The sequence below is a fragment of the Caballeronia sp. Sq4a genome (assembly GCF_023170545.1).
In the GTDB taxonomy this organism is placed as follows: domain Bacteria; phylum Pseudomonadota; class Gammaproteobacteria; order Burkholderiales; family Burkholderiaceae; genus Caballeronia.
Genome location: NZ_CP084250.1, coordinates 1,691,819 through 1,920,132, shown reverse-complemented (window position 1 = coordinate 1,920,132; position 228,314 = coordinate 1,691,819). Strand labels below are relative to the sequence as shown.

General features: G+C 64.1%; 209 protein-coding genes, 10 tRNA genes, 3 rRNA genes and 3 pseudogenes (2 of these 225 running past the window's edge). 144 read left to right on the top strand and 81 right to left on the bottom strand.

What is annotated here, in order from left to right; genetic code table 11:
- On the bottom strand, positions 1-135 hold the start of the coding sequence (locus LDZ24_RS09115) for a peptidoglycan DD-metalloendopeptidase family protein (protein WP_371747416.1). The gene continues 552 nt to the left of window position 1, outside the view; only the first 135 of its 687 coding nucleotides appear in the window; its start codon is at positions 133-135; the stop codon falls past the left edge of the window.
- A gap of 131 nt (positions 136-266) precedes the next feature.
- Positions 267-1,172 carry an aldose epimerase gene (locus tag LDZ24_RS09110; protein WP_248320197.1) on the bottom strand — a complete coding sequence of 302 codons (906 nt, stop codon included), beginning with the start codon at positions 1,170-1,172 and terminating at the stop codon, positions 267-269.
- Between the two features lie 510 nt (positions 1,173-1,682).
- On the opposite strand from LDZ24_RS09110, the gene LDZ24_RS09105 reads away from it, so the two are divergent.
- The 6 genes from LDZ24_RS09105 (at position 1,683) to LDZ24_RS09080 (ending at position 5,219) form a co-directional block, all read left to right on the top strand.
- Entirely contained in the window at positions 1,683-2,513 is an 831-nt protein-coding gene (locus LDZ24_RS09105) for an undecaprenyl-diphosphate phosphatase (RefSeq protein ID WP_248320195.1), read from the top strand.
- 79 nt (positions 2,514-2,592) lie between these two features.
- Positions 2,593-2,669 (top strand) — tRNA-Arg (locus tag LDZ24_RS09100).
- 381 nt (positions 2,670-3,050) lie between these two features.
- Positions 3,051-3,416: a DUF805 domain-containing protein gene (locus LDZ24_RS09095; RefSeq protein WP_248320194.1), complete on the top strand. Its 366-nt coding sequence runs from the start codon at positions 3,051-3,053 to the stop codon at positions 3,414-3,416.
- A gap of 309 nt (positions 3,417-3,725) precedes the next feature.
- The gene (locus LDZ24_RS09090; RefSeq protein WP_248320192.1) at positions 3,726-4,181 is read left to right on the top strand and encodes a hypothetical protein; all 456 of its coding nucleotides are present in this window, start codon (positions 3,726-3,728) and stop codon (positions 4,179-4,181) included.
- A 155-nt stretch (positions 4,182-4,336) separates the two neighbouring features.
- Positions 4,337-4,735 carry an RT0821/Lpp0805 family surface protein gene (locus LDZ24_RS09085; protein WP_248320190.1) on the top strand — a complete coding sequence of 133 codons (399 nt, stop codon included), beginning with the start codon at positions 4,337-4,339 and terminating at the stop codon, positions 4,733-4,735.
- A 22-nt stretch (positions 4,736-4,757) separates the two neighbouring features.
- Positions 4,758-5,219 (top strand): NUDIX hydrolase, encoded by a 462-nt coding sequence (locus LDZ24_RS09080; RefSeq protein ID WP_248320188.1) that lies wholly within the window; start codon positions 4,758-4,760, stop codon positions 5,217-5,219.
- A 14-nt stretch (positions 5,220-5,233) separates the two neighbouring features.
- Here LDZ24_RS09080 and LDZ24_RS09075 read toward each other — a convergent pair whose 3' ends face one another.
- Together LDZ24_RS09075 and LDZ24_RS09070 are read right to left on the bottom strand one after the other, a co-directional pair.
- Positions 5,234-6,151, bottom strand: a complete 918-nt coding sequence (locus tag LDZ24_RS09075; RefSeq protein WP_248322319.1) for a transporter substrate-binding domain-containing protein — start codon at positions 6,149-6,151, stop codon at positions 5,234-5,236.
- A gap of 76 nt (positions 6,152-6,227) precedes the next feature.
- Positions 6,228-7,937 carry a glutamine--tRNA ligase/YqeY domain fusion protein gene (locus LDZ24_RS09070; RefSeq protein ID WP_248320186.1) on the bottom strand — a complete coding sequence of 570 codons (1,710 nt, stop codon included), beginning with the start codon at positions 7,935-7,937 and terminating at the stop codon, positions 6,228-6,230.
- A 314-nt stretch (positions 7,938-8,251) separates the two neighbouring features.
- On the opposite strand from LDZ24_RS09070, the gene LDZ24_RS09065 reads away from it, so the two are divergent.
- Positions 8,252-8,464, top strand: a complete 213-nt coding sequence (locus tag LDZ24_RS09065) for an ornithine carbamoyltransferase (protein ID WP_248320184.1) — start codon at positions 8,252-8,254, stop codon at positions 8,462-8,464.
- A 7-nt stretch (positions 8,465-8,471) separates the two neighbouring features.
- On the opposite strand, the gene LDZ24_RS09060 is transcribed toward LDZ24_RS09065, so the two are convergent.
- Positions 8,472-9,692: a CaiB/BaiF CoA-transferase family protein gene (locus LDZ24_RS09060; protein WP_248320182.1), complete on the bottom strand. Its 1,221-nt coding sequence runs from the start codon at positions 9,690-9,692 to the stop codon at positions 8,472-8,474.
- Positions 9,693-9,960: 268 nt separating this feature from the next.
- On the opposite strand from LDZ24_RS09060, the gene alaS reads away from it, so the two are divergent.
- The 9 genes from alaS to LDZ24_RS09015 all read left to right on the top strand — a co-directional run bounded on the left by alaS (position 9,961) and on the right by LDZ24_RS09015 (position 19,360).
- A complete protein-coding gene (gene alaS / locus LDZ24_RS09055) occupies positions 9,961-12,585 on the top strand; it encodes an alanine--tRNA ligase (RefSeq protein ID WP_248320180.1) in 2,625 nt (874 codons plus the stop codon).
- Positions 12,586-12,723: 138 nt separating this feature from the next.
- Complete coding sequence (locus LDZ24_RS09050; RefSeq protein WP_206466657.1) at positions 12,724-12,960, top strand: hypothetical protein; 237 nt, start codon at positions 12,724-12,726, stop codon at positions 12,958-12,960.
- Between the two features lie 172 nt (positions 12,961-13,132).
- Positions 13,133-14,188: a low specificity L-threonine aldolase gene (locus LDZ24_RS09045; protein ID WP_248322318.1), complete on the top strand. Its 1,056-nt coding sequence runs from the start codon at positions 13,133-13,135 to the stop codon at positions 14,186-14,188.
- 96 nt (positions 14,189-14,284) lie between these two features.
- Positions 14,285-15,433, top strand: a complete 1,149-nt coding sequence (locus LDZ24_RS09040) for an iron-containing alcohol dehydrogenase (RefSeq protein ID WP_248320178.1) — start codon at positions 14,285-14,287, stop codon at positions 15,431-15,433.
- Between the two features lie 3 nt (positions 15,434-15,436).
- The gene (locus tag LDZ24_RS09035) at positions 15,437-15,874 is read left to right on the top strand and encodes a thioesterase family protein (RefSeq protein WP_248320176.1); all 438 of its coding nucleotides are present in this window, start codon (positions 15,437-15,439) and stop codon (positions 15,872-15,874) included.
- A gap of 70 nt (positions 15,875-15,944) precedes the next feature.
- Positions 15,945-16,826: a branched-chain amino acid ABC transporter permease gene (locus tag LDZ24_RS09030; RefSeq protein WP_248322317.1), complete on the top strand. Its 882-nt coding sequence runs from the start codon at positions 15,945-15,947 to the stop codon at positions 16,824-16,826.
- Positions 16,819-17,931, top strand: coding sequence for a branched-chain amino acid ABC transporter permease (locus tag LDZ24_RS09025; protein WP_248320175.1), 1,113 nt, complete (start codon positions 16,819-16,821; stop codon positions 17,929-17,931). The genes LDZ24_RS09030 and LDZ24_RS09025 overlap by 8 nt, the downstream gene beginning before the upstream one ends.
- Positions 17,928-18,665 carry an ABC transporter ATP-binding protein gene (locus tag LDZ24_RS09020; RefSeq protein WP_248320173.1) on the top strand — a complete coding sequence of 246 codons (738 nt, stop codon included), beginning with the start codon at positions 17,928-17,930 and terminating at the stop codon, positions 18,663-18,665. Before LDZ24_RS09025 ends, LDZ24_RS09020 begins: the two co-directional genes overlap by 4 nt.
- The gene (locus tag LDZ24_RS09015) at positions 18,662-19,360 is read left to right on the top strand and encodes an ABC transporter ATP-binding protein (protein WP_248320171.1); all 699 of its coding nucleotides are present in this window, start codon (positions 18,662-18,664) and stop codon (positions 19,358-19,360) included. The genes LDZ24_RS09020 and LDZ24_RS09015 overlap by 4 nt, the downstream gene beginning before the upstream one ends.
- Position 19,361: 1 nt before the next feature.
- On the opposite strand, the gene iolB is transcribed toward LDZ24_RS09015, so the two are convergent.
- From iolB to LDZ24_RS08980, 7 genes are all read right to left on the bottom strand, one after another.
- Positions 19,362-20,168 carry a 5-deoxy-glucuronate isomerase gene (gene iolB / locus LDZ24_RS09010; protein ID WP_248320169.1) on the bottom strand — a complete coding sequence of 269 codons (807 nt, stop codon included), beginning with the start codon at positions 20,166-20,168 and terminating at the stop codon, positions 19,362-19,364.
- Complete coding sequence (gene iolE, locus LDZ24_RS09005; RefSeq protein WP_248320168.1) at positions 20,165-21,067, bottom strand: myo-inosose-2 dehydratase; 903 nt, start codon at positions 21,065-21,067, stop codon at positions 20,165-20,167. Before iolE ends, iolB begins: the two co-directional genes overlap by 4 nt.
- A gap of 23 nt (positions 21,068-21,090) precedes the next feature.
- Complete coding sequence (gene iolD / locus LDZ24_RS09000) at positions 21,091-22,959, bottom strand: 3D-(3,5/4)-trihydroxycyclohexane-1,2-dione acylhydrolase (decyclizing) (RefSeq protein WP_248320166.1); 1,869 nt, start codon at positions 22,957-22,959, stop codon at positions 21,091-21,093.
- Positions 22,956-24,962, bottom strand: a complete 2,007-nt coding sequence (iolC, locus tag LDZ24_RS08995) for a 5-dehydro-2-deoxygluconokinase (RefSeq protein WP_248320164.1) — start codon at positions 24,960-24,962, stop codon at positions 22,956-22,958. Before iolC ends, iolD begins: the two co-directional genes overlap by 4 nt.
- 17 nt (positions 24,963-24,979) lie before the next feature.
- On the bottom strand, positions 24,980-25,768 hold the full coding sequence (locus tag LDZ24_RS08990; RefSeq protein WP_371747337.1) for an ATP-binding cassette domain-containing protein: 789 nt from the start codon (positions 25,766-25,768) through the stop codon (positions 24,980-24,982).
- Positions 25,769-25,779: 11 nt separating this feature from the next.
- Positions 25,780-26,949, bottom strand: coding sequence for an ABC transporter permease (locus LDZ24_RS08985; protein ID WP_248320162.1), 1,170 nt, complete (start codon positions 26,947-26,949; stop codon positions 25,780-25,782).
- Positions 26,950-27,089: 140 nt separating this feature from the next.
- Positions 27,090-28,142: a sugar ABC transporter substrate-binding protein gene (locus LDZ24_RS08980; RefSeq protein WP_175944318.1), complete on the bottom strand. Its 1,053-nt coding sequence runs from the start codon at positions 28,140-28,142 to the stop codon at positions 27,090-27,092.
- A 228-nt stretch (positions 28,143-28,370) separates the two neighbouring features.
- Between LDZ24_RS08980 and LDZ24_RS08975 the strand changes: the two genes are divergently transcribed.
- The 4 genes from LDZ24_RS08975 to LDZ24_RS08960 are packed head-to-tail and all read left to right on the top strand — an operon-like array spanning position 28,371 to position 31,541.
- Positions 28,371-29,249 carry a MurR/RpiR family transcriptional regulator gene (locus tag LDZ24_RS08975; RefSeq protein WP_248320160.1) on the top strand — a complete coding sequence of 293 codons (879 nt, stop codon included), beginning with the start codon at positions 28,371-28,373 and terminating at the stop codon, positions 29,247-29,249.
- Positions 29,239-30,243 (top strand): inositol 2-dehydrogenase, encoded by a 1,005-nt coding sequence (gene iolG, locus LDZ24_RS08970; RefSeq protein ID WP_248320159.1) that lies wholly within the window; start codon positions 29,239-29,241, stop codon positions 30,241-30,243. The genes LDZ24_RS08975 and iolG overlap by 11 nt, the downstream gene beginning before the upstream one ends.
- Before the next feature lie 5 nt (positions 30,244-30,248).
- The gene (locus LDZ24_RS08965; protein ID WP_248322316.1) at positions 30,249-31,277 is read left to right on the top strand and encodes a Gfo/Idh/MocA family oxidoreductase; all 1,029 of its coding nucleotides are present in this window, start codon (positions 30,249-30,251) and stop codon (positions 31,275-31,277) included.
- 36 nt (positions 31,278-31,313) lie between these two features.
- Positions 31,314-31,541 (top strand): sulfurtransferase TusA family protein, encoded by a 228-nt coding sequence (locus tag LDZ24_RS08960; RefSeq protein ID WP_206466644.1) that lies wholly within the window; start codon positions 31,314-31,316, stop codon positions 31,539-31,541.
- Positions 31,542-31,614: 73 nt separating this feature from the next.
- On the opposite strand, the gene galU is transcribed toward LDZ24_RS08960, so the two are convergent.
- Together galU and LDZ24_RS08950 are read right to left on the bottom strand one after the other, a co-directional pair.
- Positions 31,615-32,496, bottom strand: coding sequence for a UTP--glucose-1-phosphate uridylyltransferase GalU (gene galU / locus LDZ24_RS08955; protein WP_248320158.1), 882 nt, complete (start codon positions 32,494-32,496; stop codon positions 31,615-31,617).
- 74 nt (positions 32,497-32,570) lie between these two features.
- Positions 32,571-35,438 (bottom strand): valine--tRNA ligase, encoded by a 2,868-nt coding sequence (locus LDZ24_RS08950; RefSeq protein ID WP_248320153.1) that lies wholly within the window; start codon positions 35,436-35,438, stop codon positions 32,571-32,573.
- Between the two features lie 221 nt (positions 35,439-35,659).
- Between LDZ24_RS08950 and LDZ24_RS08945 the strand changes: the two genes are divergently transcribed.
- The 7 genes from LDZ24_RS08945 (at position 35,660) to LDZ24_RS08915 (ending at position 43,004) form a co-directional block, all read left to right on the top strand.
- Positions 35,660-38,014, top strand: coding sequence for a UvrD-helicase domain-containing protein (locus LDZ24_RS08945; protein WP_248320151.1), 2,355 nt, complete (start codon positions 35,660-35,662; stop codon positions 38,012-38,014).
- Positions 38,011-38,763, top strand: coding sequence for a 5'-methylthioadenosine/adenosylhomocysteine nucleosidase (locus LDZ24_RS08940; RefSeq protein ID WP_248320150.1), 753 nt, complete (start codon positions 38,011-38,013; stop codon positions 38,761-38,763). The genes LDZ24_RS08945 and LDZ24_RS08940 overlap by 4 nt, the downstream gene beginning before the upstream one ends.
- 473 nt (positions 38,764-39,236) lie before the next feature.
- Positions 39,237-39,497 (top strand): hypothetical protein, encoded by a 261-nt coding sequence (locus LDZ24_RS08935; protein WP_248320148.1) that lies wholly within the window; start codon positions 39,237-39,239, stop codon positions 39,495-39,497.
- A gap of 38 nt (positions 39,498-39,535) precedes the next feature.
- Positions 39,536-39,985 carry a hypothetical protein gene (locus LDZ24_RS08930; RefSeq protein ID WP_248320147.1) on the top strand — a complete coding sequence of 150 codons (450 nt, stop codon included), beginning with the start codon at positions 39,536-39,538 and terminating at the stop codon, positions 39,983-39,985.
- Positions 39,986-40,148: 163 nt separating this feature from the next.
- The gene (locus tag LDZ24_RS08925) at positions 40,149-42,053 is read left to right on the top strand and encodes a propionate--CoA ligase (RefSeq protein WP_248320145.1); all 1,905 of its coding nucleotides are present in this window, start codon (positions 40,149-40,151) and stop codon (positions 42,051-42,053) included.
- Between the two features lie 115 nt (positions 42,054-42,168).
- A complete protein-coding gene (locus LDZ24_RS08920; protein ID WP_248320143.1) occupies positions 42,169-42,561 on the top strand; it encodes a BPSL0067 family protein in 393 nt (130 codons plus the stop codon).
- Between the two features lie 8 nt (positions 42,562-42,569).
- A complete protein-coding gene (locus LDZ24_RS08915; RefSeq protein WP_248320142.1) occupies positions 42,570-43,004 on the top strand; it encodes an STY0301 family protein in 435 nt (144 codons plus the stop codon).
- A 66-nt stretch (positions 43,005-43,070) separates the two neighbouring features.
- Here LDZ24_RS08915 and LDZ24_RS08910 read toward each other — a convergent pair whose 3' ends face one another.
- Positions 43,071-44,330, bottom strand: a complete 1,260-nt coding sequence (locus LDZ24_RS08910) for an MFS transporter (RefSeq protein WP_248320140.1) — start codon at positions 44,328-44,330, stop codon at positions 43,071-43,073.
- Between the two features lie 314 nt (positions 44,331-44,644).
- Between LDZ24_RS08910 and LDZ24_RS08905 the strand changes: the two genes are divergently transcribed.
- Positions 44,645-46,309 carry a methyl-accepting chemotaxis protein gene (locus LDZ24_RS08905; protein WP_248322315.1) on the top strand — a complete coding sequence of 555 codons (1,665 nt, stop codon included), beginning with the start codon at positions 44,645-44,647 and terminating at the stop codon, positions 46,307-46,309.
- Between the two features lie 916 nt (positions 46,310-47,225).
- On the opposite strand, the gene LDZ24_RS08900 is transcribed toward LDZ24_RS08905, so the two are convergent.
- Positions 47,226-48,698, bottom strand: coding sequence for an HDOD domain-containing protein (locus tag LDZ24_RS08900; RefSeq protein WP_248320139.1), 1,473 nt, complete (start codon positions 48,696-48,698; stop codon positions 47,226-47,228).
- A 141-nt stretch (positions 48,699-48,839) separates the two neighbouring features.
- Complete coding sequence (locus LDZ24_RS08895; RefSeq protein ID WP_248322314.1) at positions 48,840-50,729, bottom strand: bifunctional diguanylate cyclase/phosphodiesterase; 1,890 nt, start codon at positions 50,727-50,729, stop codon at positions 48,840-48,842.
- A gap of 533 nt (positions 50,730-51,262) precedes the next feature.
- Here LDZ24_RS08895 and LDZ24_RS08890 point away from each other — a divergent pair.
- The 3 genes from LDZ24_RS08890 to LDZ24_RS08880 are packed head-to-tail and all read left to right on the top strand — an operon-like array spanning position 51,263 to position 53,665.
- A complete protein-coding gene (locus tag LDZ24_RS08890; protein WP_248320138.1) occupies positions 51,263-52,537 on the top strand; it encodes an EAL and HDOD domain-containing protein in 1,275 nt (424 codons plus the stop codon).
- 35 nt (positions 52,538-52,572) lie between these two features.
- Positions 52,573-53,142, top strand: a complete 570-nt coding sequence (locus LDZ24_RS08885) for a peroxiredoxin (protein WP_248320137.1) — start codon at positions 52,573-52,575, stop codon at positions 53,140-53,142.
- Between the two features lie 37 nt (positions 53,143-53,179).
- Positions 53,180-53,665: a hypothetical protein gene (locus tag LDZ24_RS08880; RefSeq protein WP_248320135.1), complete on the top strand. Its 486-nt coding sequence runs from the start codon at positions 53,180-53,182 to the stop codon at positions 53,663-53,665.
- Between the two features lie 15 nt (positions 53,666-53,680).
- Here the strand turns inward: LDZ24_RS08880 and cydB are convergent, their stop codons facing one another.
- Both cydB and LDZ24_RS08870 read right to left on the bottom strand, forming a co-directional pair.
- Positions 53,681-54,688, bottom strand: a complete 1,008-nt coding sequence (gene cydB, locus LDZ24_RS08875; RefSeq protein ID WP_175944278.1) for a cytochrome d ubiquinol oxidase subunit II — start codon at positions 54,686-54,688, stop codon at positions 53,681-53,683.
- A 27-nt stretch (positions 54,689-54,715) separates the two neighbouring features.
- Positions 54,716-56,179, bottom strand: coding sequence for a cytochrome ubiquinol oxidase subunit I (locus LDZ24_RS08870; protein ID WP_248320133.1), 1,464 nt, complete (start codon positions 56,177-56,179; stop codon positions 54,716-54,718).
- A gap of 224 nt (positions 56,180-56,403) precedes the next feature.
- Between LDZ24_RS08870 and sugE the strand changes: the two genes are divergently transcribed.
- The 7 genes from sugE to LDZ24_RS08835 all read left to right on the top strand — a co-directional run bounded on the left by sugE (position 56,404) and on the right by LDZ24_RS08835 (position 63,037).
- A complete protein-coding gene (sugE, locus tag LDZ24_RS08865) occupies positions 56,404-56,724 on the top strand; it encodes a quaternary ammonium compound efflux SMR transporter SugE (protein WP_206466633.1) in 321 nt (106 codons plus the stop codon).
- A 274-nt stretch (positions 56,725-56,998) separates the two neighbouring features.
- Entirely contained in the window at positions 56,999-57,628 is a 630-nt protein-coding gene (locus LDZ24_RS08860; RefSeq protein ID WP_206466632.1) for a DUF4126 domain-containing protein, read from the top strand.
- On the top strand, positions 57,625-60,234 hold the full coding sequence (locus LDZ24_RS08855) for an ABC transporter permease (protein ID WP_371747336.1): 2,610 nt from the start codon (positions 57,625-57,627) through the stop codon (positions 60,232-60,234). Before LDZ24_RS08860 ends, LDZ24_RS08855 begins: the two co-directional genes overlap by 4 nt.
- Before the next feature lie 21 nt (positions 60,235-60,255).
- Complete coding sequence (locus LDZ24_RS08850; protein ID WP_248320132.1) at positions 60,256-60,690, top strand: group II truncated hemoglobin; 435 nt, start codon at positions 60,256-60,258, stop codon at positions 60,688-60,690.
- An 83-nt stretch (positions 60,691-60,773) separates the two neighbouring features.
- A complete protein-coding gene (locus tag LDZ24_RS08845; RefSeq protein ID WP_248320131.1) occupies positions 60,774-61,505 on the top strand; it encodes an alanyl-tRNA editing protein in 732 nt (243 codons plus the stop codon).
- Entirely contained in the window at positions 61,502-62,095 is a 594-nt protein-coding gene (locus tag LDZ24_RS08840; protein ID WP_248320129.1) for a DUF924 family protein, read from the top strand. The genes LDZ24_RS08845 and LDZ24_RS08840 overlap by 4 nt, the downstream gene beginning before the upstream one ends.
- Before the next feature lie 66 nt (positions 62,096-62,161).
- On the top strand, positions 62,162-63,037 hold the full coding sequence (locus tag LDZ24_RS08835; protein ID WP_248320128.1) for a DUF5672 family protein: 876 nt from the start codon (positions 62,162-62,164) through the stop codon (positions 63,035-63,037).
- 16 nt (positions 63,038-63,053) lie between these two features.
- Here LDZ24_RS08835 and LDZ24_RS08830 read toward each other — a convergent pair whose 3' ends face one another.
- The 10 genes from LDZ24_RS08830 to LDZ24_RS08785 form a co-directional block, all read right to left on the bottom strand.
- Positions 63,054-63,800: an SDR family oxidoreductase gene (locus tag LDZ24_RS08830; protein WP_248320126.1), complete on the bottom strand. Its 747-nt coding sequence runs from the start codon at positions 63,798-63,800 to the stop codon at positions 63,054-63,056.
- Between the two features lie 13 nt (positions 63,801-63,813).
- On the bottom strand, positions 63,814-64,398 hold the full coding sequence (locus LDZ24_RS08825; RefSeq protein WP_248320125.1) for a TIGR00730 family Rossman fold protein: 585 nt from the start codon (positions 64,396-64,398) through the stop codon (positions 63,814-63,816).
- Positions 64,398-65,135: a TetR/AcrR family transcriptional regulator gene (locus LDZ24_RS08820; protein WP_244846821.1), complete on the bottom strand. Its 738-nt coding sequence runs from the start codon at positions 65,133-65,135 to the stop codon at positions 64,398-64,400. Before LDZ24_RS08820 ends, LDZ24_RS08825 begins: the two co-directional genes overlap by 1 nt.
- Before the next feature lie 161 nt (positions 65,136-65,296).
- The gene (locus LDZ24_RS08815) at positions 65,297-65,872 is read right to left on the bottom strand and encodes a diacylglycerol kinase (protein WP_248320123.1); all 576 of its coding nucleotides are present in this window, start codon (positions 65,870-65,872) and stop codon (positions 65,297-65,299) included.
- The gene (locus LDZ24_RS08810; protein WP_248320122.1) at positions 65,869-66,900 is read right to left on the bottom strand and encodes a glycosyltransferase family 1 protein; all 1,032 of its coding nucleotides are present in this window, start codon (positions 66,898-66,900) and stop codon (positions 65,869-65,871) included. The genes LDZ24_RS08815 and LDZ24_RS08810 overlap by 4 nt, the downstream gene beginning before the upstream one ends.
- Positions 66,901-66,931: 31 nt before the next feature.
- Positions 66,932-67,867, bottom strand: a complete 936-nt coding sequence (locus LDZ24_RS08805; protein ID WP_248320121.1) for a UDP-2,3-diacylglucosamine diphosphatase — start codon at positions 67,865-67,867, stop codon at positions 66,932-66,934.
- A gap of 107 nt (positions 67,868-67,974) precedes the next feature.
- The gene (locus LDZ24_RS08800) at positions 67,975-68,478 is read right to left on the bottom strand and encodes an RDD family protein (protein ID WP_248320119.1); all 504 of its coding nucleotides are present in this window, start codon (positions 68,476-68,478) and stop codon (positions 67,975-67,977) included.
- Between the two features lie 7 nt (positions 68,479-68,485).
- Complete coding sequence (locus tag LDZ24_RS08795; RefSeq protein WP_248320117.1) at positions 68,486-69,241, bottom strand: DUF3106 domain-containing protein; 756 nt, start codon at positions 69,239-69,241, stop codon at positions 68,486-68,488.
- A gap of 27 nt (positions 69,242-69,268) precedes the next feature.
- Positions 69,269-69,721: a DUF3619 family protein gene (locus tag LDZ24_RS08790; RefSeq protein ID WP_248320116.1), complete on the bottom strand. Its 453-nt coding sequence runs from the start codon at positions 69,719-69,721 to the stop codon at positions 69,269-69,271.
- Positions 69,718-70,281, bottom strand: coding sequence for an RNA polymerase sigma factor (locus LDZ24_RS08785; RefSeq protein ID WP_248320114.1), 564 nt, complete (start codon positions 70,279-70,281; stop codon positions 69,718-69,720). Before LDZ24_RS08785 ends, LDZ24_RS08790 begins: the two co-directional genes overlap by 4 nt.
- Before the next feature lie 368 nt (positions 70,282-70,649).
- Between LDZ24_RS08785 and LDZ24_RS08780 the strand changes: the two genes are divergently transcribed.
- The 5 genes from LDZ24_RS08780 (at position 70,650) to pssA (ending at position 75,728) form a co-directional block, all read left to right on the top strand.
- Entirely contained in the window at positions 70,650-72,413 is a 1,764-nt protein-coding gene (locus tag LDZ24_RS08780) for an acetolactate synthase 3 catalytic subunit (RefSeq protein ID WP_175944241.1), read from the top strand.
- Positions 72,414-72,522: 109 nt separating this feature from the next.
- A complete protein-coding gene (gene ilvN, locus LDZ24_RS08775) occupies positions 72,523-73,014 on the top strand; it encodes an acetolactate synthase small subunit (RefSeq protein ID WP_008341906.1) in 492 nt (163 codons plus the stop codon).
- A 68-nt stretch (positions 73,015-73,082) separates the two neighbouring features.
- The gene (gene ilvC, locus LDZ24_RS08770) at positions 73,083-74,099 is read left to right on the top strand and encodes a ketol-acid reductoisomerase (protein ID WP_175944239.1); all 1,017 of its coding nucleotides are present in this window, start codon (positions 73,083-73,085) and stop codon (positions 74,097-74,099) included.
- Between the two features lie 104 nt (positions 74,100-74,203).
- Positions 74,204-74,848 carry a phosphatidylserine decarboxylase gene (locus LDZ24_RS08765; RefSeq protein WP_206466618.1) on the top strand — a complete coding sequence of 215 codons (645 nt, stop codon included), beginning with the start codon at positions 74,204-74,206 and terminating at the stop codon, positions 74,846-74,848.
- Between the two features lie 13 nt (positions 74,849-74,861).
- Positions 74,862-75,728 carry a CDP-diacylglycerol--serine O-phosphatidyltransferase gene (gene pssA / locus LDZ24_RS08760; protein WP_248320112.1) on the top strand — a complete coding sequence of 289 codons (867 nt, stop codon included), beginning with the start codon at positions 74,862-74,864 and terminating at the stop codon, positions 75,726-75,728.
- Positions 75,729-75,804: 76 nt separating this feature from the next.
- On the opposite strand, the gene LDZ24_RS08755 is transcribed toward pssA, so the two are convergent.
- A complete protein-coding gene (locus LDZ24_RS08755) occupies positions 75,805-76,500 on the bottom strand; it encodes a glycine zipper 2TM domain-containing protein (RefSeq protein WP_248320111.1) in 696 nt (231 codons plus the stop codon).
- A 435-nt stretch (positions 76,501-76,935) separates the two neighbouring features.
- Between LDZ24_RS08755 and LDZ24_RS08750 the strand changes: the two genes are divergently transcribed.
- Positions 76,936-78,624, top strand: coding sequence for a serine/threonine-protein kinase (locus LDZ24_RS08750; RefSeq protein WP_248320110.1), 1,689 nt, complete (start codon positions 76,936-76,938; stop codon positions 78,622-78,624).
- Between the two features lie 277 nt (positions 78,625-78,901).
- On the opposite strand, the gene lysS is transcribed toward LDZ24_RS08750, so the two are convergent.
- The 4 genes from lysS to LDZ24_RS08730 form a co-directional block, all read right to left on the bottom strand.
- Positions 78,902-80,428, bottom strand: coding sequence for a lysine--tRNA ligase (gene lysS / locus LDZ24_RS08745; RefSeq protein ID WP_248320108.1), 1,527 nt, complete (start codon positions 80,426-80,428; stop codon positions 78,902-78,904).
- A 93-nt stretch (positions 80,429-80,521) separates the two neighbouring features.
- Positions 80,522-81,626 (bottom strand): peptide chain release factor 2 gene (gene prfB / locus LDZ24_RS08740; protein ID WP_248320107.1). Its coding sequence is split into 2 segments (ribosomal slippage): positions 80,522-81,544 and positions 81,546-81,626, totalling 1,104 coding nucleotides; the frame shifts between segments, so codons are not numbered across the junction.
- 239 nt (positions 81,627-81,865) lie between these two features.
- Positions 81,866-83,566 (bottom strand): single-stranded-DNA-specific exonuclease RecJ, encoded by a 1,701-nt coding sequence (recJ, locus tag LDZ24_RS08735; protein WP_248320105.1) that lies wholly within the window; start codon positions 83,564-83,566, stop codon positions 81,866-81,868.
- A gap of 13 nt (positions 83,567-83,579) precedes the next feature.
- Positions 83,580-84,692, bottom strand: a complete 1,113-nt coding sequence (locus tag LDZ24_RS08730; protein ID WP_248320104.1) for a regulator — start codon at positions 84,690-84,692, stop codon at positions 83,580-83,582.
- 222 nt (positions 84,693-84,914) lie between these two features.
- Between LDZ24_RS08730 and LDZ24_RS08725 the strand changes: the two genes are divergently transcribed.
- The 9 genes from LDZ24_RS08725 to ftsB all read left to right on the top strand — a co-directional run bounded on the left by LDZ24_RS08725 (position 84,915) and on the right by ftsB (position 96,206).
- The gene (locus LDZ24_RS08725; RefSeq protein WP_248320102.1) at positions 84,915-86,168 is read left to right on the top strand and encodes a lipoprotein-releasing ABC transporter permease subunit; all 1,254 of its coding nucleotides are present in this window, start codon (positions 84,915-84,917) and stop codon (positions 86,166-86,168) included.
- Positions 86,161-86,874: a lipoprotein-releasing ABC transporter ATP-binding protein LolD gene (gene lolD / locus LDZ24_RS08720; protein ID WP_175944221.1), complete on the top strand. Its 714-nt coding sequence runs from the start codon at positions 86,161-86,163 to the stop codon at positions 86,872-86,874. The genes LDZ24_RS08725 and lolD overlap by 8 nt, the downstream gene beginning before the upstream one ends.
- Before the next feature lie 22 nt (positions 86,875-86,896).
- Complete coding sequence (locus LDZ24_RS08715; RefSeq protein WP_248320101.1) at positions 86,897-87,685, top strand: TatD family hydrolase; 789 nt, start codon at positions 86,897-86,899, stop codon at positions 87,683-87,685.
- Positions 87,686-87,744: 59 nt separating this feature from the next.
- Positions 87,745-90,624: a ComEC/Rec2 family competence protein gene (locus LDZ24_RS08710; protein WP_248320100.1), complete on the top strand. Its 2,880-nt coding sequence runs from the start codon at positions 87,745-87,747 to the stop codon at positions 90,622-90,624.
- 27 nt (positions 90,625-90,651) lie between these two features.
- Positions 90,652-91,455 (top strand): alpha/beta fold hydrolase, encoded by an 804-nt coding sequence (locus LDZ24_RS08705; protein WP_248320099.1) that lies wholly within the window; start codon positions 90,652-90,654, stop codon positions 91,453-91,455.
- A gap of 160 nt (positions 91,456-91,615) precedes the next feature.
- Entirely contained in the window at positions 91,616-93,310 is a 1,695-nt protein-coding gene (locus LDZ24_RS08700; protein ID WP_206466610.1) for a CTP synthase, read from the top strand.
- Positions 93,307-94,161 carry a 3-deoxy-8-phosphooctulonate synthase gene (gene kdsA, locus LDZ24_RS08695; RefSeq protein ID WP_175944213.1) on the top strand — a complete coding sequence of 285 codons (855 nt, stop codon included), beginning with the start codon at positions 93,307-93,309 and terminating at the stop codon, positions 94,159-94,161. The genes LDZ24_RS08700 and kdsA overlap by 4 nt, the downstream gene beginning before the upstream one ends.
- A 176-nt stretch (positions 94,162-94,337) precedes the next feature.
- Positions 94,338-95,621: a phosphopyruvate hydratase gene (gene eno, locus LDZ24_RS08690; protein WP_206466608.1), complete on the top strand. Its 1,284-nt coding sequence runs from the start codon at positions 94,338-94,340 to the stop codon at positions 95,619-95,621.
- A gap of 120 nt (positions 95,622-95,741) precedes the next feature.
- Entirely contained in the window at positions 95,742-96,206 is a 465-nt protein-coding gene (ftsB, locus tag LDZ24_RS08685) for a cell division protein FtsB (protein WP_175944209.1), read from the top strand.
- 89 nt (positions 96,207-96,295) lie between these two features.
- Here ftsB and LDZ24_RS08680 read toward each other — a convergent pair whose 3' ends face one another.
- The 3 genes from LDZ24_RS08680 to LDZ24_RS08670 form a co-directional block, all read right to left on the bottom strand.
- Complete coding sequence (locus LDZ24_RS08680) at positions 96,296-96,643, bottom strand: hypothetical protein (RefSeq protein WP_248320098.1); 348 nt, start codon at positions 96,641-96,643, stop codon at positions 96,296-96,298.
- A 149-nt stretch (positions 96,644-96,792) separates the two neighbouring features.
- Complete coding sequence (gene hslO, locus LDZ24_RS08675; protein WP_175944205.1) at positions 96,793-97,743, bottom strand: Hsp33 family molecular chaperone HslO; 951 nt, start codon at positions 97,741-97,743, stop codon at positions 96,793-96,795.
- Between the two features lie 60 nt (positions 97,744-97,803).
- The gene (locus tag LDZ24_RS08670) at positions 97,804-98,328 is read right to left on the bottom strand and encodes a gamma carbonic anhydrase family protein (protein WP_248320096.1); all 525 of its coding nucleotides are present in this window, start codon (positions 98,326-98,328) and stop codon (positions 97,804-97,806) included.
- A 184-nt stretch (positions 98,329-98,512) separates the two neighbouring features.
- Here LDZ24_RS08670 and LDZ24_RS08665 point away from each other — a divergent pair, with 184 nt between their 5' ends.
- From LDZ24_RS08665 to LDZ24_RS08620, 10 genes are all read left to right on the top strand, one after another.
- Entirely contained in the window at positions 98,513-99,361 is an 849-nt protein-coding gene (locus LDZ24_RS08665) for a ferritin-like domain-containing protein (protein WP_248320095.1), read from the top strand.
- 49 nt (positions 99,362-99,410) lie between these two features.
- Entirely contained in the window at positions 99,411-100,295 is an 885-nt protein-coding gene (locus LDZ24_RS08660) for an alpha/beta fold hydrolase (protein ID WP_248320094.1), read from the top strand.
- Between the two features lie 89 nt (positions 100,296-100,384).
- Entirely contained in the window at positions 100,385-101,215 is an 831-nt protein-coding gene (locus LDZ24_RS08655) for a 3',5'-nucleoside bisphosphate phosphatase (RefSeq protein WP_206468250.1), read from the top strand.
- Between the two features lie 147 nt (positions 101,216-101,362).
- Positions 101,363-101,992, top strand: coding sequence for an L-threonylcarbamoyladenylate synthase (locus LDZ24_RS08650; RefSeq protein WP_248320092.1), 630 nt, complete (start codon positions 101,363-101,365; stop codon positions 101,990-101,992).
- 97 nt (positions 101,993-102,089) lie between these two features.
- Complete coding sequence (locus tag LDZ24_RS08645; RefSeq protein WP_159836517.1) at positions 102,090-102,755, top strand: site-2 protease family protein; 666 nt, start codon at positions 102,090-102,092, stop codon at positions 102,753-102,755.
- A gap of 4 nt (positions 102,756-102,759) precedes the next feature.
- On the top strand, positions 102,760-103,962 hold the full coding sequence (locus tag LDZ24_RS08640) for a tryptophan--tRNA ligase (protein WP_175944195.1): 1,203 nt from the start codon (positions 102,760-102,762) through the stop codon (positions 103,960-103,962).
- Positions 103,962-104,576, top strand: coding sequence for a bifunctional 2-polyprenyl-6-hydroxyphenol methylase/3-demethylubiquinol 3-O-methyltransferase UbiG (locus LDZ24_RS08635; protein ID WP_248320091.1), 615 nt, complete (start codon positions 103,962-103,964; stop codon positions 104,574-104,576). Before LDZ24_RS08640 ends, LDZ24_RS08635 begins: the two co-directional genes overlap by 1 nt.
- Before the next feature lie 99 nt (positions 104,577-104,675).
- Positions 104,676-105,581 (top strand): 4-hydroxy-tetrahydrodipicolinate synthase, encoded by a 906-nt coding sequence (dapA, locus tag LDZ24_RS08630; RefSeq protein ID WP_248322312.1) that lies wholly within the window; start codon positions 104,676-104,678, stop codon positions 105,579-105,581.
- A 186-nt stretch (positions 105,582-105,767) separates the two neighbouring features.
- The gene (gene bamC, locus LDZ24_RS08625) at positions 105,768-106,910 is read left to right on the top strand and encodes an outer membrane protein assembly factor BamC (protein WP_248320090.1); all 1,143 of its coding nucleotides are present in this window, start codon (positions 105,768-105,770) and stop codon (positions 106,908-106,910) included.
- 19 nt (positions 106,911-106,929) lie between these two features.
- Positions 106,930-107,703: an MBL fold metallo-hydrolase gene (locus LDZ24_RS08620; protein ID WP_248320088.1), complete on the top strand. Its 774-nt coding sequence runs from the start codon at positions 106,930-106,932 to the stop codon at positions 107,701-107,703.
- A gap of 111 nt (positions 107,704-107,814) precedes the next feature.
- Here LDZ24_RS08620 and LDZ24_RS08615 read toward each other — a convergent pair whose 3' ends face one another.
- Both LDZ24_RS08615 and LDZ24_RS08610 read right to left on the bottom strand, forming a co-directional pair.
- Positions 107,815-108,069, bottom strand: coding sequence for a hypothetical protein (locus tag LDZ24_RS08615; protein ID WP_236572749.1), 255 nt, complete (start codon positions 108,067-108,069; stop codon positions 107,815-107,817).
- A gap of 264 nt (positions 108,070-108,333) precedes the next feature.
- The gene (locus LDZ24_RS08610; protein WP_248320086.1) at positions 108,334-109,572 is read right to left on the bottom strand and encodes a cupin domain-containing protein; all 1,239 of its coding nucleotides are present in this window, start codon (positions 109,570-109,572) and stop codon (positions 108,334-108,336) included.
- 33 nt (positions 109,573-109,605) lie between these two features.
- On the opposite strand from LDZ24_RS08610, the gene LDZ24_RS08605 reads away from it, so the two are divergent.
- Complete coding sequence (locus LDZ24_RS08605; RefSeq protein ID WP_175944186.1) at positions 109,606-110,151, top strand: peptidylprolyl isomerase; 546 nt, start codon at positions 109,606-109,608, stop codon at positions 110,149-110,151.
- A 53-nt stretch (positions 110,152-110,204) separates the two neighbouring features.
- Here the strand turns inward: LDZ24_RS08605 and LDZ24_RS08600 are convergent, their stop codons facing one another.
- The 5 genes from LDZ24_RS08600 to LDZ24_RS08580 all read right to left on the bottom strand — a co-directional run bounded on the left by LDZ24_RS08600 (position 110,205) and on the right by LDZ24_RS08580 (position 117,331).
- Positions 110,205-111,581: a hypothetical protein gene (locus LDZ24_RS08600; protein ID WP_248320085.1), complete on the bottom strand. Its 1,377-nt coding sequence runs from the start codon at positions 111,579-111,581 to the stop codon at positions 110,205-110,207.
- On the bottom strand, positions 111,544-114,168 hold the full coding sequence (gene mutS / locus LDZ24_RS08595; protein WP_248322311.1) for a DNA mismatch repair protein MutS: 2,625 nt from the start codon (positions 114,166-114,168) through the stop codon (positions 111,544-111,546). The genes LDZ24_RS08600 and mutS overlap by 38 nt, the downstream gene beginning before the upstream one ends.
- Before the next feature lie 293 nt (positions 114,169-114,461).
- On the bottom strand, positions 114,462-114,830 hold the full coding sequence (locus LDZ24_RS08590) for a YqjD family protein (protein ID WP_175944184.1): 369 nt from the start codon (positions 114,828-114,830) through the stop codon (positions 114,462-114,464).
- Positions 114,831-115,011: 181 nt separating this feature from the next.
- Positions 115,012-116,310: a lysophospholipid transporter LplT gene (gene lplT / locus LDZ24_RS08585; RefSeq protein WP_248320084.1), complete on the bottom strand. Its 1,299-nt coding sequence runs from the start codon at positions 116,308-116,310 to the stop codon at positions 115,012-115,014.
- A gap of 217 nt (positions 116,311-116,527) precedes the next feature.
- Positions 116,528-117,331 carry an inositol monophosphatase family protein gene (locus LDZ24_RS08580; protein WP_248320082.1) on the bottom strand — a complete coding sequence of 268 codons (804 nt, stop codon included), beginning with the start codon at positions 117,329-117,331 and terminating at the stop codon, positions 116,528-116,530.
- Between the two features lie 269 nt (positions 117,332-117,600).
- On the opposite strand from LDZ24_RS08580, the gene LDZ24_RS08575 reads away from it, so the two are divergent.
- Together LDZ24_RS08575 and cysE are read left to right on the top strand one after the other, a co-directional pair.
- Positions 117,601-118,368, top strand: coding sequence for an RNA methyltransferase (locus tag LDZ24_RS08575; protein WP_248320081.1), 768 nt, complete (start codon positions 117,601-117,603; stop codon positions 118,366-118,368).
- Between the two features lie 185 nt (positions 118,369-118,553).
- The gene (gene cysE / locus LDZ24_RS08570; protein WP_248320079.1) at positions 118,554-119,348 is read left to right on the top strand and encodes a serine O-acetyltransferase; all 795 of its coding nucleotides are present in this window, start codon (positions 118,554-118,556) and stop codon (positions 119,346-119,348) included.
- Here the strand turns inward: cysE and LDZ24_RS08565 are convergent.
- The 4 genes from LDZ24_RS08565 to LDZ24_RS08550 form a co-directional block, all read right to left on the bottom strand.
- Complete coding sequence (locus tag LDZ24_RS08565) at positions 119,343-120,152, bottom strand: UDP-2,3-diacylglucosamine diphosphatase (protein WP_248320078.1); 810 nt, start codon at positions 120,150-120,152, stop codon at positions 119,343-119,345. The two genes, cysE and LDZ24_RS08565, sit on opposite strands and share 6 nt — an antisense overlap.
- 11 nt (positions 120,153-120,163) lie before the next feature.
- Entirely contained in the window at positions 120,164-120,655 is a 492-nt protein-coding gene (locus tag LDZ24_RS08560; protein WP_244846768.1) for a peptidylprolyl isomerase, read from the bottom strand.
- Between the two features lie 73 nt (positions 120,656-120,728).
- Positions 120,729-121,307: a peptidylprolyl isomerase gene (locus LDZ24_RS08555; protein ID WP_206466594.1), complete on the bottom strand. Its 579-nt coding sequence runs from the start codon at positions 121,305-121,307 to the stop codon at positions 120,729-120,731.
- Between the two features lie 93 nt (positions 121,308-121,400).
- Complete coding sequence (locus LDZ24_RS08550; RefSeq protein ID WP_248320077.1) at positions 121,401-122,201, bottom strand: M48 family metallopeptidase; 801 nt, start codon at positions 122,199-122,201, stop codon at positions 121,401-121,403.
- 463 nt (positions 122,202-122,664) lie between these two features.
- Between LDZ24_RS08550 and cysS the strand changes: the two genes are divergently transcribed.
- The 7 genes and pseudogenes from cysS to LDZ24_RS08515 all read left to right on the top strand — a co-directional run.
- Positions 122,665-124,062 (top strand): cysteine--tRNA ligase, encoded by a 1,398-nt coding sequence (cysS, locus tag LDZ24_RS08545; protein WP_248320075.1) that lies wholly within the window; start codon positions 122,665-122,667, stop codon positions 124,060-124,062.
- Between the two features lie 47 nt (positions 124,063-124,109).
- Positions 124,110-125,144 (top strand): DNA-3-methyladenine glycosylase, encoded by a 1,035-nt coding sequence (locus LDZ24_RS08540; protein WP_248320074.1) that lies wholly within the window; start codon positions 124,110-124,112, stop codon positions 125,142-125,144.
- 127 nt (positions 125,145-125,271) lie between these two features.
- Positions 125,272-126,243, top strand: a complete 972-nt coding sequence (locus tag LDZ24_RS08535; protein ID WP_248320072.1) for an acetyl-CoA carboxylase carboxyltransferase subunit alpha — start codon at positions 125,272-125,274, stop codon at positions 126,241-126,243.
- 52 nt (positions 126,244-126,295) lie between these two features.
- Positions 126,296-127,723 carry a tRNA lysidine(34) synthetase TilS gene (gene tilS, locus LDZ24_RS08530; protein WP_248320071.1) on the top strand — a complete coding sequence of 476 codons (1,428 nt, stop codon included), beginning with the start codon at positions 126,296-126,298 and terminating at the stop codon, positions 127,721-127,723.
- Positions 127,724-128,068: 345 nt separating this feature from the next.
- On the top strand, positions 128,069-129,319 hold the full coding sequence (locus LDZ24_RS08525; protein ID WP_175944160.1) for an aspartate kinase: 1,251 nt from the start codon (positions 128,069-128,071) through the stop codon (positions 129,317-129,319).
- A gap of 167 nt (positions 129,320-129,486) precedes the next feature.
- Positions 129,487-129,579: transfer RNA gene (locus LDZ24_RS08520), tRNA-Ser, on the top strand.
- Positions 129,580-130,039: 460 nt separating this feature from the next.
- Positions 130,040-130,189 (top strand): annotated as a pseudogene (locus LDZ24_RS08515) (T6SS effector amidase Tae4 family protein); the annotation flags it as partial.
- Positions 130,190-130,467: 278 nt separating this feature from the next.
- On the opposite strand, the pseudogene LDZ24_RS08510 reads toward LDZ24_RS08515, so the two are convergent.
- The 9 genes and pseudogenes from LDZ24_RS08510 to LDZ24_RS08470 all read right to left on the bottom strand — a co-directional run bounded on the left by LDZ24_RS08510 (position 130,468) and on the right by LDZ24_RS08470 (position 138,463).
- Positions 130,468-131,235: pseudogene (locus tag LDZ24_RS08510) on the bottom strand (M48 family metalloprotease).
- A gap of 143 nt (positions 131,236-131,378) precedes the next feature.
- Entirely contained in the window at positions 131,379-132,338 is a 960-nt protein-coding gene (mdcH, locus tag LDZ24_RS08505; RefSeq protein ID WP_248320070.1) for a malonate decarboxylase subunit epsilon, read from the bottom strand.
- Positions 132,323-132,961, bottom strand: coding sequence for a malonate decarboxylase holo-ACP synthase (locus LDZ24_RS08500; protein WP_248320068.1), 639 nt, complete (start codon positions 132,959-132,961; stop codon positions 132,323-132,325). The genes mdcH and LDZ24_RS08500 overlap by 16 nt, the downstream gene beginning before the upstream one ends.
- A 154-nt stretch (positions 132,962-133,115) precedes the next feature.
- Positions 133,116-133,940: a biotin-independent malonate decarboxylase subunit gamma gene (mdcE, locus tag LDZ24_RS08495; RefSeq protein WP_248320066.1), complete on the bottom strand. Its 825-nt coding sequence runs from the start codon at positions 133,938-133,940 to the stop codon at positions 133,116-133,118.
- Complete coding sequence (locus tag LDZ24_RS08490) at positions 133,937-134,794, bottom strand: biotin-independent malonate decarboxylase subunit beta (protein ID WP_248320065.1); 858 nt, start codon at positions 134,792-134,794, stop codon at positions 133,937-133,939. The genes mdcE and LDZ24_RS08490 overlap by 4 nt, the downstream gene beginning before the upstream one ends.
- Positions 134,791-135,105, bottom strand: a complete 315-nt coding sequence (locus LDZ24_RS08485; protein WP_248320064.1) for a malonate decarboxylase subunit delta — start codon at positions 135,103-135,105, stop codon at positions 134,791-134,793. Before LDZ24_RS08485 ends, LDZ24_RS08490 begins: the two co-directional genes overlap by 4 nt.
- Positions 135,106-135,126: 21 nt before the next feature.
- Positions 135,127-136,002 carry a triphosphoribosyl-dephospho-CoA synthase gene (locus LDZ24_RS08480; protein WP_248322310.1) on the bottom strand — a complete coding sequence of 292 codons (876 nt, stop codon included), beginning with the start codon at positions 136,000-136,002 and terminating at the stop codon, positions 135,127-135,129.
- Between the two features lie 5 nt (positions 136,003-136,007).
- Positions 136,008-137,684, bottom strand: a complete 1,677-nt coding sequence (mdcA, locus tag LDZ24_RS08475) for a malonate decarboxylase subunit alpha (protein ID WP_248320063.1) — start codon at positions 137,682-137,684, stop codon at positions 136,008-136,010.
- Positions 137,681-138,463: a GntR family transcriptional regulator gene (locus tag LDZ24_RS08470; RefSeq protein ID WP_248322309.1), complete on the bottom strand. Its 783-nt coding sequence runs from the start codon at positions 138,461-138,463 to the stop codon at positions 137,681-137,683. The genes mdcA and LDZ24_RS08470 overlap by 4 nt, the downstream gene beginning before the upstream one ends.
- 167 nt (positions 138,464-138,630) lie before the next feature.
- Between LDZ24_RS08470 and LDZ24_RS08465 the strand changes: the two genes are divergently transcribed.
- The 3 genes from LDZ24_RS08465 (at position 138,631) to LDZ24_RS08455 (ending at position 141,099) form a co-directional block, all read left to right on the top strand.
- Complete coding sequence (locus LDZ24_RS08465) at positions 138,631-139,947, top strand: MFS transporter (RefSeq protein WP_248320062.1); 1,317 nt, start codon at positions 138,631-138,633, stop codon at positions 139,945-139,947.
- 223 nt (positions 139,948-140,170) lie between these two features.
- The gene (locus tag LDZ24_RS08460) at positions 140,171-140,521 is read left to right on the top strand and encodes a hypothetical protein (protein WP_175944137.1); all 351 of its coding nucleotides are present in this window, start codon (positions 140,171-140,173) and stop codon (positions 140,519-140,521) included.
- Between the two features lie 212 nt (positions 140,522-140,733).
- Positions 140,734-141,099 carry a hypothetical protein gene (locus LDZ24_RS08455; protein WP_248320061.1) on the top strand — a complete coding sequence of 122 codons (366 nt, stop codon included), beginning with the start codon at positions 140,734-140,736 and terminating at the stop codon, positions 141,097-141,099.
- An 82-nt stretch (positions 141,100-141,181) separates the two neighbouring features.
- On the opposite strand, the gene fabI is transcribed toward LDZ24_RS08455, so the two are convergent.
- Positions 141,182-141,973, bottom strand: a complete 792-nt coding sequence (gene fabI, locus LDZ24_RS08450; RefSeq protein ID WP_248320059.1) for an enoyl-ACP reductase FabI — start codon at positions 141,971-141,973, stop codon at positions 141,182-141,184.
- 322 nt (positions 141,974-142,295) lie between these two features.
- Between fabI and LDZ24_RS08445 the strand changes: the two genes are divergently transcribed.
- The 6 genes from LDZ24_RS08445 (at position 142,296) to LDZ24_RS08420 (ending at position 150,605) form a co-directional block, all read left to right on the top strand.
- On the top strand, positions 142,296-144,119 hold the full coding sequence (locus LDZ24_RS08445) for an extracellular solute-binding protein (RefSeq protein WP_248322308.1): 1,824 nt from the start codon (positions 142,296-142,298) through the stop codon (positions 144,117-144,119).
- A gap of 10 nt (positions 144,120-144,129) precedes the next feature.
- Complete coding sequence (locus LDZ24_RS08440; RefSeq protein WP_206466579.1) at positions 144,130-145,170, top strand: microcin C ABC transporter permease YejB; 1,041 nt, start codon at positions 144,130-144,132, stop codon at positions 145,168-145,170.
- A gap of 1 nt (position 145,171) precedes the next feature.
- Entirely contained in the window at positions 145,172-146,284 is a 1,113-nt protein-coding gene (locus tag LDZ24_RS08435; RefSeq protein ID WP_371747335.1) for an ABC transporter permease, read from the top strand.
- Positions 146,281-147,879: an ABC transporter ATP-binding protein gene (locus LDZ24_RS08430; RefSeq protein ID WP_248320058.1), complete on the top strand. Its 1,599-nt coding sequence runs from the start codon at positions 146,281-146,283 to the stop codon at positions 147,877-147,879. Before LDZ24_RS08435 ends, LDZ24_RS08430 begins: the two co-directional genes overlap by 4 nt.
- Positions 147,880-148,026: 147 nt before the next feature.
- Positions 148,027-148,698, top strand: coding sequence for a C40 family peptidase (locus tag LDZ24_RS08425; protein WP_248320057.1), 672 nt, complete (start codon positions 148,027-148,029; stop codon positions 148,696-148,698).
- Between the two features lie 362 nt (positions 148,699-149,060).
- The gene (locus LDZ24_RS08420; RefSeq protein WP_248320056.1) at positions 149,061-150,605 is read left to right on the top strand and encodes a 2-isopropylmalate synthase; all 1,545 of its coding nucleotides are present in this window, start codon (positions 149,061-149,063) and stop codon (positions 150,603-150,605) included.
- Positions 150,606-150,668: 63 nt separating this feature from the next.
- Here LDZ24_RS08420 and LDZ24_RS08415 read toward each other — a convergent pair whose 3' ends face one another.
- Entirely contained in the window at positions 150,669-151,184 is a 516-nt protein-coding gene (locus tag LDZ24_RS08415) for a hypothetical protein (RefSeq protein WP_248320055.1), read from the bottom strand.
- 152 nt (positions 151,185-151,336) lie between these two features.
- On the opposite strand from LDZ24_RS08415, the gene LDZ24_RS08410 reads away from it, so the two are divergent.
- The 25 genes from LDZ24_RS08410 to LDZ24_RS08290 all read left to right on the top strand — a co-directional run bounded on the left by LDZ24_RS08410 (position 151,337) and on the right by LDZ24_RS08290 (position 175,895).
- Positions 151,337-152,632 (top strand): branched-chain amino acid ABC transporter substrate-binding protein, encoded by a 1,296-nt coding sequence (locus LDZ24_RS08410; RefSeq protein ID WP_248320053.1) that lies wholly within the window; start codon positions 151,337-151,339, stop codon positions 152,630-152,632.
- A gap of 206 nt (positions 152,633-152,838) precedes the next feature.
- Positions 152,839-153,108, top strand: coding sequence for a 30S ribosomal protein S15 (gene rpsO, locus LDZ24_RS08405; RefSeq protein WP_175944121.1), 270 nt, complete (start codon positions 152,839-152,841; stop codon positions 153,106-153,108).
- 350 nt (positions 153,109-153,458) lie between these two features.
- Complete coding sequence (pnp, locus tag LDZ24_RS08400; RefSeq protein WP_175944119.1) at positions 153,459-155,597, top strand: polyribonucleotide nucleotidyltransferase; 2,139 nt, start codon at positions 153,459-153,461, stop codon at positions 155,595-155,597.
- 207 nt (positions 155,598-155,804) lie between these two features.
- Positions 155,805-156,836, top strand: a complete 1,032-nt coding sequence (locus LDZ24_RS08395; protein ID WP_248320051.1) for an NAD(P)H-quinone oxidoreductase — start codon at positions 155,805-155,807, stop codon at positions 156,834-156,836.
- Positions 156,837-157,007: 171 nt separating this feature from the next.
- Positions 157,008-157,781 carry a triose-phosphate isomerase gene (gene tpiA, locus LDZ24_RS08390; protein WP_248320050.1) on the top strand — a complete coding sequence of 258 codons (774 nt, stop codon included), beginning with the start codon at positions 157,008-157,010 and terminating at the stop codon, positions 157,779-157,781.
- Between the two features lie 81 nt (positions 157,782-157,862).
- Positions 157,863-158,249 (top strand): preprotein translocase subunit SecG, encoded by a 387-nt coding sequence (gene secG, locus LDZ24_RS08385; RefSeq protein ID WP_248320049.1) that lies wholly within the window; start codon positions 157,863-157,865, stop codon positions 158,247-158,249.
- Positions 158,250-158,378: 129 nt separating this feature from the next.
- Positions 158,379-158,463: transfer RNA gene (locus LDZ24_RS08380), tRNA-Leu, on the top strand.
- A gap of 174 nt (positions 158,464-158,637) precedes the next feature.
- On the top strand, positions 158,638-158,997 hold the full coding sequence (locus LDZ24_RS08375) for an NADH-quinone oxidoreductase subunit A (RefSeq protein ID WP_040051564.1): 360 nt from the start codon (positions 158,638-158,640) through the stop codon (positions 158,995-158,997).
- A 61-nt stretch (positions 158,998-159,058) separates the two neighbouring features.
- Positions 159,059-159,538, top strand: a complete 480-nt coding sequence (locus LDZ24_RS08370; RefSeq protein WP_006052903.1) for an NADH-quinone oxidoreductase subunit B family protein — start codon at positions 159,059-159,061, stop codon at positions 159,536-159,538.
- Between the two features lie 20 nt (positions 159,539-159,558).
- Positions 159,559-160,161 carry an NADH-quinone oxidoreductase subunit C gene (locus LDZ24_RS08365; RefSeq protein WP_248320048.1) on the top strand — a complete coding sequence of 201 codons (603 nt, stop codon included), beginning with the start codon at positions 159,559-159,561 and terminating at the stop codon, positions 160,159-160,161.
- A 9-nt stretch (positions 160,162-160,170) separates the two neighbouring features.
- Positions 160,171-161,424: an NADH-quinone oxidoreductase subunit D gene (locus tag LDZ24_RS08360; protein ID WP_175944108.1), complete on the top strand. Its 1,254-nt coding sequence runs from the start codon at positions 160,171-160,173 to the stop codon at positions 161,422-161,424.
- 168 nt (positions 161,425-161,592) lie between these two features.
- A complete protein-coding gene (nuoE, locus tag LDZ24_RS08355) occupies positions 161,593-162,078 on the top strand; it encodes an NADH-quinone oxidoreductase subunit NuoE (protein ID WP_206466578.1) in 486 nt (161 codons plus the stop codon).
- A complete protein-coding gene (nuoF, locus tag LDZ24_RS08350) occupies positions 162,075-163,397 on the top strand; it encodes an NADH-quinone oxidoreductase subunit NuoF (RefSeq protein ID WP_175944104.1) in 1,323 nt (440 codons plus the stop codon). Before nuoE ends, nuoF begins: the two co-directional genes overlap by 4 nt.
- A 49-nt stretch (positions 163,398-163,446) precedes the next feature.
- Entirely contained in the window at positions 163,447-165,783 is a 2,337-nt protein-coding gene (nuoG, locus tag LDZ24_RS08345; protein WP_248320046.1) for an NADH-quinone oxidoreductase subunit NuoG, read from the top strand.
- The gene (gene nuoH / locus LDZ24_RS08340) at positions 165,784-166,848 is read left to right on the top strand and encodes an NADH-quinone oxidoreductase subunit NuoH (RefSeq protein WP_175944100.1); all 1,065 of its coding nucleotides are present in this window, start codon (positions 165,784-165,786) and stop codon (positions 166,846-166,848) included.
- A gap of 35 nt (positions 166,849-166,883) precedes the next feature.
- Positions 166,884-167,372: an NADH-quinone oxidoreductase subunit NuoI gene (gene nuoI / locus LDZ24_RS08335; RefSeq protein ID WP_159836462.1), complete on the top strand. Its 489-nt coding sequence runs from the start codon at positions 166,884-166,886 to the stop codon at positions 167,370-167,372.
- Positions 167,373-167,497: 125 nt separating this feature from the next.
- Complete coding sequence (locus tag LDZ24_RS08330) at positions 167,498-168,196, top strand: NADH-quinone oxidoreductase subunit J (protein ID WP_175944098.1); 699 nt, start codon at positions 167,498-167,500, stop codon at positions 168,194-168,196.
- Between the two features lie 20 nt (positions 168,197-168,216).
- A complete protein-coding gene (gene nuoK, locus LDZ24_RS08325) occupies positions 168,217-168,522 on the top strand; it encodes an NADH-quinone oxidoreductase subunit NuoK (protein WP_007588140.1) in 306 nt (101 codons plus the stop codon).
- A gap of 17 nt (positions 168,523-168,539) precedes the next feature.
- Positions 168,540-170,606 carry an NADH-quinone oxidoreductase subunit L gene (gene nuoL / locus LDZ24_RS08320; protein ID WP_248320045.1) on the top strand — a complete coding sequence of 689 codons (2,067 nt, stop codon included), beginning with the start codon at positions 168,540-168,542 and terminating at the stop codon, positions 170,604-170,606.
- 13 nt (positions 170,607-170,619) lie between these two features.
- Entirely contained in the window at positions 170,620-172,110 is a 1,491-nt protein-coding gene (locus LDZ24_RS08315) for an NADH-quinone oxidoreductase subunit M (protein WP_175944094.1), read from the top strand.
- A 25-nt stretch (positions 172,111-172,135) separates the two neighbouring features.
- Positions 172,136-173,608: an NADH-quinone oxidoreductase subunit NuoN gene (gene nuoN, locus LDZ24_RS08310; RefSeq protein WP_248320043.1), complete on the top strand. Its 1,473-nt coding sequence runs from the start codon at positions 172,136-172,138 to the stop codon at positions 173,606-173,608.
- A complete protein-coding gene (locus tag LDZ24_RS08305; RefSeq protein WP_175944090.1) occupies positions 173,608-173,928 on the top strand; it encodes a DUF2818 family protein in 321 nt (106 codons plus the stop codon). Before nuoN ends, LDZ24_RS08305 begins: the two co-directional genes overlap by 1 nt.
- A 49-nt stretch (positions 173,929-173,977) precedes the next feature.
- A complete protein-coding gene (locus LDZ24_RS08300) occupies positions 173,978-174,574 on the top strand; it encodes an NUDIX domain-containing protein (protein WP_248320042.1) in 597 nt (198 codons plus the stop codon).
- Between the two features lie 197 nt (positions 174,575-174,771).
- Positions 174,772-175,221: a DUF1178 family protein gene (locus LDZ24_RS08295; protein ID WP_248320041.1), complete on the top strand. Its 450-nt coding sequence runs from the start codon at positions 174,772-174,774 to the stop codon at positions 175,219-175,221.
- A gap of 218 nt (positions 175,222-175,439) precedes the next feature.
- Positions 175,440-175,895, top strand: a complete 456-nt coding sequence (locus tag LDZ24_RS08290) for a MaoC family dehydratase (protein ID WP_248320040.1) — start codon at positions 175,440-175,442, stop codon at positions 175,893-175,895.
- Here the strand turns inward: LDZ24_RS08290 and LDZ24_RS08285 are convergent.
- The 8 genes from LDZ24_RS08285 to LDZ24_RS08250 all read right to left on the bottom strand — a co-directional run bounded on the left by LDZ24_RS08285 (position 175,892) and on the right by LDZ24_RS08250 (position 183,916).
- Positions 175,892-176,581, bottom strand: coding sequence for a glutathione binding-like protein (locus LDZ24_RS08285; protein WP_248320039.1), 690 nt, complete (start codon positions 176,579-176,581; stop codon positions 175,892-175,894). The genes LDZ24_RS08290 and LDZ24_RS08285 overlap by 4 nt on opposite strands.
- Positions 176,582-176,697: 116 nt before the next feature.
- A complete protein-coding gene (locus LDZ24_RS08280) occupies positions 176,698-177,924 on the bottom strand; it encodes an acyl-CoA dehydrogenase family protein (RefSeq protein ID WP_248320037.1) in 1,227 nt (408 codons plus the stop codon).
- Positions 177,925-177,946: 22 nt separating this feature from the next.
- Positions 177,947-179,050 carry a phosphotransferase gene (locus LDZ24_RS08275; RefSeq protein WP_248320036.1) on the bottom strand — a complete coding sequence of 368 codons (1,104 nt, stop codon included), beginning with the start codon at positions 179,048-179,050 and terminating at the stop codon, positions 177,947-177,949.
- Between the two features lie 34 nt (positions 179,051-179,084).
- Positions 179,085-179,804, bottom strand: coding sequence for a histidine phosphatase family protein (locus LDZ24_RS08270; protein WP_248320034.1), 720 nt, complete (start codon positions 179,802-179,804; stop codon positions 179,085-179,087).
- A 4-nt stretch (positions 179,805-179,808) separates the two neighbouring features.
- Complete coding sequence (locus LDZ24_RS08265) at positions 179,809-180,597, bottom strand: oxepin-CoA hydrolase, alternative type (RefSeq protein WP_248320032.1); 789 nt, start codon at positions 180,595-180,597, stop codon at positions 179,809-179,811.
- Complete coding sequence (locus tag LDZ24_RS08260) at positions 180,594-182,135, bottom strand: 3-hydroxyacyl-CoA dehydrogenase (protein ID WP_248320030.1); 1,542 nt, start codon at positions 182,133-182,135, stop codon at positions 180,594-180,596. Before LDZ24_RS08260 ends, LDZ24_RS08265 begins: the two co-directional genes overlap by 4 nt.
- Positions 182,136-182,197: 62 nt before the next feature.
- Entirely contained in the window at positions 182,198-183,379 is a 1,182-nt protein-coding gene (locus LDZ24_RS08255) for a pyridoxal phosphate-dependent aminotransferase (RefSeq protein WP_206466565.1), read from the bottom strand.
- A gap of 42 nt (positions 183,380-183,421) precedes the next feature.
- Entirely contained in the window at positions 183,422-183,916 is a 495-nt protein-coding gene (locus tag LDZ24_RS08250; RefSeq protein WP_248320028.1) for a putative toxin-antitoxin system toxin component, PIN family, read from the bottom strand.
- 55 nt (positions 183,917-183,971) lie between these two features.
- Here LDZ24_RS08250 and yaaA point away from each other — a divergent pair, with 55 nt between their 5' ends.
- Together yaaA and LDZ24_RS08240 are read left to right on the top strand one after the other, a co-directional pair.
- Positions 183,972-184,751: a peroxide stress protein YaaA gene (gene yaaA / locus LDZ24_RS08245; RefSeq protein WP_248320027.1), complete on the top strand. Its 780-nt coding sequence runs from the start codon at positions 183,972-183,974 to the stop codon at positions 184,749-184,751.
- A 24-nt stretch (positions 184,752-184,775) separates the two neighbouring features.
- Entirely contained in the window at positions 184,776-185,936 is a 1,161-nt protein-coding gene (locus tag LDZ24_RS08240) for a M14-type cytosolic carboxypeptidase (protein ID WP_248320026.1), read from the top strand.
- 87 nt (positions 185,937-186,023) lie between these two features.
- On the opposite strand, the gene LDZ24_RS08235 is transcribed toward LDZ24_RS08240, so the two are convergent.
- The 4 genes from LDZ24_RS08235 to LDZ24_RS08220 all read right to left on the bottom strand — a co-directional run bounded on the left by LDZ24_RS08235 (position 186,024) and on the right by LDZ24_RS08220 (position 189,707).
- Positions 186,024-186,611, bottom strand: coding sequence for a BspC domain-containing protein (locus LDZ24_RS08235; RefSeq protein WP_248320025.1), 588 nt, complete (start codon positions 186,609-186,611; stop codon positions 186,024-186,026).
- 147 nt (positions 186,612-186,758) lie between these two features.
- A complete protein-coding gene (locus tag LDZ24_RS08230) occupies positions 186,759-187,433 on the bottom strand; it encodes a hypothetical protein (RefSeq protein WP_248320024.1) in 675 nt (224 codons plus the stop codon).
- A 67-nt stretch (positions 187,434-187,500) separates the two neighbouring features.
- Positions 187,501-188,310: a response regulator transcription factor gene (locus tag LDZ24_RS08225; RefSeq protein WP_248320022.1), complete on the bottom strand. Its 810-nt coding sequence runs from the start codon at positions 188,308-188,310 to the stop codon at positions 187,501-187,503.
- Between the two features lie 185 nt (positions 188,311-188,495).
- A complete protein-coding gene (locus LDZ24_RS08220) occupies positions 188,496-189,707 on the bottom strand; it encodes a DUF2863 family protein (protein ID WP_248320021.1) in 1,212 nt (403 codons plus the stop codon).
- 613 nt (positions 189,708-190,320) lie between these two features.
- On the opposite strand from LDZ24_RS08220, the gene LDZ24_RS08215 reads away from it, so the two are divergent.
- The 8 genes from LDZ24_RS08215 (at position 190,321) to LDZ24_RS08180 (ending at position 201,659) form a co-directional block, all read left to right on the top strand.
- A 16S ribosomal RNA gene (locus tag LDZ24_RS08215) occupies positions 190,321-191,852 on the top strand.
- 65 nt (positions 191,853-191,917) lie between these two features.
- Positions 191,918-191,994: transfer RNA gene (locus LDZ24_RS08210), tRNA-Ile, on the top strand.
- Between the two features lie 28 nt (positions 191,995-192,022).
- Positions 192,023-192,098, top strand: a tRNA-Ala gene (locus LDZ24_RS08205).
- 295 nt (positions 192,099-192,393) lie between these two features.
- Positions 192,394-195,275, top strand: a 23S ribosomal RNA gene (locus tag LDZ24_RS08200).
- Between the two features lie 175 nt (positions 195,276-195,450).
- A 5S ribosomal RNA gene (gene rrf, locus LDZ24_RS08195) occupies positions 195,451-195,564 on the top strand.
- Together the 16S, 23S and 5S rRNA genes with 2 tRNA genes alongside form the textbook arrangement of a ribosomal RNA operon.
- 212 nt (positions 195,565-195,776) lie before the next feature.
- Positions 195,777-196,640 carry a translesion DNA synthesis-associated protein ImuA gene (gene imuA, locus LDZ24_RS08190; protein ID WP_248320020.1) on the top strand — a complete coding sequence of 288 codons (864 nt, stop codon included), beginning with the start codon at positions 195,777-195,779 and terminating at the stop codon, positions 196,638-196,640.
- Positions 196,585-198,189, top strand: coding sequence for a DNA polymerase Y family protein (locus tag LDZ24_RS08185; RefSeq protein ID WP_248320018.1), 1,605 nt, complete (start codon positions 196,585-196,587; stop codon positions 198,187-198,189). Before imuA ends, LDZ24_RS08185 begins: the two co-directional genes overlap by 56 nt.
- A gap of 5 nt (positions 198,190-198,194) precedes the next feature.
- Positions 198,195-201,659 carry an error-prone DNA polymerase gene (locus LDZ24_RS08180; protein WP_248320016.1) on the top strand — a complete coding sequence of 1,155 codons (3,465 nt, stop codon included), beginning with the start codon at positions 198,195-198,197 and terminating at the stop codon, positions 201,657-201,659.
- A gap of 1 nt (position 201,660) precedes the next feature.
- Here LDZ24_RS08180 and LDZ24_RS08175 read toward each other — a convergent pair whose 3' ends face one another.
- Positions 201,661-202,590 carry an SDR family oxidoreductase gene (locus LDZ24_RS08175; protein ID WP_248320015.1) on the bottom strand — a complete coding sequence of 310 codons (930 nt, stop codon included), beginning with the start codon at positions 202,588-202,590 and terminating at the stop codon, positions 201,661-201,663.
- The gene (locus LDZ24_RS08170; RefSeq protein ID WP_175940532.1) at positions 202,587-202,793 is read right to left on the bottom strand and encodes a heavy-metal-associated domain-containing protein; all 207 of its coding nucleotides are present in this window, start codon (positions 202,791-202,793) and stop codon (positions 202,587-202,589) included. The genes LDZ24_RS08175 and LDZ24_RS08170 overlap by 4 nt, the downstream gene beginning before the upstream one ends.
- A gap of 94 nt (positions 202,794-202,887) precedes the next feature.
- On the opposite strand from LDZ24_RS08170, the gene cueR reads away from it, so the two are divergent.
- Both cueR and LDZ24_RS08160 read left to right on the top strand, forming a co-directional pair.
- Entirely contained in the window at positions 202,888-203,274 is a 387-nt protein-coding gene (gene cueR, locus LDZ24_RS08165; RefSeq protein ID WP_248322307.1) for a Cu(I)-responsive transcriptional regulator, read from the top strand.
- Positions 203,275-203,496: 222 nt separating this feature from the next.
- Positions 203,497-203,643 (top strand): DUF3563 family protein, encoded by a 147-nt coding sequence (locus LDZ24_RS08160; protein WP_175940530.1) that lies wholly within the window; start codon positions 203,497-203,499, stop codon positions 203,641-203,643.
- 97 nt (positions 203,644-203,740) lie between these two features.
- Here the strand turns inward: LDZ24_RS08160 and LDZ24_RS08155 are convergent, their stop codons facing one another.
- Positions 203,741-204,145 (bottom strand): DUF305 domain-containing protein, encoded by a 405-nt coding sequence (locus LDZ24_RS08155; protein ID WP_248320014.1) that lies wholly within the window; start codon positions 204,143-204,145, stop codon positions 203,741-203,743.
- Between the two features lie 99 nt (positions 204,146-204,244).
- Here LDZ24_RS08155 and LDZ24_RS08150 point away from each other — a divergent pair, with 99 nt between their 5' ends.
- Entirely contained in the window at positions 204,245-204,589 is a 345-nt protein-coding gene (locus LDZ24_RS08150; protein WP_248320013.1) for a hypothetical protein, read from the top strand.
- Positions 204,590-204,599: 10 nt separating this feature from the next.
- Here LDZ24_RS08150 and LDZ24_RS08145 read toward each other — a convergent pair whose 3' ends face one another.
- The gene (locus LDZ24_RS08145) at positions 204,600-205,445 is read right to left on the bottom strand and encodes a 23S rRNA (adenine(2030)-N(6))-methyltransferase RlmJ (RefSeq protein ID WP_248320012.1); all 846 of its coding nucleotides are present in this window, start codon (positions 205,443-205,445) and stop codon (positions 204,600-204,602) included.
- Between the two features lie 260 nt (positions 205,446-205,705).
- Here LDZ24_RS08145 and LDZ24_RS08140 point away from each other — a divergent pair, with 260 nt between their 5' ends.
- The 14 genes and pseudogenes from LDZ24_RS08140 to LDZ24_RS08075 all read left to right on the top strand — a co-directional run bounded on the left by LDZ24_RS08140 (position 205,706) and on the right by LDZ24_RS08075 (position 218,653).
- On the top strand, positions 205,706-205,864 hold the full coding sequence (locus tag LDZ24_RS08140; RefSeq protein WP_248320011.1) for a hypothetical protein: 159 nt from the start codon (positions 205,706-205,708) through the stop codon (positions 205,862-205,864).
- A gap of 13 nt (positions 205,865-205,877) precedes the next feature.
- Positions 205,878-207,083, top strand: coding sequence for a patatin-like phospholipase family protein (locus tag LDZ24_RS08135; protein WP_248320010.1), 1,206 nt, complete (start codon positions 205,878-205,880; stop codon positions 207,081-207,083).
- A 130-nt stretch (positions 207,084-207,213) separates the two neighbouring features.
- A complete protein-coding gene (locus LDZ24_RS08130; RefSeq protein WP_248320009.1) occupies positions 207,214-207,696 on the top strand; it encodes a low molecular weight protein-tyrosine-phosphatase in 483 nt (160 codons plus the stop codon).
- Positions 207,697-207,824: 128 nt separating this feature from the next.
- Positions 207,825-208,352, top strand: a complete 528-nt coding sequence (iscR, locus tag LDZ24_RS08125) for a Fe-S cluster assembly transcriptional regulator IscR (protein WP_040050918.1) — start codon at positions 207,825-207,827, stop codon at positions 208,350-208,352.
- Positions 208,353-208,441: 89 nt separating this feature from the next.
- Positions 208,442-209,665, top strand: a complete 1,224-nt coding sequence (locus LDZ24_RS08120; protein ID WP_248320008.1) for an IscS subfamily cysteine desulfurase — start codon at positions 208,442-208,444, stop codon at positions 209,663-209,665.
- Positions 209,666-209,713: 48 nt separating this feature from the next.
- Positions 209,714-210,142, top strand: coding sequence for a Fe-S cluster assembly scaffold IscU (gene iscU / locus LDZ24_RS08115; protein ID WP_248320007.1), 429 nt, complete (start codon positions 209,714-209,716; stop codon positions 210,140-210,142).
- A gap of 99 nt (positions 210,143-210,241) precedes the next feature.
- Positions 210,242-210,565, top strand: coding sequence for an iron-sulfur cluster assembly protein IscA (gene iscA / locus LDZ24_RS08110; RefSeq protein WP_175940523.1), 324 nt, complete (start codon positions 210,242-210,244; stop codon positions 210,563-210,565).
- Between the two features lie 84 nt (positions 210,566-210,649).
- A complete protein-coding gene (hscB, locus tag LDZ24_RS08105; RefSeq protein ID WP_248320006.1) occupies positions 210,650-211,180 on the top strand; it encodes a Fe-S protein assembly co-chaperone HscB in 531 nt (176 codons plus the stop codon).
- A gap of 75 nt (positions 211,181-211,255) precedes the next feature.
- Positions 211,256-213,121, top strand: coding sequence for a Fe-S protein assembly chaperone HscA (gene hscA, locus LDZ24_RS08100; RefSeq protein ID WP_248320005.1), 1,866 nt, complete (start codon positions 211,256-211,258; stop codon positions 213,119-213,121).
- A 25-nt stretch (positions 213,122-213,146) separates the two neighbouring features.
- Positions 213,147-213,488 carry an ISC system 2Fe-2S type ferredoxin gene (fdx, locus tag LDZ24_RS08095; RefSeq protein WP_206466551.1) on the top strand — a complete coding sequence of 114 codons (342 nt, stop codon included), beginning with the start codon at positions 213,147-213,149 and terminating at the stop codon, positions 213,486-213,488.
- 14 nt (positions 213,489-213,502) lie between these two features.
- Positions 213,503-213,700 (top strand): Fe-S cluster assembly protein IscX, encoded by a 198-nt coding sequence (gene iscX, locus LDZ24_RS08090; protein WP_175940519.1) that lies wholly within the window; start codon positions 213,503-213,505, stop codon positions 213,698-213,700.
- Between the two features lie 315 nt (positions 213,701-214,015).
- A pseudogene (locus LDZ24_RS08085) lies at positions 214,016-216,834 on the top strand (xanthine dehydrogenase family protein molybdopterin-binding subunit).
- Positions 216,831-217,403, top strand: a complete 573-nt coding sequence (locus LDZ24_RS08080; RefSeq protein ID WP_248320004.1) for a (2Fe-2S)-binding protein — start codon at positions 216,831-216,833, stop codon at positions 217,401-217,403. The pseudogene LDZ24_RS08085 and the gene LDZ24_RS08080 overlap by 4 nt, the downstream one beginning before the upstream one ends.
- 11 nt (positions 217,404-217,414) lie before the next feature.
- Positions 217,415-218,653 (top strand): c-type cytochrome, encoded by a 1,239-nt coding sequence (locus LDZ24_RS08075; RefSeq protein WP_371747415.1) that lies wholly within the window; start codon positions 217,415-217,417, stop codon positions 218,651-218,653.
- Positions 218,654-218,698: 45 nt separating this feature from the next.
- On the opposite strand, the gene LDZ24_RS08070 is transcribed toward LDZ24_RS08075, so the two are convergent.
- Complete coding sequence (locus LDZ24_RS08070) at positions 218,699-219,649, bottom strand: patatin-like phospholipase family protein (protein ID WP_248320003.1); 951 nt, start codon at positions 219,647-219,649, stop codon at positions 218,699-218,701.
- Between the two features lie 319 nt (positions 219,650-219,968).
- Here LDZ24_RS08070 and gltX point away from each other — a divergent pair, with 319 nt between their 5' ends.
- From gltX to LDZ24_RS08035, 7 genes are all read left to right on the top strand, one after another.
- Entirely contained in the window at positions 219,969-221,375 is a 1,407-nt protein-coding gene (gene gltX / locus LDZ24_RS08065; RefSeq protein WP_248320002.1) for a glutamate--tRNA ligase, read from the top strand.
- Between the two features lie 138 nt (positions 221,376-221,513).
- Positions 221,514-221,589 (top strand) — tRNA-Ala (locus LDZ24_RS08060).
- A 155-nt stretch (positions 221,590-221,744) separates the two neighbouring features.
- Positions 221,745-221,820 (top strand) — tRNA-Glu (locus LDZ24_RS08055).
- A gap of 76 nt (positions 221,821-221,896) precedes the next feature.
- Positions 221,897-221,973 (top strand) — tRNA-Asp (locus LDZ24_RS08050).
- A 72-nt stretch (positions 221,974-222,045) separates the two neighbouring features.
- Positions 222,046-222,121 (top strand) — tRNA-Glu (locus LDZ24_RS08045).
- A 74-nt stretch (positions 222,122-222,195) separates the two neighbouring features.
- A tRNA-Asp gene (locus LDZ24_RS08040) sits at positions 222,196-222,272 on the top strand.
- 154 nt (positions 222,273-222,426) lie between these two features.
- On the top strand, positions 222,427-222,891 hold the full coding sequence (locus tag LDZ24_RS08035; RefSeq protein WP_248320001.1) for a GNAT family N-acetyltransferase: 465 nt from the start codon (positions 222,427-222,429) through the stop codon (positions 222,889-222,891).
- Between the two features lie 19 nt (positions 222,892-222,910).
- Here LDZ24_RS08035 and LDZ24_RS08030 read toward each other — a convergent pair whose 3' ends face one another.
- Positions 222,911-223,753 carry a helix-turn-helix domain-containing protein gene (locus LDZ24_RS08030; protein WP_248320000.1) on the bottom strand — a complete coding sequence of 281 codons (843 nt, stop codon included), beginning with the start codon at positions 223,751-223,753 and terminating at the stop codon, positions 222,911-222,913.
- Between the two features lie 129 nt (positions 223,754-223,882).
- On the opposite strand from LDZ24_RS08030, the gene LDZ24_RS08025 reads away from it, so the two are divergent.
- Positions 223,883-224,302, top strand: coding sequence for a gamma-glutamylcyclotransferase (locus LDZ24_RS08025; protein WP_248319999.1), 420 nt, complete (start codon positions 223,883-223,885; stop codon positions 224,300-224,302).
- 92 nt (positions 224,303-224,394) lie between these two features.
- On the opposite strand, the gene LDZ24_RS08020 is transcribed toward LDZ24_RS08025, so the two are convergent.
- The gene (locus tag LDZ24_RS08020; RefSeq protein ID WP_175940510.1) at positions 224,395-224,643 is read right to left on the bottom strand and encodes a hypothetical protein; all 249 of its coding nucleotides are present in this window, start codon (positions 224,641-224,643) and stop codon (positions 224,395-224,397) included.
- 287 nt (positions 224,644-224,930) lie between these two features.
- Positions 224,931-225,611, bottom strand: coding sequence for a YdcF family protein (locus LDZ24_RS08015; protein ID WP_248319998.1), 681 nt, complete (start codon positions 225,609-225,611; stop codon positions 224,931-224,933).
- 316 nt (positions 225,612-225,927) lie between these two features.
- On the opposite strand from LDZ24_RS08015, the gene LDZ24_RS08010 reads away from it, so the two are divergent.
- Complete coding sequence (locus LDZ24_RS08010) at positions 225,928-226,239, top strand: hypothetical protein (RefSeq protein ID WP_248319997.1); 312 nt, start codon at positions 225,928-225,930, stop codon at positions 226,237-226,239.
- A 167-nt stretch (positions 226,240-226,406) separates the two neighbouring features.
- Here the strand turns inward: LDZ24_RS08010 and LDZ24_RS08005 are convergent, their stop codons facing one another.
- Positions 226,407-226,658, bottom strand: coding sequence for a hypothetical protein (locus LDZ24_RS08005; RefSeq protein WP_248319996.1), 252 nt, complete (start codon positions 226,656-226,658; stop codon positions 226,407-226,409).
- 184 nt (positions 226,659-226,842) lie between these two features.
- On the bottom strand, positions 226,843-227,244 hold the full coding sequence (locus tag LDZ24_RS08000; protein WP_035969202.1) for a transposase: 402 nt from the start codon (positions 227,242-227,244) through the stop codon (positions 226,843-226,845).
- A 401-nt stretch (positions 227,245-227,645) separates the two neighbouring features.
- Here LDZ24_RS08000 and LDZ24_RS07995 point away from each other — a divergent pair, with 401 nt between their 5' ends.
- A protein-coding gene (locus tag LDZ24_RS07995) for a LysR family transcriptional regulator (RefSeq protein WP_248322305.1) crosses the window boundary here: on the top strand, positions 227,646-228,314 show its 5' portion. Its footprint extends 231 nt past the window's final position; the window shows 669 of its 900 coding nt (coding positions 1-669); it begins with the start codon at positions 227,646-227,648; the stop codon falls past the right edge of the window.

Here is a 228,314-nt window from a genome sequence, read left to right as displayed (position 1 = left end):
GTTTTCCCGCGCGATCTTCGAGAGCGTGTCGCCGCGCTGCACGCGATAGTATCCCGGCGCGACCGGGGCTGATCCGCACGCGGCGAGCACCGCGACCAAGGATGCGACGACCGATGCGCGGACGACCTGTCCAATTCTTTTCTGCAAAACCTGACCTCGTAGAGCGCCGCCGCGCGTCGGGCGGCGGCGGATAGGAAGGCAGGATTTTACCGTCCCGCATTTCTGCGTACAGAAAGGCGCCCGCTATGGCGAGCGCGCGCTGCCGCTTAGGCCGCTGACGTGACCACGAGCCGAAGCGACGCCGCCTCGGTCTTGCCCGGCGCGAGCCAGCGCAGGCCGCGGCCGTTGTGGATGGCGTCGGGCAGGCCGATCCACGGCTCGACGCAATAGAAGTCCGACGTATCCGACTCGGTCCACGTCGTGACGGCGTACCACGGCACCGAATCCGGCTGTTGCAGCTCGAAGCTCACGGTGCGGTTCGGCAAGACGAGCCGCACGGGTTCGTCGGAAGGCCCGGTCAGGCAGTGAAAGCAATCGACGATACTCGCGTCCGCCAGCGAATAGCGCGGCGCGCCGGTTTCGGCATCGGTGATGGAGCCGTCCGGCAACTGACGCCGCCGCTCCGTGCGCGGCAGCTCGACGCTGCTTTGGGCGCGCTGATCGTGCGGCAGATGAAAGTAGAAGTGATGCCCCGCGTAGTAAGGCAGCGCGACTTCGCCCGGATTCGATGTCGTGAGTTCGACCTCCAGCGTCACGCCATCAATGAGACGGTAGGCCGCCTCGAAGCGGAATGCGAACGGGTAGCCCTCGCGCGTCGCGTCGCTGTCCACGAGCGTCATGCGCACGCCGTGGCCGTCGGCATCGCGCGTGGAAGAGAAGGGCAGATTGCGCGCGAATCCGTGCGTCGGCAGCGCATGCACGGCGCCGTCCGGATCGCGCCATTTGCCGATTTCGCCATCGACGAAATGCCGCCCAAGAAACGGGAACAGCAACGGATTGCCGCCGCGAATCTTCGCGGCATTCGACCAGGCGGTTTCATCGAACGGATCCGGCCAGTGAATGACCGGCTCGCCGCCGACGCGCCAGGTCATGAGCCGGCCGCCCGCTTGCGGCGCGAGCTGGATGACCGCGCCGTCGCGCTCGATTTCGATGACGTCTTTCTCGGATGACATGGTGGCAACGCACTCCGTTCGATGGCCGACTGGTTCAAGGATTCGTCGATTCTGCCTTGGATTGTTCTACGCATAAACCCTTTGCGGGAAACTGCGACTGCCCGGCGTCATCGCGATGTGTTGTTATATGTACCTAATGTGAGGAACCAGACGGACAGGAGTCGACATGGATCTGGCGATGGCAATGGGCGTCGCGATGTTTAGCCTCTTCGGCGCGAGCACAGCGGTCTTTCTCTATAAACTCAAAGGATGAAACGCTAATAAGCGGTCACGCGTTTCTTTCGGTTTTATTGGACTCTGCTTTCCGTTATATTCTGATTCGCCGACGTTCTCCTGTCGGTGTCCATTTGTGTGCGCAAGCCGCTTGGCGCTGGGTTTTCCCCTAGGCATAATCGGTCCCGGCTTGCGCGCCGCACCCATTTTCTTCCCTCTTGTCCTTGCCTCGCGTCATACGGCGCGGCGAGCGATTTCGCGGCGCGTCCTTCATTTCTCCACGACAAGGACCGACGCGTGACTCTCTGGTTTCTCGTATTTCTCAGCGTGCTTCAGGGCGTAACCGAACTCTTTCCGGTGAGCAGCCTCGGCCATACATTGCTGGTTCCCGGTTTGATCGGCATGCATATCGACAAGCACGCGCCGCAGTTGCTGCCGTTTCTCGTCGCGCTGCATCTCGGCACGGCGCTCGCGTTGCTCTGGTATTTCCGCAAGCGCTGGATTGCGCTGATCGGCGGCTGGTTCGCCTCCTTCGGCGGACGCCGCAACGATGACGCGCACATGATGTGGGCGCTCATCATCGGCACGATTCCGACGGGCATCGTCGGTCTGTTGCTCGAGAAGCGGCTGGAGGCGATTTTTCATGATCTGCGGATCGTCGCCGCGGCGCTGATCGTGAACGGCGTGTTGCTGTGGCTCGGCGATCGCCTGCAGAAGAGCCGCGCCGCGCGCGCGCCGGAAAAGCTCACGTTCAGACAGGCGTTTCTCGTCGGCCTGGCGCAGATCGGCGCGCTGATTCCCGGCTTCTCGCGTAGCGGCCTGACGATGATCGCGGGCGTCGGTGCCGGTCTGACGGCCGAGGCGGCGGCCGAATTCTCGTTCCTGCTCGGCACGCCGATCATCTTCGCGGCGGGCGTGCTCGAGGTGCCGAAGCTGTTTCACGCGCCGGGCCAACTGTTCGACGCCGTGCTCGGCGGCGTGCTGACGGGCATCGCCGCTTACCTGAGCGTTCGCTTCCTGATGCGCTATTTCGAAGGCCACGGCAAGCTAGCGTCGTTCGGCGTGTATTGCGTGATCGCCGGCATCTTCTTCCTCGGCTGGTTCATGATGCACGCGCAGCCGGTTTGATGCCCGCGACCGCGCGGCATGGCGGATGAGGTAAAATCCCGGCTCTCCCGGCTGCGCGACTTGCGCGCGTAGCCGTCACCCGCCCTTAGCTCAGTTGGATAGAGCAACGGCCTTCTAAGCCGTAGGTCACACGTTCGAATCGTGTAGGGCGGGCCAATTCCTACCGTTCCGCTGGACGTCTTAAACGCCGCTTTTGCGGCGTTTATGCTTTGTGCACATGCGACTGTGCCGAACGGCAAGCGCGTGTCGCTTCTCGCGCTTCCACGCTCCTGCCTGCGCCATGCAATCTATCGGCGTCGCGGTCGTTCCTTCCGCTCAGTTCGACCATCATCGAAGAATGTAACGTTTTGGACAGCTTATTGACCCGAGCGCGTCCAGATTCCACAATGCGCGCCCGCGGCCATCGTTGCGTGAGTGCCGCGCATCAATCCCCGCCCACTGCTGGACGTAACGCTTCATACGGCGGCCCCGCGTGTGGACGCCGCGCGAAGCAAAGCTTGCGGTAGTTCTCCAACAGCAATATTCGATACAAACAAAATGACGTCCTGGTTGAAGAGGCGGCTCACGCCTGACGGTCGCGCAACCCGCAAGGAATACGCGATCACAACATGCATCTTCGCGTTCATCGCCGTTGCGATAAAGGTTACCCATATAGGCGAACTGATCGGCGATGACCTCGTGCCGACTCTTCTCCTCATCGCCTTCATAGTGCTTCTATTCTGGACAGAAAGCGCAGTGCTGGTGCGCCGCTTACACGATGTCGGCTTGAGCGGATGGTGGTGGTTCCTGCTGACCGTTCCCTTCGTCGGAAATGCGGGGGTTGTACTCCTGTTCTTTGTCGGGCCGGGCAAGTTCAGCGGGAGCGCCCGATACCCCGATCCCAGAAAACCCGAGTCGTTCTAGATTTACGGCCTCGGCGATGCATACATCGCAACCCTTAGCGACTACGCCTTGAACGAAGGATTGGGCAGTGCGGCGGCGCGATCGCTATGGGTCGCGCTCCTTTAGTCATATGCATCGAGCGGATCGCCGAGCGGCTCGCCAAGCTCAGATCATTCGCGCATCGAACTGGCCCGCTTCCTGCCCGTAGTCCGCACGCGCGCGGCGCCTCGCGACCAACGCCTTCGAACGTCCAAAACGCCGCTCGCTTGCGGTGCGCGCCTGCATCATCGCGGCGCGCGATGCACCGATTGAATCCGCGAAAGAGGGCGCATGAACAAACGAGCCTACGAATCGAGTACGGCGCAATGCGCGCTATGGAACCGCAGGCAACTGCGCGTCGACCGCGATGCGCGGCGCGTGCTCGTCGCGTCGACGGAGCGCGCGCTCGGCGAGTCGCTCGTCAAGCTGTTCGATCTCAAAGGCTTTCCCGCGCGATTCGTCGCCGACGTGTCGTCACTCAGACACGGCGTCAGCGAATGGCATCCGCACGTGCTGTTCATCGACACGCGCATCGGCGGATGCGCTCACTACGCGCTCGTCCGCGAGCTCCGGGCGCATCCGGACGACTCGACGCGTCTCGTCGTCGCGATGAGCGGCTTTCTGCCGGAAGAGCCGCTCGCCGTGCTGAAAGAAGCGGGCTACGACGGTCATTGTCGCCGTCCTTGTCCGGTATGGCAGATGACCGATATCCTCGACGAGTACTTCGCCTGCCACCTCGTGCGCTAGCGGTCATCTCGTGTCACGAAGCGCGAGCTCGAAAGCGAGCCGAGATCGGTCAGAAAACCGACCGCCGCCTCATGCTATTCTCGCTGCACGCCGGCTGGCGAGCGGGAAGGTCGACGCCCCCGGCGCCGCACGACTTCGCAACGAGGAGAATCTTCATGCCGATCCATCATCGAGCGCCCGCTCGCGCCTGCATCCGCACGACCGTGGCCGTCGCGTTCGCCGTCGCCAGCGCGGGTGCTTTCGCGGCCAACCTGGGCTTTCTGAACAACACGCCGATCACGTACATGAAGCAGCGCGATCTTCAGGCGCTCAACAAGGCCGCGCAAACCGCGCTCGATACCAAGAAGGACGGCGAATCGCTCGACTGGAACAACGAAGGCACCGGCAACACCGTGCCGATCAACGGCACCGTGACGCCGCAGAACACGTTCGATTCGGACGGGCTCAAGTGCCGCAAGATCACGCTGGTCGCCAACGCGAAAGGACAGACGCAGACGTGGGCCCCGACCGCCTGCAAGCAAGCCGACGGCAAATGGAAGCTGAAAAAACAATGAGCATGAGCGGAGCGAACGCGCGATGACCGGCCGCACCGTATCGTGCGGGGTCGTCATTCTGAACGCACAGGGCGACGTCCTGCTGTGCCATGCGACCGAAACCGCGCATTGGGACGTGCCCAAGGGCCAGGCCGATCCGGACGAGAGCCCGCGCGACGCGGCGTTGCGCGAGCTCGTCGAAGAGACGGGCATCGTGCTATCGGCGGAGCGCCTCTCGCATCTTAAGGATCTCGGCCGCTTCGTCTATCGGCGCGACAAGGACCTGCACCTCTTCGCGGTGCGCGTCGCGGACGATGAAGTGGACCTGGCCAAGTGTGTGTGCGAGTCGTACTTCCCGCGCTATAGCGACGGCACCATGATTCCGGAGATGGATGCGTACCGCTGGGTGAGTCCCACGGAAGTCGACCGCTTCGCGAGCCGCAGTCTCGCGCGGCTCTTTCAAACGACGCTTTCGCTCGTGGAACTGCACGAAACGCTCGACTGAACCCTAATCGCGCCTTAGTCGACCCGGTGGTCGTTCGGGTGCGCGAAGAGCGCCTTCATCTCCGGCGACATCGGGAATCGCAGATTGATGCCGTCGGGCGGAATCGGCTGCATGAACCACGCTTCGTAGAGCTTCGCGGCCTCGCCGCTGCGCTGCATGTTCGCGATCACGTCGTCGACCATGCGCTTGAACACCGGATCGCCTCTGCGCATCATGCAGCCGTAGGTCTCGGTCGCGAGCGATTCGCCCGTCACCATATAGTCGCTGCGCGCCGCGCCTTGCTCGGCGATCTGTCCGTAGAGCAACGGATCATCCATCACGAACGCGACCGCGCGATCGTTCTTCAGTGCTCCGAACGCTTCCGCGTGATCGCGCGCGCTGATGATGCGCATGTTCAGCTTGCGCTCCATCGTCATCTGTCGAAGGATGCGCTCATCCGACGTGCCCGCCGTCGTCGCGACGGTCTTGCCGGCGAGATCCGCGTAGTCGCGAATGCCCGACTTGCGCTTCACCGCCATGTGGATGCCGTACTGGAAGATGCTATTGGAAAACGCGACGAGCGGATCGCGCTCCGCGATATGCGCCGTCGAGCCGCATTCCAGATCGATCTGGTTGTTGACCACGTAGGAAATGCGGTTCGCGGACGTGACGACCACGTTCTTGATCGCGAGATTCGGCATGTTGAGCCGCCGCTTGACTTCGTCGACCACCTTCAGCGCGATGGCATACGAATAGCCCGTCGGCTGCTGCCGCACCATGTACGAAAACGGCACCGACGACTCGCGCGCGCCCAGCACGATGGCGCCGTTCTCGGCGATCTTGCGCAGCGTCGCCGAGGGCGGCAACTGGTCGACGGCCGCCTGCGCGGAAGCGATCTCCGACGCCGCGGCCGCGCGGGCGACCGGGCACGCGAGCGCAAGCGCCGCCGACATCGCGCAGACGATGCGAACTGCGGGCGATTGCGGCGCTTTCATGGCGTCCTCGTTCGGCGCGTGAGCCTTCGCGCGATCACGCCGGCTTGCCCCAGCTGTCGCGCAAGCTGACGATCCGGTTGAACACCGGCTTGCCCGGCTGCGAATCCACGCGGTCCGCGACGAAGTAGCCGTGCCGCTCGAACTGGAAGCGGTCTTCCGGCATGGCTTCGCGCGCGCTCGGCTCCAGATACGCATTCACGACGCGCTTCGAGTCCGGGTTCAGCGCGTCCAGAAACTCCGCGCCGCCCGCGCCCGGCTGCGGCTCCTTGAACAGACGGTCGTAGATGCGCACTTCGGCGGGGTAGGCCGTCGCCGCGCTGACCCAATGGATCGTGCCCTTGACCTTGTACGCGTTCGCGCCTTCCGTGCCGGACTTGCTGTCGGGGAAGTAGTTGCAATGCACGGCGGTCACGTTGCCATGCTCGTCCTTGTCCGCGCCCGTGCATTCCACGACGAAGCCGTATTTGAGCCGCACCTTGTTGCCCGGGAACAGCCGGAAGTAGCCCTTCGGCGGCGTTTCCTGAAAGTCCTCGCGCTCGATCCACAGTTCGCGCGAAAACGGAAACGTGCGCGTGCCACGGTCCGGATGATGCGGATGCACCGGCGCGCTGCACTCGTCGGTCTGGCCTTCCGGATAGTTGTCGATAATGAGCTTCAGCGGATCCAGCACGGCGATGGCGCGCGGCGCTTTCTCGTCGAGATCGTCACGCAGCGCGCCTTCGAGCACGCTCATGTCGATCCACGAATCGACCTTCGTCACGCCGACGCGCTCCACCATCAGGCGGATGCTTTCCGGCGTGAAGCCGCGACGCCGCACGCCGACGATGGTCGGCATGCGCGGATCGTCCCAGCCATCGACGTGATTCTCCTGCACGAGTTGCAAGAGCTTGCGCTTGCTCGTGATCGCGTACGTGAGGTTCAGGCGCGAAAACTCGATTTGCTGCGGCAGCGGACGCTTGAAGACGCCGTCGTTCGCAAGCTGCGCGAGAAACCAGTCGTACAACGGACGATGATCTTCGAATTCCAGCGTGCACAGCGAATGCGTGATGTTTTCGAGCGCATCCGACACGCAATGCGCATAGTCGTACATCGGGTAGATGCACCACGTGTCGCCGGTACGGTAGTGATGCGCGAAGCGGATGCGATAGATGACCGGATCGCGCATGTTGAAGTTCGGCGAGGCCATGTCGATCTTCGCGCGCAGGACGTGCTCGCCTTCCTTGAACTCGCCCGCCTTCATGCGGCGGAAGAGGTCGAGGTTTTCTTCGGGCGTGCGGTCGCGATACGGCGAGTTGATGCCCGCTTCCGTGGCCGAGCCGCGCGTCGCGCGCATTTCCTCGGCGCTCTGGCTGTCGACGTACGCCTGACCCTTCGCGATCAGCATTTCGGCGAACTCGTACAGCTTGTCGTAGTAGTCGCTCGCGAAGTATTTATGCTCGCGGCCGTCCTTGTTCCAGTCGTAGCCGAGCCACTTCACGGCGTCGATGATGGACTCCACGTACTCGACGCTTTCCTTCTCGGGATTGGTGTCGTCGAAACGCAGATGGCACACGCCGCCGTAGTCCGCGGCCAGCCCGAAGTTCACGCAGATGCTCTTCGCATGGCCGATGTGCAGGTAGCCGTTCGGCTCGGGCGGAAAACGCGTCTCGACCCGCTGCGCCCATTTGCCGGAGCGGTTGTCGTCTTCGATGATATTGCGGATGAAATTGGATGGCGCCGGGGCGTCGTTGCGATCGGTGTTCATGCGAAAAAGAGTGCCAACGGATGCGCTCGCGTGTGATCGGTTCGGCAGCCGTTCCGCGCGGCTCGGAACGGGTTCGAATCATGACTGAATATTGGGTCGATTCTACCTTACGCAACCGGCGCGGGCAGGCGGGTTGCGCCTCGCTGCCGGCGGGTGGCGCGCGAGCCGTTTCGTAACGACCGTAACGGGACGTAAATCGCCTTGTGAGCCGCATCGGGCGGATTTTATGATCGGCTCGCCACGTCGGGCTACGGCCCGGCGAAGGATACAAAAGACATCACAACGACAACACAAGCAGAAGAAGGAACCCAGCCATGAAGAAGATCGCTACCACGACCATCAAGCTCGCCGCGGCCGCCGCGCTCGTTTCGAGCCTCGCCGCGTGCTCGGGAATGTCGCGCCAGCAGGCGCACGCTGGCGTCGGCGCCGCTGCCGGCGGCGCGCTCGGCTATCTCGTGACGGGCGGGCCGCTCGGCACCGTCGCGGGCGCCGCGGCAGGCGGGCTGATCGGCGCGGGCGTGCGCTGATCGCTGCTCAGATCGCCTTCGACGCCCGTAGTCCCGCAATTTTCCCGTCGTCGTAACCGAGCACGTCGGCGAGCACGCTCGCCGTGTGTTCACCGAGCATCGGCGGATGCGCGCGCGCTTCGGGCGGCGTCGCGCTCATCTTGATCGGAGTCGCGACGAGCTTCACCGCGCCGCCTTCCGGATGCGGCAAGTCGATCTGCATCCGGCGCGCGATCACTTGCGGGTCGTCGAACACTTCCGCGAGATCGTTGATCGGCCCGCACGGCACGCCCGCCGCTTCGAGCGCCGCGAGCCATGCGTGCTTGCCGCGCTCGCGCACCATGTCGGCGAGAATCGGCACGAGCAGATCACGATTGCGCACGCGCGACGGGTTCGTCGCGAAGCGTGGATCGTCCGCAAGTTCCGCGCGTCCGCCCGCTTCGACGAACTTGCGGAACTGCCCGTCGTTGCCGACCGCGACGATGATCCAGCCATCGCTCGTCTGGAAGGTCTGATACGGCACGATGTTCGGGTGCGCGTTGCCCCAGCGCACCGGAGGCTTGCCGCTCGCGAGGAAGTTCGTGTTCATGTTGGCGAGCATCGCCACCTGCACGTCGAGCAGCGCCATGTCGATGTACTGGCCTTCGCCCGTTCTGTCGCGATGGCTGAGCGCGGCCAGCACGCCGACCGTCGCATACATGCCGGTCATCAGGTCCGCGATGGCGACGCCGGCCTTCTGCGGGCCGCCGCCCGGCTGGCCGTCGCGCTCGCCGGTGATGCTCATGAACCCGCCGATGCCCTGAATGATGAAGTCGTAGCCCGCGCGCTGCGCATACGGACCCGTCTGCCCGAAGCCCGTCACCGAGCAATAGACGATGTCCGGCTTCACCTGCTTCAGCGATTCATAGTCGAGCCCGTACTTCTTCAACTGGCCGACCTTGTAGTTCTCCAGCACCACATCGCTTTGCGCGGCGAGTTCGCGCACGATGCGCTGGCCGTCTTCGGTCGCGATATCCACCGTCACCGAGCGCTTGTTGCGGTTCGCCGCCAGATAATAGGCGGCTTCGCGCGTGTCCTCGCCGTCCGGCGTCTTCAGATACGGCGGGCCCCAGTGGCGCGTGTCGTCGCCGGTTCCGGGCCGCTCGATCTTGATGACGTCCGCGCCGAGATCGGCCAGGGTCTGCGCGCACCACGGTCCCGCCAGCACGCGGGTGAGATCCAGTACGCGGATATGGCTCAGTGCTCCCATTCGATATATCGCTCGCTTGATGTGGTTCGGTGGATCGGCTGCCTTTCACGCGACTGTCGCACGAAACCGCGCAGACGCGAAAGCAGGGCGGACGCGAACTGCGCGTAACGACTTTCGAAGACTCGCTCCAAGCCGTTATCGGGCGGGGCCGCGCGGCGAATCCCGTATAATCAAAGATTACCTCTGCCTGGCCGAAAGTCCTTGTCGCAAGGCCGTGCCGGGCAATACCAAAAACCGCATCAGAGAACGCAGACGCGCCCCGTACGCCATGAAAGCCGCCGAAATACGCGAGAAATTCCTGAAGTTCTTCGAATCGAAGGGCCACACGATCGTCCGCTCGTCGAGCCTCGTGCCCGGCAACGACCCGACGCTGCTTTTCACGAACTCGGGCATGGTCCAGTTCAAGGACGTGTTCCTCGGCGCCGAATCGCGGCCGTACACGCGCGCGACCACCGCGCAGCGCAGCGTGCGCGCGGGCGGCAAGCATAACGATCTGGAGAACGTCGGCTATACGGCGCGGCATCACACGTTCTTCGAGATGCTCGGCAACTTCTCGTTCGGCGACTACTTCAAGCGCGACGCCATCCACTATTGCTGGGAGCTGTTGACGAAGGTCTACATGCTGCCGCCGGAGAAGCTCACCGTCACCGTCTATCAGGAAGACGACGAAGCATACGACATCTGGGCGAAGGAAATCGGCGTGCCGACGGAGCGCATCATCCGCATCGGCGACAACAAGGGCGCGCGCTACGCATCGGACAACTTCTGGCAGATGGCCGATACCGGCCCGTGCGGTCCGTGCTCCGAAGTGTTCTACGACCACGGCCCGGAAATCTGGGGCGGCCCGCCGGGATCGCCTGAGGAAGACGGCGATCGCTTCATCGAGATCTGGAATCTCGTGTTCATGCAGTTCAACCGCGACGCGCAGGGCAACATGACGCCGCTGCCGAAGCAGTGCGTGGACACGGGCATGGGCCTGGAACGCCTTGCCGCCGTGCTTCAGCACGTGCATAGCAACTACGAAATCGACCTGTTTCAGACGCTCATCAAGGCCGCCGGCCGCGAAACGAACACGGCCGATCTCGAGAACAACTCGCTGAAGGTCATCGCGGACCACATCCGCGCGTGCTCGTTCCTGATCGTCGACGGCGTGATTCCCGGCAACGAAGGCCGCGGCTACGTGCTGCGCCGTATCGTGCGGCGCGCGATCCGTCATGGCTACAAGCTCGGCAAGAAGAGCGCGTTCTTCCACAAACTCGTGGCCGATCTCGTCGCGGAAATGGGCGCGGCGTACCCGGAACTGAAAGACGCGCAGCAGCGCGTGACCGACGTGCTGCGTCAGGAAGAAGAGCGCTTCTTCGAAACGATCGAGCACGGCATGTCGATTCTCGAAGGCGAACTCGCCGAGCTGGAAAAGAAGGGCGTCAAGCAACTGGACGGCGAACTGGCGTTCAAGCTGCACGACACCTACGGTTTCCCGCTGGATCTGACGGCTGACGTGTGCCGCGAGCGCGGCGTGACGGTCGACGAACCCGCGTTCGACGACGCGATGGCCCGCCAGCGCGATCAGGCGCGCGCGGCCGGCAAGTTCAAGCTCGCGCAGGGCCTCGAATATTCGGGCGCGAAGACCACGTTCCACGGCTACGAGAAAGAGATTTTCGACGACGCGAAGATCGTCGCGCTGTATGTCGAAGGCGCGTCGGTTCAGCAGGCCGAAGCGGGACAACAAGCGGTCGTCGTGCTCGACCACACGCCGTTCTACGCCGAATCGGGCGGTCAGGTCGGCGATCAGGGCGTGCTCGTCAACGCGTCGACGCGCTTCGAAGTGGCCGACACGCTTAAGGTGCAGGCCGATGTCGTCGGTCATCACGGCACGGTCGCGCAGGGCACGCTCAAGGTCGGCGACGTGGTGAAGGCGCAGATCGACGCCGTGCGCCGCGCCCGCACCGCGCGCAATCACTCGGCCACGCACCTGATGCACAAGGCGCTGCGCGAAGTGCTCGGCGGCCACGTGCAGCAGAAAGGCTCGCTCGTCGATGCCGACAAGACGCGCTTCGACTTCGCGCATAACGCGCCGATGACGGACGAGCAGATCCGCCGCGTCGAAGAAATCGTGAACGCCGAGATTCTGGCGAACGCGCCGGGCGTCGTGCGCGTCATGCCGTACGACGAAGCGGTGAAGGGCGGCGCAATGGCGCTCTTCGGCGAGAAATACGGCGACACGGTGCGCGTGCTCGATCTCGGCTTCTCGCGCGAACTTTGCGGCGGCACGCACGTGCAGCGCACGGGCGATATCGGCTTCTTCAAGATCGTGATGGAAGGCGGCGTGGCGGCGGGCATTCGCCGCGTCGAGGCCATTACCGGCGACAACGCGGTGCGCTACGTGCAGGAACTGGAGGCGCGCATCAACGCGGCGGCGAGCGTGCTGAAAGCGCAGCCCTCGGAACTGACGCAGCGCATCGGGCAGGTTCAGGAGCACGTGAAGTCGCTCGAAAAGGAACTGGCCGCGCTCAAGTCGAAGCTCGCATCGAGCCAGGGCGATGAACTCGTCTCGCAAGCGGTGGACGTCTCCGGCGTTCATGTGCTCGCCGCCGAACTCGAAGGCGCGGACGTGAAGACGCTGCGCGAAACCGTCGACAAGCTGAAGGACAAGCTGAAGAGCGCGGCGATCGTGCTCGCATCGGTCGATGGCGGCAAGGTGAGCCTGATCGCGGGCGTGACGCCGGATGCATCGAAGAAGGTGAAGGCGGGCGAACTCGTCAACTTCGTCGCGCAGCAAGTGGGCGGCAAGGGCGGCGGGCGTCCCGACATGGCGCAGGCGGGCGGCACCGAGCCGGCCAAGCTGCCGGCCGCGCTCGCGGGCGTGACGGGCTGGGTGCAGCAACAGCTCTAAACGCAGCGCATTCGCGCGAAGCAGTCTGAAGCGGCCCGATTCGGCGAAAGTCGATCGGGCCGTTCTCATTGTTGATTACAAGCTGTCAGGCATACGGCGTGCAACTCCGGTTCATCCAACCACAAAGGGAGATGAACCATGAATCGCACATTCGCATCCGTTTTGCTCGCCACCGCGATGATCGCTTCGACGGGAGCGGCACAGGCGAAGGGCTGCATGGAAGGCGCGGCCGTCGGCGGCGTCGCGGGGCACGTGGCGGGCAAGCATGGCACGGCGGGCGCGGTCGGCGGCTGCGCGATCGGCCATCACGAAGCCAACAAGAAGGACAAGAAGGCTCAACAGGCAGCGGCAGCCAGCGCGCCGAGCGGCAAGTAAGCCGTAGCACGCGGGCGGCTGGCGGCCTGCTTGCCGCTCGCGTTCGCCGGGCGCGCACAGAGCGGTATCGCGTGACCGCGCCCGCGCGACCGAACCGCTAAAATGGCCGGCATTGCGCGGACGCGTCACGCATATCGTCCGCGCGTTGCCACGAGCCATGACAGCGATTCCCATGACAGCGCCCACGCCACTCACCCAGCATTTCGCCTCCGACAACTACGCCGGCATCTGCCCCGAGGCGCTCGCCGCGCTCGTCGAGGCCAACACGAGCGGCCACGAGCCCGCGTATGGCGACGATTCGTGGACCGCGCGCGTCTGCGACCGCATCCGCGAACTCTTCCAGACCGATTGCGAAGTCTTCTTCGTTTTCAACGGCACGGCGGCCAATTCGCTCGCATTGGCTTCGCTATGCCAGTCGTATCACTCGGTCATTTGCCACGAACTCGCGCATATCGAAACCGACGAATGCGGCGGCCCCGAGTTCTTCTCCGGCGGCTCGAAGCTGCTCACGGCGAAGGGCGAGAACGGCAAGCTCACGCCCGATGCCATCGAGGAACTCGTCACGAAACGCGCCGACATCCACTATCCGAAGCCGAAGGTGGTCGCGCTCACGCAGGCGACGGAAGTGGGCACCGTCTATACCGTCGAGGAAGTGCGCGCGATCGCCGCTATCGCGAAGCGCCGGCATCTGAAGGTGCATATGGACGGCGCGCGTTTCGCGAATGCCGTGGCGACGCTGAACGTGCATCCGTCCGAGATCACGTGGCGCGCGGGCGTCGACGTGCTGTGCTTCGGCGGCACGAAAAACGGTCTGCCGGTGGGCGAGGCGGTCGTATTCTTCGATAAAGCGCTCGCCACGGATTTCGCGTATCGGCTGAAGCAGGCGGGGCAGCTTGCATCGAAGATGCGCTTTATCTCCGCGCCGTGGCTCGGCCTGCTCGATGACGACGTGTGGCTGCGCAACGCCCGCCATTCGAACGCCATGGCGCAACTGATGGCCGAACGCCTCGCGGACATTCCCGGCGTGAACGTGCTGTTCAAGCCCGAGGCCAACGCGGTGTTCGCGGAACTGCCCGCGCATGTTTCCGCGGCGCTGCGGGCGAAGGGCTGGCGGTTCTATCAGTTCATCGGCTCGGGCGGCTGCCGGCTGATGTGCGCATGGGACACGCAGCAGGAAACCGTCGAGCGTTTCACCGACGAAGTGCGCGCGCTTAGCGCGGCCCGCTGATTTCCGGCATGCGTGCGCGCGCGGCGGACCCCGATTGACACGTTCGCCGCGCGGCTCCAACATGGCCGCACCCTTAATCGCCTGCCACCGCCCGCCATGGCCTTCATCTTCTATCTGACGCATATCCATCTCGGCTACGACTCGCTCGACATGCTGCAAAGCGAATGCGCGCGCATCGGCATGAAAAGGCCGCTCGTCATCACCGACAAAGGCGTCGCGGCGGCGGGGCTGTCCGCGCGCGTGATCGAGAGCGCGAAGCTCGGTGCGCTGCCCGTATTCGACGACACGCCATCCAACCCGACCGAAGCGATGGTCATGCAAGCCGCCGCGCAGTACAAGCGCGAAGGCTGCGACGGGTTGATCGCGGTCGGCGGCGGATCGTCGATCGACCTCGCGAAGGGCGTCGCGATTGCCGCCACGCACGACGAACCGCTCACGCACTACGCGACCATCGAAGGCGGCAGCGGCAAAATCACCGAGCGCGCCGCGCCGCTCATCGCGGTGCCGACCACATCGGGCACCGGCAGCGAAGTCGCGCGCGGCGCGATCATCATCCTGAACGACGGGCGCAAGCTCGGCTTTCATTCGTGGCACCTGCTGCCGAAATCCGCTATCTGCGATCCTTCGCTCACGCTCGGCCTGCCGCCCGGCCTCACCGCCGCGACCGGCTTGGACGCGATCGCGCATTGCATCGAGACGTTCCTCGCGCCGGCGTTCAATCCGCCCGCGGACGGCATCGCGCTGGACGGGCTCGAACGCGCGTGGGCGAACATCGAGCGGGCCACGCGCGACGGTCAGGACCGCGACGCGCGCCTCAACATGATGTCGGCGTCCATGCAGGGCGCGATGGCGTTTCAGAAGGGCCTCGGCTGCGTGCATTCGCTGTCGCATCCGCTGGGCGGCCTCGCGGTGAACGGGCGCACGTCGCTGCATCACGGCACGCTCAACGCGGTCGTTCTGCCCGCCGTGCTGCGCTTCAACGAGAGCGCGCCGACCGTCGTCGCCGAGCGCCGTTTCGAGCGCATGCGCCGCGTGATGAACCTCGCGGATAACGCGGATGTCGCGCAGGCGCTTCACGACATGACCGAGCGCCTCGGCCTGCCGACGCGTCTCTCGCAGATGGGCGTGGATGAAAGCATGTTCGACAAAGTGGTGAAGGGCGCGCTCGCGGACCATTGCCACAAGACCAACCCGCGCGAGGCGAGCGCCGACGACTATCGCCGCATGCTGATGGAATCGCTCTGAACCATGACCAAGCCGGTTCGAACCACGCGAGCGGATTACCCGCACTTTCTCGCGATCAGCACGCGCTGGTCGGACAACGACGTGTATGGACACGTCAATAACGTGGTCTATTACAGCTACTTCGATACGGTGGTGAACGAGTATCTGTTGCGCAACCGCGTGCTCGATTTCACCGCAGGGGAGACCATCGGGCTCGTCGTCGAGACGCGCTGCAGTTACTTCGCGCCGCTGATGTTTCCGCAACGCATCGACGCGGGCTTGCGCGTGGAGCGGCTCGGCACGTCGAGCGTGCGCTATGAAGTCGGCATCTTCGCGGAGGGCTCCGACGAGGCGGCCGCGCAAGGGCATTTCGTGCATGTGTACGTGGATCGCGTGACGCGCAAGCCGGTGCCGTTGCCCGCGCCTCTCGTCGATGCGTTGAAGCCGCTCGTCAACGCCTGAGGTTCTCGTGTCGCTTCAGTGGTTTACTGTCAGCCTGCTGAACGGCGTGAGTGTCGGGCTGCTGCTTTTTATGCTGTCGGCCGGTCTCACGCTGATCTTTTCGATGCTCGGCGTCCTCAACTTCGCGCACGCGAGCTTTTACATGCTGGGCGCGTATGTCGGTCAAGCGCTTGCCGTTCACAGCGGATTCTGGGTCGCGCTGGTTGTGGCGCCGCTCGTGGTCGGCGCGCTCGGCGCGCTGTTCGAGCGATATCTTCTGCGACGCGTGCATTCGCGCGGCGCGCTCGCGGAACTGCTGCTGACATTCGGCGCGGCCATGGTGATCGGCGAGGGCGTCAAGCTCGTCTGGGGCCTCGGTCCCTTGCCCGCGACGATCCCTCACGCGCTCGACGGCCCGCTCTTCACGCTGTACGGCGCGGCCTTCCCGCGCTATCGCGTTTTCATGATGACGCTTTCCATCGCGATGCTCGGCGCGCTCGCCATCGTGCTTCGCACATCCCGCACCGGCCTCGTCGTGCGCGCAGCGCTGACGCATCCGGCAACCGTCGAGACGCTCGGACACGACGTGCCGCGCGTCTTCACGACGGTCTTCGCGGTCGGCACCGCGCTCGCCGCGCTCGCCGGCGTGATCGGCGCGCCGCATGCCGTGATCGAACCCGCGATGGCCGATGCGGTCGGGCCTATCGTGTTCGTCGTCGTGGTGATCGGCGGCATCGGCTCGCTGTCTGGCGCGCTCGTCGCCTCGCTCGTGATCGGCTGCGCGCAGACCTTCGCGGTCGGCTCGACGGCATCGGCCGGCAGCATCGCGGCATCGTTCGGCATCGCATTGCCCGATGCGTGGCGCGCGCTGACTCTCGCGCAGCTTGCGCCGGTGCTGCCGTATCTGCTGCTCGTGGCGATGCTCGCCGCGCGCCCACACGGATTCATGGGCGAGCGCACGCGCGATGCATAGGTCCGTCGCGTTCGTCCTGCTGATGGCCGCGCTCGCGCTGCCGCCGGTTTTCTTCCATCAATCGTGGCTGCTCGCGTATCTCGCGCAGACGGCGACGTTGATCGTCTTCGCGCTCTCGTACAACGTGCTGCTCGGCGAAACCGGCTTGCTGTCGTTCGGGCATGCGGTGTATGCGGGCCTCGGCGCGTTCGCCGCCGCGCATGTGTTCAACGGCTTGCGCGTGCCTTTGCCGCTGTTGCCGCTCATCGGTGGATGCACCGCCGCGCTGGCCGCCGTGCCCATCGGCGCAATTTCGACGCAGCGCGCGGGCACCGCGTTCGCGATGATCACGCTCGGCATCGGCGAACTCGTCGCGGCGAGCGTGTGGCTCGTTCCCGGCTGGTTCGGCGGCGAGGGCGGCGTGAGCATCGACCGCGCGAGCGGACCGCCGTTCTTCGCGTGGACCTTCGGCCCGCTGTGGCAGGCGTATGCGCTGATCGCGTGCTGGTGCATCGTCTCGACACTCGCGATGTTCGCGTTCACGCGCACGCCGATGTGCCGGCTCGCCAACGCCGTGCGCGACAACCCGGCGCGCGCCGCGGCCATCGGCTTCGCGCCGCGCCGCGTGCGCTTCACGATGCTCGTCGTCTCGGCGTTCTTCGCCGGCGTCGCGGGCGTGCTGTCGCTCGTCAGTGTCGAACTCGTGTCGGCTGAAAGCGTCGGGCTCGCGCGCTCGACGGGCGTGCTCGTGGCCACGGTGATCGGCGGCACGGCGTCGTTCTTCGGGCCGGTGATCGGCGCGGTGCTGCTGACGTTCTTCAGCGTAGGCGTCGCGAGCGTGTCCGCCGCCTGGCCGATGTACCTCGGGCTTTTCTTCATGTGGGCGGTCGTCGCGCTGCCGGATGGCGTCGCGGGCCTTGTGACGCGTGATTGGCGCGCGCTCGCCCTGCGCGTGCTGAGCGCGATTGCGTGGGGCGTTGCAGTCGTGGTCGCGGTCGAGACGCTCTATGCCCGGCACGCCGATGCCGTCACGCTGCCGCGCGGCGCGTGGTGGATCGCGGTGCCGTGCGCGTTGCTCGGGCTTTGGCTCGCTCGCTTGGGCGCGAGCAAGGAGCGCGCGCGATGACGTCGGCACTGCACGTCGAAGGCATCGTCAAGCGATTCGGCGCGACGGAAGTACTGCGCGGCGTCGATCTGCGCATCGAGAAGGGCGAGCGCCACGCGATCATCGGACCGAACGGCGCGGGCAAGTCGACGCTCTTCGACCTGATCTCGGGGCGCGCGCAGCCGGACGCGGGCCGCATCGTCGCGCAGGGCGTCGATATCACCGGCAAGCGGCCGCAGCGCGTGAGCCGCGTGCTCGCGCGCAGCTTCCAGACGACGAGCGTGTTCGCGCGTCTGTCCGTGTTCGACAACCTTCGGTGCGCGGTGCTGGGCGCGGCGTCGTCGCGATGGGTGGATCGCTGGTTCCGCTGCCACGCGATCGACGAACGTGCCCGCGCGATGCTCGATGCCATCGGTCTTTCTTCACGCGCCGACGAGCCCGCCGCGCGCCTCACGTATGCCGAACAGCGCGCGCTGGATCTGGGCATCGCGCTCGCAACCGATGCGCCGCTCATTCTGCTCGACGAACCCACTGCGGGCATGAATCGCGCGGAAGCGGCGCGCGCGCTCGCGTTGATTCGGGCGACGACGGAAGGCCGCACGCTGCTCGTCATCGAGCACGACATGGATGCGGTGTTCTCGCTTGCGGATCGCGTATCGGTGCTGGTTCGAGGGCGCGTGATCGCATCCGATACGCCCGATGCGATCCGCCGCAATCGCGATGTGCAGGAGGCTTATCTGGGAGCCGCGCCATGAGCGTGCTTTTGCGCATCGAGGACTTGCGCGCATGGTACGGCGCAGCGCAAGTGCTGCATGGCGTGAACTTGTCGGTCGGGAAAGGCGAGGCGGTCGCGCTTGTCGGGCGCAATGGTTCGGGCCGTTCGACGCTCGCGAAAGCGATCATGGGCCTCGTGCGATGCGCGGGCGATATGCGTTATCGCGACATACAACTCGTCGGACAGCGTGCGTTTCGCATCGCGCGGCTGGGCATCGGCTATGTGCCGGAGACGCGCGATGTATTCCCCGCCTTGAGCGTGCGCGAGAACCTCGCGCTCGGCGAACGTAAAGGCACGCGCTTCGCCTTCGACAATGCGTACGCGCTCTTTCCCGCGTTGCGTGAACGTGCGTCGGTGAAGGCCGGCGCGCTATCCGGCGGCGAGCAGCAAATGCTGTCGCTCGCGCGCACGCTGATGGGCGATCCATCGCTCATCGTCATCGACGAGCCCGGCGAAGGGCTCGCGCCGCAAGTGATCGCGCAAGTGGCCGCGTGCCTCTCGACGCTGCGCGAACGCGGCGTGGCGATACTGCTGATCGAAGAGCGGCTCGCGATCGCGCGCATGCTCGATGCGCGCGTCGCAGTGATGGGACACGGCGCGGTGCGCTTCGACGGTTCGCTCGCGCAACTGGAGCAGCGTGACGACGTAATGCACGAGTGGTTGTCGGTAGGGTGAATCAGCCTTTGCTGTCGCGCTCCACGATCCACTCGTGTTTCGGATCGTTTTTGAAGTGCCACGTCCGCTTGTCGCCCGCCATCACGTTCAGATAGTAGTTGTCGTAGCCATACGGCACGACGACCGGGTGATAGCCGCGCGGCACCATCACGACATCGCGATCTTCCACTGCCATGGTTTCGTCGAGATCGCGCTCGTCGGTATAGACGCGCTGGAACGCAAAGCCTTGCGGCGGGTTCAAGCGATGATAGTAAGTCTCTTCGAGCGCGCTTTCAGTTGGTACGTTGTCCTGATCATGCTTATGCGGAGGATAACTCGATGCATGTCCGCCGGGCGTTCTCACTTCCACCACGAGCAGCGACTCGGCCGCTTCGGTTTGCGGAAGAATATCGCAGACGTAGCGCGTATTCGCGTGTCTGCCGCGCGTCGAGCGTTTCATCTGCGATGGCTCGATGAGGCGCGGCGGATAGCGTCCCGTTGCAGGCGCGCTCGCCACCGCAAGCTCCGTTTCGCGCTCGGCGCGCACGATGGCGGCGAGCTTCGGCGGCACATAGACCGCATACGGCGCGGCGTCTTCGAACACGCTGTCGCGCGATCCGATCGACTGCCAATGCTCGTCGCCCGCTTCGATGCTCACCGTCCCGGTCAGAACGACGATGCAGCTTTCGCGATCCGCGTCGTACACGTGCACGACATCGTCCGAATCCATGCGATACGCGGCGAAGCCCACATGCTTCCAGCCCGCGGAATCCGGTGTAACGCGCGCGATGGTCTGGCCTTCGCGCGATGCTTTCACTAGCAGGCTCATGCCGCCTCCTTGTACGTTGCATCGACGAGCGCGCGCAGCGTGCGATAGCCCAAATCGGCATACGCATAGCTCGGCGCAATCACAGGGTCTTGTTCTGCTTCGACCACAAGCCAGCCGCGATAGTCATGCTCAGCAAGACACGCGACGATGCCGGGATAATCCACCGCGCCGTCGCCCGGCACCGTGAACGCGCCGTTGATGACCGCATCGAGAAAGCTCCAGTTGCGGTTACGCGCGAGCTTCACGATATCGGTGCGCACATCCTTGCAATGCACATGGCACACGCGCGCAATGTGCTTTTGCAGCACGCTCAACGCATCGCCGCCAGCGAACGTGATATGCCCCGCATCGAAGAGCAGGCCGACGTCATCGCTCGTCAGCGCCATCAAACGGTCCACGTCCGCCGGGGTTTCGACATACGCGCCCATGTGATGATGATAGGCGACGCGCACGCCCTTAGAAAGCGTGTACTCGGCGAAGCGGTTCAGCCGCTCGGCGTATTGCGACCATTGCGCATCCGAGAAGAAGCGCGGACGCTGATACAACGGACGCGGCGCGCCTTGAATCGAATCGGCGACTTCGCCATAGACCATGACGGTCGCGCCGTTTTGCGCAAGCAGGTCGAGGTGCGGGCCTACCGCTTCGATCTCTTCTTCCGCGCTGCGTCGCGCGAGCTGGCCGGAATACCAGCCGGAGACGAGCGCGAGGTCGTATTGCGCGAGCAGCGCCTTCAACGCTTGCGGTTCGCGCGGAAACTTGTTGCCGAGCTCGAAGCCTTCATAGCCGATGCGCTTGCCTTCGGTCAGCGCCACGGAAAGCGGCGTCTCGCCGCCGAGCGACGGCAAGTCGTCGTTCATCCATGACAAGGGATTGATGCCGATGCGGACATTCAGGGGCATGGTGTCGTGTCCTTTTTCTCGATTCAGTCGATGTTGCCCGCGCGAGCCTTCAGCGCGCGTTCATACTTTGCACGCGCGGACATGATCGCATCGCGATCCGAGACTTCGGGCACCGCCACTTCCCACCACCATCCGCCTTCTTCGGTAGTGCGGGCGGGATCGGTGTCGATGGAGATCAGATAGCTGCGGTCCGCAGCCCGCGCGCGCTTCATCGCGTCCTGCAATTCATTGACGTTGGCTACGTGTTCGGCGAGCGCGCCCATCGAACGCGCGTGCATGGCGAAGTCGATATGCGGCGCGCCCGCTTCGCCTTGCTTGCAATCGTCGAGCAGATTGTTGAACGGCGCGCCGCCGCACGCCTGCTGCAAGCGGTTGATGCAGCCATAGCCGCGATTGTCGAGCAGCACCACGATCAGCTTCGCGCCGAGCATCACCGATGTAGCCAGCTCGCTATTCATCATCAGATAGCTGCCGTCGCCGACGATCACAATCACTTCGCGTTCGGGCCGCGCGAGCTTCACGCCGAGGCCGCCCGCGATTTCATAGCCCATGCACGAATAGCCGTATTCGACGTGATAGCCGCCCGGCGCGCCCGTGCGCCACAGCTTCTGCAAGTCGGCGGGCAGCGTGCCCGCGGCGCAGACGACGATATCGTCGGCCGGCGACGCATCGTGCGAACGTTGCACCGCGCCGATCACCTCCGCTTCTCGCGGCAGGCGGCCGTCCGGCGGCGGCGTGTTCGTTACATGCGCGACGGTCTCGCGCCAGTCGTTCGCAAGACGTTGCGCGCGCGTGGTCCATTCGGGCGCCGCGCGCCAGTCGCCGAGCGCTTGCGATAGCGCATCGAGCGCGAGACGCGCGTCCGCTTCGACGGCCACGGCGTTTTGCTTCAGGGCATCGAACGGATTCGCGTTGATGGCGAGAAGCTTGGCCGCTGTGAAGAGCGTGTTCGATCCCGTCGTGAAGTCCTGCAAGCGCGTGCCGACGGCAATCACGCAATCGCTCGCACGCGCCAGTTCGTTCGCGGACGATGATCCCGTCACGCCGATGCCGCCCACGTTCAACGCGTCGTCCCATGCGAGCGCGCCCTTGCCCGCCTGCGTTTCCGCGACCGGAATGCCGTGCTTGTGCGCGAAGTCGCGCAGTTCCTCGGTGGCGAGACCATACAGCACGCCGCCGCCCGACACGATCATCGGTTCGCGTGAATCACGCAGCAACGCGGCAGCACGCTCGATCTCGCGCGACGATGCAGCCGGCGCATGAAACTCGACTGCACGCGGCTCGAAGAACGAAGCAGGGTAGTCATACGCCATCGCCTGCACGTCTTGCGGCAGCGCGAGCGTCACGGGTCCGCATTGCGCGGCGTCGGTCAACACGCGAATGGCGCGCGGCAACGCGCTCAACAACTGCGCGGGATGCACGATGCGATCGAAGTAACGCGACACGGCCTTGAGCGCATCGTTCGCCGATGCGCCGCCATCATGCGCATCTTCGACTTGCTGCAACACCGGATCGGGCGCGCGCGAGACGAAGATATCGCCGGGCAACAGCAGCACCGGCAAGCGGTTGACATGCGCGAGCGCGGCCGCTGTGACGAGATTCGTCGCGCCCGGCCCGATTGAAGTCGTCACCGCCATCATGCGGCGTCGCATGTGCGCCTTGGCGAAGGCGATCGCGCTATGCGCCATCGCTTGTTCGTTATGCGCGCGATACGTCGGCAATTCCTCGCGATGTCGATAGAGCGCTTCGCCCATGCCCGCGACATTGCCATGCCCGAAGATCGCGAACACGCCGCCGAACAGCGGCTCGCCGTGTTCCGTGGAGAGTGCCGCGAGATAGCGCACGAGCGCCTGCGCGGCGGTCAGTCTGATGGTGGAAGCCACTGCGTTCATGCGGCTTGCTCCTGAGTTGCGTGAAGGGTCTTGATATCGGCTGTCGTGTCCTGCGACGCGCGCGCGTCGCGCCATGCCGCGATCAAGGTCTCGAACGTGCGGCGCACGCGGGCGATGAGCTCGTCGTCGCTTATTTCGCCCGCAAGCCAGGCGTGGCTCGGCTCATGAAAGATGGTTCGGCCTACCGTGAAGCCTTTGCATGTCTTCGACGATGCCGCTTGATTGAAGCCATCGCGCAACTGATCGACGCCCGCGGACAATCCCAGCAGCACGACGCCACGGCAATACGGATCGCGCTCGGCAATCAAGCCATCGACGGCTTGCCATTGCGCCGCGCTCATCGGTTCGAGCTTCCACCACTCGGGATATAACTGGAGGTTATAGAGGCGCTTCAGCGCGCGATACACGGTGTCGTCCGCAACGGGCGGTCCGTTCTTCGGCACGATCACTTCGAGCAGCAGTTCGTGGCCGCTTGCCTGCACTGCATCGTAAAGCGCGCGCAACTGCGCTTCCTGTTCGAGCCGCACGTCATGCGGATGATCCGGGTGATAGTGAACGAGGCACTTCACCACATGCTCGCGCGGCCATTCGACGAGCGTCGTGCCGACCGATCGGCCATGATCGAAGACGAGCGGCATGGAGCCGGGCAACTCCACCGGCCGGCCGATCCACCAGCCGCGCCCCGTTGCCGCGTTCAGCGCATCCTGTCCGTAGCGGTCGTCGATCAACACACCGATACGTCCTTCGAGTTGCAAGTCCTTTTCTGTCTGCGCGACCGCTTCGACGAACAAGCCCTTGAGCGTTGAGATGCGTGCTTCGCTTGCGCCCGTTTGCTGCGCGAGTTCGAAGAACTGGTTGCGATGATCGAACGCGAAGCCGAGCACTTCGTCCCATGCCTTGCGCGCAGGGCTCACGCGATGCAGCCGCGCGAGCGTCGCATCGCGGTCGGGGCGGCGCATGCGTGCCGGGTCTTGCTTCGCGGCGGCGAGGAAATAGTCGAGTTCGGCGGGCGTCGGCATGGCGGGCGCGCAACCGTGTCGCGAAACGACGAGCGCGCCGCAGGCATTCGCCGCGCTCGCGCAGGCTTCGAGCGGCGCATCGCGCAGCCATCCGGAGAGGAAGCCGGAGGCAAATGCATCGCCTGCGCCGAGCACGTTCAGCACTTCCACTTCGACGCCGCCGTGTATCGGCGCGTCGTCGATGGAAGCGGGCACCGCGCCTTCGATGATCGAGCATCCGAGCGGCCCGCGCTTCACCACGAGCGTCGCGCTCGTGACGGTGCGCACCATCGTAAGCGCATCGATGAGACGGTCCTTGCCGCCCGCGATGCGGAACTCTTCTTCGGTGCCGATCACGAGATCCATCAGCGGCAAAATACGCTGCAAATGCGCGGTCACGCCTTCGTTCGCGACAAAGCGCGTCTCGCCGTCGGCCTTGCCCGTGAGACCCCACAACACCGGCCGATAGTCGATGTCGAGTATCGTGCGGACCTGGTTGCGTCGCGCATATTCGAGCGCGCGGCGGCTCGTGCGGTTCACGTGCTCCGTCGAGAAGTGCGTGCCCGTGATGAGCAGCGCCTTCGATGACGCGATATACGCTTCGTCGAAATCGCTTTCGTCGACGGCCATGTCCGCGCAGTTCTCGCGATAAAAGACGAGCGGGAACGTATCGCGATCTTCTATGCCGAGCAGCACGAGCGCGGTCAGCCGCTCCGGATCGGTTCGAACGTGGCTGATATCGCAGCCTTCGCGCGCGAGCGTTTCGGTGAGAAAGCGCCCCATGTGGTCATTGCCGACGCGTGCGAGCATCGACGACTTGAGCCCGAGCCGCGCGCACCCGAACGCAATATTCGCCGATGATCCGCCGAGATACTTTGCAAACGTCGACACGTCTTCGAGCCGCGCGCCGACTTGCTGCGCATACAGATCGACGGCGAGACGCCCGAGGCACACGATATCGCGCGTGCGATCCGGCGCGAAACGGGAAGTGTTTTGTGCAGGCATGAATGATGTCCCTGGTATCAGATGGTCGCGCCTTCAAGTTCGCCGATCATCTTCTGCATTTCCGCGCCGCCCGCCATCATGTCGAGCACTTCGTTCTTCGTGATGGTGTCCTTCGTGAAGGTGCCCATCGAACGGCCGCGGTTGAGCAGCGTGAAGGAATCGCCGATCGGATACGCGTGGTGCACGTTATGCGTGATGAAGATCACGGAGATGCCTTTCGCGCGCGCCTTGTGAATGAGCTTGAGCACATTGAAGCTCTGCTTCACGCCGAGCGCGGCGGTCGGCTCGTCCAGAATCAGCACGCGCGCGCCGAAGTGAATGGCGCGCGCAATCGCGAGACATTGCTTCTCGCCCCCGGACATGGTGCCGATGGGCTGATGCGCATCGCGCACGTTGATGCCCATTTCCGCGAGCTTGGCACGCGACGTTTCGGCGGCGAGATCGAGGTCCATCACGCTGAAAAGACCGAAGCGCTTCTTCTGCGGCTCGCGGCCCATGAAGAAGTTGCGCGCGACCGACAGCAGCGGCACGAGCGCGAGGTCCTGATACACCGTCGCGATGCCGAGGTCGAGCGCCTCTTTCGGCGATTGAAAATGCACGGGCTTGCCATCGACAAGATACTGCCCGGCAGAAGGCGCGTGCACGCCTGCCAGCGTCTTGATGAGCGTGGACTTGCCCGCGCCGTTATCGCCGAGCAGACAGTGCACTTCGCCGCGTTTGAGCCGCAACGTGACGCCGTTGAGCGCGATCACCTTGCCGAAGAACTTGCTGACGTTTTCGAGCGCGAGAATGTTGTCGTCGTTCATGGCGGTCGTCCTCATTGCGCCTGCGACACGCGGCGGCGCACGTAGTGATTGAAGAGCACGGCGATCAGCAGCATCACGCCGAGAAACACGCGGAACCAGTCCGAGCTCACGTTCGTGTAGGTGATGCCGATCTGCACGACGCCGAAGATCAGTGCTCCGAAACATGCGCCGACGACCGAGCCGTAACCGCCCGTCAGCAACGTGCCTCCGATGACCGCCGCGATGATCGCTTCGAATTCCTTCTGCAAGCCGCGATCCGCCGCCGCCGAGCCGATATCGCACACTTGCAGCACGGCGAAGAGGCACGAGCAGAACGCGGTCAGCACGAAGAGCGAGATCTTCACGCGCTTGACCGGCACGCCGACGTTCTTCGCGGCGTTCGCATCGCCGCCGACCGCGAGAATCCAGTTGCCGTAGCGCGTTTTCGCGAGCACGAACGCTCCGATCGCCGCGAGCACGAGCCACCAGATGATGACCTTCGGGATGCCGGGCACGAGCGGCTCGCCGCTATCGAGCAGCTTGCCGATGCCCAGGTGCGCGAGCCACGTGAAGAAGCCGTGCAGCGCGACGCCGTGAAAGAGCGTATCGGCGACCCAATCCTTCTGCGCGAGATCGCCGACGCCGGAGATGATCGTGCGGTCCGCGAACATGATCGAGAGCGCGAGCGTCAGGCCGCGCAGAATGAACAAAAACGCGAGCGTGACGATGAACGACGGCAGGCGCGTGCGCATCACGAGATAGCCGTTGAGCGCGCCGAGCAGCATCGACGCGACGAACGCGAAAAGAATGGCGAGCGAAATCGGCCAGTGGAAATAGACCGAGGGCAGGGCGACCATCATGCCGGCGAAGCCGATCATCGAGCCGATGGACAGGTCGAACTCGCCCGCGATCATCAAAAGGCACGCGCCGACCGCGAGCAGGCCGAGATAGGCGGCCACTTGCGACCAGTTCATCACGCCGTCGAGGTTGAACATGCCCGACGAACCCGCGCCCAAACCGAACACGATGAATACGAGCACTGTGCCCGATATCGCGGCGAATTCCGGGCGGTTGAGCAGATGCCCGAACCAAGACTGCCGGCGCACCCGCTCGTCCGATGGCCTGTCCTTGTCGATCGCAGCGTCGGCGCTGTCGTGCTGAGGATTCGCGTGTGGAGGATAGTGCTTGCCGGCTACGCCCATGATGGCTCCTTGAAACGATCACTAATGCGGTACGGATGCGTGCGGTCCTGCCGCGTCCGGGAATGGACGCAGCAGCATTTCGTGTCGGAGAAAAGCGGGCGGCTCGCGTGACGCGCCGCCCGAAGAAGGTCAGCCGTGCATCAGCGGTACTGCCCGGCGTACTTCACGACCTTGTCGAGATTGTCTTTAGTGATGAAGCCCGGGCCCGAGCGAATGTTCTTCGGCCCGTACGACGGCTGCAAGCCGTACGTTTCGAGGCGCGCCTTGAACTTCGGGTTCGCTTCGAGAAGCTGACGGATCTTCGCCGGATCGGTGGTGTGTTCCTTCTTCACGATGGCGAGCACCGCGACCGGAATATAGCCCTGCAAATACGGTTGCTGGTCGATGGCGAACTTGATCGTGCCGTCCTTGATCGCCTTCGCGATGTCGTCGGAGAAGTCGAAGGTCACGAAATAGACCTTGTTTTGCAGGCCCATTTGCGTAACCGCCTTGAGCGTCGCGGAAGCGGGCGTCGGTCCGAGCGTGAGAATCGCCTGCGTGTCGGGATGGTTGCGCAGGAACGCGGAGACCTTCGACTGGATCTCCGTCGGGTCCTGTCCCGAGTCGACCGTGGACGCCTTATAGTCCACACCGATGGCATCGGCGAAACCGCGGCAACGGTCGAACGACACCGTGTTCGTCGCGATATGGTTCACGCACAGAAACGACTTCACGCCGGCCGCTTTCGCCTTCTCGCCCGCCGCTTTGCCCGCCACGTATTCCGGCTGACCGATGTGCATGATCGCGCCGAGTTGCGCGCTTTGTTCCTCGGTGCCCGAGTTGATCGTGACGAGCGGGATCTTCTTCGCCGTCACCTTGTTGAGCGCGCTCTTCAGCACGTCGAAGTCCGCGATCGTCGTGATGACGCCGTCGTAATTGCGCGCGGCGGCCTGTTCGATGAGACGCGCCATGTCGGCGATGTCCCCGTTGGGCGGATTGCGATAGTCGGTCTGGACGTTGAAGTCCTCGTCCGCCTGTTTGATCGCGTTCTTGATGGTGTTCCACCACGAGTCCGAGTCCGGCGCGTGGCTGATGAGCACGAATCTGGCGTCCGGCGCCGCGTGAGCGGGGGACGTCGTGAACAACGCGGCGCTGCACAGCGCAGCAGCAGCCGCCAGCGCGCGCAGCGCGGCCCGACCGTTGCAAAGGGTCATTGTCTCCACCTATCTCGGTTGTTGTCTGGTGTGATCTTTTGGCGAGCCGTTCGAGGGCGACGAGCCGCTCTCACCATGCTCACGAGCAAGAGTAGGTCAGTTTTCGGCGGTCTGCAATAGATATTTCAACGGTGCGACAAATGGAAAATGCTTTCCAAATTGCGGGCGGGCTTTCTATAATCGGCTGCACCGGCGCTCGCTTTCGGGCGCCGACGAACCGGGCTTTCCATGCAGGATGAAACCAGTACCGACGTGCTCTCCGTCGACGACCTGATGCAGCGGATCACCGATGCGTACGACTCGCTGCCGCGCCAGCTGAAGAGCGTGGCGTCGTATATCGAGCAGCATCGGCAGAGCGTGATGATGGACCGCACGAGCGATATCGCCGCGTCGTGCGGCGTGCATCCGTCCGCGGTCGTGCGGTTTGCGCAGCGTTTCGGCTTCTCCGGCTTCTCGGACTTTCAGGCGGTGTTCCGGCAGGCGTACGCGGGCGGCAGCACGGCGCAGAGCTATCAGCAGCGCATTCGCAAGCTGATCGACGAGAAGGCCGGCGTCGCTTCGGGCGTTTCCGTGGCGCGCGAATTCATCGCGGCGAGCCGCGCGGGTCTCGACGAACTCGAAGCCGGCCTCGACAACGCGCAGTTCGAAGCCGCCGTCGAGATGCTCGAGAAGGCGGAGAACATCTATGTGATCGGCGTGCGCCGCTCCTTCGCGGTGGCGAGCTACATCGTTTATGCGCTCGGCCATACGAAAAAGCGCGTGCATCTGATCTCGGGTGTCGGCGGCATGTTCCGCGAACAGATTCGCAGCGTGAAGAAGGGCGACGTGCTCATCGCGATCAGCTTCGCGCCGTACGGCAAGGAGACGCAATACTGCGTGCGCGCGGCGCAGCATCACGGCGCGGCAACGCTCGTCATCACCGATAGCCAGCTTTCGCCGCTCGCGCGTCATGCGAGCGCGAGTCTGCTCGTGAAGGAGGGCAGCGCGTTCGCGTTTCGCTCGCTCACGAGCACCATCTGCCTGTGCCAGGCGCTTTTCATCGCGCTCGCGTACCGGCTCGAATTGAACGTCGAAGAATCCAGGGAGACAGGCGGTTATGACGATTGACGTGGCGGTGTTTGGAGCAGGGCGCATCGGCAAGATTCACGCGGCGAATCTGGCGCGGCAGCCGGGCGTGCGGCTGAAGTATGTCGTCGATGTGAACCGTGACGCGGCGGCCGCGCTTGCGGAACAGCACGGCGCGCAAGTAGCCGATATCGACGGCGCAATGGGCGATGCGACGATCGGCGCGACCGTCGTGTGTTCCAGCACGGACACGCACGCGGACCTCATCATGCAGTCGGCCGCACAAGGCAAGCACGTGTTCTGCGAGAAGCCGGTGGACCTGACGCTCGAACGCGCGCGCGCCTGCGCCGATGCCGTTCAACAAGCGGGCGTCGTGTGCATGATCGGTTTTCAGCGACGCTTCGATCCGACGTTCTCGGCGCTGAAGGCGCGCGTCGATGCCGGCGAAATCGGCGATCCGGAAATGCTGATCGTCACGAGCCGCGATCCGGGCGCGCCGCCGGTCGAATACATCAAGCATTCGGGCGGCATCTTCAAGGACATGCTGATCCACGACTTCGACATCTTCCGCTGGATGCTCGATGACGAGGCCGAGACGCTGCACGCGACCGGCAGTTGCCTCTCCGATCCGGCTATCGCGGATGCCGGCGATATCGACTCGACCGCGGTCACGATCCGCACGAAGCGCGGCCGGCTGTGCCAGATCAACACGGCGCGGCGCGCGGCGTATGGCTACGACCAGCGGTTCGAGTTGCTCGGCAGCGCCGGCATGCTTCAGGCGGGCAATGTGCGGCCGACCGAAGTGACCGCGTATTCGAAGACGTCCGTCTCGTCGGACGTGCCCGAGGCGTTCTTTCTCGAACGCTATCGCGCGGCGTATGCGCTGGAAATCGCGCATTTCTTCGATGCCGTCAATCATGGCAAGCCGGTCCGCACGACGGTCGCCGATGGCCTGAAGGCGCTGGAACTGGCCGAAGCTGCGACGCTTTCGTGGCGCGAGAAGCGCATCGTGCGGCTCGCGGAGCAACAAGCGTGAGCGCGGTGCGCGTGGTGCGCGTAGGAATTGTCGGGCTCGGCCGGCTCGGCCGGCGCCACGCGGAGAACCTCGCGTGGCATGTGCCGGGCGCGCGGCTCGTTGCCGCGTGCAGTCCCGTCGACGAGGAACGCGCGTGGGCGCGCGAACGCTTGCCGGAGCTTGCGCTCTACGCGGACTACGACGCGCTGCTCGCCGACGCATCGGTCGATGCGGTGTGGCTCGTCACGCCGACCTCGCTGCACGCGCGGCAGATCATCGCCGCGCTGGAGGCGGGCAAGCACGTCTTCTGCGAAAAGCCGCTCTCGCTCGATCTCGCCGAATGCGACCGCGTGATCGAAGCCCACGCACGGCATCCGCAATTGCACGTGATGATCGGCTTCGTGCGCCGCTTCGACGCGAGTTATCGCGATGCGTTCGAGCAGGTCGGGAAGGGCGCGATCGGCCGGCCGTTCATGGTGCGCTCGCAGACCTGCGACAAGAACGACCCCGACGGTTTCTTCGTGCGCTTCGCGCCGACTTCGGGCGGACTCTTTCTCGATTGCAGCGTGCACGACATCGACCTCGCGCGCTGGATGCTCGGCAACCCGCGCGCGAAGCGCGTGTTCGCGAGTGGCACGATCGCGATTCACGAGGGCTTGCGCGAATGCGGCGATATCGACAACGGCGTGGGCGTCGTGGAATTCGACGATGGCCGGCTCGCCGTGTGCTACGCCTCGCGCACGATGGCGCACGGACATGATACGCAGACCGAAGTAATCGGTACGGCGGGGGCGCTGTCGGTCGGGCGCAATCCGCGGCTGAACCGCGTCGAAATCGCGGATGAGCACGGCATGCGCAACGCGTGCACGCCGACGTTCTTCGAGCGTTTCGAGGATGCGTTCTTGCGCGAGGCGCAGGCGTTCGTCGCGCTGCTGAAGGACGGCACGCCGACCGGTCTCACGCTGAACGATGCGCGAGAGGCGACGCGCATAGGCATCGCGTTGCGGGAAGCGTATGCGAGTGGGCGGCCGGTAGATCTCCAACCGCTGCGTTAAAATCGAACCATCAGGCACACGGAAGGTTCAATCGCGATGGAAGTTCACAAGGAAGTCGACGCACGCGGGCTCAACTGCCCGTTGCCGATTCTGCGGGCGAAGAAGGCGCTGGCCGACATGACGAGCGGCCAGATTCTAAAAGTGCTCGCGACCGATCCCGGTTCGCAACGCGATTTCGCCGCGTTTGCCAAGCAGACCGGCAACGAAATCGTCGAGTCGAGTTCGCAGGACAAGACGTTTATCTTCTTGATGCGGCGCCGCTGAAAATCTGAGGCGCAAAAGCAAAATGCCCGTCACGCAAGTGACGGGCATTTTTTTCGTACAGGGCCGTTGACGCTTAGCCTTCGAGAACCGGCGAACGCGTGCGCAGATATTCTTCGAAGTCCTTCGCCACTTCCGGATGGCGCAGCGCGAATTCCACCGTCGCCTTCAGATAGCCGAGCTTGCTGCCGCAATCGAAACGCGTGCCGTGATACTTGTACGCGAGCACTTGCTCATCCGACAGCAGCGACTGAATCGCGTCCGTCAGTTGCAGCTCGCCGCCCGCGCCGGGCTTGAGCGCGCGGATGTGATCGAAAATGCGCGGCTTCAGCACATAGCGGCCGACCACGCCCAGGTTCGACGGCGCCACCGCCGGCTCCGGCTTCTCGACGATGCCCGACAACTTGACGATGTTGTCTTCCCACTCCTTGCCGTCGATGATGCCGTACGACTTCGTGTCTTGCGGCGGAATCTCTTCGACGCCGATCACCGAGCTGTGATAGTGGTCGAAAACTTCGATCATCTGCGACATGACGGGCGGCTTGCCGTACAGCAAGTCGTCCGCGAGGATCACGGCAAACGGGTTGTCGCCGACGAGCTTTTCGGCGCACAACACCGCATGGCCGAGACCGAGCGCCTCGGCCTGACGCACGTAGAAGCAGTCCACGTGGCTCGGCTTGATGCTGCGCACGAGCTCCAGAAGCTTCTCTTTGCCGCGCGCCTCCAGCTCGGCTTCGATCTCGTAGGACTTGTCGAAATGATCCTCGATGGCACGCTTGCTGCGGCCGGTGACGAAGATCATTTCGGTGATGCCGGCGGCCATCGCTTCTTCGACCGCGTACTGAATCAGCGGCTTGTCGACGACCGGCAGCATTTCCTTCGGGCTAGCCTTGGTCGCGGGGAGGAACCGCGTGCCGAGACCCGCAACGGGAAAAACCGCTTTGGTAACTTTTAGCATGTGATGACCCTGATCCTCTTAATCATTTAGAACATCGAGTGAAGCGACTGAACAGGGCGTAAGAACGACTCCCATCACACGGGCAGTCGCAATAATTGCGCCTGAAGCTTCTCGATAGTGGTCTTGTATTCTGCCAGCCTTTTGCGCTCCTGTTCAACGACAGCGGCCGGCGCTTTTGCAACAAAGCTTTCATTGCCCAGCTTCGCGTTACATTTGACGATCTCGCCGCCAAGACGTTCGACTTCCTTCGTCAAACGCTCGCGCTCCGCCGCGACGTCGATCTCGACTTTCAGCACCAGCTTGTGCTGGCCGACGATCGCCACCGGCGCGCCGTGCGCTTCTTTATCGAGCGCCGCTTCGTCGTCGATGATCTTCACTTCCGCGAGCCGCGCGAGCGCCGCGACGTAGGGCGCGAACGACGAAAGACGCGCGGCGTCGCCGTGCGCGAGCAAGGGCACCTTCAACGCGGGCGACAGGTTCATTTCGCCACGCAGATTACGACATGCGTCGATCACTGCTTTCAGTTCGGCGGCCCACTGTTCAGCAGATTCATCCAGCTTTTTCGTCTCGGCGCGCGGATACGGCTGCGTCATGATCGACGCTTCGCCTTCCTGCGCGCCCGCCGGGTACGCGTCCGTCAACGGGGCGACCTTCTGCCACAACGCTTCGGTGATGAACGGAATGACCGGGTGCGCCAAACGCAGCACGGTTTCCAGCACGCGCAGGAGCGTGCGGCGCGTGGCGCGCTGCTGCTCGGGCGTGCCGTTCTGAATCTGCACCTTCGCGAGTTCGAGGTACCAGTCGCAGTACTCGTCCCACACGAACTTGTAAATTGCGCTTGCGACATTGTCGAAGCGATAGTCCGCGAAGCCCTTCTCGACTTCCGCTTCCACGCGCTGAAGCAGCGACACGATCCAGCGGTCCGCCTGCGAGAAGTCGGTGTAGCCGCCGGGTCCGCAGTCGCCCGGCTTGCAGCCGGCCACGTTCGCAAAGCCGCAATCGTGGCCTTCGCAATTCATCAAGACGAAACGCGTGGCGTTCCAGAGCTTGTTGCAGAAGTTGCGATACCCCTCGCAGCGTGCCAGATCAAAATTCACATTGCGACCGAGCGTGGCCATCGACGCCATCGTGAAGCGCAGCGCATCCGTGCCGAACGCCGGAATGCCGTCGGGAAATTCCTTGCGCGTCTTCTTCTCGATCTGCGCGGCCTGCTTCGGATTCATGAGGCCGCTCGTGCGCTTGGCGACGAGCGTTTCGAGGTCGATGCCGTCCACGATGTCGATCGGGTCGAGCGTATTGCCCTTGCTCTTCGACATCTTCTGGCCTTCCGCGTCGCGCACGAGGCCGTGCACATAGACGGTTTCGAAGGGCACCTTGCCGGTGAAATGCGTGGTCATCATCACCATCCGGGCGACCCAGAAGAAGATGATGTCGAAGCCCGTCACGAGCACCGACGAAGGCAGGAACGCCTTCAGTTCCTTCGTCTCGTTCGGCCAGCCGAGCGACGAGAAGGGCACGAGCGCGGAGGAGAACCACGTGTCGAGCACGTCGTCGTCGCGCTTGAGCGAGCCGGTGTAACCCTGGCGCTCGGCGTCCGCGCGGGCTTCGTCTTCGGTCTTCGCGACGAAGATTTCGCCGTTCTCGCCGTACCACGCGGGAATCTGATGCCCCCACCACAACTGACGCGAGATGCACCAGTCCTGAATATTTTCGAGCCACTGATAATAGGTCGTGGTCCAGTTCTCCGGCACGAACTTGATCTCGCCGTTGCGCACCACGTCGAGCGCGGTTTCGGCGATCGACTTGCCCGGATTGAACGTGCCTTCGGGCGCGGCCTTGCTCATCGCGACGAACCATTGGTCGGTGAGCATCGGCTCGATGACGACGCCCGTGCGGTCGCCGCGCGGCACCATCAGCTTGTGCGGCTTGACGGAATCGAGCAGACTCAGCGCTTCGAGATCGGCGACCACCTGCTTGCGCGCGTCGAACCGGTCCATGCCGCGATATTTCTCGGGCGCGTTGTCGTTGATCTTCGCGTCGAGCGTGAGAATTTCGATTTGCGGCAGCTTGTGGCGCTGGCCGACCGCGTAGTCGTTGAAGTCGTGCGCGGGCGTGACCTTCACGACGCCGGTGCCGAACTCGCGGTCCACGTAGTCGTCTGCAATCACGGGAATCTCGCGGTCACACAGCGGCAACACGACCGTCTTGCCGATGAGATGCGCATAACGCTCGTCTTCCGGATGCACCATCACGGCGACGTCGCCGAGCATGGTTTCAGGGCGCGTCGTCGCGACCGTCAGATGACCCGAGCCGTCCGGCAGCGGATACTTGATGTGCCAGAGGCTGCCGTTCTCTTCCTCGCTCACCACTTCGAGATCGGACACGGCCGTGCCGAGCACCGGGTCCCAGTTCACGAGCCGCTTGCCGCGATAGATGAGCCCTTGCTTGTAGAGCGTGACGAACACGTCGCGCACGGCGGCGGACATCTTGTCGTCCATCGTGAAGTATTCGCGCGACCAGTCGATCGACGCGCCGAGCCTGCGCACCTGCCGCGTGATGGTCGAGCCGGATTCCTGCTTCCACGCCCACACGCGCTTCAGAAACTCTTCGCGGCCGAGGTCGTGGCGCGAGATGCCTTGCGCATCGAGCTGTCGTTCCACGACGATCTGCGTCGCGATGCCCGCGTGGTCCGTGCCCGGCACCCACAGCGTGTTCTCGCCGAGCATGCGGTGATAGCGCGTGAGGCCATCCATGATGGTCTGGTTGAACGCGTGCCCCATGTGCAGCGTGCCGGTGACGTTCGGCGGCGGCAGTTGAATGGAGAAGTTCTTGGCACCTTCCTTGAAGGTCGGCGCGGAATAGCCGCGTTTTTCCCATTCCGGGCCCCACTGGGACTCGATGTTCTGGGGCTCGAAACTCTTCGCAAGCGTGCTGTCGCTCATCGTGAAATCTGCCGAAAAATGCGTGAAAAGATGCGGGGTAATCACCGATTATAAGGTTTGGACCGCGCAATCGGACGAATCCGGGCGCGGCCCGTCTGCGGCCGCGAATGGCTCGCCGGGCGACGCCATCGGCGCGGTCTTATAATGATCGACTACCCGGCGACTCCTCGCCCGCTCATTTGGCACGCTCACTGGCGCGCTTTGCGCCGCTCCACTTTCCCATGCCCGATTTACTCGCCAATCTCAATCCCGAACAGCTCGCCGCCGTGACGCTGCCGAACGAGCCCGCGCTGATCCTCGCGGGCGCGGGCAGCGGCAAGACGCGCGTGCTCATCACCCGCATTGCGTGGCTCATTCAGCAGGGTTACGCGTCGCCGCAGACCATTCTCGCCGTCACGTTCACGAACAAGGCGGCCCGCGAGATGATGTCGCGTCTGTCGGCGCTTTTGCCCATCGACACGCGCGGCATGTGGATCGGCACGTTCCACGGCCTGTGCAACCGCATGTTGCGCGCGCATTACCGCGACGCGGGCCTGCCGCAGACGTTCCAGATTCTCGACACTGCCGACCAGCTTTCCGCGATCAAGCGGCTCATGAAGGGCCTGAACGTCGACGACGAGAAGTATCCGGCGAAGAACCTCCAGTACTTCATCAACAACGCGAAGGAACAAGGGCTGCGTCCGAAAGACGTTGATGCGACCGACAACTTCAACCGCAAGTTCGTCGAGCTGTACGAGGCTTACGACCAGCAATGCCAGCGCGAAGGCGTCGTCGATTTTCCGGAGCTGCTGCTGCGCTGCTATGAACTGCTCGCGCACAATCCGCCGCTGCGTGCGCATTATCAGGCGCGCTTTCGCAACATCCTCGTCGACGAGTTTCAGGACACGAACAAGCTGCAATACGCGTGGCTGAAGCAACTCGCGGGCGAGCACAACGCGATCTTCGCCGTGGGCGACGACGATCAGTCCATCTACGCGTTTCGCGGCGCGAACGTCGGCAACATGCACGATTTCGAGCGCGAATTCCGCGTGCGCAATCTCATCAAGCTGGAGCAAAACTACCGCTCGCACGGTCACATTCTGGATGCCGCGAACTATCTGATCGCGAACAACGCGCGGCGGCTCGGCAAGAACCTGCGCACGGACGCGGGACACGGCGAGCCGGTGCGCGTTTACGAAGCCGCGACCGATTCACAGGAAGCGGGCTGGATCGTCGAGGAAATCAAGGCGCTCATCAACACCGGTCTCGCGCGCGGCGAGATCGCGGTGCTGTATCGAAGCAACGCGCAGTCGCGCACCATCGAACATACGCTCGTGAACGCGGGCATTGCGTATCGCGTGTATGGCGGCTTGCGGTTCTTCGAGCGTCAGGAAATCAAGCACGCGCTCGCGTATCTGCGGCTGATCGACAACCCGAACGACGACACCGCGTTCGCGCGCGTCGTCAACTTTCCGACGCGCGGAATCGGTGCGCGTTCCATCGAGCAACTGGCCGACGCCGCGCGTCTCTACAACTGTTCGATGGCCGCCGCCGTGCCTTACGTGACCGGCAAGGCGGGATCGAGCCTCGGCGCGTTCGCGACGCTCATCGCGAAGATGCGCGCCGAAACGCAGCAGATGAGCCTGCCGGAAACGGTCGAATACGTCGTGCGCGCAAGCGGACTGGCCGCCTTCTACGAGACCGAGCGGGAAGGGCAGGACCGGCTCGAAAACTTGCAGGAACTGGTGAACGCGGCGGCGGCGTTCGTGAGCGAAGAAGGCTACGGGCTGGATACGCCCGCGCGCTCGATCCCGTTGCGCCCCGGCGCGACCGCCGCGCAGGAGATCACGGCGGTGAGCGAGGACGGCGAGATCGAAGTGCTGGATGCGCCCGGCATCGCCGATCCGGCGCAGAATCCGGACACCATGACGCCGCTCGCGGGCTTCCTGTCGCATGCATCGCTCGAAGCCGGCGACAACCAGGCGCAAGCCGGACAGGACGCCGTGCAGTTGATGACCGTGCACGCGGCGAAGGGCCTGGAGTTCACGGCGGTGTTCATCACCGGGCTCGAAGAAGGGCTCTTTCCGCACGAAAACAGCGCGCAGGAATCCGACGGGCTCGAAGAAGAGCGGCGGCTCGCGTATGTCGCGATCACGCGGGCGAAGGAGCGGCTGTATCTGTCGTTCGCGCAGAGCCGCATGCTGCACGGCCAGACGCGCTACAACATCCGCTCGCGCTTCTTTGACGAACTGCCGGAGGGCTCGCTCAAATGGCTCACGCCGAAAGTCGAGCCGGGCGCGCGCTGGGGCGGACGCGCCGACAACGCCGGCTGGGGCCGCGACTGGTTCGCGCGGCCGGGACAGGAGCGCGGCGGTCCGTCGACGGCGAGTCCGGCGCTGCCGTCGTTCGCGAACGAGCAGCGCGCGGCCGATACCGGCTTCAAGGTCGGGCAAGCTGTGTTTCACACGAAGTTCGGCGAGGGCACCGTGACGGCGCTCGAAGGCTCTGGCGGCGATGCCCGCGCGCAGGTGCGCTTCAAGCGGCACGGCGAGAAGTGGCTGGCGCTGGCGGTGGCCAAGCTGCAGGCCGTCGAATGAAGCGGCTCGCGATCATGGCGGCGCTGCCGCAGGAATTGGGCGACCTGATCGCGCACATGCGGGGCGCGGGCGACGTGCGCACGGTGACGCTCGGCAAGCGTGAATATCACGTCGGCGAGGCGCACGGCGTGCCTGTAGTCGTGACGCTCGCGCGCATCGGCAAGGTCGCGGCGGCCGCGACGGCGAGCGCGCTCATCCACGTCTTCGGCGTCGATGCGATCCTTTTCACCGGCGTGGCGGGCGGCGTGCGGGCGGACGTGCGCGTGGGCGATATCGTCGTCGCGAACGCGCTGCTTCAGCACGATCTCGACGCATCGCCGTTTTTCCCGCGCTACGAAGTGCCGCTACTCGAGCGCACGCATTTCGACGCCGACAGCGCGTTGTCGGACGCGCTCGCTGCTGCGGCGCTCGCGTTCATCGAAACCGAAGGCGACGCGCTCGCCGAACGCTTCGCCGTCATGCGGCCGCGCGTGCATCGCGGGCTGGTGGTGAGCGGCGACAAGTTCATCGCGAGCCACGAGGCGGTGAGCGCGTTGCGCGCTGCGTTGCCGGATGCGCTCGCGGTCGAGATGGAAGGCGCGGCGCTCGCCCAGGTCTGCTACGAGCACGGCGTGCCGTGCGCCGTTGTCCGCACCATTTCCGATACGGCCGATGCCGCCGCGCCCGCGTCCTTCGCAGAGTTCTTGACGGCGATTGCGGGGATGTACTCGTCGGGGGTGTTGTCGCGGTTTTTGATGCGGGCGGGGTGAGGCGGTTGGCCGGGGTTGAACTGGTTGAAGGTTAGCGACCGCTTAGGCCGGTCCGAACGCTTGGGGCGGTTGAGTTGCTTGAGCCGCATTTACTGCTCGAACCGCGGCAACGCTGCAACTGCTACTGCGGCTGTGTCCGGCCCAACGGCTGCAATGGGTGCAATTGCTGTAATGGGTCCAACGGCTCAACGGCTCAATGGCCCCGACGGCCTAACGGCTCAGCGGCTCCGACGGCAAAAAAGCACAAGCGGCACCAACGGCACCAACGGCACCAGCAGCCTGTACTGCCTGTGCCGCGCAACCGCGCGCGTTGGAGCCGTCCGACCGCTCGCACCGCTCGAACCATCGCAAGCAGCAGCATGCGACTAGTCGGCTGTCACATCTTGCCGCATCCGTCCAATTACGCTTGTTATTGAGAATGATTCTCAATACAATGGGGTCGTACATCGTGGATACACGACTGGAGGCCCGACGTGACCAACGATCCGAAGCCCGACGGCGTAACGCACGCCGAGGCGCGCGATGCACTAGCAGCCCGCGCCATCGCAGCGAACGCCGCCAAAGTCCTCGAAACAACCCGCCGCGCCTGGGCCGAAGCGCCCGCCGCGCTGTCGGCCGCGCGCGTCGAATGCCCGCCGCCACGCGTCGCGCGCAAAAAGCGCGTCGTGCCGCGCCGTTCCCGCTGGGTGAGCCTCGTCGCCGCCCTGAACGAATGGAGCCCGAAGCCGCTGTGATCGCCGACGACCTTACTTACAACGCCTTGGACAACCGGATGTTCGACGCAAGCCGCTTCCCGCTCGTGCGCGTGCGTCGCCGGGCGATGAAGCCCGGCTATGCGTTCGCGTGGTCCGCGCAGATGCGCCGGCTGCTCGCGCTCGCGACGCCGTTCGTCATCGTCGCGGAACACAGCGACGGTGAAACTCCCGACGACTTCGCTCTGCGCGCCGCGTGGCTGCGCACGCATCGCGCGGCGCTGGCGGCGCACTGCCGCGGATTCATCGTGATCGCACCGCGGATCGAGGCGCGGGCGACCACGCGCGAAACGCTGCGCGCGCTCACGCAAGACAGCGGCGTGCGAACGGTCGTTGTATCGAGCATGCGCGTGGCGGGCGAACTCGCGCCGGTGCTGCTCAGGCACGGCGCGGCACCGGCGAGCGCGCCGCCATCGCGCAGATCGGGCAGATCGCGCAGATCGCGCAGATCGAGTAGCCGCGCCGTCTGAACGCGCGCACCGCTGACACGCGCTCACACGCGCTCACACGCGCTCACGCGCTCACACGATCAGGGCGCGCCCTCTCTAGGCAGCCATTCGCCCGCTGCTCTATGCTGTGGAGCGAGTCGCCGAGCAGCGACTCGCCACCGCTTGCATCTTGCAGAGGACGCGCATGCCGACTTACCGAGAAGCGTATCGCCAGTCGATCGAAGAGCCCGAAACATTCTGGGCCGAACAGGCCCGTCGCATCCATTGGCAGACGCCGTTCGAACAGGTGCTCGATGCGAGCAACCCGCCATTCGCGCGATGGTTCGTCGGCGGGCGCACGAACCTGTGCCATAACGCGGTCGATCGCCATCTCGCCTCGCGCGCGCAGCAAGACGCGCTCGTGTATGTTTCGACGGAAACGGGCATCGAGCGCCGCTACACCTACGCCGAGCTGCACGCGGAAGTGAACCGCATGGCCGCCGTCATGCGCTCGCTCTCGGTCAAGAAGGGCGACCGCGTGCTCATCTATCTGCCGATGATCCCCGAGGCGCTGTTCGCGATGCTCGCGTGCGCGCGCATCGGCGCGATCCATTCGGTCGTGTTCGGCGGCTTCGCGGCGCCGAATCTCGCGGCGCGCATCGACGATGCCGAGCCCACGCTCATCGTCACCGCCGATGCGGGCGCGCGCGCGGGCAAGGTGATCGACTACACGCCGCTCGTTGATGAAGCCTTGTCGCGCGCCGAATTCAAGGTGCCGCAAGTGCTTTTGATCGACCGGCAGCTTGCGCCCGAGCGCCTTCAGGCGAGCTATCTGTTCGCGTACGAGCCGCTGCGCGAGCAATTCTTCGATGCGCACGTTCCCTGCGAATGGCTCGAATCGAACGAGCCGTCGTATGTGCTCTACACGTCCGGCACCACGGGCAAGCCGAAGGGCGTGCAGCGCGATGTCGGCGGCTATGCGGTCGCGCTCGCGGCGTCGATGGAGCATATCTTTCAGGGCGCGGCCGGCGACACCATGTTCACGGCATCGGACATCGGCTGGGTCGTGGGGCATAGCTACATCATTTACGCGCCGCTGATCGCCGGACTCACGACCGTCATGTACGAAGGCACACCCGTTCGTCCGGATGGCGGCATCTGGTGGCGGCTCGTCGAGCAGCACAAGATCAACCTGATGTTCACCGCGCCCACCGCGATCCGCGTCCTGAAGAAGCAGGATCCGGCGCTGATGGAGAAATACGATCTGTCGAGCCTGCGCACGCTCTTTCTGGCGGGCGAGCCGCTCGACGAGCCCACCGCGCAGTGGATCCAGAGCGCGCTGCAGAAGCCCGTGATCGACAACTACTGGCAGACGGAGACCGGCTGGCCGATGCTGGCCATACCGCGCGGCATCGAGGCATTGCCGTCGAAGCTCGGCTCGCCGGGCGTGCCGTCGATGGGTTTCAACCTGACCTTGCGCAACGAGATGACTGGCGAGCCGTGCGCGCCGGGCGAGAAGGGCGTCGTGACGCTCGGCTATCCGCTGCCGCCGGGCTGCATGCAGACCGTCTGGGGCGACGACCGGCGCTTTGTCGAGACGTACTGGCGCAGCGTGCCGAATCAGATGGTCTATTCGACGTTCGACTGGGGCGTGCAGGACGAGGACGGCTACGTGTCGATACTCGGGCGCACCGACGACGTGATCAACGTGGCGGGACATCGGCTGGGCACGCGCGAGATCGAGGAGGCGCTGTCGGCGCACGCGGCGGTCGCGGAAGTGGCGGTCGTCGGCGTGACGGATGCGCTCAAGGGGCAGACGGCGACGGCGTTCGTCGTGCTGCGCGACGCCGATCGCATCAATGCGCCGGGCGCGCGCGAAGGCATGGAAGCGGAGCTGTGCCACGCGGTCGATACGCAACTCGGCGCGATTGCGCGTCCGGCGCGCGTGCATTTCGTTTCGATGCTGCCGAAGACGCGATCGGGCAAGCTGCTGCGCCGCGCGATTGCCGCGCTGGCCGAAGGCCGCGATCCCGGCGATCTGCCGACGATCGAGGACGCGAGCGCGCTCGTGCAGATCAGGGCGGCGCTGGAAGCATCCGGCAAGCGATAAGGCAGACACGCGGCATTGATCTTCCGCAAACGATGCCGCAATTTAACGCTCGCGCGCGATATTGCCTGATGCGGTGGCGCATACGATCAGGAGACCTTGTCAAAGGAGGGTCTCCATGTCATACCGATATTCCGACGCAGCCAACCTGGAAGGCACCGACATGGTCGGATCTCACCAGTGCGTCGATCTGGTCAAGCACTATGCGCACGCGCCCGCCACCGCGCTCTGGCGGGAAGGGGCACGGGTGATGGATACCCCGTTGATCCCGGTCGGCACGGCCATCGCAACCTTCGTCAAGGGCGAATACCGGAGCCACGCGCACGGCAATCACGCCGCGTTCTTCCTGCGCAGCGACGGACATTGCATCTGGGTGATGGATCAATGGGCGAACGACGAGGACAACAAGCCGGTGGTCTCGTCGCGCGCCATCTGTCGGAAAGGCCGGCTGAAAAACGGCAGATACGTGGACCCGAGCAATAACGCCGACGCGTTCTCCATCATCGAATGAGGGCGAGCGTGAAATCGTGCAGCAGGCATTGGCTGCGTGCAGTGATCGCCGCTGCGTCTTTGGCGGCGTCGGCCGCCGCCGGCGCCATTGAAATCGCGTGCCCCGCGCGCGTGACGATGCAGCCCGCCGTCGTCACCGATGCGCCGGACGGATGGCAGCCGCAGCAACGGCGCACGACGCTATCGGTTCAGGACGTCGTCGTGACGATCGGGCCGCCTGAGCAACGGCATGACCTGAAGCCGGAGATCACGACGGTCAACGGCCGAAGGTCTTACAACTGGCGATTCGTCGCCGCCGAGAACGAGCACGGCGTCTGGCTGTCGTGCGGATATGGCAACACGATACTGCTCTCGCAAAAGCTCTCGACGCCCGTATCCCGATGTCAGGCGCAGGAGCCCGTCGTCGAGAATGGCTACAGGAAGCTCGTCATCACCTGTCGTTGAGCCTGCCCGCAAACACAAACGCCCGATCACGTTTCCATGACCGGGCGTTCTACCGAAGCACAAGGCTCAAGCCTTCGCGTCGTCAGTCTTAGGCAGCAACACCGTCAGCACGCCGATCAACGGCAAGAACGCGCACAGCTTGTACACGTAATCGATGCTCGTCACATCCGCGAGATGCCCGAGCACCGCCGCGCCGACGCCGCCCATGCCGAACGCGAAGCCGAAGAACAGGCCCGCGACCATGCCGACCTTGCCGGGAATCAGTTCCTGCGCGTAGACCAGAATCGCCGAGAACGCCGAGGCCAGCACGAGCCCGATCACCACCGACAGCACGCCGGTCCAGAACAGGTTCACATACGGCATCAGCAAGGTGAACGGCGCGACGCCGAGAATCGATACCCAGATCACCGCCTTGCGTCCGACCTTGTCGCCCACCGGCCCGCCGATGATTGTGCCCGCCGCGACCGCCGCGAGGAACACGAACAGGTGAATCTGCGCGGCCTGCACCGATACGCCGAACTTGCTGATCAGATAAAACGTGAAATAGCTCGTGATGCTCGCAAGGTAGAAGTACTTCGAGAAGACGAGCAGGACGAGCACGCTCATCGCCAGCATCACCTTCTCGCGCGGCAGCGCCGCGTGCGCCGCCTTCGCGCGGCCTTTCTTGACCGCCGGATGACGCTTGTACCAGCGGCCGATGTTCGCGAGCACGACCATCGCGAGCAGCGCGGCCGCCGAGAACCACGCGATCGAGCGCTGACCGTGCGGAATGACGACGAGCGCGGCAAGCAGCGGCCCGAGCGACGAGCCCGCGTTGCCGCCCACCTGAAACAGCGACTGCGCGAGGCCGTGCTTGCCGCCCGACGCCATGCGCGCCACCCGCGACGATTCCGGATGGAACACCGACGATCCGCAGCCCACCAGCGCCGCCGCGATGAGCAACGTGCCGAAGTTGCCCGCAATCGACATCAGCAGGAGACCGGACAGCGTGAAGCCCATCCCGACGGGCAGCGAATACGGCTTCGGGTGCTTGTCCGTGTACAGCCCGACGATCGGTTGCAGCAGCGACGCGGTGATCTGATATGTCAGCGTGATCAGGCCGATCTGCCCGAACGTGAGCGAGAACTCGCTCTTGAACATGGGATAGATCGCCAGAATCAGCGACTGAATCATGTCGTTGAGCAGATGCGAGAAGCTGATGGCGCCCAGCACGGAATACACGGTGCGCGGCGCTGGCACGGGTGCCGCGTTCGACGCGCTGGCCGCATTCACTGCCGACGCGCCGCCCGAGCTCGGAAAGGCGCCTTTGTCGATACTCGTTTGCATGGTGACGGAGAAGAGATAGCGGTGGTTTCGGATTCGTTGTTCTGCGCGCGATTCATGCGCGAACCGAATGTGTGTCAAGTGTAGGGTGGCTCGCTCGCGTTGTCATGCCAAGGTTTGTCGAGAATCGGACACGTCACGGGCGATGCGACGCGAATCGTCGGAACAAACGAATTTTGGCCGGTTATAAGAATCGCCGGGCACCGAACGGCCGTACGCACTGCGCTAAAGAAAACGAGGCTTATGCCGTAGACCAGCGATGTGGGCGTCCCGTAGAGCGGGCGTACCGTTCGAAGAAAATCACACGGGGATACATGATGAGACTCTTTCCGCTACGCGCCGCGCGAGGCGCCGGCCTGATGCCGAACGCCGCTTCGGGACAGGCGGCACGCGCAGGAAACAAGACGGCTTCGAAGCGCGCGCTGTCCGTGAAGGCGACCTTGCGCCTCGCGTTCGGCCTCGTTCTGGCGGGCACGCTCGGCATCGGCGCGATTGCGCTCACGCAGATCAGCCGGCTCAACGGCGCGACCGAGTCCATCTACACGCAAGGCTATGTCGCGAGCCGCGCGGCCGAAGAAACGCGCGGCTACCTGCTGCGCGCGAGCCGTTCGCAGAAGATGCTGCTTACCGCATCGACGGCGAAGGAACGCGACGACCTCGGCAACGAGATCGAACGCGCGTTGACCGAGATCGGCAAGGAGCAGGCGCAACTGGCGCAGTACATCGACCATGCGGATACCGACGCGCTCGGGCAACAGAAGCGCTTCTCCGCCGCGCTCGCGACGTGGAGCGGCAACCTGCGCGGCTTCGTCAAGCTCGTGAAGGAGCAGCCGCTCGATCTCTCGCAGATGAACTGGCAAGTCGGCATGCAGGACGTCTCGCTGCTCGTCGAGACCAGCAAGCTGGAGAAAATGGTCGATGAGCTCGTCGCGCGCCGGGGCGCCGCCGCAAAAGCGACCATCGACGCCGCCGCGTTCATCTTCCATTCGTCCTTCGTGATGGTGTCGGTGCTGACGATTGCGCTCTTCGTGCTCGCGATCATCGTCAGCGAATGGGTCGTGCGGCGTCTGTCGGGGCAACTCGGCGGCGAGCCGGGCTATGCGAAAGAGATCGCGAGCCGCATCGCGTCGGGCGATCTCGCGTATCCGATCCGCCTCAAGCGCCGCGATGACGCCAGCATGCTCTACGCGTTGTCAGAGATGCAGTCGGGCTTGTCGGCGACGGTGGGCGACATTGCGGCGAGCGCGGAGGCGATCGCGTCGGCGTCGAGCGAAATCTCGACGGGCAACGTGGATCTGTCGCGTCGCACGGAAGAGCAGGCGGTCGCGCTGGAGAAGACGGCGGCCAGCATGGAGCAACTGACGTCGACGGTGCGCCAGAACGCCGATAACGCGATGCAGGCGACGACGCTCGCGCACAATGCGTCGGAGATCGCGGAGAAGGGCGGCAAGGTGGTGGGCCGCGTGGTCGAGACGATGGAGCGCATCGACGCGAGCGCGAAGAGCATCGGCGACATCATCGGCGTGATCGAGGGCATCGCGTTTCAGACGAACATTCTCGCGCTGAACGCGGCCGTGGAAGCGGCGCGCGCCGGCGAGCAGGGACGCGGCTTCGCGGTCGTGGCGGGCGAAGTGCGCGCTTTGGCGCAGCGATCGTCGGCGGCGGCGAAGGAGATCAAGACGTTGATCGACACGTCGGTTTCGCGCGTGTCGGATGGCTCGACCTATGCGCAGGAGGCGGGCGCGACGATGGAGGAAGTGGTGCGCGCCGTGCGACGCGTGACGGACATCATGGGCGAGATTTCGGCGGCTTCGGCCGAACAGAAGTCGGGCATCGAGGCGATTGGACACGCCGTTTCGCAGATGGACGCCGGGACGCAGCAAAACGCGGCGCTCGTCGAGCAGGCGGCGGCTGCGGCGCAATCGCTCGATGATCAAGCGCGTGCGCTTAAGGGGCTTGTTGGGAAGTTTCAGTTGGTCTGAGGGTTGTTTTTTGTTGTGGGCTGTTGCTCTTGCTCTTGCCCCTTGCCCTTGCCCAGGGCGAGGGCGAGGGCGCTTCATGCTTTGCTTACATGAACTGCTCTTTCGTCGGGGAACTTGTTTTCTCGTCGGTCTATTGGGGTTGCCCCTCCCCGGGGCGGGGGTCACTTTCTTGGCTGTCGACCAGAGTAGGCGCTTTAGCGCCGTACTCTGGTCCCATGCAAAGAAAGTAACCAAAGAAAGCAGCTTTTTCTTGGCCCGCAGCAGCAAGAGCGTGGTCACTCCGCAGAAAAGCATTGGCACTCAGCTTGAATCAACCTTGAATCACCCTCCACGCCCGCTGAGTGCCACGTCCGCCGAGCCCCTTGGCTCGTCAAAACCATCTCGAAACGACGCCTCCGCCGCGTATTCGAACCTCGACAAGCCGCGCAAGCCCAACGACCACAAAAGGTTGAGACTGCGCTACGACTGCGACACGATACGGCAACGGCAACGGCAACGGCAACGGCAACGGCAACGGCAACGGCAACGGCTACGGCTACGGCTACGGCTACGGCAACGGCTACGGCTACGGCTACGGCTGCGGCTGCGGCCATCCGTTGAAGTTATTATCAGTTGCGCGAAGCATGCAGATGGTTTTGACGAGCCAAGGGGCTCGGAGGACGTGGGTGTTCAGTGGGCGTGGAGGGTGATTCAGGGCTGTTTCAAGCTGAGTACCAATGTCTATCTGCGGAGTTACCACGCTGTTGCTGCTGCGGGCCAAGAAAAAGCTGCTTTCTTTGGTTACTTTCTTTGCAGCAGCAAAGAAAGTGACCCCCGCCCCGGGGAGGGGCAACGCTAATAGACCGACACGAATACAAGTTCCCCGACGAAGGAGAGCGGCGAGAGCAAAGAGCAAAGAACAAAAAGCTCAAAACCCTCAAATCAACTCAACTTCCTTCCAATCAGCATTGGAAAAGAAACGGCTAAGCTCCCGAGTGAGCTCATTGAGCGCCCCCATCTCCTGGGGAGAAATCTTGTGCACATGCTGCCCCACCGTCCAGTCGCCATAAACGAGCGCGACAGTCGAATCGTTCGACTTCACGGGCAGCAGCACGAAAGCTTGCGCCTCGCCGAGCGTCTCCTTGTACCAGCGCGGCAAACGCGCGTCGATCCGCGGATCGTGGGCATTCTCGATGAAGATGCCGACGGGATTCGTTATCGCGAGATGGAACACATCGGGCCGGAATTCGGCGCTGAAGCAAAGCGAGGAAAGCATCGGCTCGATGCCCGTGCCCATGCCGAGACGCGCCTGGAATTCGTTGTTGGCCTGACGCACGAAGACGACCGTGCGCGAAAGACCGAGCCCCGCGAGCACCGCCTCCGACGCCAGCGCGAGCACCGGCGAAAGCGCGTTCTTCGACGGCAGCGAGCGCAAGTCGGCGAGACTCGCGCCGATGCGCGCCTCCGCCGATACGCTCGCCCGCGCCATGGCGTCCGCGTTCGCCTGCAATTCGACGATCTCGCGCATCACGCCGTCGCCGCTATCCTCGCTCGCGAGCGCAAGGCTCATCGACGCGAGCGTTTCCGCATCCGCATTGAGCGCGCCGCTGTAGCGCTCGGCGATATCGACGAGCATCGATTCGCGTCCGCCCGCCGCGACGTTCTGCGCGGTGAGCGCATCGGCGACTTCCGTCGAATAGTTGGTGACGGCTTGCAGCCAGCGTACGTGCTTCGGCACGGTTTCATCCGGCGGCGCGGTCGGGTCGCTCGCGCGCATGCCCGCGCGAATCGTTTCCGGCAGACGCCAGCGGTCCGCCGCCTCGATGCCGATCTCTTCGAACGTCACGCCGAGCAGCGCGGCGCACGCGCTACTGTCGCTGATGTTCTCGGTGGCCGCCTTGCGGCGCAACTGGTCCCACTCGTGTTCGAGATAGAACGCGACGAGCAGCTTGCCGATCTGCCGCATCAGCGTGCAGACCACCGCTTCTTCCGCTGAACGGAGGTCGATGCGCTCGGTTACTTGCCGGGCGACGGTGCCCGAAAGCAGCGTGCGGTTGAGTTCAAGCTTGGCGTCGATGCGGCGCGGCGCGCTTTGATGAAAGTGGTCGACGAGCTTGAGTCCGACGACGAGATGGCCGACCGCGTCCATGCCGAGCACCATCAGCGCCCGCGTGACGGTCGTGATGTTGCCGCCGAAAGCCATGTACATCGCGGAATTGGCGAGCCGCAGCACCTTCTGCGTGAGCCCGAAGTCCGACAGCACGACTTGCACGAGCGCAGTGAAGTCGAGGTCGTCGTCGCTCATCGCGGACACGGTCGTGCGCAGCGCCTGCGAAAGCATCGGGAAGTCCCCGCGCTCGCTCATGCGCCCCCACAACTTGTCCAGTAGTTCGGCCTTGGTGCGTGCCATGCGTAAAAAAACCTGTTGTAGCGCAACGGCTAACCCGAAGCGGCTCTGCCCGATCCATTCATTTAGCGGCCAGCCCCGGAAGATACACGGATTCAGGGCGTTAAGGCGCGCTCTTCGATTAGAACACGAACATTCGTACGCTCATATTGTCTCGTGCAGCACGAGCGAACTCGATTGGAACGAACGCGCGAGTTCGTCCGACGGCATGGCTTGACTGATCAGCCAGCCCTGGATGTGGTCGCAGCCCATTTCGGCGAGCAAGTCCCGCTGCGCCTCGGTCTCGACGCCTTCCGCGACGAGTTCCAGTCCGAGCGACTGCGCGAGCCCGACCACCGCGCTCACGATCGCGCGGTTGTTGCGCGACGTAATCAGGTTGTCGACAAAGCTGCGGTCGATCTTGAGCTTCGCGAGGGGAAACCGTTGCAAATAGGCGAGGCTCGAATAGCCGGTGCCGAAGTCGTCCACGGCGAAGCGGATGCCGAGCGCGCGCAGCGCTTCGAGCAGGCGCGTCGCTTCTTCCGGGTCCTGCATCAGCAGGCTTTCGGTGATCTCGAACACGAGCCGCTTGGCGTCGATGCCCGTGAGCGCGATGGCTTCCTTCACCGCGGCGAGGAAGCGCTTGTCGCGGAACTGCCGCGGCGACACGTTCACCGACACGTAATCGAGCCGGATGCCGATGGCGTCCCACTGCACGAGCTGCATGCACGCCGCCTTCAGCACCCAGTTGCCGAGATAGTTGATGAGGCCGATGGACTCCGCGAGCGGAATGAAGGTCGACGGCGGCACGAGCCCATGCACCGGATGATGCCAGCGCATCAGCGCTTCCACGCCGACGACCGCGCCCGTGCGGATCTTCGTGATCGGCTGGAAGAAGAGCGAGAACTCGCCGTTGCGCACGGCCTCGTAGAGGTCCGCTTCGAGCTTCAGGCGTTCCGCGTCGGCGGGATCGTCGTCGAGCGTATGGACGACGAGCGTGTTGCCGCCCGCGGCCTTCGCCTGCGCGAGCGCGAGATCGGCCATGCGCAGCAGGCTCGCCTGCACGCCGGATTTCGCCGTCGCGCCGTCTTTCACGGCGTGGTCCGGATACAACGCCACGCCGATGCTCGCCGACAAATGCGTGTGCTGCCCGCGATACCGGTACGGCTGCGCGATGGCGGTCAAGAGCCGCCGCGCGAGATTCTCGGCGGCTTCGGCGGTCGCGCCCGCGGGCAGCAGCAGGGCGAACTCGTCGCCGGCCACGCGCGCCACGCGCTCGCCGTGCGTAGCCGTGTGCTGAATGCGGCGCGCGGTTTCGCGCAGCATGTCGTCGCCGGCCTCGGAGCCGAGCGCGCGGTTGATGCGCTGATAGTCGTCGATATCCAGCAGGACGAGCGCCGTATGCGTGCGCGTACGTTCCGCTTCCGCCTGCATCGCGACGACCGCCGCCTGAAGCGCGGTCGCGTTCTCGAGGCCGGTGAGCGGATCGTGATGCAGCGCGTGCGTGAGCGACGCTTCGCGTTCACGCCAGCGCGACACGTCGAACGCGGCGAGCGCGAAGCCGGGCGTGCCTTGTGACGCGGTCGCCAGAAGCCGCAGCTCGACGCAGATCGGGTAAGTGAGCGACTTCACGAGATTGAGCGTCGCGCATTCGAGCTGGCCGCTTGCGCGCGCGCGGGCGACGAGCGCGTCCAGTTCGCCCGCTTCCTCGGACGGCACGAGATCGTGCAGCGTCAGCATGCTCAGGTAGTCGTGGTGATAGCCGATGAAGTCGATGCTCGCGTGCGACACGTACTGAAAGCGCAGCGCGTCGTCCACCTGCGCGAGGAAGTCGACCGCGCCGAGCGTGGCTTCGAGCGCGGCGGCCGGCTTGCCCGCGATGCCCGCGCTTTGAGCCGGGGACAAGGCGGAGGCAGAGGCGGACGCGGGCGACCCAGCGTCGTGCGCGTGCGGATCGCGGTCGTCTCGCGCGGCGGGTCTCCATGCGCGGCACAGCACATCGAGCGCGATGCGCCAGGGTGCGCGGCGGGAGACGGAAGTCCGGTTCGCTTGCATGGTCATTAAGGTTCTCGCGGCGGCGCGCAGCCGATGGTCGACGCACAGGCTGATCGTCGGATGCTTCGGCGGCGCGCGAATACCGCTTCGAGCGGCTCGGCGTACGGCGCGCCGGCACGACGCGCGGCACGCTCTATCACGCGAGTTATCGGCGGTTCAGCGAAATTCTTTAACCGCATGCCGGCTGCATGCCGCTCTCGCACGGGACGCCGGCCGCAATCAGGGAAAACGCCCGGCGCGGCCGTCGCGCGCTTGGCGTAAACATGGACGCAAGGCGATTTTCGGTTACAGTGCGCGTTTTCCGGCGGAAACGCCCCGGCCCCGGTCGCCATGCGGCGGGCGTTCCGCGTTACGGTCGCCCGATTCGGGAATTTGTCGCACACGTTACGCTTCATGATCGATTGTCTTTTATCGCCGGCCCGAGCAGGTCGTTGCGGCTTCGAGACCGCTCACGTGCCGGCGTCGGCGCAAACCTTTGCGTCCGCACTCGTCGTCCTGCCTGACGGATTCGTCGCTCTCATTCGGTTCCCGTCATGCCGGATTCTTCGCTGAAACTGCGCGCCCGACGCGAGCCGAGCGTCTATGTCGGCCGCCAGCCGATTCTCGACGGCGCAGGCGCGCTCGCCGCCTACGAGCTCCTCTTTCGCGACGGACCCGAGAACCGCGCCCGCGTCGATGACGACGTGCAGGCGACCGCGCATGTCGTCGCGCGCACGGTCGGCGAGATCGGCGTGCCGGCCGTGCTCGGCCTGCATCCCGGTTACGTGAACATGAGCCGCGAGCTGATCTTCGACGACATCGTGCATCTCATGCAGCCCGAGCGATTCGTGCTCGAGTTGCTGGAGAACATCGAGTTCGACGACGCGCTCTTCAAGCGATGCGCGCAGTTGCGCCGCGACGGCTTTCGCTTCGCGCTCGACGACGTGACGCGCCTCGACGATGCATTGCTCGCCGCGCTGCCATCGGTCGATATCGTCAAGGTGGACCTGCTCGCGGCCGAGCGCTCGCAGTTGCGCGAACTGACGGCGCTCGTGAAGAAGCACGGCAAGCTGCTCGTCGCGGAAAAGGTCGAGACGCACGAGGATTTCGCAGAGGCGCGCGAACTCGGCTTCGATCTCTTTCAGGGCTACTTCTTCGCGCGGCCGCAAGTGCTGTCGGCGCGGCGCGCGAGCCCGGCGCGCGGCACGCTCCTGCGGCTCTTGTCCGTGCTCGGCAGCGATCCCGGCCTGCGCGAGCTCGAAGTGGAACTGAAGCGCAATCCGGATATCGTGCTGCAACTCATGCGCCTCGCCAATTCGAGCGCGCATGCGCGCGGACGCAACGTGTCGTCGCTGAAGGAAGCGATGGCCGCCGCCGGCACGCGCCAGTTGATGCGCTGGACGCAACTGCTGCTGTACGCGGACGGCAGCGGCCTGCCGTGGCGCTCGGATCCGCTCCTGCAACTCGTCGGCACGCGGGCGCGCTTCATGGAACTGGCGGCGAATGCGCTGCGTCCATCGGATGAAGCGTTCTCGGATGCGGCGTTCATGACCGGCATCTTTTCGCTCGTGCATGTGGTGGTGGATCTGCAGCCGGCCGAAATTGTCGATAAGCTGCATCTGGCCGCCGATATCCGCTCGGCCATTCTGGCGGGCAAGGGCGAACTGGGCGCGCTGCTCGGCATCGCGCGGGCGACCGAGCGCGGCGATATCGGAGCCATCGACGAACGCCGGGCCGCCGATCCGGCGCTCGACGCGCTGACGCCCGAGCTTCTGGCCTCGCTTCAGGTCGAAGCGGCCGCATGGTTCGGCGAGCAGCGGCTCGACTGAACGCGGCACCAACCCGATCACGGAGAGACATCCGCATGAAAAGAAGAACGAAGATGGCAGGCGTGGCGGTTTCGAGCTTGATTGCATGCGTGGTTGCCGCGTATCCGTTGATGGCGCGCGCCACGCTCAAGCCGGGCGATGCCGCGCCGCCGTTCGTCACGCAGGCGTCGCTCGGCGGCAACGTCTTCGACTACTCGCTCGCCGACGCGCTAAAGAAAGGCCCCGTCGTGCTGTACTTCTATCCGGCCGCGTTCACGAAGGGCTGCACGATCGAGGCGCACGAGTTCGCCGAAGCGGTCGATCAATACAAGGCGCAGGGCGCGACGGTGATCGGCGTGTCGCACGACGATATCGGCACGTTGCAGCGTTTTTCAGTGAGCGAATGCCGCAGCAAGTTCCCGGTCGCGGCCGATACCGACGCGAAGATCATCGGCGCATACGACGCCGCATTGCCGTTCAAGAGCTCGATGGCCAACCGCGTGTCGTACGTGATCGCGCCGGACGGCAAGGTCATCTACGAGTACACGAGCCTGTCGCCGGATCAGCATGTCGCGAACACGCTGCAGGCGCTGCGCGAGTGGAACGCCAAGCACAAGGCACAGTGATGGCGGCCGCTTCGTTCGCTCGCAAAGGGTAGCCGTCATGCCGATCGTTCTCGCGCTCATCGCGCTCGCTGCGCTGATCTACGGCGCGGTGTGGTCCTTCGACGCGCTCGATGCGCGCTTCGGGCTGGGCGTCGCTGTCGGCGTCGCGGTGGTCGTGGCGGCGGCGGTCGCGGCGGGCGTCATGTACTGGCTCGCGCGGCGTCGCGAGATCGCGCCGAATCTGCCGCGCGTCAAGGGCGACGCCACCAACTGGACGCACGAACTGAAGCGCGACTGGGGCGGCGTGCGGCTCGCCGCGGGCAAGCGCCTGCTGGACGTGCGCGTAGGCGAGGCGACCGGCCACTACATCTTCGCCGACCTGCGCGACGCGCAGCTCGCTCACGACGACGCGCGCGGCGAGTGGCACGTCATTCTCGACGTCGCCGACAAGGCTCACGGCCAATGGCGTCTGCCGATGACCGACCGCGCAGAAGCCCGCAAGTGGACGCGCATTCTCTCACTCGCGGTTGCGCAAAAGCTCTGACGCGCGATGCGGCTGTCATTCGACGTGATAGCCGATGTCGCTGCGCACCTTGCCGCGAAACACCCAGTACGACCAGGTCACGTAGATCATCAGCACCGGCAGCAGGAACAGCGTTCCGATCAGGAAGAACTGATGCGTGATCGGCGCGGCCGACGCGTCCCATAGCGTCACCGAAGGCGGCGCGATGAACGGCCACAGGCTGATGACGAGCCCCGTGAACGCGAGGAAGAAAAGGCCCATCGAGCAGACGAAGGGCAGCACTTCGCGGCCTTTCGAGAGACTCGACCAGAGCTTCCACGCGAGAAAGGCCGTGAGCAACGGCACCGGCGCGAACGCGAAGGCCATCGGAAAGCCGAACCAGCGCGCCGCGATGCGCGCGTCTTTGAGCGGCGTCCACAAGCTGATGAGCAGAATGAACGCGAGCACGCCGATGAGCGCGAAGCGCGCCATTTTGCGGCCCCACGCCTGCAAGTCGCCTTCGGTCTTGAGCACGAGCCACGTCGAGCCTTGCAGCGCATAGCCGAATATCAGGCCGACGCCGACCAGGAGCGGAAACGGCGCGAGCCAGTCCCAGCTCGTTCCCGAATACTGGCGGCCGACAATCGGAAAGCCCTGAATGAACATGCCGAGCACGATGCCTTGCGAGAACGTGGCGAGCAGCGACCCGTACGCGAACGCGCGATCCCACAGCCACTTGCGCGCGCCGACGACTTCGCGGAATTCGAACGCCACGCCGCGAAAGATCAGCCCGAGCAGCATGAAGAGAATCGGGAAATAGACGGCCGGCACGATGATCGCGTAGGCGAGCGGAAACACCGCGAACAGTCCGCCGCCGCCGAGCACGAGCCACGTTTCGTTGAAGTCCCAGACGGGCGCGACGGAGTTGATCATCAGATTGCGCTCGTCGTGGTCGCGGCGCAGCAGAAAGAGCATGCCGACGCCGAGATCGAAGCCGTCGAGCAGCACGTACATGAACACGGCCAGCGCGAGAATGGCGGCCCACAGCGGCACGAGATCGAGCATCGCGTTCTCCGGTTGTCAGACGATGAGCTAGTTGGGCCGGCGCGGCGGCACGATGTCGTCGCTCGGCGCGACGTCCGCCGTCTGACGCGAAGTCTCGCCGCCCGACGACACCGCCGAAAGCGGCCGCGCCGCGCGCGTCTTCGGCTGAAGCAGTTCGTTCTCGTGGCCCTGCGTGGCTTCGGACGGACCGATGCGCACCAGACGCCGCAAGAGGATGTATCCCGAGCCGAAGATCACGGCGTACGCGAGCACGTAGAGCAGCCACGAGAGCCCGACATCGCCGGTGGTGAGCGAGGGCGTCACCGAATCGCGGGTGCGCAGGACGCCATACACCGTCCACGGCTGCCGGCCCGCTTCGGTCGTCGTCCACCCGGCGAGCACGGCGATGAAACCGAGCGGCATCGCGAACGTCGCCGCGCGCAGCCATCGCCTGCTGCGTTCGAGCTTGCCGCGCGCGAAGAGCACGATGCCCGACAGTACGATCGCGAGCATCAGCATCGCGATGCCGACCATGATGTGAAACGCGAAGAACACGACCGCGACAGGCGGGCGGTCCTCGCGCGGAAAGTCCTTGAGGCCGCGCACGTAGCCGTTTGGATCGTGCGTCAGATAGATGCTGCCGAGCACCGGCACCGAGATTTCGAAGTGATTGCGCTCTTCGTCCTGATCGGGAATGGAGAAAAGATTGGCGGGCACGCGCGAGCCGGAATCCCACAGCGCTTCCATTGCGGCGAGCTTGGCCGGCTGATGCTTGAGCGTGTTGAGGCCGTGAGCGTCGCCAAGCACCATCTGCACGGGCACCATGATGATCAGGAAGATCAGCGACATCTTGAGCATCACGCGGCTTTCCTCGATCGCGCGGCCCTGGCGCATGTACATTGCGCCGACGCCGAGAATGACGAAGGCGGTGGTCACGAGAAACGCGCTCACCGTGTGGCTCAGCCGGAACGGAAACGACGGCGAGAAGATCACGTCGAAGAAGCTGACCACTTCGAAGCGGCCGTCGGGCATGAGGCGGTAGCCTTGCGGCGTCTGCATCCAGCTATTGACGGCGAGAATCCAGAACGACGAGATGAGCGTGCCGAGCGCGACGAACAGCGCGGACATGACGTGCGCCCACTGCGGCACGAGCTTGCGGCCGAACAGCAGCACGCCGAGAAACGCCGATTCCAGAAAGAACGCGGTCAGCACTTCGTAGCCCATCAGCGGGCCGACGACGTTCGCGGTGCGGTCGGCGTAGCGGCTCCAGTTGGTGCCGAACTGAAACGGCATCACGATGCCCGACACCACGCCCATGCCGAACGACACCGCGAAGATCTTGAGCCAGAACGCCGACAGCCGCCGGTAGACATCGCGCTTGGTGATCCACCAGTTGACTTCCAGTGTGGCGATGAAACAGGCGAGCCCGACGGTGAAAGCCGGCAGCAAGATATGAAACGCGATGACCCACGCGAACTGAAAGCGCGAGAGCAGAACCGGGTCGATATGCATGAACGCTCCTTAGCGATTCTTGCAACGTTTGCGTCGAAGGATGCGAAAGTGCGCGCGTCGTCCTTGGTCGTCCTTTAATACACCGTTTGCCGGGGCGGGACACGCGGCGCGCATGACCCCTTTGCTACAATTTCGACCTCGCGCTCATCAGCTAACCGCGTGCCGGACGACCGGGACGCGCATCGACTCATTGGGGACGGCCCCATTTTTATGGGAGTGACCCGATGTCCTGGATTCTTCTCTTCATTGCCGGTCTGCTGGAAGTCGCGTGGGCGGCGGGGCTCAAGTCGTCCGACGGCTTCACGAAGCTCGGGCCGTCCGTGTTCACGCTCGTGACGGCCATCGGCAGTTTCGTGCTGCTCGCGCTCGCCATGCGCCAGTTGCCGCTCGGCACCGCATATGCGGTGTGGACCGGCATCGGCGCGGTCGGCGCGTTCGTGTTCGGCATCGTCTTCATGGGCGAGGCGGTGTCGGCGGCGCGCATCGTGAGCGCGGTGCTCATCATCGCGGGCTTGATCGGACTCAAGCTCACGTCGGGGCACTGAAAGGCGCGGGAACGGCAATCGCTTGACCGGTCCCGCACCACGCGCTCACCGCAGGCTTTTTGCGTGGATATAATGATCTGAAGTCAGTCTGACGGGCGCCTCGCGTGCGGTTGCGGTTTTCGCGGCGGGAGGCTGGCGGTTCCATCTTACGCGCGCCCGCGTAGCGGCATCTGTCGGTCACGCTCCGAACCAGCGGAAGCGGGCCGATTGTTTCAGCCGGTACAGCATCGAGCCGTGGCCTTAAGCGCGCGGCTGGCGCAACAAGGAGGCGGCAATGCTGGAATCACTTTCGCTCGCTGCGGGCCTTTCATGGGCGAGCGGGCTGCGCCTGTACCTCACGGTCTTCGTCGCCGGCCTGTTCGCCCGCATGGGCGTCATTCATCTGCCCGACACGCTCGCCGTGCTCGCTTCGCCGTGGGTGATCGGCGCGGCGGCGTTCCTCGCGTTCGTCGAATTTCTCGCCGACAAGATCCCCGCGCTCGATTCCCTGTGGGACGCCATTCATACGTTCATTCGCATTCCGGCGGGCGCCGTGCTCGCGGCGGGCTCGCTCGGCCACGCCGATCCGACCTTGCTCACCATCGCCGCGCTTGCGGGCGGCACGCTCGCCGGGGCGTCGCATTTCGCGAAGGCGGGCACGCGCGCGCTCATCAACCTTTCGCCGGAGCCGGTGTCGAACTGGGCGGCATCCGCCACCGAAGATGTCGGCGCGACGCTCGGCCTCGTGCTTGCGTTCTTCGTGCCGCTCCTGTTCCTCGTCATGCTGATCGCGTTTCTGGTGGTGGCGGGTTGGGCGCTGCCGCGTCTCGTGCGCGGCGTGCACGGCGGCGTGTCGCGCATGGCCAAGCATATGCTGCCGGGCACGCATAACCCGATCAGCCGACTGCGGAGCAAGCACGATTGAGCACCGCGGCCAACGACAAACCGGCGGCCAAGGCGTCGCAAGGACCGCACGCAGCGCACCACACGCACCCGGGCGCCCGACTCGACTTCCTCCAGACCGTGCGCCAGTCGTGGCGCATGACCGCGCGCGACTGGCGCGCGGGCGAACTCACGATGCTCCTGCTCGCGCTCGTGCTGGCCGTCGCCGCGTTGTCGAGCGTCGGTTTTCTCGCGGATCGCATGCGGCAGGGACTTGCGCGCGACGCCCGCCAGATGATCGCCGCCGATTTCGTCGTGCGCGCCGATCACCCCGTCGATTCGATGTTCGCTCAAGAAGCGCGCGCGCTCGGGCTGGAAACCGCAGGCACGACCATTTTCCCGAGCATGGTCAGTTCGGCCGGGCAGACGCCGCTTTCGCGGCTCGCGGCGATCAAGGGCGTGACGCCGGGCTATCCGTTGCGCGGCGCGCTGCGCATCGCGTCGGGCCCCGACGCGCCCGATGCGCCCGCGCAAGGCATTCCCGCGCCCGGCACCGTCTGGGTCGATCCCGCGCTGCTCGACGCGCTCAAGACGAAAGTCGGCGGCGCGGTGAAGGTCGGCACGCGCACCTTCACGGTCGCGGCGGTCATCACGCGGGAAATGGACCGCGGCTTCTCGTTCGTGAACTTTTCGCCGCGTCTCATGATGCGCGCCGATGAAATCGCGGCAACCGGGCTGGTCGGCTACGGCAGCCGCGTGACGTACCGGCTGCTCGTCGCGGGACCGGACGCGCAGGTCGAGCGGTTCGCGCAGTTCGCGCGCGGCAAGACCGACGGCGGCAAGCTGCGCGGCGTCGCGCTCGAATCGCTGTCGGACGGCCAGCCGCAAGTGCGGCAGACGATCGACCGCGCGAGCCACTTTCTCACGCTCGTTTCGCTCCTGACGGCATTGCTCGCGGCGGTCGCCATCGCGATGGCCGCGCACCGCTTCGCGCGACGCCATCTCGACGGCTGTGCCGCGATGCGCTGCCTCGGCGTCAGCCAGCGGACGCTGCGCGCGCTCTTCGTCAACGAATTCCTGGCGATCGGCGTGATCGGCAGCGTGGCGGGCATCGTGCTCGGCTTCATCGGGCATCTGGTGTTGCTACACGCGCTGGGTTCGCTCGTCGATGTCGAGTTGCCGCAGGCGAGCGTCTGGCCCGCGTTGCAAGGCATCGCGATGGGCCTCGTGCTGCTGCTCGGTTTCGCGCTGCCGCCGCTTTTGCCGCTCACGCGCGTGCCGCCGGTCCACGTGATCCGCCGCGAACTGGGCGATGCGAGCCGTATCGCGTATGCGGCGTATGGCGTCGGCGTGCTGCTGTTCGCGGCGCTGCTCGTGATCGCGGCGGGCGAGCTGAAGCTCGGCGTGATCGTCGCGGGCGGGTTCGCGGCGGGGCTGCTGCTTTTCGGCGTCATCGCGCGCGCGGCGCTGTGGGCGGCGGCGCGCTTCGTGCGGCGCGAAAGGAGCCGCGCGGGCGTCGGCTGGCGCTATGCGCTCGCGTCGCTGGAGCGGCGCAGCGGCGCGAGCGCGCTGCAGATCACGGCGCTCGGCATCGGGCTGATGTGCCTCTTGCTGATCGGCATGACGCGCAACGATCTCATCAAGGGATGGCGCGACGCCACGCCGCCGGATGCGCCCAACGAGTTCCTGATCGACATTCAGCCGGACCAGCGCGACGGCGTGCTCGCCTATCTCCACGGCCACGGCCAGCCCGACGCCGTGCTCTCGCCGATGGTGCGCGCGCGCCTTGTCGCGATCAACGGCAAAGCGGTGAATCCGGACAGCTACGACAAGCCGGACGCGAAGCGGCTGGTGGACCGCGAGTTCAACCTCTCCTACACGACCGCGCTGCCCGACGACAACCGCGTGACGCAGGGCGCGTGGTACGGCACGAGTGCGAAGCCGCAGGTGTCGATGGAAGAGGGCATCGCGAAGACGATCCGCGTGAAAATGGGCGACATGCTGCGTTTCGACGTGGCGGGCCTGCCGGTGGAAGCGCCCGTCACGAGCCTGCGCAAGGTGGACTGGAATTCGTTCAAGGTGAACTTCTTCGTGCTGATGCCGCCCGAGGCGCTCGCGGACTTGCCCGCGACGTTCATCACGAGCTTCCATCTGCCCGCGAACGATCAGCGCATGATCGACGGCCTGATCGCCGCGTACCCGAACGTGACGGCCATCGACACCGCGCCGATTCTCGCGCAGATTCAGCGCACGCTCGCGCAGGTGATCGGCGCGGTGCAGTTCCTCTTTATCTTCACGCTCGCGGCGGGCGTGCTCGTGCTGTACGCGGCGCTTGCCGGCACGCGCGACGAGCGCATGCGCGAGTCGGCGTTGTTGCGCGCGCTCGGCGCGTCACACCGGCAAGTGCGCTCGGTGCAGGTCGCGGAGTTCGTCGCGGTCGGCGCGCTGTCGGGCCTCATGGCCGCGCTCGGCGCGCAGGGCATCGGCTACGTGCTCGCGTCGCGCGTGTTCGAATTCCATATCGATTTCAATCCGTGGCTCGTGCCGGCGGGCGTCGTCGCGGGCATCGCGTGCGCGGGGCTCGGCGGCTGGCTCAGCCTGCGGCGCGTGCTGGCGCGCCCGGCGCTGCAGTCACTGCGGGACGCGTAGGTTTTCAGTCAAAGCAAAGCAATGAGCGAAGTGAATCAACCGGCTTCCGAAGACGAAGCGACCAATCAACAAGCAGCGCCGACCGCGTTCGAACTGATCGGCGGCGAGGAGCGCGTGCGCGCGCTCGTCGACCGTTTCTACGATTTGATGGACCTGGAGCCCGAGTTCGCCGGCATTCGCGCGCTGCATCCGCCGACGCTCGACAATTCGCGCGACAAGACCTTCTGGTTCCTGTGCGGCTGGATGGGCGGGCCGGACCACTACATCAGCCGCTTCGGGCATCCGCGGCTGCGGGCGCGGCATCTGCCGTTCGCCATCGCGTCGAGCGAGCGCGATCAATGGCTGCGCTGCATGGCCTGGGCGATGGAGGACATCGGCCTTCCCGAGCCGCTGCGCGAGCGCCTGCTCACCTCGTTCTTCGATACCGCCGACTGGATGCGCAACCGTCCCGGCTGATTCGCCCCGTTGTGTACCGGGCGAGGCCGCGCCGGTTTGCGGCATCATCTGCGATCACCCAAGGCATTCGAGGACACGAAGTCATGACTACACGCGCGCTCTTTCGCGAGGACGCTTATCAAAGACGCTGCGATGCGACCGTCACCGCCATCGACGAGGCGGGCATCCATCTGGACCAGACCGTGTTTTATCCGCTCGGCGGCGGGCAGGCGGGCGATGCAGGAACGCTGACGCTCGCCGACGGCACGGTCATCGCCATCGCGGATACGCGCAAGGCCAAGTTCGAAGGCGCGACGCCCGACGATGCCGTGCATGTGCCCGCGCCCGGTCAGGAAGACGCGCTCGCGAAACTCAAGGTGGGCGACACGGTGAGCGCGGAAATCGACTGGGAGCGGCGGTATCGGCATATGCGGCTGCACACGGCGAGCCACCTGATCTGCGCGGTGCTGCCGTATCCGGTCGATGGTTGCAGCATCACGACCGACTACGCGCGGCTCGATCTCGCGACGGTCGAGCCGATCGAGCGCGAAGCGGTGGAAGCGAAGCTGCGCGAACTCGTCGGCGGTTCGCACGACGTGCGCACCGAATGGATCACCGACGACGAAATGTCCGCGCGCCCCGAACTCGTCCGCACGATGAGCGTCAAGCCGCCGATGGGCCTCGGCCGCGTGCGGCTGCTGCGCATCGAGAACGTGGACTTGCAGCCGTGCGGCGGCACGCATGTGCGCAATACCGGCGAAATCGGCACGCTGCGCATCGCCAAGCTGGAAAAGAAGAGCGCGCGCACGCGGCGGCTCGTGCTGGAACTGGCTTGACGGTCGTGACTGTCGATCCGCGCGCGCACGACGTGCTGGACTTCTGGTTCGGCGCGAACGGTTCGCCCGAGTTCGGCACCGAGCGCAAGCAGTGGTGGAGAAAGAAGCGCGCATTCGACGCGATGATCGCGGAACGCTTCGGCGCTCTGCTAGACGAAGCGCAGGCGGGCGGCCTGGAAGCGTGGGAACGCGAGCCGCTTTGCGCGCTCGCGCTGATCGTGGTCCTGGATCAGTTCTCGCGCAACTGTTATCGCAACACGCCGCGCGCCTTCGCCGGCGACGCGCGGGCGCTTGCGGTCGCGAAGAAGCTGGTCGGGCAGGGCGACGACTTGCGGATGCCGAGCGCCTGTCATCGCGCGTTCGTGTACACGCCGTTCGAGCACGACGAAACGCTCGCCAGCCAGCGCGAATCGGTGCGCCTTTTCGCGAAACTGCGCGACGACACGGGCGTCGCGAGCTTCTACGACTCCGCGCTGAGACACGCGGAAGTCATCGAACGATTCGGGCGCTTTCCGCATCGGAACAGGATACTCGGACGCGAGACGCTGCCCGCCGAAGAAGCGTGGCTCGCCGAGCACGGCGGTTTCTAGAACTCCGTCGATAGTCACGCGCCGCGCGCCGACTTATTTTCATCGCTTTGCTTTTGCGGGAACGCGATGAAAGACTTCAGCAAGATCACACTGGTTTCCGTGACGGGGCTGCCCGATGCGACGCGCGCCGTGTATGCGCTCACGCTGAGCCTGCGCCAGATGCCCGGCGCGCGTGCCGTGCTGTGCAGCCCGCGGACGCCCGCGAGTCTGCCGCCCGGCATCGAGCATCGCAAGATCGCGCCGCTCGATTATCAGGAATACTCATGGTTCATGATGTACGCGCTCTGGCGCGTCGTGGAGACGGAGTTCGCGCTGATCGTCCAGGATGACGGCTGGGTGCTCGACACCGCGAACTGGACCGACGCTTTCCTCGACTACGATTACGTCGGCCCGATGGCGCACGTCGGACGTATCGACACCGGCGAAGGCACGCGCTGGGTCACGCACTACGCGTGGAGCGCCGAACTCGGCAAGCCCGGGCAGACCGTGATGCCGGTCATCAACGGCGGCTTTTGCTTGCGCAGCCGGCGCATGATGCGCGCGCTCATCGACCATCCCGAGATCCGGATGACGATTCCCGCGCCCGACAAGATCGGCGGCGATCCGCTCAAGGTGGAATGGACGAACTGCGCGCTCAACGAAGACGTGCAACTCACGTGCGTGCTGCGGCCCGAACTGGAAGCCGTCGGGCTGCGGTTCGCGCCGGTCGAGATGTGTCTACGCTTCGGGATCGAACACGCCGGGGCGGCGCATCGCGACGTCGACATGATGTCGCTCTTCGGGCAGCACTGCAAATGGCGGCGCCTCATCGGCATCGATCCGCCGGTCATTCAGTATCGGACCAAGCGCAGCATCGCCGAGCGCGCGTTTCGGGAAATGGATATCGCGCGCATGCTCGAAGCGCGCGGCTATGAACTGCGCTTCGCGCCCGAAGACCTGTGATGCGCGGGGCGCGAGCTTAACGTCCGCCCGTCACGTCCAGAATCGCGCCGGTCACATACGACGACGCATCCGAGAGCAGCCAGACGATCGATTCCCCGACTTCGTCCGCCGTGCCGGGGCGTCCGAGCGGCGTGTGCACGCCGAGCACGTGCGCCCGGTCCGGCTTGCCGCCGCTCGCGTGGATTTCGGTTTCGATGAGGCCGGGGCGGATGGCGTTGACGCGCACGCCTTCCGGGCCGAGTTCCTTGGAAAGCCCGATGGTCATCGCGTCGATCGCGCCTTTGGAGCCCGCATAGTCCACGTATTCGTTCGGCGACCCGAGCCGCGCCGCCGCCGACGACACGTTCACGAGCGAGCCGCCGTGGCCGCCGCGCGAGCGCGACAGACGCCGCGCCGCCTCGCGCGCGCACAGATACGCGCCGAGCACGTTGGTGTCGAAAATGCGCTTGAGCCGCTCGATGTCCATGTCGGCCAGAGGCGCCCCCGGCGCGACGATGCCCGCGTTGTTCACCACGCCGTCGAGCTTGCCGAAGGCTTGCTCGGTGGCGTCGAACATGGCGATGATCGCCGCTTCGTCGCGCACGTCGCCGGCTATCGCGATGGCCTTGCCGCCCGCCGCGCGGACCGCCGCGACGGTTTCTTCGGCGGCCTGCGCGTTCGACGCGTAGTTCACGCCGACCGACCAGCCGCGCGCGCCCGCGAGAATGGCAGCCGACCGGCCGATGCCGCGGCTCGCGCCGGTGATCAGGATGACTTTAGACATCGCTCGATTCTCCTTAGACTGCGTTGCGTTTCTCGGACCACTTGTCGTTCGCGGGCGGCGTGTAGGCCGCGAGCTTCGCGATCATCTCGTTCGGCTCGGCGGCCACCTGGATCATGTCCAGAAACGGCTTGCGCATGAAGCCTTCGTCGATGGTATGACGCAGCATCGACAGAAGCGGATCGAAATAGCCGTTCACGTCCAAAAGGCCGACGGGCTTCTGGTGATAGCCGAGTTGCGCCCACGTGTAGACCTCGAAGAACTCTTCGTACGTGCCGACGCCGCCGGGCATCGCGACGAAGGCATCGGCGAGATCGGCCATCTTCTTCTTGCGCTCGTGCATGTCGGGCACGACGTGCAGTTCCGTGAGATCCGTATGGCCGACTTCCTTCGCGAGCAGCAGTTCGGGAATTACGCCTACCGCGCGTCCGCCGGCGGCGAGCACTTCATCGGCGATCAGGCCCATCAGCCCGACGCGGCCGCCGCCATACACGAGCGACAAGTTCGCCTCGACGAGCGCGCGGCCGAACGCGCGCGCGGCTTCCGCATAGACGGGGCGGGCTCCGGGGGCGGAGCCGCAATACACACACACTGCCTTCATTATCGGGAATCCTTCGGTGTTTCGTTCTTCGATGCGCTGGCGGCATCGTCGCGCGGCGGCAGGAAGTCCGCGAATCCGCGCTTGGGCATCTTACCGGACACCAGATCGTCGAAAAGCTGGCGCGAGCGGCCGCGCAGATACGGCGCCATGATCGAGATGATGTGCACGCTCACCTGATGAAGCTCCGCGCGAATCGCTTCCTGATCGTTGTACTTGCGCGGGTTCATCACGTACTGATACGACAGCCAGTACGTGGCGATCACGCCGATGTTCGTTGCGATGACCTCGATCTCGGCGGGCGTCGCGACCATCTCCTGATCGGCGACGAGCGCCTCGCACAGCTGCTGCGCAAAGCGCACCTTGTGCGTGATGATCTGCTTGAAGTGCGTTTCCAGCGTGCGGTTGCGCGCGAGAAGGTCGTTCAGGTCGCGGTACAGAAAGCGATACGTCCAGAGAAAATCGGCCATGTACTGCAGATAGGACCACATCTCGTCGATGGTCGGCCGGTGATCGTCCGGAAAGCGCAGGCGCTTTTGAATCTGCTGCTCGAACTGCGCGAAGATGCTGTTGATGATGTCGTCTTTGTTGCGGAAATGGTAGTACAGATTGCCTGGACTGATTTCCATCTCCTCGGCGATCGTCGTCGTGGTGACGTTGGGTTCGCCGATATCATTGAACAACTTCAGCGACAGCTCGAGAATCCGTTCGCGGGTACGGCGGGGAGGTTTCGCTTCCATGTCGTCCGACCTTGGCATCCGGTTGCGGCGGCCTCGTGCAAGCATGCCCGCGTCCGGTTCCGTTGCTATTTTTGAGAATATCGGACGATTATAAACCGCTCGTTCTCCGTTCCGGACGCGGCCTCGCTGACCCGGCGACGACTTTATGAGATACCGCCTGCTCAAGCCAAAAGACGCCCGAGCCACGCAGCCGCGGCGGGCGCATGCGGCCACAGAATCATGGCCCACGTGAGCACGCATACCCCGAGCGCGACCATCACGGCGGCGCTGCCGAAGTCCTTGGCGCGCTTGGAGAGTTCATGGCGTTCGAGCGAGATGCGGTCGATCGCCGCCTCGACGCTCGAATTCAACAGCTCGACGATCAGCACCAGCAGCACGGAGCCGATCAGCGCGGCTCGCTCGACCGGCGCCACCGGCACGAGAAGGCTGCACGGCAACAGGATGGCGGCGAGCGTCAGTTCCTGCCGGAAGGCGCTTTCCTCGCGGATCGCGATGCGAAAACCTGCGATCGAGTTCTTCATCGCGTGCCAGGCGCGCGTGAAGCCGCGATTGCCCTTGTACGGATTGAAGGGCAGGTCGTCGGTGCCGAGCGGTTCGGTCGCCTGAGCGTGCGAATCGAGCGAATCGAGCGAATCGACGCCGGCGTCGGTTTCGTCGTCGAACGGGTCCATGATGCGGCCCGCCGCCGCGCGGGCGTTCGCTTCGGCGCGTTCCTCCGCCAGCGGGCGACGCGTCATGCGGGCGCCCGGTCGGCGCGCGGCGCGCGCGGCTCGAACTGCCGCAAGTGCGACGCGAACTGCTCGGACGCCGCGCGCCACGAGAAGCGTTCGGCCCAGGCGCGCGCGTCGGCCCGGTCGATCTTCAGCGCCTGAAGGCACGCCTCGCGAAGGTCGTCGTTGAGCGCGCCGGGTCCGTGTTCGCCGAGCACGTCGATCGGACCCGTGACCGGATACGCCGCGATGGGCGTGCCGCAAGCCATCGCTTCGAGCAGCACGAGGCCGAACGTATCGGTGCGGCTCGGAAACACGAAGACATCGGCGGCGGCGTATACCTTCGCGAGTTCCGGCTGCGACAGCACGCCGAGATAGTTGACGTTCGTGTAGCGAGATTTCAGCTCGGCGAGCGCCGGGCCTTCGCCCGCGACCCACTTCGAGCCGGGCAGGTCGAGCTTCAGGAACGCTTCGACGTTCTTCTCGATCGCCACGCGCCCGACGTACAGAAAGATCGGCCGCGCGGTGTTGAGCACCTTCGAGTCCATCGGATGGAAGATGTCGAGATCGACGCCGCGTGTCCACAGCACGACGTTCGTGAATCCATAGGCCTCCAGATCTTTCTTGACCACGGGCGTCGGCGCCATCACCGCCTGCGACGGTCCGTGGAACCAGCGCAGAAAGCGATACGTCATCGCGAGCGGAATGCCGAAGCGCGCTTTCACGTATTCGGGAAAGCGCGTGTGATAGGCGGTCGTGTACGGCAGCTTGTGACGCAGCGCGTACGCGCGGGCGGCGAGGCCGAGCGGGCCTTCCGTCGCGATGTGCAGCGCATCCGGATCGAACGCGTCGATGCGCTCGGCAACATGACGGCCCGGCATCAGCGACAGGCGAATCTCGGGATAGGTCGGGCAGGGAATCGTCTTGAATTCGAGCGGCGTGAGCATGTCCACGCGATGCCCGAGCGCCGTCAGCTCCTTGCTCGTATTCTTGAGTGTGCGCACGACGCCGTTGACTTGCGGCTCCCATGCATCGGTCACGATCATGATCTTCATTGCGGTTCCTCGTGTGGCCTGATGGCTGCGTTCACACCGTCGCGCGGGCTTTCGCGGCCGGCTGTCCGGGCGCGCGCATGACAGTCCAGTAGACGACCTTCAGTTCGCCGTCGTAGGTCTCGACGAGCGCGGAGAGACTCTCGACCCAGTCGCCGTCGTTGCAATACAGGATGCCGTCGATATCGCGAATCTCGGCCTTGTGGATGTGCCCGCACACGACGCCGTCGCAGCCGCGGCGGCGCGCTTCGTCGGTCATCACGCGCTCGAACTGCGAGATGAAATTGACCGCGTTCTTGACCTGATGCTTCAGGTACTGCGAGAGCGACCAGTAATTGAAGCCGAGCTTCGTGCGCACGCGGTTGAACCAGCGGTTGAGCAGCAAGATCGCGGTGTACGCGGTGTCGCCGAGATAAGCGAGCCATTTGGCGTGCTGAATGACGCCGTCGAAGAGATCGCCGTGGACGATCCACAGGCGCTTGCCCGCGAGCGTCGTGTGAAACGCCTCGCCGCGCACGTGAATGTCGCCGAACGCGAGATCGCAGAACTGGCGCGCGGCTTCGTCGTGATTGCCGGGGATATAGACGACCTGCGTGCCCTTGCGCGCCTTGCGCAGGATTTTCTGCACGACGTCGTTGTGCGCCTGCGGCCAGAACCAGCCTTTGCGAAGCTGCCATCCGTCGATGATGTCGCCGACGAGATACAGGTAGTCCGATTCGTGATGCCGCAGGAAGTCGAGCAGATAGGCGGCCTGACAGCCGCCGGAGCCTAAGTGGATATCCGAGAGCCAGATCGTGCGATAACGATGCGTTCCGTCCGCCGATTCGCCATCGACGACGGGCGACGCGGCTTCAGGCGAATCGGACGAATCGGGCACGAGCGCCGACGGATCGACGCGCAAGCCGGAACTGCGAAAACGGTAAGCGGTGGAGGGATCGAATGCCGGCGTGACTGTCGGGTGGAGGGCCATTGGCTCGCGCATCGAGTTTTGGTATGCGCATTACGCCGTGCGGCCGTGACCGAGCCGTGACAGTCACGAGAAGTTCGTATTACACGGGGAGTCGGGCAGGGGATGACTTACGCGGCGACGATGCGCGTGCCGGCGAGGCGGTCGTGCAGGAACTGGCGGCCCGGATCGAGCCAGACGGCTGCCGCCCATAGCGCGATCCAGACGGCGAGCACGATCAGCGTCTGCGGCACCGCCAGCGAAAGGAGCGGGTGCAGCGCGAGCGGCGGCAGGAACCATAGCCACGCGAGCACATAGCGCGCTAGCGCCCGGCCGACGGTGAGCGGCTCGCCGCGCGCATCGACGACTTTCAGGCGCCAGGTTTTCATCGGCAGCGTCTGGCCGCCGTGCGTCCAGAACCACACGAAATACGCCGCCAGCACGAGGCCGATCCACGACATCAGCCAGTCGTGATGCGTGAGGCCGTTGCGCTGCTGCGTGAGCGTGCTGAAGAGATATCCGGCGATGAACACGACGCCGAACAGGATGACGCCTTCGTAGACCATCGTGGAGAGCCGCCGGCGCAGGCTGGGCGCGCGAAGCGGCGGGATGGTCGCGGTGGCGGAGACGCTCATCGCGCGATCACGAACCGTTGTACATCGAAGGCGCCTGCTGCGGCGAAACGGGAATCGGCGTGGCCGGGACGATGCTCGCGGCGTTCGGCACGGCGGGCTGCAACGGCGTGCCCGATGCCGGCGCGCCCGCGCCCGGCCCGGCTTCCGCATGCGAAGCCGCGTGGCCCTGCTCGCGCGCCGCGACGAGACGGTTGATGTCCTTCACTTCGGCTTTGCCGGTCGGCGGCGCGCTGACCACGGTCGGGCGGCGGCCGCGCTCGCTTGCGGCGAGCTTTTTCTTTTGTTCTTCCGAGAGCTTCTGATACGCGTCCCAAGCCTTCTCGCGCTTGTCGGGCGGCACGAGCTTCGACACCTGGTAGTTTTCCCGCGCGACCTTGCGCTGGTCGGGCGTCATGCGCACCCATTCCTCCATGCGCTGCTGCAGTCGCTTCTGCGCGTCCGGCGACATGCGGTGATAGCGCGATGCGATCTTGAGCCACTTCTGCTTGCGCTCGTCGCTGAAGGAATCCCACTGCGTGGCGAAAGGCGCGAGCGCTACGCGCTGTGCCTCCGTCAAACGGCTCCACGAAAGCGGATTGTCCGATGAAAGCGCGGCAAGCGGCGAGAGCGACCCGTCCGCGCCCGCGCTTGCGCCGCTGGGCGCGGCGGCGGACACGGACGCCGTGGCGGAGGACGAATAGAAACGCGGGTAAGTAGCGGCGAACGCGACCAGACCCGCAATCGCGCAGCCGAAGACAATCGCGAGACCGCGCTTGTAACTCACCCGAATTTCCCCCGCTCGGTTTGATGCTTAGTGATTGCGCGTCAGATACGCGTTGAAGCCGTGATCGAGATAAGCGTCGAGCGGCAGGCTGTCGCTCATCATGGCCGCGTCGATGTCGGCGAGTTCGGCCTTGCGCTGCTGGTCTTCCCAGTAAGCGATGCCCGCGAGCGCCACGGCGAGCGCGAACACCGGCCCGGCCAGCCCGAAGCCGCCCAAGCGCGCGAACAGGCTCTTGCGACCGCTTGCGTCGCCGGAATCGCCGGCCGAGAGCGTGGCGCCCGCGCCGGCCAGAACCGGCGTGAACACAGGCGCGGCGGCGGTGACGGCCACTTTCTCGGGCTTCTTGCGCGCGATCGCGGCGCGGCGCGCCTCAGCGAGCCGATCCATTGCGGCGGCCGGAATGGCCGACGTGCTTTCGTCGAGCGCGCGCACGACCTTCAGCGCGAACTCGATTTCCTTCGTTTCAAGAGCGGAACTCATAGCGTGATCCCTTTGGCTTTCAGGGCTTGCGCGAGAGCGTGCGTGGCGCGTGAACAGTGCGTCTTCACGCTGCCCTCGGAGCAGCCCATCGCGGCGGCCGTCTCTGCGACATCCATATCTTCCCAGTAACGCATGAGAAAAGCTTCTCGTTGACGCGCCGGCAATTTCTGGATTTCCGCGTCGATCAGGTTGAGCACCTGCTCGCGTTCCAGCCGGCTCTCGCTGCTTTCGCTGCCGGTCGCGCCGTCCTCGGATTCGAAGGTTTCGAGCGGGTCGAACTCGTCGTCGTCCGCGCTGCCGAACGAGGAGAACAGGCTGATCCAGGTATTGCGAACCTTCTGGCGGCGAAAGTAGTCGTGCGTCGCATTCTGGAGGATACGCTGGAACAAAAGAGGAAGCTCGGGCGACGGCTTGTCGCCGTATTTTTCCGCGAGCTTGATCATGGCGTCCTGGACGATGTCGAGCGCCGCGTCGTCGTCGCGGACGGTGTACACGGTCTGCTTGAACGCGCGTCTTTCGACGCCCGCCAGAAAATCGGCGAGTTCCTTGTCTGATGCCATCCGTTGGGGACCCGGCGCAACGAATTTGCGTCGAAAGAGATTGTGGAGTTCCAGGAAAACCTGCGGATGCTAGCAAATTTTCGCTGTCGCGGGAGGATCGGGAAACGATTTGTTGCGCCGTATTGCGTGCTCAGGGCGTGCGAGAAACGCCCGGACGAAGCATTCCAAGCGTGGCGGGGAAATTTTTGCTTGACCGTGCGCGCAAAAACGGGCTATCGTTCCCGACTCGCATCATAAAGTGAATTGTCTGCTTTGAGGCGAGCCCAAGAAGTTCGCCTGTCAAACCAAGACGCGCCGCTTGAACCCGAGCCACAAGCCCGGCAGAGAGCACCCGATCAATTTTTTGCCGAAAATTCGAAAGGTGATGAATGAACATGCCTAGCGCGGAATTCTCCACGTCGGATACCACTCCCTCTCACGAAGCCGATTCCATCGGCGCGACCGTGCTCATGCGCGCGCTCGCCGACGAAAACGTCGAGTTCGTGTGGGGCTATCCCGGCGGCTCGGTACTCTACATCTACGACGAGCTGTACAAGCAGGACCAGATTCAGCACATTCTCGTGCGCCACGAGCAGGCCGCCGTGCACGCCGCCGACGCGTATTCGCGCTCGACCGGCAAAGTGGGCGTGTGTCTCGTGACTTCCGGCCCGGGCGTCACCAATGCCGTCACCGGCATCGCCACGGCCTACATGGATTCCATTCCGCTCGTCGTCATCAGCGGGCAGGTGCCCACCGCGGCCATCGGCCTCGACGCGTTCCAGGAATGCGACACCGTCGGCATCACGCGGCCCTGCGTCAAGCACAACTTCCTCGTGAAGGACGTGCGCGATCTCGCCGCCACCGTCAAGAAAGCCTTCTACATCGCGCGCACGGGGCGTCCCGGCCCGGTGCTGATCGACATTCCGAAAGACGTGTCGAAAGCGCCGTGCCGCTACGAGCCGGTCAAGAGCGTGTCCCTGCGCTCGTACAATCCGGTCACGAAGGGCCACTCCGGCCAGATCCGCAAGGCGGTGCAACTGCTGTTGTCGGCCAAGCGCCCGTACATCTACACCGGCGGCGGCATCATTCTCGCCGACGCATCGCGCGAACTGAACCAGTTCGCCGATCTGCTCGGCTATCCCGTCACCAATACGCTGATGGGTCTGGGCGGCTATCGCGCGAGCGACAAGAAGTTCCTCGGCATGCTCGGCATGCACGGCACGTACGAAGCCAACATGGCCATGCAGCATTGCGACGTGCTGATCGCCATCGGCGCGCGCTTCGACGACCGGGTGATCGGCGACCCGAAGCACTTCGCTTCGTCGCCGCGCAAGATCATTCATATCGACGTCGATCCGTCGTCCATCTCGAAGCGCGTGAAGGTCGATATCCCGATCGTCGGCGACGTGAAGGAAGTCCTGAAGGAGCTGATCGAGCAGCTTCAGCACGCGGAGCACGGGCCGGACACGGCCGCGCTGAAGTCGTGGTGGGACGAGATCGAAGGCTGGCGCGCGAAAGACTGCCTCGCCTACGACCGCAAGAGCGAGATCATCAAGCCGCAGTACGTCGTCGAAAAGCTCGCGGAGCTGACGGACGGCAACGCCTTCGTGTGTTCGGATGTCGGCCAGCATCAGATGTGGGCGGCGCAGTTCTATCCGTTCAACAAGCCGCGCCGCTGGATCAACTCGGGCGGCCTCGGCACGATGGGCTTCGGCCTGCCCGCCGCGATGGGCGTGAAGATGGCCTATCCCGACGAGGACGTGGTCTGCATCACGGGCGAAGGCTCCATCCAGATGTGCATTCAGGAGCTCTCGACCTGCAAGCAGTACAACACGCCGGTCAAGATCATCTCGCTCAACAACCGCTATCTCGGCATGGTTCGCCAGTGGCAGCAGATCGAATACAAGAAGCGCTATTCCAGTTCGTACATGGACGCGCTGCCCGACTTCGTGAAGCTCGCCGAAGCGTACGGCCACGTCGGCATTCGCGTCGAAAAGACCGCGGACGTCGAACCGGCGCTCAAGGAAGCGCTGCGTCTGAAAGATCGCACCGTGTTCCTCGACTTCCAGACCGATCCGACCGAAAACGTATTCCCGATGGTGCAGGCAGGCAAGGGCATCACGGAAATGCTGCTCGGCTCTGAGGATCTATAACGCGGCTTTGTCACGCGAGGCTCGCGCGCGCCTGTCTTCACAAAGGACGAGCGCCGCGCGCGGGTTTTTCGGACGAACGCTTCTTCTGGACATATCGGGAAACACGCACATGAAACACATCATCTCCGTACTGCTGGAAAACGAGCCGGGCGCGTTATCGCGTGTCGTCGGGCTCTTTTCCGCGCGCGGCTACAACATCGAAACGCTGACGGTGGCGCCGACCGAAGACAGTTCGCTGTCGCGGCTCACCATCGTCTCCATCGGCTCGGACGACGTGATCGAACAGATCACGAAGCACCTGAACCGCCTGATCGAGGTGGTGAAAGTGGTCGACCTGACAGAGGGCGCCCACATCGAGCGCGAGCTGATGCTCATCAAGGTAAGGGCAGTCGGCAAGGAACGCGAAGAGATGAAGCGGATGGCGGATATCTTCCGCGGCCGCATCATCGACGTGACCGAAAAGACCTACACCATGGAACTGACGGGCGCCTCCGACAAGCTCGACGCGTTCATTCAGGCGCTCGACGCCACGGCGATTCTGGAGACGGTTCGCACGGGCAGTTCCGGCATCGGCCGGGGCGAGCGCATCCTGAAGGTGTAGCACCACACGCAACTCGACTCATTTCCTCTGCTTCTCGCGGAGACAGACCCAGGACTCAAGGAACCACCATGAAAGTTTTCTACGACAAAGACGCCGACCTCTCCCTCATCAAGGGCAAGCAAGTCACCATCATCGGTTATGGCTCGCAAGGCCATGCGCACGCGCTGAACCTGAAGGAAAGCGGCGTGAACGTGACGGTCGGCCTGCGTAAGGGCGGCGCTTCGTGGAGCAAGGCCGAGAATGCCGGTCTGCCGGTCAAGGAAGTGGCCGAAGCGGTGAAGGGCGCCGACGTCGTAATGATGCTGCTGCCCGACGAGCAGATCGCCGAGGTGTACGCGAAGGAAGTCCACGCGAACATCAAGAACGGCGCGGCGCTCGCGTTCGCGCACGGCTTCAACGTGCACTACGGCCAGGTGATTCCGCGCGCCGACCTCGACGTCATCATGATCGCGCCGAAGGCGCCGGGTCACACGGTGCGCAACACGTACACGCAAGGCGGCGGCGTGCCGCACCTGATCGCGGTCGCGCAGGACAAGACCGGCTCCGCGCGCGACGTGGCGCTCTCGTACGCGGTGGCCAACGGCGGCGGCCGCGCGGGCATCATCGAGACGAACTTCCGTGAAGAAACCGAAACCGACCTGTTCGGCGAACAGGCAGTGCTGTGCGGCGGCACGGTCGACCTGATCAAGGCCGGCTTCGAAACGCTGGTGGAAGCGGGCTACGCGCCGGAAATGGCGTACTTCGAGTGCCTGCACGAACTGAAGCTGATCGTCGACCTGATCTACGAAGGCGGCATCGCCAACATGAACTACTCGATCTCGAACAACGCCGAGTACGGCGAGTACGTGACGGGTCCGCGCATCGTCACGGAAGAGACGAAGAAGGCGATGAAGGCCGTGCTGAAGGACATCCAGACCGGTGAATACGCGAAGAGCTTCATCATCGAGAACCGCGCCGGCGCGCCGACGCTGCAATCGCGCCGCCGCCTGACGGCCGAGCATCAGATCGAGCAAGTCGGCGAGAAGCTGCGCGCGATGATGCCGTGGATCGCCAAGAACAAGCTCGTCGACCAGTCGAAGAACTAAGTTTTCGCGCGTCACGGTTCTTGCTGTCATGAAAGCCGCCCGAAGCCGCTGTGCCGAGGGCGGCTTTTGCTATCCTACGGGTTTTAAAAACACAGACCTCGTTCATGAACTATCCCCATCCGATCATTGCCCGCGAAGGCTGGCCGTTCATCGCCATCGCGGCCGTCGTTGCCATTCTCGTGCAGGCGATCGGCGGCTTCGGCTTCGCCTGGATCTTCTGGCTGATCGTGATTTTCGTCGTCCAGTTCTTCCGCGATCCGCCGCGCCCCATTCCCACGCAGGCCAATGCCGTGCTGTGTCCGGCGGACGGGCGCATCGTCGCGGTGGAAACCGCGCATGATCCGTACGCCGGCCGCGAGGCGCTGAAGATCAGCGTGTTCATGAACGTGTTCAATGTGCACTCGCAGCGTTCGCCGGTCGACGGCGCAATCACCAAAGTGCAGTATTTCCCGGGCGCGTATCTGAACGCGGCTGTCGACAAGGCATCGACGGAGAACGAGCGCAACGCCATCGTGCTGCAGACTGCGACCGGGCATACGGTGACGTCGGTGCAGATTGCCGGGCTGATCGCGCGGCGCATTCTCTGCTACGTCCACGCGGGCGAGCCGCTCACGCGCGGCCAACGCTACGGCTTTATCCGCTTCGGTTCGCGCGTCGACGTGTATCTGCCGGTGGGCAGCCGGCCGCGCGTGGCGATCGGCGAGAAGGTGTCCGCCTCGTCGACGATTCTCGCCGAGTTCGCGGAATAACGCGGAGGCGTCGATGGCGGCATTCAAACCGCGCCGGAACCGCATGAACGGGGCGCCGCCGCGCGCGTTCCGTCGCAACAAGGCGGTGCAAGACGTCGGCGCCGTGGAAACGCGGCGCGCGAAGCGGCAGCAATTCCTGAGAAAGCGCGGCATTTATCTGCTGCCGAATGCGTTCACCACGGCCGCGCTCTTCTGCGGCTTCTTCGCCGTGGTGCAGGCGATGAACGTGCGCTTCGAGATCGCGGCCATCGCCATTTTCGTCGCGATGGTGCTCGACGGCATGGACGGCCGCGTCGCGCGCATGACGCATACGCAGAGCGCGTTCGGCGAGCAGTTCGACAGCCTGTCGGACATGGTGTCGTTCGGCGTCGCCCCGGCGCTCGTCATGTACGAATGGGTGCTGAAGGACCTCGGGCGCTGGGGTTGGCTCGCGGCGTTCGTGTACTGCTCGGGCGCGGCGCTGCGGCTCGCGCGCTTCAATACGAACGTCGGCGTGGTCGACAAGCGCTATTTCCAGGGCTTGCCGAGTCCGGCTGCGGCGGCGCTAATCGCCGGCTTCGTCTGGCTTGCCACCGACAATCGCGTGCCGCTCAAGCTCGTGTGGCTGCCGTGGGTCGCGTTCGTCCTGACCATTTACGCGGGCGTCACGATGGTGTCGAACGCGCCGTTCTACAGCGGCAAGGCGCTCGATGTGCGTTATCGCGTGCCGTTCGCGGGCGTGCTGCTGGTCGTGGTGGCGTTCGTGCTCGTCTCGTCCGATCCGCCCGTCATGCTGTTCTGCCTGTTCGTGCTGTACGGGTTCTCGGGCTATGTCTGGTGGGCGTACATGGCGATGCGCGGCCGACCGAATCCCGCGCGCAGTTCACAGCGGGATCACTAGTACATTTCTTTGCGATGCAAAAAGGGCGACGGGTCGCGAAACCCGTCGCCCTTTTTTGCGTGTGGCGGTCGGCGTGTTATCCCGCGTCGACCAGTGTGCCGTTATGCACGCGCACATGCTGGCCCTGCGCGAACGGCGGCTGCTGATGGTAGGTGAAATAACGCGTCTTGCCGTTTTCCATCCGCACGCGTACGGAATAATCCGTTTCGCTACGCAGGTGCTTTTCGACCGAATTGCCCGCGAGCCCGCCGCCGAGCGCGCCGAGCAGGGTCATCGCGGTGCGGCCGCCGCCGCGTCCGAACTGATTACCGACGACGCCGCCCGCCACCGCGCCACCGACCGCACCGATGCCTGTTCCGTGCCCCTCACGACGCACGGCTGAGATGGCTTCGACGGTGCCGCACGTCGAGCAATAGGCGGGGTGTTGCGGCGGCTGCTGTGCGTATGATGGTTGCACAGGCGCTTGCTGCACCGGCTGAGTCGCGGTTTGCGGCGCCGGGGCGGGCGCGGGCGCGGTTTGCGCGACTACCGGCTGGGCGGCCGACGGCGCGGCGGGCGCGACCACCGGTTGTTGCTGCGCGACCGCGGCGGTCTGCGTCTGCGCGTTCTGCGCGGAATTGCTGTGCGCGCCCGGGAAAATTCCTGTCACGGCGGCCGTCGCCGCGAGGCTCGCGACGATGACTGCGCCCGCAGCCGTCGCAACCAGCGGATGCAGGCGGCGCGGCTCGCCGGTGCCGGGCGTGGGCGTGATGTTGTTGGTCCCGTTGTCCATTTCTAACCTCCGTTAGAGGCGAAGTGCCGATACCTTTAATTCTGGCGCAGATGCGTCGTCGGCACTTTTTCAGGTTGTAACCGCATTTTTCTTCGTGGAAGCACGTTGGATGCCAGGCGTGAGGGGCGAAAAAAGGTTCTTCGTGTTGCGGGGGAGAGACCGTATGCGACCCTCAACGGCCCTTCGGGTTGTGGCAGCAACAATGGCTGGCCCCGCAGTGCTCCGGACGTTCATATAATCACGGTCTACGATTAAATTCCCCGTCTGGTGGTCCTCCGTGCTCGGTGGCGTAGTGCACAAACTCTGTCTCCGAGGCGGGAGACGACTTACCAACTCGAATGAGGCCGATGATCGGATCGATCGGCCCAGCCCCGTCCGTTATGCACGGCCTCCGCCACATTCCGCCTACCTACTCTAGTGGAAGTCCATATGGTTATGAATCACTGGGTCGACGTAAAAAAATGGTCAGAAAGATGGGAGCGGATTGAGGCACTCGGCTCAGGCGGCCAAGGCGACGTATTCAAGGCGAAACGTCTTACCGACGGCCACATTGCATGTTTGAAAGTCTTGAGTAAGCAAAGCGACGTCGAGAGGCGTGCACGTTTCTTAAGGGAGGCCGCCGCGTATCAGACGTGTCATCACGAACTCGTTCCTCACCTTGTTGAGTCAAACGCAATCCACGAAGACAAATATGATTACAAGCTGTTCATTGTCACAGAGCTGATTGTTGGACCCACGTTGACGAAGCCAGTAGCCGAGCAAGGAGCGCTACGCCTGGCGGATGCCATCAAACTGACGATACGGCTGCTGAGCGTCTTGCAGTACCTTCACAAAGAAGGATGGGTTCATCGGGATATCAAGCCAGACAACATCGTTGTGCGGGATCGAGATATTCATTTTCCAGTCCTTCTTGATTTTGGCTTGTGTTATCGAGATGGTGCGCACCCATTGTTCGAAACCGAATCTGGTCAGGAGGTCGGGAATCGGTTCCTACGATTGCCGGAACTTGGCATCGGTAGCGAGAACAAGCACGACGTTCGGTCAGATATAGCATTTGCGGCGGGCGTTCTTTTCTACGCCTTGACGACCGAGCTACCGGCGATGCCATTCGACAGCAGTGGCCTAATGCCCCATCAGCGCCCCGAGCACATGCATGCTCTCAAGAATGCTGCAGGCGAGGGCAGCGTTATGGCGCTGTTCCATGTGTTTGATCGCGCGTTGCATCTAAACCCTGGTAGAAGGTTTAATGACGCACTTGAAATGATTGAGGCGCTGAAACGGCTTGCTGCCATAAACGCAGAATCTCCTCTACCAGAGCAGGCGGATCTGGACTTTGTGCTCGCTCACATCCGACGCCAAGCAACGAGAGAGCAAGTGCAATTGACAGATCTCTGCGAGGCCGGAATGGAGGTAATTGGGAACGTACACTCCCGAGTAGCAGCGCAGGTTCGGCCGAGTTTCGTGACTGTGCAAACGAACTACAAGACGACTCCGTTCTCCATAGAAAACACGCTTGGCTTCGCGAATGCGACTGACACTACACAACAGACTTCAACAAGTTTCGCCGTTGAAATCGTTGGCGGGGAGGTTGTGATCTTAGCCGATCGCGTTCCGCTGTATCGGACGGAAGTTGCATCGCCGGATTATGGAGCGAAGCTGGAGGAGGACGTTGAGCGAGTGTTCTGGCGAGTGTTACGCGACCTAGTAGAAGCTCCTTGGGGGGAGACCGTAGGTCGTAGGTACTTCAAATCACCTCCCTTCTCTAACCTGTCCGATGCAAAGGAAAGCAGTTCGCGGTCCGGAAAGCCAACGTTCATCGTCGTTTTCAACGACCATCATCCAACCAAGAGTAAGCTGGATCACACGCTCGGCTACTTTATGGAGTATCAGACCACCAAAGATCTAGTAGAACACAACTTCGAAGTTGCACTTATTGCTGCTGAGCCCAGTCATTACCCTGACCTTGTTCATTTTGATGACCCGCTCGAAAAGCCAAGATGGGTTGTACTTGCCCCCGATGGCACCAAACTGATTAGCGAAACTCTATACGGCAATCCGGATGAGGGTTTAAAGCGGATTCGGGCCGTTCTTGAACGGTGGCGCACCTTAAGGCAAGCATCGTAGACAAGGAATAGCAGACCTTTGGCGCACCGCAAGATAGATCGATGTAGCAACGCCTTTATTGTGTAGCCGCGTCAGAGTCACCGGCAGATCTGCCGATCAACGGCAGCTACTGAACCGGCATTGGTCACGTGAGGGCCCCGTTCGCCTGTGCTGCCGGACGTCTGGAACTGGCCGAACAAAGCCTATCGCGAACGGATCCCCGGACATCCGCGAACAACCAAATAAAAACGCGCCCCGAAGGACGCGCTTCTCACCGAGAATGAACCGCTTCGCCCGCTCAGTCTTCGCGACGCAGATGCGGGAACAGAATCACATCGCGGATGCTCGGGCTGTCGGTCAGCAGCATCACCAGACGGTCGATGCCGATGCCGCAGCCGCCCGTCGGCGGCATGCCGTACTCGAGCGCGCGAATATAGTCCGCGTCGAAGTACATGGCTTCCTCGTCGCCCGCGTCTTTCTGGTCGACTTGCTTCTGGAAGCGCGCGGCCTGATCTTCCGGATCGTTCAGTTCCGAGAACCCGTTCGCAATCTCGCGCCCCGTGATAAACAACTCGAAGCGCTCCGTGATGCCCGGCACCGAATCCGACGCGCGCGCGAGCGGCGAGACCTCGATCGGATAATCGACGATATACGTCGGCTCCCACAACTGCGATTCCGCGGTCTCCTCGAATAGCGCGAGTTGCAACGCGCCGATGCCTGCGTTCAGAAAAGCGGGCTGCGTCGTATCGACACCGAACTTCTTCAGTTCCGCGCGCAGGAACACGGCGTCGGCAAGCTGCGCGTCGGTGTACTGCGGCGCGTACTTCTGAATGGCCTGATTGATCGTCAGGCGATGAAACGGCTTCGAAAGATCCAACTCGCGCCCCTGATACGTGATGGTCGCGGTGCCGAGCGCATCGACGGCGGCCTGACGAATCAGTTGTTCGGTGAAGTCCATCAGCCAGCGGTAATCCGTGTAGGCCGCGTAGAACTCCATCATCGTGAATTCCGGGTTGTGGCGCGGCGAAACGCCTTCGTTCCGGAAATTACGATTGATCTCGAACACGCGCTCGAAGCCACCGACGACCAACCGCTTCAGATAAAGCTCCGGCGCGATGCGCAGGAACATCTGCATGTCGAGCGCGTTGTGATGCGTGACGAAGGGCTTCGCCGCCGCGCCGCCCGGAATGGGATGCAGCATCGGCGTTTCGACTTCCATGAAGTTCGCCTGCGCCATGAAGTTGCGAATCGACGTGACCGCCTTCGTGCGCGCCATGAACGTCTTGCGCGACTCCGGCGTGACGATCAGATCGACGTAACGCTGGCGATAGCGCATTTCCTGATCGGCGAGGCCGTGGAACTTGTCCGGCAGCGGACGCAGCGCCTTCGACAAGAGCCGCAGTTCCGTGCAGCGCACCGACAGTTCGCCCTTGTTCGTGCGAAACAGCACGCCCTTGGCTGCGATGATGTCGCCCAGGTCCCACTTCTTGAATGCCTCGTAGACGTCCGCGCCGACATCGGCGGGCGTCACGAAAAACTGAATCTGACCGCTGCCGTCCTGAACCGTCGCGAAGCTCGCCTTGCCCATCACGCGCTTGAGCATCATGCGGCCCGCGAGCGCGACGGGCAGGGGATTCGCTTCCAGCGTCTCCTTGTCGGTCTCGGCGTAGTCGCTTTGCAGCGCGGCCGCCTGGTGCGTCGGGCGGAAATCGTTCGGATAGGCGACGCCTTGCTCACGCAGCGAGCGCAGCTTGTCGCGACGCTCGGCGATGATCTGGTTGTCTTCCAGTTCGGGAGCGGCGCTCGTCTGAGTCGGTTCGGTCATGATGATTCTTGGCTTGTGATGCTGCGGATGTGCGGCAAATGCGCGGCGGATGAAACGAAGGCGGCGCGACCGGAAGCCGCGCCGCTCGAAGACTTAAACGCCCTGTTTCAGGCTCGCGCTGATGAAGTCGTCGAGGTCGCCGTCGAGCACGGCGCGCGTGTTGCTCATTTCGACGTTGGTGCGCAGGTCCTTCACGCGGCTCTGGTCGAGCACGTAGGAGCGGATTTGATGGCCCCAGCCCACGTCCGTCTTGCTGGATTCGAGCTTGTCCTGCTCCGCCTGACGCTTGCGCATTTCGAATTCGTACAGACGCGCCTTCAGCATCTGCATGGCTTCGGCGCGGTTGCGGTGCTGCGAGCGGTCGTTCTGGCACTGCACGACGATGCCGGTCGGCGCGTGCGTGAGACGCACGGCGGAGTCCGTCTTGTTGATGTGCTGGCCGCCCGCGCCCGATGCACGATAGGTGTCCGTGCGGATATCCGCCGGATTGATCTCGATCTCGATGGAATCGTCGATTTCCGGATACACGAACACCGACGAGAACGACGTGTGCCGCCCGCCCGACGAATCGAACGGCGACTTGCGCACGAGCCGGTGAATGCCCGTTTCGGTGCGCAGATAGCCGTACGCGTACTCGCCTTCGACCTTGATCGTCGCGCTCTTGATGCCGGCGACGTCGCCTTCGGATTCTTCGAGCACTTCGGTCTTGAAGCCCTTGCGCTCGCAGTAGCGCAGATACTGGCGCAGCAGCATGGACGCCCAGTCGCACGCCTCGGTGCCGCCCGCGCCCGCCTGAATGTCGATGAAGCAGTTGTTCGGATCGGCCGGATTCGAGAACATCCGGCGGAATTCCATGTCTTCGACGCGGCTCTTCAGTGCCTGGGCGTCGGATTCGCAGGCGACGAGCGTGTCTTCGTCGCTTTCCTCGCGCGCCATCTCGAAGAGATCTTCGGCGTCGCGCAAATCGTTGTCGAGGGCGGAGAGCGTCGACACCACGCCGTCGAGCAGCTTCTTTTCACGACCGAGCGCCTGCGCGTTCTTCGAGTCGTTCCAGACGTTCGGGTCTTCGAGTTCCTTGTTGACTTCGGCTAGACGCGCGGACTTGGCGTCGTAGTCAAAGATACCCCCGTAGCTCGCCCGCGCGGCGGCGCAGGTCGGCCAGAAGGCTTTCGATCGCGTTGAGACGTTCTGCTTCCATTGTCGATCTTCGGCTTCGTAAAAAGGTCAAATTATAGCCGATCGACACGCTTTTCCCGCGCGGGCGGCGCACGCGGACGCACGCCGCTACACGCGAAGCGCGGCGCTTTGTCGTCCGCGTGCAGGCGCTTCGCGCAGGGCTTCGGTGTTCACTCGCAGCGGGAATGCCGGCCGTGGTCGCGCGCCGTATTGGCGCAGCCGGCGATCAGCGGATGTTGCGCGGGCGGATGCTGACCCCGCTTAAGCCGCGTGCTCGACGATCAGCTGCACGCGCGCCACGCCGTTCCACGAATCGCTGACGAGCCGGTACGCGACGGTCGCGCGCGGCGGCAGCGGATCGACATGGTTGAACCAGATCGCGTTAAAGCGCTGACGGCCGCGCATCAGTTGCAGCTTCAGGTGCTTGTCTTTCACGAGCGATTGCGACGCGACATCGAACTCGCCCGAAAAAGTCGGCGCCGGAAAGCCCTGTCCCCAGACCGCCGCGTCCAGCAGTTCGATGAATTGCGGCGTGAAGTACGCATCCTCCAGTTCACCGTCCGTTTCGATGGTCCGCGAGAGCGCGTCGGCCGTCAGCCATTCGCGGCCGACCGCTTCGAACGCGTCTGTGAAGCGCGGGATATCGGCGGTGGCGAGGGTGAGGCCCGCCGCCATCGCGTGCCCGCCGAACTTGTGGATGAGACCGGGCTCGCGCTTGCTGATGAGATCGACCGCATCGCGCAGATGGAAGCCGGGAATCGAGCGGCCGGAGCCTTTCGAGAGCGTGCCGGCGTCATCGGCGTGCGCGAACGTGAACGACGGCCGGTGGAAGCGCTCCTTCAGCCGTCCCGCGACGATGCCGATCACGCCCTGATGCCAGCTCGCGTCGTAGAGCGTGAGCGTCGCGCGCTCGCCGGCATCGAACGATTGCAGTTCGGCGAGCGCCTGCTGCTGCATGCCGGCTTCGATCTCGCGCCGCTCGCGGTTCATCGCGTCGAGTTGCTGCGCGAGTTCCCATGCGCGGCCGATGTCGTCGGTCGTCAAGCATTCGATGCCGAGCGACATGTCCGACAGCCGTCCCGCCGCGTTCAGGCGCGGCCCGAGCGCGAAGCCGAGATCGAAACCCGACGCGGCGCGCGCGTCGCGGCCCGCCGCGCGGAACAACGCGGCGATGCCTGGCTGCATGCGGCCCGCGCGAATGCGCTTCAAACCCTGCGCGACGAGAATCCGGTTGTTGCAGTCGAGCTTCACGACGTCGGCCACCGTGCCGAGCGCGACGAGATCGAGCAAGCCGTCCAGACGCGGCTCCGGCGTGCTTTCGTACGCGCCGCGCCGGCGCAGCTCGGCACGCAGCGCGAGCAGCACGTAGAACATCACGCCGACGCCCGCGATGCATTTGCTCGGAAAGCCGCAGCCCGGCTGATTCGGATTGACGATCGCGCGGGCGGCGGGCAGTTCGTCGCCGGGAAGGTGATGGTCGGTCACGACGACGTCGATGCCGAGCGCGTTGGCCGCCGCGACGCCTTCGACGCTCGCGATGCCGTTATCGACCGTGATCAGCAAGTCGGGCGCGCCGAGCGGCGAGCGCGCGGCCAGTTCGACGATCTCGGGCGTCAGTCCGTAGCCGTATTCGAAGCGGTTCGGCACGAGATAGTCGATGGTCGCGCCGAACATGCGCAGGCCGCGCACGGCCACCGCGCAGGCGGTCGCGCCGTCGCAGTCGTAGTCCGCGACGACGAGCATGCGCTTGCCCGCCGCGAGCGCATCGGCGAGCACGGCGGCGGCGGCGTCGCACCCCTTCAGGCCGACGGGCGCGTGCAGGCGCTTCAACTCGGTTTCGACTTCGTCCGGCGACGTGACGCCGCGCGCCGCGTAGAGCCGCGCGATCACGGGGTGCAGGCCGTGGCGCATCAGGGCTTCGGCATCGGCGGGGGACGAGGCGCGGGTAACGATTCGCGTCATGCGGGAAGAGCCTTTATTCGATGAGAAGCGCCGCGATCGGCCGGCGGCGCCAGAACTTGCGCAAGTCGCCTCGCGTGACCGATAGCGTGACCGAGCCGGTATCGCCGCATAGCGTGAGACGCAGGCGCTTGAGCGAACCGCTCGATAGCGCGTCGAGCGCCGGCGCGAACCACGCGTCTTCGAGCGTCTTGAGCGCGGCGTTCCAGCGCGCCCAGTCCTGCTCGATGAACGGCGCCGAGAACGGGTCGAGTTCGACGAGCGTCGCGCCTTCGCCGTCTTTCGGAAACGCTGCAAACGACACCGGCGGCGTCGACGGCTTCACGCCCGAAGCGAGCGCGAGGCCGCGCGTGGCGGCGGCATCGGACATCACGGCGGCGAAAGGGCGCGTGACCGGGCGCATCGCGCCTTGTCCGTGCAGCCAGATCGAATTGATCGGCGGCAGTCCGCGCGATTCGCGCTCGACGTTCAGCGGATGTTCGAACCATGCCATCTGCACTTCGTTTTGCAGCTTCATCCACGGGCGCGAGCGTTCGCCGGTGCGGGCTTCGTGCGGCAGCCAGATTTCGATGTTGCGTCCCGCCGCGCGCAACGGCGACGCGCCCGCGAGCGCGCCGAGCGCATCGCCCGATACGTACCAGCGCAGCGGCGTGGGCGCCTGCACCGCGATGCCGAGGTCTTCGATGACCGGCCGCGCGGTGTCCAGCAGCGCGCGCGCTTCCTCGGTGCGCACGCCGAGCGTGGCAGGATCGATCAACACGAGATGATCGTGCGCGATGCGCACATGTACCGGCTCGATGCAGGCCCAAAGGGCGGCGTTGCCAGCATCGGGCGCGCCGGGATCACCGCCATCGGCGAGCAGCATGAAGGGCGCGAGCGGGGCGTCGTCGGCATAACGTTGGCCAGCGTTCGGCGCAACGATGCCGAAGCGTTGCGCGATCCAGCGCTCGTGCGGCAGCGAGCGCTGAAAGTCTTCGCCGATTACGCGTTCTTCGAGCGTGGCGCGGGCGAGCAGCGTGTCGAGCGCCGCGCTTTCCAGTCCGTGCAGCGCGGTTGCGGCGTCCGCCGCCGAGGGCAGGGCGAACGGCAGCAGAAGGTGAAGGTCGGGAACGGGCATGATGGTCGGCATTGTAGGCGAAAGCGGCAGGCGTCATCGGCGCAGGCGCGATGCGCAGGGCGCTGCGAGACCCGCGCTTGTTACGGCGCCGACCTGAGGTGTGGCAAACTTTCGCAAATTTCGCGGCGCGCGGCGAATGGACCGGCCATGCGCCGCCATTTCGGGGCGATTTAACGCGGCATTCGTCACGCGCCGTCGCGCAGTAACGCAGCAACACCAGACACAAGGATTCGCTTGAAACTTCCGTACGAATGGCAGATCGGCTGGCGCTACACGCGCGCCAGCAAACGCACTACAGGCAACGGCTTCATCTCATTCATCGCGCTCATGTCGATGGCGGGCATCGCGCTCGGCGTCGCCGCGCTGATCGTCGTGCTCTCGGTCATGAACGGCTTTCAGAAGGAAGTGCGCGACCGCATGCTCTCGGTGCTCGCGCACGTCGAAATCTTCTCGCCGACGGGGTCGATGCCCAATTGGCAACTGACCGCGCAGGAAGCCAAGCGCAATCCTGAAGTGATCGGCGCGGCGCCCTATGTCGAAGCGCAGGCGCTGCTCACGCGGCAAGGCGCGGTGAGCGGCGTCGCGCTGCGCGGCGTCGAGCCCACGCTGGAGCCGGAAGTGTCCGATATCGGCAAGGAAATGCGCGCGGGCAAGCTCGCGGACCTGGTTCCCGGCGAATTCGGCATCGTGCTCGGCGCCGATCTTGCGACCAACCTCGGGGTCATGACCGGCGACAAGATCACGCTCGTCGCGCCCGAAGGCACCATCACGCCCGCGGGCATGATGCCGCGCCTGAAGCAGTTCACGGTGGTCGGCATCTTCGAATCCGGTCACTACGAATACGATTCGACGCTTGCGCTCATTTCGATCCGCGACGCGCAGGCGCTCTTTCGCCTGCCCGCGCCGACCGGCGTGCGTCTGCGCCTGAAAGACATGCAGCGCGCGCCCGAAGTCGCGCGGCAACTGTCGCACACGCTTTCCGGCGAACTCTATATCCGCGACTGGACGCAGCAGAACAAGACGTGGTTCTCCGCCGTGCAGATCGAAAAGCGCATGATGTTCATCATCCTCACGCTGATCATCGCGGTGGCGGCGTTCAATCTCGTGTCGTCGCTCGTCATGACCGTCACCGACAAGCAGGCCGACATCGCCATCCTGCGCACGCTCGGCGCGCAGCCCGGCTCGATCATGAAGATATTCGTGGTGCAGGGCGTGACCATTGGCTTCATCGGCACGGCGCTGGGCGTGTCGCTCGGCTGCCTGATCGCGTGGAGTATTCCGTGGCTCGTGCCGATGATCGAGCACGTGCTCGGGGTGCAGTTCCTGCCGCCTTCGGTGTACTTCATCAGCGAGCTGCCGTCCGAGCTCGTGCCGGGCGATGTCATGAAGATCGGCGTCATCGCGTTTTTGTTGTCGTCGCTCGCGACGCTCTATCCGAGCTGGCGCGGCGCGAAGGTTCGTCCGGCGGAGGCGCTGCGCTATGAGTGACCTGATTCCGGCAAACAACCTCGTGCTGCAGGCGTCGGCGATTTCGAAGACCTTCGTGCAGGGCGGCTCGAACGTGCAGGTGCTCGACAACGCGCAACTCGATGTCTATCGCGGCGAGAAGCTCGCGATCGTCGGCGCGTCGGGTTCCGGCAAGAGCACGCTTCTGCATGTGCTCGGCGGCCTCGACGAGCCGAGCGCGGGCAAGGTGTCGCTGCTCGGCAAGCCGTTCACCGAGCTGAAAGAAAAGGAGCGCAACGAACTGCGCAACCGCGCGCTCGGTTTCGTGTATCAGTTTCATCATCTGCTGCCCGAATTCACCGCGCTCGATAACGTCGCGATGCCGCTGCGCATTCGCCGCATGAGCGAGGACGCCGCGCGCAAGGAAGCGATGGGCATGCTGGAGCGCGTCGGCATCGGGCATCGCGCGAAGCATCGGCCGGGCGCATTGTCGGGCGGCGAGCGGCAACGCGTGGCGATTGCGCGCGCGCTCGTCACGCGTCCGGCGTGCGTGCTCGCCGACGAGCCCACCGGCAACCTCGACGGCGGCACCGCCGACACCGTTTTCAATCTGATGCTGGAGCTTTCGCAGACGCTGGAGACGAGCTTCGTGATCGTCACGCACGATCCCGATCTCGCCGCGCGCTGCGACCGCATCATGCGTCTGCGCGACGGCGTGCTGCACGAAGAGCCGCCGGTCCCGGTCTAAGCGCCGCGCCTCGGAGGACGCCATGTGGATCGACACGCACTGTCACCTCGATGCCTCCGAGTTCGACGCGGACCGTGACGCCGTGGCCCGCGCGGCCCTTGATGCGGCGGTGACGCGCATCGTGATTCCGGGCGTCGAGCGGTCGAACTTCGATACGGTGCGCGCGTTGGCGCATCGCATCGAAGGCGGCGCGTATGCGCTCGGCATCCATCCGCTTTTCACGCCGCGCGCCACCGACGATGATCTGCGCGTGCTGCGCGAGGAGATCGCGGCGAGCATGGATGATCCGCGCTTCGTCGGTATCGGGGAGATCGGGCTCGATTACTTCGTGCCGACGCTCGACGACGCGCGCCAGCAGTTCTTCTACTACGAGCAACTGAAGCTCGCCCGCGAGTTCCAACTGCCGGTGATTTGTCACGTGCGCAAGTCGCAGGACAAGGTGCTGAAGGGCCTGCGCGTGCACGACATTCATTGCGGCATCGCGCATGCGTTCAACGGCAGCTTCCAGCAGGCCGAGGCGTTCATCGCGCAGGGCATGCGGCTCGGCTTCGGCGGCAATCTGACGTTCGAGCGGGCGCGGCAGATCAGACGGCTCGCCGCCGATCTTCCGCTCGATGCCATCGTGCTCGAAACCGATGCGCCCGACATTGCGCCTGCCTGGCGCTACAAGGGCCGCAATACGCCGGATCAGGTCGCGGGCATCGCGAAGGTGCTCGCGCAACTGCGCGGCATCGGCGAAGACGCGCTTTCACTAGGCACAACGGCTAACGCGCACGCCGCGCTGCCCCGGCTCGCACTCGCGGCTTCATAATTGTTCACGGTTGCATTTGCTTCGGATCACTGATTTGTGTTTCGGGCGGATGCGTTTGCGTGACGATAGAAGAGAGCGTAGGCGTGCGGGCGGTGTTGCTGTGTTTTGCATTGGGCGTCGCGTGGTTGCAGCAACAGGCCGTGTTGCCGGGTGTCGGCGGCTGGGCGGCGTGTATCGCGATTCTTGGCGTCGCGGCGGGCGTCGGCTTGATGCGGCGCGGGCAAGGGCGCATCGTGGCCTTTTCGATTGCAGCCGCTGCAATCGGCTTCGCCTATGCCGCCGTGCGCGCCGAATTGCGCTTGCAGCAGCACTTGCCGGTCGAGTTCGAGCAGCGCGATATCGAACTGACCGGCTTCGTGCGCGGTCTGCCGGAGCCGCAAGCGGAAGGCACGCGCTTTCTCTTCGAAGTCGAGTCAAACGGCGCGGGCTTGCGCGATTTTCCGCACATCGTGAGGCTGCTTTGGGCGCCTGCTGTGCCGCCCGGGCTCGTCGCGGGTCAACGCTGGACGCTGACCGCGCGGCTCAAGCGCGCGCATGCCAACGCGAACTTCTCGTTGCGCGATGGAGAAGTGACTTTGCTCGAACGCGGCATTCGCGCGACCGGCGCGGTGTCCGCCAGCCGGCCCGCGCGACGCCTTCGCGGCGATGCGATCGGACCGTGGCTCGCTATCGATCGTTGGCGCGCGCGCATCCGGCAGCGCATCGAAACGGTGCTCGCGGATGCGCCGCATCGCGGGATCGTCGTCGCGCTGGCGGTGGGCGCGCAGGATTCCGTGAGCGATGCCGACTGGGCCGTTTTGCGCGCGACCGGCACGAGCCATCTCGTCGCGATCTCCGGTTTGCATATCGGCTTCGTCGCGGGGCTTGCGGCGTTCATCTGCGGCTTTGTATGGAAGCGCATCCGCTTGCGTGGCGTGCCGGCGCCGCTCGTCGTGGCGGCGCCGAAAGTGGCGGCGCTCGGCGCAGCGTTGTTCGCGGCGTTGTATGCCGCGCTCGCGGGCTTCAACGTGCCCGCGCAGCGCACCTTGTGGACGCTCGCCGTGTTCGCCGTCGCGTTCGTCGGCGGGCGGCGGCCGGCGGCGTCGGTCGTGCTCGCGTGGGCGCTCGCGTTGGTGCTCATCGTCGACCCGTGGGCGGTGACATCGCCGGGGTTCTGGCTCTCGTTCGTGGCGGTGGCGGCAATTCTCCATGCGATGGCGGCGTACGGCAGGCGCGCCAAGAAACCGCCGCCCGATGACACCGACGACTGGCTCGCGGGCATGGAGGCGCGTGATCCGCTGCTGCCGGATGAAGTCGCGTCGGGCCATGCCGTCGCTGATGCTCGGCCGCGCAACCGCTCGTGGTCGCTGGCGGTCGCGTACTGCCGCGCCTCTGAGAAGGTGCGTGATCCGGTGACTCCCGACAAAGGCGCATCGAGCCAAGCCGTCGCCGATGCGCTGCTGCGCAACCGCCCGTGGTCGCTGGCGGTCGCGTACTGCCGCGCCTTTGTGAAGGTGCGTGATCCGGTGACTTCCGACAAAGACGCATCGAGCCATGCCGTCGCCGAGCCGCCGTCGCCCAGCCGAATGTGTTCGCTCACGAGCGTATTCGGCAGCGCCGCTGCGAGAACGCCTGATCCGCAGCTTCGCAACGAAACCGCATCGACCAAAGGCGTTGCCGATGCGCGGTCGCGTAAGCGCTCGCTGAGAAGCGCATGCCGCCGCGCCGCCATGAAGCTGCGGCAGCACATGGCATCGAGCGCACGCGTCCAATACGCCGTCACGCTGTCACTCGCGCCGTTGACCGCTTACTGGTTCTCGCAGATCCCGCTCGTCGGCCCGCTCGCCAATGCGTTCGCGATTCCATGGATCAGCTTCATTGTGACGCCCGCAACACTGGTCGCGCTGATCCTTCCGGCTCCGCTCGATGTACCGATGCTTCATCTGGCGCACGCTGCACTGTGCGTTCTCTTCGACGCGCTCGAACGGTTAGCCGACGCAGGCCCCGCATGGTCGCTCTGGCGCTTGCCGCAGCCCGGCATGTTTGCGCTCGCCGCGTCGCTCGCGGGCGCGGCGTGGGCGCTCGCGCCGCGCGGCTGGCCGCTGCGCTTCGCCGTACCGCTCACGTGGCTGCCGCTTCTCGTACCCGCGTCGAGCGGCGTAGCAGACGGCGCATTTCGCGTGACCGCGCTGGATATCGGACAAGGCTCGGCGCTCGTCGTCGAGACAGCGCGACACACGCTGCTCTTCGACGCCGGCCCCGGCCCCGAGTCGACGCACGCGGGCGAGCGCATCGTCGCGCCGTATCTCATCGCGACGGGCGTGCGTTCGCTGGATGCGCTCGTCATCAGCCATTCCGATTCGGATCACGCGGGCGGCGCGCCCGCGGTGCTGCAAACGGTCGCGGTGCGGCAACTGCTGGCGTCGCTGCCCGCGAGCCATCCGCTCTGGTCCGATGCCGGAAAGCGCGGCGGCGACAGGCTGCGTTGCGTCGCCGGTCAGCACTGGATCTGGGACCGCGTGGACTTCCGCGTGCTGTGGCCCGACCCCGGGCCGCTCACCGGCACGCCGAATCATCAGGCTTGCGTGCTGAAGGTGACGAACGCGGCAGGGCGGGCCGCGCTATTCACCGCCGATATCGAAGCGGACGTCGAACGCACGCTGCTCGCGCGCGATGCCGCCGCGCTGCGCGCCGACGTCCTGATCGTGCCGCATCACGGCAGCCGCACGTCGTCGACCGAGCCTTTCCTCGATTTGGTCGGGCCGCTCGCCGCAGTATTTCAGGTAGGCTATCGCAACCGCTTTCACCATCCGAATCCCACGGTGTACGCGCGCTACCGGTTGCGCGACATCGCGCTCACGCGCAGCGACGAGGACGGCGCGGCGCGCATCGACATGGGTGAGGAGATCGTGCTCGATCGCTACCGGCAAACGCACGCGCGTTACTGGATGGGGCGCTGAAAACAAATGACAAGAATGAGGAGCCGCTTGAAGGACATCATCCATTTCTCGCATGCGAACGGCTTTCCGGCACCCACTTACCGCACCATGTTCGCCGAACTCGCGGACGACTACGAGATCCGCAGCATCGAACGATACGGCCACGATCCGCGCTTTCCGGTCACGCAGGGCTGGCCGCGTCTCGCGGATCAACTGATCGAGGACATGAGCCGCTACCGGCAAGACAAGCATCCGAAGGTGTGGCTCGTCGGGCATTCGCTCGGCGGCTATCTTTCGCTGATGGCAGCGCAGAAGCGCCCGCAGTGGGTGAAGGGCGTGGTGATGCTGGATTCGCCGATCATCGCTGGATGGCGCAGCGGCCTGCTGCGCGCGACGCAATGGACCGGACTCGATGAACGCCTTTCACCCGCGGCCGCGACGAAAAAACGCCGCACGCACTGGGCGAGCCGCGACGAAGCGTGGCGGCATTTCCGCGCGAAGCCCGCGTTCGCGCGCTGGGACGAGCGCATGCTGGCCGATTACATCGACTTCGGCATTCCGCAGACGCAGGCCGACGGCACGCGCACGCTCGCGTTCGACCGGCACGTCGAATACCTGATCTATCGCACGCTGCCGCACACGCTCGGCGCGCGCTTCGCGCACGGGGCGCCGGTGCCGGTCGGCTTCGTCGCGGGCACGCATTCCACCGAAGTGCGGCATGTCGGCCTGCGCATGACGCGGCGCATCGCGGGCGAGCACTTCGAATGGATCGAAGGCAGCCATCTCTTTCCGATGGAGCGGCCCATCGAGACGGCGCGCGCCATTCGGCGGCTGCTTCACGCCATGAGTTGATCGCGTTAAAAAAAGCGCGAGCCTAGAGCGAAATGGTGCGCTTGAATCGCACGGAAAAAAGCACCGAAAAGCGGATCGGCAAGCGTGATTCGGGCGCGTGGGCCGCTGGGTCGCGGACTGCCTTTACGGTATAATCCGTTTTTCCCGCGAGCATCTAGCGATGACCAAATATGTATTCGTCACCGGCGGCGTAGTTTCTTCCCTCGGCAAGGGTATTGCCGCCGCCTCCCTCGCCGCGATCCTCGAATCGCGCGGTCTGAAAGTCACCCTCCTCAAGCTCGATCCCTACATCAACGTCGACCCCGGCACGATGTCCCCGTTTCAGCACGGCGAAGTGTTCGTGACGGAAGACGGCGCGGAGACGGACCTCGACCTCGGCCACTACGAGCGCTTCATCAGCACGAAGATGCGCAAGGCCAACAACTTCACCACGGGCCAGATTTACGAGTCGGTGATCCGCAAGGAACGCCGCGGCGAGTATCTCGGCAAGACGGTGCAGGTCATTCCGCACATCACCAACGAAATCCAGGCGTTCGTCGAGCGCGGCGCGGCCGCGGCCACGTGCGGCCAACCGGATGTCGCGATCGTCGAGATCGGCGGCACGGTGGGTGACATCGAATCGCTGCCGTTCCTCGAAGCCGCGCGTCAGATGAGCCTGCGCATGGGCCGCCACAGCGCCTGCTTCGTGCACCTGACGCTCGTGCCGTTCATCGCCACCGCGGGCGAACTCAAGACGAAGCCCACGCAGCACAGCGTGCAGAAACTGCGCGAGATCGGTATCTATCCGAACGTGCTCTTGTGTCGCGCGGATCGCCCGATTCCGGACGACGAGCGCCAGAAGATTTCGCTCTTCTCGAACGTGCATGAGGAAGCGGTCATTTCGGTGTGGGACGTGGACAGCATCTACAAGATTCCGCAGATGCTCAACGACCAGGGCCTCGACGAAATCGTCTGCAACGAACTGAAGCTCTCGCCGAAGCCCGCCGACCTGAAGATGTGGTCGGACCTCGTCGAGAAGCTCGAAAATCCGAAGCACGAAGTGACCATCGGCATGGTCGGCAAGTACGTCGAACTCACCGAGTCGTACAAGTCGCTGATCGAGGCGCTGCGTCACGCAGCCATTCATACGTCGACCAAGGTCAACATCGAATATATCGATTCCGAGCAGATCGAAGCCGAAGGCGCCGATGGCCTGAAACACCTCGACGCCGTGCTCGTGCCGGGCGGTTTCGGCCGTCGCGGCACCGAAGGCAAGATCAAGGCGATCCGCTATGCGCGCGAATCGAAGACGCCGTATCTCGGCATCTGCCTCGGCATGCAGCTCGCGGTCATCGAGTTCGCGCGCGACGTCGCCGGCCTCGCGGACGCGAACAGCACCGAGTTCGATTCCAGCACCACGAACCCGGTCGTCGCGCTCATCACCGAGTGGTACGACCGCGCGGGACGCATCGAAAAGCGCAGCGAAGAGTCGGATCTCGGCGGCACCATGCGCCTCGGCTCGCAGAAGTGCCCGATCAAGCCCGGCACGATGGCCGAGCGCATCTACGGCACGGATGTGAACGAGCGTCATCGTCACCGTTATGAAGTCAATAACCGTTTCGTGCCCCAGCTCGAAGCGGGCGGCCTTATCATCAGCGCCCGTACGCCGAGCGAGGACCTGCCCGAGATGATGGAGTTGCCGCAGTCGATGCATCCGTGGTTCGTCGGCGTGCAGTTCCACCCCGAGTTCACCTCGACGCCGCGCGACGGGCATCCGCTCTTCAAGGCGTTCGTCGAAGCGGCGCGCGCGCACAGCATCGCGGCGGGCGGCGAGAAGGCTGCGCCGGTCGCGGCAACGGCGGGAGCACAGGCATGAAGCTCTGTCACTTCGAAGCGGGACTCGACCAGCCGTTCTTTCTGATCGCGGGCACGTGCGTCGTCGAATCGGAGCAAATGACGATCGACGTCGCGGGCCAGCTCAAAGAAATCACGCAGAAGCTCGGCATCCCGTTCATCTACAAGTCCTCGTACGACAAGGCGAACCGCAGCTCGGGCAAGTCGTTTCGCGGCCTCGGCATGGACGAAGGCTTGCGCATTCTCGGCGAAGTGAAGAAGCAACTCGGCGTGCCCGTTCTCACGGACGTTCACGCCGAGCATGAGATCGAAGCGGTCGCATCGGTCGTGGACGTGTTGCAGACGCCCGCGTTCCTGTGCCGTCAAACCGACTTCATCCACGCGTGCGCCCGCTCCGGCAAGCCTGTGAATATCAAGAAGGGCCAGTTCCTCGCGCCGCACGACATGAAGAACGTGATCGACAAGGCGCGCGACGCCGCGCGCGAGGCGGGGCTGTCCGAAGACCGCTTCATGGCGTGCGAGCGCGGCGTGTCGTTCGGCTATAACAATCTGGTGTCGGACATGCGCTCGCTCGCGATCATGCGCGAAACCAACGCGCCGGTCGTGTTCGACGCCACGCACTCGGTGCAGTTGCCGGGCGGGCAGGGCACGAGTTCGGGCGGCCAGCGCGAGTTCGTGCCGGTGCTGGCGCGCGCGGCGGTCGCCACGGGCGTCGCCGGGCTGTTCATGGAGACGCATCCTGATCCGGCCTGCGCGAAGTCGGACGGTCCGAACGCGGTGCCGCTCGCGCGCATGGAATCGCTGCTGACGACGCTCATCGCGCTCGATCGTGCGGTGAAGAGCGGACCGTTTCTCGAAAACGACTTCAACTAGAGCCCGCGCAGGCTGTTCGGGCTGCGTCACAGGGCGAACGAGCGCCGCAGTGAACCGGCCGCGCGCCGGAAGGTCTGAGCCAGGCCAGCGAAGCGAGGCCAGCGCAGCAGAGCAGTAAAGCCAGCGCTGGCCGCTTCGATCTGACTGACAGAATTCATCGTCAATTTGAGGAAACCATGAGTGCTATCGTAGATATCATCGGCCGCGAGATTCTCGATTCGCGAGGCAATCCGACCGTCGAATGCGACGTGTTGCTCGAATCGGGCACGATGGGCCGGGCCGCAGTGCCGTCGGGCGCATCCACGGGTTCGCGCGAGGCCATCGAACTTCGCGACGGCGAAGCCGGCCGCTACGGCGGCAAGGGCGTGCTGAAGGCAGTCGAACACATCAACACCGAGATCTCCGAAGCCATCATGGGCCTCGACGCCTCGGAACAGGCTTTCCTCGACAAGACGCTGCTGGAGCTCGACGGCACCGAGAACAAGTCGCGCCTCGGCGCGAACGCGCTGCTCGCCGTGTCGATGGCCGTCGCCAAGGCCGCCGCCGAGGAAGCCGGCTTGCCGCTGTATCGCTATTTCGGCGGCTCCGGCGCCATGCAACTGCCCGTGCCGATGATGAACATCGTCAACGGCGGCGCGCACGCGAACAACAGCCTGGACATTCAGGAATTCATGATCGTCCCGGTGAGCCAGCCGACGTTCCGCGAAGCGCTGCGTTGCGGCGCGGAAGTGTTCCATGCGCTGAAGAAAATCCTGTCGGATCGCGGCATGAGCACGGCAGTGGGCGACGAAGGCGGCTTCGCGCCGAACTTCGGCAGCAACGACGAGTGCCTGTCGACCATTCTGCAAGCCATCGAGAAAGCCGGCTATCGCGCGGGCGAAGACGTGCTGCTCGCGCTCGACTGCGCGGCGAGCGAGTTCTACCACGACGGCAAGTACCAGCTTGCCGGCGAGGGCTTGCAACTGTCGTCGGGCGAATTCACCGACTATCTCGCGACGCTCGCCGACAAGTTCCCGATCGTCTCCATCGAAGACGGCATGCACGAAAGCGACTGGGACGGCTGGAAGACGCTGACCGAGCGCCTCGGCAAGAAAGTGCAGCTCGTCGGCGACGATCTCTTCGTCACCAACACGCGCATCCTCAAGGATGGCATCGAGCGGGGCATCGCGAACTCGATCCTCATCAAGATCAACCAGATCGGCACGCTGACGGAGACCTTCGCGGCGATCGAAATGGCCAAGCGCGCGGGTTACACGGCGGTCATCTCGCACCGCTCGGGCGAGACGGAAGATTCGACCATCGCGGATATCGCGGTCGGTCTGAACGCCGGCCAGATCAAGACCGGTTCGCTGTCGCGCAGCGACCGCATCTCGAAGTACAACCAGTTGCTGCGTATCGAAGAAGACCTCGGCGATATCGCAAGCTATCCCGGCAAGTCGGCGTTTTATAACTTGCGTTAAAAGTCCTCGCTAAAGCTTTTGCCGCTTTAGTCGATAAGGACGTTGATCTTATCTTCTGCCCGCCGCCCCGGCCCTCGTGTCGAACGAGACCGAAGGGCGGCGCTTATTTCGGCTACTTGAATGCGGCTCGTAACTGTCGTTCTGGTCTTGTTGCTGGCGCTGATCCAGTACCCGCTCTGGTGGGGGCACGGCGGCTGGCTGCGCGTGCATGAATTGCAGCAGCAACTCGCGCAGCAGACGGACAAGAACACGAACCTGAAGCTGCGCAACGAACGCGTGCAAGGCGAAGTGCAGGACCTGCAAAGCGGCACCGCCGCCGTGGAAGAGCGGGCGCGCTATGAAATGGGCATGGTGAAGGACAGCGAGGTGTTCGTGCAGTTCGTCGCGCCCAATTCGACTGCGCCTGTGAATTCGGCGAACGTGCCGGGCATGAACGGCTCGACGCGCGGACAGGTATCCGCCGCGCCATTGCGCGTGGTGCCGAATCCGGTGTCGCGTTCGAAGCAGGAGTTGCGCGATCTGGATCGCAAGGCGCGCAAGGACAAGGCCGCCGAAGCGAAGAAAAAGCAGGGCGCGGGCGGGTGATCTAAAGCACTCAGCGGGCACCCAGCGGGCAAATAAAAATGGCGCAGTCGTGATCGACTGCGCCATTTTTTTCGGTTCGCGCGAGCGGCCTACCACCACGTCCCGATGCCGACGCCCGTGCCCCAGTAAGGACCGCCCCAGCCGCCGCTCGAATACCCGCCGTACACGCTGATGGGCGGCGTGTAGTAGCCGGACATCATCTTCGCGTTGTTGCCGGCAGTCGCGGCTTGCTGCGATTCGCTCAGCGCCTGCCTGTCGATCTCGTTGTAGCGCTGCATATGGTCTTCGGGCGTGAGCGTCTGCTGCGCCGTCGTCGGCGTACTAGGCAGACGGCTGTAGATCGGCGACGGGCCCGGTGGATCCATCATGCAGCCGCTAACGAGCAGCGCGGCTGCCGCACACGACGAAAGTTTCAGCAATAGCGATGCGGTTTTCATTTGCGACCTCCAGCCGGTCGGACAACTCATCAAGCGTCAATCATAGCGCGCGGTGCGTGCTCCGAAACCCGCTCGCCGCGCGGTCGCTCCGGCCGGCCGGCGCGTGTCCGGCGCGCGCAGAGGCCCGCCGGACAAGGCATCGTAGACGATCAGTGCCGCTGATCCGATGCCGGACTCACGCCCTGCGACAGCTCTTTTGCGACAAAAAGTTGCGCAACGTCGACCGGGTCGAACTCGTAGCGTTGATTGCAGAACTCGCAGTGCACTTCCACGCTGCCGCGTTCTTCGATCACGCTGTCCACCTCTTCGCGCCCGAGCATCTTCAGCATGCCGCCCACTTTCTCGCGCGAGCAGGTGCACTGGAAGCGCGCCGGCGCGGGTTCGAAGTGCTGCACGTTTTCCTGCCAGAAGAGCCGCCGGAACACGGTTTCGGGATCTTCCTTCAGCAGTTCCTCGTTCGACAGCGTGCTGCCGAGATGACACACGCGCTGCCACGTATCGGCGTCGTGCTCGCCCGGATGCGGGACGATGCCGCCATCGCCCGGCAGCTTCTGCAACAGCATGCCGACGGCGCGGTCCGTGTTCGCGGCGAGCCACAGGCGCGTGTCGAGCTGCTCGGAATGATGCATGTACTGTTCCAGCACCTCGGCCATCGACGCGAGCGGTCCGTGCTCGCCGGACAGCGGCACGATGCCCTGATACGGCTGCTGGCCGGGCTTCTTGTCGGACGGATCGAGCGTGATGACACAGCGGCCGTGACCGTTGCGGTTGAGCAGTTCCGCGAGCGGCATGTCGTCGCGAAGCGTGCTTTCCGCGCCTTCTGCTAGCTTGGCCGTCGCGCGCAGCGTCAGCGCCGAGCTGCATTGCACGACCAGCATCTTCACCGGACCGTCGCCGTAAATTTGCATGATGAGCGTGCCGTCGAACTTGAGGTTCGCGGAGAGCAGGGCGCACGCGGCCATCATCTCGCCGAGCACGTTGCGCACGGCCGTCGGGTACGCGCGGCGCGCGAGCACTTCCTGCCACGTATTGCGCAGCGAAACGATCTCGCCGCGCACCGGCGCCGCGTTGAACATGAATTTCTGCAACTGGTCGTTCACAACTCTTCCTTGGGTGTTGAGGCGGAACCTGCCGCTCTGCGTCTCGCGCAGCGCCGCCGTTCAGCCGATGCGCACGAGCTGCGCCTTATAGTATTCGCGCCGGTCGGCGTAACTCGCCGTGGCCGCGCGCATGCGGGCGATGTCCGCCTCGCCGATTTCGCGCACCGCCTTCGCGGGCGCGCCGAGAATCAGCGTGTTGTCGGGGAAAACCTTGCCTTCGGTGACGATCGCGCCCGCGCCAACCAGACAATTGCGGCCGATTACCGCGCCATTCAAGACCACCGCCTGAATCCCGATCAGCGAGCCTTCGCCGATGGTGCAGCCGTGCAGCATCGCCTGATGGCCGACGGTGACGTTCGCCGCAATCGTCAGCGGAAAGCCGGGGTCGGCGTGCAGCACCGCGCCTTCCTGCACATTGCTGCCGCGGCCGACGACGATCGGCTCGTTGTCGCCGCGCAGCGCCGCGCCGAACCACACGCTCGCGTTTTCTTCGAGCGTGACGCGGCCGATGATGGTCGCGGTATCCGCGAGAAACACGCTTTCGTGAATGGTGGGGGCGTCGTCGCCGAGTTTGTAGATCGCCACGGTGTCTCCTCTGGCTTGCGTCTTCGATGATTGGATGCAGGCCGCGCGGCGCTAGAATGCGCGTCTTTGCTCGACGCTGCGCCTGCCGGCGCTATAGTTGCGCGGTGTTTTGCCCTGCCGGATCATCATTTTAGCCGGTTGCGGCATTTCGCCTCCGCGCCTTCCTTTTCCGATAGCCGCTGTCATGCCGAATCTTCCCCCGCCCGCCGATTTTCCGTGCGACGCCTTCTGCGCCCGTCGCGCGGCGCTCGCGATTCTGCGCGAGCGCGAGCCGGTCGCGAAGGCGGAACGCGCTCGTTCTCTTTACGAGAGCGTGCGATCCGGCGCGTTGCCGGTCGATCCGGCGCTCGCGCTCGTCGATCCCGGCGATCTGCCGGGACGCCCGGCGCGGCCGGAACTCGTCGAGCCGTCGTCGCTGAAGCGCCGCGGCATGCAGTCGGAAGCCGGGCGCGCGGTGCTGCTGCATGCGCTCGCGCATATCGAATTCAACGCGATCAACCTCGCACTCGACGCCGTGTGGCGCTTCTCCTCGATGCCCGCCGAGTTCTACGTCGACTGGCTCAAGGTCGCGGCCGAAGAAGCGCATCACTTCTCGCTGCTGCGCGCGCGTCTCGCCGAATTCGGGCACGCTTATGGCGACTTCCCCGCGCACGACGGACTCTGGGAAATGGCCGAGCGCACGCGCGGCGACGTGCTCGCGCGCATGGCGCTCGTGCCGCGCACGCTGGAGGCGCGCGGGCTCGACGCGTCGCCGCCCATCCGCAAGCGGCTCGCGCAGGCGGGCGATCACGCGTCGGCAGCCATTCTGGACGTGATCCTGCGCGACGAGATCGGGCATGTGCTGATCGGCAACCGCTGGTTCCGCTTTCTCTGCGATCAGGCGGCGCTCGATCCGCACGTCACCTACGAACGCCTCGCCGAGCAGTATCACGCGCCGAAGCTGCGCGGCCCGTTCAATTTCAAAGCGCGCCGCGACGCCGGTTTCGATGAAGCCGAACTCCACGCGTTGGCCGGACTCGACGCATCGGCGTAGCCGCTATACTGAACGGTCATCCTTTTTCACGAATTTCCCGAGGCGGACCATGAAAGAATCGCGCTCCGAGTTCGTCGATGCGCGCGGCGTGCGCCTGCACGTGCGCCGCTGGGGCTCGCCCGACGCGCCCATGCTCATCATGCTGCACGGCTGGATGGACGTCGCGGCGTCGTTCCAGTTCGTGGTCGACGCGCTCGCGGGCGACTGGCAAGTGCTCGCGCCCGATGCGCGCGGCTTCGGCCTGTCGGACTGGCCGGTCGCGCAAAAGGGCGGCGGGCACTACTATTTTCCCGACTATCTCGCTGACCTCGACGCGCTTCTCGACCATTACGCGCCCACGGACCAAGTCGATCTGGTCGGCCACAGCATGGGCGCGAACGTCGCGCTGCTTTACGCGGGCGCGCGGCCGGCGCGCGTGCGGCGCGTGGTCGACCTCGAAGGCTTCGGACTGCCCGCGACGCGTCCCTCGCAGGCGCCGGGCGCGCTTACGCGATGGCTCGACGATCTGCGCGCGCCGCCGCCGCTGCGCCCCTATGCGAGCCTCGACGAAGTCGCCGACCGGCTGATTCGCACGAATCCGCGTCTCGCCCGGTCGCGGGCGCGTTTTCTCGCGCAGCACTGGTCGCGGCAGGGGGCAGACGGCGCGTTTCATCTGCTCGCGGACCCGGCACACAAGCTGCGTAGCCCTGTGTTGTATCGCCTCGACGAGGTGATGGCCGTCTGGTCGCGCGTGCAGGCGAAAGTGCTGCACGTGGAGGCGGAAGGGTCGCCGACGCTCGCGAGCTTCGCGGGCCCGATGCCCATCGCCGAATTCAAGACGCGCTTTGCCGCATTCCCCGACTGGCGCGAGGAGATCGTCGGCGATGCGGGACACATGATCCATCACGACCAGCCCGAGCGCATCGCCGCGCTGATCGAGTCGTTCTGCGCGTGACGGCGGGGCCTTGGCTGGCCGCGGCGCGGTCATCGGGGTAAGCGTTGTTCCATGCCGTTCAAGTAAAATGACATTCCATGAAGCCGACCATTAACGCCGATCTGCATTGCCACTCCACCGTCTCGGACGGCCAGCTTTCGCCCGCCGAAGTGGCGGCGCGCGCGCATGCGGGCGGCGTTCAGGTGTGGTCGCTGACCGACCACGATCAGCTGGGCGGACAGCGCGAGGCGCGCGCGGCGGCCGAGGCGCTCGGCATGCGCTATCTGCCGGGCGTCGAGATTTCGGTGACGTGGGCGTCGCGCACGGTGCATGTGGTCGGCATGAACGTCGATCCGGAGAATCAGGCGCTCGTCAACGGCCTCGCTTCGACGCGCAACGGACGCGCGGCGCGCGGCGTGGCCATCGGCGAGGCGCTCGCGGCGGTGGGCATTCCGAACGCGTACGAAGGCGCGCTGCGCTATACCGACGACCCCGACATGATCTCGCGCACGCATTTCGCGCGCTTTCTCGTCGACGAAGGCTACGCCGAGACGACCTCCGACGTGTTCGCGCGCTATCTCGGCGACGGCAAGCCGGGCTTCGTCGGCCATCGCTGGGCGAAGCTCGCGGATGCGATGCAGTGGATTCGCGACGCGGGCGGCGAGCCGATCATCGCGCATCCGGGCCGCTACGACTACACGCCGGTCCAGTTCGCCGCGCTGTTCGACGAGTTCATCGAGTTGGGCGGCAAGGCCATCGAGGTCGTGACCGGCAGTCATACGCCCGACCAGTACCGCGAGTACGCTGATGTCGCGCGCCGTTACGGCTTCGAGGCGTCGCGCGGTTCGGACTTTCACGGGCCGGGGGAAGGGCGCGTCGATCTGGGCCGGCTTCCGCCGCTGCCCGAGGACCTCACGCCCGTCTGGGCGCGCTGGCTGTAACGCCTCGGCGCGTGCCTTGCGCGCACGCGCACGGTCCTTGCCTCACGGCATCTATCGCACGCACGGTTTGGCCGAAGCGTCGCGCTCGCGCAATCACGCGCGAGGCCGACGCCTCCACGGGCAAGAACGACACAACAAGGCGTCCCCATGTCCCAATTCTTTCGCATTCATCCGGATAATCCGCAGCCACGTCTCATCAATCAGGCGGTGCAGATCATCAAGGACGGCGGCATCGTCGCGCTGCCGACCGATTCGAGTTACGCGCTCGCCTGCCATCTGGACGACAAGACTGCGGTGGAGCGGCTGCGGCGCATTCGCGGCATCGACGACAAGCAACTGTTGTCGCTGCTCGTGCGCGATCTGTCCGAGCTCGCCAACTTCGCGATGGTCGACAACCGGCAATATCGGCTGATCAAATCGGTCACGCCGGGGCCGTACGTGTTCGTGCTGCAGGCGACGAAGGAAGTGCCGCGCAGGCTGTCGCATCCGTCGCGCAAGACCATCGGGCTGCGCGTGCCGGATCACGAGATCACGCTCGCGCTGCTCGGCGCGCTCGGCGAGCCGCTGCTCGCCTCCACCCTGATCCTGCCGGGCGAGACCGAGCCGCTCAACGACGCCGAGGAAATTCGCGAGCGGCTGGAAAAGCAGATCGAACTCGTGATCGATGCGGGCGCGTGCCCGGCCGAGCCGTCCACGGTGATCGACCTGACGGGCGGCGAGCCGGCGCTGGTCCGCGCGGGCCGGGGCAGTCTGGAGCCATTCGGCCTGACCGCGTGAGCGCGGCTTCCCGCCGGCGCCTTCACCACGCAGGAACCGCCGCGCGCAAGCCGCGCCGCGCCTGCCGACGCCTGCCCGCTTGATACAATAGCGCCCTATGGATCCTTCCCTGATACAAACCATCGCGGTCTACGCGCTCCCGGTGATCTTCGCGATCACGCTGCACGAGGCCGCGCATGGCTACGCCGCGCGCCTGCTCGGCGACAACACGGCTTACGTGCTCGGCCGCGTTTCCATGAATCCGATGCGCCACATCGACCCGATCGGCACCATCGTCATTCCCATCGTGCTGTACTTCGTGACGAGCGGCGCGTTCATGTTCGGCTACGCGAAGCCGGTGCCCGTCGCGTTCGGCAATCTGCGCAATCCCCGCTGGGGCGGCCTTTGGGTCGCGGCGGCGGGTCCGGGCAGCAACTTCGTGCAGGCGCTCCTGTGGGGCGTGCTCGCGGTGCTGCTCGCCGCCTTTCATGTCGATGAACCGTTCTTCACGCGCATGGCGGCAGCCGGCGTCGGCGTGAATCTGGTGTTCGGCGTGCTCAATCTCTTTCCGCTGCTGCCGCTCGACGGCGGGCGCATTCTGTCGGCGCTCTTGCCGGTGCGCGCGTCGCTTGCATTTCAGAAGATCGAGCCGTACGGTTTCTGGATCGTGATGGCGCTCATCATGACCAACGCGCTGACGCGCTTCTGGCTCGGCCCGCTGGTGAACGTGGGCTACGCGGCGGTGTCGGCCATTCTGAATCCCTTCGCTTCACTCTTTCCCTAAGATCATGTTCCCTGACCGTATCTTCTCCGGCATGCGGCCCACCGGGTCGCTGCACCTCGGCCACTATCACGGCGTGCTGAAAAACTGGGTGCGGCTGCAGTCCGAATACCCGTGCTTCTTCGCGGTCGTGGACTGGCACGCGCTCACCACGCACTACGAGACGCCCGAGGTCATCGAGAAAAACGTCTGGGAAGTGCTGATCGACTGGCTCGCATCCGGCATCGATCCGGCGCAGGCCACGCTCTTCATCCAGAGCCGCGTGCCTGAACACGCGGAATTGTCGCTGCTGCTCGGCATGGGCACGCCGCTCGGCTGGCTCGAACGCGTGCCGACCTACAAGGAGCAGATCGAGAAGCTGAAGGAGAAGGACCTGTCCACGTACGGCTTCCTCGGCTATCCCGTGCTGATGGCGGCGGACATTCTGCTGTATCGCGCGTCGCTGGTGCCGGTCGGCGAAGATCAGGTGCCGCACGTCGAAATGACGCGCGAGATTGCGCGCCGCTTCAACTATCTCTACGGCAAGGAGCCGGACTTCGAAGAGAAGGCGCTCGAAGCCGCGAAGAAGCTCGGCGGCAAGCGCGCGAAGCTGTATCACGAACTGCGCGTCGCGTATCAGCAGGAAGGCGACGACGAGGCGCTCGAACAAGCCCGCGCGATGCTGCAGGAATCGCAAAGCCTGTCGATGAGCGACCGCGAACGCCTGTTCGGCTATCTCGAAGGCGCGCGCAAGCTGATTCTCGTCGAGCCGCAAGTGCTCTTGACGGAAGCGTCGCGCATGCCGGGTCTCGACGGGCAGAAGATGTCGAAGTCCTATGGCAACACCATTGGCTTGCGTGAAGACGCGGAAACCATCACGAAGAAAGTCCGCACCATGCCGACCGATCCGGCGCGCGTGCGCCGCACCGATCCGGGCGATCCGGACAAGTGCCCGGTGTGGCAACTGCATCAGGTCTACACCGACGAAGAGACGCACAAGTGGGTGCAGCAGGGCTGCCGGAGCGCGGGCATTGGTTGTCTGGACTGCAAGCAGCCGGTGATCGAAGGCATTCTGCGCGAGCAGCAGCCGATGCTCGAACGCGCGCAGAAGTACATGGACGATCCGTCGCTTCTGCGCGCGATCGTCGCCGATGGCTGCGACAAGGCGCGCAAGTTCGCGACGGAGACCATGCGCGACGTGCGCGAAGCCATGGGCCTGTCGTACAACTGATGGAGATGGATGCCGGCACGCCGAGCGGCTGGGTCACGCGCTGGGCGCATCTCGTTGCGCCCGGCGCCGACGTGCTCGATGTCGCGTCGGGCAGCGGACGCCACGCGCGCTGGTTCGCGGAACGCGGCCACGCGGTGCTCGCGGTCGATCGTGACGTCGAGGCGCTTGCGTCCCTCTCCGCTTGCGAAGGCGTCACGACGCTCGACGCCGATCTCGAAGGCGCGCCGTGGCCGCTTTCGGCCGATCGCCGGTTCGGCGCGGTCGTCGTCACGAACTATCTGCATCGGCCGCTGTTCGGTCACCTGATCGACTCGCTCGCGCCCGGCGGCGTGCTCATCTACGAGACGTTCGCGGCGGGCAACGAGCGCATCGGCAAGCCATCGAATCCCGCGTTTCTCCTCGCGCCCGGCGAATTGCTCGACGCGGTGCGCGGCCGGCTTCGCGTGATCGCGTACGAAGATGGTTATGTCGAACGTCCGCGTGCTGCCTACGTGCAGCGAATCTGCGCGGTCCGCGAGTTACAGGCAACCGATAGCGCGCCGTCCGGTGCAGAAAAACCGCTCACGGTTGGTAACACGTCTTCGGGTTCGCCTCGTTACGATTTGGCGGGCTAATCCGCTACAATCGCGTAATATCGCTTTTTGCGATTAAATTCACGATTAAATTCATAGAGTTTCATGACTAACGGAATGAACGGCGGAACTAACGGCGGAATGAACGGCGGAACCGGCGGCGGCCTCCGGATTCGCGGCAGCATCCCTGCCATCGTCACACCGATGCACGAGGACGGTAGTCTCGATCTGCCGGCGTTTCGTAAGCTGATCGACTGGCATGTCGAGCAGGGCTCGAACGGGCTCGTCGTCGTGGGCACGAGCGGCGAGTCGGCCACGTTGTCGGTGGAAGAGCACGTGTTGATGGTGCAGACGGCAGTCGAGCACGCGGCCAGGCGGTTCCCGATCATCGCGGGCGCGGGCGGCAATTCGACGGCGGAAGCCATCGAGCTCTCGAAGCAGGCCAAGAAAGTCGGCGCGGATGCCACGCTGCAAGTCGTGCCGTACTACAACAAGCCGACGCAAGAGGGCATGTACCGGCACTTTCGCGCGATCGCGGAAGCCGTCGATCTCCCCGTGATTCTCTATAACGTGCCGGGCCGCACCGTTGCCGACATGAGCAACGAGACGATCCTGCGCCTGGCCGACGTGCCGGGCATCATCGGCGTGAAGGAAGCGACCGGCAACATCGATCGCGCCGCGCATCTCATCAAGCACGCGCCGGCTGATTTCGCCATTTTCAGCGGCGACGATCCCACGGCCATCGCGCTGATGCTGCTCGGCGGCCACGGCAACATCTCGGTGACGGCCAACGTCGCGCCGAAGCAGATGAGCGAACTGTGCCGCGCCGCGCTCGCAGGCGACGCAATCACCGCGCGCCGCATCCATCTGAGCCTTTTGGAACTGCACAAGCAACTGTTCTGCGAATCCAACCCGATTCCGGCCAAATGGGCGCTGCAAGCGCTCGGCCGCATGGAAGGCGGCATCCGCCTGCCGCTCACGCCGCTCGACGCGCGCTTTCACGACATCGTGCGTGGCGCGCTGCAAAGCGCCGGGCTTCTTTCTTGACCGAAGCGCGGCGGCGCCCTCGCGATATCGACGACACATCGAAATCGACGGCGCCGCTCAATGTGATCGAAGCGATCGCGACCCGTCATCAACCGCCGCTCATCGGCCTCGCTTGCCCGCGTTCGCACGCGCGACCGACGTGAGGCCATGCGTAACAGCACGTCATCTGCAGCAAAGAAGGACCTCATGAAACATTCCACTCTTCTTACCCAAGCCAAACGCCTGAGCGTGCTGTCGCTTGGCGCCGGCGTCATCTTCGCGCTGGCGGGTTGCGACACGCTGAACGACTGGCTCGCGCCCGATCGCGTGAATTACAAGGCCGCTGAAACCGCGCCGTCGCTGAACGTGCCGTCCGATCTCAGCACGGCCGACATCAGCCAGCGTTACGCCGCGCCGCCGCCGATCAACACGCTCGGCGGCACGGCGCAGCGCAACGCGACGCCCGCAGGCAACCTGACGCTCGGCGTGCCGAATGCGCAGGATCCCTACGGCATGCATGTCGAGAGCGACGGCGACCGCCGCTGGCTCGTCGTGGATGGCCGTTCGCCGGATCAGGTCTGGCCGCAGTTGCAGGAGTTCTGGACCGAGAACGGCTTCACGCTGAAGACCGATTCACCGCAGACCGGCATCATGGCAACCGACTGGGCCGAGAATCGCGCGAACATTCCGAACGACTGGTTCCGCAACAGTGTCGGCAAGCTGCTCGACTTCGCGTATTCGTCCGGTACGCGCGACATGTTCCGCACGCAAGTGGATCGCGCGTCGGACGGCTCGACCGATATCTCCGTCACGCATAGCGCGATGGAAGAAGTGCTGACGGGTCAGGATAAGACGTCGTCGCGCTGGGAAACGCGTCCGCGCAACCCGGCGCTCGAAGCCGCGTTCCTCGCGAAGATGATGCAGAAGTTCGGCCTGACCGAAGATCAATCGAAGCAGTTGATCGCGCAGGCGCGTCCCGCCGGCGCGAAGGTGGCCGTCGAGCAGACGGCGGGCACCTCGACGCTCGATCTCGCCGAGCCGTTCGACCGCGCGTGGCTGCGCGTCGGCCTCGCGCTGGATCGCACGAACTTCACGGTCGACAATCGCGATCGCGAGAAGGGCATCTACTACGTGCACTATTCGGATTCGATGGCGGAACTGAAGAAGGAAGGTCTCCTCGGCAAGCTGTTCTCCAGCAATTCGCCGAAGCCCACGCGCCAGTTCCTCGTGAACGTTCGTCCGAAGGCGGACGCGCTCACGCAGGTCGCCGTCGTCGATGCGAACGGGCAGCCGGACAACTCGTCCGATGCGCAGCGCATCGTGTCGCTTCTTCACGCGCAACTCAACTAAGCCCGGGCGCGAAGCGATTGTGAGATTCGCCAGTCTGGGTAGCGGCAGTGAAGGCAACGCGTTGCTCGTCGAGTCGACGAGCGGCACGACCACCACGCGCGTGCTGCTCGATTGCGGTTTTTCCGCGAAGGAAGTGGAGCGCCGGCTCGCGCGGCTCGGGTGCGCTGCGGCGCAACTCGATGCCATCGTCATCACGCACGAGCACACGGACCATATCGGCAGCGCACTGACCCTGGCGCGCAAGTGGTCCATTCCGCTGTATATGAGTTGGGGCACCGCACGGGCGGTCGGCGCGGATGAAGCGAAGGTCGATCTGCGCGTGCTGTGGGGCGACGAGAGCGTTGCCATCGGCGATGTCAGCCTGCTGCCGTACACCGTGCCGCACGACGCGCGCGAGCCGCTGCAATATGTCTTCTCTGATGGCGCGAGCCGTCTCGGTGTCCTGACTGATGTGGGCGTGGCGACGCCGCATATCACGAGCGTTCTGAGCGGTTGCGACGCGCTCGTGCTCGAATCCAACCATGATCTCGCGATGCTTGCCGCAAGCCGCTATCCGGCGTCGCTGAAGGCGCGCATCGGCGGGACGCATGGACACCTGAATAACGATGCCGCCGCCGCGATTCTCGCATCGCTCGATCGTTCCAAAATGCGGCATCTGGTGGCCGCGCATCTGAGTCAGCAAAACAATCTGCCGCATCTCGCGCAGGCCGCGCTCGCGGCGGTGCTCGGCGCGTCGGGAGAGGATGTCGTGGTGGCATCGCAAGCGGATGGCTTCGACTGGTTGACGCTATAGACCGCGAACCCGCGAGCACCAACAAAAAAACCGGCGTAAGCCGGTTTTTTTGTATGGGCCGCTTCAAGCGGCCCTGCCAGGCGTCATGCGCTGGCGTAAAGCCTGATGGCCTTACTGGCTTGCGCCCGAAGCCGGAGCAGCCGACGAAGCAGCAGCGTCCGAAGCAGCGCCAGCTGCCGAAGCTGCGTCGCTTGCAGCGGCCGATGCGCTCGATGCAGCAGCGTTTGCGTCCGAAGCGGCAGCAGCCGGAGCCGAAGCAGCCGACGAATCGCTTGCAGCGCTCGGAGCAGCCGTATCGCTAGACTTGTTGCATGCAGCCAGGGCAACAGCAGCCAACAGGGATGCTACGAGGAGGGATTTCTTCATGATCACGTCCTTTTATGGTTAAAGGTAAGCAACAGCGCAAAGTACCGGTAATGTGTGCTCCAACACCGACCTGGGCCGCTGTGGAGCCTCACAATTCTTTTTGTGTGAGACCTACACGGCTTGGCCGGAAATTATAGGCACTTTCGTAACGACCGTCGATAAATGCGGGGACGGTACGTTGTCTTTCTCATACAAACTTTCGTATTGCGGAACAGCAAAACCAGGGCCTTCGGTGAATCGCGCGACGCTTTCGCGCCAAGCGTTTCAGGCCGGCGGGTCCGTCTGAAGCCAGCCCGCACGATACCACTCGTGCAGCAGGGATGTCATTGCCGAATCGTCTGTAAGTGTTACAAAGCGTTTCGCTTCCAGACGCCGTTTGTCAGCCAACTCCGGCAGCCACTTTTTAGCCTTTGCGGATAACGCGGCCGCTTCGCCATTAACGAAATACGATTGGGTGTTGTAGAGCAAATTCGTCTTTCTATCTAGTCTGATCCCTGTCTTTTTCGCTCGCTCAACAAATTTTTGCTCATTAAGCGCGCGGGACGGCGGATCAAATACGACATTGGCTTTCGGTTCGCTCAGATAACTGCCGAGAAACTCGGCAACGTCCTTTTCATTCCAGGTGAGGTTCGCAAGGATCGCGCCAACGCGCTCGACGAGAAGCGCGGGCAACTCGCCCGGCTTCTCGACCGGCGGCTGCGCAGGATCGCGATAGCGCACATCCGCTTTGCCCGCGTTCGATTCGTCTCCCGCGCGCTCCGCAAGGTGATAGAGAAACTGCGCGGTGAGCTCACGAGCCGATGGCGCGCGGAAGCCGATGGAGCAGGTCATGCATTCGCCTTCCGCGATACCGTCGTGCGCGATATGCGGCGGCAGATACAGCATGTCGCCAGGCTCCAGCACCCATTCTTCTTCGGGCTCGAAGTGCTGTAAAACTTTCAACGGTAAGCCGGGTTTTAGCGAGAGATCCCGCTGCGCGCCAATGCGCCAGCGCCGCTTGCCGTGCACTTGCAGCAGAAACACATCGTAAGAGTCGAAGTGCGGCCCGACACCGCCGCCGTCGGTGGCATAAGAGATCATGAGATCGTCGAGACGCGCGTCAGGAATAAAGCGGAAACGGTTCATCAGCGCATGCGCGCGCTCGTCGTGCAGGTTCACGCCTTGCACGAGCAATGTCCATTCGCGTTTCCGGACGGAAGGCAGTTCGTCCGGCGCGAACGGGCCGTGCTCGAGATTCCACGTATTGCGAAAATGCGTGATGAGGCGCGATTCCACATCGTCGAGATCGGCGAGTTCGAACAGGTCGTCGCGCGGAACGGGCGCGGACATGCCGGGGATCGCCTGACGGATCAGCAGCGGCTTTTTCTGCCAGTAACGCCGCATGAACTGTCGCGGCGTGCGGTTGCCCAACAACGGTGTGATCTCGTCGGGAAGCGGCGCGCCGGAGGGCTCGGAAAGGCTGGGAAGGGCTAAGGTGGGAACGTCTGAGGGCCGCTGGCGCATCGTATAATCGAGGCTTGTATCTTGGAGGATTCAATGAAAATTGCGAAAGACACTGTCGTTTCGGTCGCCTACAAGCTATCGGATGCGCAAGGCAATCTGATCGAGGAGAGCGACGAGCCGATGGTCTATCTGCACGGCGGCTATGATGGCACGTTCCCCAAGATCGAGGAAGCGCTGGACGGTCGCGAGCCCGGTTATGAAACGCTCATCCAGCTCGAGCCGCAAGATGCGTTCGGCGAATACGATCCCGAGCTCGTCAAGATCGAAGAGCGCAGCCGTTTTCCGGAGCCGCTGGAAGTGGGCATGCAGTTCGAAGGCACGCCCGAAGACAGCGACGACGATCTCGACTCGCTCATCTATACGGTGACGGATGTCGCGGAAGACAAAGTGGTGCTCGACGGCAATCATCCGCTTGCCGGCATGGCGCTGCGCTTTGCGTTGTCGGTGCAGGAAGTGCGCACCGCGACGGAAGACGAGGTGAAACATCAGCACGCGCATGGCGTAGACGGCCTCGAAGTGCTGGATGAAGACGAAGACGACGACGAGCCGCGCACGGACTCCGGCCCGACGCTGCACTAAGCGCATCCGGGTTTCCGGGCGTCGTCGCTAAGCGCAGCTTCGGCTGCGCTTTTTTATTGCGCGGTGCCGTTGCCGGACACGCCCGACGCGGGCACCGGGAGAATAGGCGGCAACGCTTGCGGCGGCGTGAGAATGGGCGGCAAGCCCGACGCCGGCTGCATGAGCGAAGGCGGCGCGGGCAACTGCGCAGGCAGATCGTTGCGCGGCAGCGCGGGCGGCGTCGAAGCGGGCGCAGCGGGCATGTAATCGGAATATGAGCCGTAAGGCGCGCTCGACGGCGCGGACTGCGCGGGCGTCTCTGCTCTCGGCTCTGTCGCATCGTGCTTGCGGGAGTCCTGCACGTTACGCACGTCGCGTATATCGCGCACGCGCAGCCGAAACGGCGGATGCCATCGCGCGTCGCTGACCACTTCCAGCCATTGCGACTGCGGTCGCTTCAGCGAAAGCGCGACGCGCGTCAAATTCGTCACGGTCAGCCCCTTGTCGTTACGCAGCGGCTGGTCGATATGAAAGCCGTTCGGCTCGGACGCTTCCGTTCGATGAATGACGATCACCGGCCCGCGAAACGTCTCCGCCGCTTTCACGAGCGAGCGTTTGAGTTCGAGAAAGCCATCGCGCGGCTCGTTGGCGCGCGAAAAGCGCAACCACGCGAAACGGTCCCGCCGTTCGTAACGCGCGAAGTCGGGATCGCCCTGCAACACGATGACGAGCGCCCGCATGCCCGCGCGCCGCGCCGATTCGGCAGCGTGATCGAGCCAGAACGTCGTCGCGACCGTGCGATCCTCGAACTCGCCGTTGCGCCCGCCTGCCGTCAGATAATGGTTGTTCGGACTCGGCGCATTCAGGCCGATGAACGCAATGCCTTCGGCCTGCCAGCGCACGTTTTCACGAAACGGCCGAAAGCGCGCAACCTCGCTTTCGCGTGTGAGCGTGAGCGGATTCTGTCCCAGCGAACTGGCATCCGCGAAGAACAGCTGCCGAACGAAGTCGAGCCGCTCGACGGGATCGTACGCGCCGCCATGCGTCAGGCCGCAATCGGCCCAGTCGTGCTGGCCGAGCAGGAGCACCACCGGCGTTCGCGATGCATCCAGCAGATCGCGCCGCGACTGATAGATGCTGTCGCGGCACGGCTCGGTCGCGCCTTTCACGTTGCCGTCGTAGACGATGAAACCGACGTTGCGATCCCGCGCAATGGCATCGAGCATTTGACGCACGGGCGCTTCGTCGGCAGGGCGGGTGAGCGCGTCCGAGATGACGGCGAAGGTCAGCGGATCGCCATTTTGCGCGTGTGCCTGCGCGAACGCGCCCGCCAAGAGCGCCGTTATGAATGCGCCGTTGCAAAGCCGAGCGGCCGCGCGCAAAACACGCGACGCGCCCGTGCCGGCGATGCGCTCAATGCGACGCATCCGGCGCTTGATTCGCCAGTTCATGCAGTTCGTACAGCAAATCAAGCGCATCGCGCGGACGCAGGTCGTTCGGATCGAGCGCGCGCAGTTTGTCGAGCACCGGATGATCCGACGCGGGTTGCGCGGCGGGTTCGCTATCCGCTTGGTCGTCGAACGCGTACGGCGGGCTCGCGAAGAGATCGAACTGCGCGGTCGGCTGCCCGATGGACTGCTGCTCTAGATGCACGAGATGCTTGCGCGCGGCGCGGATCACCGCCGACGGAACGCCTGCGAGTTGCGCGACCTGCAAGCCGTAGCTCTGGTTCGCCGGGCCTTCGTTGACCGCATGCAGGAACACGATGCCGTGATCGTGCTCGACCGCCGACAAATGCACGTTCGCCGCCTGCGCGAACTCGGTGGGCAGCTGCGTCAATTCGAAATAATGCGTCGCGAAGAGCGTATAGCAGTGGTTGTGCGACAGCAGATGCCGCGCGATGGCCCACGCGAGCGCGAGGCCGTCGAACGTCGAGGTGCCGCGGCCAATCTCGTCCATGAGGACGAGGCTGGACGCGCTGGCGTCGTTGAGAATGGCGGCGGCTTCGGTCATCTCGACCATGAACGTGGACCGGCCGCCCGCGAGATCGTCGGCCGCGCCGATGCGCGTGAAGATGCGGTCGAGCGCGCCGAAACGCGCGCGCCTGGCCGGCACGTAGCTGCCGACATACGCCATCAGCGCAATCAGCGCCGTCTGCCGCATGAACGTCGATTTACCGCCCATATTCGGGCCGGTGATCAGCAACAGCTTGCGGTCGTCGTTCAGGCAGCAATCGTTCGCGATGAACTGCTCGACCTGCGCCTCGACGACCGGGTGCCGTCCCTGTTCGATATCGATGCCGGCGTCCGCCGCGAACTCCGGCGCGACCCAGTCGAGCGCGCGCGCCCGCTCGGCGAACGCGCCGAGCAAGTCCAGTTCGGCGAGCGCGCTCGCGACGCGCTGACAATCTTCGAGAAACGGCAACAGGTTTTGCAGCAGCGCTTCGTAGAGCGCGCGTTCGCGGGCCAGCGCGCGTTCCTGCGCCGACAGCGCCTTGTCCTCGAATGCCTTGAGCTCGGGCGTGATATACCGCTCCGCGTTCTTGAGCGTCTGACGGCGGCGGTAATCGTCAGGCACCTTGTCGGTCTGGCCGCGCGTCACTTCGATATAGAAGCCATGCACGCGGTTGTATTCGACGCGCAGATTGCCGATTCCAGTACGCGCGCGCTCGCGCGCTTCGAGGTCGATCAGGAATTGATCGCAGTTCTCCGAAATATCGCGCAGTTCGTCGAGATCGGCGTCGTAGCCGCGCGCGATCACGCCGCCGTCGCGAATCAGCGCGGCTGGCTCGGGCGCGATGGCGCTCGAGAGCAGGTCGAGGCATTCGTGCGGCGGTTCGAGCGCCGCGCCGATGCGCGCGAGCGCCGCCGTCTGCGCGGGCAACGCGGCGACGAGCGTCTGAAGCTCGGGCAGCGCGGCGAACGTGTCGCGCAGGCTCGACAAGTCGCGCGGGCGCGCCGAGAGCAGCGCGAGCCGCCCCGTGATGCGCTCGATGTCCGAGATCTTGCGAAGCGCGGTTCGCAGCGCGTCGAGACCGCTCGCAGCCGGCGCGTCGAGCAGCGCGCCGATCGCATGCTGGCGAGCCTGCGCGACCGACGCATCGCGCGGCGGATGATGCAGCCAGTGACGCAACAGGCGGCTGCCCATGCTCGTGCAGCAGGTATCGAGCAGCGAACAAAGCGTCGGCGATTCGGTGCCGCGCAGCGTTTCGGTCAGTTCGAGATTGCGGCGCGTCGCCGGGTCGAGCCCGATGTACTCCGACTCGTGCTCGACCTTCAGGCTGCGCACGTGGCGCAACTGCTGCCCTTGCGTTGCGGCGGCGTAAAGCAAGAGCGCGCCCGCCGCGCCGCACGCGCAGGTGAGCGTTTCGCCGCCGAAGCCGTCGAGGCTCGCGACGTTGAGTTGCTCGCGAAGGCGCTGCGTGCCGGAGCCGACATCGAAGTGCCAGGCGGGCACGCGCGTCGGCGCGGCGAGATTCGCGACGCCGAAAGTCGCCTGCATGTCGGTGACGGTATCGGCGATAAGCGTCTCCGACGGACGGATGCGTTCCAGCGCCGCTGCCACTTGCTCGGGCGCGACTTCGGCGAGCCGCAGCGCGCCGCTCGCCAGATTGAGCCACGCGAGGCCGACGCTCGTCACCACGCCGCGCCGGTTGTGCGCGGGGCAGAGCGCGAGCAGATAGACATCGCTCTTATCGGACAGCAGCGCCGCGTCGGTGAGCGTGCCGGGAGTGACCACGCGCACGACCTTGCGCTCGACCGGCCCTTTCGACGTGGCCGGATCGCCGATCTGTTCGCAAATCGCAACCGACTCGCCGAGCTTCACGAGCTTGGCGAGATATTGCTCGCACGCGTGATGCGGCACGCCCGCCATGCGGATCGGATTGCCACCGGACGCGCCGCGTTGCGTGAGCGTGAGGTCGAGCAGACGCGCAGCTTTCTCGGCGTCGTCGAAGAAGAGCTCGTAGAAATCGCCCATGCGATAGAAGACGAGCGTGCCGGGATGCTCCGCCTTGATGCGAAGGTACTGCTGCATCATCGGCGTATGCTGCGCGAAGTCCGCGGGAAGCGCCGCCGGAAGCGCGGCGGCGGCCGGTGCGGAAGGAGAGTCGGGAGTTGCCGTGTGATTGCCCATCTTGCGTGCGGTAAGAGCCAACGGGCGGAACGCAACGCGCGCTCAGCCGCGATTCAGCCGATAGTGCAAGAGTTTAACCCGTCGTGATCAGACGACGGAGGCGGCCGAAAGGCATAGGCCGCGCGACGGGAGACGCAAAAGCAAGCGGGGCCACCCTGCGGCAGCCCCGGTGTCACAGGCAAAGCAGGCGCGATGTTCTAGGAGCGTCCTGCCAGAAAGCCGACGAGCAGCGCGAGACCCGCGACCGCGCCGAGCGTGTGCCACGGCTTGTCATGGACGAAGTCGTCCGCGTAGCCCGCTGCATCGCCGAGCCTGTCGGTGATGGCCGAGCTCGCGCCGTCCATCTGCGAGCGCGCGAACTTCAGCTTAGATTGCAGTTGCTTGCGCAGGCGGTCGGCGTCGATATCCTTCGCGCCCTGAAGCGAGCTTTCCAGATCGTCGAGCAGGCTGCGCAGCTGGTCGGTCGCCGAATCGACGACATCGCCCGCACCGCGCACGGCGCGCTGGCCGACATCGGCTGCGCCATTGATCTTGCTGTCGAGCGTCGAACGTGAAAACAGTCCCATTTCATTGCTCCTTTATTTGACGTGCCGGAGAATGGCTGCGCGCGAGCTATGACATGATCCGGCCCGCGCGGCCTCTTGCGCTGATGCGCGTTCCTGCTGTTACGACTCAAACCGTGCGCCGTCGTTTCCTCCCTTGGTCAGACGGCGACGCATGCAGCCGGATTCAACGGACAAGCAAGGTTCATTCCTCGACGAGCGCGCCGAGATCCACTTCCCGTTCGTTGCGCGTATGGCGGCGCATCGCAAGCGCCATCATCCCGCAGACGAAGACGCCGAATACGACGATGATCCATTGCACCGGCACCTTCTCGGTCAGGAGCAGCGCATACGCGCCGAGCATCGCTAGCACGGCGAGATTCTGGTTGAAATTCTGCACGGCGATCGAATGCCCCGCCGAAAGCAGCGTCGCGCCGCGATGTTGCAGTATCGCGTTCATCGGCACGATGAAAAAGCCCGACAAGCCGCCGAGCGCGATCATCAGCGGATACGCCATCAGTATGTAGGCCGGCGCGAAGAACGGACCGACGTGCACGCCCGCGCCCGCCGGAAAGAGGTCCTTGTTATAGAACGCCATCGCGATCGCCACCGCGCCGATCAGCACGCCGACCGGCAGCACCTTCAGCGACTGCCGCAGCGCGATCCACGCGGACGCCGCCGCCGCGCCGAGCGCAATGCCGACACCCGTGATGCCTTGCAGAACCGCCGCCTTCGAGAGCGACAAGCCGAGGTTCGCATCGGCCCACTTCAGCACGAGCAGTTGCAGCGTGACGGCCGCGCCCCACAGGAGCGTCGTGACCCAGAGCGCGATCTGCGCGAGCTTGTCGCTCCACAAGACCTTGAAGCAGCGCGAAAAGTCGTGCACGAGGCGCGTCGGCTGCGTCAGCAGATTCGGATAACGCGCGCCGGTATCGGGGATAAACGCGTTGATGACGGCCGCCGATGCGTAGATCAGCATCACGGCGAACATCGCGGCGTGCGCGGCGCTGGTGACGAGCGGCACATGCGCCTGCGACACCCAGCGTTCGACGACCTGACTCACGAGCGCGCCGCCTATCACGGTGCCGATGATGGTAGAGCCGACCGTCGCCGATTCGAGCCACGCGTTGGCCGCGATCAGCTTTTGCGGCGGCAGCAGTTCGGTGAGGATGCCGTACTTGGCCGGCGAGTACGCGGCCGCGCCGAGGCCGACGACGCCGTACGCGATCATCGGATGCACGTCCGCGATCATCAGCGCGCAGCCGCCTGCCTTGAGCGCGTTCGAGATGAACATGACGTGACGCTTTTGCAGCGCATCGGCGAATGCCCCGACGAAAGGCGCGAGCACCACGTACGAAACGGTGAAGAAGATCTGCAAGAGCGGCGTGACCCACGGCGCGGAGCGCACGACGGCGAGCATCGCGATGGCGGCGATCAGAAGCGCGTTGTCCGCCAGCGACGAGACGAACTGCGCGGCGATGATCGTATAGAAGCCTTTTTTCATGGGTGCGGGCGACCGGGGCGCGTGGCGCCGTAAACGGAAACTGAAACGGAAATGAAAATGAAGGGGAGAAAGCGCGCCCCGCGGAACGCGAAGCAAAAGATTGCACTCTAGCCGAGCGCGACCTTCATTGCAGAGCACGCGGCGCGCCCGTCAGGCTAATGGAAACGGAGCGCGGCGGCGCGCGCTCCGGCAAAGCGATTGCTTCGCGTGCGCCGGCTTATTCGCCGGTCAGACGCGTGCGCGAGTACATGTCGAGAATCTTGACCATCTGCGCGTACACCTTCGGGTTCGCGGCGACGATCTCGTTCTGAAACAGGAAGTCGGATTCGCCCGTGTAGTTGCCGACGAGCCCGCCCGCTTCGGTCACGATCAGGCTGCCAGCGGCGACGTCCCACGGATGAATGCCCTGCTCGAAGAAGCCATCGAGGCGTCCGGCCGCGACGTTCGCGAGATCGAGTGCCGCCGCGCCCGGACGACGCAGACCGGCGCACGACATCGTCATTTCGCTGAACAGGCGCGTGTAGGCGTTCAGGCCCTGGCCGTCGCGAAACGGAAAGCCCGTGCCGATGAGCGCATCGGAGAGGCGGTCCAGCTTGCCGACGCGAATGCGCCGCTCGTTCAGATACGCGCCGCCGCCGCGCGAGGCGGTGAAGAGATCGTTGCGCGTCGGATCGTAGACGACGGCTTGCGTGACCGTGCCCTTGTGCGCGAGCGCGATCGACACGCAGTAGTACTGGAAGCCGTGGATGAAGTTGGTCGTGCCGTCGAGCGGATCGATGATCCACTGATAGTCGGACTCGCGATCGTCCTGCCCGGACTCTTCCGCGAGAATCGAATGATCGGGATAGGCGGTGTGCAGCGTCTCGATGATGGCCGCTTCCGACGCCTTGTCGACTTCCGTCACGAAGTCGTTATGCTGCTTCTTGCTGACGAGGAGGCGGTCCAGGTCCAGCGACGCGCGGTTGATGATCTGTCCGGCGCGGCGCGCGGCCTTGACAGCGATGTTGAGCATCGGATGCATGAGCGAAATCCTTTGACCGCCGCGCGTTGCACTCACGTGCGCGGGCGATGGGTTGCAAGATGGGTTGGCGACAACGACTAAGGTCGACGAAAGACGAATTGAATAAGAGCGGGGCGCTCGCAGACGTTCACGAAGCGCGAAGGGGCCATTTTACCCGAATGCGGCCGCGCGCAGCGAGGGCGGCCGAGCGGGTCAATCGGCGATAACATAGCGGGTTACTCCCGCACTTATTCTTCAACTCATCCGCAACTCACAGCACGAACCGCGCCTTGGAATCCAACGATCTTTCTCTCCCCGCCGGTGGCTTCACGTCCACGCGATTCATCCTCGTCGAGCCGAGTCATCCGGGCAATGTGGGCGCCGCGGCCCGCGCGCTCAAGACGATGGGCTTCGCACGCCTAGTGCTGGTCGCGCCGCGGGTGGCCGACGTGAAGAACGACCCCGAAGCCATCGCCATGGCGAGCGGCGCGGACGACGTGCTCGCGTGTGCACATGTCGTCGATTCGCTCGCGGATGCGCTCGTCGGCGTGCACTGGTCCGTCGCGCTCACCGCCCGCACGCGCGAGTACGGTCCGCCCCACATGCCGCCGCGCGTCGTGGGCGAACGCGCGCGCGAGCTCACCCATCACGGCGACATTGCGCTGGTCTTCGGCAACGAGCGAACCGGGCTTTCCAACGCAGATGTCGAACGATGCAGCGCGCTCGCGCATATCCCGGCGAACCCCGCGTACAGCTCGCTCAATCTCGCGCAGGCGGTTCAGGTGCTGGCTTACGAACTGCGGCTCGCGTTCCATCAGGCCGCGCCCGTCGCGACGCCCGGCGAAACCGTGGTGCAGCTCGCACCGAGCGATGAAATTGAAGGCATGTACGCGCACCTCGAAGAGGCATTGATCGCGCTATCGTTCCTCGATCCGGCCAATCCGAAGAAGCTGATGTCACGCGTGCGGCGTCTTTTTGCGCGAGCCGGTCTCGAACGTGAGGAAGTGAACATTCTTCGAGGCATTGCAAAGCATATTCTTCTGCGTGGTAAGCCGTGAGCGCGACCGCGTTGTCATCGGGGGCATCGGGCGCGTCCTGCAACGGCGGCGCGCTCGTCCTACAATCGGCACAAAACGGCTCGCCGTCATAAGCTTTGCGCGTTTTCAGCAGAGCAGAGCAAAGCCCGGCACAGTGCGACCCGGCGCGATCCAGCGCCATCCTTCCCCCGACCGAGACCACCGCCATGTTCGACCGATTTCGCGAAGACATCGCCGCCATTCGTGAGCGCGATCCCGCCGCTCGCAGCGTCTTTGAAGTCGTCACGTGTTATCCGGGCCTGCATGCCATCGTCCTGCATCGTTTCGCGCACGGCTGCTGGAACCGCGGCTGGCGCTGGCTCGGGCGCTTCGTCTCGCAGATCGCGCGTTTTCTGACCGGCATCGAGATTCATCCGGGCGCGACGCTCGGGCGGCGCGTGTTCATCGACCACGGCATGGGCGTGGTGATCGGCGAGACGGCTATCGTCGGCGACGACTGCACGATCTATCAGGGCGTGACGCTCGGCGGCACGTCGCTCTCGCGCGGCGCGAAGCGGCACCCGACGCTCGAGCGAGGCGTGATCGTCGGCGCGGGCGCGAAGGTGCTCGGCAGCTTCACGGTCGGCGCGCAGGCGAAGATCGGTTCGAACGCGGTCGTCGTGAAGCCGGTGCCGGCGGGCGGCACGGCGGTCGGCAATCCGGCGCGCGTGGTGATGCCGGCGGTCGCGAAGAAGCCCGATGCCCGCGAGAACGCGAGCGCCGCATTCTGCGCGTACGGCATCACGCCTAACGCGGACGATCCCGTGTCGCTCGCCATTCACGGCCTGATCGATCACGCGTCGACGCAGGCGCAGCGCACCGACGAAATCGTCGCGGCGCTGGAGCGGCTCGGCGCGCGCGTCGAGGCGCTGCACGGCGTGGACGGCGCGGCGCTGCTCGACCTGAAGCGCCTCTCAAAAGTGATCGAAGGCGAAGCGCGCAGCGCCGAACGTCACTTATAGCGGCAACGCGCGCACGCCGCCGGCATCGAGACGTAAATAGCCGCCGCGCGGCGCGTCGATATCCAGTTCCCAATCGGGCAGCACCCAGCGCACGCCTTCCACTTCGCGATGCATCGCGGGACGGTGCGTATGGCCGTGAATCAGCGTATGCGTGCGGCTGCGGATAAAGAGCTCCGACACGGCCTTGCGCGTCACGTCGTATTTCGCCGATACGCCGTTCATGCGCGCGCCTTCGCTCTTGCTTCGCATGCGTTCGCCGATGGCGAGCCGCGCGCCGAGCGGCAGCGCAAGAAAAGCGCGTTGCGCGTAGCGGTTGCGCGCGAAGCGGCGAAAGTACTGATACGCGCGATCCGCGGTGCACAGCGCGTCGCCGTGCGCGAGCACGATGCGCGTGCCGAACGCGGTCATCGCGTACGGATCGGGCAGCAGCATGGCGCCGGCTTCGCGCATGAAGCGCTTGCCGAGCAGAAAGTCGCGATTGCCGTGCATCACAAAGAGCCCGATGCCGCGCTCCGAGAGCGTGTGCATGAGCGTCGTCATGCGCCGCGCGAAGCGTGCGCGCTGGTGGTCCACGGCGGGATCGAGCACGTCGTCGCCGACCCAGAACTCGAACAGGTCGCCGAGAATGAAAACGGAGTCCGCCTCGCTGGCCGTGACTTCGATGAAGTGCTCGAACGCGGCGACCGTCTTCGGTATCGCCTCGCTCAAGTGCAGGTCCGAAATGAAAAACAGCGGACGCGCGACGTGCGCGCTGCCCGCTGCTTCGTGTTTCGATTCGCGACCGAAAGACTTCGTATCGATCATGCGATGAACGATCAGACCACCACGGCCTTCTCGATGATCACGTCATCGACCGGCACGTCCTGGTGAAAGCCCTTCGAGCCCGTCTTGACCTTCTTGATCTTCTCGACCACATCCAGACCTTCGACGACGCGGCCGAACACGGTGTAGCCCCAGCCTTGCGGCGTCGGCGACGAGTGGTTCAGGAAGTCGTTGTCCTTCACGTTGATGAAGAACTGCGCCGTGGCCGAATGCGGGTCGTTGGTGCGCGCCATCGCGACCGTGCCGGTGTCGTTCGTGAGGCCGTTGTTGGCTTCGTTCTGGATCGGCGCGTCTGTCGGCTTCTGCTTCATGCCCGGCTCGAAGCCGCCGCCCTGAATCATGAAGCCGTCGATCACGCGATGGAACACCGTGTTGTCGTAGTGGCCCTTCTTCACGTAGTTGAGGAAGTTCTCGACCGTCTTCGGCGCTTTTTCCGCGTCGAGTTCGAGCTTGATGACGCCGTGGTTCGTATGCAGTTCGACCATGTTCTTTCTCCGGTGTGTTGAATGAGCGCAATGCGCGGCGCGCGACCATCGCGCGCCGCCGCGAGTGTTCGTGTTACTGGGACACCACGGTGGCCGACTCGATGACGGTCGGCTTCTGCGGCACGTCGGCCATCGGCCCGCGCGTGGTGGTCGGGCTGCCTTCGATCTTCTTCACGACATCCATGCCCGAGACCACCTTGCCGAACACGGCATAGCCGTTGCCGTCCGGGTTCGGATAGTCGAGGCCGGCATTATCGACCGTATTGATGAAGAACTGCGCCGTTGCCGAGTTCGGGTCGCTCGTGCGCGCCATCGCGATGGTGCCGGTCGCGTTCTTCAGCCCGTTGCGGCTTTCGAGCGGAATCGGCGCGCGCGTGGGCTTCTCAGCAAAGCTCGTGCTATAGCCGCCGCCCTGAATCATGAAGCCGGGAATCACGCGATGAAAGATCGTGCCGCTGTATTGACCGGACTTCACGTAGGCAAGAAAGTTCTCGACCGTCTTGGGCGCCTTCTCGGGATACAGCTCGACGCGGATGTCGCCTTGCGACGTCTTGAAGAGCACGTTCGGATGCGCGGCCTGCGCGCTCTGAGCAAAGGCGGGGGCTGTCGCGATCAGGGCGGCGCCGGACAGCGCCAACATCAGCAATTTCATGAAGGTCCAATCCTCGATTGATGGATGCAAAGCGTCGTGCAATCGCGCGGCGCAGGACGACAGCTTACCGCCTGCGCGCGCGGGTTCCTCTCGTTACGGCTGCCCGTCGGGCGCGACATAAGGCGACGTGGGCAGCGGGCCGCTCGGTCCGCCGAACGGCGAGTAGCTGTCGGGCGAGGGCATCGTCGTGAAGTCGGAGCCCGGCGCGGGCGTCCACAAATCCGATGCCGCGCGCGGCGCCGACGCCGCCTGCGCGCCCGAAGCCGCAACCGCTCCACGCTTTCTCGGCGGCGGCGTGATGATGTTTTGAATGGCGGTCACGCGCTGGCGCGTGACCGGGCTCGTCGAGCCGAGCGACTGCGCGCGTTTGTACGATTCGCTCGCGAGCCGCAGATACAGATCGCCGAGATTGTCGTAGGCGAGCGCATAGCCGGGATTCGCTTTCACGGCCGTTTCGAGCGCGACGCGCGCATCTTCGTAGCGGCCTTTCTTCGCGTACAGCGCGGCGAGATTGTTATACGGCTCGGGCAACTCGGGATAGGCCTGCGTCAGCTCGGTGAACGCGGTGATGGCTTCGTCGTCGCGATTCAGACGGGCGAGCACGGTCGCGCGCTTGAACTTGGCCTGCACGTCGCGCGGATGCGTGGCCAGGCGTGCGTCCAGTTGTGTGAGCGCGGCGTTCCAGTCCTTGCCGGCGATGGCCGCGTCGATCTGCGGCGTATCGTCCGCCGTGGCCGTCGATACCTGCGCGAGCGCCGCGTTCGACCCGCCGAAGCACGCGGCGACGCCGAAGACGGCGACGGCGGCGGTGCGCGCGAGCGTCGCGGCGAAGCGTGAGCGGAAACGGAAAACGAAGCGATGGGCTGCGGGCCGGCGAGAGAATTGCAGAGGCATGCGCGCGTGGGCGTGAGTCACTTGAATATGGGTCAAGGAAGGAGGCGGGAAGAAAGCGAAGATAGCCAAGATTGCGGAGCGCGGGCTGCGAACGACCCGTGAAGCGACTGCCGGGCGACGCGCGAAACACCATGAACGGCGGGGCCGAAAGCGAAGCACGAAGCACGCGTTACATTGCCCGCCGCGCGGCCGCCTGGAGGTTTCATGGGCTCAAATCCGGGTGTTATACTCCGACCCATTCTAACAAAAGGTCCGGACGTTCCGCGCACGCGTCTTGCACACGACATACGCTCGTGCTCACGCGCTGCCGACATCGGACTGTCTTCGCCACTCGTGGCCGTCTCCGTCCTGGTCGCCTGACCGTCGTGTTCGCGCTCGCGTGTGCGTCTTCTTCGCCCCGCAAGATCGAGCACGCCGTTTGCGACTCCACGCACGGTTGGTTCCGGCTCACGCACTGTCCTCTATGAATTCGCTGCGCATCTACAACACGCTCGCGCGTGACAAGCAACCCTTCACGCCGCTTCGCCCCGGCGAGGTACGCATGTACGTCTGCGGAATGACGGTCTATGACTATTGTCATATCGGTCATGCGCGCGTGATGGTGGTGTTCGATGTCGTGCAACGGTGGCTGCGCACGCTCGGCTACAAGGTCACGCACGTTCAGAACATCACGGACATCGACGACAAGATCATCCGTCGCGCGGTCGAGAACAACGAGCCGATCAAGTCGCTCACGCAGCGCTTCATCACGGCGATGCACGAAGACGCCGCTGCGCTCGGCGTCGCGCGCCCGGACATCGAGCCGCGCGCCACCGACTTCATCCCGCAGATGCTCGGCATGATCGATGCGTTGGAGGCCAACGGCTACGCGTATCACGCGAAGGACGGCGACGTGAACTACGCGGTGCGCAAGTTCGCGGGCTACGGCAAGCTCTCGGGCAAGTCGCTCGAAGACTTGCGCGCGGGCGAGCGCGTCGCGGCCAACGATGCCAAGGAAGATCCGCTCGACTTCGTGTTGTGGAAGCGCGCGAAGGAAGGCGAGCCCGCGGACTCGGGCTGGGACTCGAAGTGGGGACGCGGCCGTCCGGGCTGGCATATCGAATGTTCGGCCATGGCGTGCAAACTGCTCGGCGAACATTTTGACATTCACGGCGGCGGTCAGGACTTGCAGTTCCCGCATCACGAGAACGAGATCGCGCAAAGTGAAGGCGCGACCGGCCAGACCTTCGTGAACTACTGGATGCATAACGGCTTCGTGCAGATCGACAGCGAGAAGATGTCGAAGTCGCTCGGCAACTTCTTCACGATTCGCGAAGTGCTCGAAAAATTCGATGCCGAAGTGGTGCGCTTCTTTATTGCGCGGGCACACTATCGGTCGCCGCTGAACTACAGCGACGTGCATCTCGACGATGCAAGGAACGCACTGACGCGTCTATATACGGCGTTGAAGGATGTCGAGCCGGACAATCAGCAACTTGACTGGGACGAGGCGAACGCGCAGCGTTTCCAGTCTGCGATGAACGACGACTTCAACACGCCGGTGGCCGTGTCCGTGCTGTTCGATCTCGCAAGCGAAGTCAACCGCACGCGCGATGCCGCGCTCGCGCGCCAGTTGAAGGGCTTGGGCCAGGTGCTCGGTTTCTTCGGCCGCGAGCCGCGCGCCTTCCTGCAGCAAGCAGGCGGCACCGCTGCGGCAGAGGGCCTGTCGCCGCAAGAGATCGAAGCGAAGATCGCCGAGCGCATCGCCGCGAAGCAGGCGAAGAACTATGCCGATGCAGACCGGATTCGCGCCCAGTTGCTCGAAGCCGGGATTGCGCTTGAAGACAAACCGGGTGGGTCGACCGAATGGCGTCGCGTTTGAGCGCGAACCTTCGAACCCTCTGATCGACTCGCCAGGCAGGAGGCAAGATGGCAACGGCCAGGAAGACGCCGGTCAAGCGACCCGCGTCAGGAAGTGCTGCGTCGCCCGCAACGAAGCGGACGCGTGGTGCGCAATTGAACGCAAGCACGCAGACAGAGAGTGCCTCTACCGCAGCGCCGCGCAAGACCGCGCTCAAGCGGGCATCGAAGGACACGGCAGGCGCGCATGTGAACGGCGCGCGCCGCGTCAACGGCGACGATGTCTCCGCGCGCACGTCGAAGACCGACATCGTGCCCGCGCCTGCGCCGCGCGCGAAGGGCAACGGCCGCGCATCCGCGAGCGATGCGGCGAACGCGCAGTCGCTCGTCGCGGACAAGGAGCCGGGCGAAGTCGTGCGCAAGTCGCGCGTGGTCACGGCCGATGCCGCCGTGCCCGCGCAAGTGGGCGGCCTCACGCGCGAGATCGAGCGTCCCGATTACTGGGACAAGGCCTGCGCCGATCTCATGAAGCGCGACCGCATTCTCAAGAAGCTGATCCCGAAGTTCGGGCAGATGCATCTCGTCAATCTCGGCGATCCGTTCTCGACGCTCGCGCGTTCGGTTGCCGGACAGCAGATTTCGGTGAAGGCCGCGCAAGCCATCTGGGAGCGCGTGAAGACCGCGTGTCCGACCATCTTGCCGGCGGATTTCATCGCGCTCGGCGCGGAGAAGCTGCAAGCGTGCGGCCTCTCGAAGCGCAAGACCGAGTACATCCTGGATCTCGCGCAGCACTTCGTCTCGGGCGCGCTGCACGTCGATACGTGGGCGTCGATGGACGACGAAGCCGTGATCGCCGAGCTCACGCAGATTCGCGGCATCGGCCGATGGACGGCGGAGATGTTTCTCATCTTCAACCTGTCGCGCCCGAACGTGCTGCCGCTCGACGACCTCGGCCTCATTCAGGCGATCAGCGTGAATTACTTCAGCGGCGAGCCGGTCACGCGCAGCGAAGCACGCGAGGTCGCGGCGAACTGGGAGCCGTGGCGAACGGTCGCGACGTGGTACATGTGGCGCAGCCTGAACCCGGTTCCCGCAGACCACTGATTCGCAAGCGCATTTGCCGGGCTATCGTTGATTTATAATTGATAGTTCCCGCGCGTTTTTAACAGGGACGGAGGCGGTTAGAATAGACGCCCTTGCGCCCCTGCCCGTTGTTCAAGGACTCGAACACATGAAGACCACGTTTCTGGATTTCGAGCAGCCGATCGCTGAACTCGAAGCGAAGATCGAAGAACTCCGCTTCGTTCAGGACGATTCCGCTGTCGACATCTCGGAAGAAATCGAGCGGCTGTCGAAGAAGAGCCAGCAGCTCACCAAAGATTTGTACGCCAACCTGTCGCCGTGGCAGGTGTCGCAAATCGCGCGTCATCCGCAGCGTCCGTACACGCTCGACTATGTGAGCGAACTGTTCACCGACTTTCACGAACTGCATGGCGACCGCTCTTTCGCGGACGACCTCGCTATCGTCGGCGGCTTCGCGCGTTTCAACGGGCAGGCGTGCATGGTGATCGGCCATCAGAAGGGCCGCGACACGAAGGAGCGCGCATTGCGCAACTTCGGCATGCCGCGTCCGGAAGGCTATCGCAAGGCCGAGCGGCTCATGCGCCTGGCCGAAAAGTTCAGCATGCCCATTTTCACGTTCGTCGATACGCCGGGCGCGTATCCGGGCATCGGCGCGGAGGAGCGCGGGCAGTCCGAAGCCATCGGCCGCAATCTGTTCGTCATGGCCGAGCTCAAGACGCCGATCATCACGACGATCATCGGCGAAGGGGGCTCGGGCGGCGCGCTGGCCATTGCCGTCGCGGACACGGTGATGATGCTGCAATTCTCCACATACTCGGTCATCTCGCCGGAAGGCTGCGCGTCCATTCTGTGGAAGAGCGCGGCGAAGGCGCCTGAAGCGGCCGAGGCGCTTGGTTTGACCGCGCATCGGCTGAAGGCGCTCGGACTCATCGACAAGATCGTGAACGAGCCGCTCGGCGGCGCGCATCGCGATCCGAAGGGCATGGCCGCGCTGCTGCGCCGCGCGCTCGCGGATTCGCTGCGTCAGTTCCAGGGCATGAGCATGCAAGACTTGCGCGACCGCCGCTTCGACAAGATCATGGCCTACGGCAAGTTCAAGGAATCGATGCCCGGCGCATGATCGCGCCGTCCTGACGCTTCGTCCTTCCTTCTTCCTTCTCCTCACGATTCTCGTGACATCCGACAGCGAAACCACGGCCGGCCGCCTCGTGCTCGAGGCGGTCCGCGCGGCAGTGGCCGATGCCGGACTCGCCGCTGATTCGCTGCTCGCCGTCGCATTGAGCGGCGGTCTCGATTCCACCGTTTTGCTCGATGCCGCCGTGCGTGTGTTCGGCGCGGCGCGCGTCGTCGCGTTGCATGTGCATCACGGGTTGAGTCCGAACGCCGATGCGTGGGCCGCGCACTGCCAGTCGTTCGCCGCTTCGCTCAGCGTGCGTTACGCGTCGCGCCACGTCGACGTCATGCGCGCGGGCGGCGAGAGCCTCGAAGCCGCCGCGCGCGATGCGCGTTATCGCGCGCTCGACGAACTCTGCGACGGGCACGGCGCGGCGGCGCTCTTGATCGCGCATCACGCCGACGATCAGGCGGAGACTGTGCTCCTGCAATTGTTGCGCGGCGCGGGCGTCGCGGGTCTCGCCGCGATGGCGCCGCAGCGGCTCGACGGCGCAAACGTGCCGCGCCTGCGGCCGCTGTTGCGGCTCTTGCGGGCGCAATTGGAGCAGTACGCGCACGAGCGCGACTTGAGCTGGATCGACGACGAATCGAACGCCAATACCCGCTACGCGCGCAACGCGCTGCGCCACGACGTGCTGCCGGTGCTCGCCGTGCATTTTCCCGGCTTTCGCGATGCGCTCGCGCGCACGGCGTCGCATGCGGCATCGGCGCAGCGGCTGCTCGACGATCTGGCGCGTCTCGACATGGACACCGCGCAGAGCGACGAGGAGGGCGCGCTGGCGCTCGACGCGCTGCTCGCGCTCGACGACGAACGCGCCGTCAACGTGCTGCGCTACTGGATGCGCGCGCGCGACTTGCCGGCTGCATCGAAGGCGCGCGTCGCGGATATGCTGCGCCAGCTCCGGCATGCGGCGAACGCGCGCGACGGTCATGCGCTGCGCGTCGACCATGCGGGACGGTGTCTGCGCGTGTATCGCAATGCGCTCTTCTGGGAGACCGGCGACAGCGCCGATGCGCCCGACCTCGATCAGGGCGCGGCGGTGCCGAAGGCGCCGAGCGAATTGCACTGGCAGGGCGATGAAGTCTGGCGGCTGCCGCAGTGGCGCGGCTCGTTCGTGTTCGAGCCGGCCGCGTTGCCCGGTGTCGATGTCGTCGCGGAGGGCTTGTTGCGCGCGGCGCCCATCGTCGCGCGCTCGCGTGCCGGCGGCGAGCGCATGCGCCTTTTCGTCGATGCGCCGAGCCGCACGCTCAAGAACCTGTTTCAGGAGCGCGGCGTGCCGGCGTGGAAGCGCGACGTGCCGCTGCTTTTCATTCGCGATGCGCTTCTCTTCGTGCCGCTCGTCGGCGTGAATCGCGAAGTGGCGCCGGAGACGGCGAATGCGCCGTTGCGCCGCATCGTCTGGCGGCCGGATTTGCTGCTGGCCTGAGGCGCGCTATCAAGGCGTGCTGCAGGAAGCCGGTAAAATAGGGCGCGCTGCCGTCCAATCTTGAAATTTCGGCCTCGATCGGGTACCGTAACTCGTTTGCCCGCCACGCGCTTTGCGCGGCATCTCCGTTCAAAAGACGCGAATTTCGCCCGTGATGCGCCGCTTGCGCCCCCTTGCGCGCATTAGTCACTCTACGAGTGCGACTCCCCAGGCGGGCATGCGGCGGCACCCGCGTATCGTTGCTGGCTTTCCTTATCCCCGAAGCCGTCGAGCGCAACGCCATAGCAACACGAGCAGCACGCATCGAGCGCGTCAGCGCGGTTTTCCCTTCAGTTCAAAACGACAATGGCACTCATCGTACACAAATACGGCGGCACTTCGATGGGCTCGGTCGAGCGCATCAAGAACGTCGCCAAGCGCGTCGCCAAATGGCACAAGGCCGGCCACCGAATGGTCGTCGTGCCCTCGGCGATGTCCGGCGAAACCAACCGCCTGCTCGGTCTTGCGAAAGACATCACGGCGAATCCGGATCCGCGCGAACTCGACATGATTGCCTCCACGGGCGAGCAGGTGAGCGTCGGACTCCTCGCCATCGCGCTGCACGCCGAAGGCCTCGACGCCGTGAGCTATGCCGGCTGGCAGGTGCCCATCAAGACGGACAGCGCGTTCACGAAGGCGCGCATCAGCGAAATCGACGGCGAACGCGTGCTGAAAGACCTCGACGCGGGCAAGGTCGTGGTCATCACGGGCTTTCAGGGCGTGGATCCGGAAGGCCATATCGCCACGCTCGGGCGCGGCGGCTCCGACACGTCGGCGGTCGCGATCGCGGCGGCGCTGAAGGCCGACGAGTGCCTGATCTATACCGACGTCGACGGCGTCTACACGACCGACCCGCGCGTCGTCGAAGAGGCGCGCCGGCTGGATCGCGTGACCTTCGAGGAGATGCTGGAAATGGCGAGCCTGGGCTCGAAGGTCCTGCAGATCCGCTCGGTGGAATTCGCCGGCAAGTACCAGGTGAAGACGCGGGTGCTGTCCAGCCTGACCGATCCGCTCATGCCGCTCGAGGCCGAGATGCACTCGGGCACCCTGATTACTTTTGAAGAAGACGAGAACATGGAAAAGGCAGTTATCTCCGGCATCGCGTTCCAGCGCGACGAAGCGCGCATCGCGGTCATGGGCGTGCCCGACAAGCCGGGCGTCGCGTATCAGATTCTCGGTCCGGTGGCCGATGCGAACATCGACATCGACATGATCATTCAGAACCAGAGCGTAAACGGCAAGACCGACTTCACGTTCACGGTGGGCCGCGGCGACTATCAGCGCGCGCTGGAGATCCTGAACGGCCAGGTGAAGGGCCATGTGAACGCGGAAACCGTGCTGGGCGATCCGAAGGTGTCGAAGGTGTCGGTCGTGGGCGTGGGCATGCGTTCGCACGTGGGTATTGCGAGCACGATGTTCCGCACGTTGTCGGAAGAGGGCATCAACATCCAGATGATCTCGACGTCCGAAATCAAGATTTCCGTGCTGATCGACGAGAAGTACACCGAGCTCGCGGTTCGCGCGCTGCACAAGGCGTTCGAGCTGGATCGCGGCTGAGCGGCTGGCCGGGCGGCTTCGTACCTTGGCACTGTTGCGGTTCGGCTGTCGGCGAGATTCGAATTTGATCGATTGGAAAAAATCGTCATGCGAATTTGACCGCTGCGGCTGAACAGGCTATTATCTCGATCTCGTTGCACTGTACTCCCGGTGCAACGAAAAGTTTGGGAGACGTGGCCGAGAGGTCGAAGGCACTCCCCTGCTAAGGGAGCATCTGGCTAAAAACTGGATCGAGGGTTCGAATCCCTCCGTCTCCGCCAGTGGTAGGAGAAAAGCCCCGCAAGTCGGAAGACTTGTGGGGCTTTTTGTTTTGTGCGTCCTGCAGCGCGGCCGGTTCGAATTGTTTCGTGTCAGTCGTCTAGTGCCGCATGCCGTAGTTAACCGAGTGCTCAAAGTCCCGAGAGCGCTACGGGCTGCCGGTTGGTCTGCCGCGAGCATGCGCCAATTTCCCAGAGCACGACAGCGTCCCGCCCACGCGATTTTCCGTGGCCGTCAAAGTTTGTCGATTAGCGGCTTCGTTGCTGGCGATTCATTGCGTTTCTCGGATGGACTCGTATGCTAACGACGCCACGCATTCCAGATGGCGGCCTTCGGCGCTTGAATATAGGCCAAACATCAAGCATAACGAATTTTAGGCGCGCGTCGAGCGAACGGCCTCGGGGACAACATGACTGACCGACTCGTAGCAAAGGGTGACCGGACAACCACGAAAGGGAGCGTGCTAGGCGGCTAGTCGCAGGCCGCACAGGCATCGTTGAATTCTCACGCTACTGGACGCGCGACGGAGAGCGCGCGGATAACGCAAGTGGCGGGCATATTGATATTTGGAACGGCAACAAGCTAACGTCACCTAGTGTCCAAGGGGCAATCAATGGTTTCAAACAAGCTGAAAACCCTTCGTCGCGGGCGTTCGCGGTGTTGCGACTGACTTCAGGTACAGTTTGCTTTCATCTGTTCTACTACGCTGCTGTGTGGCATTGACCGATTCGTTCCGAATGCGCCGCACACGCGCACGTCGGCGATCGCAGCAACGAAAAAAAGCCCGCGGTGCAATGCATCAGCACCCCACACCTGACACACGCACCGCGGACTCATCACTCGATGGCTCGCGCGATCCTGCTCCCGCTCAAACCGCGCCAGCCCCAACGTCACTTCGCCGAAGCAAGCCTCTCCTCGATATGCTTCGCGCGCGACGGCGACGACGGGTGCGAACTCAGCATGCTCGACTTCCCGCCATCCAGCGCCGCGAGCTTCTAGAACGCGGTGACGAGCCCCGCCGGGCTGTAGCCCTTCTTCTTCTGCATATCGAACGAATAATCGTCGGCGGCGCTTTCCTGCGACTGCGAGAACTGCGCGTTGACGAACTTCTCCGAAAGATCGCCGAGCTGCGATGCCGACAGGCTGCCGACCACGCCGCCCGCCGACGACGCCACCGAGCGCGCCGCCGACGTCGCGTACGCCACCTGCATCGCTTTCTTCGTGTGGCCGAGCGCTACGTGGCCCATCTCATGGCCGACCACGCCGCGCACTTCGTCGTCGTTCATCATGTCCATCAGGCCGCTATAGACGCGCACGCAGCCGTTGGCCATCGCCCATGCATTGACATCTTTCGTGATGTACACCTTGTAGTTCACCGGCACGCCGTTGATGTTGTCGCCGAGCTGCTTCGCGATGCGGTTCAGGCGCTGCGTGTACGCGCTGGACGCCGGCGCGATCTTGCTTTGGGCATCCATCTCCGCGCAGGACTTGTCGGAGAGCTGGCGCACGTCGGCGTCGCTGAGCGTGAAGGCTTGCGTGGCCATCTGGCCGGATTGCAGCAGCGTGTCCGGGCTCAGGTTGGCGACGTTGCCACAGGAAGCGAGCGCGATGGCTGCGGATGCCGCGGAGGCTGCGATTGCAATGCGAACGTGTTTCATGGTCTGCCTTATGAGTTGTTGTGGTCGATCCGCGATGATTCACGGATGGAGCGCAATGCTCACGGGCGAGCGCGTCGTAAGCTATCCGAAAATTCCTATTTTGCTGACGGCTCGATGACAAAACGCCGACGAACCCCGCAGCTTCATTCATCCGCGCGGCGGCATGCCGCGCGCACGCGCGCCGCAGTCGATGCCACCGGCGACGCGTCCATCGCGATCCCCGGCGCATCGGGCAGGGCTTCGGCGAGAAGCTGCGTGAGCGTGCGGCCGGGCGGCATTTCGACGAACACGTTCACGCCGCGCTCGGCGAGTGCGATCGTCGAATCGTGCCAGCGCACCGGATAACGCAGGTTGGTCGCGAGGTCTTCGCGGATGGCATCGGCGCGTACGAGGGCGCGCGCCCCGCGATTGCCGACATACGCGATCCGTGGCGCGACGAAGCGCACCTTGTCGGCTGCTTCGGCGAGGCGCACGGCCGCGTCGTCGAGCAGCACGCAATGAGACGGCACGCTCACCGCCAAACGCTCCGCCTTGCGCGCGCCGCGTGCGAGGGCGGCTTCGCGCACCGCGGCGAGCGCTTGATCGCTGCCCGATACGACGATTTGCCGCGGCGCATTCAGATTGCCGATGTAGGCATCGGCGCGTGCCTCCTCGCGAACCTTCTCGATGACGCTCGCGACCTCGCGCTCGTTCAGGCCGAGTACCGCGAGCATGCCGTAGCGGCGCGGATACGCGTCCTGCATGAGCGTGGCGCGCAGGCGCACGAGCCGCAATGCATCGTCGAAAGCAATCGCGCCGCAGGCGACGGCCGCGCCATAAGCGCCCACGGACAAGCCCGCGACGGCGTGCGGTTCGATGCCTTCTTCAGCGAGCGCCCGCGTGGCGGCGACGCCCGCCACAGTCAGCGCGATCTGCACCGCGACGGTGGATGCGAGCGCGTTTGTGTCATCGAGCGAGAGCACGTCCTCGCCGAGAATGGCCGACGCCTCTGCGAGCGTTCGCGCGATAGCCGGATGCGGCTTCTCGCCGCCCAAGCGATGCAGGAAGCCCGGCGTCTGCGCGCCTTGTCCGGGGAAGAGATACGCGATCACGGCACGGCCCACGGATCGGTGGCGAGGCGCGGGCCGTCCGCGTGACGGAGCAGCACGCGGACGTTTTGCCGGGCGAAATCGGCGAGCGAGAACGCGGCGTACGTGGTTTCGATCTGCACGTCGATGCGCGTGCCGACGCAGCCGGCTTCGCGCGAGAGCGCATCCAAGAGACGCGACGCATCGGCGCGCGAGAGCGGCTCGGGCGCTCGCACGATCACGTCGAGATCGCTGCTTGCCGTGACCGTCGGCTGGCCGCTCGCCAGTTCGAAGCCCGTGCTCCCGGCGGGGCCCCAGGCGAGTCCGGAAGCGTCGAAGATCGGCGCGACGGCATGCAGCAGCGCGAAGGCGGGCATGTCCCTTCGCGATGCGGCGGGCTCGCGCAGCCGCAGTGCTTCGGGCGTCAGCACGCACTCGATGTCACGCGCCTCGACCCACGTGCCGAATCGCTCGCTGCGCGCCGTCCCGCGTATGCCGACGGCGATGGCGTTACCCATGCGCGGCGCGCGTCGCACGACGACGAACGGCGCGCGCGCGAGCGATGCTTCCACCCACGCTGGAGCGTCGGCGAACGGCGGGGCTGCCGGGGTCAATGCGAGCAAGTCGTGCGGGCGCGGTTCGGGCGGCGGGAGGGTCATCGCGCGGTCAACTTCCTATCCGATGGTTGGGCGTCGCGGCAGGCCGAAGAGCTGCACACGCCGCACACGCCGAACGCGCTGAACGCGCCGAATGCCGAACAAGCCGAACGCGCCCAACGGACCGAACGCGCCAAACGCCCCAACTCCTGCGCCATCACCCCTCCCACTGCTCGCGCATCCGCCGCCGCACTTCCACCGACGCCGCCCGCGTGCGCTTCGCATCCGCCGACGCCAGCCGGTTCGACAAATCGCGCGGTCCGCCACGCGCGTCCGCAACCGCCGCAGCCAGCGATGCCTTCACGCGCTCGATATCCGCCTGCGAAGGCGCATCCGCATTCACGCCTTCGATCAATTCGTGCAGCAACCCGAGCTTCGCGTACGCGCTCATCTTGTACGACATCGGCAAGACCGTATCGCCGAGCGCATCGAGGCTTTCGACGCTGCGCCGCGTGACGCGCGCCGCCGCTTCCTTGCCCATGGCGTGCACCGCCGTGCCCGACGCATCGAGAGCGACGATCCGGTTCGCCTGATAGCCGTGCGCGAGATACGCGCCCGACATCGCCGGCCCGACGATCAGCGCGATCACCGGATGCCCGGCGAGCCGCGCGCTCGCGTACGCATCCACCGCGGCGGCGCACGCGAGATGGATGCCGAGCAACTCCTCGCGCCGTCCGTATGCCTGGCTCTTCACATCGACGATGGCGACGATAGGCCGCTTCGACTCGGCGTCGCGGTCGGCGTCGATCACCTCGCGCACCGCGCGGGCAAGCAGCCAGCCCTGTTCGAGCCCGACCACGTTGTCGGTCGCGCGCGGGAAGCGGTTGTGCGGATCGGGCACCACGGCGATGAAGCGCGCCGCAGCGCCATCCAGTTCGCCGTCGCGCGCGCGAACCGGGCCGCTTTCGGCTTGCGTTGGCGTCGAAGTCAGCGCATCCAGCCAGCACGCGCCGCGCGAAGTCATGGCGTTGATCGTGCTCATCGTTGCGATCCTCCAGTCGGGTTCCACAGCGCGCGCAGCGTGTCGGGATCGATTGAATCGGGATTCACGCGCTGAAGGCGTTCGATGAACCCGTCCACGTCCTCGCTGCGATGCCGCGCCGGCACGCCGCGCGCGAACGCCGCGAGCACCGCGTCGCGGACCTGCGCCGTATCGTCTTCGACGAGCGTATCCGCCAGCCCGACCGCCACGCGCTCTTCGCCGCCGATCATCGACCAGATGAGCCGGCGATCACCCGCGTCGAGTTCTTCGATGCCCGCTTCCTGCTCGATCACTTCCGGCCCGTTCATGCCGAGCCGCGCCTGCCGCGTCATCACGAGTTCCGTGCACAAGGCCGCAGCGAGCGACATGCCGCCGAAGCAGCCGACCATTCCGCCGATCACGCCGACCACCGGCACATGCCGCCGCAGTGCCACGATAGCCGCCTGAATCTCCGCGATCGCCGCGAGGCCGAGGTTCGCCTCTTGCAAGCGCACGCCGCCCGTTTCGAAAAGGATCACCGGACGAATCGCGCGGCCCGCTTGGAATTCGCCGAGCGCGAGTTCGAGCGCAGCCGCGATCTTCGCGCCCGACACTTCGCCGATGCTGCCGCCCTGAAACGCCGGCTCGATCGCCGCGATGACGGCCGGCTCGCCGCCGAGCGTGCCGCGCGCGATCACCGCGCCGTCGTCGGACTGGCAGACGATGTTCTGCATCGCGAGCCACGGCGATTCGAGCCGGTCGAACGGGCCGAGCAGTTCGCGGTACGTGCCCGCATCGAGCAAGGCCCGGGCGCGCTCGCGCGCTGTCATTTCGATGAAGCTGTGCCGGGCGAGAAACGTGTCGTGTGCATTCATCGCGCCTCTCCGCTTTCCTGCGCGTCGCTGGCTTCGGCCACTTCCGAGAGGCGCAGCATCACGACGCCGGGCGTCGCGCCGAAGTCGTTGAGCTCGAATTTCGCGGCGCCGTCGTATCGCTGGAAAAAGCGGTCCAGCACGCTTTTCCATACGTGCTCGTAGCCGTCGACGCTCGTGCGGATTACGACTTCGGCGTTGGCCGTCTGCGACGGCGTGAGCAGCACTTCGAGATCGCCCGAACCGACCACGCCCACGTGCGCGCGGCGCGTGACGGGCCGTTTGGCGGGATATTCGTATCGCATGTTTTCCATCTTCGTTCCTCTGGTTGCGTCTCAGGACGATTGCCCGAGGCCGTCGAGAAAGAGCGTGGCGGCGAGCAGGTCGGCCGCGCCGCCCGGCGATGCATTCAGCGCCAGCAAGTCAGCGTCGAGCCGCGCGAGCGCCGCTCGTCCCGCTGCATGCGCCATTCCGCCGTGTTCGATCGCGCGCCGCGCGCCGTCTTTCGCGACGGCGAGCGCCTCTATTCCGCCGCGATGCAAGAGGCAGGTATCGTCGAGCGAAGCCATGATGGCGACGAGCGCGTCGAGCCGCGCGTCAGTTTCGGAGAGGCCGCGGCGGCGCGCATCGGCGAGCGCCGGTAAGCCGATTCGCAACGCGTGCGGAAAGCCCTCGCGTGCTTCGCCGCGCGCGCCCGCGACGCGAAAGCGCGCCGTCACGCGCGCGCCGTGGCTCGCCTGCGCGGACGCGGGCGCGAAGCGGTCGTCGTATCGCGCGATTTCAGCCGCCGACGCGCAGATCGCTTCGCTGTCGCCGGGCGCGTGCATCGCCGCGCCGGCGCACAACAAGCCGACGATCCAGATCGCGCCGCGATGCGCGTTGCTGCCGCCGGTCGCGCGCAGCATCGCGGCTTCGCCTTCGCGGCCGATGCGCGCGAGCCGTTCGCGCAACGCCTGCGACGGCGCGACGCCCGACGCGGCTCGCGCGATAGCGAGAAACGTCGGATGCAGCGCGTGCGCCGAGCGCAGCATCGTGTCGAGGTCGAGGTCGCGATGCGCGCCGCTGCCGCGTTCGTCGACGAGCGCAGGCTTCGGCGTGAGACGCGCCTCGGCGATCAACGCATCGACGGCGAGCGCGGCGATCGCAGGCGCGGACGCGGCGCGCGCGCTCCGGCAAGCGTCGTCGCGAAGAAGGGGAAGCGCGGCAGTCATCGCGCTCACCAGCTTCTGAAGCGCGCGGGCGGCGCATACAGACCGCCCGACCACGCGACGAGATCGTCGATGCTGCGCGCGGCCAGAAGCGAGCGTTTCGCGTCGCCGCGCCGCACGCCGAGGTCTTCCGGGAACGCGACGATGCCCCGTCGCCGCAACTCGGCCGTTTTTTGCGCATTCGCGCGCATGCCGATCGGCGTCACGCCCGCGACGGCGGCGAGCGCCGCGCGCCGTTCGTCGATGCCTTCGGCCGCGTGCAGGTACGCGATGCCTTCTTCGGTCACCACGTGCGTGACGTCGTCGCCGTAGATCATCACGGGCGCGATCGGCATGCGGCTCTTTTCACCGACGGCGATGGCGTCGAGCGCATCCACGATGGTCGGCTCGCCGCCTTTCTTGTACGTCTCGGCGGTCTGCACGACGAGCTTGTGTCCCCGCGCGATGGCCGGATTCGGGCCGTCGTTCTTCAGCAGCTTGAGCCACGCTTCGCTCGAATGGCGGCGGCCGCGCGGATCGTGGCCCATGTTCGGCGCGCCGCCGAAGCCCGCGAGCCGCCCGAGCGTGACGGTCGACGAATTCGCGTCCGCGTCCATCTGCAAGGTCGAGCCGATGAACAGATCGACGCCGTACTGTCCGGCAAGCTGACAGAACACGCGATTCGAGCGCAGGCTGCCGTCGCGTCCGGTAAAGAACACGTCCGGGCGCGCCGCGATGTACTTCTCCATGCCCACTTCGCTGCCGAAGCAGTGCACGCTTTCGACCCAGCCGCTTTCGATGGCGGGAACGAGCGTCGGATGCGGATTGAGCGCCCAGTGCGTGCAGATCTTGCCCTTCAGCCCGAGCGATTCGCCGTAGGTCGGCAGAAGCAGTTCGATCGCCGCCGTGTCGAAGCCGATGCCGTGGTTCAGCGACGTGACGCCGTAGCGCGCGTAAATGCCGCGAATGGTCATCATCGCCATGAGGATTTGCAGCTCGCCGATGTGCCGCGGATCGCGCGTGAAAAGCGGCTCGACGGCGAACGGCCGGTCCGCCTTCACGATCACATCGACCCACGAGCCGGGAATATCGACGCGCGGCAGTTCATCGACGATCTCGTTCACCTGCGCGAGCACGATGCCATGCCGGAACGCGGCCGCTTCCACGATGGTCGGCGTGTCCTCGGTGTTCGCGCCGGTGTACAGATTGCCGTGGCGGTCCGCCTTTTCCGCGCAGACGAGCGCGACGTTCGGCGTCAGATCGATAAACATGCGCGCGTACAGTTCGATGTACGTATAGATCGCGCCGATCTCGAGCAGCCCGTCTTCCAGCAGTTGCGCGACGCGCAGGCTCTGCGGACCGGCATAGGCGAAATCAACCTTGCGCGCGATGCCCTGTTCGAAGAGCGTCAGATGCTCGGGCCGGCTGATGCTCGAAATCAGCAGATGCACGTCGTGCACGCGCTCGGGATCGAGCCGAGCAAAGGCGCGCGACAGAAAATCCGCCTGCTTCTGGTTGTTCCCTTCGAGCGCGACGCGGTCGCCCGTGACGATCAGCGCATGCAGCGCGTCCACGATGCGTTCGGTGTCGAGCACGGGACCGTCGAGCCACGGCTCGATCTGCTTCAGGCGGCGCGCTTTTTCCTGGGCGCGCGTGTTCCAGCTTCGGATTGGCGTGAGGGCATCGGCGGAAGGGGACGAATTCATCGGTCGGCCTGTCGGGAAGACGTTCGTGAGGATTGAGCGGCGGAAGCACGCGCGCGGCGCTTGTTTTTCACCTCTTTCGTTGCGGCGAGCGCCTGCGCATCGGCGAGAAAGCGGTGGATCAGCTCGCCCGTCGCGAGCAAGTGGCGTGCGACGAGCGTCTGCGCCGCTTCGACGTCGCGTGCGGCGAGCGCATCGAAGATCGCGCGGTGCTCGGCATCGGAGGAATCCTTGTGGATCGGCAAGCCGAGTTTGAGGCGCAGATACCGCTCGCCGCGGCGGTGCATCTGACCGATCAGTTCCATCAGATGCGGACGATTGGCCGGCGCGTACAGGCTTGTATGGAACTGCTCGTTGCGCATGACATAGAGCGCGGGGTCCGGCTCGTTCTCGGCGGCTTCGAGCAGGCGTTGGCATTCCGCGAGCGTTTCCGGCGTGTGGTGCGCGATGGCGATGCCGATGGCCAGGCTTTCGAGCGATGCGCGAATCTCGTAGATCTCGCGCGCTTCGTCCGCCGATTGCGGGCTGACCGCGGCGCCGCGATTCGGCTCGATCTTTACCCAGCCTTCGCTTTCCAGTTGTCGGAAGGCTTCGCGCACGGGTATCGCGCTCACCGAGAACTGCCGGGCGATCGCATCCTGACGCAGCGGCTCGCCGGGCGTGAGCGAGCCTTCGACGATGGCGGCGCGCAACGCATCCGCGATGAAGCGCGACGTGCTCTGGCGCGGCTCGAACTGCGCGTCGCGAAACGAAACCGCTTGTGAAGAGAGATTTGTCGACATGGCTGCTAGGTGAAAGTGCGGAGTTGTCGCGTCCCGTTGTTCAAATATTATATATAAAACCGTACGCCGAACCACGGTGCTTTCCCTAGACGCCGACACTCGAACCGATAACACGCGCGTCGAATTTCCCGTCAGTTGCCGACTCGCAGAGAAAGGAGAGACACGCCATGCCAAGCACGCTAGATCGACCGATCGGCGCCACGCGCGCCACGAGGACACCGCTCAACCGTTCGCAGATCACCGGCTTCTGGGGCGCATGGGCGGGCTGGACGCTCGACGGGATGGACTCGTTCATTTACGCGCTCGTGCTCGCGCCGGCGCTGACCGAACTGCTGCCGCGCTCCGGCTATGCCGCGACGCCCGCGAACGTCGGTCTCGCCGGATCGATTCTTTTCGCGCTGTTTCTGGTCGGATGGGGACTGTCGTTCATCTGGGGGCCGCTCGCCGACCGCTTCGGGCGCACGAAGGTGCTCGCGGCGACCATCTTCACGTTCGCCATCTTCACCGGGCTGGCCGCCACCGCGCACACGGTCTGGGCGCTCGGCATCTACCGCTTCTTCGCGGGCGTGGGCATAGGCGGGGAGTGGGCGCTCGCGGGGACGTACGTCGCGGAAGCCTGGCCGGAAGACCGCCGCAAAATGGGCGCGGGCTATCTGCAAACCGGCTACTACGCGGGCTTCTTCCTCGCGGCGGCGCTCAATTACACCATCGGCGCGGCGTTCGGCTGGCGCGCGATGTTTCTCGTCGGGCTGTTTCCGGTCGTCGTGTCGATTCTCGTGCTGACGCGCGTCAAGGAAACCGACAAGTGGGAGCGCGCCGAAGCCACGGCGGCGCCCGCGGTCAAGCATCAGAGTCCGCTGCGCGCCATTTTCTCGGCGCAGTATCGCAAGCGCACTATCGTCGCGGCCGTGCTGCTCACGGTGGCGATCATCGGGCTGTGGGCCGGCGCGGTGTATGAACCGTCGGCGGTCATCCAGCTCGCGACGCGTGCCGGCATGAGCAAGCCCGAAGCCGCGCGCATGGCGTCGATCGCGACGGGGCTCTTGTCCATCGGCACGATCATCGGTTGTCTGGCGCTGCCGCCGATGGCCGAGCGCATCGGCCGCCGCAAGACGCTCGCGGTCTACTTCATCGGCATGGCGGCGTCCATCGCGCTGTCGTTCGGCTGGGCGTTCTATTTGAACAACGGGCTCGTGCCGTTCATCGCGCTTCTGTTCGTGCTCGGCTTCTTCGGCGGCAACTTCGCGCTCTTCAGCCTCTGGCTTCCCGAGCAGTTCGAGACCCGCGTGCGGGCGACGGCGTTCGCGTTCTGCACGTCGATCGGGCGTTTCTTCGGCGCGATCGTGAACTTCGGCATCGGCGCGATGGTGCTGAACATGAAGACGCTCGGCGTGCCGATCGCGCTCACGGGCATTGCGTTCCTGATCGGCCTCGCGGTCATTCCGTTCGCGCCGGAAACGAAGGGCCAGGAACTGCCCAACTGATTGGTATGACATGCGGTACTATCGCGGCGGCCCTGCATGGGCCGCCGTTCGTTTTTTGGCGCGGGTGCCGACAAGCGCCAGCGCTTGGCTCCACGCCAGGATCTCGCCCGGAAGAAGCGGCGACCGGCTGGTAACGAGAGGTTACGAACTCGAACAACTGTCTGGCAAATCGTTCGATATAGTCGATTCAACACAACAAACATCCCATCGAGGTGGGCTTCACATGAACAAGGTTTCGAAGGCTTCCGTGGCGTACGCGCTCGTGCTCGGCGGCTTGACGGTGTCGGGCGCGGCAATGGCGGGAGTGTCGGTGGGCGTGAACATCGGGGTGCCCGCGCCGGTCTACGTCGCGCCGGCGCCGGTGTATGCGCCGCCTCCGCCGCCCGTCGTGTATGCGCCGCCGCCGCCGGTCTATGCGCAGCCGGCCGTCGTGATCGGCTGGCACGGCGATCGGTACTGGGACGGCCGTCGCTATTGGGATCGCGACGACTGGTATCGGTATCACGGACGCGGCCATGCTTATGGCCACGAGGAACACGGTCACGGAGACCACGGGCGCCACGGCTGGCATTGAGCCGCCACTTCGCTCGCTAGCTTCTCCGCAGAAAGCCACCCGCACGAATGCCGGTGGCTTTTTGTTTTGCCGCATTGCGATGTAACGAAACGTAAGCTTTCCTCTGACTTAACGGCGAAAAGCACACGAATTTACAAACCGGAAATATCCGGTTGAAAGCATTCCGTTATATTTCGTGGCATGCCAACAACGAGAAAACGAGGATCGAAGCCATGAAAGTCAACACGACGAGGGCGTCGTTCGCAGTCGCGCTAAGCGTCGCGGCTTGGGCGGCGGGCAGCTCCGCGCAAGCGGCGGATGTGCACGTCGGCGTGAATATCGGCGCTCCGGCGCCGGTGTTTGTCGCGCCGACGCCCGTGTATGCGCCGCCACCGCCGCCGGTCATCTACGCGCCCGGGCCCATGTATGCGCCGCCGGTGGTGATCGGCTGGCACGGCAACCGGTACTGGGACGGACGACGCTACTGGAGCCGCGGCGACTGGAATCGCTATCACGGCTACGGCCATGGATACGACCACAGACACGGGAACGGCCACGATCACGGCCACCGAAATGGCCACGGCCACGGTCACCGTTGATCTCGCTCGACTGCCTCCAAACGACAAAGGGGCCGTTCCGCGAAGGAACAGCCCCCTATCTGAAGCGATGCCGTGAGCGCGCTTACTCGCCGATGCCCGCCATGCCGCCGACGACCGCGTGGAAACCGGCATCGACATGCACGATTTCCGCGCTCACGCCGCCCGCCAAATCCGACAGCAGGAACGCGGCGACGTTGCCGACCTGTTCGATCGTCACGTTGCGCTTGAGCGGCGCGTTGTCTTCCACGAAATCGAGAATCTTGCCGAAGCCCTTGATGCCGCTCGCCGCGAGCGTCTTGATCGGGCCGGCCGAGATGCCGTTCACGCGCACGCCCTTCTGGCCGAGCGATGCCGCGAGATAACGCACGCTCGCTTCCAGCGACGCCTTCGCGAGACCCATCGTGTTGTAGTTCGGAATCGCGCGTTCCGCGCCGAGATAGCTGAGCGTGAGCAACGACGCGCTGTCCGAGAGCATCGAGTGCGCGGCCTTGGCGAGCGCCGGGAAGCTGTACGCGGAGATGTCGTGCGCGATGCGGAAGTTTTCGCGCGTCATGCCTTCGAGGAAGTCGCCGGCAATCGCCTCGCGCGGCGCGAAGCCGATGGAATGCACGAGGCCGTCGAGCGTATCCCAGCGTTCCTTGAGCGAGGAGAAGAGCGCTTCGATGTCGGCGTCGCTGCTCACATCGCACGGGTAGATCATGTCGCTGCCGAATTCGGTCGCAAATTCGGTGATGCGGTCCTTGAAGCGCTCGCCGACATACGTGAACGCCAGTTCCGCGCCCTCGCGCTTGCAGGCCTGTGCGATACCGTAAGCGATCGAGCGGTTCGACAGCAAGCCGGTCAGCAGAATTCGTTTTCCAGCGAGAAAGCCCATGAATGCTCCTTGAATGTCAATGTCACGCGAGGCTCGCAAGGCGTCTCGATTGCGGGCTTCGCGTCGGGTGCGGCGCGCATCGGTTGAGCGCGACGAAAGGGCATCGAAAAAGACGCCTTCCGTGCGCCAAACCGCATGGCGTTTTGATTGGGTAGAATTCTCTCACATCGCCAGAGCCGTCCGGCCGCTCGCTCGGGCCTTGCGTCTCGCGTTTCGTGAGCGCCGGGCCATTCACTCATCTCGCAAGGAGCCTATGACCGGGCTGTCGACGTCCCGCCTGCCGTTCGCATCACCGCCCGCGCGGGGCAAGCGCTTCGCGCTCATGCTCGCCGCCTGCATTGCCTGGGTCGCCTTCTTCGCGGGCAGCCCGGCGTTCGCCGCGCACGCCTACGCGCAGTACGGCGAGCCGAAGTATCCGCCGGACTTCAAGCACTTCGATTACGTGAATCCCGACGCGCCGCGCGACGGCACGCTGGTGCTCGCCAATCCGAGCCGCCTGACGAGCTTCGACAAGTTCAATCCGTTCACGCTGCGAGGCAATCCCGCGCCGGGCCTCGGGCTCATGTTCGAAAGCCTGACGACAGGAAGTTCCGACGAAGTGGCGAGCGCCTACTGCCTGCTCGCGGACAATATCGACGTGGCGCCGGACGGTCTCTCGACGACCTTCCACATCAATCCGAAGGCGCGCTTCAATAACGGCGATCCGGTCACGGCCGAAGACGTCAAGTTCTCCTTCGAGACGCTCAAGAGTCCGAAGGCCGCGCCGCAATTTTCGGTGTACTTCGGGCAGATCGCGCGGGCGGTCGTCGTCGATCGGCTGACGATCCGCTTTGAATACAAAGTGGCGACGCGCGAAATGCCGCTGCTCGCGGGCGGCATTCCGGTGTTCTCGCGCAAATGGGGGCTGCGGCCCGACGGCACGCGCGTTCCGTTCGATCAGCTCGCGTTCGAAAAGCCGATCGCGAGCGGCGATTACCGGATCGACTCGTTCGACAATGGCCGCACGATCACCTACAAGCGCGATCCGCACTACTGGGGCGCGTCGCTGCCGGTGCGCGTCGGCACGCACAACTTCGCGCGCATCGACTACAAGCTGTATTCGGACGCCACTGCGCGGCTAGAAGCGTTCAAGGCCGGCGAGTACGACGTGCTCGTCGAAAATGTCGCGCGAAGCTGGGTACGGCGCGATATCGGCAAGCGCTTCGATAGCGGCGAGCTCATCAAGCGCGAGTTTCCGCATCACAACGGCACCGGCATGCAGGGCTTCTTCATGAACCTGCGCCGGCCGCTTTTCAAGGACGTGCGCGTGCGGCAGGCGCTCGATCTCGCGCTCGACTTCGAGTGGCTCAACCGGCAACTGTTCTTCAACCAGTACAAGCGCACGGACAGCTTCTTCGTCAACACGGACTTGCAGGCGAAAGGCATGCCGAGCGAAGGCGAGCTCGCGATCCTGAACCCGCTGCGCAACAAGCTCGATCCCGCGGTTTTCGGCGAGATGCCGAAGCAGCCCGACACCGATCCGCCCGGCTCGCTGCGCGCGAATCTCATCAAGGCGCGCGAGTTGCTGGCGCAAGCCGGCTGGACGTATCGCGACGGCGCGCTGCGCAATGCGAAGGGCCAGCCGTTCGTGTTCGAGATACTCGACGACACGGGCGGCGGCGCGTCGATGGAGCCGGTCGCGGCCGCGTTCGGGCGCAACCTGCAGAAGCTCGGCATCACGATGAACTTTCGCACGGTCGATTACGCGTTGATCCAGAAGCGCCTCGATGCGTTCGACTTCGACATGACGAGCGTGCGCCTGCCCGACGTGCAGGTGCCCGGCACCGAGCAGGTGTCGCGCTTCGGCAGCAAGTACGCGGACGAGCAGGGCTCGGATAACCTCGCGGGCGTGAGGTCGCCGGCCATCGACGCGATTTTGCGCAAGGTCGTGTCCGCGCAGACGCGCGATCAGCTCGTGGACGCCACGCACGCGCTCGACCGCGTCCTGATGAACGGCTACTACGTGATTCCGCACTGGTACTCGGCGACGCACCGGGTCGCGTACCGCAACACGCTCGGCTATCCGTCGACGCTGCCGCTCTATTACGTCGCGGACGAATGGGTGCTCTCGACGTGGTGGCAGAAGCCCGCGGCGGTATCTAAATAAGGACGACGCGATGTGGAGCTACATCCTCAAACGCATTCTGTTGATGATCCCGACGCTCGTCGGCGTGCTCACGCTGACCTTCGTCGTGATCCAGTTCGTGCCGGGCGGTCCTGTGGAGCAGGCCGTTCACGACCTGCGGCGCGGCAACGCGGAAGGCGGCGCGGCGTTCGGCATGCGCTCGCACACCGGCGTCGATGCGCAGCAGATCGCGCAACTCAAGGCGCTCTATGGCTTCGACAAGCCGCCGCTCCAGCGCTATCTCCTGATGCTCGGCAAGTTCGCGCGCTTCGATCTCGGCGAGAGCTACTTCCGGCATCAGAGCGTGTGGTCGCTCATCGTGTCAAAGCTGCCGGTGTCCATCAGCATCGGCTTATGGACGTTCTTCATCACGTATCTGATATCGGTGCCGCTCGGCATCGCGAAGGCCGTGAAGAACGGCTCCAAGTTCGATGTCGCGACGAGTCTTATCGTCCTGATCGGCTTTGCGATTCCCGGGTTCGTGCTGGGCGTGCTGCTGCTCGTGCTGTTCGGCGGCGGAACGTTCTGGCAACTGTTCCCGCTGCGCAATCTGACTTCGGATAACTGGGCGACGCTCTCGCTCGGCGGGAAGATCCTCGATTATCTGTGGCACATCACGTTGCCCGTGGTGGCGTCGGTGGTCGGGAGCTTCGCCATCATCACGATGCTGACGAAGAACGCGTTTCTCGACGAAATCCGCAAGCAATACGTGCTCACCGCGCGCGCGAAGGGCCTGAGCGAGCGGCGCGTGCTGTGGAAGCACGTGTTCCGCAATGCGCTCTTGCCGCTGATCGTCGGTTTTCCGGCGGCGTTCATCGGCGCGTTCTTCACGGGCAGCCTGCTGATCGAGACGCTTTTTTCGCTCGACGGCCTCGGGCTGCTTTCGTACGAATCGGTCGTGCGGCGCGACTATCCCGTCGTGCTCGGCACGCTGTATCTCTTCACGCTGATCGGCCTCGCGACGAAGCTCATCTCGGACCTTTGCTACGTATGGGTCGATCCGCGCATTCAATTCGAGCAACTGGAGCGTTGACTTGAACCGAGCCGCATCGTCGCGCCGCGCCGCGACCGCAACAGACGGCCAGCCACTGCGCCCCGAAGTCTCGATGACGCCCGGGCGGCGCGTGTGGCAGCGTTTCAAACGCAACCGGCTGGGCTACTGGAGCCTCGTCGTATTCGTCGCGGCGTTCGTCATCAGCCTCGCGGGGCCGCTGTGGTCGAACGACAAGCCGCTCGTCGTGCGCTATCAGGGGCAGTTCTACTTTCCGCTCGTGAAGAATTACGCGGAGACGACCTTCGGCGGCGACTTCCCGACGCCCGCGGATTATCTCGATCCGTTCGTGCGCGACCGCTTCAACGCGCCGGGCAACTTCGCGATCTATCCGCCGAATCACTATTACTACGACACGCTCAATTACTTCTCGAAGGGCTCGAACCCGGCGCCGCCGTCGCGCGAAAACTGGCTCGGCACGGACGACCGCGGCCGCGACGTGTTCGCGCGGCTCCTCTACGGCTTTCGCGTGTCAGTGCTGTTCGCGCTCGTGCTGACGGCCATCGGCACCGCGCTCGGCGTGGTCGCGGGCGCGGTGCAGGGCTATTTCGGCGGACGCATCGACATAACCGGGCAGCGGCTGATCGAAATCTGGAGCGCGTTGCCGGAGCTTTATCTGCTCATCATCTTCGCGTCGATCTTCGAGCCGAGCCTGATCCTGCTCATCGTGCTGCTGTCGCTGTTCGGCTGGATCGGCCTGTCGGATTACGTGCGCGCCGAGTTTCTGCGCAACCGCACGCAGGACTACGTGCGCGCCGCCCGCGCGATGGGCTTGTCCAACTGGCAGATCATCTGGCGACATGTGTTGCCCAATAGCTTGACGCCCGTCATCACATTCCTGCCGTTTCGCATGAGCGGGGCGATTCTCGCGCTCACGAGCCTCGACTTTCTCGGGCTCGGCGTGCCGCCGCCGACGCCGTCGCTCGGCGAACTGCTCGCGCAGGGCAAGGCCAATCTCGACGCGTGGTGGATCTCGGTCTCGACCTTCGGCGTGCTGGTCGCGACGTTGCTCCTGCTTACCTTCATGGGCGATGCGCTGCGCAATGCGCTCGACACGCGCATCGCTGATGCGGTGAAGGCCGGAGGCGGTCAATGAGCGCGCCGCTCTTGTCGATCGACAATCTGCGCGTGCGTTTCGGCGACACGCTCGCCGTCGACGGCGTGAGTCTCGACGTTCGCGCGGGCGAACGCGTCGCGCTCGTCGGCGAATCCGGCTCGGGCAAGAGCGTGACGGCGTTGTCGGTGCTGCGTCTCGTGCGCGACGCCGAAATGACGGGCGCCATCCGCTTCGCCGGTGAGGATCTGCTCGCAAAAAGCGAACGCGAGATGCGCGGCCTGCGCGGCTCGGACATCGCGATGATCTTTCAGGAGCCGATGACCGCACTCAATCCGCTGTACACGGTCGGCGATCAGATCGGCGAAACGATTCAGCTTCACGACGGCGCGACCGCGCGACAAGCCCGCGAGCGCGCCATCGCGCTCTTGGCGCGCACGGGCATCACGGAACCGGAGCGGCGCGTCGACAGTTATCCGCACCAGCTTTCGGGCGGCCAGCGCCAGCGCGTGATGATCGCGATGGCGCTGGCGTGCCGCCCGCGTCTCTTGCTCGCCGACGAGCCGACGACCGCGCTCGACGTGACCATTCGCGCGCAGATCGTCGAACTGCTGCTGGAACTTCAGCGCGACGAGGCCGAGAAGCGCGGCATGGCCGTGCTGCTCATCACGCACGACCTGAATCTGGTGCGGCGTTTTGCAGAGCGCGTGGCGGTGATGGAGAAGGGCGTGCTCGTCGAAAGTGGCGCGGTCGACACGATTTTCGAGTCGCCGCAGCACCCGTACACGCAGCGCCTGCTGAACAGCCGTCCCGAGCGGCGCGTGCTGCCGGTGCTGCCGATCGCGCCCGTGCTGCTCGATGCCAAAGACGTGCGCGTCGACTATCCGACGCGGCTCCCGGGCTTTCAGGGATGGTTCGGGCGCGGTCGCTTCCGGGCCGTCGACGACGTGACGCTCTCCGTGCGGCAGGGCGAAACGCTCGGCATCGTCGGGGAATCCGGCTCCGGGAAATCGACGCTCGCGATGGCGCTGCTCGGCTTGCAGCGCATCTCGCATGGAAGCGTGCAGTTTCAGGGCAGGGCGCTCGGCGATTTTCGCGGACGCGAAAAGACCGTGCTGCGCTCGAATCTGCAGGTCGTGTTTCAGGACCCGTTCAGCTCGCTGTCGCCGCGCCAGACGGTGGAGCGCATCGTCGGCGAAGGGCTGGCGCTGCATCGCCCTGAACTGGATGCCGCCGCGCGCCGCGCCAAGGTGATTGCCGTGCTGCGCGAAGTCGGGCTGGACCGCACGGCGCTCACGCGTTATCCGCACGAGTTTTCGGGCGGACAGCGGCAGCGCATCGCGATTGCGCGCGCGCTCGTGCTGGAACCCAGCATTCTCATTCTCGACGAACCGACGAGCGCGCTCGATGTCTCAATCCAGACTCAAGTTCTGGCGCTGCTTGCCGACATTCAGAAGAAGCACAACCTGGGATATGTGTTTATTAGCCACGACTTACAGGTGATCGGCGCGATGGCGCATCGCGTCGCGGTCATGCGAGATGGAAATGTCGTCGAGGCTGGTGAAGTAGAGAAGATTTTTGCGAATCCTTCCGACGAATACACACGAAAGCTACTGGCGGCAGCCCTGAATTCCTAAAATTCTTTCTTTTTCGTCAATTGCGTGTCCGTCTCAATTGTATTTTCCTATTTCTTTTGACAGTTAAATACTTTGTGGCTAGTATGCGTTCAAACTTTCACATATCTCACTGATTTTTCAGTCTTTAATTGTAAAACCTACCGACCGATGCAACCACTCACGTTGACTCAGACATGTGCGCGCGCTGCCGCGGGCATGTTGCTCGGCCTCCTGATGACCACCACTTCCGGCGCTTTCGCCGACGAAGTCAGCAGTAATAGCCAAAACGCCGGCAACGGCATCTCCACCGCTTCCAAAGCAACCGACACGGCCGCTATCGCCGCCACGGCGGACACAGCCAGCGCACCGCGCGGCGCGAAAGCGTTCTTCTCCGGCGTAGCGAGCAAGGCAGGCGACGTCGTCGTTGGCGCGCTCAATATGATCGGCGTGCGCTATCGCTGGGGCGGCGACACGCCGGATTCCGGACTCGATTGCAGCGGCTTCGTGCGCTACGTGTTTCAGGACACGCTCGGCATGACGCTGCCGCGCCGCGCCGAAGAAATGAGCCGCGTCGGCGAGAAGGTCCGCGTGTCGGATCTGAAGCCGGGCGATCTCGTGTTCTTCAACACCATGCGCCGCTCGTTCTCGCACGTCGGTATCTATATCGGCGACAACAAGTTCGTGCATTCGCCGTCCACCGGCAGCACGATCCGCGTCGACGACATGGAAAACGGCTATTGGGAAAAGCGCTTCACGGGCGCGCGCCGCATCGAGAACGCGCAGTTCAACGACGGCACGGAATTGCGTCAGCGCGTGAGCGCGACCCTCGGCGGTTACTGATCGACTTATCGCTTTACACGCTCATCGCAAAAGCCTGCGTTCTCGCGAATGCAGGCTTTTTGCTTTGTGGCGTCGTCGGCAAGCAGGCTATTGATTCGATCGTAAAGCCTCATTGCACGCGTCTTCGAAAGCCGTTATAGTTTTCGAATGAACATTTCTCTGTTCCTCCTCTCGTCTTCTTCGGCTGGTGCGTTTCTACGCGCACTATCGCTACTAGCGCGCCTACCGCGCTGATCTGTCTCGCCTCCCGTCTGCTCGTTCAAGGTTTTCGACGCCAGCGGTGGCGCGAACACCCGGATTCCGTTTTGTCGTTCTATCTCGATATTCCCAACAATCGATAAATCTCCCCACAGGAGCCCAACATGGCAGCAGACAAGTTGATCATCTTCGATACGACCTTGCGTGACGGCGAGCAGTCCCCCGGCGCTTCGATGACGAAAGAGGAGAAAATCCGCATCGCGAAGCAGCTGGAGCGCATGAAGGTCGACGTGATCGAGGCCGGTTTCGCCGCCAGTTCCAACGGCGATTTCGACGCCATTCAGACGATCGCCTCGCTCGTGAAGGACAGCACGGTCTGCTCGCTTGCCCGCGCCAACGACAAGGACATCCAGCGCGCCGCCGATGCGTTGAAGCCCGCGAACCGCTTCCGCATTCACACGTTCATCGCCACCTCCGCGCTGCATATGGAAAAGAAGCTGCGCATGTCGCCGGAGCAGGTGTACGAACAGGCGCGGCTCGCGGTGCGCTTCGCCCGCAAGTTCACCGACGACGTGGAGTTCTCGCCGGAAGACGGCAGCCGCTCGGACATCGACTTCCTGTGCCGTGTGCTGGAAGCGGTGATCGACGAAGGCGCGCGCACGATCAACATCGCGGATACGGTCGGTTATGGCGTGCCGGAACTCTACGGCAACCTCGTGAAGACGCTGCGCGAGCGCATCCCGAATTCGGATAAGGCCATCTTCTCCGTCCACTGCCACGATGACCTCGGCATGGCGGTCGCGAACTCGCTCGCGGGCGTGCAGATCGGCGGCGCGCGTCAGGTGGAATGCACGATCAACGGCCTGGGCGAGCGCGCGGGCAATACGTCGCTCGAAGAAATCGTGATGGCGGTCAAGACGCGCAAGGATTACTTCGGGCTTGAACTCGGCATCGACACGACGCAGATCGTGCCAACGTCGAAGCTCGTCTCGCAGATCACCGGCTTCGTCGTGCAGCCGAACAAGGCGGTGGTCGGCGCGAACGCGTTCGCGCACGCGTCGGGCATCCACCAGGACGGCGTGCTGAAGGCGCGCGACACCTACGAAATCATGCGCGCCGAAGACGTGGGCTGGAGCGCGAACAAGATCGTGCTCGGCAAGCTGTCCGGCCGCAACGCGTTCAAGCAGCGCCTCGAAGAACTGGGCGTGACGCTCCAATCGGAAGCGGACGTGAACGCCGCGTTCGCGCGCTTCAAGGATCTCGCGGATCGCAAAGCGGAAATCTTCGACGAAGACATCATGCAGATCGTCTCGGAAGAATCGCCGGAAGCGCAGGCGAAGGAGCATTTCCGCTTCGTCTCGATGAAGCAGCACTCGGAGACCGGCGAGCAGCCGCAGGCACGCGTGGTCTTCGCCGTGGACGGCACGGAGATGACGGGCGAAGCGCGCGGTAACGGCCCGGTCGATGCGACGCTGCACGCGATCGAGTCGAAGGTGGAAAGCGGCGCTGAACTCGTGCTGTACTCGGTCAACGCGATCACGACCGGCACGCAGGCGCAGGGCGAAGTGACGGTGCGTCTGTCGAAGAGCGGGCGTATCGTGAACGGCGTCGGCACGGATCCGGATATCGTCGCCGCTTCGGCGAAGGCGTATATCGCCGCGCTCAACAAGCTGCATTCGAAGGTCGAAAAACTCAATCCGCAGCTTTGATCGGCGGACAGTCGCAAGAACGCGAAAGCCCTCCTCGGAGGGCTTTTTTGCGTGCGCCGCGTGTCAGAACAGGCTGCGCCGATCGGGATCGTGCAGCGGATCGGGCGACTTCTGCATCAGGCGCAGGACGCCCTCATCGTCGAAATAGAAGCTGTACATCAAGTACCAGAAGTTCGCCTCCATGTAGCGATACGTCCAGACTTCGCGCTTCATCAGCGGGTAATACGACGTCTCCACCGGCCGGCCGAAGTTCACGAGCACGTCTTTCTTGGTCCAGGTGCCGATTTGCGCCTTGTAGAACTCGTTCTCGTCGAGCACCTGCCGCACGCTCACGATCTTGCCGGAGGCGTCGATGTCCGCTGCGGTCGTGAATTCGCCGAGCGGCTGCGTCGGCCACATCAGCCGCTTGCCGCCGTTCGGCAGGTCGTAGACTTCGCGCGGCGGGCCGAGGCGGGCGATGATCGTCGAGGCATCCGCGCCTGCCTGATAGTTCTGCCACGGCTGCGCGCAACCCGCGAGCAGCAACGCCGTCCCGGCGCAGACGAGCGCGCCGCGCAGACGGTTGAGTGAGTGCAGCATTGAAGCCTCCACGTGCAGGTTCCTCGCGATGGCGAGGGTTGTTCTTCGCTTTGCCCGATTTTGACATGCGGCGCAAGAACCATGCGTCGCGCCGGCTTGCATCGCGCCCGCGCCGCAGCCTATGATCCGCGCTTTGATCTTCGGAAAGAGCGATGGCAAGCCTCAGTCTCATGAAGTCGCGTGCGCGGTGGCTGCGGATCGCGTTGACGTGCGTAGCCTTGACGTGTGCAGTGAAGGCCGGCGCCGCCGATCTTGCGCCCATCAAGCTCGCGATGATCGAAGGCATGTCCGGTCCGTTCGCCAACGCGGGCGCGGCCGTCGAGCGCAATCTGCGCTTCGGCGTCGAGCGGGTGAATGCGCGAGGCGGCGTGAAGCTGGCGGACGGCATGCATCCGCTCGCGCTCGTCGTGCTCGACGGCAAGGGCAGCAGCGAGGCGAGCCTCGTCCAGTTGCGCGCGGCCATCGACGAGAAGATCGGCTTCGTCATGCAGGGCAACAGTTCGGCGGTGGCGGCGGCGCTCGTCGCGGCCATCGACAAGCAGAACGAGCGCGAGCCGGACCACCGCGTGCTGTTCCTGAACTATTCCGCCGACGATCCCGCGCTCACCAACGACGCGTGCAGTTTCTGGCACTTCCGTTTCGACGCGCACGCCGGCATGCGCATGGACGCGCTCGCAGACGCGCTGCAACGCGACCGCGCGGTGAAGAAGGCCTATCTGCTGAATCAGGATTACAGCTTCGGCCACGACGTGAGCCGCGAGGCGCGGCGCGCGCTGCAGGAAAAGCGGCCCGACATTGCGATCACGGGCGACGAGTTTCATCCGATCGGGCGCGTGAAGGACTTCGCCCCGTATATCGCGAAGATTCGCGCGAGCGGCGCGGATGCCGTCATCACCGGCAATTGGGGCAACGACCTGACGCTGCTCGTGAAGGCGGCGCGGGAGCAGGGGCTCGGCGCGAAGTTCTATACGTTCTACGGCAACAGTCTGGGCGCGCCCGCCGCGCTCGGCGATGCCGGCGTGAAGCGCGTGATCGCCGTCGCCGACTGGCATCCGAACGCGGGCGGCGCGGCCTCCGACGCGTATTACCGCGCGTTCCGCGCGCGCTTTCCCGCCGCCTCCGACGATTACCTCGTGCTGCGCATGCCGCTCATGATCGACATGCTCGCCAACGCCATGACGCGCGCCGGCAGCGCGGACCCGCTCGCCGTGGCGCGCGCGCTCGAAGGCATGCAGTTCGACGGCGCCGGCTTTCATCCATCGACCATGCGCGCGTCGGATCATCAGCTAATTCAGCCGCTCTACGTGATGGAGATGGACGAGGCCGGCACGCCGGGCGTGCGGTTCGACAACGAAGGTTCCGGCTACGGCTTTCGCACGCTGCTGTCCGTGCCCGCCGCCGAGACGGCGCCTCCGACCACGTGCAAAATGACGCGCCCGTCGCGTTGAGCGCGTGGAGCCGTCCGCTCGGCGAAGCGCGGTGTGCTATACTCTGCGCTTCGTTTTTGGCTGGAAGCGGCGTTCGCAAGGCGCGCAAACCTCAGAAACGAAGTGAATTGGGCGCGACTCGGCGAGTTGTCGAGTTGGGCCTGTCGACGCAAACCACGGCACGGCCTTTCTTCCGTGACCGCCTGTCTGTATCAAAGGAAAAGCAAATGTCCGTAGCAGAAATCAAGAAGTCCGACGTCGTCGCTGAATACGCGCGCGGCGCCAACGATACCGGCTCCCCCGAAGTGCAAGTCGCACTGCTCACGAGCCGCATCAACGAACTGACCATCCACTTCAAGGCCCACACGAAGGATCACCACAGCCGCCGCGGTCTGCTGCGCATGGTCAGCCGTCGTCGCAAGCTGCTCGACTACCTGAAGGGCAAGGATGCGGATCGTTACCGCTCGCTGATCGAAAAGCTGGGTCTGCGCAAGTAATTGGCCCCTGGCGTGGCTTCGCGGCCAGTGTTCTAACGAAGTGCCTGTGTCAGTTCGCTGATGCAGGCATTTTGTTTTTGCGCGATCCGCTCGCGAAGTGGTGCCGGATCGGTTTCATCGGCCGGCACTTCGTAGTTAGTCGTTCTCGGCAGTCATACGTTTTACCCGACACTCGGTCCAGCCTCGCGGCAGAGCTTTGTGTCATTCCAGCGCGGCCCCGCGGCCCTCCGCGCGCCGCACTGGAATGGCATAACACACCTCTCACGCGCGGCCCGGGACCGTCCCGCCAGCGCCGCAGAGACAGCTCACGCGCTCGACCGAAGGCGCGGCGCAACATAGAAGGAGTCGCAATGTTTAATAAGATCGTCAAAGAGTTCAAGTGGGGACAACACAACGTCCGCCTGGAAACGGGTGAAATCGCGCGTCAGGCAAGCGGCGCGGTGATCGTCGATGTCGAAGACACCGTGGTGCTCGCGACCGTCGTCGGCGCGAAGACGGCGAAGCCGGGTCAGGACTTCTTCCCGCTGACCGTCGACTATCTGGAAAAGACCTACGCCGCCGGCAAGATTCCGGGCGGCTTCTTCCGTCGCGAAGGCCGTCCGTCGGAAGGCGAGACGCTCATCTCGCGCCTGATCGACCGTCCGCTGCGCCCGCTCTTCCCGGAAGGCTTCTACAACGAAGTGCAGGTCGTGATCCACGTCCTGTCGCTGAATCCGGAAATCCCGGCGGATATTCCCGCGCTGATCGGCGCGTCCGCTGCGCTCGCCGTGTCCGGTCTGCCGTTCAACGGCCCGGTCGGCGCTGCACGCGTCGCTTACATCAACAACGAGTACGTGCTGAACCCGACGCGCGCGCAGATGAAGGAATCGGCGCTCGATCTGGTCGTCGCGGGCACGGAGCGCGCGGTGCTGATGGTTGAATCCGAGGCGCAGCAGCTTTCGGAAGAAGTGATGCTCGGCGCGGTCGTGTTCGGCCACGAGCAGATGCAAGCCGCGATCGACGCGATCCACGAACTGGTCCGCGACGGCGGCAAGCCCGAGTGGGACTGGCAGCCGGCGCCGAAGAACGAGGCGCTGATCGCGCGCGTCACCGAAATCGCGAAGCCGGAACTCGAAGCCGCGTACCAGCTGCGCAACAAGCAGGCGCGCTCGACGAAGCTCAAGGAAGTCTACGCGGCAACGTCGGCGAAGCTCGCCGAGGAAGCGGCGGCGTCGGGCACGGCAGCAGCGGATGCGGCCACCGTCGGCAACATCCTGTTCGATATCGAAGCGAAGATCGTCCGCTCGCAGATCCTGAACGGCGAGCCGCGTATCGACGGCCGCGACACGCGCACGGTGCGCCCGATCGAAATCCGCACGGGCGTGTTGCCGCGCACGCACGGCTCGGCGCTCTTCACGCGCGGCGAGACGCAGGCGCTCGTGATCGCGACGCTCGGCACCAAGGGCGACGAGCAGAACATCGACGCGCTCGAAGGCGAATACCGCGAGCGCTTCATGCTCCACTACAACATGCCGCCGTTCGCCACGGGCGAAACCGGTCGCGTCGGTTCGCCGAAGCGCCGTGAAATCGGCCATGGGCGTCTTGCCAAGCGCGCGCTCGTCGCGTGCCTGCCGAGCGCCGACGAATTCGGCTACTCGATTCGCGTCGTGTCCGAAATCACGGAATCGAACGGTTCGTCGTCGATGGCTTCCGTCTGCGGCGGCTGTCTCGCGCTGATGGACGCCGGCGTGCCGATGAAGGCGCACGTCGCCGGCATCGCAATGGGCCTGATCCTCGAAGGCAACAAGTTCGCGGTTCTGACCGATATTCTCGGTGACGAGGACCACCTGGGCGACATGGACTTCAAGGTGGCCGGCACGGCGCAAGGCGTGACCGCGCTGCAGATGGACATCAAGATCCAGGGCATCACGAAAGAAATCATGCAGGTCGCGCTCGCGCAGGCGAAGGAAGGCCGCATGCACATCCTCGGCAAGATGACGTCGGCGGTGCCGGGCACGAACACGGAACTGTCGGAATTCGCGCCGCGCATGATCACGCTGAAGATCAATCCGGAAAAGATCCGCGACGTGATCGGCAAGGGCGGTTCGGTGATCCGCGCGCTGACCGAAGAGACGAATACGACCATCGACATTTCGGACGACGGCGTCGTGACCATCGCGAGCACGAGCGCCGAAGGCATGGCCGAGGCGAAGAAGCGCATCGAGAACATCACGGCCGAAGTGGAAGTGGGCCAGGTGTACGAAGGTCCGGTGCTGAAGCTGCTCGATTTCGGCGCAATCGTGAATATCCTGCCGGGCAAGGACGGTCTGCTGCACATCTCGGAGATCGTCAACGAGCGCGTGAAGGACATCAACGATTACCTGAAGGAAGGCCAGGTCGTGAAGGTCAAGGTCATCCAGACGGACGAAAAGGGCCGCGTGCGTTTGTCGGCCAAGGCGCTCCTGAACGAAGCCGCGCAACAAACCGAACCGACGCAGCCGCAGCAGTAATGCGGTAATGTGTAGACGGCCGGCCGCATCTGCGAGCCGGCCGTTTTCTTGTAGGGCGTCAATTGGACGATGCGGGACTATGCATTGTCCGATGCGTCGCCGGACTCGATGGCACTGTGGAGCGTGGATTGCTCATCGCGTGCGCAGCGCCATCCGGTTCGAGCCGTTCGATCGATCCATCCCGCCATGCCCATTCAGGGGAATGTTATGAAGGCCGTCGAAATCACCGAGTTTGGCGCACCCGAAGTTCTCAAGCTGGGCGAGCGCCCGATGCCCGAAGCCGGCAAGTGCGAGGTGCTCATCAAGGTGGCGGCTTCCGGCGTGAACCGGCCGGACGTCTTTCAGCGCAAGGGCGCCTATGCGCCGCCGCCGGGCGCGTCCGATTTGCCGGGGCTGGAAGTGGCGGGCGAAATCGTCGACGGCGACCTCGATTCGAAGCACAACCCGTTCGGGCTCAAGAAGGGCGATCGCGTGTGCGCGCTGCTCGCGGGCGGCGGCTACGCGGAGTACGCGGTTGCGCCGCTGGAGCAATGCCTGCCGGTACCAGCAGGCCTGTCCGATATCGAAGCGGCCTCGCTGCCGGAAACGTTCTTCACGGTGTGGAGCAACGTCTTCGAACGCGCGCATCTCGGCTCGGGCGAAAACGGCGAGGAAGAGACGCTGCTCGTCCAAGGCGGATCGAGCGGCATTGGCGTCACGGCCATCCAGATTGCGCGCGCGCTCAACTTTCGCGTGTTCGCGACCGCGGGCAGCGACGAAAAGTGCCGCGCGTGCGAGACGCTCGGCGCCGAGCGGGCGATCAACTACAAGACAGAGGATTTCGTCGAAGTGGTGAGGTCGCTCACGAACGATCGCGGCGTCGACGTGATTCTAGACATGGTCGCGGGCGACTATCTGCCGCGCGAGCTGAAGGCGCTCGCCGATGGCGGGCGCATCTGCGTGATCGCGCTCCTGGGCGGCGCGAAGGCGGAAATCAATCTCAACGACATTCTGCGTCGCCGGCTCGTCATCACCGGCTCGACGCTGCGTCCACGTCCGGTGGCGTTCAAGGCGAAGATCGCCGCGAAGCTGAAGGAACGCGTTTGGCCGGAGATCGAGGCAGGGCGCATCAAACCGGTCATTCACCAGGTGTTCCCGGCAAGCGAGGCGGCCGCCGCGCATGCGCTGATGGAAAGCAGCACGCATGTCGGCAAGATCGTCCTTGACTGGACGGAAAACGGGCAACAAAGCGCGTCATAGACGCGAATCGGTTATCGGCGGTTTGACCGAGTTATCTGTAACACAGTAAAATCGCCTGTTTTGCAAGCAGTTCGCAGTTTGTAGCGGTTCATTCCCATAACGCGGCGGCTGATTGAATGGCACGGCCGCTATAACTAAAGCGGCCGTCGCAAGCCGCCGAGTGACGAGACAATGTCGAGACAACGAGCGAAACTGGTGGTCGGCAACTGGAAGATGCACGGCCGCATGCAGGAAAACGCGGCTCTGCTGACCGAAGTGGCGTCGGGGGCATCGGCCTTGCGCAACGGCGTGGACGTGGGCGTGTGCGTGCCCTATCCGTATCTCGCGCAGGCGCAGGCGCTGCTGGAAGGGTCGGTGGTGCGCTGGGGTGTGCAGGACGTGTCGGCGCATGCACAGGGTGCGTACACAGGTGAAGTCGCGGCCGAAATGACGCTCGACTTCGGCGCGACTTACGCGATCGTCGGGCATTCGGAGCGCCGCGCGTACCACTACGAAACGCCGGAACAAGTCGGAGCGAAAGCGCGGCGAGCGCTCGAGGCGGGACTGACGCCTATCGTCTGTGTCGGCGAAACGCTCGACGAACGCGAGCGCGAGGCGACGGAGCAGGTCATCGGCGCCCAGTTGGATGCGGTGCTGCTGATGCTGGACGAAGAGCAGGCGGCGCGCATTGTCGTCGCGTATGAGCCGGTCTGGGCGATCGGCACCGGCAAGAGCGCGACGGCCGACCAGGCGCAGTGCGTTCACGCGTTCCTGCGCAAGAAGCTGGCGGAGAAGTGTGCCGCCGCAGCCGAAGTGCCGCTGCTCTATGGCGGCAGCGTCAAGCCCGAGAACGCGCAGGAATTGTTCGGGCAACAAGACATCGACGGCGGGCTGATTGGCGGCGCGTCGCTGAAGTCGAAAGATTTTCTTGCGATCTGCCAGGCGGCGCGAAGCGTGTTGCAATAAGCGGTTCGCGGCGAGAGCAGTCGAAAGAGCATGTCGCGACACGTGAGTGTCACGGAAACATCAAGATCCAGGTGAGTTGAAATGCTGTATTTGAAGACATTGATTATCGTCGTCCAGTTGCTGTCGGCGCTTGGCGTGATCGGGCTCGTGCTGCTTCAGCACGGAAAGGGCGCCGACATGGGCGCGGCGTTCGGCAGCGGCGCGTCGGGCAGTTTGTTTGGCGCGACCGGCTCGGCGAACTTTCTTTCGCGTACCACGGCGGTTCTTGCTGCGATCTTCTTTATCACGACGCTCGCGCTGACTTATCTGGGCAGCTACAAGCCGCAGACATCGGCCGGTGTGCTGGGTGCTGGTCCGACGTCTGCCTCAGCGCCTGCTGCGGCTGGAAAGAGCGCATCGGCTCCTGCTGCTGCGCCGGCATCGGCTGCGCCTGCGTCATCCGCGCCGGGCGCCGACGTGCCGAAATAAACGCCCAAAACAAATTTTCGCGAAATTCGTGTTTTGTGCGTTGAACAATTCGTGGGACCTAGTTATAATTCAAGTCTTGAAGCGATTCGCGGCAATTAAGAAGTTTGTTTTCCCGGATTGCAGTACAGTGCCGACGTGGTGAAATTGGTAGACACGCTATCTTGAGGGGGTAGTGGCGAAAGCTGTGCGAGTTCGAGTCTCGCCGTCGGCACCAAAAGTTATCCAATGCCAGCCGCATGCATCGCTTCGGCTGGCATTGTCACTTCTGGAGTACCCTTACGATATCGTTGATATCGTGAGCGGTCCCAAGTGAATCCCGTCGCCGGGTGGTCTGTCCCGGCAAGCATCTCAATCATCACTGACCGAAACTACCGATCAGAGGAAAGCCTTGAACCTCGCACCCTATTACCCCGTCTTCTTGTTTCTTCTGGTGGGCCTTGGTTTAGGTATAGCGCTGGTCAGCATCGGCAAGATTCTCGGTCCCAACAAGCCCGACACCGAAAAGAATGCCCCGTACGAATGCGGCTTCGAAGCATTCGAAGACGCGCGTATGAAGTTCGATGTGCGCTACTATCTCGTCGCAATTCTTTTCATCATCTTCGACCTTGAGACGGCGTTCCTGTTTCCGTGGGGCGTGGCCCTGCGCGACATCGGCTGGCCCGGCTTCATGGCCATGATGATCTTTCTGCTCGAATTCCTGCTCGGCTTCGCCTACATCTGGAGAAAAGGCGGTCTCGACTGGGAATGACGGGTAGATCACCGGATTCATGGGCGGCTTTGGCTGGCTGCTCATCTGGAGTGGAAATCAAATGAGTATCGAAGGGGTCTTGAAGGAAGGCTTTGTCACCACCACGGCTGACAAGCTGATCAACTGGACGCGCACCGGCTCCCTGTGGCCGATGACGTTCGGTCTCGCGTGCTGCGCGGTCGAGATGATGCATGCGGGCGCCGCCCGTTACGACCTGGACCGCTTCGGCGTGGTGTTCCGTCCGAGCCCGCGCCAGTCCGACGTGATGATCGTCGCCGGCACGCTGTGCAACAAAATGGCGCCCGCGCTTCGTAAGGTGTACGACCAGATGGCCGAGCCGCGCTGGGTCATTTCCATGGGTTCGTGCGCGAATGGTGGCGGCTACTACCACTATTCGTACTCCGTCGTGCGCGGCTGCGACCGTATCGTTCCGGTCGACGTCTATGTCCCGGGCTGCCCTCCGACGGCCGAGGCGCTGGTCTACGGCGTGATCCAGCTGCAGGCGAAGATTCGCCGCACGAACACCATCGCCCGTCAATAAAGGCCTGAGCCTCCCCAACTATGGCAAGCAAACTCGAGACCCTCAAAGCGAACCTTGAGGCGGCGTTTGGCGACCGTCTCCAGAACATCACCGAGTCGCTGGGTCAGGTGACGGTCGTCGTGAAGGCGGCCCATTATCTTGAAGTCGCGACCCGGCTGCGTGACGATCGCTCGCTCGGCTTCGAGCAGCTCATGGACCTCGCCGGCATGGACTATTCGACGTTCGGCGACGGCGTCTACGAAGGCCCGCGCTTCGCGGCCGTCATGCATCTGCTCTCCATTTCGAACAACTGGCGCCTGCGCGTGCGCGTGTTCGCTCCGGACGACGAAGTGCCGATCATTCCGTCGCTCGTCGATATCTGGTCGTCGGCCAACTGGTACGAGCGCGAAGCATTCGACCTGTACGGCATCGTGTTCGAAGGCCACCCCGATCTGCGCCGCATTCTCACGGACTACGGCTTCATCGGCCACCCGTTCCGCAAGGACTTCCCGGTGACGGGCTTCGTCGAAATGCGTTACGACCCGGAAGAGAAGCGCGTCGTGTATCAGCCTGTGACGATCGAGCCGCGCGAAATCACGCCGCGCGTGATCCGCGAAGATCGCTATGGTGGTCTGAAACATTAAGAGAGCGTCATGGCAGACATCAAGAACTACACGCTGAATTTCGGCCCGCAGCACCCTGCCGCGCACGGCGTGCTGCGCCTCGTGCTCGAACTCGACGGCGAAGTGATCCAGCGCGCCGATCCGCACATCGGCCTGTTGCATCGCGCGACCGAGAAGCTCGCGGAAACCAAGACCTTCATTCAGTCCGTGCCGTACATGGACCGTCTCGACTACGTGTCGATGATGGCGAACGAGCACGCCTACGTGATGGCGATCGAAAAGCTGCTCGGCATCGACGTGCCGATCCGCGCGAAGTACATCCGCGTCCTGTTCGACGAAATCACGCGCGTGCTGAACCACCTGATGTGGATCGGCTCGCACGCGCTCGACGTCGGCGCGATGGCGGTCTTCCTCTACGCGTTCCGCGAGCGCGAAGACCTGATGGACGTGTACGAAGCGGTCTCGGGCGCGCGCATGCACGCGGCGTACTACCGTCCGGGCGGCGTGTATCGCGATCTGCCTGACGCAATGCCGCAATACAAGGTCTCCAAGATTCGCAATGCGAAGGCGCTGGAGAAGATGAACGAGAACCGTCAAGGTTCGCTGCTCGACTTCATCGAAGACTTCTTCAATCGCTTCCCCGGCTATGTCGACGAGTACGAAACGCTGCTCACCGACAACCGTATCTGGAAGCAGCGTCTCGTGGGCATCGGCGTGGTGAGTCCGGAGCGCGCGTTGCAGCTCGGCATGAGCGGCGCGATGCTGCGCGGCTCGGGCATCGAATGGGATCTGCGCAAGAAGCAGCCGTACGAAGTCTACGACCAACTGGACTTCGACATTCCGGTGGGCGTGAACGGCGACTGCTACGACCGCTATCTCGTGCGCGTCGAGGAAATGCGTCAGTCCACGCGTATCGCCAAACAGTGCATTGCCTGGCTGCGCAAGAATCCCGGCCCTGTGATGGTCGATAATCACAAGGTTGCGCCGCCGTCGCGCGTCGGCATGAAGAGCAACATGGAAGAGCTGATTCACCACTTCAAGCTCTTCACGGAAGGCTTCCACGTACCGGAAGGCGAGACCTACGCCGCGATCGAGCATCCGAAGGGCGAGTTCGGCATCTATCTCGTGTCGGACGGCGCGAACAAGCCGTATCGCCTGAAGATCCGCGCGCCTGGCTTCGCGCATCTGGCCTCGCTGGACGAGATGGCGCGCGGCCACATGATCGCCGACGCCGTCACGATCATCGGAACGCAAGACATCGTGTTCGGCGAGATTGATCGCTGATTCCGTCGTCCGCTCGCGCGGCGCGCTCGTCGGCCGGGCCGCCGTTGCGCTGAATCGAGCGCAAAGCGTTGAAGCAATTACAGGAAACCGCAGGACGCCAGGTCTGCCGCAATAAGATGCCCGCGGCAGGTTTTCGTTCGGTAGGAATTGAAAGAGTCGTGTCTGAAAATGATCTCAGCTGAAGGCCTGAAAGAAATCGATCGTGCGATCGCAAAGTATCCCGCCGAGCAGAAGCAGTCGGCGGTGATGGCCGCGCTTGCTGTCGCTCAGGAAGAGCACGGATGGCTCTCGCCCGAACTCATGAAGTTCGTCGCCGACTATCTGAGCATGCCGCCTGTCGCGGTGCAGGAAGTCGCCACGTTCTACACGATGTACGAGCTCGCGCCGGTCGGTAAGCACAAGATCACGCTCTGCACGAACTTGCCCTGCCAGCTCGGTCCGGACGGCGGCTCGGATAGTGCTGCTCAGTATCTCAAGCAGAAGCTCGGCATCGACTTCGGCGAAACCACGCCCGACGGCAAGTTTACGCTGAAAGAAGGCGAGTGCTTCGGCGCGTGCGGCGATGCGCCGGTCATGCTGGTGAACAACCACCGCATGTGCAGCTTCATGAGCCGCGAGAAGATCGACCAGTTGATCGAGGAACTTTCGAAATGACGTCTCTCCACGATCGTCACATCAAGCCGCTGATCCTCGCTGGCCTCAATGGCGAGAACTGGCATCTGGAAGATTACGTTGCGCGCGGCGGCTACAAGCAGCTGCGCCGCATTCTGGAAGAGAAGATTCCGCCCGAGCAGGTGATTGCCGACGTGAAGGCGTCGGGTCTGCGCGGCCGCGGCGGCGCGGGCTTCCCGACCGGCCTGAAGTGGAGCTTCATGCCGCGTCAGTTCCCGGGGCAGAAGTATCTCGTCTGCAATTCGGACGAAGGCGAGCCGGGCACGTTCAAGGACCGCGACATTCTTCGCTGGAACCCGCACGCGCTGATCGAAGGCATGGCCATCGGCGCGTATGCGATGGGCATCACCGTCGGCTACAACTACATCCACGGCGAGATCTGGGAAGTCTATAAGGTGTTCGAAGCGGCGCTGGAAGAAGCGCGCGCTGCCGGCTATCTCGGCGCGAACATCCTCGGCTCCGGCTTCTCGTTCGAGTTGTACGCTCACCACGGTTACGGCGCGTACATCTGCGGCGAAGAAACCGCGCTGCTCGAATCGCTGGAAGGCAAGAAAGGCCAGCCGCGCTTCAAGCCGCCTTTCCCGGCGAGCTTCGGCGTGTACGGCAAGCCGACCACCATCAACAACACCGAGACGTTCGCTGCCGTGCCGTTCCTGCTGGAAATCGGGCCGCAGAATTACCTCGAAATCGGCAAGCCGAACAACGGCGGCACGAAGATCTTCTCGGTGTCGGGCGACGTGAATCGTCCGGGCAACTATGAAATTCCGCTCGGCACGCCGTTCTCGACACTGATGGAACTGGCCGGCGGTGTGCGCGGCGAGTCGATCAAGGCGGTGATTCCGGGCGGATCGTCGGCGCCCGTGGTGCCGGGCGAGATGATGCTCGCGACCGATATGGACTACGATTCGATCGCCAAGGCGGGTTCGATGCTCGGCTCGGGCGCGGTCATCGTCATGAACGAAACGCGGTGCATGGTGCGTTCGTTGCTGCGCCTGTCGTACTTCTATTACGAGGAGTCGTGCGGTCAGTGCACGCCTTGCCGCGAAGGCACGGGCTGGCTGTATCGCGTGGTGCATCGCATCGAGCACGGCCTCGGCCGAAAGGAAGACCTGGATCTGCTGAATTCCGTCGCCGAAAACATCATGGGCCGCACGATCTGCGCGCTCGGCGATGCGGCGGCCATGCCGGTGCGCGGCATGCTGAAGCACTTCTGGAACGAATTCGAATATCACGTCGAGCACAAGCACTGTCTCGTCGGCGGGCACGCGCATCATGCGGCGTCCGAGGCGCTTACCGCGTAATCAGGCGCACAGTCAGTTGCGCGAAAGAGGTTGAGGACCATTCCCCATCATGGTTGAACTAGAAATTGACGGCAAGACGGTCGAGGTGCCCGAAGGCAGCATGGTGATCCAGGCTGCGCATAAGGTCGATACGTACATTCCTCACTTCTGCTATCACAAGAAGCTGTCGATCGCGGCGAACTGCCGGATGTGCCTCGTCGAAGTCGAAAAGATGCCGAAGGCCGTCCCCGCGTGCGCCACGCCCGTTTCGGCCGGCATGGTCGTGCGGACCGCCTCCGACAAGGCCGTGAAGGCGCAACAGTCGGTGATGGAGTTCCTGCTGATCAATCACCCGCTGGATTGCCCGATCTGCGATCAGGGCGGCGAGTGCCAGTTGCAGGATCTGGCCGTGGGTTACGGCAAGTCCCAGTCGCGCTACAACGAAGAAAAGCGCGTGGTGTTCCACAAGAACGTGGGTCCGCTCATCTCGATGGAAGAGATGACGCGCTGCATCCACTGCACGCGCTGCGTGCGCTTCGGGCAGGAAATTGCCGGCGTCATGGAACTCGGCATGCTGGGCCGCGGCGAGCATTCGGAAATCACGTCGTTCGTCGGCAAGACGGTGGATTCGGAACTGTCGGGCAACATGATCGACCTGTGCCCGGTCGGCGCGCTCACGAGCAAGCCGTTCCGCTACAGCGCGCGGACGTGGGAATTGTCGCGCCGCAAGTCGGTGAGCCCGCACGATTCCGTCGGTTCGAACCTGGTCGTTCAGGTGAAGAACAACCGCGTGATGCGCGTTCTGCCGATGGAAAACGAAGCCATCAACGAATGCTGGATTTCGGACAAGGACCGTTTCTCGTACGAAGCGCTCAACAGCGACGAACGTCTCACCACGCCGATGCTCAAGCAGGGCGGCAAGTGGATCGAAACGGACTGGCAGACGGCGCTCGAGTACGTGGCGAAAGGCATCAAGGGCATCAAGGCGGATCATGGCGCGAGCGCCATCGCCGCGCTCGCGACGCCGCATAGCACGGTCGAAGAACTGTATCTGCTGAAGCAGTTCGCGGAAGGCGTCGGCTCGCCGAACGTCGATTTCCGCCTGCGTCAGAACGACTTTTCCGCGCCGGTGGGCGCGGGCGCGCCGTGGCTCGGCGTGAAGATCGCGGACTTGTCGAACGTCGATACGGCGTTCGTCATCGGCTCGTTCCTGCGCCGCGATCATCCGCTCTTCGCCGCGCGTCTGCGTCAGGCTGCCAAGAACGGCGCAATGCTCACGTTCCTGAACGCGAGCAACGACGACTCGCTGATCCCGACCGCGCATCGTCTGGTCGCTGCGCCCTCGGCATGGCTCGACCAGCTCGCGGGCATCGCGGGTGCGATCTCCGAAGCGCGCGGCGTCGCGCTGCCGGACGCATTCGCCGGTCGCGAAGTGTCGGCTGCCGCGAAGGACGTGGCGGCTTCGTTGTCAGCGGGCGAGAAGCGTGTCGTGCTGCTCGGCAATGTGGCGGTCCAGCATCCGGACTTCGCGCAGATTCAGGCGGCGGCGCAGTGGATTGCCGACAACACCGGCGCGACGCTCGGCTTCCTGACCGAAGGCGCGAATTCGGTCGGCGGTTATCTCGTCGATGCGCTGCCGGGCGAGGGCGGTCTTGACGCCCGCGCGGCGTTCGAACAGCCGCGCAAGGGCTACGTGCTCTTCAACGCGGAGCCGGAACTCGATGCGGCTAACCCGGCGCAGGCCGTCGCGGCGCTGAAGGCAGCCGAGATGGTGGTCGTGATGTCGCCGTTCAAGCACGGCATGGAGTACGCCGACGTGCTGCTGCCCCTCGCGCCGTTCACGGAGACGTCGGGCACGTTCGTCAACGCGGAAGGCACGGCGCAGTCGTTCAACGGCGTCGTCCGCGCATTGGGCGAGACGCGTCCGGGCTGGAAGGTACTGCGCGTGCTGGGCACGATGCTCGGCCTGCCGGGCTTCGAATTCGACACGGCGGAAGAAGTGCGCGTCGCGGCGCTCGGCACGGGCGACCTCACTGCGCGTCTGTCGAACAAGACGACGGTCGCACCGAAGCGCGCTGCATCTAACATTTCGGTGAAGGGCGGCTTCGAGCGTCTCGCCGACGTGCCGATCTATCACGCCGACCCGCTCGTGCGCCGCGCGCCGTCGCTGCATCTGACGGCAGCGGCACGCGACGCGAATGTCGCCGGCCTGCCGACGACGCTCTTCGACAAGCTCGGCCTGAAGGACGGCGACGCCGTGCGCATCAAGCAAGGCGACCTGTCGGTGGTGATGCCCGCGGTTCGCGACGCGAACCTGGCGGAAACGGTGGTGCGCGTGTCGGCGGCTACCGCGGCTGGCGCCGCACTCGGCGGCCTGTTCGGTGAACTGGTAGTGGAGAAGGCGTAAATGGGCTTGTTCGATACGATCAACGCAGGCGGCACGCAGCTTCTGGGCGTTGCCTGGCCGACCGTGTGGGCGCTGGTGCGCATCCTCGTGGTTGCGGTGGTGATCCTGCTGTGCGTCGCGTACCTGATTCTTTGGGAACGCAAGCTCATCGGCTGGATGCACGTGCGTCTCGGCCCGAACCGCGTCGGCCCGGCAGGCTTGCTGCAGCCAATCGCGGACGTGCTGAAGCTGCTGCTGAAGGAAGTCATTCAACCGACGCAGGCGAGCAAATGGATCTACGTCATCGCGCCGATCATGACCGTGGTGCCGGCCTTCGCGGTCTGGGCGGTGATTCCGTTCCAGGCGAAAGCCGTGCTCGGCAACATCAACGCGGGTCTCCTGTACATCATGGCGATCTCGTCGATCGGCGTGTACGGCGTGATTCTCGCGGGCTGGGCGTCGAACTCGAAGTACGCGTTCCTCGGCGCCATGCGCGCGGCGGCGCAGATGGTGTCCTACGAAATCTCGATGGGCTTCGCGCTCGTCGTGGTGCTGATGGTCGCGGGCACGCTGAACATGTCGGATATCGTCGCCTCGCAGCAGCGCGGCATCTTCGCGGGCTTCGGCGTCAACATCCTGTCGTGGAACTGGCTGCCGCTTCTGCCGATGTTCGTCGTGTACTTCATCTCGGGCATTGCTGAAACGAACCGTCACCCGTTCGACGTGGTGGAAGGCGAATCGGAAATCGTCGCGGGTCACATGATCGACTACTCGGGCATGGCGTTCGCGCTGTTCTTCCTCGCCGAGTACATCAACATGATCGTGATCTCCGCGATCGCGACGACCCTGTTCCTGGGCGGCTGGGACGCGCCGTTCGGCTTCCTGTCGTTCATCCCGGGCGTGTTCTGGTTCGTGCTCAAGGTTTTCTTCCTGCTGTCGGTCTTCATCTGGGCCCGCGCGACGTTCCCGCGCTACCGCTATGACCAGATCATGCGTCTCGGCTGGAAGGTGTTCCTGCCGGTTTCGGTAGTGTGGGTGGTCGTGATCGGCTTCTGGATCATGTCGCCGCTCAACATCTGGAAGTAGTCGGACGAACCCAGGACAAGAGCGGACCAATCATCATGAACGCAATTCAGAACTTCTTTAAGACCTTCTTCCTGACCGAACTGCTGAAGGGTCTGGCGCTGACGGGCCGTTACACGTTCCAGCGCAAGATCACGGTGCAGTTCCCGGAAGAAAAGACGCCGGTGTCGCCGCGCTTTCGCGGTCTGCACGCGCTGCGCCGTTATGAAAACGGCGAAGAGCGCTGCATCGCGTGCAAGCTGTGCGAAGCGGTGTGCCCGGCGCTCGCGATCACCATCGAATCGGAAACGCGTGCGGACAATACCCGTCGCACGACGCGCTACGACATCGACCTGACCAAGTGCATCTTCTGCGGCTTCTGCGAAGAAAGCTGCCCGGTCGATTCGATCGTCGAGACGCATATCCTCGAATATCACGGCGAAAAGCGCGGCGATCTGTATTTCACGAAGGACATGCTGCTTGCAGTGGGCGATCGCTACGAGACGGAAATCGCCGCATCGAAGGCGGCCGACGCGCCTTACCGTTGATGCGAAGCGGATGCCGGCGTCGCCGCCGGTGTCCGAGTCGAAGCGATTTTGCTGTTGCTGTTGGCGCGTTGCGCCGCGCGCCGACACACCCTGCCTGATGATGGCCTAACGATGAACCGGTAATCATGGAATTCACAACCGTACTGTTCTATATCTTCGCGCTGCTGTTGACCGTGTCCGCGCTGAAGGTGATCACCTCGCGCAATCCGGTGTCATCCGCGCTCTTTCTCGTGCTCGCGTTCTTCAACGCGGCCGCGATCTGGATGCTGTTGCAAGCCGAATTCCTCGCGATCCTGCTGGTTCTCGTGTATGTCGGCGCGGTGATGGTGCTCTTCCTCTTCGTCGTGATGATGCTCGACATCAACATCGACGTGCTGCGGCGCGACTTCAGGCGTTTCGTGCCGCTCGCGACCATCGTCGGCGCGATCATCGTCATCGAAACGGCGCTGATTCTGTGGCACGGCTACGGCGCGACGGTCACGCCGCTGCGTGATGCGGGAACGGCTGCCGCGGGCGCCGGCGTAAGCGGCGCGGCGCTGATGCCGAATACGCAGCTCATCGGCAAGGTCATTTACACGGACTACATCTTCGCGTTCGAAATCGCGGGTCTCGTGCTGCTGGTGGCGATCATCGCGGCCATCTCGCTGACCGTGCGCGACAAGAAGGACAAGAAGACGCAAACCGTCAGCAAGCAAGTGAAGGTTCGCCGTCAGGACCGTGTGCGCCTCGTCAAGATGCCGGCCGAAACGCAGGCGCCGGATGCAACGGTGGAACCTGCCGTGACCGGCAACATCGGCGCGGGCGTGGTGGACAACAAGGGCTGAGCGAGAAGGAGAGAACAAACATGTTGAGTCTTGCCCATTACCTCGTGCTCGGCGCGATCCTCTTTGCGATCAGCATCGTTGGCATCTTCCTGAACCGCCGCAACGTCATCATCATCCTGATGGCCATCGAACTGATGCTGCTTGCGGTGAACACCAATTTCGTCGCGTTCTCGCACTATCTGGGCGACGTGCACGGCCAGATTTTCGTGTTCTTCGTCCTGACCGTGGCCGCAGCGGAAGCCGCGATCGGTCTCGCGATTCTCGTGACCCTGTTCCGTAGCCTCGACACGATCAACGTCGAGGACCTCGATCAGCTCAAAGGTTAATTTCAGGCTAGGCTGTTATGTCCACGACACTCAATGAAAACCTCCTGCTCGCGGTCCCGCTGGCTCCGCTCGCGGGCTCGCTGATCGCGGGGCTGCTCGGGAAGACCGTGGGGCGCAAGGGCTCGCACCGCGTCACCATTCTCGGCGTCTTCATCTCGTTCATCCTGTCGGCGTTCGTGTTCTACGACGTCATGATGGGCGCGAGCTTCAACGGCACCGTCTACGAATGGATGACGATGGGGTCGCTCAAGATGGAAGTCGGCTTCCTCGTCGATTCGCTGACGGCGATGATGATGGTCATCGTGACCTTCGTCTCGCTGATGGTGCACATCTACACCATCGGCTACATGGCGGAAGAAGACGGCTATCAGCGCTTCTTTTCTTATATTTCGCTCTTCACGTTCTCGATGCTCATGCTCGTCATGAGCAACAACTTCCTGCAGCTGTTCTTCGGCTGGGAAGCGGTGGGTCTCGTCTCGTATCTGCTGATCGGCTTCTACTTCACCCGTGAAAGCGCGATCTACGCGAACATGAAGGCGTTCATCGTCAACCGCGTCGGTGACTTCGGCTTCCTGCTCGGCATCGGCCTGCTGCTGGCGTTCGCGGGTTCGCTGAACTACGGCGACGTCTTCGCGCAGGGCGAGAAGCTCGCCGCCATGACGTTCCCGGGCACGAGCTGGGGCCTCTTGACCGTGGCGTGCATCTGCCTCTTCATCGGCGCGATGGGTAAGTCGGCGCAGTTCCCGCTGCACGTGTGGCTGCCGGACTCGATGGAAGGCCCGACGCCGATCTCCGCGCTGATTCACGCGGCAACGATGGTGACGGCCGGTATCTTCATGGTGACGCGCATGTCGCCGCTCTTCGAGCATTCGGATGCGGCGCTGTCGTTCGTGACGGTCATCGGCGCGATCACGGCGCTGTTCATGGGCTTCCTCGGCGTCGTGCAGAACGACATCAAGCGCGTGGTCGCGTATTCGACGCTCTCGCAGCTCGGCTACATGACGGTCGCGCTCGGCGTGTCGGCGTATCCGGTCGCGGTGTTCCACTTGGGCACGCACGCGTTCTTCAAGGCGCTGCTGTTCCTCGGCGCGGGCTCGGTCATTATCGGCATGCACCACGACCAGGACATGCGCAACATGGGCGGGCTGGCCAAGTACATGCCGATTACCTGGATCACGTCGCTGATCGGTTCGCTGGCGCTGATCGGCACGCCGTTCTTCTCGGGCTTCTATTCGAAGGATTCGATCATCGATGCGGTGAAGCTCTCGCATCTGCCAGGTTCGGGTTTCGCATACTTCGCGGTGGTGGCGAGCGTCTTCGTCACGGCGCTGTATTCGTTCCGCATGTACTTCCTCGTGTTCCACGGCAAGGAGCGCTTCCGCGGTCCGAAGCATCCCGATTCGCCGATGGGCGCCGAAGAGGCGACGCACGGCCAGGGCCACGGTAGCGACGATCATGGTCACGCACACGGCCACGGCCACGCACACGAGCCGCACGAAAGCCCGTGGGTCGTCACGCTGCCGCTGATTCTGCTGGCGATTCCGTCGGTCATCATCGGCGCGATCATGATCGGCCCGATGCTCTTCGGCGACTTCTTCTCGCACGGCGTCGTGTTCGACAAGGTGATCTACATCGCCGAGAACCACGAAGGCATGCGTGAAATGGCCGAAGAGTTCCACGGCTGGTTCCCGATGGGCCTGCATTCGGTCGCGGGCCTGCCGGTGTGGCTGGCGCTCGCGGGCGTGATCGTCGCGTGGTTCCTGTACATGAAGCGCCCGGATCTGCCGCCGGTGATCCGCCGCCGCTTCGGCCCGATCTACACGCTGCTCGACAACAAGTACTACTTCGACAAGATCAACGAAGTGGTCTTCGCCCGGGGCGCGGTCGCCATCGGTCGCGGGCTGTGGAAAGAGGGCGATGTGGTCGTCATCGACGGCGTCGTCAATGGCAGTGCGCGGTTCGTCGCCTGGTTCGCCGGTGTGATCCGCTTCCTTCAATCCGGTTACATCTATCACTACGCGTTCGCCATGATTATCGGCATGTTGGGGCTCTTGACCCTGTTTGTAACGCTCGGCGGCAAATAAGGCGAGGGACCCTATGCACTCTTTTCCGATTCTCAGTGTCGCGATCTGGCTGCCGATCATCTTCGGCGTCCTGGTCCTGGCTGTAGGTTCTGACCGTAACCCGGCGCCTGCGCGCTGGGTCGCGCTGATCGGCTCGGTTCTCGGTCTGATCGTGACCCTTCCGCTGATCACCGGCTTCGATACGTCGAGCGCCGCGCTGCAATTCGTCGAACAGGCGAACTGGATCGAGCGGTTCAACATCACGTATCACCTGGGTGTCGACGGCATCTCGATGTGGTTCGTCGTGCTGACCGCGCTCATCACCGTGATCGTCGTGATCGCCGGGTGGGAAGTCATCACGGAGCGCGTCTCGCAGTACATGGCCGCGTTCCTGATCCTCTCGGGCATCATGATCGGCGTGTTCTCCACGGCCGACGGCCTGCTGTTCTACGTGTTCTTCGAAGCCACGCTCATTCCGATGTACATCATCATCGGCGTGTGGGGCGGCCCGAATCGCGTGTATGCGGCGTTCAAGTTCTTCCTGTACACGCTCGCCGGCTCCCTCCTGATGCTGGTCGCGTTGCTCTACCTGTACACGCAGACGCACACGTTCGACCTGGCCACGTGGCAAGCCGCGAAGATCGGCATGACGCCGCAGGTGCTGCTCTTCATCGCGTTCTTCCTGGCGTTCGCCGTGAAGGTGCCGATGTGGCCGGTTCACACCTGGCTGCCGGACGCGCACGTCGAAGCGCCGACCGGTGGTTCCGTCGTGCTGGCGGCGATCATGCTGAAGCTGGGCGCATACGGCTTCCTGCGCTTCTCGCTGCCGATCGCGCCGGACGCGAGCCACTTCCTCGCGCCCGTCGTCATCACGCTGTCGCTGATCGCGGTCATCTACATCGGCCTCGTCGCAATGGTGCAGGCCGACATGAAGAAGCTCGTCGCGTATTCGTCGATCGCGCACATGGGCTTCGTCACGCTCGGCTTCTTCATTTTCAGCCAGCTCGGCGTGGAAGGCGCGATCATCCAGATGATCTCGCACGGCTTCGTCTCGGGCGCGATGTTCCTGTCCATCGGCGTGCTGTACGACCGCGTGCATTCGCGTCAGATCGCGGATTACGGCGGCGTCGTGAACACCATGCCGAAGTTCGCCGCGTTCTCGATGCTGTTCGCGATGGCCAACTGCGGTCTGCCGGGCACCTCGGGTTTCGTCGGCGAGTTCATGGTGATTCTGGCTGCCGTGAAGTTCAACTTCTGGATCGGCTTCCTCGCCACGTTCACGCTGATTCTCGGCGCGGCCTACACGCTGTGGATGTACAAGCGCGTGTATTTCGGCGCGGTGGCGAACGACCACGTCGCGAAGCTCGCGGACATCAACAAGCGTGAAATGTTCATGCTGCTCGTGCTCGCGCTGTTCACGCTCTATATGGGCCTGCATCCGAAGCCCTTCACCGACGTGATGCACGAGTCGGTGGCAAACCTGCTCTCCCACGTCGCGCAGTCCAAGCTGCCGCTGGCTCAGTAACGCCGTGCGGAGGAACTAAAAGATCATGCAAAACGCCCCTATGAGTGTCCTGTTGCCCGACGGCATCCTGATGGCCGCCGTCGTCGTGGCCTGGTTGAACGACACGATGTTCGGTCCGTCGAGCCGCCGTACCACTTACGCGATCGCGCTGGTCTCGACCATCGTCGTCGGCGTGTGGTTCGCGTTCTCGGCGCTCGATCCGACGCCGCATTACTTTTTCGCGCGCATGTATATCGTCGATCCGTTCGCGAGCGCGATGAAAGCGGTCGTGACGCTCGGCTATGCGGTGTCGATCATCTATTCGCGCAAGTATCTGGAAGACCGCGATCTGTTCCGCGGCGACTTCTTCCTGCTCGGCCTGTTCTCGCTGCTCGGCCAGTGCGTGATGATTTCGGGCAACAACTTCCTCACGCTGTACCTCGGTCTCGAGCTGATGTCGCTGTCGCTGTACGCCGTCATCGCGCTGCGCAAGGACGTGCCGCAGTCGAACGAATCGGCGATGAAGTACTACGTGCTCGGCGCGCTCGCGTCCGGCTTCCTGCTGTACGGCATCTCGATGCTGTACGGCGCGACCGGTTCGCTCGAACTGAACGAAGTGCTGAAGGCCGTGGCGTCGGGTCGCATCAATGACGCGGTGCTGCTCTTCGGCGTGATCTTCATCGTGGCGGGCGTGGCGTTCAAGATGGGCGCGGTGCCGTTCCACATGTGGGTGCCGGACGTCTATCAAGGCGCGCCGACGGCCATGACGCTGCTGACCGGCGGCGGCCCGAAGGTCGCGGCGTTCGCGTGGGGCCTGCGCTTCCTGGTGATGGGTCTGCTGCCGTTCGCGGTCGATTGGCAAGAGATGCTGGTCATCCTCGCGGCGCTGTCGCTGATCGTCGGCAACATCACGGGTATCGTGCAGAAGAACATCAAGCGGATGCTGGCGTACTCGGCCATCTCGAACATGGGCTTCGTGCTGCTCGGCCTTCTGGCCGGCGTGGTCGACGGCAAGGTGACGGGCGCGGCGGGCGCGTACAGCTCGGCGATGTTCTACAGCATCATCTATCTCGTGACGACGCTCGGCACCTTCGGCATCGTGATGCTGCTCGCGCGCCGCGACTTCGAAGCCGAACAGATCGACGACTTCAAGGGCCTCAACCAGCGCAGCCCGGTCTTCGCGTTCGTCATGATGATCATGATGTTCTCGCTCGCCGGCATTCCGCCGACGGTCGGCTTCTACGCGAAGCTCGCCGTGCTCGAAGCGACGATGAACGCCGGTCTGACGTGGCTCGCCGTGCTGGCCGTGCTGACTTCGCTCGTGGGCGCGTTCTACTACCTGCGCATCGTCAAGCTGATGTACTTCGACGCGCCGCAAGACGCATCGCCGATCGTCGCGGATGGCCTCAATCGTTCGCTGCTGGCGTTCAATGGCTTGGCAGTGCTCGTGCTGGGTCTGGTTCCGGGTCCGCTGATGACGGCTTGCCTGCAAGCAATCACGCACACGCTGCCGCTGTAATGTCGGCTGCGGGCTGGTTTATCGTGCTGTTGGCGCTCGTCGGCGCCAACGTGCCGTTCCTGAACCAGCGCCTTTTCGCTGTCGTGCCGGTGCCGCTGCCGGCGCCGACGCGCCATCAGGCGGCGAAGAAGAGCGCGTGGATCAGGATCGGCGAGTTGATCGTTCTCTACTTCGTGGTCGGCGCGCTCGGCTTCATGCTCGAAGCGCGCGCCGGCAACCGTTTCGATCAGGGCTGGCAGTTCTACGCCATCACCTTCAGTCTGTTCGTGGTGCTCGCGTTTCCGGGCTTCACCTATCAATATCTCGTCAAACGCCGCTGATGGCTTCGCGCCCTCGGCGGCTGTTTGCTTAACCGGCACAGGGTGCAAGATGGCAGACCAGTTCACCGTTTCCGACAATGACGACGGCCTCATCGAGAAGAAGGTCAAAAGCGTCACGCTGCATGAAGGCAAGTTCCTCACGCTCAAGCGCGATACGGTGGCGTTGCCCGACGGCAAGCACGCCACGCGCGAGTTCGTGGAGCATCCGGGCGCGGTGATGATCCTGCCGGTTTTCGACGACGGCCGCGTGCTGCTCGAACGTCAGTTTCGTTATCCGGTCGGGCGCGTGCTGCTCGAATTCCCGGCAGGCAAGCTCGATCCGAACGAGGACGAGTTGACGTGCGCCAAGCGCGAATTGCAGGAGGAAACCGGCTATACCGCGCGCGAATGGATCTTCCTGACGCGCATTCATCCGGTCATTTCGTATTCGACGGAATTCATCGACCTGTATCTGGCGCTCGGTCTCACGGCTGGCGACGCGAAGCTCGACGAAGGCGAGTTCCTCGAAACGTTCATCGCGGACGAAGCGCAGTTGATGGCGTGGGTCAAGGACGGCACGATCAGCGACGTGAAGACCATCATCGGCGCGTTCTGGCTGGAGAAGATCCGCTCGGGCGAATGGCAGGCGGGCAGGGCGGCTGAGTAAGACGCGGGCTGGCTCTGTCATCACGGAAAGCGGCCGCGTTGGCCGCTTTTGTCGTTTTGACGCCCGCGCTCGGCGGCGAAAGCGCCGAACAGCTAGAATCTGAAGTCGCTCGCTCCTGTACGTCGCCGCATGACGAGCCAGCGCACGATCGTTCGCAAAACGCGATTCTGAGATAAACTCACCGAAGTCCCATCAGCATGAAGGTCCTCGATTTAAAGTGCTCGCACGAACATCGCTTTGAAGGCTGGTTTGCTTCGACCGAAGAATTCGAGTCGCAGCTGGGCCGCAAGCTGGTCGCGTGTCCCGTTTGCTCGACGACGGATGTTAGTCGCATGCCGTCCGCGCCGCGCCTGAACTTGTCTTCGGCGCGTGGCGAGGCGTCGGTGCAGGCGCAAGCGCCCAAGGCATCGCCGGATGCGGCCGCCATGCAGGCGCGCGCGCTCCAGTTCATGCGAGAGCTGATCGAGAAGACCGAGAACGTGGGCGAGCGTTTCGCCGAAGAGGCGCGGCGCATCCATTACAACGAAGCGCCGGCGCGCAATATCCGCGGCGTCACGACGCCCGAAGACGCGCACGCTTTGCTGGAAGAAGGCATCGAAGTAATGCCGCTGCCCGTGCCGGCCGCGTTGAAGGAGCCGCTGCAGTAAAGACTGACGCGGCGTCTTCCCGGCTTTGGCCCGACAAGGAGACATCGCGTATGAGTCGTCATTCCTTCGTTGCGTATCACGGCTGCCGTCTTGCGGCCGTCTCGCCTCGCATCGTCCCCAGAATTTCCCGTATCGATCGCACGGATCCCGCTTCCTCGAGCGCGATCCGGCGCTTCCTGCCGCCTTCGATTGTCTGCCACTAAAAAGAGGACCTACCCATGACCTACAGCTTCGAGGATTTTGAAGTCGGCGCGGCGGTGACGCTGAGCGCGCACACATTCAGCCGCGAGGAGATCATCGAGTTCGCCAGCCGCTACGATCCACAGCCGTTCCATCTGTCGGAGGAAGCGGGCAGGGCGTCGCATTTCGGCGGACTGGTCGCGAGCGGATGGAACACGTGCTCCGCGATGATGGGCATTCTCGTGCGCGACATGCTTGCCGATTCGACGTCGATGGGCTCGCCCGGTCTCGACAACATTCGCTGGCTCAAGCCCGTGCGCGTCGGCGATTCGGTGCGGCTCACCGTGCGCGTGCTGGACAAGCGCGTGTCGAAGAGCAAGCCCGATCGCGGCATCGTCTCGACACGCTGGGAAGCGCACAATCAGGACGGCGAACTGGTGCTGACGGTGGATTCGGCTGCGCTCTTCGGCCTGCGGACGCCTGCCGCGAGCTAGCGCTTCGCGTACTGCGTCGCGCCGAACAGCACTTCCTTCTCCTTGTCGGTGAAGGGCTTGCGTTCGCGCGCCAGCACCTGCACGCCGCGCTCGACGGCCGGCCGCGCCGCGATCGCATCGAACCAGCGCCTCACGTTCGGGAATTCATCCAGCACGATGCCCTGGTTCTCCCACGAACGCGTCCACGGGAAGGTCGCGATGTCCGCAATCGTGTACTCGTTGCCGGCGAGGTATTGCGTGACGCCGAGCTGCTTGTCCATCACGCCATAGAGCCGGCGCGCTTCGTTGGTGTAGCGGTTGATCGCGTAGTCGATCTTCTCGGGCGCGTAATTCCGGAAGTGATGCGTCTGTCCGAGCATCGGTCCGACGCCGCCCATCTGGAACATGAGCCATTGAATCGTCGTGTAGCGGCCGATGGCATCCGCGGGCAGCATTTTGCCGGTCTTTTCCGCGAGATACACGAGGATCGCGCCCGATTCGAATAACGCGAACGGCTTGCCTTCCGGGCCGTCGTTGTCGATGATCGCGGGAATCTTGTTGTTCGGGCTGATCGCGAGAAAGTCGGGCTTGAATTGGTCGCCCGCGCCGATATCGACGGGATGAGCCCGGTATTCGAGGCCGGTTTCCTCCAGCATGATGTGAATCTTGTGCCCGTTGGGCGTCGGCCAGCTATACACGTCGATCATGTGCGCTCCTCAGTCGTGCAGGTGACGCATTCACGCGCGGCTCGCGGAATGGCAGCGAAAATTAGAGCATGTTTGCGCGCGCCGTGCAGAGTCCGCCCGTGACTCGCAACGGTGAATCAGTCGCGCGGTTCCAGGTATTTCGCCAGTTCCAGTTTCGCGATGGCATTGCGATGCACTTCGTCGGGCCCGTCCGCGAGCCTGAGCGTGCGCGCCGATGCATACGCGTACGCGAGCGGGAAGTCGTCGCAGATGCCCGCCGCGCCGTGCGCCTGAATCGCCCAGTCGATCACCTGACACGCGACGTTCGGCGCCACGACTTTGATCATCGCGATCTCGCCACGCGCGCCCTTGTTGCCGACGGTATCCATCATGTACGCGGCCTTCAGCGTGAGCAGTCGCGCCTGCTCGATCATGATGCGCGCCTCGGCGATGCGTTCCTGCGTCACGCCATGTTGCGCGACGGGCTTGCCGAACGCGACGCGCGAAAGCGTGCGCTTCGCCATGAGTTCGAGCGCACGCTCCGCGAGTCCGATCAGCCGCATGCAATGATGAATGCGTCCCGGCCCGAGCCGCCCCTGCGCGATCTCGAACCCGCGACCTTCGCCGAGCAAGATGTTGGCGGCCGGCACGCGGACCTTGTCGAGCGTGATGTCCATGTGACCGTGCGGCGCGTCGTCGTAGCCGAACACGTTCAGCGGGCGATGCACGGTGATGCCTTTGGCATCCGCCGGCACGAGAACCATCGACTGCTGCGCGTGCTTCGGCGCGGCGGGGTCGGTCTTGCCCATCACGATAAACACCTTGCAGCGCGGATCGCCCGCGCCGGACGACCACCACTTATGGCCGTCGATGACGTAGCTGTCGCCGTCGCGCGCGATGCTGCAGCGGATATTCGTCGCATCCGATGACGCGACTTCCGGCTCCGTCATCAGAAACGCCGAGCGGATCTCGCCACGCAAGAGCGGTTCTAGCCATTGTGCTTTCTGCGCATCCGTGCCGTAGCGTTCGATCGTTTCCATATTGCCCGTGTCGGGCGCGCTGCAATTGAAGACTTCGGGCGCCCACGGCACGCGGCCCATGATCTCGCAAAGCGGCGCGTATTCGAGATTCGTCAGACCGGCGCCGCGTTCCGACGACGGCAGGAACAAGTTCCACAGCCCTTCGCCGCGCGCTTTGTCCTTCAACGCTTCGATGAGGCGCGTCGGAACCCACGCGTTGCCGGCCGCGCGATTCGCTGCGATCTCGTCGCGGAATGCGTTCTCGTTCGGATAGATATGCGCGTCGAAGAAAGCGAGCAATCTCCCACGCAACGCCTCCACTTTCGGCGTGTAGTCAAAGTTCATCGGCTCGTCTCCTGATCCGTTGTCATGCGCCGACTTTCTGCGCGTATTGCCACGCCAGTTCGGCCATCGGCCGGGCGCGGCGGCCCGCGTCGATGGCCTGCGCGCTCGCCGCCGTGCCATCCACGACGCGCTTCATGATGCCTTGCAGGATCGCGGCGATGCGGAACATGTTGTAGGCGAGATAGAAGTTCCAGTCGCCTTCGATGTTCAAGCCCGTCCGCTCGCAATAACGCGCGACGTACGCGGCTTCGTCGGGAATGCCGAGCGCGGTCCAGTCGAGCCCTGCGATGCCGCGGAACTGCGACGGATCGACATGCCACGCCATGCAGTGATACGCGAAATCGGCGAGCGGATCGCCGAGCGTCGAGAGCTCCCAGTCGAGCACCGCCAGCACGCGCGGCTCGCTCGGATGAAAGATGAGGTTGTCGAGCCGGAAATCGCCATGCACGACGCTCACCTTCGCCGCCGCCGCCGCCGACGACGGCACATGCTGCGGCAGCCAGTCGATCAGGCGATCCATCGCGTCGATTTTTTCGGTCTGCGACGCGACGTACTGCTTGCTCCAGCGCCCGATCTGCCGCTCGAAGTAGTTGCCCGGCTTGCCGTAGCCGGTGAGACCGGCGGCTTCGACATCGACCGTATGCAGCGCCGCGATGACGCGGTTGGTTTCGTCGTAGATCGAGGCGCGTTCGGCGGGCGTCATGCCGGGCAGCGACGGGTCCCACAACACGCGGCCTTCGACGAACTCCATCACGTAGAACGCGCGGCCGATCACGCTTTCGTCCTCGCACAAGGCGAGCATGCGCGCGACCGGCACGTCGGTGGCGGCGAGCGCATCCATCACGCGATACTCGCGCTCGATTGCATGCGCCGACGGCAGCAGCTTCGCGGCGGGGCCGGGTTTCGCGCGCATCACGTACGCGCGCGACGGCGTGACGAGCTTGAACGTAGGGTTGGACTGGCCGCCCGCGAACTGCGCGACGGCGAGCGGGCCCGCGAAGCCATCGACGTGCGCGGCGAGCCATGCCGCGAGCGCATCGGCGTCGAAGCGTTGGGCTTCGTGCACGGGGCGCGTGCCTTCGAATGCTGAAAAGTCGGAGTGCTGATTTGTCTCGTTGTCTGCCATCGTCTCCTCCGTTTTTGTATGCGCGATGCTTAGTTCATTCGCTCGCCTTGAACTTCACGAACTGCGCGTAGAGCAGTTCCATCGTGGTGTTTCGCACGTCCGCGTGCAGCGGCGAGGGCGGCGAATGATTGATGGCGTGCACGACCCAGTCGCCGGGTTTGTCGCCGACATCGAGCGCGTTGATGCAGCCCGTCGCCTGCGACAAATGCCCGAAGAACGCGCGCCCGCCCGCCGTGATCGCATGCGTGATCAGCGCGCGATTGACGCCGCCGTGCAGCACCAGCAGCACCGTGTCCCACGACGTGTCCGCGCGCAGCCGCGTCATGGCGGGCAACGCGCGGTCGAGCAACTGGCCGATGGTCTCGCCGCCCAGAAACTGCGTCTCTTCGGGCACGACGCCGTCGAACACGGAAAGAAACGCGCGCTCGATGTCGCTCGTGGAAAGGTTAGCGAGTCGTCCGCCGCGGATCTCCTGCCACTCCGGCCAGATTTCGATCTGCGCCGCCTGGCCCGTTTCGGCGAGCACGCGCTCGGCCGTTTCGATGGTGCGCGGCAGGCCGCTCGCCATCACGCGATCGAAGCGGACGTTCTGCGCGGCGAACTCGCGGCCCGCCGCGCTCGCTTCCTCGCGACCACGCGCGTTGAGCGGCACGCTTTCAGGGTCGATGGCGCGGCCGGTATCGTCGAAATAAGTCACGTCGCCGTGACGCATCAGGAAGATGCGCCGCCGCTTCGGCAGGTCGTAGTGAGCCATGATTTCAGCGATAGTTCGGCTGGCGCTTTTCGAGGAACGCGGTGATGCCTTCGAGCGCGTCCCCGCGATGAAGCGCATCCACGAAAGCGTCGCGCTCCGTATCGAGATGCGCGGCGAGCGGCTGCACGTCCGCCGCATTCATCAGCGACTTGATGCGCGCGAGCGCCTTGGGCGACACGCTGCCGAGATCGTCGGCCCACGCGATAGCGGCATCCAGCGCGATGCCTTTCTTCGTCAGCCGGTTCACGACGCCGACTTCGTGCAGACGCGACGCGCCGATCGGCTTCGCTTCGAGCAGCACCTCGCTCGCGAGCGTGCGCGGCAACGCGCGCGTCAGGAACCACGAAGCGCCGCCGTCCGGCGTGAGGCCCACGCGCGCATAGGACATGACGAACTTCGCGTCGTCGGCGGCGACGATCAGATCGCAGGCGAGCGCGAGCGAAAACCCCGCGCCGGCCGCCGCGCCTTCGACCGCCGCGATGACCGGTTTCGTCGATGCCCGCAGCGCGCTGATCCATTCCGCGAGCAGGTCGATGCTCTCTGCCTGCACCGACGGGTCTTTCGCGCGATTTTCCAGCAGCCGGTTCAGGTTGCCGCCCGCGCAGAAGAAGTTGTCCGCGCCCGTCAGCACGATCGCGCGCACGGAGTTGTCGCGCTCGGCCGTCGATAAGGCTTCGATGCCAGCCGCGTACATGTCCGGATGCAGCGCGTTGCGCGCGCCCGGATTGGACAGCTTCAGCACGAGCGTGGTGTCGCTGCCTGCGGGCCGGTGTGTCAGCAGTTCGGCGCTCATCGAAGCTCCTCGGTATGGGTAAGCGAAAGTCCGAGCTGCGCGCGGCGCGTGAGCCACGGAGAAGGGCGATAGCGGGGATCGCCGAGCGCGCTCTGGATGTTGTGCAGAATCGTGAGAATGGTCGTGGCGCCGAGCGAATCGCCGAGCGCGAGCGGCCCGCGCGGATAGCCCAGGCCGAGCGTCACCGCGAGGTCGATGTCCTCCGGCGTCGCGATGCCTTGCTGCGCGATGTCACAGCCGATATTCACGATGGTCGCGACCACCCGCTGCGCGACGAAGCCGGTCGAATCGCGGATGACGGTAACGGGCACGCCGTCGGCGGCGAAGAGCGCGTGCGCCGCGTCGCGCATGGCGGGCGTGGTCGCGGGCGTCGTCATGATCGTGCGGCGGGCGACGGTATCGAGCGGAAAGAGCGTATCCACGGCGACGACGCGCGTGGCGTCGAGATGTTCGGCGACGGCGGTCGTCGTCGCGTCGAAGCCGAGCGGCGTCACGACGATGAGCGAATCGGGCGCGGGCGCGTTGCCGGTGTCGATGTGCACGGCGGCGGCGTGCTTCGCGATTACTTTCAGCACTTGCTCGCGCGCAGCCGGCGACGCGCGGCTGATCCACACGCGCGCCGGCAGTTGCGTCGGCGCGGGCGGCTCGTCCGGCACTTGCTGCTTGCCTTCCACGTAGCGATAAAACCCTTCGCCCGCCTTGCGCCCGATGAGCCCGCCCGCGAGGCGCGTGCCGGTGATGGGCGACGGCGTGAAGCGCGGCTCCTCGTAGAACTGGTGATAGATCGACTCCATCACCGGATGCGAGACGTCGAGCGCGGTCAGATCCAGCAGCTCGAACGGCCCGAGCCGGAAACCGGCCTGCTCGCGCATGATGCGGTCGATGTCCGCGAAACTCGCGACGCCTTCGCCCGCCACGCGCAAGCCTTCGGTGTTCATGCCGCGACCGGCGTGATTCACGATGAAGCCCGGCATGTCTTTCGCGCGCACCGGCGTGTGACCCATGCGGCGGGCGAGTTCCATCAGCGCGTCGCCGGCTTTTCGGTCGCCGCGCAAGCCGTCGATGACCTCGACCACGCGCATCAGCGGCACCGGGTTGAAGAAGTGAAAGCCCGCGACGCGTTCCGGTTTCGCGCAGCCTGCCGCGATCGCGGTAATGGACAGCGACGACGTATTCGACGCCAGAATGCACGCGTCGCCGACAACCGCTTCGAGTTCGCGAAAGAGTCCGCGCTTGATCTCGAGATTCTCGACGATCGCCTCGACGACCGCGCCGCAGTCGGAGAGCGCGCCGATATCCTTCGCGTCATGGACGCGGGCAAGCGCGGCGTGCGCGTCCGCTTCCTTCAGCTTGCCCTTGGCGGTCAGCTTGTCGAAGGTGTCGGACAGATACGCGCGCGCGGCCGCGAGTGCTTGCGGATTCGCATCGTAGAGACGCACGGTCAGCCCGGCGAGCGCCGCGATCTGCGCGATGCCGCGCCCCATCGCGCCGCTGCCGACGATGCCCAACGTTTCGATCTTGTATTCCTGCGGACTCATGATGCGGTTCGACTCCTCGAAGTTCTCTGTGTTGTCTATTGTGTCCGGCAGCAAGACGACGCTCAGAGCTTGCGCAGTCGGTCCAGCGCGAGCGCGAGCGTCTCCTCCTTCTTCGCGAAGCAGAAGCGCACGACGCCCGACTCGTGAGACTCGTGATAGAACGCCGACACGGGAATGGCGGCGACGCCGATCTCGCTCGTCAGCCATTGCGAGAATTCGGCTTCGGGCATGTCGCTGATCGCCGAATAATCGACGCACTGGAAGTAGGTTCCGTCGCAAGGCAGAAGCGAGAAGCGCGTATCGGCGAGCCCTGCGCGGAAAAAGTCGCGCTTCTTCTGATAGAACGCGGGTAATTCCAGATACGGCTTCGGGTCTTCCAGATAGTGCGCGAGCCCGACCTGCATCGGCGTGTTGACCGTGAACACATTGAACTGATGGACCTTGCGGAACTCGGCCGTCAGCGCGACGGGCGCGGCCACGTAGCCGATCTTCCAGCCGGTCACGTGAAACGTCTTGCCGAAACTGGACACGACGAAACTGCGCTTCGCGAGCTCCGGATAGCGCGACACGCTCTCGTGCGGCGCGCCGTCGTAGACCATGTGTTCATAGACTTCGTCGGAGACGATCAGCAGGTTCGTTCCGCGCACGATGTCTTCGAGCTTGCGCATGTCCGTATCGCGCCACACGCGGCCTGTCGGATTGTGCGGCGTGTTGATCATCAGAAGGCGCGTCTTCGGCGTGATCGCGGCGGCGATCTTGTCGAAAGGCAGCGCGTAATCGGGCGCTTCGAGCGACACGAACACGGGCTTGCCGCCCGCGAGCTCGATGGCCGGCACGTAGCTGTCGTACATCGGCTCGATCACGACGACTTCATCGCCCGGATGCACGCAGCACAGCACGGCCGTGAGCAGCGCCTGCGTCGCGCCTGCCGTGACGGTGATCTCGCGGTCGGCGTCGTAAGCGCGGCCGTAGAGCGCCTCGATCTTGCGGGCGATCGCCTGCCGCAGCGGCGCGGCGCCCGACATCGGCGGATACTGGTTGTGGCCGTCGCGCATGGCGGAGGCGACGGCATCGACGATGCGCGCGTCGCAGTCGAAATCGGGGAAGCCTTGACCCAGATTCACCGCGCCTTTTTGCGCGGCGAGCGCGCTCATCACGGTGAAAATGGTCGTGCCGACGTTCGGCAGACGCGACGGGAAGGACAGATCGGGTGCAGCCGGATTCAGTTCGTGCGTAGCGTTCATAGCGTAGTAGGACGTGGGCTGAGCGGTAGTCACATGCGGTGATCAGGCGAGGGCGGCAAGGGCGACAAGGGCGGCGTGCGCTTCGAGCGCGGCGACGAACGGCTTCGGCTCGGCGATGCGAAACGCGAAGTCGCGCGCGACGCGGCGCGCGAGCTTCAGCACTGCGCGATCTTTCGAGACGAGCCAGTCCGCCTGCGATGCCTGCGCGAGTTCGAGGAACTTCTGGTCGTCGCGGTCGCGGCACTTCGGCAAAGGAGGCGCGTTTGGCGATGCTTCTGGGTCAACCAGCTGCGACAGACTCGCAAGCTTCTCGAGCGCCGCCGACTTGTCGATGCCCATGCGCACGAACTGCGGATAGTCGAACACGTATGTCAATTCGGCAAGGCATCGGGCGTCGATCAGCGCATCGAGCGCGCGGGCTTCGAGCGCGGCGCGGATCGGCCGCGTGGCCGGATCGTCGAACACGAGTATGTCGATCCACACGTTCGAATCGAGCACGACCCGCAGATTGTGAGGCGGCGCGGCGGAATTTTCCATTCGATACAATCGGGGGTTTATGCCTATGTCGCCGGCGGGGTGCCGGCGAGCCTCCATGATAATCGTTCTCTCGCCCGCTAAATCGCTCGACTACGAGACGCCCGCTCACATCAAGAAGCACACGCTGCCCGAATTCGTCGATGACGCCGCCGAGTTGATCGAAGGCTTGCGGCAGCTTTCGCCGCAGCAGATCGGCGGCATGATGGGCATCTCGGATCAGCTCGCGGCGCTGAACTTCCAGCGTTATGCCGAATGGTCGAAGACCTTCGACGCGCACAATTCGAAGCAGGCGGTGCTCGCCTTCAACGGCGATGTGTATGAAGGCTTCGCGGCGAAGACGCTGAGTTCCGCCGATCTCGACTACGCGCAGAATCATGTGCGCGTGCTGTCAGGCTTGTATGGACTGCTGCGGCCGCTCGACCTGCTGCAGCCGTATCGGCTGGAAATGGGCACCAAGTTTCCGAATGCGCGCGGCAAGGATCTGTACGCGTTCTGGGGCGAGCGCATCACGGCGGCACTCAACGAGCAGTTCAGGCGGCAGCGCGGCGCGCGCGTGCTGGTCAACTGCGCGTCGGAGGAATATTTCAAGTCGGTGAAGCCGAAGCAACTCGACGTGCCCGTCGTCTCGCCGGTCTTCGAGGACTGGAAGGGCGGCCGCTACAAGATCATCAGCTTTCACGCGAAGCGCGCGCGAGGTCTGATGGCGCGCTACGCGGTGCAGAACAGAATCGACGAGCCCGAGGCGCTGAAGGGCTTTGACAGCGAAGGCTACCGGTTCGACGCCAATGCATCGAACGATACGACTTATGTGTTTCGCCGCCGCGTCGCGGAGTGAGACAGGCGCATCGAGGACATCATCATGAGCATTTCGATTACCAGCAATTTCGACGCAGGCGCGATCGACGTCACCGACGCGAGCAATCCCGCGGACATTCGCCTGCGCGTGCGTCCGGACACGAAGGCCGACTTCGCGCAGTGGTTCTACTTTCGCGTCTCGGGCGCGCGCGGCGAGCGCCTCGTGATGACGTTCGAGAACGCGGCGCAGTGTGCCTTCGCCGATGGCTGGCGCGACTATCGGGCGGTCGCGAGCTACGATCGCGTGAACTGGTTTCGCGTGCCGACGCAGTACGACGGCCGCGTGCTGACGATCGATCACACGCCGGACTTTGATCGCGTGTACTACGCGTATTTCGAGCCGTATAGCGAGGAGCGCCACTCGGAGTTTCTCGGCGCGGTTCAGCAGATGCCGCATGCGACGCTGACGGAACTCGGCCGCACGGTCGAGAACCGGCCCGTGTCGCTGCTTACGCTCGGTCTGAACGACGAGGCGGCCGCGCGTCCCAGAAAGAACGTGTGGATCATCGCGCGCCAGCACCCCGGCGAGACGATGGCGGAATGGTTCGTCGAGGGACTCGTGAAACGTCTTGCAGGCTGGGGTGATTGGTCGGGCGATCCGGTCGCGCGGGCGCTCTTCGATCGCGCGGTGTTTCATATCGTGCCGAACATGAATCCGGACGGCAGCGTGCTCGGCAATCTGCGCACGAATGCGGCGGGCGCGAACCTGAATCGCGAATGGATGGAGCCGAGCGCCGAGCGCAGCCCCGAAGTGCTGGTCGTGCGCGACGCGATTCGTGCGACGGGTTGCGACATGTTCTTCGATATCCACGGCGACGAGGCTATTCCGCACGTGTTCGTCGCCGGCTCGGAGATGCTGCCGGCCTTCACCGAGCAACAGGCGAAAGAGCAGAAGGCGTTCGTGCAGTTCTTCAAGCAGGCAAGTCCTGACTTCCAGGATGTGCACGGCTATGAGAGCGGCAAATATCGCGAAGATGCGCTGAAGCTCGCGTCGAAGTACATGAGCAACGAGTACAAGTGCCTGTCGCTCACGCTCGAAATGCCGTTCAAGGACAACGCTGATCTGCCGGACGAGCGCGTCGGCTGGAACGGTGAACGCAGTGCGGCGCTGGGCGCCGCCATGCTGCAGGCGATTCTCTGGCATTTGCAGGCGTTCGCGGCGTGACGGCGGGCGCTACGGACAAACAATGAAAAGGGCGTGGCCGTCTTGCGATGGCCACGCCCTTTGTTCATGCCACGCCGCTTGGGCCGGCTAGTGTTTCTTCGACGCCTTTTTGGCGCTCTTGCCGCTGCTCGTGCTTTTACCTGCCGCCGCTTTCTTCGATGACGACTTCGTCTTCGCGCCGTGCTTGCCTTTCTTGCCGGACGTGCTGCGCGGCTCCGCATGCGGACGCAGCGGCGGAACCGGGTCGTTCCACCCGAAGGCGAGCATCTGACTGCCGACATAGCCACAACGGAATTTCAGCGGCGTCGGATCTTTCTCGCCGCTTTTCGCGACGCCTTGTCCTTCGACGGTCACGACATTATCGACCTTGATGCGCTGCTTCTTCTCGTCGAACGAGTCGTTCCACGGTTCGATGGTGGAATGCGATGAATCGAATGAAGCAGGGGGGAATTCGACATGATCGAAGGCCGCCGACGTGCTCGCGATGAAGTTGCCATGCGCGGCGCAATCCGCAACCAGCGGATTGGCGTTGAAATCGGTCACGAAGTGATGAACCAGTTCATTGCGCTCGTCGAGCGTATCGGCAAAGGCGGACGTCGCGCACAGAAGAGCGGCGCATACCGCGAACCGGCCGACGAGCCTCATCAGCCGGCGCGGTGCAAAGTTACTTTCCATCAATTTGGCGCTAAGAAGACACGGGCAAGTAAGATGCCTCGTGTGGGGAAGGAGTTCAATCTTATCGCACTTTGTGCGCGTTTCGGACCGCGGAGCATGCGAGAGGGCGTGGTCTGCGGCGCGCGCGGATGCGCTTTTAGATCGACGTCAAACCCGCGGACCACGGTCCAGGCGATAGCGGCGAACGTCGTACGTGGTGATCCACGCCGGCTTATACACCGTGATCAAAATGGTGAGAAGTCCGGTGAACAAGGACTCACCGGCACCGAGCAATAGCGCTCCGCGTGTGAATGCAGCGGGCACATTCACCGCACCGCCGGCAAGCGCTGCTTCGAGCAACACGGTCGTGCCGCAAGCAGCCGCCACTGCTGCGGCCGACACGATGAACCCGTGACCTGCGATGAAGGTGAACAGGTTGCGCGGCAACCATGCGTTGGACAGACGCTGCAGGAGTGTCGATACCGCGACCGGCACGGCACCGAAGAGAAGATACGTGATTGCGACCGAGAGCCAAGAGGCATCGAGCACCACGGCAGCGAGCCCTGTGCTCGCGGCCGTGCCGATGAGCGCGAGCCGCCAGTCGAAGAGCGTGACCATCAGCGTGGCGCCGAGCAGGTGGATGACGGGCCCGTCATCGAACCAAGCGTTACAGGCCCATAGCACCGTTACCGAGACGATCACGCCGAGCCAGACGTGCTGGAGCGTGGCGTCCTGCAGGCGATTGAACGGCCGCTGCACCAGGACGAGTGCAAGCAGCCCCGCGGCGACAATCCAACTGCCGACGGTCAGCCAAAGCGGTAGCGGTGTGTAGAAGAACCCCATGCCTGCATATTACTCGTTACGTTTGAAACGTGTGCGCAATCAACGAATTCGGATTCCGCGATTGTTGCTAGAACGACGCCTCGGGCTCTGCGGCCATGGGCAACGAAGCGCCTTCCTGGTTCTCGAGCGGCGGATATTTCGCGCGCCGCCTGCGCAGCGGGACCACGTTTGACTCGCCCGGCGTTGCGCGGACGGCTCGCTCGGTGCCGCTGCGCAGAATCTCCAGATACGAATTCTGCACGCCGTTGTAAATGGCGACTGCCGCCGCTCGGTTCGGTGCCCCTAGTTGCTGGAAGATACTCGCAAGATGAATCTTGACGGTGCCTTCGCTGATGCCGAGCGTCTTCGCGATCATCTTGTTCGTGCTTCCCATATGCACGCAGCGCATGATCTGTTGCTGGCGCGGCGAAAGCGTCGGATGAACGCGCGCGCTGTCCGGCATCGCCGCAAGGGCGTGCTGACGGCGAATCGGCAGATCGCGGATGGGCGCCAGATCGATGACATCCGGCGGAACGTAGTGACCGCCGATTAGCACCATTTCGAGCGCGCGCAGAATGAGGATGGGTTCGAGCGTGCGAGGAATCACGCCCATTGCGCCCGCGCTCATGAGCATGTAGACCTGTGCGGCGCCGGAGCGGTCCACCATGACCGCGGCGGGAACGGCGGGCGCGTTGTCGAGCAGCGTTTCGAGCTCGCTCATGCGCATGCTCTCCGCCCAATCGATCACGATCATGCGGGCCTCGATGCGCTTCAGCGCAGATCCCGCCTGCCGCCAATCTCTGACTTCGGTGAACTGCGCTTGACGTGCGACACGGCGCAGCAGTGTTTTGAGGCCCGCACGGCGCTCCGCGTCCGAACCCATGATGATTATTTTCATGCTCAACCTCTTGTCAATACATCCGACGCTCACTCGCGGCGGAACCGAACGCCAGCGAATGTCGGCGTTGACGTGATATTGACAAACTTCTTGCGATCGCGCCCCCTATCCGAATGGCATAGGCGAAAAGCACAAAGCCCCGCGCGAGGGCGGGGCTTTGTGGGCTACCGAAGCATTGACGCGTGTCAATGGAAGTGCGGCTGCGCGGGTTCGGCGTCCTCGGGCATCTCGGCGTGAACGATCTCGCCGAGCGGATCGGCGTAGAGCGGCACGCCGCAGTCATCGCAGAACTCCGGCTCGAAGCGTCCCGCGTGGCGACGGACGTCGGTGACGCCGGACTTTCTAAGCAGCTCGACGATCTCTTCGACCGGACCGTCAGCGCCTTCCAGTTCCGCTTCGTCTTCGAGGCCTGCCTCGCCGTTCTCGCGTCCGTACAGCGGCCAAACGACGCCGTAGATCACGTCGTTGCTGCCGCGCCGGGTGAATCCGATGCGATATTCGTCGATGCGGCGTTCGCCGAAGCCCGCAATGACCGCGCGCAATTCCTGAGGGGCGGCGCCGAGCGTATCGAAGAGATATCGAACAGCGGTGCGCACGGTGTGAGGGCGTACTTGCTCGTCGGCATCTCGGCACGCCGAATAATAGGCATCCGGCAACAAACATTCGAATTCGCAGCCGGGAAGAATGTTCGCGAAGCTGGCGCCGCCCTGAGCCGCCCATTGTTCGAGACACTGACTGCGCTCGATGCGCGCGCCGTTCTCGTCTTCCTGCCAGCGGAAGAATGCTTCGCCCGCCGGGACAACGGCGACGGCGAGCAGAAAGCGCGGATCGGCGAGAATCGGCGACGTCTCCGGCAAGTCAGCCAGATTCATGCGCGCGCTGGCAGCGCCGAGCGCCGCCTGCGTCAACTGTTGCGCGAGGCGCGCGGTGTCGACATGATGCCGCGGCAACTGGTCGATGCTATACAGATACGGCGCGACGGCGAGGCGTGCGCCGCCAGCCAGCACGTGCGCCTGCAACTGCGTGCGCAGCGCGTCGACAGCGTCGGCCTTGAGCGTGCCAGATGGAATCGCGTAGCGCGTCCACGCGAGCACCGGCGCCGCGATCAGGAGAGACTCGTGCGGCACGCCGTCGATATCCATCTTGAACGACTCGCTATGCGTTTCCGCCATATCGGCCAACGCGCCGTAGGCGTCGGGATGATTCTGCTGCAGGTGATCCAGCGCAGCATCAAGAGTGGTTTGGTTGCCGTTGCGCACCAGTTTGGCGATGAGGGTGTCGAGGCGGGCTTCCCAGAAGCGATCTTCGACGCGGCTGCCCGAGGCGAAAAGCGCGAGAGAGAGGCTGACGAGTTTGTCCGCGTCTGGTGGGAGGCGTTTAGCAGTTCGCGTGCGCATATCAATACAGGTTCATTGGGGCGAAGAACCTTTTATTGTAGTCGTTCGGGCGCCTGTTTTACGGGATGCGCGCGCCGGCCGATCGATAGGCGCGCGGGAGCCACGTCAATCGTTCAAGCGATCACAAATTATTCGGCCGAGCCCTTGCGGTTGGCGTTGGCACTCACTACAATTCCGTTCCTTCGCGATTCAACGAACGCGAAGGAAGCGGGAGTAGTGGTGTCGTGGTTGGGCTTGGAAGGTGAGAAGTGTTCTGAGCGCGGTTGACGAGTGAAATGCTTCAAAAACTTGTTGACACTGACCGAAACGACGTACATAATCTCGTTTCTCTGCTGCTGATGCAGCGACGCAAGACGAAGCGGTGCCAAGCAAAGTGCTTGGTGCGGCGAGGTGGAAAAGTCTTGGCGGATTGCTCTTTAAAAACTAACAGCCGATAAGTGTGGGCGCTTGATGGTGAGTGCAGCCGGTTCTTCGGAATGGGTCAAGCAAAAGTATCAAGAGTCTCACACGAAGTATCAGAGGAAGGTTTATCTGTCGAAAGACGGATTAATCATCGTCAGTACGTTGAGTGAGCGACCGGTTGGTAACACAACCGAAAACAGTAACAGGCATTGAACTGAAGAGTTTGATCCTGGCTCAGATTGAACGCTGGCGGCATGCCTTACACATGCAAGTCGGACGGCAGCGCGGGCTTCGGCCTGGCGGCGAGTGGCGAACGGGTGAGTAATACATCGGAACGTGTCCTGTAGTGGGGGATAGCCCGGCGAAAGCCGGATTAATACCGCATACGATCTACGGAGGAAAGCGGGGGATCTTTGGACCTCGCGCTGTAGGGGCGGCCGATGGCAGATTAGCTAGTTGGTGGGGTAAAGGCCTACCAAGGCGACGATCTGTAGCTGGTCTGAGAGGACGACCAGCCACACTGGGACTGAGACACGGCCCAGACTCCTACGGGAGGCAGCAGTGGGGAATTTTGGACAATGGGGGCAACCCTGATCCAGCAATGCCGCGTGTGTGAAGAAGGCCTTCGGGTTGTAAAGCACTTTTGTCCGGAAAGAAAACTTCGGCCCTAATATGGCTGGAGGATGACGGTACCGGAAGAATAAGCACCGGCTAACTACGTGCCAGCAGCCGCGGTAATACGTAGGGTGCGAGCGTTAATCGGAATTACTGGGCGTAAAGCGTGCGCAGGCGGTCTGTTAAGACCGATGTGAAATCCCCGGGCTTAACCTGGGAACTGCATTGGTGACTGGCAGGCTTTGAGTGTGGCAGAGGGAGGTAGAATTCCACGTGTAGCAGTGAAATGCGTAGAGATGTGGAGGAATACCGATGGCGAAGGCAGCCTCCTGGGCCAACACTGACGCTCATGCACGAAAGCGTGGGGAGCAAACAGGATTAGATACCCTGGTAGTCCACGCCCTAAACGATGTCAACTAGTTGTTGGGGATTCATTTCCTTAGTAACGTAGCTAACGCGTGAAGTTGACCGCCTGGGGAGTACGGTCGCAAGATTAAAACTCAAAGGAATTGACGGGGACCCGCACAAGCGGTGGATGATGTGGATTAATTCGATGCAACGCGAAAAACCTTACCTACCCTTGACATGGTCGGAAGTCTGCTGAGAGGTGGACGTGCTCGAAAGAGAACCGGCGCACAGGTGCTGCATGGCTGTCGTCAGCTCGTGTCGTGAGATGTTGGGTTAAGTCCCGCAACGAGCGCAACCCTTGTCCTTAGTTGCTACGCAAGAGCACTCTAAGGAGACTGCCGGTGACAAACCGGAGGAAGGTGGGGATGACGTCAAGTCCTCATGGCCCTTATGGGTAGGGCTTCACACGTCATACAATGGTCGGAACAGAGGGTTGCCAAGCCGCGAGGTGGAGCCAATCCCAGAAAACCGATCGTAGTCCGGATCGCAGTCTGCAACTCGACTGCGTGAAGCTGGAATCGCTAGTAATCGCGGATCAGCATGCCGCGGTGAATACGTTCCCGGGTCTTGTACACACCGCCCGTCACACCATGGGAGTGGGTTTTACCAGAAGTGGCTAGTCTAACCGCAAGGAGGACGGTCACCACGGTAGGATTCATGACTGGGGTGAAGTCGTAACAAGGTAGCCGTATCGGAAGGTGCGGCTGGATCACCTCCTTTCTCGAGCTTGATGCACGAAGCATTGAGCGCTCACGCTTATCGGCTGTGGTTTAGAAACAGGCTAAGGGTCTGTAGCTCAGTCGGTTAGAGCACCGTCTTGATAAGGCGGGGGTCGTTGGTTCGAATCCAACCAGACCCACCAACGGTCGAGGCATCAGATCCGCGACACGGGGGGATTAGCTCAGCTGGGAGAGCACCTGCTTTGCAAGCAGGGGGTCGTCGGTTCGATCCCGTCATCCTCCACCAATCTTCAATGCACAGCGTTCAGTTACTTGAGCGTTGCGCATTGGCGATTGCTAGCCAGTTGATGCTGTGGGTATTGCAAGACACCTATCGGCTAAACGTTCTTTAACAATCAGGAAGAAGTAGTAAAGAGATTATCTGAAAGCACTTAGAGATGGGTGCGAGTAGGGTAGTCAGGGTAGTGATTGTATCGATGTATCTCAAGCGATCGAAACAGATGAATTGGAATACGGCACAACGCGAATACTCAGCCTGTAGCGTGTGAGTCTGAAGCAGCAATGAGACACACTCGTTATAGGGTCAAGCGAACAAGTGCATGTGGTGGATGCCTTGGCGATCACAGGCGATGAAGGACGCGGTAGCCTGCGAAAAGCTTCGGGGAGCTGGCAAACGAGCATTGATCCGAAGATGTCCGAATGGGGAAACCCACTCCGTATGGAGTATCCATAGCTGAATACATAGGCTATGTGAAGCGAACGCGGTGAACTGAAACATCTAAGTAACCGCAGGAAAAGAAATCAACCGAGATTCCCAAAGTAGTGGCGAGCGAAATGGGAAGAGCCTGTACTCTTTATTTGTATTGTTAGCTGAACGCTCTGGAAAGTGCGGCCATAGCAGGTGATAGCCCTGTAAGCGAAAACAGTATGAAAGAACTAGGGGTACGACAAGTAGGGCGGGACACGTGAAATCCTGTCTGAAGATGGGGGGACCATCCTCCAAGGCTAAATACTCGTGATCGACCGATAGTGAACCAGTACCGTGAGGGAAAGGCGAAAAGAACCCCGGGAGGGGAGTGAAATAGATCCTGAAACCGCATGCATACAAACAGTCGGAGCCTGGAAACGGGTGACGGCGTACCTTTTGTATAATGGGTCAGCGACTTACGTTCAGTAGCGAGCTTAACTGATTAAGGCAGGCGTAGCGAAAGCGAGTCCGAATAGGGCGATCAGTTGCTGGGCGTAGACCCGAAACCAAGTGATCTATCCATGGCCAGGTTGAAGGTGCGGTAACACGTACTGGAGGACCGAACCCACTAACGTTGAAAAGTTAGGGGATGAGCTGTGGATAGGGGTGAAAGGCTAAACAAACTTGGAAATAGCTGGTTCTCTCCGAAAACTATTTAGGTAGTGCCTCGTGTATCACCTTCGGGGGTAGAGCACTGTCATGGTTGTGGGGTCCATTGCGGATTACTACGCCATAGCAAACTCCGAATACCGAAGAGTGCAATCACGGGAGACAGACATCGGGTGCTAACGTCCGGTGTCAAGAGGGAAACAACCCAGACCGCCAGCTAAGGTCCCAAAGATTGGCTAAGTGGGAAACGAAGTGGGAAGGCTAAAACAGTCAGGAGGTTGGCTTAGAAGCAGCCACCCTTTAAAGAAAGCGTAATAGCTCACTGATCGAGTCGTCCTGCGCGGAAGATGTAACGGGGCTCAAGCCAGTCACCGAAGCTGCGGATGCGAGTTTTACTCGCATGGTAGGAGAGCGTTCCGTAAGCCTGCGAAGGTGCGTTGAAAAGCGTGCTGGAGGTATCGGAAGTGCGAATGCTGACATGAGTAGCGATAAAGGGGGTGAAAAGCCCCCTCGCCGTAAGCCCAAGGTTTCCTACGCAACGTTCATCGGCGTAGGGTGAGTCGGCCCCTAAGGCGAGGCAGAAATGCGTAGCTGATGGGAAGCAGGTCAATATTCCTGCACCATTGTTAGATGCGATGGGGGGACGGATCGCGGAAGGTTGTCCGGGTGTTGGACGTCCCGGTCGCTGCATTGGAGAAGGTGCTTAGGCAAATCCGGGCACGTAATTCAAGGGTGTGGCGCGAGTGACTTCGGTCACGAAGCAATTGGAAGTGGTTCCAAGAAAAGCCTCTAAGCTTCAGTCTAACGATGACCGTACCGCAAACCGACACAGGTGGGCGAGATGAGTATTCTAAGGCGCTTGAGAGAACTCGGGAGAAGGAACTCGGCAAATTGGTACCGTAACTTCGGGATAAGGTACGCCCTGGTAGCTTGACTGGCCTGCGCCAGGAGGGTGAAAGGGTTGCAATAAACTGGTGGCTGCGACTGTTTAATAAAAACACAGCACTCTGCAAACACGAAAGTGGACGTATAGGGTGTGACGCCTGCCCGGTGCCGGAAGATTAAATGATGGGGTGCAAGCTCTTGATTGAAGTCCCGGTAAACGGCGGCCGTAACTATAACGGTCCTAAGGTAGCGAAATTCCTTGTCGGGTAAGTTCCGACCTGCACGAATGGCGTAACGATGGCCACACTGTCTCCTCCCGAGACTCAGCGAAGTTGAAGTGTTTGTGATGATGCAATCTCCCCGCGGCTAGACGGAAAGACCCCATGAACCTTTACTGTAGCTTTGCATTGGACTTTGAACCGATCTGTGTAGGATAGGTGGGAGGCTATGAAACCGGAACGCCAGTTTCGGTGGAGCCGTCCTTGAAATACCACCCTGGTTTGTTTGAGGTTCTAACCTTGGTCCGTGATCCGGATCGGGGACAGTGCATGGTAGGCAGTTTGACTGGGGCGGTCTCCTCCCAAAGCGTAACGGAGGAGTACGAAGGTACGCTAGGTACGGTCGGAAATCGTGCTGATAGTGCAATGGCATAAGCGTGCTTAACTGCGAGACCGACAAGTCGAGCAGGTGCGAAAGCAGGTCATAGTGATCCGGTGGTTCTGTATGGAAGGGCCATCGCTCAACGGATAAAAGGTACTCTGGGGATAACAGGCTGATACCGCCCAAGAGTTCATATCGACGGCGGTGTTTGGCACCTCGATGTCGGCTCATCTCATCCTGGGGCTGTAGCCGGTCCCAAGGGTATGGCTGTTCGCCATTTAAAGAGGTACGTGAGCTGGGTTTAAAACGTCGTGAGACAGTTTGGTCCCTATCTGCCGTGGGCGTTGGATATTTGAAGGGGGCTGCTCCTAGTACGAGAGGACCGGAGTGGACGAACCTCTGGTGTACCGGTTGTCACGCCAGTGGCATCGCCGGGTAGCTATGTTCGGAAGAGATAACCGCTGAAAGCATCTAAGCGGGAAACTCGCCTTAAGATGAGATATCCCCGGGGCTTCGAGCCCCTTGAAGGGTCGTTCCAGACCAGGACGTTGATAGGTCAGGTGTGTAAGTGCAGTAATGCATTGAGCTAACTGATACTAATTGCCCGTAAGGCTTGATCCTATAACCAGTGTGTTTTGTCGGTCAAAGTTAGCGCTTCAGCGCTTAGTTGGACCCCACCCTCGAAGAGGGCGCCACTGGTCGAGTCACAGCGTGTGCCACAATCGCCACCCGAATTCACACTACTTCTTCCCCGATTGGTTGTAGCGCCACAACGCGATACAACATCCCCTTAAAGCCTGATGACCATAGCGAGTCGGTCCCACCCCTTCCCATCCCGAACAGGACCGTGAAACGACTCCACGCCGATGATAGTGCGGATTGCCCGTGTGAAAGTAGGTAATCGTCAGGCTCCCCTTGCCAAACAAAAACCCCACCCCACAAAGGTGGGGTTTTTGCGTTTGGGCTCACAAATCCACTCTTCAGCCGCGCCCCGTCTCACCTCCTCGGATCTCTCCGCTCATTCCCCAGTACGCCCCGAAATACTGTATAAATGTACAGTACTAACCGGAGGCCGCATCGCGTTCACGCATAGCGGACTCTGCATACGGCAGACGGGAATCCATGGGTGCCGCACTTTCATTACTGGACATCGGACTGACGTCGCGCCTGCAGCAGCAGCTATGGCAAGGCGAGCAGTTCACCACCTCGCATTCAGGCGTCGTTCCGAGCGGCTATCGAATGCTGGATCTGGCGTTGCCAGGCGCAGGCTGGCAGCCGGGCACCGTGACCGAAGTGCTGATCGAAGAAAGCGGCGTCGGTGAGATCCGGCTGCTCGCGCGCACGTTGCGGGACTTGACGACGGTTCAAAGCCGCTCCGTCGTCTTCATCGCGCCACCCTGGATGCCCAATCACGCTGCGTTTCGGGCAATGAACATCGCGCCGAATAAGCTCGTCTGGGTCAAAGCGCCCGACGATCAGGTGCTGTGGGCCGCGGAGCAGTCGCTCAAGCAGGAGGGCATCGGCGCTGTGTTGATCTGGCTCCCCAAAGCGCGCCCCGAAGCCTTGCGGCGATTGCAGGTCGCAGCGCAGGAGTCGCAATCGCTGGCGTTCCTGTTTCGTCCATTGAATGCCGCGAAGCAGTCATCGGCGGCGCCGCTGCGAATGGTCTGCAAACCGATGCTGCCCGCAACCGCACCAACGATGAATCGTCGCGAATGGATGCAGGTCGTCATGCTGGAGATCAGCATCATCAAGCGACGCGGTCCGTTGCTGGAAAAGCCGTTGCATTTGCGCTTGCCGCTGCAGTTGCCCGCGTTGCCCGAGCATCTGCGCCGCGCCAGCCAGCAAAGGAAAGCACGAGAGGTCAAACATGTTGTGGATAGCGGTGACATTGCCGCTTTTATCGCTCGAAGCAGTCAAGCCGCCATCGATGCCATGCGCATTGGCCGGTTCGATTTCGCCTGGAGCGAGGCCGACGCCGAATGACCGCGCCGACACGCCCGCCGCGCAGGACGTCGATCAGCCGTGTTTCGCGCTCGCCGATCACGCGCGCATCCTGCTGCCCGACCTCATCGCGTTTCGGCTGGGAGTGAGGCCCGGCAGCACGCGCTCTCACGCGTTCGCGCTGGCGCCGCGGCTGACGCTGCTCGCGGTCGATGTCAACGCGGAGCAGCGCGCGCTCGAAGCGGTTGCGCTGGCGTTGCTCGCGTTCACGCCGAAAGTCGTGCTCGCGCATGCGAATACGGTGCTGCTGGAAGTCGGTGCGAGCACGCGGCTTTTCGGCGGCTTGCGGGCGCTGATCGCCAAGGCGTCGTCGACGGTGAAAGGATGTGGCTTCACGTCGCGAATGGGCTGTGCGCCGACCGCGTGGGGCGCGTGGCTGCTCGCGCATGCGCGCACTCGCCGCGTGACGCGTCGCGTGCGTATTGTGAAGGAGACGACGCTCGTGCGCGTGCTCGACGCGTTGCCGGTGTCGCTCGTTCCGTCGGCGGAATCGCATGGGAACGTGTTCGAACAGATCGGCTGCTCGACGCTCGCCGATTTACGCCGCCTGCCGCGCAAGGGCGTCGCGCGGCGGTTCGGGCAGGGCATTCTGCAATGGCTCGCGCAGGCTTACGGGCAGGCGCCCGATCCGCGCGAGGCGTTTTGCGCGCCGGCATCGTTCGAGGCGCGGCTGGAATTGCAGGCACGCGTGGAAAGCGCCGAGGCGCTGCTGTTCGCCGCGCGCCGGCTCGTGCTGCAACTGGCCGGCTGGCTGAGCGCGCATCACGCCGCGGTGAGCGAGTTCTCGCTGCTGCTGGAGCACGAACTGGCCGCGCGCCACGCGCCGAAAACATCGACGCTTAAGGTCGCGTGGGCCGTGCCGACGCGCGACGCCGATCACGTCCTTTGGCTGCTGCGCGAAAAGCTGAATCAGACGACGCTCATCGCTCCAGTCATCGAAATGAAGCTGTTCGCCGACAAAGTCAGCGAGCACGCGCCGCCGTCCGACACGCTGTTTCCGATGCCGACTTCCGATAACGAATCGATGGCGCAGCTGCTCGAACGTCTGAGCGCGCGCCTGGGCGCGGAGAACGTCGTGCAACTGGTTGCGCGGGAGGATCATCGGCCTGAGGCGGCGATGACGGTCGAGCCCTATCAGGCAGTGCGCGATAGCAAGCCCAAGCGCGCAAAGAAGCCGAAGCATGTCGAGAGCGCATCCGACGAAACACCCGAAGAAGCGCAGGAAGACCAGCCAGAGACCGACACCGACACCGACGAGCCGCTGCAACTACCCGATCGCGCCGTGCCTTCGCAGCCGCGCCCCTCGTGGATCCTCGAAACGCCGCAAAAGCTGCAACTGCGCAACGAGCGGCCGTTCTATCGCCGTCCGCTGAAGCTGATCAGCCGAACCGAGCGCATCGAAGCGGGCTGGTGGGACGGCAACGGCGTCCAGCGCGATTACTACGTCGCCTCCGACGATCGCGGCCGCATGTTCTGGCTGTATCGCGAGCGTCTGAGCGGCGCGTGGTTCCTGCACGGATTCTTTGGATGACGCCGATGGACGATCTCAACGACATCATCGGTCTGGCCGACGACGGCGGAGACTTTTCCGGCGCCGTGTCCGCGTCCACGCTCCTGCCCGGATACGCCGAACTGCATTGCATCAGCAATTTCTCGTTTTTGCGTGGCGCGTCGCATCCGCAGGAACTGGCCGCCGCGGCGCTCGAGCACGGCTATACCGCGCTCGCGATCACGGACGAATGCTCGCTCGCGGGCGTCGTGCGCGCGCACGCGGCGATCAAAGACATCGAGGCCAAAGTCAAAGCCGCGGTCGAAGCCGCGCGGCTCGCCGGCCAGCCGTTGCCCGACCAATCGACACTCAAGCTAATCATCGGCAGCGAATTGAATCTGACCGATGCCGATGGCCAACCGTTCTGCACGCTCATCGCGCTGGCGACGAACCGCGAAGGCTACGGCAATCTGTCCGAGCTGATTTCGCTTGCGCGCTCGCGTTCGCCGAAGGGCCAGTATCGGCTGGGGCCGGAAGATTTCACCGATCCGGCCGCGTCGTCCAATGCCACGGATGCCGCCGATCTGCGCGGCGATATCGCGCATCTGACGCATTTGCCCGACTGCCTGCTGATTCTCGTGCCGCAGCGCGCGGCGACGCTCGCCGACACGCTCGAACGCGCGCACTGGCTCGCCAGCTTCGCGGCGGGCCGCGCGTGGCTTGCGCTGGAACTCTGGCAGGACGGCAGCGACGACGAGCGCCTCGCTTCGTGCCGCGTCATTTCGGAGGCGAGCGGCCTGCCGCTCGTCGCGGCAAGCGGCGCGCTGATGCACGCGCGCTCGCGCAAGCCCTTGCAGGACACGCTGACTGCCGTTCGCCTCGGCCGTCCGCTTGCCGAGTGCGGCTATGCGCTCGAAGCAAACGCGGAGCGGCATTTGCGCACGCGCCTGCGCATCGGCGCGCTTTATCCAAAGGCGGCGATCGCGGAAACGCTGAAAGTGGCGGCCCGCTGCACGTTCCGTCTCGACGAGCTTCAGTACGAGTATCCCGAGGAACTCGTGCCGCCGGGCGAAACGCCCGCGAGCTATCTGCGCAAACGCGTGATGGCGGGCGCGAAGGTGCGCTGGCCGAACGGGTTCGATGCCGACACCATCGGTCTCATCGACAAGGAACTGGCGCTCGTCGCCACGCTGGGCTACGAGAAATACTTCCTGACGGTCTACGACATCGTCGCCTTTGCGCGCAGCAAGGGCATTCTGTGTCAGGGGCGCGGCTCGGCGGCGAATTCGATCATCTGCTTCTGTCTTTTCATCACCGAACTCGATCCGGTCAGAATGGGCCTGCTGGTCGAGCGATTCATTTCCCAGGCGCGCAACGAGCCGCCCGATATCGACGTCGATTTCGAGCACCAGCGGCGCGAGGAAGTCATTCAGTACATTTACCGGAAATACGGGCGGCATCGGGCGTCTCTGGCGGCGTCGGTCACGACGTATCACACGCGCAGCGCGCTGAAGGACGTGGGCCGCGCGCTCGGACTGGATGCCTCGCTGATCGAGCGCATCGGCAAGGCGCAGCAGTGGTGGGACGGACCGTCGGCGGTGGCCGGCTATCTGCGGGAAGCGGGCTTCAGCGAAGACTCGCACATCACGCGGCATCTCATTCGCCTGACGCGCGAACTACGCGGCTTTCCGCGCCACTTGTCGCAGCACGTCGGCGGCTTCGTGATCGCGCGGGAACGGCTGTCGCGACTCGTGCCCATCGAAAACGCCGCGATGAAAGACCGCTGCGTGATCCAGTGGGACAAGGACGACATCGACCAGCTCAAGCTCCTGAAAGTGGACGTGCTCGCGCTCGGCATGTTGTCGGCGATCCGCCGCGCGCTCGAATTCGTCGCGCTGCGGCGGGGCATCCCGCAATTCGGCCTGTCGCACATTCGCCGCGAGGACAAAGCCGTCTACGAGATGTGTTGCCGCGCGGACACCATCGGCGTATTCCAGATCGAGTCGCGGGCGCAGCAAAGCATGTTGCCGCGCTTGCGGCCGCAAAAGTATTACGACCTCGTGATCGAAGTGGCGATCGTGCGTCCCGGCCCGATTCAGGGCGGCATGGTGCATCCGTATCTGCGGCGCAAGCAGGGCCTGGAGGAAGAGGATTATCCGAAGGATGAACTGCGGCCCGTGCTCGGCCGTACGCTCGGCGTGCCGATTTTTCAGGAACAGGTGATGAAGCTCGCGATGGTCGCGGCAGGCTATACGGCCGAGCAGGCCGATCAGCTGCGCCGCGCGATGGCCGCCTGGCGACGCGGCAGCCATCTGGAGGAGTATCAAGCCGATCTCATGAAGAAGATGCTCGCGCGCGGCTATGAGCACGAGTTCGCGGCGCGCGTGTGCAAGCAGATCGAGGGCTTCGGCGAATACGGGTTTCCGGAAAGCCATTCGGCGAGTTTCGCGCTGCTCGTCTATTTCAGCGCGTGGATCAAGCGTTACGAGCCCGCCGCGTTTCTGGCCGGTCTCCTGAATAGCCAGCCGCTCGGCTTTTATTCACCGTCGCAACTCGTGCAGGATGCGCGGCGGCACGGCGTGGACGTGTTCGCGCCGGATGTTTCGCTGAGCGACTGGGAATCGGTGCTCGAATTGTCGCCGGGCAAGGGCGAGCGCGTCGTCTTCGATGCCGGCAAGGAACAGCGGCGACAGCAGTTTTACGGCGCGCCGTTGCCGCATCAGATCTTTCGCAGGACCATGCGGCGCGGCGCGCGCAAGCTCGCCGCGCGTGTCCAGTTGCCGGCGCAGCGATACGGCGCGGGTGGGCCGGGCGTGCGCATCGGCCTGCAACTCATCAAAGGTCTGCCGCAAGCCGCGGCCGAGCGGATCATGATCGCGCGCGCCGAGGCGCCTTTCGTCGATGTCGACGATCTCACGCGCCGCGCCGCCTTGTCGCGCCGCGAACTGGAGGCGCTCGCAGCGGGCAACGCGCTCGCGAGCATCGCAGGGCACCGGCGTCAGGCGTGGTGGGCGGTGACCGCGCAGCAGCGCGCGCCGGAATTGCTGCGCGACGCGCCGATGCCCGAGGCGCCGCTCGCGTTGCCGCAGGCATCGGAGGGCCGCGAAATCGTCGATGACTACGCGAGTCTCGGGCTCACGCTCAATCGTCATCCGCTCGCGCTGTTGCGCGCGCGGCTGGCTCGCCTGCGTTTCCGGACGGCCGCTGATCTCGCGGATCTCAAGACCGGGCGCGTCGTGCGGGCGTGCGGCATCGTGACGGTGCGGCAACGGCCGGGCACGGCGAACGGCACGATCTTCGTCTCGATCGAGGACGAAACCGGTGCGATCAACGTGATCGTGTGGCCGGGGCTCGTCGAGAAGCAGCGCAAGGTGCTGCTCGGCGCGTCGCTCCTCGGCGTGCATGGCGTGTGGCAGAACGAGGGCGACGTGCGGCATCTGGTCGCGCAACGGCTCGAAGACCACACGGCGCTGCTCGGGCGCCTTGCCGCGTCGAGCCGCGACTTTCACTGAATCACGACGACGGCAGCGCCGGATAGTTCGCGAGCAGCCGTTCGATCGCCGTATCGAACGGCGTGCACTGCCCGATGCCGAGCGCCTCGAGGCGGCCGGAATCCAGATGGCAATCGCGCGGGCGCGGCGTCGCGTCGGTCGGCTCGCGTTGCGCGACGAGCTTCGCGTCCACCTTCAGCACGCGCGCGATGCGCTCGGCGATATCGAACTTCGTCATCGGTTCGTCGCCGGACCATTGCGTGATGCCGGAAATCGTCGCGCCGCGAGCGTGATGTTCGAGCATGCCCCGGATCACCACTGCGACGTCCGGTGTGTAGGTCGGGTAACGCGTCGCCCATGCATCCATCAAAGCCGGCGCTTTTGCCGGATCGGCGGAGGCGACGATCGCGGGCGTCAGGCTCGTCACCGCCGATTCGCTCCAGTCGACGACCGGTCCGTAAAGCAGCGGCAGACGCAGCACGCACGATTGCGGATCGGCTTCCAGCAGCGCTCGCTCGCCGTCGAGCTTGCTGTGACCGTAGGCGTTCAGCGGCGCGGGCGCGTCGTCGGGAAAGTAGGGCGCCGACGTGCCGTCGAAAACATAGTCCGTCGAAATCGACAAGACCCACGCGCCGAGCGCCCTGGCTTCGCTAGCGATGACGCGCACCGCGTCCACGTTGAGCGCGCGGGCGAGTTGCGGGTCGTTCTCGCACACATCCGGCCGACGCTCCGCTGCGGCGATCACGACGGCATCCGGCTTCTCCCGGCGCAGGAATGCGCGCACGGCGTCGTGATCGCGAATATCGAGCGGCACGCTGTCCGCACTCGCGCGCCGATGCGCGGTACGCACGACGCGCCACGGCACCGCGCCGGCGAGTTCGTCCGATACCGCGCGCCCCAGAAGACCGGAGGCGCCGATCAGCGCGACAGTGAACCCCTTGCCGCCTGTCATGCGGAAGCTGCGCCTACGACGGTATAGCCGGCATCGTCGATCGCGTCCTTCAGCGCCTGTTCCGTCTGCGTCGATTCGACCGCGACCGTACCGCGTTCCAGATCGACGCGAACCTGCGCCTCTGGGTCGATCTCCTGAATCGAACGCGTGACGGCAGCGACGCAATGCTGGCAACTCATGCCCTGAACTTCGAATTCGGTCATATCGGTTCCTCTTGAAATGAGTGAGAGTATCGACATCGTATACCTTGCCATGATGGGAAGGTGTAGAGTCGGCGGAAAGTCGAGGGAGAACAGGATGAATATTGGGGAAGCGGCCCGCGCGTCGGGCGTCACCGCGAAGATGATCCGGTATTACGAGAGCGTCGGCTTGCTCACGCCGGTCGGGCGGACCTCATCGGGATACCGCGTGTATGGCGAACAAGAAGTGCATGCGCTGCGGTTCGTGCGACAAGCGCGGCGTCTGGGCTTCCTCGTCGAGGATATCCGCAAGCTGCTGGCGCTGTGGCATGACCGGACGCGAGCCAGCGCGGAAGTGAAAGCGATTGCGTTGGAACATGTCGCCGAGCTGGATCGCCGGATTGCAGAGCTAAGCGACATGCGCGACACGCTGTCACATCTTGCACGGCACTGCCACGGCGACGAGCGCCCCGACTGCCCGATTTTGGACAAATTGGCGCAGTGAGTGCACCTTAACGGTGCTTAGGTTCGCCGTTCGCCCCGATTTTCTCGTTGAATCAGTCATTTGAAGACACGGCGAGAACGCACCATTCCGAATCGGAATGCACTTCATGCGGGCATTTCACTCACACCAAGCAGTTGGGTCAGCTATAATCCGGGTTATCCCTAATGCGGGTTATCCCTGAACCGAACCGCCAGGGACCAGCACCAATCCTTGGAGAACATCATGTTTGCAATCCTGCTCGAAAAACTCAGCATCTGGTTTGAAGCCGCCGAACAACGCCGCCGCGAAGAATACCTCGCTCAATCGTCGGACGTCGTCCAGCTCGAGAAGCGTATCCGTTCGCTCGAAAACAACGGCTACAACATCTGAAGCCCGCGTCCGCGCGCCGCGAAGCGCGCCAGGTGTCGAATGAAAAGCCCCGTCATGCGGGGCTTTGTCGTTTCTGCGGCTTCTATTCGGAGCGACGTCACTTCTGCGCGGGATGGGTCGCCAGCCACTGCTTCATGAACGCGATTTCCTTCTCCTGCGCAGCGACGATGTCCTTCGCCAGTTCGCGCAGTTTCGCGTCCTTTCCGTACTTCAGTTCCACCTTCGCCATCTCGACCGCGCCCTCATGGTGCGGAATCATGTGCGCGACGAAATCGCGGTCGGCGTTTCCCGTGTACTGAACGTCCGACATTCTCGACATCATCGATTCATCGGCGGCCTCGAAAGCTGCGTTCGAGGGCGCATCCGCGTTGCCGGTGATGCCATGCTTCATGCCCGGCATGCCGTCGTGCGCCGGCGCCGCGGTCTGGGCAAAGCCGCTTACGCCGAAGGAAACGGTGATGACGGCGAGTACCGCGCGCAGCAGATTCCGTGTCGACTTCATGATTCTCCCGAAAGAACGGTCAAGTGGATGTGAGCGCCTAGCCTAAAGCTTGCCACCGGGGTAAGGTAAAGCCGTTTCGTCTACCGAATAGAGCGATCGATGACTTGCCACATTCCCAGCACGACGCATACGCGCCTCCTCGCAGCCTGCGCGGTGTTCGCCGTGGCGCTTTGCCACGGCGACTTGGCATTCGCGAAGCCCGGCGGCGAACCGCTCGTGCTCGATACGCAGACCGGCATTCATAGCGGCGTAAGCGGGACCGTCCTGCAAAGCGCACCCCTCGGCGCGCCGGGCATGGTCCCGATGGCAACGTTACCCGGACTGCCGCCACAGGAGCAGCAGCCGATCGCGGTTTCGCCGTACGTCGAATATGGCGGGCAGACTGCAACCCCCGCGACGACTAACCCGAGCCACTCGCGCAGGCGACGGGAGGCGTACCCCTGATCGGACGCAATCAGTCCGCGCGTTGGTCCAGTTTGAACGCAGCACCCGCATCCTGACCGAGCGCATCGACCAGATAGGGCAACGCCTGCTTCAACTCGCTCGCGAGCTTATACGGCGGATTCAAGATGAACATGCCACTGCCGAACAAGCCGAGGCCGTCCGCCGGCGGCGCCTTGACGGTGAGCGTCGCATGCAGCCAGCCCGTCGGCTGGATAGCCTTCAACTGATCGGCGAAACGTTGCGACTCCATGCGCGAGACTTGCGGATACCACACCGCATAGGTTCCGGTGGCAAAGCGCCTGAGCGATTCTTCCAGGCATTCGACCGTCCGCGCATAGTCGCGCTTGTCTTCGTAAGACGGATCGATGAGCACCAGCGCGCGGCGCGGCGGCGGAGGAAGGATCGCCTTGATGCCTTCGAATCCGTCGCCGTCGTAGATCATCGCGCGGCGGCCGGCGTCGCGGAAGTTATGACGCAGCACGTCGATCTCCGTGCTGTGCAACTCGAAAAGCCGCATGCGGTCCTGCTCGCGCAGCGCGCGCCAAGCCAGATACGGCGAGCCCGGATAGAAGCGCAGTGCGCCGTCCGGATTCAACGCCTTCACTTCATCGACGTAATCGGCGAGCAGCGGCGGCAAGTCGGTGCGATCCCACAATCGCGCAATGCCCGATTCGTACTCCGCGTTCTTCGCCGCGAAGCCTTCCGCTAGCGAATACACGCCTGCGCCGGCATGCGTGTCGATGTACCAGTACGATTTGTCCTTCAGCCCGAGATATCGAAGCATCTGAACGACAATGGCGTGCTTCAGCACATCGGCGTGGTTGCCTGCGTGAAAGGCGTGACGGTAACTGAGCATGACGAGTGACCCGCAAGAAGCGATGAAAAGCGAAAGCGATCAATTGTAGCGGAGCACGCAGGCGCGGTTATTCGGCTCGGCCGGCGGCTGCGACGCATCGCTACGTTCATGCACAATAGCCGCTCCCGGCTTCGCGCAATAGCTGGCCGAACGGCCTAGGCGATCCTTGCGAGCGAACGCGAATCCTCCTATGCCGATTGGCCGGCTTGATGGCCGCATGGTTCGCATGTTGTCATTCAGTCTTCCGACAGGAGCTTGGCATGTCACAGAACGGTAAGCTGGGCGGCAAGAGGGCGGTGGTCACAGGCATCGTGGACGGCGTGTCCACAACGGTCGAAGACGTGGCGCAGACCGCGTTCGAGCCGGCGCCGCGCACAGGGCAATCGTTCGTCGCGAGCCACGGCTCGTACATACAATAAGGAACGACGCCTCATGTCAGAAAGCGACGACAACCAAGCCTTAGGCCGCGAACGCAGCCACGAACAAGCGCCGCGCATCAGCTTGCCGCCCTACGAGACCGTCGCGCTCCTGCTTCAGGGTGGCGGCGCGCTCGGCGCGTATCAGGCCGGCGTCTACCAGGGCTTGCACGAGGCGGACATTCACCCGAACTGGATCGCCGGCATCTCGATCGGCGCGATCAACACCGCGATCATCGCGGGGAATGCGCCGGAGAATCGCGTCGAGCGGCTGCGTGAATTCTGGGAAACCATCTGTCAGCCGGCGTTCGGCTTTCCGTTGCCCGCGTTCGTCGAGCGCGCGTTCTTCGATTCGACCGACCAGATTCGAAAGGCGTTTACCGCGTTGCAGGCGGTCGATGCGCTCGTCGAAGGGCAGAAGGGCTTCTTCGTGCCGCGCTTTCCGCCGCCGTCGCCGGTGGCATCGAGTTCACCCGAGACCGCGAGCTATTACGATACGACTCCGCTCAAGGCTACGCTTGAACGCCTTTGCGACTTCGACCGCATCAATTCGGGCGAAACGCGGGTGTCGGTTGGCGCGGTGAACGTGGCAACCGGCAATTTCGCGTACTTCGACAACACGCGGACGAAGCTGCGCGCCGAGCATTTTCTGGCCTCGGGCGCGCTGCCGCCGGGCTTTGCCGCCGTCGAGATCGACGGACAGTTCTACTGGGACGGCGGCCTCATGTCGAACACGCCGCTTTACGAGGTCGCGCAAGCCACGCCGCGCCGCGACACGCTCGCGTTCCAGGTCGATCTCTGGAGCGCGCGCGGGCCGGTGCCGGACAATATCGTCGATGTCACGGGCCGCATCAAGGACGTGCAGTACTCGAGCCGCACGCGGCTCGTCACGGACGAGATGCAGCGCGCCCAGCGTTACCGCAACGTGCTTAAGCACGTCCTCGACCTCGTGCCCGAGGCGCTTCGCGACACCGACGAATGGTGCCGACGCGCCGCCGAACTGGCGTGCTCCAAGCGCTACAACATCATTCACCTGATCTATCGGCAGAAAGAGTACGAGGGCCAGTACAAGGACTATCAGTTCGGCTTCTCGACAATGCGCGAGCACTGGGATACCGGGCTCGCGGATATCCGCCGCACGCTCGCGCACCGCGACTGGCTCGACATGCCGAACGGCGAGAGCGGCTTCGTCACGCACGACATCCATCGCGAAAAGGGCTGATTCGGCGCGGGAGACAGCGCCGGTCGCCGGCCCGTCCCGGCGCGTTCCGACGAGCCTTTGTATAATCCGAGCGCAATTGAACCCGCGGTTGTCTGCGCGGCGTCCAACACCCATTTCCCCGTTCGGCCCGATGAATTCGATCGCCATCTGCTTCGTCTGTCTCGGCAATATCTGCCGGTCGCCCAGCGCGGAAGCGGTCATGCGCGAACTGGTCGAGCGGGCGAGACTGGCTGACCGGATCGTCATCGATTCCGCGGGCACGGGCGACTGGCACATCGGCCAGCCGCCCGACGAGCGCGCCCAGCGCGCGGCGAAAAAGCGCGGCTACGACCTGTCGACGCTGCGCGGCCGTCAGGTGGCCGCAGCAGACTTTGCGCGCTTCGACTTGTTCATCGTCATGGACGACGCCAACGCTGCCGCGCTCGCGTCGGTCTGTCCGCCGGAGTACCGGGACAAGATCCGGCTTCTGATGGAGTTCGCCACCCGCGACGACAGCCGCGTGGTCGTCGATCCGTATTTCGGCGGCGACGAAGGCTTCGAGCGCGTGCTGGACCAGTGCGAAGACGCCTGCGAAGGCTTGTTGAACGCACTGCGGGCGCAACTGCGGCCGTAGCTCGCCGGGCGCTGCCGGCGGCGAAAAGATCGACTAAATCGTTACTTATTCCGCCCGGATACTTGACTAAAACTGTGGGATATTTATACTTGATCAAAATCATCGAGTATTAGCGTTAGCCCCCAATTATGAGACTCACCACGAAAGGCCGTTTCGCCGTCACGGCGATGATCGACCTGGCGCTGCGCCAGGAGCAGGGCCCGGTGACGCTGGCAGGCATCAGTCAGCGCCAGCGCATCTCGCTTTCCTATCTCGAACAACTGTTCGGCAAGCTGCGTCGGCACGAGATCGTCGAATCGGTGCGCGGTCCGGGCGGCGGGTACAACCTCGCGCGTCGGGCGGAGAACGTCACGGTGGCGGACATCATCATCGCGGTGGACGAGCCGATCGACGCCACCCAGTGCGGCGGCAAGGGCACGTGCGAAGGCACGAAGCAGCACGACGGCCACTGCATGACCCACGAACTCTGGGCGACGCTCAATCAGAAGATGGTCGAGTATCTCGATTCCGTCTCGCTGAAAGATCTGGTCGACCAGCAGCGCGCCCGCGAAGGCTCGGCAGCGGTGCTGCGCGACCGGCGCGCGGAACCGGCAGGCGTCGAGGCGGCGCGCGTCGTGCCCAAGGGTCCGAATTCCATTTTCAATCTGGCTGGCTGACCGCCCGGTCGTCGCGAACCGCAGAACGTACTGCAACGCGGCGCCAGCGACCCAGCCAAGCGATTTGACCGATTTTCCCGGAGCGACTGATGAACAACGATATCCCCCACCTGCCCATTTACATGGACTACAGCGCGACGACGCCGATCGATCCGCGCGTGGTGGACAAGATGATCCCGTATCTTCGCGAGCAGTTCGGTAATCCGGCCTCGCGCAGTCACCAGTACGGCTGGGACGCGGAGCGCGCGGTCGAGGAAGCGCGCGAGCAGGTCGCCGCGCTGGTGAATGCCGATCCGCGCGAGATCATCTGGACGTCGGGCGCGACCGAATCGGACAACCTCGCCATCAAGGGCGCGGCGCACTTCTACAAGAGCAAAGGCAAGCACATCATCACGGTGAAGACCGAGCACAAGGCCGTGCTCGACACCTGCCGCGAGCTGGAGCGCGAAGGCTACGACGTCACGTATCTGGACGTGAAGGAAGACGGCCTGATCGACCTCGACACGTTCAAGGCGGCGATTCGCCCGGACACCATTCTCGTTTCCGTGATGAGCGTGAACAACGAGATCGGCGTGATTCAGGACATCGAGGCGATCGGCGAGATCACGCGTGAGAAGGGCATCATCTTCCACGTCGATGCGGCGCAGGCCACCGGCAAGATTCAGATCGACCTGCAAAAGCTGAAGGTCGATCTCATGTCTTTATCGGCGCACAAGACGTATGGCCCGAAGGGTATCGGCGCGCTGTATGTGCGTCGCAAGCCGCGCGTGCGCATCGAAGCGCAGATGCACGGCGGCGGCCACGAGCGCGGCATGCGCTCCGGCACGCTCGCGACGCATCAGATCGTCGGCATGGGCGAGGCGTTCCGCATCGCGCGCGAAGAAATGGCGACCGAGAACGAGCGCATCCGCATGTTGCGCGACCGGCTGCTGCACGGCCTGCAGGAAATCGAAGAGGTGTACGTCAACGGCGACATGGAACGCCGCGTGCCGCACAACCTCAATATCAGCTTCAATTTCGTCGAAGGCGAGTCGCTGATCATGGCGGTGAAGGATGTGGCGGTGTCGTCGGGTTCGGCGTGCACGTCGGCCTCGCTCGAGCCGTCGTATGTGCTGCGCGCCCTCGGCCGCAACGATGAACTCGCGCACAGCTCGATCCGCTTCACGGTCGGCCGCTTCACGACCGAGCAGGACGTCGATTACGTGGTCAACCTGCTCAAGAGCAAGATTGCGAAACTGCGCGATCTGTCGCCGCTCTGGGAAATGCACAAGGACGGCATCGACATTTCGAGCATCCAGTGGGCGGCGCACTGAACGAAGCGCACTGCGTCCACGCGAAACGAACATACGGAGAGTTGAATCATGGCTTATAGCGACAAGGTTCTGGACCACTACGAAAACCCGCGCAACGTCGGCTCGTTCGCGAAGGACGACGACGCTGTCGGCACCGGCATGGTCGGCGCGCCCGCATGCGGCGACGTGATGAAGCTGCAGATTCGCGTGGGCGCGGACGGCATCATCGAGGACGCGAAGTTCAAGACGTACGGCTGCGGTTCGGCCATCGCGTCGAGCTCGCTCGTCACCGAATGGGTGAAGGGCCGCACGCTCGACGAGGCGCTGTCGATCAAGAACACGCAGATCGCCGAAGAACTGGCGCTGCCGCCGGTGAAGATTCACTGCTCGATCCTCGCGGAAGACGCGATCAAGGCAGCGGTCGCCGACTACAAGCAGCGTCATGGCGCGGCGGACCGCCAAGCGGAAGAAGCGCAGGCGAAGCAGCACGCTGCGTAAGCGGGCATCACGCAGGTGGCAGGGAAAGGCCGCAGCGCCGCCGCACGAACGCGGCGGCGCTGCGGGAAGCACGATTTGAGCGCGAGAGACGCGACGACTATGGCAATCACGTTGACGGAGAAGGCGGCACAACACGTGCAGAAGTATTTGACGCGGCGCGGCAAGGGCGTGGGCCTGCGCCTGGGCGTGCGCACGACCGGCTGCTCGGGTCTGGCTTACAAGCTCGAATATGTCGACGAACTGGCGCCCGAAGACATGGTGTTCGAATCGGCGGGCGTGAAGATCGTCATCGATCCGAAGAGCCTCGCTTACCTCGACGGCACCGAGCTCGACTTCGCGCGCGAAGGGCTGAACGAAGGCTTCCGCTTCAACAATCCGAACGCGAAAGACGAATGCGGCTGCGGCGAATCGTTCCGCGTGTAACGCGCGTGACGCCGGCGGTTTCGGCACGAGAGGCGGCGCGGGCCGCCTTTTTCATTCGCGCATCCCGAACTCACTGACACAGCCATGGCAACGCTCACCGACAGCCACTTCGATCTCTTCGGCCTGCCGCCGACTTTCGCCGTTGACCGCGACCGGCTCGACGACGCCTACCGCACCGTGCAGGCGCAAGTGCATCCCGACCGCTTCGCCGCCGCCGGCGACGCGCAACGCCGGCTCGCGATGCAGTGGGCCACGCGCGCCAACGAGGCGTATCAGACGCTGCGCGATCCGTTAAAGCGCGCGCGCTATATGCTGTCGCTGCGCGGCATCGACGTCGGCGCTGAGAACAACACGGCGATGGAGCCCGCGTTCCTCATGCAGCAGATGGAATGGCGCGAGAATATCGAAGATGCCGCCGCGGCGAAAAACGTCGGCGCGCTCGAATCGCTGCTGGCCGAACTGCGCGATGAAGAGCGCGTGCGCTTCGCCAAACTCGAAGCGCTGATCGACAGCAATGCGGATCAGGCCGCGAGCGAAGCGGTGCGTCAACTGATGTTCATCGAGCGCGTCGCGCATGAGATCGGCGCGCAGATCGAGCGGCTGGAAAACGCCTGAAGACGAGCGCACTCGCACTCCAGCACGACAAGAAAACACAGGCCGAGCGCGCCACACAACCCCACAAAACCAACGATGGCTTTACTGCAAATCTCAGAACCCGGCATGGCGCCCGCGCCGCACCAGCGGCGCGTGGCGGTCGGCATCGATCTCGGCACCACGAACTCGCTCGTGGCCGCCGTGCGCAACAGCGTGCCCGAAGCGTTGCCCGACGAGGACGGCCATGTGCTGCTGCCGTCGGTGGTGCGCTATCTGGAGAGGGGCGGCCGGCGCATCGGCCGTATCGCGAAGGAAGAAGCCGCGACGGACCCGCGCAACACGATCGTGTCGGTGAAGCGCTTCATGGGCCGCGGCAAGAGCGAAGTCGAGGGCGCGGAAAACGCGCCGTACGATTTCGTGGACGCGCCCGGCATGGTGCAGATTCGCACGGTCGATGGCGTGAAGAGCCCGGTCGAAGTGTCGGCGGAGATTCTCGCGACGCTGCGTTACCGCGCGGAAGACACGCTCGGCGAAGATCTCGTCGGCGCGGTCATCACGGTGCCCGCCTATTTCGATGAAGCGCAGCGCCAGGCCACGAAGGACGCGGCGAAGCTCGCCGGCCTCAATGTGCTGCGCCTGCTCAACGAACCGACGGCCGCGGCCATCGCGTATGGTCTCGACAATGCTTCCGAAGGTCTGTACGCGGTCTACGATCTCGGCGGCGGCACCTTCGACCTGTCGATTCTCAAGCTCACGAAGGGCGTGTTCGAAGTGCTCGCGGCGGGCGGCGATTCCGCGCTCGGCGGCGACGACTTCGACCACGCGCTGTATCGCCATGTGCTGACGCAAGCCGGCATTCAGCCGAAGACGCCGGAAGACGTGCGCCTGCTGCTCGATCGCGTGCGCACGGCGAAAGAGGCGCTGTCGTCGGCGAGCGAAACGCGCGTGCAGGCGAGCCTGTCCTCGGGCGAAACCATCGACGTGACCGTGACCGAAGCGCAGTTCGCCGCGCTGACCGAATCGCTCGTCGCGCGCACGCTCGGGCCGACGAAAAAGGCGCTGCGCGACGCGAAAGTGACGCCCGCCGATATCAAGGGCGTCGTGCTGGTCGGCGGCGCGACGCGCATGCCGGTGATCCGCCGCGCGGTGCAAGCGTTCTTCGGCCAGCCGCCGCTCGTCAATCTCGACCCGGATCAGGTCGTCGCGCTGGGCGCGGCGATTCAGGCGGACCTGCTCGCGGGCAACCGGCGCGGCGACGGCGATGACTGGCTTCTGCTCGACGTGATTCCGCTGTCGCTCGGAGTCGAGACGATGGGCGGCCTCACCGAGAAGATCATTCCGCGCAATTCGACCATTCCAACCGCGCGCGCTCAGGACTTCACGACTTTCAAGGACGGCCAGACGGCGATGGCGATCCACGTCGTGCAAGGCGAGCGCGAGCTCGTCTCCGACTGCCGCTCGCTCGCGCGTTTCGAGTTGCGCGGCATTCCGCCGATGGCGGCCGGCGCGGCGCGCATTCGCGTCACGTATCAGGTGGACGCGGACGGCCTGCTGTCGGTCTTTGCGCGCGAGCAGACATCGGGTGTGGAGGCGTCGGTGGTGGTGAAGCCGTCGTACGGTCTCGCCGACGACGACGTCGCCCGCATGCTCGAAGAGAGCTTCAAGACCGCCGAGACCGACATGCGCGCCCGCGCGCTGCGCGAGGCGCTCGTCGAAGCGCAACGGCTGATCGAAGCGACGCAGGCCGCGCTCGCCGCCGACGGCGAATTGCTCGACGAGGCCGAACGCGCGCAGATCGAAACGCTGATCGGCGAACTGGCGGCGCGCTCGCAAGGCGAGTCGGTCGAGCAGATCGACGAGGCGACGAAGGCGCTCGCCGCCGCCACCGACGAATTCGCCGCGCGCCGCATGAACAAGAGCATTCGCCGCGCGCTCGCGGGCCGCAAGCTCGACGACGTCTGATCCACTCAAGCATTCACGGAAAACCATGCCTCAAATCGTTGTGCTGCCTCATGTCGAACTTTGCCCGGACGGCGCGGTGATCGACGCCGATGTCGGCAAGAGCATCTGCGACAACCTGCTGGAACACGGAATCGAGATCGAGCACGCGTGCGAGAAGTCGTGCGCGTGCACCACCTGTCACGTCATCATCCGCGAGGGCTTCAACGCGCTCGAACCGTCCAGCGAAGACGAAGACGATCTGCTCGACAAAGCCTGGGGTCTCGAGCCGACATCGCGGTTATCATGTCAGGCGATGATGCCCGCCGAGGACGACCTGGTGGTCGAGATTCCCCGGTACTCCATCAATCACGCCAAAGAAAATCACTGACAGGAGGCTCGCTCATGAAGTGGACAGATACTCAGGAGATCGCGATGGCCCTGACCGACGCGCACCAGGATGTCGATCCGCAATATGTGCGTTTCACGGACCTGCATCGCTGGGTGACCGAGCTGGAAGGTTTCGACGACGACCCGCAAAAATCGAACGAAAAGATCCTCGAAGCCATTCAGGCGGCGTGGATCGAAGACGCAGACTACTGAGTCCGCTTCTGCACTGATTGCCAGACGACGGCGGCGCTCGCAAGAGCGCCGCCGTTATTTTTGGTTTGCGCAAAGCGCCGTCGAATCTTGACAGAACTTGACGCCGCGCGCGTTGTTGCGCGCCTATCCGCCCCTTAAAATCCCGCCCTCTGCGTGCCGGCAAACGATGCCGGCCGTCACCATAACGTCCGGACACCGTCGCTGCTTGCGGTTCGATCCTTTGCATTGCAAACGAATGTCACGACGACCGCGCCGCGGCGGCGCGTTCGTCAGCGCCTGCGCGCGTCCAGAAGGCGTTCATTCGAGGAGAAGTACATGGGGAAACTCGGCCTGTCGCGTCGCGGTTTTCTGAAGGCGGGGGCGCTCGCGGGCGTGTCCGTGTTCATCGCGCCTTTGGGCAGCCGCGCGTTCGCCGCGCTGTTCGAAGAGCGCATTTTGACGCCCGTTCAATGGCATGCGACGAGCGGCTATCCGGAGTTCCGCATCGATGGCATCGCGAAGGTGACGGGCGACAAAGTCTTCGCACGCGATATCCGCGCGAAGGACATGCCGCACTGGCCGCAGGAACAGTCGCATGCGCTGATCCTGCGCACGACACTCGCGGATCGCCTGTACGAAGGCATCGACCTTTCGATTCTCGACGGCGGGCTCGCGCCTGATCGCGTCGTGACGGCGGATGACCTCGCGCGCGACAAGCTAGCGTTTCCCGCCTTCTACGGCGACGACATGCTGCTGCCCGCCGGCAAGACGCCCGCGTATCTCGGCCAGGCGGTCGCCATCCTGATCTATCACGACTTCGCGCGCTTCCGTCTCGCGAAGGACAAGCTTCAGTTTCGCGAAGGCGTCGTCCGCTATGGCGCGACGACGGGTTTCATCGAACGCGATCCGTGGGCGTCGTTCCGCTTCGTGCGCGTGGGCGGCAAGACGCCGTTCGACGATGACGCGTTCTCCAGCCTGAAAGACTCGCCGCTTTTCCCGCACATGATGAAAAAGCGCGAGCCCGTCTGGGCCGACGCTAACGAACACGGCAAGCTCGACGAGCAGGGCATGTTCCACGCGCAGGCCATCGCGGACGCGCTGGAACATCCGCCGGGAGATTGGCTCGTCGTGGATCGCGAATACAAGACGCAATCCGTCGATACCGCCGCGCTCGAACCCGACAACGCGAACTGCTGGTACGACGCGGCAACGCAGTCGCTGCACATGGTCGTGCCGACGCAAGGGCCGTATGAAGTCGCGCAGAGCGCGCTGGAGATGGCGACGAAATCGCGCTTCCCGGTGAAGAACCTGTTCCTGCATCCGTGCTACACGGTTGGCTACGGTTCGAAGGATCACTTCAACGTGCCGTTCTACGGGCTCGTCGCGGCGATGTACGGCGACGGCCGCCCGGTGCGTCTCGCGTTCGACCGTTTCGAGCAGTTTCAAAGCTCGCTCAAGCGTCACGCGTTCGACATGCGATATCGCATGGCGGTCGACAGGAAGACCGGCAAGATTCAGGCGTTCAAGGGCGAGTTCATCGCGAACGGCGGCGGACGCTGCAATTTCTCGCCGTCGGTGGCAATGGTCGGGGCGACCGCCGCGCAATCCATCTACTACATTCCGCAGAGCGACCTGACGCGGTCGCCATCGCTTCGCGGGCGGTCGATGCCGGCTCGGCGCGCGGCTACGGCACGCTGCAAAGCATGGCGGCGACCGAAATGATGATCGACGACATCGCCGCGCAACTCGGCACGGATCCGATCGACCTGCGCCTAGCGAACGTCATGCGCACCGGCATGAAGAACACGCAAGGCGCGATTCCGGCAGGCGCCGTGCGCGCGGAAGAAGTGCTGCGGCAGGCGAAGGCGCATCCGCTGTGGGCGGGGCGCGCGCAACGCAAGGCGGAGTACGAAGCCGCGCATCCCGGCATGCGCTATGGCGTTGGCTTCGCGTGCGTGCAAAAAGACTTCGGCACCGGCGCGGAGAGCGCGTTCGCCAAAGTCGAATTCAGCGCGGACGGACGCATCGCGCTGTCGCACTCAGGCGCCGAGATCGGCACCGGATCGTCGACGGCGCAGGCGCTCGTCGTCGCAAAGTGGCTCGGCAAGCCCGCCGCCGAGGTCCACATGGCCGTCACCGACTGGGCGGATCTGCCGGTCGTCACGAGCGGCGATCCGTATCTCATGTCGCAAGCCGAGCAGGACAGATTGAGCGCGAATCCGCGCTGGTCGCCCGCGTACATGTCGCCGGCGAGCGCGACGAATTCTGCGTACTACTTCTCGCACGCGACGCGCGAGGCGGCGCGCGTGCTGTTCCGCCACGGCCTGTGGCCCGCCGCGATGGCGATCTGGGGCCAAGGCATCGGCGGCGGTCAGGCGGCATCGTTCGTCGTGCGAATCGAAGACGCGCGCTGGAGAGACGGCAAGCTGTCCGCCGACGGCCTCGAGCCGATTCCGTTCGACGTCCTCGCGAAAAAGGCGCACGAACTCGGACTCGCGACCGGCGCGGTCGTGCACACGTTCAACCGCTGGCAGTGGAGCGAAGCGCAGTTCGACATCGCAGGCGCAGCCGATCAGTTGCCGCTCGACGGCTTGTCGGTGCGCTTTGGCAGCGGTGCCGCCGATAAAGGCAAGGCGACCGCCAACGGGTATCACGTGCTCGACCGCAAGCGCGTGATGATTCCGCCCGTGCAGCGCAATAACGCGATGGTCACGTACTACAGCGCGGTGGGCACGCTCGTCGAACTGGCCGTGAACGAGGCGAGCGGCAAGGTCGAACTGCTGTCGCATCACTCGATTCTCGAATGCGGCAATCCGATTGCGCCGCAACTCGTGTCGGGGCAGTTGCAGGGCGGCCTCGCGATGGGTATCGGGCACGCGCTGCACGAGTATCTGCCGCTCTACGAAGACGGCCCCGGCAACGGCACCTGGAACTTCAACCGCTACCGGCTGCCGCTCGCGAGCGATGTCGCCGTGTGGAATCAGACCGGCGACGTGCTGCCGCCGCTCAGTGAGACCGATCCGCCGAAGGGCATCGCCGAAGTGGTGATGATTCCGGTGGTCGGGGCCATCGTCAACGCGATCGCGCACGCGATCGGCCATCGCTTCACCGATCTGCCGGTGACGCCGCAAAACATTCAGGAGGTGCTCGCATGACGGCCATCCCATCCGCCGCGGGCGTCGACATGCGCTCGCTCTCGATGACGATCAACGGCAACAAGATTGGCCCGATGCCGGTGCCGTCCGGTTTGCCGATGATCGATTTCCTGCACGAATACGCCGGTCTCACGGGCTCGCGGCTCGGCTGCGACCAGGGCGTTTGCCATGCGTGCGTGGTGATCGTGGATCACGCGGACGGCACGAGCGAGGAAGTGCGCACGTGCATCAACGGCGCGCACTTCTTCGACGGCAAGACGGTGCGGACCATCGAAGGACACGCGAAGCGCAACGAACACGGCGAGGTGGTCGAGCTCTCGCCGGTGCAGCAGCAGTTCCTCGATCATTTCAGCTTCCAGTGCGGCTATTGCACGCCGGGTTTTGTCAACGCGACGACGGTGCTGCTCGAGCGGCTCAAGCGCGAGCCGATCGCGAAGGATCAGATCGAAGCGACGATCATGGCCGCGCTCAACGACCACATCTGCCGCTGCACGGGCTATGTGCGCTACTACGAAGCCGTGAAGGACCTCGTGCTCGCCACGCCCGGACTCGTGAAGGACGCCGAATGATGACATCGATCATGACGCGCACCGTGCGCCGCTCGTTGATGCGCGTGCTTCCGTTCGCACTGTCCGCGCTCGCGCTGTCCGCCTGCCACAGCGATGGCGATGTCGCGCAGAAGACTGCGGCTTCGCCGGAAGTCGTCGCTCGCGGACGCTATCTCGCGCAAGCCGCCGACTGCGCTGCCTGTCACACGGCCGAAGGCGGCGCGCCGTTCGCGGGCGGCGTGAAGCTGGAGTCCCAATTCGGCACGTTCTATGGCAGCAACATCACGCCCGATGCGAAGTACGGCATCGGCAAATGGACGTCCGACGCGTTCTACGCGGCGCTGCACGACGGCAAGACGCCGAACGGCAAGCTGTATCCCGCGATGCCGTACACGTCGTACCGGCAGATGTCGCGCGAAGACAGCGACGCTATCTACGCTTACCTGATGGCGCAAAAGCCCGCCGCGGTGCCGAGTGTCGAAGCGAGTCTGCGCTTCCCGTACAACGTGCGTTTCGCGGTGCGGTTCTGGGACATGCTGTTCCTGAACGACGCGCTGCCCGACGCATCCTCAGGCCAATCGGCCGACTGGACGCGCGGCCGTTACCTCGCCAACGCGCTCGGGCACTGCGCGGAATGCCACACGCCGCGCGGCGCGTTCGGCCAACTCGCGGACGGGAAGACGCTGCAGGGCGGCGCGCTCGGACGCATCGCCGCGCCGGATATCACGCCGGCGGCATTGGCGGCGCGCGGCTGGACCGGCGCGGACTTGCAGGCGTATTTCTCGACGGGCGTCGCGCGGCAGGGATCGGCTTTCGGCGAAATGCATCGGGTCGTGTATCTGAGCACGCAGCATCTGAATCGCGATGACGCCCGCGCGCTCGCGACGTATCTGCTCGGCGACGCGCCGCCCGCGCCAGCGCCGGTCAAGCCGCAATCGGCCGACGCGGAACAACTCGCAGCAGGCCGCAACCTGTATCTCGATTCGTGCGCCGGCTGTCACGGACGCGAAGGCGAGGGCAAGCCGCACGTCGCCATCGCGATGAAGGACAACTCGACGCTGCGCCAGGGCGACGCGCGCAACCTGATCGTATCGATGCTCGACGGCATCGAAGCGCAGCCGTTCGCCGGCGTGGAGCGCATGCAGCCGATGCCGGGCTTCGCCGCGACGTACAGCGACGAGCAGATGGCGCAGTTGGCCAACTACCTGCGGGCGACATGGGGCGGCCAGCCCGGCGATGTCACCGCCGACAAGGTGAAGTCGCTGCGCTGATGCGCGAAGGCCACGCATTGCGTGGCCTTCGTCTTTTTGATGCCGTCAAACGCGCATGCCGCGCTCGGCCAGTTGCCGCTGCAACGTCGGCCACATCTTCGACACGGCTTCTTCGCCTGCAAGGATCGCGGCGTTGCGCTGGCTGAAGTCGCTGCTGCTCATCGCGTTCAGATTCGGGCGGATGACCGCGTTCGCGTATTTGTCGAGCTCGTAAGCCTTGATCGACTGGCCCATGATGGTGAACGTCTGCATCAGCACGTCGAACGAACTCTGCGTGAGCGCCGTTTCCGGCCGCGCGGAGATATCGACCGCGATCACGAAATCCGCGCCCATCTTGTGCGCGAACGCGGCGGGCACCGGGCTCACGAGTCCGCCATCGACGTATTCGTGATCACCGATCTTCACCGGCTCGAAGATCGACGGCACGCTGCACGACGCGCGCACGGCCACGCCGGTATTGCCGCGCTGAAAGAGAATCGGCTGGCCGGTTTTCAAGTCGGTGGCGACGATGCCGAGCGGCTTCGCCATCTTTTCGATCGGCCGGTTGTCGAGCGTCTTGTTCAGGAAGTTCTGCAGCGCCACGCCTTGCAGGATGCCGCGCGCGCGAAAGGGCATCGCCCAGTCGCTGATGGAGGCTTCATCCATCGTCAGCGCTAGCTTGTTCATCGCGATGCCGGTCATGCCGGACGCGTACAGCGCCGCGATCACCGAACCTGCGCTCGTGCCGGCGACCAGATCGACGCGGACGTTGCGCGCTTCGAGCGCCTTGATGACGCCGACGTGCGCGAAGCCGCGCGCAGCGCCGCCGCCGAGCGCGAGGCCGATTCGCGCGGCGCGTTGCGGCTCCGGGGCCGGCGTATTCGCGATCGGCGCGCTCTTGCCGGCGAGGCCGCCGATGCCGCCGCTCGTGCTCGTGCTCGTGCACGCAGCGAGAATGGACGACGCCGCCGCGAGCGAGAATGCACGGCGGGAAATGAGACGTGACGATGATTCCAAGTGAGACTCCAGCGATGCGGCGAGTGTGCAGTTGCATGCGCGTTTCCGGGTCCTCAAGAAACGGCGCGCACATCATAAAGCAAAAGGCGCGGGCTCAGGCGCGAGGCGGGCGGCGGGTATAATTTCGGGTCATTGAGCCGGTGCCCGACGCGCGTGCCCGACGTGCGTGCCCGACGTGCGTGCATTACGGCCGGCAATCGCTTTCGTGCAAGAGCCAACGGCGCTTCCACGCGCCGCCCGTTCGCCTCTTCGCTCTCTCGCTCGGCCGCTTCTTTTCGCCGGGCGAGCGCAAACATTCGAGTACATCGAGAAAACAGCAATGACCCAAGTCCGTACCCGCTTCGCCCCGAGCCCGACCGGCTTCATCCATCTCGGCAACATCCGTTCCGCGCTCTATCCGTGGGCGTTCGCGCGCAAGATGAAAGGGACCTTCGTGCTGCGTATCGAGGATACGGACGTCGAGCGTTCGACGGAGGCGTCCGTCGACGCGATTCTGGAAGGCATGGCGTGGCTCGGCCTCGATTTCGACGAAGGCCCGTTCTATCAGATGCAACGCATGGACCGTTATCGCGAGGTCGTCGGCCAGATGCTGGAGAAGGGCCTCGCGTACCACTGCTATATGTCGACGGAAGAGCTCGACGCGTTGCGCGAGCGTCAGCGCGCCGCCGGCGAAAAGCCGCGCTACGACGGCACGTGGCGTCCGGAGCCGGGCAAGACGCTGCCGCCGATTCCGGAGGGCGTGAAGCCGGTGGTGCGCTTCCGCAATCCGCTGACGGGCGTGGTCGCGTGGGACGACGCGGTGAAGGGGCGAATCGAGATATCGAACGAAGAGCTCGACGACCTCGTGATCGCTCGCCCCGACGGCACGCCGACGTACAACTTCTGCGTGGTGGTCGACGATCTCGACATGAAGATCACGCATGTGATCCGCGGCGACGACCACGTGAACAACACGCCGCGCCAGATCAACATCCTGCGCGCGCTCGGCGGCGAAACGCCGGTCTACGCGCACCTGCCGACCGTGCTGAACGAGCAGGGCGAAAAGATGAGCAAGCGTCACGGCGCGATGGCGGTGATGGGTTACCGCGATGCCGGGTACTTGCCGGAGGCGGTCGTCAACTATCTGGCGCGGCTCGGCTGGTCGCACGGCGATGCGGAGATTTTCTCGCGCGAGCAGTTCATCGAATGGTTCGATCTGGAGCATCTCGGCAAGTCGCCCGCGCAATACGACCACGACAAGCTCAACTGGTTGAATGCGCACTACATCAAGGAAGCCGACAACGCGCGGCTCGCCGGGCTGACGCGGCCGTTCCTGCTCCAAGCCGGGATCGACGCCGCGGCAATCGACAACGGCGCGCCGCTCGAACAGGTCGTCGGGCTGCTGAAGGATCGCGCGTCGACGGTGAAGGACATCGCCGACAACGCCGCGATGTTTTACCGCGAGCCCACGATCGAAGCCGACGCGTTCGCGCAGCATGTGACCGACGCGGTGCGGCCGGCGATCGCGGACCTGCGCGCGGCGCTCGAACAAGCCGAGTGGACCAAGGAGGGCATCTCGGCGGCACTGAAGGCGACGCTCGGCGCGCACAAGCTCAAGATGCCGCAACTCGCGATGCCGGTGCGCCTGCTCGTCGCGGGCACGACGCATACGCCGTCCATCGACATCGTGCTGATGCTGTTCGGTCGGGACACGGTGCTGCGTCGTCTGGAGCGCGCGGCCGGTTGAGCATAGACGCGCGTAAGGCGCCTGAAGAAGCCCTTGCGCGCGTACGCGAAGCGATAAGTGAAAAAATTGTCGGTTGTATCACCAGAAGGTATTTACAACTTCAAAAGCGGCCTATAGAATCTCGTTTCTGTTCTGCAAGGGGGTATAGCTCAGCTGGGAGAGCGCTTGCATGGCATGCAAGAGGTCAGCGGTTCGATCCCGCTTACCTCCACCAAGAACAGATGAAGTGATTGCGAAGTTATTCTCCGGGTTTCGGAAGTCGCAAAAAATACTTCACAAGTAACGCGAAGTTGTTTAGAATCTCGGTCTTCGCTGATTTGCAGCAGTTAATCAGCGAAGCAAGCGGTAAAGACAGAATCACAAGTTTCTGTCCCCTTCGTCTAGAGGCCTAGGACATCACCCTTTCACGGTGAGTACAGGGGTTCGAATCCCCTAGGGGACGCCAGAATTCAGGCGGCTGCTAGAAAATGCGCTGTCGGTTTCATGAGGTGACTAGAGCCTCGTGGAACAAGGAAAGAGCTGGAGCGGTAGTTCAGTTGGTTAGAATACCGGCCTGTCACGCCGGGGGTCGCGGGTTCGAGCCCCGTCCGCTCCGCCAACATTTTGCGAGCAGGAATACTCCGGCTGATCAGCCGGTTTTTTTTCGCCGCAGGATTGCAAGAAGTTTGCTGTCCCCTTCGTCTAGAGGCCTAGGACATCACCCTTTCACGGTGAGTACAGGGGTTCGAATCCCCTAGGGGACGCCAGAACATCGGCGGCTGCTAGTAGAAAGCGCTGCACATTTCTCGAAGCTTGATCTTCGAGAAACGATGAAAGAGTTGGAGCGGTAGTTCAGTTGGTTAGAATACCGGCCTGTCACGCCGGGGGTCGCGGGTTCGAGTCCCGTCCGCTCCGCCAGCTTGTTGTGAAAAAATCCAGCCTTCGGGCTGGATTTTTTTTGCCTGTTTTTCGCCGCGCCGGTTCGCTCTTCTCACCGGCATCGCATTTTCCATTGCCAGCAAGCGCGCGCTGTCTTAGTGTGGAGGCACTGTCCCGTGCCTGCATGCGTGCGATGCTCGACCCGACCGAAGACCTCTCGCTCTATCAACTCCGCCAGGCGACGATGGCCGATTTCGCCTTCGCCGAGGCCCTCACGCACGACAACATGGTCGGTTATTACCGGCGCCACAATCTTGTCTGGCGCGGCGACCTGTTTCTTTCGAGCTGGCGCGAGTCGGAGAACTTCGTTCTGCAGGCGGACGGCGTGCCCGTCGGCGTCATGCGCGTGACCGAAGAAGACAACTCGCTGCACATTCGCGATGTTCAAATCGCGCCGGGCTACCGGGGACGAGGCGCGGGCACATTTCTGCTGAACACGGCGCATCGCTGGGCGCGGGCCCGCGGGCTGGCGGAATGCCAACTGCGCGTTTTCGTCGACAACCCGGCGGCGCGCCTTTATATGCGGCTCGGATATCGTCCGGCCGGCCCCAGGCTGGCGCAGCTCGGCGCGATTCGACATATGGTCCGGCCCGTCTGAGCCGACGCGGCGCGCAGCATCAGACAGCGCGCGTGTCGTTGTTGTCGCGCTCGTCGCTGGCGTCACGAGCGAAGAACGCACGCGGACTCTCGCCGAAGGCACGGCGAAACATCGCCGAAAATGCGCTCTGGCTCTGATACCCCAACTCACGCGCGACCTGCGCGAGCGGCCGGCCCTGACTCAGCAAAGGAATGGCGCGTGCCAGCACGGCCTGCTGGCGCCACTGCGAGAAGCTCACGCCGAGTTCGCGTCTGAACAGGCGCGCGATGGTGCGCGTGCTCGCGCCGGCTTCCGACGACCAGCGTTCGAGATCGGAGTGCGAAGGGTCCGCGAGCACCGCGTCGCAGAGCGCGCGCAGGCGCTTCTCGTTCGGCATCGGCACGGAGAGCGGCAACGGCTGCGACCGGATGATCTCGTCCAGTGCGAGCGTGCCGAGCAGGCGCTCGCGCTCACGCGTGATCGACGCTTCGTCCAGCGCCGCGATCACCTCGCGCAACAAGGGCGACACTTCCACCACGCGGCACGCGCCGAGCCCGGCCGGCACGACGCTCGCGTCCACATAGAGCGTGCGCAAGTACGCATCTTCCACGATCAGCACTTCGTGCGTGACGTTCGGCGGCACCCAGATGGCTCGCGAGGGCGGCACCATCCACGTCGAATCGGCGGTTGCCACGCGCAGCACGCCCCGCGACGTGTAGGCGACTTGCGCCCACGGATGCGTATGCAGCGCGATCCGCACGCCATAAGGCACCGGGCGCGAGCGAACGCGGATCGGATGGTCGAGCGTCGGCGAGTGCTCGACGGGAATGTCGAGGTGTTCGACCTGCTCGAAAGGCGGGCGTGGATCGGCGAACGTGGGCATGGCGGCTCGTCGGGCGGCCGACCTGGCCGCGATCCGCCGATCTTAACCGAAGCGAGCCGGCAGTCCGTCCGCGCTTTTTGGGCGGCGATAATCGCATCTCGGCGACTAGCGAAAGGAGCGGTTTCTTCGATGCAATATGTTTTCGTGTACGGCACGCTCCGCGCGGGCGAGATCAATGACATCAATCGCGCGGCTGAGCGCAACGGGATCGCGGCGCCGCAATGGATCGGCACGGCGCACGTGCGTGGTCGGCTCTACGATTTCGGCGCTTATCCCGGACTCGTTCTCGACGAAGAGGACGGCACGCCGGTCAAAGGAGATGTGTATTGCATCGAGGATGCGCTCGTCGCCGTGCTGGACGAGATCGAGGAAGTGTACCCGGGCGTCGAGGGACTTTTTCGCGCGCACCGGCTGCATGTGAATGTCGAGCTGGACGGCGAGGCGACGCATATCGATTGCCTCGTGTATCCGGTCGCTGCGAGCGCGGTACAGGGCTTGCCGCGCATCGAGGGCGGCGATTGGGTGGCGCATCGCGCAGCGCGCGGTTGAGCCCGTATAACGGATCTCGCCGTCATCGCGTTCGTGCATCGCGATGACGGCGCGGCGCGACCCGCCGAAAAGCAGGCCGGCGACCAAGTGCCTTACTCGGCCGAATGGTGCATCGACTTGCCGTGCGACTTCTTGTGATGACCCGACTTGTGCATCGTGTTCGATTGATCCATCTGCATGTTTTGCATGCTGGATTGCTGCGATTGCAGATTCTGCGCACGCGATTCGATGTCCGCGATCCGTGCGGGATCGGTGCTCATCGTCACGCCTTGTTCGCTCTGCGCGTAGGCCGATGCGACCGCGCTCAGGGACAACAAAACAGCCAGGGACACTTTCTTCATTGTTACCTCCTAGTAGCAGTTGAACCCGGGAATCGCCTGTCCGATTCGGTTGGAAAGACAGATACATCAGAGCAAAAATCGCTCCCGCCTGGCTTTGGGCGCGCATCCGTGGCGGGATGCCTACGGGAACGAGCCACCGCCTGACTGCGTCCATCATAGGCCGAGATCAGGTCAGCGGCGTGTCGGACGACGATACCGGCCCGGCCGTGCGAGCCGGAGCGAAATCATACCGGCGCGCCGAGGTACTTTCTAGTCCTGATTATTTTGATATACGCCGATTCCGTGCCTCAGTACAGGTGCAGCCAGCGCCAGACGTGAAAACGCGCGAGCCCGACCAGCTCGTGCAGCGCAAGCTCGCTGTTCTCCAGGCTTCTGTATCGCGGCAATACCGTCAGCCGATTCTCACGCACGTCCGAGACATACGGCTGCGGCTCGTAGCCGAACGCTTCGAAAGCCCGGACCGAACGTCGCATGTGATACGCGGATGTGATGACGATCAAAGCAGTGTCATGGGCGTTGCCTAAGATGGCAGCTACGTTCTGCGCGTTCTGGTACGTGTTGAGGCTTTTGTTCTCGCGCGTCAGATCGGCCGGTGCGACGCCCTGCGCCAGGACATACGGCGCGTAGTTGTCGGCTTCGGCCTGTCCGTGATGCTGGGGATCGCCGCCGCTCAGGATCACGCGGCACGAGGCGCCGGTGTCCCGGCATTGCCGATACACCCGCGCCGCCGCGGCGATGCGCGGCACCGAATCGCTTTTCGGCACAAGCTTGCCGTGACGCCGGTCCGTGCCGCCGCCCATCAGGACGATGGTGGTTTTGGGCGCGAAGGAGGGCGGTAGGGTCTCTTCGTAGCCGTGCTGCGCGATTCGCAGCAGCGGCCTCGCGAGCCAGCCGCTTCCGAGGCCCCAGGCGAGCAGAACGGTGATGATGACAATCGCCGCACGAAGGCGCTCGCAAAACGCGAACAATGCAAAAAAAAGCAGCAATAAAGTAAATAGAACCAATTTAATTGGAGTAACGTATTGGTTTCAGGGCAATTTGCTCCGTCATCGCGTGGTCAGAGCGCATCGGCGGTTGTCGCAGGAAAGCGCGTGATCAGCGCGCTCTCAACGGGGGCTTTTAATAGAAAGCAGCACCTAGCGCAAGCGGCGGCCAAACATTCAGGCAGCGAACGCTCAAAACGTTCGCTGGCGTGAAATTCGGCGCGCCGCGTTTAGTCGACGTCGCGGACCGTCTTGCGACCGTCACGAGCGTCGTCACGGCTGCACAGGAAGAAAAAACGAGATGACCACGTATTCCAACGAAGCGGTACTCGAAGCACTTCGCCGGGCGCAGTATCGTCAAGTTCCGTGGGCGAAACGCCCCAAGGGTTTCGACCACCTTCGCGCCCTCGGGCTACTCGAGCTCGCGCGGCAACGCACCGTCGCGCCAGCGCCGGGATTTCATGCACCTGTGGATATCGCCGTCGTCACCGAACGCGGAAAACAGGAATTCACGCGGCTCTCGCGCGATGAGCGTTCCATCGACTGGGATTTGCGGCGCACCGAACCGTACACCTTCGGTGGCCACGAAGCGGTGCTCGAAGTCAGAATTTGAAGCGACGCGCGCAGCGCGAAGTGGGTGAAGTCCGGTCGAAAAAAAGCCCGTGTCCGAGGACACGGGCAGACCGGATTCCACTGTTGCCATGCTGTGCTCATGGCATTGGGTGTGACTGCGGCCGACTCGCCGGGTTCCGCGCGAATCGAGACTCGTTGCCCGAAGATTCAGTGATGCGGCGAGCGTTCGTCGCGGTCGTTGTCCGGCCGAGCGCGCACGTTGCTCGCAATGTCGCCGCGCAAATCGCCGCGCGGCGCGGGCGGCGTCGCGGCGCGAGCGCGCGCGGCGTCAGGCGACGCGGGCGCCGCCGTCTTCGCGGTGAGGTGCAGATCGGATGCAGGCGGCTGCGCGTGAGCAACGGACGCCACGCCGGCAAGCCCCGCCAAGACGCCACGCACGAGCAGTGTCGAAACCTTCATGAGAGTGTCCTGAAGCCCTGATCGGACCTGTTGGGTCACTCGTCACGCTAAGCCTCGATTCGTCGCGGCGCTGTAAGCAATCGTAAAGAGTTGTATCGCGCAACGAAGCGCGCGAGGTCGGCAAAGCAACGCCCGAAAGTGATCGAAGCCGGCAGAACCGGCTTCGACGTGTGATGCAGTAGGCTCAGGCCATCTTGGCCGGCGCGCGCCACGATTCGGGATTGGTCCAGAACGCGCCGCGCAGTCGGTCGCGGCTCGGAGGAGCGGGCGGCTTCACCGCGCTCGAACCGATACGCCCGCGCAGCGACACCTCGCGGCCGTTGCTCGACAGACGCTTCACGATCTCCGCGAGCGTGCCGTCGGCTTGCCACTCGTCGAAGCGACGGCGGCAGGTGGGAGGCGAGGGATAACGGCCCGGCAGCTTCGACCAGCCTTCGCCCGTCGACAAGACCCACAACACGGCGTTGACAACCGATCGCGCTTCGACGCGCGGCCGGCCGCGCCGCTCGCTGCGCGCGGGCTCCGAACAGAACAACGCCTCAACCAGCGCCCACTCGTTATCTCTCAAATCGTCGAACAGCACCATATCTCACCTCAGCGAAGCTAACCCCGGTGCGCTGCCCCGCGCCGCGCACTCTGGTCGAATCCGATGAACGAATCCAGGGAAGGCCGAAGCGGCTGCGGCAAACCAGTTTCCGATACGTCCGCTGTGCTTCGACCTCTGTGCGCAATGAAATGCGAGAACCATGCCATGCACGTCGCGAAATCCGGGAAACCCGCATGGCAGTAGGCTGACGCGATGCCAGCATGGCCCGTATCAGACCCGAATCCGATTGATTAAGAAATCGGGACAATCACCAATCCTGTGCAGCAGGCCCTCCCGGCGTGCGTTCCGGGCGGTTTGCTGCACCGCAGCGAAACCGTCGCGATGGCCTATAATTTCGCATGAGACCAAGCTTTTCATGAATCGCCGGAATGAACGCCTCCCTGAATGTGACGTTGCGCCAACTGCGCGTCTTTATCGAAGTGTCGCGGCTACGCAGCTTCAGCCGCGCCGGCGCCGAGATCGGCCTGACGCAGTCAGCGGTGAGCCGCTCCGTGCGCGAACTGGAGAGCGAAATCGGGCTCAAGCTGATCGACCGGACCACGCGGGAAGTGCAACTGACCGATGTCGGCATGGATCTCGTCGGCACCGTGTCGCGCCTGCTCGCCGATCTGGACGAAGCCCTGCGTGAAGCGCGCGATCTGGGGCAGCAGCGTCGCGGCCGGGTGATCGTCGCGGCGAGCCCCACGATCGCGTGCCGGTTGATGCCGCGCGTGATTGCGTCCTGCTCGCGGCAGTTTCCGCTCGTCACGCTCAGCCTGCGGGACGACGTCCAGTCAGACGTGCTTCGCAAGGTGAAGTCGGGCGAAGTGGATTTCGGCGTCGTGATCGGCCCGTTTTCCGCCGACGATCTGCACGGCGAAGCCGTGATGACCGATTCGTTCTGCCTCGTCGCGCGGCGCGATCATCCGCTCGCGCACGAACGCGCCGCGCCTTGGGACGCGCTCGCGGGCGAGCGGCTCGTCATGCTGGACTACGCATCGGGCAGCCGCCCGATTATCGATGCCGTCATGCAGCAGCACGGTGTCGAAGCGCACGTGGTGCAGGAGCTC

Coding starts and splice junctions, on each gene's coding strand:
- LDZ24_RS09110 (WP_248320197.1), bottom strand. CDS start 1,172: ATGTCATCCGAGAAAGACGTCATCGAAATCGAGCGCGACGGCGCGGTC.
- LDZ24_RS09095 (WP_248320194.1), top strand. CDS start 3,051: ATGACGTCCTGGTTGAAGAGGCGGCTCACGCCTGACGGTCGCGCAACC.
- LDZ24_RS09090 (WP_248320192.1), top strand. CDS start 3,726: ATGAACAAACGAGCCTACGAATCGAGTACGGCGCAATGCGCGCTATGG.
- LDZ24_RS09085 (WP_248320190.1), top strand. CDS start 4,337: ATGCCGATCCATCATCGAGCGCCCGCTCGCGCCTGCATCCGCACGACC.
- LDZ24_RS09080 (WP_248320188.1), top strand. CDS start 4,758: ATGACCGGCCGCACCGTATCGTGCGGGGTCGTCATTCTGAACGCACAG.
- LDZ24_RS09075 (WP_248322319.1), bottom strand. CDS start 6,151: ATGTCGGCGGCGCTTGCGCTCGCGTGCCCGGTCGCCCGCGCGGCCGCG.
- LDZ24_RS09070 (WP_248320186.1), bottom strand. CDS start 7,937: ATGAACACCGATCGCAACGACGCCCCGGCGCCATCCAATTTCATCCGC.
- LDZ24_RS09065 (WP_248320184.1), top strand. CDS start 8,252: ATGAAGAAGATCGCTACCACGACCATCAAGCTCGCCGCGGCCGCCGCG.
- LDZ24_RS09060 (WP_248320182.1), bottom strand. CDS start 9,692: ATGGGAGCACTGAGCCATATCCGCGTACTGGATCTCACCCGCGTGCTG.
- alaS (WP_248320180.1), top strand. CDS start 9,961: ATGAAAGCCGCCGAAATACGCGAGAAATTCCTGAAGTTCTTCGAATCG.
- LDZ24_RS09050 (WP_206466657.1), top strand. CDS start 12,724: ATGAATCGCACATTCGCATCCGTTTTGCTCGCCACCGCGATGATCGCT.
- LDZ24_RS09045 (WP_248322318.1), top strand. CDS start 13,133: ATGACAGCGCCCACGCCACTCACCCAGCATTTCGCCTCCGACAACTAC.
- LDZ24_RS09040 (WP_248320178.1), top strand. CDS start 14,285: ATGGCCTTCATCTTCTATCTGACGCATATCCATCTCGGCTACGACTCG.
- LDZ24_RS09035 (WP_248320176.1), top strand. CDS start 15,437: ATGACCAAGCCGGTTCGAACCACGCGAGCGGATTACCCGCACTTTCTC.
- LDZ24_RS09030 (WP_248322317.1), top strand. CDS start 15,945: ATGCTGTCGGCCGGTCTCACGCTGATCTTTTCGATGCTCGGCGTCCTC.
- LDZ24_RS09025 (WP_248320175.1), top strand. CDS start 16,819: ATGCATAGGTCCGTCGCGTTCGTCCTGCTGATGGCCGCGCTCGCGCTG.
- LDZ24_RS09020 (WP_248320173.1), top strand. CDS start 17,928: ATGACGTCGGCACTGCACGTCGAAGGCATCGTCAAGCGATTCGGCGCG.
- LDZ24_RS09015 (WP_248320171.1), top strand. CDS start 18,662: ATGAGCGTGCTTTTGCGCATCGAGGACTTGCGCGCATGGTACGGCGCA.
- iolB (WP_248320169.1), bottom strand. CDS start 20,168: ATGAGCCTGCTAGTGAAAGCATCGCGCGAAGGCCAGACCATCGCGCGC.
- iolE (WP_248320168.1), bottom strand. CDS start 21,067: ATGCCCCTGAATGTCCGCATCGGCATCAATCCCTTGTCATGGATGAAC.
- iolD (WP_248320166.1), bottom strand. CDS start 22,959: ATGAACGCAGTGGCTTCCACCATCAGACTGACCGCCGCGCAGGCGCTC.
- iolC (WP_248320164.1), bottom strand. CDS start 24,962: ATGCCTGCACAAAACACTTCCCGTTTCGCGCCGGATCGCACGCGCGAT.
- LDZ24_RS08990 (WP_371747337.1), bottom strand. CDS start 25,768: ATGAACGACGACAACATTCTCGCGCTCGAAAACGTCAGCAAGTTCTTC.
- LDZ24_RS08985 (WP_248320162.1), bottom strand. CDS start 26,949: ATGGGCGTAGCCGGCAAGCACTATCCTCCACACGCGAATCCTCAGCAC.
- LDZ24_RS08980 (WP_175944318.1), bottom strand. CDS start 28,142: ATGACCCTTTGCAACGGTCGGGCCGCGCTGCGCGCGCTGGCGGCTGCT.
- LDZ24_RS08975 (WP_248320160.1), top strand. CDS start 28,371: ATGCAGGATGAAACCAGTACCGACGTGCTCTCCGTCGACGACCTGATG.
- iolG (WP_248320159.1), top strand. CDS start 29,239: ATGACGATTGACGTGGCGGTGTTTGGAGCAGGGCGCATCGGCAAGATT.
- LDZ24_RS08960 (WP_206466644.1), top strand. CDS start 31,314: ATGGAAGTTCACAAGGAAGTCGACGCACGCGGGCTCAACTGCCCGTTG.
- galU (WP_248320158.1), bottom strand. CDS start 32,496: ATGCTAAAAGTTACCAAAGCGGTTTTTCCCGTTGCGGGTCTCGGCACG.
- LDZ24_RS08950 (WP_248320153.1), bottom strand. CDS start 35,438: ATGAGCGACAGCACGCTTGCGAAGAGTTTCGAGCCCCAGAACATCGAG.
- LDZ24_RS08945 (WP_248320151.1), top strand. CDS start 35,660: ATGCCCGATTTACTCGCCAATCTCAATCCCGAACAGCTCGCCGCCGTG.
- LDZ24_RS08940 (WP_248320150.1), top strand. CDS start 38,011: ATGAAGCGGCTCGCGATCATGGCGGCGCTGCCGCAGGAATTGGGCGAC.
- LDZ24_RS08930 (WP_248320147.1), top strand. CDS start 39,536: ATGTTCGACGCAAGCCGCTTCCCGCTCGTGCGCGTGCGTCGCCGGGCG.
- LDZ24_RS08925 (WP_248320145.1), top strand. CDS start 40,149: ATGCCGACTTACCGAGAAGCGTATCGCCAGTCGATCGAAGAGCCCGAA.
- LDZ24_RS08920 (WP_248320143.1), top strand. CDS start 42,169: ATGTCATACCGATATTCCGACGCAGCCAACCTGGAAGGCACCGACATG.
- LDZ24_RS08910 (WP_248320140.1), bottom strand. CDS start 44,330: ATGCAAACGAGTATCGACAAAGGCGCCTTTCCGAGCTCGGGCGGCGCG.
- LDZ24_RS08905 (WP_248322315.1), top strand. CDS start 44,645: ATGAGACTCTTTCCGCTACGCGCCGCGCGAGGCGCCGGCCTGATGCCG.
- LDZ24_RS08900 (WP_248320139.1), bottom strand. CDS start 48,698: ATGGCACGCACCAAGGCCGAACTACTGGACAAGTTGTGGGGGCGCATG.
- LDZ24_RS08895 (WP_248322314.1), bottom strand. CDS start 50,729: ATGCAAGCGAACCGGACTTCCGTCTCCCGCCGCGCACCCTGGCGCATC.
- LDZ24_RS08890 (WP_248320138.1), top strand. CDS start 51,263: ATGCCGGATTCTTCGCTGAAACTGCGCGCCCGACGCGAGCCGAGCGTC.
- LDZ24_RS08885 (WP_248320137.1), top strand. CDS start 52,573: ATGAAAAGAAGAACGAAGATGGCAGGCGTGGCGGTTTCGAGCTTGATT.
- LDZ24_RS08880 (WP_248320135.1), top strand. CDS start 53,180: ATGCCGATCGTTCTCGCGCTCATCGCGCTCGCTGCGCTGATCTACGGC.
- cydB (WP_175944278.1), bottom strand. CDS start 54,688: ATGCTCGATCTCGTGCCGCTGTGGGCCGCCATTCTCGCGCTGGCCGTG.
- LDZ24_RS08870 (WP_248320133.1), bottom strand. CDS start 56,179: ATGCATATCGACCCGGTTCTGCTCTCGCGCTTTCAGTTCGCGTGGGTC.
- sugE (WP_206466633.1), top strand. CDS start 56,404: ATGTCCTGGATTCTTCTCTTCATTGCCGGTCTGCTGGAAGTCGCGTGG.
- LDZ24_RS08860 (WP_206466632.1), top strand. CDS start 56,999: ATGCTGGAATCACTTTCGCTCGCTGCGGGCCTTTCATGGGCGAGCGGG.
- LDZ24_RS08850 (WP_248320132.1), top strand. CDS start 60,256: ATGAGCGAAGTGAATCAACCGGCTTCCGAAGACGAAGCGACCAATCAA.
- LDZ24_RS08845 (WP_248320131.1), top strand. CDS start 60,774: ATGACTACACGCGCGCTCTTTCGCGAGGACGCTTATCAAAGACGCTGC.
- LDZ24_RS08835 (WP_248320128.1), top strand. CDS start 62,162: ATGAAAGACTTCAGCAAGATCACACTGGTTTCCGTGACGGGGCTGCCC.
- LDZ24_RS08830 (WP_248320126.1), bottom strand. CDS start 63,800: ATGTCTAAAGTCATCCTGATCACCGGCGCGAGCCGCGGCATCGGCCGG.
- LDZ24_RS08825 (WP_248320125.1), bottom strand. CDS start 64,398: ATGAAGGCAGTGTGTGTGTATTGCGGCTCCGCCCCCGGAGCCCGCCCC.
- LDZ24_RS08820 (WP_244846821.1), bottom strand. CDS start 65,135: ATGGAAGCGAAACCTCCCCGCCGTACCCGCGAACGGATTCTCGAGCTG.
- LDZ24_RS08815 (WP_248320123.1), bottom strand. CDS start 65,872: ATGACGCGTCGCCCGCTGGCGGAGGAACGCGCCGAAGCGAACGCCCGC.
- LDZ24_RS08810 (WP_248320122.1), bottom strand. CDS start 66,900: ATGAAGATCATGATCGTGACCGATGCATGGGAGCCGCAAGTCAACGGC.
- LDZ24_RS08805 (WP_248320121.1), bottom strand. CDS start 67,867: ATGGCCCTCCACCCGACAGTCACGCCGGCATTCGATCCCTCCACCGCT.
- LDZ24_RS08800 (WP_248320119.1), bottom strand. CDS start 68,478: ATGAGCGTCTCCGCCACCGCGACCATCCCGCCGCTTCGCGCGCCCAGC.
- LDZ24_RS08790 (WP_248320116.1), bottom strand. CDS start 69,721: ATGAGTTCCGCTCTTGAAACGAAGGAAATCGAGTTCGCGCTGAAGGTC.
- LDZ24_RS08785 (WP_248320114.1), bottom strand. CDS start 70,281: ATGGCATCAGACAAGGAACTCGCCGATTTTCTGGCGGGCGTCGAAAGA.
- LDZ24_RS08780 (WP_175944241.1), top strand. CDS start 70,650: ATGAACATGCCTAGCGCGGAATTCTCCACGTCGGATACCACTCCCTCT.
- ilvN (WP_008341906.1), top strand. CDS start 72,523: ATGAAACACATCATCTCCGTACTGCTGGAAAACGAGCCGGGCGCGTTA.
- ilvC (WP_175944239.1), top strand. CDS start 73,083: ATGAAAGTTTTCTACGACAAAGACGCCGACCTCTCCCTCATCAAGGGC.
- LDZ24_RS08765 (WP_206466618.1), top strand. CDS start 74,204: ATGAACTATCCCCATCCGATCATTGCCCGCGAAGGCTGGCCGTTCATC.
- pssA (WP_248320112.1), top strand. CDS start 74,862: ATGGCGGCATTCAAACCGCGCCGGAACCGCATGAACGGGGCGCCGCCG.
- LDZ24_RS08755 (WP_248320111.1), bottom strand. CDS start 76,500: ATGGACAACGGGACCAACAACATCACGCCCACGCCCGGCACCGGCGAG.
- LDZ24_RS08750 (WP_248320110.1), top strand. CDS start 76,936: ATGAATCACTGGGTCGACGTAAAAAAATGGTCAGAAAGATGGGAGCGG.
- lysS (WP_248320108.1), bottom strand. CDS start 80,428: ATGACCGAACCGACTCAGACGAGCGCCGCTCCCGAACTGGAAGACAAC.
- recJ (WP_248320105.1), bottom strand. CDS start 83,566: ATGACGCGAATCGTTACCCGCGCCTCGTCCCCCGCCGATGCCGAAGCC.
- LDZ24_RS08730 (WP_248320104.1), bottom strand. CDS start 84,692: ATGCCGACCATCATGCCCGTTCCCGACCTTCACCTTCTGCTGCCGTTC.
- lolD (WP_175944221.1), top strand. CDS start 86,161: ATGAGTGACCTGATTCCGGCAAACAACCTCGTGCTGCAGGCGTCGGCG.
- LDZ24_RS08715 (WP_248320101.1), top strand. CDS start 86,897: ATGTGGATCGACACGCACTGTCACCTCGATGCCTCCGAGTTCGACGCG.
- LDZ24_RS08700 (WP_206466610.1), top strand. CDS start 91,616: ATGACCAAATATGTATTCGTCACCGGCGGCGTAGTTTCTTCCCTCGGC.
- kdsA (WP_175944213.1), top strand. CDS start 93,307: ATGAAGCTCTGTCACTTCGAAGCGGGACTCGACCAGCCGTTCTTTCTG.
- eno (WP_206466608.1), top strand. CDS start 94,338: ATGAGTGCTATCGTAGATATCATCGGCCGCGAGATTCTCGATTCGCGA.
- ftsB (WP_175944209.1), top strand. CDS start 95,742: ATGCGGCTCGTAACTGTCGTTCTGGTCTTGTTGCTGGCGCTGATCCAG.
- LDZ24_RS08680 (WP_248320098.1), bottom strand. CDS start 96,643: ATGAAAACCGCATCGCTATTGCTGAAACTTTCGTCGTGTGCGGCAGCC.
- LDZ24_RS08665 (WP_248320095.1), top strand. CDS start 98,513: ATGCCGAATCTTCCCCCGCCCGCCGATTTTCCGTGCGACGCCTTCTGC.
- LDZ24_RS08660 (WP_248320094.1), top strand. CDS start 99,411: ATGAAAGAATCGCGCTCCGAGTTCGTCGATGCGCGCGGCGTGCGCCTG.
- LDZ24_RS08650 (WP_248320092.1), top strand. CDS start 101,363: ATGTCCCAATTCTTTCGCATTCATCCGGATAATCCGCAGCCACGTCTC.
- LDZ24_RS08645 (WP_159836517.1), top strand. CDS start 102,090: ATGGATCCTTCCCTGATACAAACCATCGCGGTCTACGCGCTCCCGGTG.
- LDZ24_RS08640 (WP_175944195.1), top strand. CDS start 102,760: ATGTTCCCTGACCGTATCTTCTCCGGCATGCGGCCCACCGGGTCGCTG.
- LDZ24_RS08635 (WP_248320091.1), top strand. CDS start 103,962: ATGGAGATGGATGCCGGCACGCCGAGCGGCTGGGTCACGCGCTGGGCG.
- dapA (WP_248322312.1), top strand. CDS start 104,676: ATGAACGGCGGAACCGGCGGCGGCCTCCGGATTCGCGGCAGCATCCCT.
- bamC (WP_248320090.1), top strand. CDS start 105,768: ATGAAACATTCCACTCTTCTTACCCAAGCCAAACGCCTGAGCGTGCTG.
- LDZ24_RS08615 (WP_236572749.1), bottom strand. CDS start 108,069: ATGAAGAAATCCCTCCTCGTAGCATCCCTGTTGGCTGCTGTTGCCCTG.
- LDZ24_RS08610 (WP_248320086.1), bottom strand. CDS start 109,572: ATGCGCCAGCGGCCCTCAGACGTTCCCACCTTAGCCCTTCCCAGCCTT.
- LDZ24_RS08605 (WP_175944186.1), top strand. CDS start 109,606: ATGAAAATTGCGAAAGACACTGTCGTTTCGGTCGCCTACAAGCTATCG.
- LDZ24_RS08600 (WP_248320085.1), bottom strand. CDS start 111,581: ATGAACTGGCGAATCAAGCGCCGGATGCGTCGCATTGAGCGCATCGCC.
- mutS (WP_248322311.1), bottom strand. CDS start 114,168: ATGATGCAGCAGTACCTTCGCATCAAGGCGGAGCATCCCGGCACGCTC.
- LDZ24_RS08590 (WP_175944184.1), bottom strand. CDS start 114,830: ATGGGACTGTTTTCACGTTCGACGCTCGACAGCAAGATCAATGGCGCA.
- lplT (WP_248320084.1), bottom strand. CDS start 116,310: ATGAAAAAAGGCTTCTATACGATCATCGCCGCGCAGTTCGTCTCGTCG.
- LDZ24_RS08580 (WP_248320082.1), bottom strand. CDS start 117,331: ATGCATCCGATGCTCAACATCGCTGTCAAGGCCGCGCGCCGCGCCGGA.
- cysE (WP_248320079.1), top strand. CDS start 118,554: ATGTTCGACCGATTTCGCGAAGACATCGCCGCCATTCGTGAGCGCGAT.
- LDZ24_RS08565 (WP_248320078.1), bottom strand. CDS start 120,152: ATGATCGATACGAAGTCTTTCGGTCGCGAATCGAAACACGAAGCAGCG.
- LDZ24_RS08560 (WP_244846768.1), bottom strand. CDS start 120,655: ATGGTCGAACTGCATACGAACCACGGCGTCATCAAGCTCGAACTCGAC.
- LDZ24_RS08555 (WP_206466594.1), bottom strand. CDS start 121,307: ATGAAATTGCTGATGTTGGCGCTGTCCGGCGCCGCCCTGATCGCGACA.
- LDZ24_RS08550 (WP_248320077.1), bottom strand. CDS start 122,201: ATGCCTCTGCAATTCTCTCGCCGGCCCGCAGCCCATCGCTTCGTTTTC.
- cysS (WP_248320075.1), top strand. CDS start 122,665: ATGAATTCGCTGCGCATCTACAACACGCTCGCGCGTGACAAGCAACCC.
- LDZ24_RS08540 (WP_248320074.1), top strand. CDS start 124,110: ATGGCAACGGCCAGGAAGACGCCGGTCAAGCGACCCGCGTCAGGAAGT.
- LDZ24_RS08535 (WP_248320072.1), top strand. CDS start 125,272: ATGAAGACCACGTTTCTGGATTTCGAGCAGCCGATCGCTGAACTCGAA.
- LDZ24_RS08525 (WP_175944160.1), top strand. CDS start 128,069: ATGGCACTCATCGTACACAAATACGGCGGCACTTCGATGGGCTCGGTC.
- LDZ24_RS08500 (WP_248320068.1), bottom strand. CDS start 132,961: ATGACCCTCCCGCCGCCCGAACCGCGCCCGCACGACTTGCTCGCATTG.
- mdcE (WP_248320066.1), bottom strand. CDS start 133,940: ATGAGCACGATCAACGCCATGACTTCGCGCGGCGCGTGCTGGCTGGAT.
- LDZ24_RS08490 (WP_248320065.1), bottom strand. CDS start 134,794: ATGAATGCACACGACACGTTTCTCGCCCGGCACAGCTTCATCGAAATG.
- LDZ24_RS08485 (WP_248320064.1), bottom strand. CDS start 135,105: ATGGAAAACATGCGATACGAATATCCCGCCAAACGGCCCGTCACGCGC.
- LDZ24_RS08480 (WP_248322310.1), bottom strand. CDS start 136,002: ATGACTGCCGCGCTTCCCCTTCTTCGCGACGACGCTTGCCGGAGCGCG.
- mdcA (WP_248320063.1), bottom strand. CDS start 137,684: ATGAATTCGTCCCCTTCCGCCGATGCCCTCACGCCAATCCGAAGCTGG.
- LDZ24_RS08470 (WP_248322309.1), bottom strand. CDS start 138,463: ATGTCGACAAATCTCTCTTCACAAGCGGTTTCGTTTCGCGACGCGCAG.
- LDZ24_RS08465 (WP_248320062.1), top strand. CDS start 138,631: ATGCCAAGCACGCTAGATCGACCGATCGGCGCCACGCGCGCCACGAGG.
- LDZ24_RS08460 (WP_175944137.1), top strand. CDS start 140,171: ATGAACAAGGTTTCGAAGGCTTCCGTGGCGTACGCGCTCGTGCTCGGC.
- LDZ24_RS08455 (WP_248320061.1), top strand. CDS start 140,734: ATGAAAGTCAACACGACGAGGGCGTCGTTCGCAGTCGCGCTAAGCGTC.
- fabI (WP_248320059.1), bottom strand. CDS start 141,973: ATGGGCTTTCTCGCTGGAAAACGAATTCTGCTGACCGGCTTGCTGTCG.
- LDZ24_RS08445 (WP_248322308.1), top strand. CDS start 142,296: ATGCTCGCCGCCTGCATTGCCTGGGTCGCCTTCTTCGCGGGCAGCCCG.
- LDZ24_RS08440 (WP_206466579.1), top strand. CDS start 144,130: ATGTGGAGCTACATCCTCAAACGCATTCTGTTGATGATCCCGACGCTC.
- LDZ24_RS08430 (WP_248320058.1), top strand. CDS start 146,281: ATGAGCGCGCCGCTCTTGTCGATCGACAATCTGCGCGTGCGTTTCGGC.
- LDZ24_RS08425 (WP_248320057.1), top strand. CDS start 148,027: ATGCAACCACTCACGTTGACTCAGACATGTGCGCGCGCTGCCGCGGGC.
- LDZ24_RS08420 (WP_248320056.1), top strand. CDS start 149,061: ATGGCAGCAGACAAGTTGATCATCTTCGATACGACCTTGCGTGACGGC.
- LDZ24_RS08415 (WP_248320055.1), bottom strand. CDS start 151,184: ATGCTGCACTCACTCAACCGTCTGCGCGGCGCGCTCGTCTGCGCCGGG.
- LDZ24_RS08410 (WP_248320053.1), top strand. CDS start 151,337: ATGGCAAGCCTCAGTCTCATGAAGTCGCGTGCGCGGTGGCTGCGGATC.
- rpsO (WP_175944121.1), top strand. CDS start 152,839: ATGTCCGTAGCAGAAATCAAGAAGTCCGACGTCGTCGCTGAATACGCG.
- pnp (WP_175944119.1), top strand. CDS start 153,459: ATGTTTAATAAGATCGTCAAAGAGTTCAAGTGGGGACAACACAACGTC.
- LDZ24_RS08395 (WP_248320051.1), top strand. CDS start 155,805: ATGAAGGCCGTCGAAATCACCGAGTTTGGCGCACCCGAAGTTCTCAAG.
- tpiA (WP_248320050.1), top strand. CDS start 157,008: ATGTCGAGACAACGAGCGAAACTGGTGGTCGGCAACTGGAAGATGCAC.
- secG (WP_248320049.1), top strand. CDS start 157,863: ATGCTGTATTTGAAGACATTGATTATCGTCGTCCAGTTGCTGTCGGCG.
- LDZ24_RS08370 (WP_006052903.1), top strand. CDS start 159,059: ATGAGTATCGAAGGGGTCTTGAAGGAAGGCTTTGTCACCACCACGGCT.
- LDZ24_RS08365 (WP_248320048.1), top strand. CDS start 159,559: ATGGCAAGCAAACTCGAGACCCTCAAAGCGAACCTTGAGGCGGCGTTT.
- LDZ24_RS08360 (WP_175944108.1), top strand. CDS start 160,171: ATGGCAGACATCAAGAACTACACGCTGAATTTCGGCCCGCAGCACCCT.
- nuoE (WP_206466578.1), top strand. CDS start 161,593: ATGATCTCAGCTGAAGGCCTGAAAGAAATCGATCGTGCGATCGCAAAG.
- nuoF (WP_175944104.1), top strand. CDS start 162,075: ATGACGTCTCTCCACGATCGTCACATCAAGCCGCTGATCCTCGCTGGC.
- nuoG (WP_248320046.1), top strand. CDS start 163,447: ATGGTTGAACTAGAAATTGACGGCAAGACGGTCGAGGTGCCCGAAGGC.
- nuoH (WP_175944100.1), top strand. CDS start 165,784: ATGGGCTTGTTCGATACGATCAACGCAGGCGGCACGCAGCTTCTGGGC.
- nuoI (WP_159836462.1), top strand. CDS start 166,884: ATGAACGCAATTCAGAACTTCTTTAAGACCTTCTTCCTGACCGAACTG.
- LDZ24_RS08330 (WP_175944098.1), top strand. CDS start 167,498: ATGGAATTCACAACCGTACTGTTCTATATCTTCGCGCTGCTGTTGACC.
- nuoK (WP_007588140.1), top strand. CDS start 168,217: ATGTTGAGTCTTGCCCATTACCTCGTGCTCGGCGCGATCCTCTTTGCG.
- nuoL (WP_248320045.1), top strand. CDS start 168,540: ATGTCCACGACACTCAATGAAAACCTCCTGCTCGCGGTCCCGCTGGCT.
- LDZ24_RS08315 (WP_175944094.1), top strand. CDS start 170,620: ATGCACTCTTTTCCGATTCTCAGTGTCGCGATCTGGCTGCCGATCATC.
- nuoN (WP_248320043.1), top strand. CDS start 172,136: ATGCAAAACGCCCCTATGAGTGTCCTGTTGCCCGACGGCATCCTGATG.
- LDZ24_RS08305 (WP_175944090.1), top strand. CDS start 173,608: ATGTCGGCTGCGGGCTGGTTTATCGTGCTGTTGGCGCTCGTCGGCGCC.
- LDZ24_RS08300 (WP_248320042.1), top strand. CDS start 173,978: ATGGCAGACCAGTTCACCGTTTCCGACAATGACGACGGCCTCATCGAG.
- LDZ24_RS08295 (WP_248320041.1), top strand. CDS start 174,772: ATGAAGGTCCTCGATTTAAAGTGCTCGCACGAACATCGCTTTGAAGGC.
- LDZ24_RS08290 (WP_248320040.1), top strand. CDS start 175,440: ATGACCTACAGCTTCGAGGATTTTGAAGTCGGCGCGGCGGTGACGCTG.
- LDZ24_RS08285 (WP_248320039.1), bottom strand. CDS start 176,581: ATGATCGACGTGTATAGCTGGCCGACGCCCAACGGGCACAAGATTCAC.
- LDZ24_RS08280 (WP_248320037.1), bottom strand. CDS start 177,924: ATGAACTTTGACTACACGCCGAAAGTGGAGGCGTTGCGTGGGAGATTG.
- LDZ24_RS08275 (WP_248320036.1), bottom strand. CDS start 179,050: ATGGCAGACAACGAGACAAATCAGCACTCCGACTTTTCAGCATTCGAA.
- LDZ24_RS08270 (WP_248320034.1), bottom strand. CDS start 179,804: ATGGCTCACTACGACCTGCCGAAGCGGCGGCGCATCTTCCTGATGCGT.
- LDZ24_RS08265 (WP_248320032.1), bottom strand. CDS start 180,597: ATGAGCGCCGAACTGCTGACACACCGGCCCGCAGGCAGCGACACCACG.
- LDZ24_RS08260 (WP_248320030.1), bottom strand. CDS start 182,135: ATGAGTCCGCAGGAATACAAGATCGAAACGTTGGGCATCGTCGGCAGC.
- LDZ24_RS08255 (WP_206466565.1), bottom strand. CDS start 183,379: ATGAACGCTACGCACGAACTGAATCCGGCTGCACCCGATCTGTCCTTC.
- LDZ24_RS08250 (WP_248320028.1), bottom strand. CDS start 183,916: ATGGAAAATTCCGCCGCGCCGCCTCACAATCTGCGGGTCGTGCTCGAT.
- yaaA (WP_248320027.1), top strand. CDS start 183,972: ATGATAATCGTTCTCTCGCCCGCTAAATCGCTCGACTACGAGACGCCC.
- LDZ24_RS08240 (WP_248320026.1), top strand. CDS start 184,776: ATGAGCATTTCGATTACCAGCAATTTCGACGCAGGCGCGATCGACGTC.
- LDZ24_RS08235 (WP_248320025.1), bottom strand. CDS start 186,611: ATGGAAAGTAACTTTGCACCGCGCCGGCTGATGAGGCTCGTCGGCCGG.
- LDZ24_RS08230 (WP_248320024.1), bottom strand. CDS start 187,433: ATGGGGTTCTTCTACACACCGCTACCGCTTTGGCTGACCGTCGGCAGT.
- LDZ24_RS08225 (WP_248320022.1), bottom strand. CDS start 188,310: ATGAAAATAATCATCATGGGTTCGGACGCGGAGCGCCGTGCGGGCCTC.
- LDZ24_RS08220 (WP_248320021.1), bottom strand. CDS start 189,707: ATGCGCACGCGAACTGCTAAACGCCTCCCACCAGACGCGGACAAACTC.
- imuA (WP_248320020.1), top strand. CDS start 195,777: ATGGGTGCCGCACTTTCATTACTGGACATCGGACTGACGTCGCGCCTG.
- LDZ24_RS08185 (WP_248320018.1), top strand. CDS start 196,585: ATGCCATGCGCATTGGCCGGTTCGATTTCGCCTGGAGCGAGGCCGACG.
- LDZ24_RS08180 (WP_248320016.1), top strand. CDS start 198,195: ATGGACGATCTCAACGACATCATCGGTCTGGCCGACGACGGCGGAGAC.
- LDZ24_RS08175 (WP_248320015.1), bottom strand. CDS start 202,590: ATGACAGGCGGCAAGGGGTTCACTGTCGCGCTGATCGGCGCCTCCGGT.
- LDZ24_RS08170 (WP_175940532.1), bottom strand. CDS start 202,793: ATGACCGAATTCGAAGTTCAGGGCATGAGTTGCCAGCATTGCGTCGCT.
- cueR (WP_248322307.1), top strand. CDS start 202,888: ATGAATATTGGGGAAGCGGCCCGCGCGTCGGGCGTCACCGCGAAGATG.
- LDZ24_RS08160 (WP_175940530.1), top strand. CDS start 203,497: ATGTTTGCAATCCTGCTCGAAAAACTCAGCATCTGGTTTGAAGCCGCC.
- LDZ24_RS08155 (WP_248320014.1), bottom strand. CDS start 204,145: ATGAAGTCGACACGGAATCTGCTGCGCGCGGTACTCGCCGTCATCACC.
- LDZ24_RS08150 (WP_248320013.1), top strand. CDS start 204,245: ATGACTTGCCACATTCCCAGCACGACGCATACGCGCCTCCTCGCAGCC.
- LDZ24_RS08145 (WP_248320012.1), bottom strand. CDS start 205,445: ATGCTCAGTTACCGTCACGCCTTTCACGCAGGCAACCACGCCGATGTG.
- LDZ24_RS08140 (WP_248320011.1), top strand. CDS start 205,706: ATGTCACAGAACGGTAAGCTGGGCGGCAAGAGGGCGGTGGTCACAGGC.
- LDZ24_RS08135 (WP_248320010.1), top strand. CDS start 205,878: ATGTCAGAAAGCGACGACAACCAAGCCTTAGGCCGCGAACGCAGCCAC.
- LDZ24_RS08130 (WP_248320009.1), top strand. CDS start 207,214: ATGAATTCGATCGCCATCTGCTTCGTCTGTCTCGGCAATATCTGCCGG.
- iscR (WP_040050918.1), top strand. CDS start 207,825: ATGAGACTCACCACGAAAGGCCGTTTCGCCGTCACGGCGATGATCGAC.
- LDZ24_RS08120 (WP_248320008.1), top strand. CDS start 208,442: ATGAACAACGATATCCCCCACCTGCCCATTTACATGGACTACAGCGCG.
- iscU (WP_248320007.1), top strand. CDS start 209,714: ATGGCTTATAGCGACAAGGTTCTGGACCACTACGAAAACCCGCGCAAC.
- iscA (WP_175940523.1), top strand. CDS start 210,242: ATGGCAATCACGTTGACGGAGAAGGCGGCACAACACGTGCAGAAGTAT.
- hscB (WP_248320006.1), top strand. CDS start 210,650: ATGGCAACGCTCACCGACAGCCACTTCGATCTCTTCGGCCTGCCGCCG.
- hscA (WP_248320005.1), top strand. CDS start 211,256: ATGGCTTTACTGCAAATCTCAGAACCCGGCATGGCGCCCGCGCCGCAC.
- fdx (WP_206466551.1), top strand. CDS start 213,147: ATGCCTCAAATCGTTGTGCTGCCTCATGTCGAACTTTGCCCGGACGGC.
- iscX (WP_175940519.1), top strand. CDS start 213,503: ATGAAGTGGACAGATACTCAGGAGATCGCGATGGCCCTGACCGACGCG.
- LDZ24_RS08080 (WP_248320004.1), top strand. CDS start 216,831: ATGACGGCCATCCCATCCGCCGCGGGCGTCGACATGCGCTCGCTCTCG.
- LDZ24_RS08075 (WP_371747415.1), top strand. CDS start 217,415: ATGACGCGCACCGTGCGCCGCTCGTTGATGCGCGTGCTTCCGTTCGCA.
- gltX (WP_248320002.1), top strand. CDS start 219,969: ATGACCCAAGTCCGTACCCGCTTCGCCCCGAGCCCGACCGGCTTCATC.
- LDZ24_RS08035 (WP_248320001.1), top strand. CDS start 222,427: ATGCTCGACCCGACCGAAGACCTCTCGCTCTATCAACTCCGCCAGGCG.
- LDZ24_RS08030 (WP_248320000.1), bottom strand. CDS start 223,753: ATGCCCACGTTCGCCGATCCACGCCCGCCTTTCGAGCAGGTCGAACAC.
- LDZ24_RS08025 (WP_248319999.1), top strand. CDS start 223,883: ATGCAATATGTTTTCGTGTACGGCACGCTCCGCGCGGGCGAGATCAAT.
- LDZ24_RS08020 (WP_175940510.1), bottom strand. CDS start 224,643: ATGAAGAAAGTGTCCCTGGCTGTTTTGTTGTCCCTGAGCGCGGTCGCA.
- LDZ24_RS08010 (WP_248319997.1), top strand. CDS start 225,928: ATGACCACGTATTCCAACGAAGCGGTACTCGAAGCACTTCGCCGGGCG.
- LDZ24_RS08005 (WP_248319996.1), bottom strand. CDS start 226,658: ATGAAGGTTTCGACACTGCTCGTGCGTGGCGTCTTGGCGGGGCTTGCC.
- LDZ24_RS08000 (WP_035969202.1), bottom strand. CDS start 227,244: ATGGTGCTGTTCGACGATTTGAGAGATAACGAGTGGGCGCTGGTTGAG.